Source organism: Psychroserpens burtonensis DSM 12212 (assembly GCF_000425305.1).
Taxonomy (GTDB): domain Bacteria; phylum Bacteroidota; class Bacteroidia; order Flavobacteriales; family Flavobacteriaceae; genus Psychroserpens; species Psychroserpens burtonensis.
On record NZ_AUDE01000013.1, the window covers coordinates 1 to 164084 of the forward strand.

Here is a 164084-nt window from a genome sequence, read left to right on the forward strand (position 1 = left end):
TTGGGTTTCAAACAATGTCTATTAATTGCCTTCTGTTGAGCGTGTTCTGGAATATAACTACCAGCTGTACTTCCTCTACTTGGCGTGTTTCTTTTTAACTCTCTTGATACTGTACTTTTATTGACACCAATAATTATTGCTATTTGTGTAATAGTAATTCCTGTCTCTAATAATGCAGAGATTTGATACCTTTGTGACAAGGTCAATTGTTTATAATGTTTCATTCAAAACGAATATAAATATTGAGCCTAAAATAGATGGGGCTAGCCCCATCTATTTTAAATATTCGTGTTGCACTTATAACTTGAACTTAGATATTTATTAAAACTTCATCAAGTATATTTGGAGATTCTTTTAATAAAATTTATAAATTGAATTGGTGTCATAATCCTTAATAGTTACTTTTTCATAACCAATAAATGAAATAACTAAGTTAGAGCTAATATTTTCGCTTTTTTCTATCTCAAATTTACCTTGATAATTAGTAGAAGTTCCAATAGTGGTATTATCAAAGTAGACAGATGCACTTTCTATGGGTAAGTTGGTTTTTGCATCAAGTATGATACCAGAAATAGATTGTGCATGTATATGGATAGCACTTAAAATAAGAAAGAATTGTAGTATTTTAATCCTCTGTATTTCCATTAGAAAACTTTCGCTCCAACTCTGCTTGAAACTCCTCCATTACTGGTTTTACAGTACTTTCAGGTAAATCTGCAATTTTGATATACATCAAGCCGTCTACCGAGTTATTAAACAAAGGGTCCACATTAAAAGCTACAAGCCTTGCATTTTGCTTGATATATTTTTTTAAAAGTACAGGTAAACGCAATGCTCCTGGTTCAATCTCGTCTATGATTTTATCAAACTTATTTAAATCTGCTTCGGTTTCATCAAAAACAAAATCCTTATCGGCATCTTTAAGTTTAACTTTAAATTCTTTTTTAGGATGAACGTATTGCGCAACATAAGGATCGTAATAATGCGATTTCATAAATTCAATCATGAGAGATTTTGAAAAATTAGAAAACTGGTCACTAATGCTCACACCTCCTATTAAATACTTGTGTTCCGGATAACGCAATGTTGTGTGTACGATACCTTTCCAAAGTAAAAATAAAGGCATTGGTTTTTGTTGGTATTCTTTAATTATAAATGCGCGACCCATTTCTATAGATTCACTCATCATTTTATAAAGCTCTGGCTCAAACCTAAACAAATCTTGAAGATAAAAACCGTCAATACCATAGCGTTCAAAAATTTTAGAACCTAATCCCATTCTATAAGCTCCAACAATTTTTTTGGTGCTAGTATCCCATAAAAACATATGGTGGTAGTAGGTGTCAAAACTATCTAAATCAATAGCTTCGTTTGTTCCTTCTCCAATTTCTCTAAATGTAATTTCACGCAAACGACCAATTTCATGCAGTATGTTTGGGATGAGTTTCGCTTCGGTCAAATAGACCTCGTAATTTTTACTTTCAAGCAATCTAAAATCACCTTCTTTTAACGCGTCTACTTCGCTTGCCATTTTTTCTGCACTTACAGATCCTACGATTCGCTTAGGCGGTTTTGCTGGAGGCTTTAATGTATTAGATATATTGTTTAAAATTTTAGGTTTATCTTCAAAAGAATTTGATAAAATATAGGTTTTTCGTCTTATAAAATGTGAGAAATCAGATAATGATTTATGTTCTTTTTGGTCACTCACTGAAATAGCACGACCAATTCTAACCTTAATAACTCTATTTTTTTGAGTCAGTACTTCCGAAGGTAACTTTGCAGTTCTAAGGGTATCACTAACCTTAGAGAGCTTATAAAATAACCGACTGTTTTTAGCATGGAAATAAATAGGCACAATAGGAACTTCTGCTTTTTGAATCAATTTTATTGCAGCTTCTTCCCATGGTCTATCAACTACGAGTTTTCCATCTTTATAAGTAGAGACTTCTCCTGCAGGAAATATACCCAATGGATGACCATCTCTCAAATGTAAAATCGCATTTTTAAAACCCGTAATACTAGATTTTACATCCTTTCTGTCTTCAAATGGGTTAACAGGCATGATGTAAGGCTTTAAAGGCTCTATTCTATGCAATAAAAAATTGGCTATAATCTTGAAATCTTGACGTTGCTCAATCATAAGTTTGAGCAGTAGAATCCCGTCTATTCCTCCAAGAGGATGATTAGATACCGTAATATAAGCACCATCTTTTGGGAGACGTTTTAAATCTTCTTCAGGAATTTCAAATTTAATTTGAAAATCATCTAGTATGGCATCTAAAAATTCACCATCTCTTAAATGCTTATTGCGTTTGTAAAACCTGTTGATTGTAGATATTTTTAAGACCTTCATCAATAACCACCCAAAAAAAGTGCCTACAAAGCCATACTTGTCGGCATTAATCACTTTTGCGACCTCTTTTGCGGTAACTAATCCTTTATCTTGTTCTTTGGTCATATCTGATTAATAGTAACGGTAAAAATAGTGAATTCTTTATTGAGTTACTATTTGAATTGTCTCGTGTGTTAACTGTTTTAAAAGTAGTTCTTTATCTTTCTCTATGGAAGTAATAGCCTGCTCGTTATAATGTCTCACAGTATAAAGACTAACATTGTCATTAATTGTTACTTTAAATTTTGCTTTAAGATGCTGAAGCAAACGTTCTAAATTATCATATGTATTTTCAAAACATACTGAAAAACTTATCGCAGAATTCTGAATCACATCAACTTTCATTTTATAAAGGTGTAGTAATTTAAATATTTCACTGATATTTTCTTCGACGATATAACTAAAATCTAACGATGATAAAGAAATCAATACTTGATTCTTTTTCACAATGAAGCAGGGCACATTTGGTTCTATGCCTACACCTTTACCCACGCGTGTTCCTGCGTTTATAGGGTTTAAAAACGATTTCACAAACAAAGGAATTTCCTTTTGCTGTAAAGGTTGTAAGGTCTTAGGGTGAATGACTGAAGCGCCATAAAATGCCAATTCTATAGCCTCTCTGTAAGAAATAGTATTAAGTAGTTGTGCGTTTTCAAAATAACGTGGATCGGCATTTAAAATACCTGGTACATCTTTCCAAATAGTGACACTTTCAGCATTTAAACAATAAGCAAAAATAGCGGCTGTATAATCACTTCCTTCTCGTCCTAATGTGGTTGTGAAATTATTGGCATCGCTACCTAAAAATCCTTGAGTTATATTTAGAACCTTAGTATCTAAGTTGGTTTTTATATTGTTTTGTGTTTGTTCCCAATCCACATTAGACCTGCGATAATAATCATCGGTTTTAATAAATTCACGCACATCTAACCACTTGTTTTTTAAACCAACCTCATTAAGATAAGCACTTATAATGGTTGTCGATGTTAATTCCCCAAAACCAATGACTTGGTCATAAACAAAATTATAATCTGGAGATTTATTCCGAAGAAAAAATCCGTCTAAATCTCCAAAAATTGAAGATACTTTTTTAAATGCAGGATGTTGTACATTATTAAAAAGGTCTAATAAAATCTTATTATGGAACTGCTTAACCTCTTGAATTGAGCTTTGTAATTCAGATTTATTTTCAAAATAATTTTTTATAACCAACTCAAGTGCATTAGTTATTTTGCCCATAGCAGAGACAACGACTAATGTGTTTTCATAACCAACTTGCTGTAATACACGAGCTAGGTTTTTTACACCTTCAGCATTTTTAACTGAAGCTCCTCCAAATTTGAATACTTGCATGTTATATATTTGATATATAATTTTTTATGGCGTCTTCATTAAGATGAACAACATCCCAATCACGTTTGACATCTGCGCCTTTCTTTTCGTAAAAAATAATAGCAGGCTCGTTCCAGTCTATAACCTCCCAGCTTATGCGTTTAACGCCTAAATTGTGACCGTATTTTACAACCTCATCTAAAAGTGCAGTGCCTAACCCTGAACCTCTTTTATTTTGGCTCACAATCAAATCTTCTAAATGTAAAATAGATCCTTTCCAAGTAGAAAAACGATTGTAAACCAAAGCAATGCCTTCTATAATACCTTCACTTTCTGCAACAAAACAAACAAACTGTTTTGGATTTTCAAAGGCGCCTTGTTCTAAATCCTCTACAGTAACTTCTACAGCGTCAGGTTCTTTTTCAAAAACTGCTAATTCAACGATGAGTTCTAGTACTCTAGGCAAGTCTTTTTTTGTGGCTTCGCGAATGTAGAAAGGCATAATTTTTCTTTAGCCCAAATATAGCTTAAACTATAGTATTACAGGATACAATAATTACACGAAAACGTTGTAGTTGAACAAAAAAATAAGATATTTGCAAAAAACAACCATATTATATGTCTCGACAAAACCAAACGCTAGGTGAATTCATTATTGAAAATCAATCCTCTTTTAAATATACGTCTGGTGAGTTATCCCGACTTATAAATTCTATTCGTTTAGCGGCAAAAGTTGTTAATCACGAAGTTAATAAAGCAGGACTTGTAGATATAATTGGTGCTGCAGGAGACACAAATATTCAAGGCGAAGACCAACAAAAGTTAGATGTATATGCTAATGAAAAATTCATTCAAACGATGACTAAGCGGAACATTGTCTGCGGGATAGCGAGTGAAGAGGAAGACGATTTTATTGCGATTAACAGCCAAGATGAAAACAATCAAAATAAGTATATTGTTTTAATAGACCCTTTAGATGGTTCGTCAAATATTGATGTGAATGTCTCTGTTGGAACTATTTTTTCAATTTATAGGCGCGTGACTCCTGTTGGTACACCTGTAACTATAGATGATTTCCTTCAAAAAGGGAATCAACAAGTAGCTGCAGGATATATTGTTTACGGGACGTCAACTATGATTGTATATACAACGGGTTATGGCGTTAATGGGTTTACTCTAAATCCAGCTATTGGTACATTTTATTTATCGCATCCAAACATGCGCTTTCCAGACGATGGTAAGATTTACTCAGTAAACGAAGGGAATTATATTCACTTTCCGCAAGGGATAAAAAATTATATCAAATATTGCCAACAAGAGGAAGGTGATCGTCCATATACAAGCCGTTATATTGGGTCTTTAGTATCAGATTTTCATAGAAATATGATTAAAGGCGGTATCTATTTATATCCAAAAAGTTCAACGAATTCTAACGGGAAACTTCGTTTACTCTATGAGTGTAATCCCATGGCATTTATAGCAGAGCAAGCCCAGGGTAAGGCTAGTGACGGCTTTACGAGAATTATGGATATTGAACCTACAGAGCTCCATCAACGTGTCCCATTTATTTGCGGAAGCAAAAACATGGTAGAAAAAGCTGAGGAGTTTATGCGTGATGCAGCGGTTTAAATATTTTTTTTCCCTGCCTTCAGCTAGGTTTGGAAATTAGAGGTCTTACAAGGTTTTGGAGCGTTAAAATGATTTTAGTTTTACACGATATCCTGCTGGCGATGGTCCATGGCCTGTGTTTTTTGAATACTGCATTTAAAGAGTATATTGACAAATCAAATTATATTTCATAAAAAAAACAGCGACTATTCAAGTGGCTGTTTTTTTTATTTAATTTTTAAAATGTTCAATATATAAACAAGTTATTATTGATTCATGGTTTTAATTTCCTCCATAAATGTATCTAAATCTACACCATTACTCACCAAAGTTAAAGCTTTATCAACCACATATTTTACATTTTTCGAAGAAAAACCTAATCCAATAGCAATTTTACATAATACAATCTCTTCGTGGTCCCCTTTAATGTGATCTACATAAACCATACGTGCTAAATCATATAAACGCTCTAAACGGTTATCATAGGATGTTGGTGGATTAACAGGATGTGATTTGTAGTTTTTTAAGATTTCAGCATAATTATTTTCACCAATTTCTAAACGTCTCGCTGTACGGTCTAAAAACGCTTTTTCTTCTTCTGTAATAATTCCATCGTCCATGGCAACTTTAACTATAGAAGCAAAGTGGTCTTCGTTTCTTGTTTTGAATCCGCTATCAAATAAATCTGAAAATGACATAATTTTTTTTTAAAGTGGCACAAATATAGTTTTATTAATACATTTTTACAATGAACTTATCTTGACTTTTTGGATTTAATCAAAAATACAGTAAAATTTTGTCTACATGAGGTGCTTTACGAACGTAAGAGCACATCTATGCTTTAAAAAAAGCAACAAAAAAAGTGCGAATTCTAGCTATTGCTTCCAGCAGGTATAGAAGTTTTAAGAAATAGAAAAAGTCAAGATGAGTTCACTAGGAAGTAAGACAAAAAATTTATCTTTGCACAAAATAAAATGTTTTGAGTAAATCCATTCTCTCGCAAACGTATGTAAAGGCTTTGCAAATGCAAAATCTACGATTTGCTATTGCCAATTCCCAAAACAAAGTACATCTTAAAGGTCTTGTTGGGTCATCATTATCACTGGTTCTAAGCGAAAGTTTTAAATCTGCAGAGCTTCCATTTCTACTTATCTTCAATGATAAAGAAGAGGCTGCTTTTTACCTTAATGATTTAGAAGCGTTATTAAGCGATAAAGATGTGCTTTTTTATCCAGGAAGTTATAGAAGACCATATCAAATAGAACAAACCGATAATGTCAACGTTTTACTAAGAGCAGAGGTGTTAAACCGTATCAATTCACGTAAAAAACCATCAATAATCGTAACCTATCCGGATGCGCTTTTTGAAAAAGTAGTCACGCGTCGTGAGCTAGAAAGGAACACGTTAAAAATTGCAGTTGGTGATGAACTTTCATTAGATTTTGTTAACGAAGTGTTATTTGAGTACAAATTTAAGCGTGTAGATTTTGTAACTGAACCTGGAGAGTTTTCAGTTCGCGGTGGCATTGTAGATGTCTTTTCATTTTCAAATGATGAGCCTTATCGTATTGAGTTTTTTGGTGATGACGTAGATAGTATTAGAACTTTTGACGTAGAGACTCAATTATCGACAGAGCAGATTAAAAAAATAAGTGTTATCCCTAATGTTGCCAATAAGTTTTTGGACGAAAATAGGCAGAGTTTTTTGAAATATATCGCTCAAAAAACGGTGATATTCTCTAAAAATACAGACTTTTTCTTCTCTAGAATTGATGATTTCTTTGGAAAAGCAGAAGACACATTTAAAAACCTCTCTTTAGACATTAAACATGCATCACCAAAAGAACTCTTCTGTAACTCTGAAGAACTAAAACGTCAATTACTGGAGTTTAGTTTGGTTGAATTTGGGACGTCGGCGAATTTCAGTAAAAATAAATCAAATAGTTCTGTCACATCGAGCGAAGTCGATATGCACAACAAAGAGTTTCTCGACTCCGCTCCAAATGACAGTTACGTGATAGCATTCAATACAACTCCTCAACCGTCCTTTAATAAACAGTTCGATTTATTAATTGAAGATCTTAATTTGCATCACGATAGAGGATACACTAATTACATTGCATGCGCAAGTGAGCAACAAGCCAAGCGTTTTCGTGATATTTTTGATGATGTAGAACAAGATGTGAATTACCAAACTATTGTTTTATCCTTATATCAAGGATTTGTAGACCATAATCAAAAAATTACCTGCTATACAGATCATCAAATTTTTGAACGTTACCATAAATTCCATCTTAAAAATGGTTATGCTAAAAAGCAGGCTATTACTCTAAAGGAACTCACTAATCTTGACATTGGAGATTATGTTACGCATATTGATCATGGGATTGGAAAGTTTGGCGGACTCCAAAAAATTGATGTTGAAGGCAAAAAACAGGAAGCCATAAAATTAGTCTATGGAGAGCGTGATGTGTTGTATTTGAGTATTCATTCACTACATAAAATCACTAAATTTAATGGTAAGGATGGGAAACCACCAAAAATTTATAAACTAGGGAGTAAAGCCTGGAAAACTCTTAAGCAAAAAACAAAATCTAGAGTTAAAGAAATTGCTTTTAATTTAATTCAAGTTTATGCTAAACGTAAATTAGAAAAGGGCTATCAATATAAACCAGATAGTTACTTGCAGCATGAATTAGAAGCCTCATTTATCTATGAAGATACTCCAGATCAAATCACGTCTACTGCAGACATAAAAGCAGATATGGAAAGCGAGCGTCCAATGGATCGTCTCGTATGTGGAGATGTAGGTTTTGGTAAGACAGAAGTTGCTATTCGAGCGGCTTTTAAAGCTGTAGATAATGGGAAGCAGGTGGCTGTTTTAGTGCCAACTACTATTTTGGCCTATCAACATCATAAAACGTTTACTGAACGTCTCAAGGATTTCCCAGTAACTGTAGATTACTTAAACCGCTTTAGAACGGCAAAAGAAAAACGAGAAACTCTCGAAAAATTAGAAAAAGGTCACGTAGATATTATCATTGGAACTCATCAATTGGTTAACAAAAATGTCAAATTTAATGACCTTGGGCTGCTTATCGTTGATGAAGAACAAAAGTTTGGCGTAGCAGTAAAAGAGAAACTAAAAACACTTAAAGATAATGTGGATGTGTTGACATTGACTGCAACACCAATTCCAAGAACCTTGCAGTTTAGTTTGATGGCAGCACGTGATCTATCTGTGATTACAACGCCACCTCCAAATCGATATCCTATTGATAGTCATGTGATTAGGTTTGGGGAAGAAATTATTAGAGATGCTGTGAGCTATGAAATTGAGCGAGGCGGACAAATATTCTTTATCCATAATCGCATTGAGAATATAAAAGAGGTTGCTGGTATGATTCAGCGATTAGTACCTGACTCTAAAATTGGGATTGGTCATGGACAATTAGATGGTAAAAAATTAGAAACGCTAATGCTCGCTTTTATGAATGGTGAGTTTGATGTACTTGTAAGTACTACCATTGTAGAAAGTGGATTGGACGTGCCAAATGCGAATACGATTTTTATTAACAATGCAAATAACTTTGGATTGAGTGATTTGCATCAAATGCGTGGACGTGTCGGTAGAAGTAATAAAAAAGCGTTCTGCTATTTTATTACACCTGATTATTCTGCTATGACTGATGATGCAAGAAAGCGTATTACAGCATTAGAACAATTTACTGAATTAGGTAGCGGATTTAATATCGCTATGAAAGATCTCGAAATTAGAGGTGCTGGTGATTTATTAGGAGGTGAACAAAGTGGATTTATCAACGAGATTGGATTTGATACGTATCAAAAAATTCTTAATGAAGCTATCGAAGAGCTCAAAGACAACGAATTTAAAGACCTCTATCAAGATGATGGGAAAGAAAAAGAGTACGTCAAGGACATCACTATTGATACTGATTTTGAATTGCTCTTTCCAGATGACTACGTCAATAATATTAAAGAACGCTTAAATCTGTACACCAAACTCAATACATTCAAAACCGAAGAAGAGCTTCAGAAATTTGAATCTGAAATTATAGATCGTTTTGGAGAATTACCAATCCAAGTGGTTGATTTGTTAAATAGTGTACGTGTTAAATGGATTGCTGCAAAAATAGGGTTAGAGAAAATCATTATGAAGAAAGGGCGTTTTGTAGGCTATTTCATAAATGATCAAAACAGTGCGTTTTATCAAAGTCCTAATTTTACAAAGGTGCTTAAATATGTGCAAACGCATCCTGGGCAATGTAAAATGAAGGAAAAGCAAACGAGGAACGGTTTGCGTTTACTCTTAACATTTGAACAAATTAGGTCTGTCAAACAAGTGCTGAGTAAATTAGAGGGCATATGAAAGATGCACATCTAAAGCATGTGTTATGGTTAACATTAGCCACAATATGTATTAGTACTTCTGGAGCTTTAGGTAAATATATAGACATGCCAACACCAGTTATTATTTGGTGGAGATCTGCTTTTGCAGCTTTGTTTTTGTTCATGTATTGCAAGTTTAAAGGGGTTTCATTGAAGATTAATACAGGTCAGGATAAATTTACGTTCTTTTTATCTGCACTTTTTTTAGGTGCACATTGGATTACTTATTTCTATGCGTTAAAGTTGTCTAGTGTTGCCATTGGCATGTTGTCTCTTTTTACGTTTCCAATAATCACAGCTATTTTGGAACCTTTGTTTTCTAAAGTGAAATTTGATCCTATTCATATTGTTCTCGGAGTTTTAGTATTGGTGGGAATTTATTTTTTAGCACCAGATTTCGATTTAGAAAGTTCTCAGCTTAAAGGCGTTTTGTTTGGATTGTTTTCGGCAATCTGTTATGCTATTAGAACATTGATGTTAAAACAGCATGTTTTAGTATATAATGGCAGTATGCTTATGTTTTATCAGGTTTTAATTTTAGCGGTAGTCCTTTTACCAGCGCTACCAATTCTTGGAACCTCTGAGATTAAAACTCAATTTCCATATGTGATCGTACTTGCATTATTAACGACTGCTATTGGTCATACGATGTTTATTCACAGTCTTAAATACTTTAAAGTAAGTACAGCTAGTATCATAAGTAGCACCCAACCAATTTTTGGAATTATTATAGCGTTTTTATTCTTAAATGAAATCCCAACATGGAATACATTTGTTGGTGGGTCACTTATCATTTCTACGGTAGTTATTGAAAGCATAAGATCAAAAAGTAAATTAAGTACCAAATGAACTTTAAAATAACCCGTATAATTCAAATTATTCATGACTCATTTTAATATTCATTTGGTATCATAGATAAAATTCAGATATTTGAAAACCTATCCTGGAATGTTTTCGACACCTTGTAGGTTTTAAATCTGATATAACCCTTCACCTTGATGAAGATGAAAATAAAATTTTGATGAAAAAAATATTGTTTTTACTTGCCTTAATTCCATCATTTATTGTTGCTCAACATAGCATAGGTGGTACGTTCACTCCTGTAGAAGAGTACTCTTACGCATTTTTATATCAAGCGACTCCAACAGGTTCAAATTATATAGATAGAGCACAATTGGACGAAGATGGAAGTTTTAGCATTCCTTTTGATTCTAAGTCCACACCTGGGATTTATAAGATTGTGTATGCGCTTCCATCAGAAGATAATAACTTCGATTTTATTTATAATGGTAAAGAATCGGTTGTATTCTCGTTTAGTGTAGACCATGGCTTAGAGTTTAAAGATAGTAATGAGAATAAATTGTGGGCCTCTTATATTAAAAGTATGGAAATGGTGAACAGAACCATAAGTAGCTTTTATACTCAAGAGAGTGTCGATAAGAAAGGGTATTTAGAAATTGTCAAAACATTGAGCGACACTCAAATTGCTTATGAGGAGTCTTCAAAAGGGACAGTGTCTTCGGTGTTTATTAAAGCTAATTCACCTTACGTGCCAAAGGGTTTTGAAGATTTGTCAACCTATTCAAAAAATTTAAAATACACGTATTTAGATCATGTTGATTTTGGTAGTCCATTATTACAGAGCTCAGATTTTTTGGTGGATCGTGTTATGGCTTATATCTTCGGAATGTCTGCAAATACTAGTAATGAGGTCTATAAAACCGATGTTGATGGATTAATGACAAGAATTGGTGACGGAAACCCAGAGATAAAAATCTTTTTATTCGAAATGATTTGGAGACGTTTTAAAGAGATGGAGAATCCAGAACTTGCTAATTACGTTACAGATAAATACCTATTAAAATTGACAGAACTCACCAAATATGATGCTCTAAAAGAACAAATACTTATTTATAAAAATAATACAGTTGGTAATACAGCGTCAAATTTTGACTTGTCATATACAAAAGATGGAGAAGTACTTACTTCTACCTTGTATGATCTTAACATTACAGATCAATACTTAGTGATTTTTTGGAGCAGCACCTGTGGACATTGCCTTGAAGAGTTACCTAAGGTGAAACAAATTGTAGAAGAGAAAAAAGAGCTTACAGTTATAGCTATAGGTTTAGAGGATGATGCTGAGAACTGGCAAAAAATGATAGCCAACTATCAAAATTTTATTCATGTTTTAGGATTAGGCAAATGGGAGAACCCAACCTCTGGTGCTTATGGTATAGAATCAACACCTTCCTTTTTCTTATTAGATAAAGACAAGACTATAATTGCAAAACCTTATGATGCTGAAGCTTTAAAAGTAATTTTAAAGTAAGGCATAGACGTTGTTTGAAGCCAGCACATTTCCGAAGTAAACAAATAAAAATCAGACCTTCTAAAATTAGAAAGCCTCGACATATGTCAAGGCTTTCACGCTATTAATCAAACCTCTTATGAAAAGGTCATCTTAAATTTAAGATTCTAGTGATGCTTCATTTTTAGCAACAAGTTCTTTATCACTAAACTTTGTTCGCACCCACATTTTTAGTTTCATGGATAAAAAGAATAAAATAGGAACCACAATCAAGGTTAAGAAGGTCGCTATAAATAATCCATAAATTACGGTCCAAGCTAGAGGCCCCCAAAATATTACATTATCTCCACCCATATAAACATTGGCATCAAAATCTGCAAATAGTGTAAAGAAATTAATGTTAAGTCCAATAGCTAAAGGAATTAATCCTAAAATAGTGGTAATCGCAGTTAATAAAACAGGACGTAAACGTGCTTTTCCAGCTTTGACGATGCTTTCAAAAAGATCTTCATCACTTAGATAATCCTCTTTTTCCAAATTTAAATCATTCTTTTTTCTATCAATTAGTAGTTGTGCATAATCTAAAAGAACCACTCCATTGTTAACGACAATACCTGCGAGGGAAATAATCCCAACCATGGTCATCATAATAACAAACGCACTTCCAGAAATAACGATACCTCCAAAGACACCAATAAAACTTAAAAAAATAGCAATCATGATAATGGTTGGTTTCGAAACCGAATTAAACTGAAATATTAAAATAAAGAAAATCAATCCTAAACCTGTAAAAAAGGCACCTATTAAAAAGGCCATTTGTTTGTTTTGCTCTTCAATTTGTCCCGTATAATCGATATGAATATCCTCAGGTAATCCTTCGTAACTTTTCATTTCATTTTGAACTTGAGTCACAATCGCGCCAGCATCGGTAAAACCAGGAGCTAAAGCAGAATATACGGTTACGACACGCTTGGTTTCTTTATGTTTAATAGCACTAAAACCAGAGTTGTTTTTTTGCTTAGCAACCGTAGACAGAGGGACTTCCTTAATTTGTCCTGTATTATCACGAAACGTAATGTTTTGATTAAATAAGGCGCTGGTATTGTATCTATTCGCTTCATTAAAACGCACATAAATATCATAATCATCACCATCTTCTTTGTAAATACCCGCTTTAGATCCAAAGATAGAATTACGTAATTGCTGTCCAACTTGAGAGGCTGTAATACCTAGCTCTCCAGCTTTTTCCCGATCAACTTCAACTTGCATTGTTGGCTTGCCTTTATTGACATCTATCTTAAGTTCGGCAATACCAGCAATATTTTTAGAATTGATAAATTCACGCATTTTCTCTGCAGTAGCTATCAACGCATTGTAATCTTTTCCTTCAATTTCAATATTAATTGGCGATCCCGCAGGTGGACCTTTAACATCTTTTTCTACGGAAATAAGCACACCCGGGTATATGCCTACCATGGCTTCTTGAACTTTTTGTCTCAAAGCTTCACTATCTTCGCCACGTCTGTACTTATATTCACGCATAGACGCTGTGATTTTTGATTTGTGAGGCATTTCGGCAGCAGAACCACCATCGGTTTGCGGGTTTCCAGCACCCTCACCAACTTGTGATACAGCACTTTCTACTAAGAAATTTCTATCACCATCCATATATTGATCTTGGTTGATGATGTCGTATACACGCTTTTCAATTTTTTTAGTAATAGCGTTTGTTTTTTCGATGGCAGTCCCTTCAGGATATTCTATGTAAACAATAATCTGGTTAGGATTATTATCTGGGAAGAACTCAACTTTTGTTCGTTTCGTATCTAGAGAAATTCCGAAGGCAACAAAAGAAGCAATCAGTAATAAAAACGTACCAATGCTAAATATATAGGGACGGTTTTTAGAAAGAGCTCTTCTCAATTGACGTTCGTACCAATTTTCTAATTTTACTAAGGTGCTGTTTTGAAAATTATTTGCCCATTTTCTAATAAAGAAGCGATAAGCCCAAAGCATAATCGCAGTGAAAATCATAACGGTTCCTAATCCGCGATATGCTCCTCCAAAAATTAGAACAAGTACACCTATGGAAGCCACAATAATAGTGGTTTTAATGATTTGCTTTAAAGGCATATCTTTATCCTCAATGGTCATAAATCGAGAAACTAAAACCGAATTGAAAAATATAGCAACTACCAACGAAGACCCTAATACAATGGATAAAGTGATTGGTAAAATCTTCATAAATTCTCCCATAATCCCTGGCCAAAGTCCCAAAGGCATAAAGGCAGCAACCGTTGTTGCTGTAGATATAATAATAGGGAATGCAATTTCTCCAATACCTTTTTTGGCAGCTTCAATCCTGCTCAAACCTTCATCTTCCATTAATCGGTAAACATTTTCAACAACTACAATACCGTTATCTACAAGCATTCCTAGCCCCATAATTAAACCAAAAAGGACCATAGTATTGAGACTGTAACCTAGGAGGTTTAAAATCATGAGAGACATAAACATTGACATTGGTATAGCAAAACCAACAAATAGGGCGTTTTTAAATCCTAAAAAGAACATCAAAACAGTGACAACCAAGATGACACCAAAGATGATGTTGTTGACCAAATCGTCAACTTGACCAATGGTTTTTTCAGATTGGTCATTAGTGATCGTCACCTCTAGGTCTGCGGGAAATTCATTGGCAATGGCCTTTTCAACAATGATTTGAATTTGCTCAGCAGCATCCACCATATTTTTACCTGCACGTTTTTTAACATCAAGCATCACCACGGGTTTACCAGACTTTCTTGCAAAAGTGGTATGATCTTCTTCTTTAAATGATACGCTTGCAATATCTTTTAGGTAGATGGCATTACCGTTTTCAGCTTTTACGACGAAATTTTCTAATTCTTGAGGATTTTCTATTTCTCCTAATATCCTAATGGTGCGTCGTTGTCCGCTAGTTTTTAAATTACCAGCAGACATCGTTACATTACCGCCATTTATTGCGCCAATAATATCATTGAATGTGACTTTTGAAGACATCATTTTATAGATATCTACAGCAACTTCAACTTCTTTTTCTTGGGCACCTCTAATGTCTGCTTTCTTTATTTCCTGTAGATCTTCAATTTCATCTTGGAGGTATTCTGCATATTCTTTTAATTTACCAACAGGATAATCTCCAGAGATATTAATATTTAATATCGGAATTTCTTCGGAAAGGCTCAGTTCAAAAACATTGGGTTCTACTTTGGCACCATTAAACGTCGGCCAATCTTCACTTGCCGTTTCACTGTCTACCTCGTCCTTTACTTTTTGTTTGGCTTGCTCAACTGTAATATTCTCATCAAACTCTACAATAATCATAGAGTAATCTTCTTGGGATGTTGAGCTGATCTCAACTTTATTACTCACGATATTGAGTTTGTCTTCAAGAGGGTCTGTGACTAGTTTTTCAATGTCTTCTGCAGTGTTTCCAGGATAAATTGTACTTACGTAAATTTTGGTTTCGTTCACCTCAGGGAAATCTTCTCTCGGCATTTCAAAAAAGGCAGAAATACCCAAATAGAAAAATACAGCAATCAAAACATACATAGTTGTTTTGTTGTCAATGGCCCACGATGATAAGCCAAACTCTTTGTCTATGTTTTTTTTCTTTTTACTTTTCATTAACTTTGGTGTCTTCATAATTAATTACCTCAACAGATTGGTCGTCTCTCACACTTCGAGCACCTTCCTTGATGATTTCTGCACCATCCTTCAATCCTTTGAGAACTTCAATAATATCGCCTTGTGTTCTGCCTGTTTCTATAATCATGCGTTTTGCTGTACCAATACCATTGGAGTTTTTATCTATTATAATATAAACATATTGTTCGCCTTCTGCATTTTCTGAAATAACATTCTGTGGAATTAGAAGCGCATTTTCATTGGTGTAATCGTTTATTTTTAGTCGTGCAGTTAAATTTGGTTTAATAGTTTTATCTTTGTTTGGCACCTCAATTTCCGCTTTAAATGTGCGATTGGCAGGATTTATAAAGTCACTGGTTTGACGTACTTTAGCATTGATCGTTTTTCCTAATACAGGAAGATCAACGGATACACTTTTACCTTTAACAACGTTAGAAACATAACGCTCTGGCACTTCGGTCTCAATGTACATGTCATCTAGATTTACAATACGCATTAGTTGAGTTTGACCAGCAGCAACGACACTTCCCTGTTCTGTAATTACATCGTCAATAGTGCCGGTAAAAGGCGCTCTAACAGTTGTTTTAGAAATTTGCTGGTTCATTTGATTGACCGCTTCCTTTTGTGATTCATAAGTTGATTGAGCTTGTAAAAATTGAATTTCACTACCAATCTTTTGATCCCATAGTCTTCTTTGACGTTCAAATGTGGTTTTGGCTAATTCTGCTTGAATTTTAAATTGTGCTAACTGTTGACTCAATCCGCCGTCATCAATTTTAGCTAAAATTTGCCCTTTAGTTACATTTTGGCCATCTTTGACGTATACATTGGTTAAAATTCCATTATACTCTGGAGTGATCGTTAATAAGTTTTTTGTAGTGACATTCCCTTGTAGTTCTAAAACATGTTTAAAGACTGTAGGATTGGCCTTAAATGTTGTGATTAACGGGACATTTTTTGTGGTATCTAGAGTTTTTATTTTTTTATCTAAAAGTTTGATTTGATCATTAAGTGCTTGTTGTGAGTTCACAAGTTCACCACGTTTTTTTCTAATGGTTTCAATATTTTCGCTTTTTAAAGCTCTTTCTACTGAGTTTTTTTTATTTCCAGAACAGGAAACAAGAATAACTGCTATTAATAGGATATGATAGATATATTTCATGTAATCTTATTTTTATTTGTCGATTGGTGTGTTTAGGACGGTTTCAAGTTCTGCTTTAGAATTCACCACATCAAGCATGGCCTGCAATAACTCCTGTTGTGCAGTATATAATTGAGTTTGTGCCTGTCTCAATTCAAAACTAGAACCTATTCCTTCAAAAAATTTAGTTTGATTTTTGTTTTCAATACGCTCTGCAAGTGCTAAGTTTTCTTTCTTATTTTCATAATCTTCAATGGCGAATTGATAATTGCTTTTTGCCGAAGCTATTTGAAGTTTAATTCTTTGTTCGGTCTCTATTAAATCTATTTTTGATTTCTCAAAGTTTATTTTAGCGCGTTGCGTAGCGGCACTTCTCATTCCAGAACTAAAAATCGGAATATTTAAATTGATCCCAATTAGTGAAGATCCAAACCAATCTTGACTACTGTTTGTAAACGTAAATTGGTCACTAAAGGCCGAATAACCTCCATTAATAAAGGCCTCTAAAGTTGGTAATGCCTTGCTTTTTTCAAGTTTCATCATTAAGCCTTTAGCCTCTGTGTCATTTTGTGCAATTTGATAATCGACATTGTTTTGAGGATTCCCTTCTATATCTAATAGACTGAGGGACATATTATTTTGTGCTAATGTTTCTAGAGTATCAGTTAGTAGCAATGGATTATAAACATCTAAGCCTAAAGTGATATTTAGCATCTGATAAGCTAACGTTTTTAACCTACTTGTATTATTAAGCATACTTTGTACACTAGATAAGGTGATTTGGAGTTGCTCAACACTTTCTTCCTCTCCCAAACCATTTTCATAAATTGTGGTAGTTTCGTAAAGGTTTTTTTCTAATACAGCTATGTTTTTTTCTAGTATGATGACACTTTCTTCTGCTAGAAGCACATTTCCGTAGGCGTCAATAACGGCTTTCCGGACTTCTAGATCGGTTTTAGTTTTTGCGTTTTTAGAAATCTCTAAAAACACTTTTGCAGATTGGAGACCAACTAAATAAGAACCATCAAATATTTTTTGATTTAATGTAGCAAAGGCATTAACACTTTGTTGAGTTCCAAAAATAACTTCTGCAAAATCTCCAGGATTACCTCCAAAAAATTCGGCAGGGATCACTTGAACTTGTTGCTTTAAAAAGTTTTGGTAATCAACTTTAGCGCTAATTTGTGGTAAGCCAGAAGCCGTGGTTTCCCACTTTTGTTGTTTTGCAGCCTCTATATCACGTGTTGCATTTTGTGCCTGTCTATTATTCTCTAGAGCATAATCTATAGCTTCTTGCAAACTAAAACTCGATGTTTGCTGTTCTTGAGTAAAGCTAAAACTAAAACTTAAGAGTAATAGTATTAATGAAATTTGTCGCATTTTTAAGATTGATTTTTAATAAAATTATTTAGTATGGTCATCCCTTGGTCAGATACGATAGCGCGCAAATGATATTCTAAGTAACTTTCCATCAAGTATTCCATTTTATAGTTTTCTGGAGGAAAAAACATATTATCTTTAATCCCAGTCATACCTGTAAAGTACATGCGCGAAATAAAATCAACATCAATGGTGTTTCTGAAAACACCAGTTGATACACCATGTTCTAAACTTTCTTGAACAGATTGGTGCATTTTTTCAAACTGTTTAAATTGTAATACACCATATATTTGAGGATAATATTTCTTTAATTGATAATGAGGTGAAGACGTTTCATTTTTTAGGTGATGCATCACAAACATTTTTATGGAATACAGCTCTTCAATAGGATTCGCTGCTTTTTCGCAAATATCATCAATACCAGAGCAGATCGTGTCAAAAAGGTTAAACGTTACCGCTTCTACTAATTTTGTCTTATTAGGAAAATGAACATATATTGTTTTTTTAGAGATAGCCATTTCACTAGCAATATCATCCATGGTGACGCTTTTAAACCCAAGGCTCAAAAATAATTCTGCCGATTTATCTATAATTTTTTTTCTCATAATGAAGTGCAAAAGTACAACAGGAAACTTTAAAAACAAAAATAGTTTCCAAAGTTTTAATGATTTTTTAACATTGCGTTAAAGTGTTGCGGTAGGTTTATTCATTTACATTATTTTTGTACAATGCAACACATTTCATCATATCGAAAGGCATTTGTAGATTATTTGAATGCCTATATAGAACTTAAAGAACCACTAAATCTTTACGAGCCTATTAATTATATTTTACAACTTGGCGGTAAGCGCTTAAGACCTGTCTTAACGCTTATGACTGCAGAGATTTTTGCTTGTGATTATAAAAAAGCGTTAGATGCAGCACTTAGTGTTGAGGTGTTTCATAATTTCTCATTGGTTCATGACGATATTATGGACGATGCACCTTTGCGACGAGGTCAAATAACAGTTCATGAAAAATGGGATATCAATACTGGAATTTTATCTGGTGATGCAATGCTCATTATGGCCTATCAATTATTTGAAAATTATGAGCCTAAGCAATTTTTGGACTTAGCTAAGTTATTTAGCAAAACAGCTTTAGAGGTTTGTGAAGGCCAACAATATGATGTTGATTTTGAGACTCGTGATGATGTGACGATTCCTGAGTATTTAAAAATGATAGAATATAAAACGGCAGTTTTAGTTGGAGCTGCTATGAAAATGGGAGCGATTGTAGCCAACGCGTCGCAAGATTGTCAAGATTCTATTTATAACTTCGGAAAGCATTTAGGAATTGCTTTTCAACTTCAAGATGATTATTTAGATGCTTTCGGGGACCCACAGACTTTTGGTAAACAAGTAGGAGGTGATATTATTGAGAACAAAAAGACCTATTTGTATTTAAAAGCTTTAGAGTTTTCTAACGATGAAGATACATTGCAGCTCGAACGTTTATATAGTGTCAACCCTAATGATCCTAGTGATAAAATTGATACCGTGAAGCAGCTATTTGTAGCTAGCGGTTCGGCAGAAGCCACAAAAAAAGAAATTGAAAATTACACTAAAAAAGCATTTTCGGTCTTGGACTCACTTAAAATTTCAGAAGAAAATAAAAACGAACTGAAAACTTTTGGGAATGATTTAATGAATAGAAATACGTAATGCAAGTACCTGCAAATTTTGAAGAGTTAATCTCGAAAACCGAAGAATTAAAGCTCTATTCAAAGCTGATAATTCAGGTTAATAAAGACTTCTTACTAGCCAATATTGATCTCGCTTTTGATGAGGCTATTTTGCCTTCAAGTTTAAAATACTTACTTCACGAAGTTGTTTTTAAATTGATACAAGAGAAATTTGCGGAGTACTTAAACCTACTTTATATCGTGGATGTTTCCGAAGAAAAAATTAAAAAATTAGATGGTAGTGATACGTTGAAGTTGTCTGAGCAGGTTGCTTTTTTGATTTTACAGCGCGAGTGGCAAAAGGTTTGGTACAGGAATAAATATTCATAAGAAGACACAAATATACACTCCTCTATAGGTGTGAAACTAGTTCCAAAATCTCAAGATAACGGGGTCTAAAAACAGTCTTATTTAGCTGGTCTAAATTAGAAAAACACGGTTATAAAAGGGGAAATAGGATTTGCATAAACACTTTTGTTTTCATTATACAAGACATCATAGCGTAAGCCAAAAACAATATTGTTTGTTCTATACCCTAATCCAATAAAAAGTGCTGGCACCCAATAGCTTAGATCTTGAAATGCACTATCACTAAATTTTTGATTTACGTTTGAATATTCAAATTCAACTGATGCTTGAAGTTCATATATCGGGTTAAAGATACTTATTACGCTTGCTCCTAAAACTGTGGAGTCATATGAATTTTTTAGTTTGTTATACGTCCCGTTGACTCTCATTCCTAACCCAAAATCTTCATTAAACTGATATATTGCACCAGGAGCGAGTGTGCCACTAAAGAAGCCATCACCAAAACTTAAGCCAATAGCGCCATTAAATCTCACATGTTTCCAAAATTCATTTTCAGGAGCATCGTCTTGTGAAAATGATTGAAAGGGGCTTGCGGCACAAAGACTTAATATTAGCAGGTATTTAAACTTTAAATGCTTGCAAATTTTCATAATTCTAAATTTGAGTTAAAAAAGGTCCATAAATATACCAAAAACACATCTATTTTTAGTAAATGTTGTATTTTTGAATAAACTTTGTTGAAGCGAAAACGACAGCACCCATTTTATGGATAAATATTCTTTTTTAAACGCAGCACATACGGCATATTTTGCTGATTTATACGACCAATACTTAAAAAATCCCGATTCTGTTGAACCAAGTTGGAGAGCCTTTTTTCAAGGTTACGACTTTGGAAGCGAAAGCTATGGCATGGATGGAGACACTGTAGAAAGTGTTTCTGAACACAAGACGGAGTATGTGCAAAAGGAATTTCAAGTTGTTAAACTAATTGACGGCTATAGAAATCGTGGTCATTTGTTTACCAAAACTAATCCAGTTAGAGATCGTAGAAAATATGAACCAACTCTTGATTTGGTCCATTTTGGTTTATCAGATTCAGATTTAGATGAGACTTTCAGTGCTGGTGAAATTCTAGGGATTGGTAAACAATCACTCAGAGAAATCATTAGGCATTTAAATAGTATTTATTGTGATTCTATTGGTGTTGAATACATGTATATTAGAAAACCTGAAGAAATTCAGTGGATTCAAAATAAGCTTAATGTCAATGATTTTCAGCCTAATTTCTCTTCAGAAGAAAAAAAACATATTCTAAAAAAATTAAACGAAGCAGTCTCTTTTGAGAGCTTTCTTCATACTAAATACGTAGGTCAAAAACGGTTCTCTTTAGAAGGTAACGAGTCGTTGATTCCTGCTTTAGATTCTTTAATTGAAAATGCGGCACAGCATGGTGTTAAAGAATTTGTCATGGGAATGGCGCATCGTGGACGTTTGAGTACGTTGACAAATATATTCGGAAAAAGCGCAAAAGACATATTTAGTGAGTTTGATGGAAAAGATTACGAGCAAGAAGTTTTTGATGGAGATGTAAAATATCACTTAGGTTGGACAAGTAATCGCAACACTGAAGGTGGACATAAAATTAATTTAAGTATTGCTCCAAATCCGTCACACTTAGAAACCGTAGGTGCTGTTGTTGAGGGGATTGTAAGAGCGAAACAGGATGATAAATATCCAGAAAATCCTTCACAAGTATTACCCATAATAGTTCATGGTGATGCCGCAATTGCAGGTCAGGGAATTGTTTATGAAGTTGTGCAAATGGCACAATTAGATGGATACAAAACAAATGGGACAATTCATATTGTAGTGAATAATCAAATTGGTTTTACCACAAATTATTTAGACGCTAGATCAAGTACGTACTGTACAGATGTTGGTAAAGTAACATTGTCACCAGTGCTTCATGTTAATGCAGATGATGCAGAAGCTGTGGTGCATGCGATGTTGTTTGCATTGCATTTTAGAATGAAATTTAAGCGCGATGTATTTATTGATTTGTTAGGGTATAGGAAATATGGCCATAATGAAGGCGATGAGCCTCGCTTTACACAACCAAAATTATATAAAGCTATTGCTAAGCATAATAACCCTAGAGATATTTATGCTGAAAAGTTAATATCAGAGGGCATTATTGACGGTGATTATGTCTCTCAATTAGAGAAACAATACAAAGATAAACTCGAAGAAAACCTTGAGGATTCTCGTAAAACAGATAAAACAATTATCACACCATTTATGGAAGATGAATGGGTAGAGTATCATAATGTGATTGAAGATAAAATGCTTCAAACTATTGATACAACCTATTCAAAGGAGGGATTAGCTAAGATCACAAAAGTGATTTCAAATTTACCAAAGGATAAAAAATTCATTCGTAAAATTGAACGTTTAGTGCAGTCGCGTCAAAAAATGTTTGATGAAGACAAATTGGATTGGGCAATGGCAGAGCACCTTGCTTACGGTACATTGTTAGAAGAAGGTTATGATGTTAGGTTTTCTGGTCAGGATGTGGAGCGTGGAACATTTTCACATAGACATGCCGTAGTAAAAGTTGAAGATAGTGAAGAAGAGATTTTGTTACTTAATGAATTAAGTGATCAACAAGGGAAGTTCTTTATTTATAATTCTTTGCTTTCAGAATATGGTGTAGTTGGTTTTGATTATGGTTATGCTATGGCAAGTCCAAAGACGTTAGTGATTTGGGAGGCACAATTTGGAGATTTTAGTAATGGAGCTCAGGTCATGTTAGACCAATATATTTCGGCAGCAGAAGATAAATGGAAACTTCAAAACGGATTGGTAATGTTATTACCTCATGGTTACGAAGGTCAAGGTGCAGAGCACTCATCTGGTAGAATGGAGCGTTATTTACAACTATGTGCAAAAGATAATATGTTTGTGATGGATTGTACAACGCCTGCCAATATGTATCATTTGCTACGTAAGCAGATGAAGGCACAATTTAGAAAGCCATTAATCGTCTTTACTCCTAAAAGTTTATTACGCCATCCACTAGTCGTGTCATCTGTAGATGAATTTGCTAACGGAAGCTTCCAAATGGTCATTGATGACATTACAGTAAAAGTAGATAAGGTCAAAACTTTAGTATTTGTTACTGGTAAATTTTATTATGACTTATTAGAACAACGCCAACAACTAGAAAGAGATGATGTTGCTTTGGTGCGAGTAGAACAATTATTCCCTGTACCAGAAAAGCAAATAAAAGAAGCTATTGCTAAATATAAAAACGCAGATGATCATGTTTGGGCTCAAGAAGAACCAAGAAATATGGGAGCGTATAGTCACATGCTAATGAATTTAGATGCAGCTAAAACGTTTAGAGCAGCAACACGAAGACCTTATGGGGCACCTGCAGCAGGAAGTAGTGTGCGCTTTAAAAAACGTCATCAAGAAGTTATTGATTTTGTATTTGATAAATCAAAAAATAACCAACGATAAATAAAAGAAGATTACCTTCCTTTAAAGGAAGATTTTATAAGAAATATAAACGGATACAAACGCTTAAAAATAAAATTTCAGAACGATGATTTTAGAAATGAAAGTTCCTTCACCAGGAGAATCAATCACAGAAGTAGAAATTGCAGAATGGTTAGTTGCCGATGGTGATTATGTTGAAAAAGATCAGGCCATTGCAGAAGTTGATAGTGATAAAGCTACATTAGAGTTGCCTGCAGAAGCAAGCGGAACAATCACACTCAAAGCTGAAGAAGGCGATGCTGTTGAGGTTGGAGCTGTAATATGTTTGATTGACACTAGTGCAGAAAAACCAGGAAGTGGAAATGCTAAGCCAGCTAAAGAAGAGAAAGTTTCGACAGACTCAGCTAAAAAAGAAGAAGCTCCAAAAAAGGACGTATCAAAACCTACTGTAACTGAAACTAAAACGTATGCTACAGGTACAGCTAGTCCTGCAGCTAAGAAAATTTTAGATGAAAAAGGAATGGATGCAGCATCTGTTTCTGGAACAGGAAAAGATGGTCGTATTACTAAAGATGATGCTGTAAATGCAAAACCTTCTATGGGAACTCCAACTGGCGCAAACCGCGGAAGTTCACACAGTAAAATGTCAATGTTACGTCGTAAGGTTGCAGAGCGTCTAGTAGAAGCTAAAAATACGACTGCAATGTTAACGACGTTTAACGAGGTTGACATGTCTCCAATTTTTGAACTGCGCAAACAGTATAAGGAAGACTTTAAAGCGAAGCATGGTGTGAGCCTTGGCTTTATGAGTTTCTTTACTTTGGCAGTTGTGAGAGCGCTAAAGATGTATCCAGCTGTGAACTCAATGATTGATGGCAAAGAAATGTTAACTTATGATTTTGTAGATATTTCTATAGCCGTTTCAGGTCCTAAAGGATTAATGGTACCAGTAATGAGAAACGTAGAAAACTTAAGCTTTAGAGGAGTAGAATCTGAAGTAAAACGTTTAGCTATCAGAGCTCGTGACGGACAAATAACCGTTGATGAAATGACAGGTGGAACATTTACGATTTCTAATGGTGGTGTGTTTGGAAGTATGTTATCAACACCAATTATCAATCCACCTCAAAGTGGGATTTTAGGAATGCACAATATTGTTGAGCGTCCCGTAGCCATTAATGGTCATGTAGAAATTAGACCAATTATGTACGTTGCTTTATCTTATGATCATAGAATCATTGATGGTAAAGAATCTGTAGGTTTCTTAGTTGCTGTTAAAGAAGCTTTAGAAAATCCAATAGAATTATTAATGGATAACGATGTGAAGAGAGCATTAGAAATGTAATTGTTTCTTCTTTTCTACGGAAATATTAAAACTCAAAAAGCGCAATCTATAATTTAGATTGCGCTTTTTGGTTGTTTGAGTTTTGATTATTTAACTAAAATTTGATGTGTCTCAATAACTTCATCTAGATAAATCTTGAGGACATAAACGCCAGGATTTAATCTTGAGACATCAAATTGAGCACCATTATGTTGCATCTCAATTTTAAATTTAGATCTACCAAGTACATCTAATAATTCTCCAGTTACTTTAATATCTGTTTTGATTTGTTCTTTTGTATCTTGAATGAAATCAATATTAACAATACCTTTTGATGGGTTTGGATAGACTTTATAACTGTTACTCATTCTAGAAATAACAGGTGGTCCAGACTCTTCTATAGTGAAGTTAATATCAAAAGGTAAGAAGCCACAACTATTAGTAACTCTTGCTTGTGCTATATAATTTCCAGGAGGTGTATCTTCGTCTGCACTTACTACAGCAGAAATACCATTTCCTTGATTTTGAATTGAAAAATACTGTGAGGCATTTGGAATACTATAACTAAAAACTGTCTAATTAATATGAGTCCAAGCATTAATATTTTGAGTACTTACAGAAAACACGATAGCATCTGTTGAGCCTGGATCAAGGCTGCCGCCGCCATTTCCTGTTAGTACAGAACCACTTGTACTAGGACGACCAAAATGTATTGTTTTATTTACAGGTATATTATTACCGCAACGGTCTGAGTCTATCATTGCGTTTAAAGTAACAAAACCACTATAGCCATTTGCAATAGTTGTCTCAATAATTGTAGCAGCAGTATTCAGTTCGTTAATTGTTCTAGCGTTGGCAGGAACAAGAATCCAGTCAACTGACGTTGCAGCATTACTAACTGAGTATATACCACTAGTACAAAGTGTGCTTGATCCAGAAATGGCGTCACCATCATCACAAACAAATGAGCAATCATCTGCCACAGCATTATTACCCTTTAATTCTGCTGCAAACCAATTACCATTCCTAACTTGAAATGAGATATGTTCATTATTTATAACTTGTCCTGGAGCAAAATCAACTCTAAAGTTATCAAATCCGCTAGTAAGTGCAGGCTCAGGAGTTATTCCTCCTGAATATTTTTCTAAATAATCAGGAGGGTTTACATCACCATCATTTCTTTTAATATCTAATGCACTTACTACTTAGCGTTCATTAATAAGAGAATTAGCCGGTAATCTATCGATTAAATCAATATCATTAGGATCATTTGTAGTTAATACGTCTAGAATATCAAAAAATCCTCCAGAATAAGTGTCATAAGGTAACTCACCCCTTGGAGCATCTTTAGCTCTATCTGTTATTGTATGAGAAATAGGTAATAACCATAATAGTTTTTTCTCATAACGTATCTTTCCCCAGTAGACTTCTCTATTAGATTCAAATCTAGATGGATTAGCTTTTAGTTATAAATCAAAAAAGTATTTACTAGATCCTGGTAATATGCCTAAGATTACAAGTTCATATTCTGATGCTATAGCACCAATAAGAGGTGTAACTACTAAATGTAATAAATCACCAAAAAAGTCAGGATTATGATCATCATGTACTTCTAAGAATGGAGCTCTAGGCCCAAAACCATGGTCTACAGCACACTCATTCCCATTACTTATAGCAATATTCCTTGATTGCGTTGGATAACCAATAGCGTCAAGTTCAGACTGCCATTGCTCATTAATAGCTGATATTGGATTACTTAAAATATCAACATAACTATAATTTAATTGTACAGCTGCAGGTGTATCTTGTATTGTTAGCGTTTCTAATGGAGATGCATAAGGAATACTTAAATTATTAAGAGTTAATAATTCTGTGAGACTTATTAGAGTTGGTACGATAACTTCTCCTATACCATAAAGTATTGGTGCATCAACATACTCATCTAAGGCATGACGAGAAAAATATTGAAAACTAAGTGGTGTGTTAGCGCCTTGCATTGGAGAGTCGTGTGCTATAAACAAGCGCACATCATGAGTTTCATTATCTGCCTCCATATCTGCTAAAGCATAACGACCAATAACGCCTCCCATACTTTGTTCTAATAATACATTTGGCTCAGTACTGCCATTGGTTAATTTTTCTTGATTAATAAAATTTAAAACATTTTTTAATACTTCACTATTATCTTTTATATCGGCTGTACCATTTAACTAATCTATATAAATAATATCGTATTCTTGTGATATATCATCCAATAATAAATCACGAAGATCACCAGAATTAAATAAGCTATTTAAAAAATTAGGATCTAATGTTCTATCACCACCTTCTATTTCAGTTGTGGTTAGACTACTAGCATCAAAGCCTTCTGCGATTATAAATGGTCTCATAATAAGTCCTTCACTGCCTGGTGCATAACCAATACGTAATTTTGCACCATTTAAATAAGTTGGAAATGGTGAGTTAGTTGGTCCTGGAATAAATATATTATTTGCAAAACTCATTCTGGCTTGATTGCCACTAGTCTCTACCTCATTAATTTTTACTTTAGTTTGTGAGTATAAAATGTTGCTATTTGTTAACGTTGTTTTAAAAATCCAGTCATAAGTACCATTTGTGCTATAATTAGGTTGTAATGCTTGATCGTATATAACCGTTGTAAGTCCGTTGCCATGGTTAAAGTTAATTTGTATACTTTGTATTTCATTAGCGTTATTAGAATACATTAGATTTAGAGGGAGTATTACATCAAAATTCTTTTTATTATATACACTTATTGGAGTTGTAAAGGCTATAGTTTGCTTAGTTTCATAAGGATTTTGCCATATCCCTTTCTTACTATATTTGTCATAATATTTACCTCTGCGAACAGCAATTTTATTGGTACTTAAAGCATCCTCTTTTAGTTTAGAATATGTATAATACAAACCACTTAGTATAATAGTAGTTTTATCTAGTTGATTATACGCATGTCTTTTTTGTAACCCAATCTTCTGCAATAGTTTCTATTAAAGGAAAATGTTGTGTATTAGGGGTTACTTTTTCCATAAAAAGGGTTTTATAAATATTCCCTAATACTCGAGTATTAACAAAGGTAGAGTCTGTAAGTGTGCCATTATAGGCTTCTACATTGGTAAACTCCATAGCAAAATCTAAAAGCACCTCGTATGGTACAAAGTTTTTATTAAGCCCATTGAAAATAGGATTGATTTGATTTTTCCGTAGCGAGTTGACTTCTTGTTGTGCAAAAGCGTTAAAACAAAGCAATAGTGGGGCTAGAAAAGTAAATTTTCTCATAAATATTAGTTTAATTGGTTAATAAATTATTGTGTAAAAAGTGTATCGAAACGACCTTCTCTTATTTCTACGATTTCTCCTGTGTATGGGTTTTTGAGATCTAACCAAAATATACCAGAAACAATATTATTTTCGAAATCTAGTTTTGTTATTGTTAGTTCTCCAGTGTATTCAATACTTTATAAATACAGCTTGGAATGGGTTATCTTGTCCTGAAAACCCAATACCACCCCAAATATTTCCATCTACATTGTCTAAAAGAATATATGTTGAGCCTTGATTAATAGTTTTATTCTCTGTTCCAAAGTTTATCGATGTCACATCACCCACAATATCTAAACCTTGAATCCCAAAATAATATTTACCATCCACCAATTGATAAAAACAATTAAAATAGCCACCACTAGTATCAATAAAATTTTGACCGTTAACGGTACAGGTAAAAGTGCCTGCTTCAGTTTGTGTTGCTGATGGTAAGGGTTGGTTGTTGTTATCGTCGTCGTTATTACAATTATTCAATAGCAATACTGCTATAAAAAGTAAAATTACTTTTTTCATTTGAGGTTTGATTTGAATAGAAAGTTATAAATTTTTTTTTTAGAAAGAGTGAAAGTGTCGTAAAGTCTATAGAGTTATATCGCACTTTATTAAATTGATAATACAAAAAAGCGCAATTCAAAGACTGAATTGCGCTTTTTCTCCCTAATAAAAATAACTAACTAATAACTAAAAGAAATTTACAAGAATGTTAATTGATATGATTAAAATGGCGCTAAAAATTAAGCCAACAATAAACAGCTTGTTTGTAAGGCTTTGTTTGTTTTTCATTGTTTCCATTATTATATGTTTTTAAACTGTTTACTTAGGTTTTAATAAAGCTCTGAGATTATGAGGAGTCTCAGAGCCTTATATTCCCTAATTAATAGAGTAGTATTAAAAATCCCTATAATCTTAATAACTCTGATGTAAAATTCGTTAATTAAGTCACACCAAACAATACGTAGTTCTACGTATATTTTGATTTTAAAGTGTTAAAGTTTGTGTTTTTAAACATAAAAATCCTGTACATCGAAAAGGCGTATAGCTTTACGATGTTTTATTACAAAATGCAGCTGCTTAACCTTAAGCAAAATTCAGTACGATTTATGTTTTCAGTTAAATAAAAAAAAACTCTAGTTCATGTTGAACTAGAGTTTTTTGATAAATTAAATTCGCCCTATAGAAATTAATAACATCGCAAATGTTTTCATTTAAGCACTAATAGGCTACAGGTGTATAGACCTGTTTTTAATAAAAAACTCTGAATTGATAAACAATCCAGAGTTTAATAACTTAATTCTTCCCTACAAGAATTAATAACTTCACAACTAACAGTGTTAAATTAAAGCGAATAAATACGGAGTTCTGCGTATTTTTTGATTTCAGATTCTTAAATTTTCACTGTTGTGAAACAAAAAAGCTCTAGACCAAAATAGCTCTAGAGCTTTACTCCTTTTTTGCAAAAGGCAATTGATTAATAGCAATGCAAATTTAGATTATTAGGTAATACCAAACAATACGTAGTTATACGTATATTTTGATTTTAAAGTGTTAAAATTTTAATTCTTTTGAATGAATATTAATTACAATAAATGAGGTTAACAGAGTTAATGTTCTGTAAATACAGTAATTGAATGATTATACGCGGTCTTTTAGAATAAAGAGACAGTAGTCTAAAGAAATTTATATTTATGTAAAAAGTCTTTATACTCTTTTGCGAATAGCAGAATGCTATTCGCTTTAGACTCTAATTTGAGCTTATTTCGTATATTACTTTTGTGTTTTTCTACCGTTCTATTAGATATGGACAAGTCTTTTGCAATCTCTTTCGCAGTTTTATTATCTGCGATACCTTTAATTACTTTGATTTCGGAGTCTGTTAAGGTTTTTAATGCCTCAGGCGTTTTCTTAATTTCGATATACTCTATGAGTTCTGGACTAAAATAATGGTATTCTCTTAAAACGCAGGTAATACAATATTCGAGTTCGGCAATAGCAAACTCCTTTAATATGTAGCCATAAATACCTAAAGATTTTGCTTTATTATAAATCTCTTCACTTTTCTCAAAAGTGATAATAATTATTTTGGTATCGAGATTAGCTTCTTTGCATTTTTCAGCAACTTGTAAACCTGTAAGAATAGGCATTTGTATATCTAATATGGCAATATCTGGTTGGTGTGCATTTATTAGTGTGAAGGCTTCTTTACCATTTTTTGCACTTGCCATGACATTAAATCCTTTTTCTAATAAGAAGTCTTTCAGGCCTTTTAAAATAAGCGGATGATCATCTGCTATTATGATTGAAGTTGACATTTTTGCTATTAATAAGGGGATTCAAGTATAAAGATAAGAGAATTTACAATTCTCCTACAATTTTAAATACAAGTATTTTTTTTCATAATCAATAACTGCTTTAGATTTTTTTAGAATGTCTGCTCCAATAATACCATCTACAGGTTTAGCATTATGGGCAGTAAGTGCTGTGTTAACATGAGTAAGATTAAATAAAATTAAGGCAACTTTATTGTTTTTCCATGTTCCAATTTTAACTGTATTTTTTTTAGATACTTTCGTAAGCATATCTATTGCACCAGCTCCAGCTGCTTTAATGGCAGAGTCTTGAGCGATAAGCTTAAATGTTTTAATAGCCTCAAAATCAACACAAGAATTAGATGCGCCAGTATCTAAAATAAACCGTCCTTTCACACCATTTATTGTCGCTTTAATTTCAAAATGATTGGTCTTTGTGAACTTCAATTTGATTTTAGTATAGCCTTTATCTAAAAGGTAGTCTTGTAAAGATTCCATAATGCGGTAATTTCTACAAATATAATCCTATAAATCAAATAATTTTTATGGAACTCATCTTGAGTTTTAGTTTTAAACCGAAAAGTTTGGCTTTTGTACTATAATGAATTTCTTCTTTATCGACATAGCAGCACTACGTTTGTAAAAAAGGATAAAGTTAGAGTGTAAAATGGTAATTTTGCAATGAAACAAAAACTCAAGTCGAGTTCACAATGATAATTACAGATACACATACACATTTATATAGCGAAGCTTTTGATGGCGATAGAAGTCAAATGATAGAACGAGCTCTTTCACAAAACGTTTCTAGGTTTTTTATTCCAGCCATAGATTCTAGTTATACTGAGGCGATGTTACAACTCGAAGTAGATTATCCCGAGCACGTTTATTTGATGATGGGTTTACATCCAACATCTGTAAAAGATAATTATAAAGATGAGTTACAACATGTTGAAGAGTTGTTAGCAAAAAGACATTTTTATGCTGTTGGTGAAATAGGTATTGATCTTTATTGGGACACCTCTTCACTAGCTATTCAACAAGAGTCATTTAGATATCAAATTAATTTGGCTAAACAGTATGGCTTACCAATTGTTATTCATTGTAGAGACGCGTTTGATGAGGTTTTTGAGGTTCTTGAGGAAGCTAAGGATGACAAGCTCTTCGGAATATTTCACTGTTTCACGGGAACTTTGGAGCAAGCACATAAAGCCATATCATATAATATGAAACTAGGTATTGGTGGTGTTGCGACCTTTAAAAACGGAAAAATAGATCAGTTTCTAAAGGCCATTGATTTGAAACATATTGTATTGGAGACAGACGCTCCATATTTAGCACCAAAACCTTATAGAGGAAAGCGTAATGAGAGTAGTTACATTATTAAGGTCGTTGAGAAATTAGCTGAAATTTATAATGTTTCCGAAGAAAAAATTGCCGAAATTACCACAGAAAATTCTAAAGAAATCTTCGGATTATAACTTATGCCAGCAACTCAACCTAATATATTATTGATTTATACAGGAGGTACCATTGGGATGATCAAAGATCCAGAAACTGGTGCTTTAAAATCTTTTGACTTTAATAATCTTCTAAATAATATACCAGAGCTTAAGTTGTTAGATTGCACAATAGAAACAATATCTTTTAAAGATCCTATTGATAGTAGTAATATGAATCCTAAGTATTGGGTTCAAATTGCAGAAATAATTCAACGTAATTATAATGATTTTGATGGTTTCGTAGTGTTACATGGAAGCGATACGATGAGCTACTCTGCTTCTGCATTAAGCTTTATGTTTGAGAACCTTGCAAAACCAATTATATTTACAGGGTCACAATTACCTATTGGAGATTTGAGAACAGATGCTAAAGAGAACTTAATTACCTCAATACAAATGGCATCTTTACAAAAAGGAGGTAGACCAGTTATTAAAGAAGTAGGCTTGTATTTTGAGTATAAGTTGTACCGCGGAAACAGGACCACAAAAATAAACGCTGAACATTTTGAAGCGTTTGAATCTCTAAATTACCCGCATTTAGCAGAATCTGGAGTTCATTTAAAAGTGAAATATGATGATTTGTTTAAACCCAACGCGCGCAAAAAATTAGTAGTACACAAGAATTTTGAAACCGATATATTATTAATTAAGCTATTCCCAGGAATTAGTGAGTCGGTTTTGACACCACTATTTGATAATCATTTTGTGAAGGGAGTTGTTTTAGAAACCTATGGTGCAGGCAATACAACTACAGAGTTGTGGTTTTTAGAGCTGTTAAAAGCGACTATTAAAAGAGACATACCAATTATTAATGTCACACAATGTTCTGGAGGGAGTGTATCAATGGGTCAATATGAAACCAGCACACAATTAAAAACCATAGGTGTTATCTCTGGTAAAGACATTACTACAGAGGCTGCATTAACTAAATTAATGTTTATGTTGGGAGAGAAAGTGTCAATTAAAACATTCAAGACCATTTTTGAAACCTCATTAAGAGGAGAAATGACATAGAAACTCTTAATTCCCTTTTTTTAGTTTGATATGAGTTGTATGTTTGCAAACTCAAAATAGAGAGGTGGCCGAGTGGCTTAAGGCGCACGCTTGGAAAGCGTGTATACTTCACGGTATCGAGGGTTCGAATCCCTTCCTCTCTGCGAAAAGCCTACCAAAAGGCAATAGAAACCCTGTAAGCATTACGTTTATAGGGTTTTTTAGATTTCTACCATGAACTAATTAACCTATAAATACCTTAAATTATAAAATGCGCTATATAAATTGTCAGTATAAAGTAATTGTCACCTTCACCAGTATTTCTGTCTAATAGATGATGTAGTGTTTTTCTGTTAGTAGTAATTTTTACGTCTATAAAAGGTAAGGTTATCGCTTTGTGTTATAGATATACTTAATTAGAAAGTAGCTGTGATTTGAAAAAAGGATATTGAGAAATATTGAATCTATGCATTTTAAATTTAAAGACACTTATTGATGGTAGGATAGGGTTCTGTTAGAAAGGCTTGATTCACCACTATTAACTTTCCATCGCACTTCAATGACTTCATCTGCAGATAAAGTAGTAATCATGGCTTGAAGAAGCACTACCGAACCTAACGAATTAATTGCTCTACTAGAATTGGCGACCTCAATACCATTTTGATAAAGACCGTAAGTGGTAACCGTATTTAAATTAGTCGATGCTGTACCTGCTGGGTATTGTGTCCCAGAATGTGTACCTGCAATGGTCAGGACCCCTAATGCAGTACCAACATCTCCTGTAATAAAAGAGGTTGCAACATCTGTAATCGCACCAGCAGAACTCCACATCGCAAATGTGGAGAGGAAACCTAAGTCAATATAAGAGGTGTCTGACGGTTTTGTAAGAATACAATCAGCAACGATGCTCACCGCTCCTGCTTTTGTAAACATCCTTCCTTCGAGATTTGTAGTTGCTCCCAATGAAATCGCTCCAGAAAGAGAAACTAAGGATCCTTTTAGTTCTGTGCTAGCACCTGTTGAAAGGGCTACGTTAGAAACCCAGAAGATATTATTGGAGCTCGCCCCATTAGTCAAATTTACAATTGTATTAGCTCCTGTAGTAAATGCGCCAGAACCTCTAATAATAAATACAGAATTTGTATCTCCAGCACCATCTAAAGTAAGACTTCCTGCAATCGATGGAGCTCCAGCTAAGTCATAGACTCCTGGAAACAAAATCTCTCCATTACCAAAAACAAGACTGTGCGTTGTGTTGGTGGCCGATATTGCCGTTAGGTCTTGATATATTTTGGCCATATCTATACTGGCTTGGGAAGAACTAAATGTTTGATTAGTTATTTTCTGAGCATTAAATGAAACTTCAAATTTGCCTAAGGGAGGCGAAATGGTCATACCTTGAACCAACGAATTGGTAGTGGATGTGGTACTGATATTATCACCAAAAACAACACAATCTATTTTAGGGTCTTCGTTTCCTTTAATACCTATCCAACTCGGCGTGGAGGGAGTTCCTATATTTAATTGACCATCATTTAATGTTGTGTTATAAATCATTAAGCCTGTTGCTGGAGATGCTATTCCATCTCTCTCTAATGTCGTTAACCTTGGCATTAAAAGTCCTTTACTATTGGACGAAACATCCAAGACAGAAGAAATATCAGGAGTGGTTGTTCCTATACCAACTTGGGCATAAAGACCGCTTGAAGACAATAAAACAAAGGGTATTAAAAAACACTTTAAAGTAGTTTTTATGAGTATTGTTTTTATTTCAATCAAATAATGCCAATTGGTGCGTAATACTATTTTCATGATATCAATTATTTATGACACAAAAATATACTACAATTATAAGTTATTTTCGAATTTTCGATTGATGCACTGCAACTAGCGATGATTAGCGATTTGCTGCCGATGAATAGTTTTTATCTGAAGCATTGGTTCAGGTCGTTTTATTAAAAAAATCAATATACTGGCTGAGAGGTTACTTGGTCATTAATTTATTAAACTAAAACTATTTTGCCGATGCAGCCGTTATTTATGGAAACATTAAACTATCAATATAGGGTCCAAAAATCTGTAAATGAGTTTTTTGCACTCTAAATTGATAGTGGTATATATTTACATTGTCACCAAAATCTTTAATTCAATTCAATTCAATTCAATTCAGTTTTGTTTTTTAAATTATTTGAGAGGTGTTCATGATTTTAAAATTGGCTTTAATAGTTGCCAAATGAAAGGCTAACGGATTGGGTTGATATAAAAACTCACTTGTTTTTAATCTCATACTAATTCTATCTATACTTTTGTATAAATTTAAAATATGCGCAACTGTGTACTGATAGACAAAACCGAATTTATTAGTCTAAAGTATGCGGTAATTAAAATTCAGAGCGAATCAATAATAAGTTTCTATGGTCGAGTGTCGCTTCACCAACATCAACTTTCCAGCGTACTTCAATGACTTCTCCGGCGACTAGTGTAGTAACTTTTGCTTGTAATGATACTACTGAGTTTAGTGAAATAATGGTTCTACTAGAATTAGCTACCTCTGTTCCGTTTTGATAAATACTGTAAGTCGTTGTAGTTTCTTTACTTGATGTTGTCCCAGCAGGATATTCTTCTCCAATATGTGTCGCTGCTATGGCTATAGCACCTAATCCAGTACCAACATCTCCAGTGACCGTAGCGCTTATATCAGCCGAAACTGCACCGCTAGAGGTAAACATTGCAAATGATGAGAGACTCCTTAAGTCAATAGGTGAAATACCCGTAGGGATTGTAAGAATACAGTGTGCTCCTACGCTTAATTCTCCTGCTTTTGTAAATATTCTTCCTTCAATGCTTGTACTCACACCCAATGATACCGCGCCTGCGCGTGAAACCAATGTTCCTTTGAATATTGAGTTCGCGCCTGTAGATATGGGTTTTTCAGATACCCAGAATATATTATTTGAGCTAGCACCATTAGTCAAAGTCACAGTTGTGCCAACTCCCGTGGTAAGTGGACCGGTACTTCTTATGATAAACTCAGAATTTGGGTCTCCACCGCCATCCAATACAAGTGTTCCTGCAATCGATGTTGTTCCAACGAGGTCATACACACCTGGAAGTAAATTCTCTCCATTACCAAAAACAAGAGAGTGAGCTGTATTAGTGGCTGTTATAGACATCAAATCTTGGTATATCAAGTCTGCATCAATGAGACTTTGAATAGTATTAAATGGTTGATCGAAGGCGCTAGTCATATGCTGCCCATTAAATGAAACAGCATAAGTGCCAATTTCAACCGATTTCGTCATGCCTGGCACTAACAAAGTATTAGTCGATATAGTGCTAATATCATCTCCAAAAACGACAGAATCAATCATAGGTTTCTGAGGCCCTTTGATGCCTATCCAATTCGATGTCGAGGGAGTTCCAATGTTTAATTGACCATCATTTAATGTCGTATTATAAATCATTAAGCCCGTAGCTGGCGACACTATTGCGTCCCTTTCTAATGTTGTTAAGCGTGGCATTAAGAGCCCTTTGCTATTAGAGGTGACATCTAGGATAGAAGAAATATCAGGTGTTGTTGTGCCTATACCAACCTGAGCGTAAAGAGTATTTGTAAACAGTATGATAAGTGGTATTGAGAAATATTTTGAAATAATTTTCATAAGTAAGTTTTAATATTTTAGATAGCGCAATGCACATAATAAATGCATTTCGTCTAACTTTTTATACGTTTAATCGATTAAATGTGTAATTATGAATAAAAATGCAACAAAAGGTAAACGTGTTAAAGTGGGATATAGCTACAAAAGAAAACGGACCAAGACCATTGTGTTTTTAAAATTAACAAACAAGTCACTAACTTGAAATGAGATGCTTATTCGTGTCTGTGTAAAAGAGTAAACGAATGGCATAGCTTAATACCTTTTTATTTGTACCTTTCTAATCTTAGTAATAGAGCATTGGTCCTAATGCATTCAAAGCATCTGAAATTATAAACAAAGGCAATAACCTTTTACGAAGCGAATCTACCTAGAGAATTTAGTCCTATCTCTAAACAGGAAAAGGAATAATCATCTAAGTCGATATTGAAGATGTTTTTTACAAGAATAGTAGTCTCTTTTATATCTGTTTCCAGTTTATTGATAACTTTTATATAATGTAATGCATAAATTAATTTTATTAAAGCGATCTTCTGAATCGCTCTTTTATTAGTTTACCAATCTAGATTAGAGATAATTTATTTTCTAGATTACACGAGATTTAGAGCTAATTTGTTTTCTAAAAGGTCTCTGAAGTTTTTCAAACGCTTTTATTTTATCATTAAACAAATATTAGATGTTGGTAATTTTGGACCTGTTTCTAAAGTATTAGTGTGTAATCTTAATTTGATATGTTGATTGTATATAAACAAAGTATTTATACTCTAATAAATACACCGAATTCGTGTTGTTCGTGTTAAAAAAAACACTGCAATAAGTTAAAAGAAGCTCCTGAGGTGTTGCTTTTTAATATTTAAAGCGCTTTTAAATTAGTTTAAATCAATAAGATTGGGTATACTCAAGCTAAAATAAAATATAAATAAAGACGAAATCCGTTTATGAATTTTATTTCAACGGTAATATAAGTAAGAACTATCAATTTACTTGACTAGTATTAAGGGCTAAATAAACTGAAGCTTAATTGTTTGCGAGTTTTAACGTTTCCGTAGAAAGAAACAGATTCATACTAATCAAAAATGGGAATGTACCAACAAACTATAAGTTTTTCATTTTATAGCTAAATAATCCAAAACATTTTATTTAATTTCGTCTTATATTATAAATGTTAATTGATTAAAACAACGTTAAAACGTTACAGTCAATTTGTATTTTTATTTTTTAATTCCATTTTTTTTTTATCTTTAACCCTTTAACTAATAAAATTAAGAACAATCACGATGAAAAGACTTTTTTCAATCTTAGCCATAGTAGGTATCATGGCTTTCGGTACTGTTAATGCAAGTACAAATGCAAACGCAGTTGAGACTGCATCAACAGCAGTTACCACTACATTTCAAGACGATATGGCAGCAGATGCTGACAAATCATTTACTCAAGAGGTAAAAGAACGTTTTATTGAGGGTGGTCCATTTTTTATGGGAATTGTATTATTATGTTTAATTCTAGGTTTAGCGATTGCTATTGAAAGAATTATTTATTTAAATCTTGCAACAACAAATTCTAAGAAATTAACTCAAAATGTAGAGGACGCCCTTAATTCTGGTGGAATTGAAGCAGCTAAGGAAGTTTGTAGAAATACAAAAGGACCTGTTGCATCAATTTTTTATCAAGGCTTGGATCGAGCAGACGAAGATATTGATGCTGCTGAGAAAGCTGTTGTAGCTTATGGTGGTGTTCAAATGGGACAATTAGAGAAAAATGTTTCTTGGATATCTTTATTCATAGCCTTAGCGCCAATGCTTGGTTTCATGGGTACTGTACTTGGTATGATTGATGCTTTTGATAAAATTGAAGCTGCAGGTGATATGAATCCTTCATTAGTGGCAGGTGGTATTAAAGTAGCCTTATTAACGACTGTATTTGGTCTTATTGTTGCTATTATATTACAAATCTTTTATAATTACATTATCTCTAAAATTGATAGTATCGTTAATGATATGGAAGATTCGTCTATTACATTAATAGATTTGTTAGTAAGACACAAGAAATAATAACCTAATTATTAAATCAAACATAACATGAATATTCAAAAAATAGTCAAAATTGTTGCTTTAGTAATAGGTCTAATTGCAGTATTCTTTTTAGTGAGGATAATGATGTTAGGAGATGAGGCTATTAAGACAATTCCTGAAAATCAAGGTATCTTATCTGGATTCGCTAATCTTGCTTATGTAGTCTTAGCAATAACAGCAATTACTGCTATTGTATTTAGTCTGGTTAATTTAGTTAGCCATCCTGATAAACTAAAGAAAGCATTAATGTCTTTAGGCGTTTTTGCTCTTGTATTAGTAGTTGCATGGTTTGCATCTTCTGGACAAGAACGATTACTAAGTGACGGTACAACTTTAACTGCAGGTCAATCTCAAATGATTGAGGCTGGAATCAAGGCATTTTACATCTTAATTTTATTAGCAGCAGGTTTAATGTTGTTTTTTGGAGCTAAGAAGATGCTAAGCAAATAATAATTTAATTATGGCAAAACGATCAGCACCAGAAGTTAATGCAGGTTCTATGGCGGACATAGCATTCCTTCTTCTTATATTTTTCTTAGTAACTACAACGATCCCTAAAGATTCTGGGATCAATCGTAAGCTTCCTCCTATGGAACCGCCTAACGACGATGAAGTTGTTATTAAGCAAAAGAATATTTTTACCGTTTTAATAAATGGTAACGATCAACTATTAGTAGAAGATGAGCTAATGGAGCTCAAGGATTTACGTAAAGCTGCTATTGAGTTTTTAGATAACGGTGGATCAACTGATGCTCAAGGTAATAGTTGTGATTACTGCAAAGGTGCAAGAGATCCTAAGTCATCAGATCATCCTGATAAGGCTATTATTTCTCTAAAGAATGAAAGGGAAACATCTTATGCTACTTATATTTCCGTACAAAATGAATTAGTTGCTGCATATAATGATTTACGTAACATTAGAGCTCTAGAAATAGGATCAAGAAAAGGATTCAGCAACATGGACTTTGTAATGATGGAAAAAAATTATAAGGACACTAATTTCAATGGTAATAAAGAAAAGCTAAAGGCGGTCATAGACCAAATTAGAAAGGAATATCCTGAAAAGCTCTCTGAAGTACAATAAATAAAAACACAAATAACTTATGTCTAAATTTAAAAGTAAAAAAGACAATGCTTTACCGGCGGTAAATACGGCATCATTACCAGATATTGTTTTTATGCTATTGTTTTTCTTTATGGTAGTGACTGTAATGAGAGAAGACACACTCTTAATTGAAAACAGATTGCCGCAAGCAGATCAAGTTGAAAAGCTAGAAAAGAAATATCCTATCAGTTATATTTATGCTGGGAAGCCTGCAAAGGGGTATGAAAAATTTGGTAAAGAAGCTAGGTTACAACTTAATGACAAGTTTGCCGATATTTCGGATATTAGAGCATTTATAAATGCTGAAAGAGCTGGTATTGCGAGAGAAGAATTAGTGGATTTTCTAACAATTTCTCTTAAAGTTGATAGGGATGCTAATATGGGTATCGTTGGAGATATCAAAAAAGAACTTAGAGAGGCAAATGCATTAAAAATTAATTATACGGTTGGTACAGGTAGTGCTTTAGATAATTAATATTTACCCACATTATGTATTATATTTAAAAGCATCCAATTTGGATGCTTTTTTTATGACTTGAAGAGAAATGTTTTAATACGTATTAAGTTATATTTGTATTATGAGGCAACTTATTTTTTTATTTTTCCTAATATTAATGCTTCCTGTTTGGGCACAGAAAGATGAAAAATTCTTTTCTAATAGTAAGGAAAATGATAGTATTAAGGTTTTAGATGACAAATATAGAGAAGATCAATTTTATGTCGCAGTGACTTATAACCTGTTAGGTAATAAGCCAGAAAATGTGTCTCAAAATGGATTCTCAAGCGGGTTTCATTTTGGCTTTATTAGAGATATGCCTCTAAACAAAAAGCGTAATGTAGCTCTTGGAATAGGAGTCGGAGTCTCTAGTAACTCCTACAACCAAACCTTGTTAATTTCTGAAACTAATAACACTTATAATTATACAGTTTTATCAGATGTTTCATTTAGTAAAAATAAGTTTACTACATATTTAGTTGAGTTTCCTTTAGAATTGAGATGGCGAACATCTACGGCTAAAGATTTTGATTTTTGGAGAATATACGCGGGAGTTAAATTCGGCTATGTTATCTATAATACCTCTAAATTTAGAGGTAGCCCTGAGGATATTCTGTTATCCAATATTAGTGACTTTAATAGTTTGCAATATGGTGTAACACTTAGTGCAGGTTATTCTAACGTTAATTTTCATTTCTATTATGCACTTAATACTATTTTTGATACTAATGCTACATTAACGAATAGTGGAGAAAATATAGACATGAATGTTATTAAAATTGGGTTGATTTTTTATATTCTTTAATATTTCAGCTTGATAATAATATCACATCCAGTAATTTAATACTATAACTTGTGGCATCAATCCCACAAGGAAACCAGCGGTGAGTTCAATGGGTGAATGAGCTTTCATGTGAAGCCTTGATGTGGCAATAGCTCCCAAAATGATACACATAAGCGCTATAGTACCGTTAATGTTTATTTTAAAGTGAATTGCTAGAGCCATTGCAAACATAAAAAAACCTGCAGATGCAATCATATGGATACTTGCTTTAAACTTAATGAGTGCTAGTGCAAAACAGGTGATTGTAGATATTAGAATACCTATAAAGAAGAAATATAGTTCTGGGATTTCATTTTTAGGTAATACTCGTATTAAAATAAGAATTATTATAATACTATTTATAAGTAGTGGTATCCTTCGCTCTTTGACTGTTTCGAGATGAAAAGTATCTACTTTATTAATGGTTCTTAATAAGTAAAATAGTAGAATAGGTAATACAATGGTTAAAATTGTAATGGAAAACACTTTGGCTTTCATCACAGATTCTGGAATGAAACGCGGTGTTTTAGAGAAATAGAAGACAACACCAAGTAATGGCATTAGTAAGGGATGGAAAATGTATGATATGCTTTTAAGAAGTTGGTTCATCATATTTTTTTCCTCAATCTAGCCACAGAAATATCCAATTGCTCACGATATTTTGCAACGGTACGTCTAGCAATAGGATAGCCTTTTTCTTTTAAGATTTGAGCTAACTTCTCATCGGTAAGTGGCTTCTTTTTATTTTCTTCTTCTATAACAGTCTCGAGTATTTTTTTGATTTCTCTTGTCGAGACTTCTTCTCCTTGATCGTTAGTCATGGATTCACTAAAGAATTCTTTAATGAGTTTTGTTCCATATGGTGTATCAACATATTTACTATTCGCAACACGAGACACGGTAGAAACATCCATGTCAATCTCATCTGCTATATCTTTTAAAATCATTGGTTTAAGTTTACGCTCATCACCAGATAGGAAATATTCTTTTTGATAGTGCATAATAGAACTCATGGTTACAAAAAGTGTTTGTTGACGCTGTCTGATAGCTTCTATAAACCACTTCGCGGCATCTAATTTTTGTTTGATGAACAAGACCGCATCTTTTTGAGATTTGCTCTTGTCTTTTGCCTCTTTATAGCCTTTCATCATGTTACTATATTCTCTAGACACGTGAAGTTCTGGAGCATTTCTTCCATTTAGAGTAAGATCTAACTCGCCATCCACAATTTTGATTGCAAAATCAGGAACCACATGTTCCACCATTCTATTATTTCCTGCGTAAGAGCCTCCAGGTTTTGGGTTTAAACGTTCAATCTCTTCAATAGCGTCTTTGAGCTGAATTTCAGTAATATCAAACTTTTGAAGTAATTTTTTATAATGCTTTTTCGTAAATTGATCAAATGCTTTGTCAATAATATGGCAAGCCAATTCTACATCTGGATATTTTTCTTTTCTATGCAATTGGATACTTAAACATTCTTGTAGATTTCTAGCGCCAACTCCAGCAGGATCTAATTGATGTACCTTATGAAGCACCGTTTCTATTTTATCTTCTGTAGTAAAAATATTTTGGGTGAATGCTAAATCGTCCATAATATCACTTAGTGTGCGACGTATATAACCACTTTCATCAACACTACCCACTAAAAACTCTGCAATGTCACGTTCTTCGTCATTTAGTCTAAATGTGTTTAATTGGCTGTTTAAGTGTTGTGTAAAGGATGTTCCAGCGGCATAAGGCATTACTTTTTCTTCATCATCGCTGCTATAATTACTTACTTGTGTTCTATAATCTGGAACGTCATCATCACTTAAATACTCGTCAATATTGATATCCTCAGTATTTATTTCTTCATTGTCATTATAGTCGTCTTCAGAATTATCGAACTCATCAAATTGATCCTCATCAGTATCATCCTTTCCAGTATCTAAGGCAGGATTTTCTTCTAATTCTTGCTTAATACGTTGCTCAAATGCTTGCGTAGGCAACTGTATCAACTTCATAAGTTGAATTTGTTGTGGTGACAACTTTTGTGATAATTTAAACTGGAGGTATTGTTTGAGCATGCGTTGTTTAGCTTTAAAGTAAAGTTAACTAAACTATTGATATATGTTTAAAAAAGGTGTCGCTTTTAAGAATAATTTAAAAGAGGCGTGTATCGTTTAGGTTGTTTAAGTAGGAGTACTGGGTATTATAAAAAGATAAGATGTTTTTTCTTCGGAAATAGAAAGACTAGACATTTTGAGAATTAACGATGAGTACTTCACTATTTTAAACAGAAAGACCTGTCAGGTTTTTAAAACTTGACAGGTCTAATAAATTAAATTGCAGTTTTAAAAATCAGCATTTTGAGGTGTTCTAGGGTAAGGTATTACGTCTCTAATATTGCCCATACCAGTAGCAAACATTACTAAACGCTCAAAACCTAATCCAAAACCAGAATGTACTGCCGTACCATATTTTCGTAAATCTAAGTACCACCATAACTCTTCTTCAGAAATATCTAAAGCTTTCATTTTCTCTTTTAAAACATCTAGACGTTCTTCACGCTGTGAACCTCCAACCATTTCTCCAATGCCTGGAAACAAAATATCCATGGCGCGAACGGTCTTTCCATCTTCATTTAAACGCATATAGAAGGCCTTTATATCTGCTGGGTAATCAAACAAAATTACGGGACATTTAAAGTGTTTTTCTACTAAGAAACGTTCATGTTCACTTTGTAAATCTGCTCCCCATTCTTCAATAATATATTTGAATTTCTTTTTCTTATTAGGTTTAGAATTCTTTAATATATCAATTGCTTCGGTATAACTAACACGTTTAAAGTTGTTATCTACAACGAACTTTATTTTATCAATAAGGCTCATTTCAGAGCGTTCTGCTTGAGGTTTTGTTTTGTCTTCATCAAGTAAGCGCTGTTCTAAAAACTCCAAATCTTCACGATTATGTTCTAAAATATAGCTTAAAACAGATTTCATGAAATCTTCTGCCAAATCCATATTACCTGCTAAATCCATAAAAGCAACTTCTGGTTCTATCATCCAGAATTCTGATAAGTGACGCGAGGTGTTAGAGTTTTCGGCTCTAAAAGTTGGTCCAAACGTGTAAACTTTTCCCAAAGACATAGCAAATGTTTCTGCTTCTAACTGACCAGAAACGGTTAGATTTGTCTCTTTTCCGAAAAAATCTTTTTTGTAGTCAATATTTCCGTGGTCATCTAAAGGCGGGTTTTTAGCATCTAATGAGCTCACTCTAAATGTTTCACCAGCACCTTCGGCATCACTTGCTGTGATAATTGGTGTATGCATATAGTAAAAGCCATTGTCGTTAAAATACTTATGAACCGCAAATGATAATGTCGAACGTAAACGCATTATAGCACTAAACGTATTAGTACGTGTGCGTAAATGGGCGTTTTCACGTAAGAATTCCAAAGTGTGTTTTTTAGGCTGAATAGGATACTCTTCAGGATCAGAATCACCAAGAATTTCAATAGATGTGACTTGTATTTCTACGGTTTGACCTTTTCCTTGGCTTTCTACCAATTCACCTTTTATATGAACTGCAGCACCAGTTGTAATGCGCTTTAAAGTTGCGTCGTCTGTGTTTTCAAAATCTACTACACATTGTATATTATTTATGGTAGAACCGTCATTTAATGCAATGAAGCGGTTAGATCTAAATCCTCTTACCCAACCCTTAATTTCTAAAGGTTGAAACGTAATGTCTTGGGTCAATAATTGTGAAACTGTGTAGCTCATTATTTTGAAATTTTATGCAAATATAAATGTTTATGAATTTCTAGTGTCTTTAGGGTCATCATCCTCAACAGGAATAATATTTATGGAGGGTTCACGCATGACTTCCTTATTTGCAATACTGCGCTCTAAGGATAATAATAACGAAGGAAGCAGTAATAAATTAGACAACATTGCAAACAATAACGTTGCAGAAACTAATGCACCTAAAGCTACTGTGCCTCCAAAACTTGATGTTGTAAATACAATAAAACCAAAAAACAATACAATGGATGTATAGAACATACTTACGCCTGTTTCCCGTAATGCAGCATATACCGATTTTCGTATTTTCCAGTGGTTAGCTTGAAGTTCTTGACGGTATTTTGCTAGGAAATGAATAGTATCATCCACAGAAATACCAAAGGCAATACTAAAGACTAAAATAGTAGATGGTTTTATAGGAACTCCTAAATATCCCATTAAACCAGCTGTGATTACTAATGGTAATAGGTTAGGGATTAACGAAACGATTATCATTCTAAACGACCTAAACATATAAGCCATGAATAGCGAGATTAAAAAGATGGCTAATGATAAAGAGATTGCAAGGTTTTTTACCAAGTATTTTGTGCCCTTCTGAAAGACTAAAGCTTTACCAGTCATTGTCACATTATAACGATTTTCTGGCTGGAATACTTTATTTATTTTATTCTGAAGGTCTTCTTCTATACGTTCCATTTTGTCTGTACCAATATCCTTCATGTACGTGGTTATACGAGCATATTGGCCAGTGCTGTCTACGAAATTTTCAAGTAAGTTAGCCTCTGACGACGAATTTTTTGCATACGATAAAATGAAACTATTCTCTTGGCTTGTAGGTAATTGATAAAATTTAGGATTACCATTATAGTAGGCTTGCTTGCTGTATTTCACTAAGCTTACCACAGAGATGGGACGAGACAGTTCAGGAATGTCATCAATAAGATTTTCGAGTTCCTCCATCTTTTTGAGTGTACTCAATTTCATGACACCTTTTTTGCGTTTGGTATCCACCATAATTTCTAATGGCATAATCCCATCAAACTCTTCTTCAAAAAACCGAATATCTTTAAAAAAGGCTTCTTCTTTTGGCATATCTTCAATAAGGCTGCCAGAAATTTTTATTTGATAAATTCCAATTATACTTCCTATAATAAGAATTAATGAGGTCGCGTAGATTGCAATTTGTTGTTCACGAACCATGCGTACGGTCCAATCGACAAAACCACCAATCCATTTTTTATTTAGATGTTCTAAATGCCTTTCCTGTGGATAAGGTAAAAACGTATATATGATTGGAATTACTAAGAGACATAATATAAAAATAGCAAGAATACTAAGCGATGCAACGATTCCGAACTCTTTTAGAAGGGTGCTTTCTGTTAAAATAAAAGTTGCAAAACCAGAAGCTGTTGTCACATTTGTCATCAATGTAGCATTCCCTACTTTAGTAATAACGCGTTGTAATGATTTCACCTTATTACCATGAAGCTTTACTTCGTGCTGGTATTTATTGATAAGGAAGATACAATTTGGAATACCAATAACAATGATCAGTGGTGGGATTAAAGCGGTAAGCACAGTAATTTCATAATTGAGTAACCCTATGATTCCAAAGGTCCACATGACACCTATACAAACAACAATAAGCGAAATAAAAGTGGCTCTAAATGATCTAAAGAACAAAAAGAAGATTAATGAGGTGACTCCAAGTGCTAAGCCTATAAAGAGCCCGATTTCATCAACAATATTCTGTGCGTTTAATGTTCTAATGTAAGGCATTCCTGAAACCCTAACATCTAAATTATTTGCAGTTTCAAAATCTTCAACCTTAGGTATAAAGGTTTCCATTATAAAGTCTTTTCTAGCAGACGTATTTACAATGTCTTTTTTGATGTAGATGGCAGTTCTAATAGTTCTCGTTTTAGTATTAAACAAGAAATTATCATAAAACGGATACTGCTTAAATAACTCGTCCTGCAGTTTGTTAATTTGTTCAATAGAGGTCACAGAATCCTTAATAAAAGGGACTAAATCAAATTTTTCGGCCTCCTTATTTTTAATGAGCTTTTTAAGGTCGTTAAGAGATACTACAGTTTCAACTTCGTCAAAAGCTTTTAAATCTTCAGATAGTTTGTTCCAGGCATTTAATTTTTCTACAGTAAACAATGTAGAATCTTTTACACCAAGAAGAATTAGATTTCCTTCTTCACCAAAAATATTTAGGAACTCATTATAAGTCACATTGACCTCATGGTCATCTGGTAGTAGATTGGCTTCAGTGTATGAAAAGCGCATGTTTTTCCATTGGGAACTGAAGAAAATGGTCGCCAAAATTATGGCAATTAGAATACCAATCTTGTTGCGTAGAATTAATCGCGCAATAATGGCCCAGAAATTTTTAGAAAATAGTTTAAACATGTGTGTATTAAAACAAAAACAAAGTTAGAAAAAACCAAGGGATAAGGCTATTGAACTTGTTTAAACTTTTTTGATAAAAGTCAAAAAGAGGTGTTTTATTTAAAGATGATGTGTTTTTTAGCTTTATAGCGACATCACTAGAGAAACAAATGATAAAAAAGTAGAATAAAAACGACTTTTTAGCTAATTGAAAAAAGGTTCTTTGAGACCATTAAATTAATGAGATGATGTCTTATTACAAATTGACATTAAACGTAAACTTGGCAGCAATATTATCTGCAAGAGAAGGTAGGTGGTAACCACCATAGCGATAAGCAAAGCTTAAACCAAAACCAAACAGTAATCTATTGATTTCAAAACCAGCTTCAGAGTAGCCTTTTGATAATGTTCCAAATTCGATATTTTGATGGCGATCTATATTTTGCATGTTACCTATAGCCATTCTAGAAATCAGTACCAATTGAGGTCTATAACGCTCAGTAATTTTAAAAGGTTTTACGAAATGTTTAAGCTGAAGTGTGGTAAACCTATCTGAGAAAAACTCATTAAAGTACATCGTCTCAAAACTATTGATACCAGCGACCGAAAATCGTTGGAGGATGGTTTCTTTAGTAATATTATTTGGATAGGCATGATACAAATGCGTTAGCGGTGTTTTACCTGTTGCAATTCCAGTTGTCAAAGTAGCTTCTGTAAACGATTGCTCATTATGGATGAATCTATGTACGGTTCTAAAATCTGTTTTAAAGAAATTAAAGTCACCGGTGATCTTATTTTTAAAACTCTGAGATACTTGTAATGTGAATTGTGGATAGCCTTCTTTGGCTTCGGAAACACCTTTTTCATTTACATCGTTGCTGTTAAAAGGATTCCATTGTAAAGATATTTTTGCACTGGTAATATCAAAACTTCTAAATGACCTGTCATCTACATTGAACGTATAGTCATAAGTAGGTTGTATTTTGCTAGTTGCAAATTCTAATTCAGACAATAAGTTTTCTGAAAATTTATGCTCTATCGATAACGCTTTACTAATATGTTTATGAAATAAATCGATATTCAATAATCGTGGTTCAAAAAACGAAAAGAATCTTTTGTCTGTTAGAAACGTGGAGCTTCCTGTTTCTTGTAAATCATCGGTATAAGATAAATTTATCCAAGTGTCTGTAGATTCACTGACTCTAAACCCACCTCCAATTTTATATTTAAAACGATGGTCTTTAAATCCATAAACGACGTAACTATTTATTCTGTATTGTTTTGAAAATTCATCATTAGTTATGCCGCCAAGTCCCGTTCTTACACCTTCATATTGGTTAAATTTTATAAGGTATCTCAAGTCGATATCTATAAATTTAGTAGGAAAAAAACCATTACCTAACTGTTTAATGAATTCCTTTTTACTCAGTGAATCATTATTAATATTAGCAGAATCATTTTCTGCTTTTGGGGCTTGAGAATATAGTGCACAAGTACAGAGCGTAAATATAATTAAGCAAATAGCCTTGTGCATTTAGTTGTAAATAAATTGTATTAATAAAAAAAACGACATGGAGTTAGTCGCTTTTTGAGTCTATACGGTCATGATCTCTTTTTCCTTAACGTCAAAAATATCGTCTACTTTCTTAACGTAGGTGTTGGTCATTTGTTGCACATCAATTTCTGCATTTTTCTGTTGATCTTCAGAAGCATCGTCAAGACTTTTTATTTCATGATTAGCGTCTTTACGAGCATTTCTGAGACCAATTTTAGCGTCTTCCGCTTCCGCTTTCGCTTGCTTTGATAGATCACGTCTGCGCTCTTCAGTTAAAGGTGGTACATTTATAATAATTGTTTCACCATTATTCATTGGGTTAAATCCTAAATTTGCATAAGCTATTCCACGTTCAATTTCTTGGATCATGTTCTTTTCCCATGGTTGCACTGTAATCGTTCTCCCGTCTGGTGTATTAACGTTAGCTACTTGAGCAAGTGGCGTTTGAGAACCATAATAGTCTACCATAACACTTCCTAACATCGCAGGACTTGCTTTACCTGCTCTAATGTTTGAAAACTGTTTTACTAAATGCTTAAGAGCATCATTCATGGCTTCTTTAGTTGAATCCAGTATAAATTTTATGTCTTCGTTCATTTTTTTAAACTTTAATTTGTAAAATACTTACTAAAAAATAAGCCAAATATTATATATTGACTTTAGTTCCTATATTTTCTCCAGAAACTACTTTCATCAAATTTCCTTTTTTATTCATGTCAAAAACAATAATAGGCAGCCTATTTTCTTGACTTAGAGTAAAAGCTGTGGTGTCCATAACTTTTAAACCTTTTTTCAAAACATCTTCAAATGTAATGTGATCAAATTTTACAGCGTTGGCATCTTTCTCTGGATCTGCATTATAAATACCGTCAACACGAGTCCCTTTTAATATAACGTCAGCTTCAATCTCGATGGCTCTTAATACTGCTGCAGAGTCTGTAGTAAAATACGGGTTTCCAGTACCACCACCAAAAATCACTACACGACCTTTTTTAAGATGACTCATTGCTTTTCGTCTAATAAAAGGCTCAGCAACCTCATTAATTTTAATAGCCGTTTGCAAGCGTGTTTTTACATCTGCATCTTCCAATGCATTTTGTAACGCTAACCCATTTATTACGGTTGCTAACATTCCCATATGATCCCCTTGAACACGATCCATACCTGCCATTGCGCCTGCGACACCTCTAAAAATATTTCCACCACCAATAACAATGGCTACTTCAATACCTAATTCAGTAATTTCTTTAATGTCTTGAGCATATTCTGCTAAACGTTCTGGATCAATTCCATATTGGCGAGAACCCATTAGAGCTTCACCAGATAATTTGAGTAGGATTCTTTTGTATTTCATAGTTAACCGGTTGCTTTTTTTGACATTCCTATTTGAGAAGGAATAATGTTTAGACAAATATATGAATTTAAGATATACTCTTAAAAAAGGTTTTTATTATTTTATCGATTTGATTAAGTCAATATTTTTTCTATTTTTACTATACCTAAATCTATCTAAATGACTGAAAATCCATTTAGTATCCTCCTAATTACTGGAGCTATTCATGGCTTTTTATTTGTTATTATCCCTATATTATTAAAAAAAAGAATAGGTAAGCCGATATGGTTTTTAAACGGACTTGTTTTCTTTATTTCTCTAAATAATCTTCAAGCTTGGTTAACTGATAATAACTATTTTGATTCTTTATTTTATATTAAAAACTTAGTTGTACCATGGTATATGTTAGTAACTCCGTTCTTTTATACGTTTGTTGTTCACTATTTGAATATTCAAGATAAAATCAACAGTTTTTTAAAAATAGCCTTAGTTTTTTTTATAGTGCAGTTTTTTATTAGGGTAACCTTAATTATATTTTGCCAATTACAGGTTTTAGATAATACTCTCATTAATAATTATACTGTTTTTGAAGAGTTTTTTAACATGTTTTTTGCAGTTTTCATTTTTTATAAATGTTTTTTGTTGATATACAGAAAGAAAGAATTACATAGTTACGCATTACCATATACTAGCTTTACGTGGTTAAGACAGTTTATGTTCTTTGGATTAGTGGTTGTTTTATTTTGGCTTTTTGCAATAGTAGCGAATTCTTTTACAGGTAGGATTAATAATGTTTACACATACTATCCATTAAGATTAGCAAGTTCTGTTCTTATTTATTGGGTTGGATATCAAGGTTTAATTAGATATAATTTAATGGTTGATAGAATTTCTCTAAGAAAAGAAATCAATAGAGCTAATATTTCAGAGACTATAAAAACAGAGAAAATCAATCTAAAGGATGATAAGCATTTTAAAACTTTTGAAATTATTGAACTTTATATTACTAAGCATAAAAGGTATTTAGATCCACTTTTCGGGTTACATAATTTGGCTATAGAAATGGATTTGAGCGATAGTCAAATTTCTAAAATCTTAAATACTTATGGTAACTATAATTTTTCAGATTATATTAATAAACTACGAGTTGAATATGCTAAGGGTCTTTTAATTGACAACAATTACAAAGATTATACAATTATAGCAATTGGTTTAGAGTGTGGTTTTAATTCAAAATCTACATTTTATTCTGCATTTAAAAAATTTACTTCGCAAACGCCTACAGCGTATAAGAAAAGGAATATAAAGCATAGATAGACAGATAGTTAAATTGTCCTAATTTATCCAATTTAGATAATTTCGGACTTCTATTTAAAAAAGTAGTTATAAGTTTATAGTGATACTAAAGACTTATGATTATGAAATTAACCGCTTATTTATTTTTTAGCCTTATTTTTTTGACAAGCTGTAATAGTTATAAAAAGATCGACCTATCTGTTGGTGATATTAATTGTCAAAAAACCTATAAAATAACGACAATTGATGGAAAGAAATTTAAGGATAAGAAATGTGAACAGACTCTAACTTCTTTAAATTGTTCTAAAAACATTATACCATTAAATAAAATTGTAGAAATAAAAGAACGGAGATTTTCGTACTTAGAAACATCTGGTATTTTGATACTTACAGGTATAACTGTTGCCGTTATAGTCGCAATTTCAAATATTGGTATTGATGTAAATACTTCATTTTAGTCACCTCAATAAAATTTATAATTAAATAAAACAATGACTATGAAGAGAATAATAACACATTTAATTTTGGGTATTGGATTTACTTTTACCGTTGGATGTTCAAGTGATGAAGATACCGTCCCTTACTACAGGTTTTCAGCGGAAGATGAAACACTTCTAATAAAGTACAATTATATTACAGATCAAGTAATTACCTATGAAAATCAATATAATGAAAAACTTCACTTTAAAGTGGTATCCAACACAAGACAAAAAAGCAGATATTCATTAAATTTTGCTAATGGCATCCTTAATGGAGGAGCATCGTTACAAAATTATTATGATAGTAAAATTATTCGTCTTGAAATATTAGAAAACTCAAGTGTAGGATTTTGTTATAATGTTAATTATGTGTTTTCTAAAAATAGAAATGAATTTAAAAGTGGTATTAATTTCCCACTATGGAATGTTGCATTATATGCATTCATTGATGAAAGTCAGAATGATGTTAATATGGATTTGGGAGACTACTATATGATACCAAGAACACAAATGATTATTAATGGAAAAGAATTTAGTAACATTATAATTATAGACTCCAATAGTATGGATAGTAATGAATTTTGTGGAGGAATAACTCAAAACGTAAATAGTCTTTATTATGACTATGATTTTGGTATAGTACAATTTAATACTACTGATGGAAATGAGTGGAAAGTTATCTATCCAGATTAGAACAACTAATAAACGTTTCAATACATCAAACTTTAATAATAAAAAATAACAACTATGAAAACAACACTAAAAATTTTAGGTCTTAGTATGTTATTAATACTAAGCTGCAATAAAGATGACGACGCTACGGGTTTTACACCAACATTACCTGCAATTACCCAAGTTGGTGCCAATACCTTTGGTTGTTATGCTGGTAATACACTCATTACACCTAGAAATGGTACGGGAACTTTTAATAGTACAGATCGAGGAATGAGATTATGGGGAGGAGGAATATCTCCTGAAATTACATACAATGAAATCGATGTACATGATTATAAAAGTGAGCGCACTTCCAGTGTTTTAATTCATGTTCAAGCTTTACATGCTAATGGGTCAGGAGAATATCCGATTTTGGAGTCAAACGGACAGGCGAATATAGACGGTCCAGATCATACTCACGTTTTTTGTCGCATTTGGAAAAATGAAACAGAAGGCTATCAGTATTATTTATCTATTGCTAATACTGGTAATGTAAATGTAAGTAAATATGATTTTGATGCTGGTATAGTCTCTGGAACATTTTCTTGCGAAGCCCGTAATTTTCAAACACCATACGATACCATTCAAATTACCCAAGGGCGATTTGATATCAATGGATTTACATTACCTGAAAAAATATTTCAATAAAAATAAAAAAAAGTGGCTACGCCAATAGCCACTTCAACAGTTCATAAATTAATACTAACCATTTAAATACATTTCAAAGATGAGAAAATTTTTATTTTGTTTTACCCTTTTTTTAATCAGCTTTTGCGCTCAAGCGCAAAATGAACTAGATATTTTTTTTCAAATTAATTGAACCATATTTTAACTTAAACATGAAATCTAATAGTATTAATCAAAAAATATGTCCCGATTTATGAAATTAGATAATCTCGGACACTTTTAATATTACAAAACATTAGTTTTAACAAACAAAAACAATACTTATGAAAACAATACAAATAATTTTTAGCCTTAGTATTTTTTTAATGCTAAGCTGCAATAAAGATGACGATGCTTCTGGTTTTGTACCAACATTACCTGCAATAACCCAAATTGGCGCCAATACTTTTGGTTGCTCCGCTGGCAACGTATTAATTACACCTAGAAATGGTACAGGGACTTTTAATAGTACAGATGAAGGCATGATTCTTTGGGGAGGTGGAATAACTCCTGAGATAACATATCATGAAATAGATGTACATGACTATAAAAGTGTGCGCACCTCTAGTGTTTTAATTCATATCCAAGCTTTACATGAAAATGGCGAAGGGATTTATCCTATTTTAGAATCTAATGGGCAAAATTCAATAGATGGTCCAGATCATACTCACATTTTTTGTCGCATTTGGAAAAATGAAACAGAAGGCTATCAGTATTATTTATCTATTGCTAATACTGGTAATGTTAATGTAAGTAGATATGATGTTGATGCTGGTATAGTCTCTGGAACATTTTCTTGTGAAGCCCGTAATTTTCAAACACCATACGATACCATTCAAATTACCCAAGGGAGGTTTGATATCAATGGATTTACACTACCCGAAAAAGTTTTTCAATAAATATAAAAAAAAGTGGCTACGCCAATAGCCACTTCAACAGTTCATAAATTAATACTAACCATTTAAATACATTACAAAGATGAGAAATTTTTTATTTTACTCTTTTTTAAGCAGCTTGTATGTTCAAGCGCAAAATGAACTAGATATTTTTTTTCAAATTAATTGAACCATATTTTAACTTAAACATGAAATCTAATAGTATTAATCAAAAAATATGTCCCGATTTATGAAATTAGATAATCTCGGACACTTTTAATATTACAAAACATTAGTTTTAACAAACAAAAACAATACTTATGAAAACAACACTAAAAATTTTAAGTCTTAGTGTTTTTTTAATGCTAAGCTGTAACAAAGATGACGATGCTACTGGTTTTGTACCCACATTACCTGCAATAACTCAAACAGGTGCCAATACTTTTGGTTGCTACGCTGGCAATATATTGATTACACCTAGAAATGGTACAGGGACTTTTAACAGTGAAGATGAAGGCATGATTTTATGGGGTGGCTATCCAAATAATACAGATTATTATGAAATTGATATACATGATTATAAAAGCGAGCGTACTTCAAGTATTTTAATACATGTACAGTCCGCTCATTTAAATGGTATAGGAGATTATATTATAAACGCATCTAATGGATTTAACAGTATAGACGGTCTAGATAATACTTATATAAATTGTAGGGTTTGGCGTGATGAACTAGGAGGTGGCTATTATAATTATGTATCATTTGAAAACTCTGGAACTATAAATATTACGAGATATGATTTTTCGGAACACATTATCTCTGGAACTTTTAGTGCCAACTTAAGGAACTTTAATCATCCTTATGATATTATTGAAATAACCGACGGAAGGTTTGATATAGATTGGGATACAAACACATCTGTGATTTTCCCATAAAAAAAGTGGCTACGCCAATAGCCACTTCAACAGTTCATAAATTAATACTAACCATTTAAATACATTACAAAGATGAGAAAATTTTTATTTTGTTTCCCCCTTTTTTTAAGCAGCTTTTGCGTTCAAGCGCAAAACGAACTAGATGAGCAACTATCGCAAATAGATACATCGTCTATAACCAGTGGCATTCTATATGAGCGTGTCTCTCCATTTGCTAACCTGTATAACTTTAACCAATCAAAAAAATTTAATACCGCTAGCTACTCTTATTTAAGTCAAGCCTTGAGTGAATTGTACAGAGCTAGTAATAAAAAGAGCTTGATCTCTTTAGAGCAGCTAGAGCAGCGCTTAAGTCATGATGAAAAAGATCTTGTAGATTTGGTAATTTTAAATACGCCTTTTCAAATTTTAAACTATAATGAAGCATCTCCCGAAAAAGGAGGATTACTTTTTAACGAGGCAACTAAGACCTATACAGCAATATCAAATAAGCCCTCATTTTATACATTACAAGCTACCTTAGTCGCTCCCACTAAAAAAGCCATTTGAAGGTCAGGTTGCGAGATTTAGATTTAAGCCAGAGCTTTATATTGAAAATGGAGACAATAGGATCAAAAACATGCAAATAGACTTTGGGCAAGGTCTTCTAACAACTGTTATAAATAATTACGTACTCAGAGCGACTACAATAAATGTGTATTATTCAGGTGCTAGTGAGCGTATTTACAATGCTTCTATTACTTATAAAGATGGGAGTCAAGTAATTACTCGAGGAAAAATTTATTTTAAACAGACCGCAAATGAAGGAATGAGTAGGCTGAGTCCAAGCTGTGTTATTGCCGACACAAAAACTAAAAATGTACCAATAATATTTGCCGAAGAAGAATATCAAGGCTATAACAGTGATAATCCTCGTATTATACCTCAAGCAGAATATCGCGTTTTCTATGGTGACAATCAAAATGCTTCAAACCTTAAGCTAGAGAAACCTTTGATTATTTTAGATGGTTTTGACCCTGGCGATAAACGTCAAATACAAGATTGCGACTGTGAAGACGATATAGATTGTGCTAGTGATAATATAACCAATGGTGTTTTTGATTCAGAAGAACATAAATCGATTGCAGAGTTTCAAGCTTATAAGGATGAAGACAATCTTGATGCAAACCTCTTAACCAAATTAAGAAATCAAAACTACGATGTCATCGTCGTCAATCACCCAACCTATACCACAACAAATTTAGATACGGGTCAAGATGTAGAGATAGATGGTGGTGCTTATTATATTGAGAGTAATGCCATGGTATTAGTAGCACTTATTAAGAAAGTTAATCAAGAATTAGTAGACAATGGTGTGACTGATCCAATAGAAGCCATTGTAGGGCCAAGTATGGGTGGACAAATAAGTAGATACGCCTTAAGCTATATGGAAAAAAAGTTTGAAGAAACAGGAGATCCAGAGTGGAAACACAATGTAAAATTATGGATCAGTGTAGATAGTCCACATTTAGGAGCCAATATACCTTTGGGTGTGCAAAGTCTGGTTTATAGATTAGGAGAAGAGCTAGATAATGAAGATGCGAAACGATTTTATGATGATGAATTGGGTTCTCCAGCAGCCAAACAACAATTGATAGAATTATTTAGGGATCCTATAAATTCTTCAACAACTAATCAAGATAATTTAAATGGTAGAGTTGCAGCGCAAGGGTATCCCTCAGATGATGGCTCCTTATTTTATCGCACCTATTACAACAATTTAGAAAGTAATGGACTGTCTGGTTCTCATGGTTATCCACAAAATTTGAGAAAAATAGCTGTTGTTAATGGGTCATTATCGGGAAATAAAATTGTGGCTACACCCGAAGGTAATGTGTTTGATAGCTACGCTAATAGTGGTCAAGATGTACTATCTCTAGATGCATTTAGTAGAATTTGCATTCCTTTAATTGTTGGTTCTTACTGTTTTGATGTAAGACTGGCAAGACTTGGCACCCAATTTATGCCAAACTATGCTAATGGTCATCAAGAAATATCATTTTATAAAAAAGGTGGTGATGATTGGAAAAGATTCTACTCAAACAATATAAATTCTAGAGGTAATATGGACAATGTCCCTGGTGGATTCTAAAATGCACAACAAGAGGTTTATGAAGCAATAACGGGAACTCAGCCTTTAGATGATACTTCGCCAGGAGGTTCATTTTGGGAATATCCTGGAGATAATTTTAATTTGTGGTTTGCTGGTTTAGGAAGCGATTATTGGGAGACACGAGCCTATGAGCCACTTAATTCTTTTATACCTACATTTTCAGCTTTAGCTCATAAAAGTCCAAATCAATCTTGGTCAACTAAATTAAATTATAATTTAATATGTGAAGGAGACACTCCATTTGACAGTTTTTATGGAGAAGAGAATAACACACAACATACGAGCTTCAACGCAAATAGTGTCAATTGGTTGTTTGAAGAATTGGCAGGTAACCCTCAAGAACCTCATTTTCCAATAGATTCAAATGCGCTAACGGTTAACAAAACAATTGTATGTAATGGAGAATCTGCTCAGGTGTCTATTAATTCAATTTGTAAAGTGCCAGGAAATGTGAGTTTTTGGAGCACCTCTTCAAATTTAAATATTTCTAATACAAATGTTAATTCGGTTACAGTCAATTCTTCAGCCGATGCTAGGAGCCAAGGTTGGGTAAGAGCTCATTTTAATAATGGTCAATCTGTTGACAAAGAAATTTGGGTAGGAAAACCAGCAAAACCATCATATTTAAATGGTACTGCTAATCCACCTTATGGCGATATTATAAGTTATATTAGTGCTCCCACAGGTGGTGCAACATCATATAAGTGGTATTTGCCTGGTAATTTTAGAGTATCTCCGTCAAATACTAATAACCCTACAAAGTGGTGGATTACTCAAAGTCAAACAGAAGAAATAGTTTATACCCTAGTTGGACCAGATGATGGATTAGTTGTCGTCAAAGGAGAAAATAGATGTGGAAGAGGAGATTATAAAAATTTAGCGGTTACTGTGAATAATGATGGCAGTGGTGGTGGAGTTTTAATTCTAACTAAAGGTATGAATCAAGAAGAAGTTAGAGTTTTCCCTAATCCTTCTAAAAATAATGTTACAGTTACTTTAAATGATGACTCAAATAAAATAAGTGAGATTGTAATATTTGATTTTAAAATGAATGAAGTAAAGCGCGAAGCTTATAATAATTTGAAAAATAAATCTAAAATTGAAATCTCTCGGTTTTCTTCTGGTATGTATACCATTATGATTTATACTGAGAAAGGTATTTTTACAGAAAAATTGATAAAGGAATAATAAGATGTCTTAGACCAAAAAAAAACCACTACATCTTATTTTTAAGAGTAGTGGTTTTTTATGCTTGTTCTTGTATTCGCTTAGCGACAAAAAAAGAATTTGTTATCCTACTGAAGCACGTTTAAATCCAGTAACAACAACGTCACCATAAGTTTCAACATACTGAGCAACAGTTTGCTTATCATCTTTGATAAATTTTTGATCTAATAAACATTGTTCTTGATCTAAAGTTGTGTTATCAGAAATGAAACGCTCCATTTTACCAGGTAAAATCCTGTCCCATATTTGTTCTGGCTTACCTTCTGCTTTTAATTCTGCTTTTGCAGCATCTTCAGCTTCAGCAATAACTTCTGGAGTTAATTGTGCCATAGAAATATAGCTAGGTACATTTTTCAATGTTTTACCTAAACGTCCTAACTCGATATTATCTTTTTCAATAACTGCAATTCTAGCTTCAGTTTCTGAAGCAACAAAAGCAGGATCGAAATCTTTATATGATAATGAAGATGCTCCCATAGAAGCAACCTGCATTGCCACGTCTTTTACTAAGGTTTCTACATTATCAACTTTGGCAGATAAACCTACTAAAGCAGCAATCTTATTAATATGAACATATTGTCCTACGTAAGGTGCATCTAATTTTTCAAAAGAAGTAATGTCTAATTTCTCACCAATAACTCCAGTTTGTTCAATTAGTTTATCAGCAACTGTCATTCCACCAAAATCAGCAGCTAAAAACGCTTCTTTTGTATCGTGGTGTAATGCGATATCTGCTAAATCGCTAGCTAATGCTACGAAGGTTTCATTTTTTCCAACGAAATCTGTTTCACATCCTAATACGATAGCAACACCAGAAGTGTTGTCATCATTTATTTTTGCTACTGCTGCACCTTCAGATGAATCTCTGTCGGCTCTTTTTTCTGCAACTTTTTGTCCTTTTTTACGAAGTACATCGATCGCTTTGTCGAAATCTCCTTCTGCTTCAACTAAGGCTTTTTTGCAGTCCATCATTCCTGCACCTGTAGCTTGTCTTAATTTATTTACTTCTGCTGCTGTTACTTTTACCATAACTTCAAAATGTTTTAAAATTTAAAAAAGTCGTTTAATTTAAAATTTCCGAAGAAAACAACTAAACGACTTATCTATATTGTATAATTATTGATTTATTCTTCTTCGTTAGATGCAGCTGGTGCTTCTTTTTTAGCTTTTGGTTCAGCTTTTTCCTCAACTTTAGGCTCTGCTTTCACTTCAACTTTAGGTTCTGCTTTAACTTTTGCTTCAGCCTTAGCCTCAACCTTTGGTTCCGCTTTCGCTTCAACCTCTGCGTCATCTTTAGATTCAGCTTTTACTTCTTTTTTAGCTGCTGTTGATTTCTCACTTTTAGCGTCTTTATCAGCTTTGTCAGATTTTCTTTCAGCTAAACCACTTGCAACCGCAGATTCTACTGCAGCCATAATGCATTCAATGGACTTAGAAGCATCATCATTAGCAGGAATTAAGTAATCTACTTCACGAGGATCAGAATTTGTATCGACCATTGCGAAGATTGGAATTTTTAATTTTTGTGCTTCTTTAATCGCGATATGCTCACGCTTAATATCAACAACAAATATAGCGCCAGGTAAACGTGTCATATCAGATATAGAACCTAAATTCTTCTCTAATTTTGCTCTTTGACGATCGACTTGTAAACGTTCTTTTTTAGATAGCGAGTTGAATGTACCATCTTTCTTCATACGATCAATCATAGCCATTTTCTTAACAGCTTTTCTAATGGTGATGAAGTTCGTTAACATTCCACCAGGCCATCTTTCTGTAATGTAAGGCATGTTTACGTTTTCTGCTTTTTCAGCAACGATATCTTTCGCTTGTTTTTTTGTAGCAACAAATAAGATTTTCTTTCCAGAAGCTGCAATCTTGCGAAGTGCTTCTCCAGTTTCTTGAATTTTTGCTTGTGTCTTGTAGAGGTTGATAATATGGATACCATTACGTTCCATATAAATGTAAGGCGCCATGTTTGGATCCCACTTTCTTGTTAGGTGACCAAAGTGCACACCTGCTTCTAATAAGTCTTTAACTTGTACTTGTTCCATGTTGTAATCGTTTACGTTCTGTTAAATTAGCAATGACTAAGTGGTCGCTTGCGCTCGCCTTAATCATTTAGATGCTAAACTTTATCCCGAACTCGTTTCGGGATCTCTTTAATATAATCCTAAATGTATTTCAGGATGTTTACTGTATGCTGAACATAATTGCAGCATTGTTGTAATTTAAAGCTGTTCTGATCGTCGACCAGAACAGCTTTTTAATTTTTTTATATTCCGAAGAAACTCCAGAATAATAAAAAGGAATAGGATTAACGTTTCGAGAATTGGAATTTCTTCCTTGCTTTCTTCTGACCGAACTTCTTACGTTCAACCATACGTGGGTCTCTAGTTAATAATCCTTCTGGCTTTAATATTAGTCTGTGTTCTGCATCAATCTCACACATAGCGCGAGATAATGCTAAACGGATCGCTTCAGCTTGGCCTGTAATGCCACCACCAAAAACGTTTACTGTAATATCAAAGTTGCCATCGTTGTTAGTCATGACTAAAGGTTGGTTTACTTTATACTGCAGTGTTGCAGTCGTAAAATAATCCGCCATGTCTTTTTTGTTTACCGTGATCTTGCCTTTTCCTTCAGCAAGGTACACACGAGCAACAGCCGTCTTTCTACGACCGATTTTGTGAATTACTTCCATTAGTTAACTTTGTTTAAGTCTATTGCTTTTGGCTTTTGAGCTTCATGGGTATGAGCCGCGCCAACAACAACATTTAAATTACGGAATAAAGCTGCACCTAATTTATTTTTAGGGAGCATTCCTTTTACTGATTTTTCCACGATTCTTGCTGGATCTTTTCCAAACAATTCAGTCGCAGTTAAACTTCTCTGACCACCCGGGTAACCTGTGTGACGAATGTACGTTTTGTCATTCCACTTGTTTCCTGATAAGTTGATTTTTTCTGCATTGATAACAATCACGTTATCGCCACAATCAACATGTGGTGTGAAGTTTGTTTTGTGTTTACCTCTTAAAAGTATTGCTACTTTAGAACATAAACGACCTAGCGTTTGATCTGCAGCGTCAACTAAAACCCACTCTTTATTAACAGTAGCCTTGTTTGCTGAAATCGTTTTGTAGCTTATTGTGTCCACACTTATTGATATTAGTTGCCTGTGCACGACAGGCGGTTAAACTTTCTCTCTCGAAAAGAGTTTGCAAATTTACGATTATATATTTGATTACCAAATAGTGTGAACACATATTTTATGGTAAAATATGAATGTGAGTTAAAGTATAACGTTCTATTTTTTTTTGCTCTCTAGTAGGTCTATCGCTTGCATATGATTTTTTATTTTGATTTATGGATGTTTTGGTATTGTAAGCATCTCTATAACTATGGAGTTCGCATAATCAAAGAGCGCTATTAATTTGTTTTGCTTTTACTTCGGAAATATCAACTCTTAAGTTATTTTTTAAAATTGATTTAGATATTTTACTATTTGCGCAATTCTGCTAAGCACTTTTATTAGTTTTACCGCTTTAAATAGTTTTAGATGATTTCAGTAGATAATTTAGCAGTTGAGTTTAGTGGTCAAACACTTTTTAGTGACGTATCATTTACGATTAATGCAGATGATAAAATTGCATTAATGGGAAAAAATGGTGCAGGAAAATCAACAATGATGAAAATTATTGCAGGTGTTCAAAAGGCAACACGCGGAAACGTGAGAACGCCAAAAGATGCCATCATAGCCTATTTGCCGCAGCATTTACTAACTGAAGATGATACAACTGTTTTTGAAGAAGCCTCTAAAGCGTTTCGCCATGTGTTTGAGATGCGTGATGAGATGGACCATCTCAACAAACAGCTCGAAACCCGAACCGATTATGAGTCTGATGAGTACATGAAGATTATTGAGCGTGTATCAGATTTGGGAGAGACCTATTACGCTTTAGAAGATGTAAATTACGATGCTGAAGTTGAAAAAGCACTCAAAGGGTTAGGGTTTAGGCAAACTGATTTTTCAAGACAAACTAATGAGTTTTCAGGAGGTTATCGCATGCGAATTGAACTCGCTAAAATTTTACTTCAAAAGCCAGACTTGATTTTATTAGATGAGCCTACCAATCATATAGATATTGAGTCTGTGATATGGTTAGAGGATTTCTTGGTAAATAAAGCCAATGCAGTCGTGGTGATTTCTCACGATCGCGCCTTTATCGATACCATTACCAATCGTACGATTGAAGTGACAATGGGACGTATTTATGACTATAAAGCGAAGTATACGCATTACTTGCAATTACGTGAAGATAGACGCGTACACCAAATCAAAGCCTACCAAGAGCAACAAAAATTTATTTCCGATAATCAAACGTTTATTGACCGCTTTAAAGGGACCTATTCAAAAACAAACCAAGTGACGTCTCGTGAGCGCATGCTTGAAAAATTACAGATTATTGAAATTGATGATGTGGATACGTCTGCACTCAAATTGCGTTTTCCGCCAACACAGCGTTCTGGTGATTATCCTGTAACCGTAAAAGACGTGTCTAAATCTTATGGCAACCATGCGGTTTTTAAAAATGCTAATATGTCTATTGCCAGAGGTGAGAAAGTTTGTTTTGTAGGACGAAATGGTGAAGGGAAGTCGACAATGATAAAAGCCATTTTAGGTCAAATTGATGTCGATGGCACCTGTGACTTAGGTCATAATGTTAAGGTGGGTTATTTTGCCCAAAACCAAGCTGCCTTGCTAGATGAGGATGTAACGATTTTTCAAACGGTTGATGACGTCGCTAAAGGCGATGTGCGCACACAAATTAAAAATATATTAGGTCGCTTTATGTTTAAAGGCGATGAGATTGATAAAAAAGTAGGGTTACTCTCTGGAGGTGAAAAAACCAGACTAGCGATGGTGAAGTTATTATTGGAGCCGGTAAACTTGCTGATTCTTGATGAGCCCACAAATCACTTAGATTTAAAATCTAAAGATGTCCTTAAAGAAGCGCTTCAAAATTTTGATGGGACGCTTGTTCTAGTCTCTCACGATCGTGATTTTCTACAAGGGCTTTCTAAAAAAGTATTTGAGTTTAAGGAGCAACGTGTGATTGAACATTTTGAAACGATTGATGATTTCTTAATAAGGAATCGTGTAGAAAGTCTAAAAGGTTTGGATTTGTAGTTGGTAGTTTACCAGTTTAAGCGATGTCTTGCGTTAGGGATTACTTACACAGACTATCTAGAAAGAAATCGTGATGACTTCCCAGTTGCAGTGGAAAGCTCACAGCGGAGCACGAGCGAGGACTTGCAACGGAAAGCGCAACCCTTGTGCTAACACCCAAAATAAATTTCCAATATTATATAGAAGCCTATTTTTGATTACTTTTGCAATCTTATGCAAAAAGAATTACAACTTTCAGATTGGTTACCTACCACAAACAAAGAGGTGAAGATACGCGGTTGGGATGCGCTTGACGTCATCCTATTTAGTGGCGATGCTTATGTAGATCATCCTTCGTTTGGTCCTGCTGTTATTGGGCGTATTTTAGAAAGTTATGGATTGCGTGTCGCAATTGTTCCGCAACCTTGTGTGACTGATAATCTTCAGGATTTTGAAAAGCTCGGTATTCCAAAATTATTTTTTGGAGTTACTGGAGGTTGTATGGATCCGATGCTTAGTAATTACAATGCGAACAAGAAGCGAAGAGATAAAGATGCCTATACGCCAAATGGAGAGATTGGGTTTAGACCAGATTACGCCACCACTGTATATTCTAATATTTTAAAAGATAAATTCCCGGATACACCCATTTTAATTGGAGGGATTGAAGCGTCTTTGCGTCGTGTGACGCATTATGATTTTTGGAGTGATACCCTTATGCCAACCATTTTAGAAAGTTCTAAAGCAGACATGTTGGTGTATGGCATGGGAGAACAACCGCTTCGTGAAATTGTGCGTTTGATGCAAAAAGGAGTTCCGTTTTCTAGTATTACAACGGTTAAACAAACCGCAGTTTTATTGAATGCTGATGCAAAAATCCCTAAAAACAGTAATTGGGAAGATGTTGAAATCGCTTCTCATGAAGTGTGTTTAAGTGATAAGAAAAAGTATGCGTCTAACTTTAAAGTTATTGAACAGGAGTCTAATAAGTTAGCTGCACGACGAATTTTTCAGAAGGTAGGTGATAAGACGTTGATGATCAATCCGCCTTGTCCTACAATGACAGAAGCTGAAATTGATGGGTCTTTCGAGTTGCCTTACACACGAATGCCTCACCCAAAATATAATAAGCGTGGACCAATTCCTGCTTATGAAATGATTAAGTTTTCCATCAACATACATCGTGGTTGTTTTGGTGGTTGTAGTTTCTGTACGATATCTGCACATCAAGGTAAATTTATAGCCTCTCGTAGTCAGGAATCTGTATTGCGTGAAGTCGATACGGTTGCAAATATGCCAGATTTTAAAGGGTATTTGTCTGATATTGGAGGTCCAAGTGCCAACATGTATAAGATGAAAGGTAAAGTCCAATCTATTTGCGATAAATGTGTAGCTCCTAGTTGTATTTCGCCAGTAATTTGTAGTAATTTAGATACGTCTCATAAGCCTTTAACCGATTTATATAAAGCGGTTGATAGTCATCCAAAAGTAAAGAAATCATTTATTGGTTCTGGTATTCGTCACGATATGTTAGTGCCAGAGTTTAATAAAAACGCTGACCCAAAAGAGTTAGATGACTATACTGAAGAGGTCATGACTAATCATGTCTCTGGTCGATTGAAAGTAGCTCCAGAACATACGAGTGATCCTGTGTTGAAATTGATGCGTAAACCGTCATTTAGCTATTTCCATAAGTTCAAGGAACGTTTTGATAAGATTAATATTAAGAAGGGTTTAAACTTACAGTTGATTCCGTATTTTATATCAAATCATCCTGCTTGTGAAGTTGAGGATATGGCAAATCTTGCTGCCGAAACTAAAGATATGGGTTTCCAATTAGAGCAAGTACAAGGATTTACACCAACACCTATGACAGTAGCAACTGTTATTTACTATAGTGGTTATCATCCTTACACGCTTAAAAAGGTAAGTACGCCAATATCGCAAAAAGAGAAAGATGAGCAACATCGTTTTTTCTTTTGGTATAAAGAAGAAAATAAAGCGTGGATTAGAAAGACCTTGAACAAATTAGGTCGCGAAGATTTACTCAAAGTTCTTCTTCCAGAAAAAGCGGAAAAATGGCGTAAAAACAAACCTACAGGTGAGGCGAAGAATACCTATAATGATGCGATTCCTTTTAATCAACGAAAGGATAAAGCTAAGTTTAAGAGTCATAAGAAGAGGCGGTAGGTTTTTACGTTTCTGAACGTAAATACATCGTCTTATTTTTTTCTCCTGTCTTTTTAAATAGATTCATTTCGACACCTTTTTTTAAGTCTCGACTTGCAGTTGCTGAAGAAATATCTTTAAAAATTGCCATATAATCTTTTCTTGAAAACTTGGTTTTGTTTAGAGTTACAAAATGTTGCAGTCTATCTTCGGCACTAAAGATTCTATTGGTAAATTCAAGTAAATCATTTATTGACGTATTTATGATGTCTAACATATACTCAATAAATCTGGTTGATTTACCCAACTTATCACATTCTCCTAGAACTTTGTAATAACTTTCTTGGTCTTTACTTATGGAGTTCTCAAAAGGTAAAAACTCGAAAACTGGATATTTATCCATTAATATCAACGTCTGCCACAAACGACTCATGCGACCATTGCCATCAAGAAAAGGATGAATAAACTCTAATTCATAATGAAACACACAACATTTTATCAATTCAATATCGGCATCGTTTTTTAGATAATCGAAAAGATTTTTCATCAGGAACCTTACATTCTCAAAAGGAGGTGCAATACGTTCTACTTTATTGTTTTTTGCTATACCAACACTTTCGGTTCTGTAAGTTCCGGGTTTTTGAACCAAACCTTTCATTAGCGTTTTGTGTGCTTTCAAAAAAGATGCTTCGCTGTTTGGCTTGTAATTCTTTAAATTCTCGTAAACAGAAATAGCGTTTAATACTTCTGCGACATCTTTTTTAGGACCAATCACTTTTTTGTTCTCAAGTAGGGCAGTTATTTGCGCTTCGGTTAAGGTGTTACCCTCTATTTGTAGCGAGGAATGAATGGTTTTTATCCTATTCTGTTTTCTTAGAGTAGGAGAAGGTTTGTTTATATAGTTTGCATTTATCTCACCAATTTTTTCTGAAATTGAAGTGATTAATTTTAGAATTTTAGAAGTAATCTCATATGGTGGCTTTTGCATGATAGTATCATTTGATAGTATCAAAGGTACTATTAATTGATTTAAATAGATAGCCTGTTTAATTTGCAAACGTTACCAAGATTTGGTACATTTGAGTAAAGGGTTTTTAAAATGGGAAAAAATACGTCAATATCATTAGGAGATTATTTTGAAGAATTTATTAGTCACGAAGTGAAATCTGGAAGATATAGTTCTGTAAGTGAGGTTATTCGTTCTGCATTACGATTATTAGAAAGCGAAGAAAAAAAAGAACGAGAACTTATTAAAGCGCTTGAAGTTGGTGAGGAAAGTGGATTTGTTGAAGATTTCAACCCAAAAGAAAATCTAGCCAAACTTCATACTCAAAACTCATGAGTAAAACTAAGTATCGCATAAGTCAACAAGCGATTACTGATTTAAACAACATTTGGATTTACACACTTCACAAATGGTCTAAAAAGCAAGCAGACAGATATTACGCCTTAATTATTGGTGAGATTGAATTTATATCTGAAAATTATTTAAGTGGAAAGTCTGTAGAACAAGCTCGAAAAAATTATCGCGTAACAAAAATAAAATCACACCTCATATTTTATAGAAAAACAGATAATAAATCCATTGAAATTGTTAGAAATCTGCATCAAAGAATGGACGTTAAAAATCGATTGAAGTAAGCTAAAAGCACTTGGAGTGATAATTTAAATTTTTTCATAGTATCATTTGATACTATCATATATGTTTTCCCATTTCCGAAGAAAACCTAAACCCTATTTTCATAATACCCTTCCAAAACAGACGCCATAGTATCCACAACCAACTTCGCATTCGCTTTCGTAAAGCACAAGGGCGGTTTTGTTTTAATTACACTATCATGCGGACCATCGGTACTAATAAGTATGTAGCGATTTCGCAATTCGTTTTTAATGTGATGTGCTAATTCTGTATTGGGTTCTATAGAATTGTCTTGGACGATTTCCACACCAATAAATAATCCAGAACCTCTCACATCACCAATACAATTGTATCTCTCTTTTAGTGTGTTGAAAAGCGATTGGTAATAGTCACCAACTACTTTCGTATTTTGTTGTAATTGACTAGATTCAATTTCTTTGAGAACCGTTAACGCGATTTTACAAGAGACAGGATTACCTCCAAAAGAACTGAAAAACTCAACACCTTTACTAAACGATTCGGCAATGGCTTTTGTGGTGACGACTGCTCCCATGGGATGACCATTAGCGATGGGTTTCCCTAAAATCACAACATCAGGAACCACCTCTTGCGCTTCAAATCCCCAAAAATGATCGCCTAAACGTCCGAAACCTGTTTGCACTTCATCGCTTATACAAATTCCGCCTTGTTGTCTAATTGCTGGATACACATGCTTTAAATAGTCTTTTGCTAAAGGCACTTGTCCGCCACAACCCACAACAGGTTCTGTGATAAAAGCAGCAATTGGTGTGTCGCTGTTTTCAACTTGCTGGATGGCATCTTGCGCATAAGCTTTTCCAGCAGAACCATCATTAGTCGTGTATTGACCTCTGTAGGTGTCAGGAATAGCAGTTTCTATAATATGATGTTTCTGGCCTTGACCTTTCTTATTATTGTATTTGTAATGACTAATATCAATAGACGTTTGCGTGTTGCCATGATACCCATGTTCCATGATCATAATGGTATCGTGTTTGGTGTGCGCATGAGCCAATCGCATTGCTAAATCACTCGCAGCACTTCCAGAATTTACGAAAAACACCGTGTCTAATGCCTCAGGAAATTTAGACAGTAAAGCTTCAGCATAGTCGTAATACGCATCAAAAATATATCTGGTATTCGTGTTTAAGGTTGCGATTTGTTGCGATGCTATTTTCGTAATTTCTGGATGCGCATGTCCAATATGCGGAATATTATTATAAGCATCCAAAAACGTATTCCCATAACCATCATACATATATTGAAACGCAGCACCAACCATATAAATCGGCTCATCGTAGCTTAACGACAAAATAGGACTGGACACTTTATGACGTTTTGCAATGTGGTCGTTTATGGGTTTTGGTGTTTCACTTCGGAAATGTGCTGCCTTCAAGAATTCGCTTTTTGCATGAATTGGGTTAATCGTTAACCAACGAAACAGCATATTCCAGGCATTCTTTTCGCTAACGGAAGCATACACATTATCAGGATCTGTTTTTTTTGCATGTGCCGAATTACAAACACTCGTACACAAGCGACCAGCAATCAAATAATACAGAATCTCTAATTCTTTTGCTTCTAACGGAAGCACCTCATGATAGCCTTTTATGACATGGATTGCCCATTCTAAAGGTTTCGTTTTATCAAAACAGGCATAGGTTATCGCAATAGCTAATTCGTTAATTAATGGTGAATAGGTGACGTCACCAAAATCGATAAGTCCGGAAACGGTGTTGTTTGTTACTAAAACATTCCACTCATTAACATCATTATGAATGACAGATTTCCGTAAATCTGGAAGGATTGGCGTGACGTGCAATTCGTATTGCTGAAAGAAATAAGACACCAAGTGTCTATCGCTTGCCACTTCAATGTCGTGGATGTATTTTTTATTAAGATGTAGGTATTGTAAATCCCACTCCCACGCTCTCGCTTTTAAAACATAATTGTTGATTTCTAATAATTGGAGATCCATCTGTGCAGTAAACCGACCAATAGATTCTAATAACTCAGGCGTATGTGTTGCATCCCCTAAAAAAGTACCCTCCAGAAACGTGAGTAACCTGCAAATCGTTTTTACACCATTAATAGTCGTGATTTTTAAAAAGTCACCAGTTTTAAAAGGGATGGGTTCAGGAAAGGATTGGTCTTTTTTTAGCGTTTGTAATACGCTATTTTCTGCTTCAACTAAAGCCAACATGTCCTCAGAAAATAAGTATGTTTTAAAGATGTAGTTGTCGGTCTCTGTTTTTAATAAATAGTTGACGTTGTCGTAACCGTTGAGTTTTTTAAGTTCTACGATTTCGAAATTGAACCAAGGTTTGATGGTGTTTAGCATTTGGTGGGTTTTGCTCGTGCTAAATTAGGGAAATAAATGAAGATGTATGAAAAATAATTAAGCTCAAAAGTTTACATTTAACGAAACTTTTTATATATTTGATTTTGGCCGGAACGATGATAAAACGATTTGAAACGAAATTACTAGAAGAAGCTTTTGAATTTATTGAGAAACAAAACCTAAAAACTAGAAAGAAATTATTACAAAATATAAGGAGAGCCGAACAACAGTCTGATCCAAAATTTTTCAAGAAATTAAATGACGACATCTGGGAGTTTAGAACTTTATATTCAGGAATTCAATACAGACTTTTAGCTTTTTGGGATAAAGAAAATAAAGCGAAAACATTAGTATTTGCAACTCACGGAATAGTAAAGAAAACCAGTAAAGTCGATAAAAAAGAAATCGATAAGGCAGATAAGATTAGAAAAAAGTATTTTAAGAATAAAGAGACATGAAAAGTTATAATTTAAACCAAGCAGAAGACCTTTTAATTGGAGAGAAGGGAACTAAAGAGAGAGATGAGTATGAATTTGAGTTAAAACTTGAATTAATTGGAGATATGATTAAAAATGCTCGAAAAAAAAGAAACCTAACTCAAGAAGAATTAGGAGCATTAGTTGGTGTTAAAAAATCTCAAATATCAAGATTAGAAAATAGTACTGGAAACGTTACTTTCGAAACGGTAATGCGCATTTTTAATGCTCTAGGAGCGAAATTGAATTTAAAACTTCAAATGTGAGTTTTGGTTAACTTTTTTATTCTGTCATTATCCAAAACTATATAAATAAGTTCGTTTTATTTTGGAGTGAAAAAGCAATGCATTGAAACCAAATCACATTAGGCTTAAAAACTTAACTGAAGCTTAAATTAAGTATTGTATAATCCAAGTTCTTCATCAGACTTCATCATATCTTTAAGCAACTGCTCTTGTTTTAGTTTCATAGCTTTCTTATAATTTATAACATCTTCAAATTTAACACGTCTATGTTTTCCAACCTTGGTAAAAGGAATGTCGCCTTGTTCTAATAATTTTACGAAATGAGGTCTTGAGCAACCAAGTAACTCTGCTGCAGCTTGCGTTGTCATTTCTGTTGCGATAGGCACTACAGAAATAGGCTTACCTTGACTAGTTGCTTTCAAGATTTGTGCTAATAATTTAAGTGCTTTTAAAGGTATTTTTATTTTTTCAGATGTTTCTTCAATCTCTATTTCTGGATTTTCAGAATGCAACCCCTCCAAAGTAGCTGCAAGTGCATTGTATGATGCCATAGCTGCGATTTGTTCTTTTTTGGTGGGTTTTTTTATGTCTTTGTAAAGTTCCATTTGTATTGGTTTCATGTCAGTTGTACAAATATAAACGAAATAAACGAAACGATATTGTGTTTTTAGTTTTTATATGGTTTTGATTTGTAGCTCAAAATTGTTGAAAATAGAGCTCAAATAATTGTAAAATGAGCTACAAATTGATGAAAAATGAGCCTTAATTAGGTTTTGAAGCAGTTGATGGCTTGATTGGTCTTTTTTTAGCGTTTGTAATACGCTGTTTTCTGCTGCAATTAAAGCCAACATATCTTGAGAAAACACATAGGTTTTAAAGATGTAGTTGTCGGTCTCCGTTTTTAAGAGATAGTTGACTTTGTCGTAACCGTTGAGTTTTTTAAGTTCTATGATTTCGAAATTGAACCAAGGTTTGATGGTGTTTAGCATGTTCTAGATTTTGCGGATGCTAAATTAGATTATTAAATTAAGAATTGTGTTGAAACGAAAGCCTAAGGTTGCTTCTGATAGTGTTGTTCCTTTTGGTCGTCAGCGTAAATGCTGCGATGTAATAAATGAGATTAATAAAACAAAATTTAAACGATATTACAGAAGCTTACTCCGAAATAAACTGTGTATAATGCGCATACCGCTCAAAAATTTGATTGACGTAGTTATAAGGTTCTACACCTCTAACATAGCCATATTTTATAATGGGGTCATTGTAGTTTTTAGGATGGCTTAAGGCTAGAATCATATCTTCCACATTATCATCCCAAACCAAAGCGTCTAGACCTCTATCTGTAGCTAATTTTTGAGCATCTTTAACATGGTAAAGTCCGCAATTATAAGATGCCATCGTAAATTTAGTGCGCTGAATGGAGTCTGTGATATTCTCAAAACGCTTCCAAATTTGGTTGAGGTATTTGGTGCCACCTTTTATACTTTGTGTGGGGTCACTGCGATCTACAACGCCTAATTCTTCAGCAGTTTTTGGCATCAGTTGCATTAAGCCTTTAGCATTTGCCCAAGAACTGTTGTTGGGATTAAACCGAGATTCTTGATAAATGAGAGACGCTACAAGACGCCAATCCCAATCTATGTTTTCAGAATGCGTTTGGATTAAGTCATCGTAAGGGCTAATTTCCTCTTTATTCAAACTATAGAAGTCACTTTTAACGCGTCGTCTAAAGTCCTTTTTATTCTTGAAATATTTGTTGTAAATGACATTATAATCAACTTCTGTCTTTATATCCTCTAACCATAGGTTGGTCGCTTTTAATAAGTCGGGTGAATTTTTACGTGTTGCCCATCCAATGCGTTGCGAAAAACTAACAGGTACTTCAATATCTAAAATAGGATAATAGGAGGCCATGATTTTTGCGATGTTATTATCTGCAATGGTATATTTTATATTCCCTTTCGCCACTTGTTTTATAATTTCATCGGTGGCCATTTGTCCTGATAGTGGACTGATCGTAATTGTACCACCCAGTTCTTCACTCAAATTTGTAATGCGCTCGCTGTAAGAGGATCCTTTGCGAATAGAGACCGTGTCTTCTAATAATTCTATAGCATCTTGGATTAGAGAATTCTCTAATGTATGCCAATGCATAGAACGCCAATTATCAGGTTTTTTTTGAACGAGTACTTGTTTGGTGAGGTATAAATAGTTGGTAAAGGTTACGGAGGCTTGACGGTTTTTTGTGATGGCGAGTCCATGAGCTAAAATATCGCCTTCACCATTATTTAATTTTGTGATGAGTTCATCTAAATTATTAACGACTACAATTTCAAGTTCAAGCTCTAAATGTTTGGCAAACCGTTTGAGCAATTCAAACTCATAACCCATAGGTTGTCCTTTGTATAGAAAATAACTTGTACCACTGTAAACGGTAAGTGCTGTGAGTTTGCCATCCTTTTTAATGGCCTCTAAATCACGGTGTAATGTAGGTTTTTCGCTAGTTGTGGTCTGCTCTTTAGAGGGCTCACAACTGGAAATAAAAATGAATAAAAATAAAACGAAGTACTGTATGTTGATAGAGGAGTTCTTTAATAGCATGTAGTAAGTTAGCTTTAAACTTCTGAAAAGACACTAAAAGTAACCCAGTATTTTTTTGTGTTATTACTTAAAAGACACCTAAAGTACTCTGTTTGTGGTGTCTTGGCAGGAAAAGGGTAGGGCGAACATTATCGTTTATAAAACCCTTTCATGTGAACACTTTTAAACAGCTCTATGGAAGTGTAAGCTTCGGGAAATAAATAGGTTTTAAAGATGTAGCTGTCGGTCTTTGTTGTTAATAGATAGTTGACGTTGTCGTAACCTTTGCGTTTTTTTAAGGCTACGATTTCGAATTTGAACCAAGATGTGATGGTGTTTAGCATTTACCAGAATTGTAATTTTTAGTCTTCTGTAATCAAATTTGTTTTCACTTCTATTAACTCAGGTAAGCTAGTAGTAAAAGGTATGGCAGAAGCTCTTCCTGATTTGTATTGTTTTAAGTCTTTAAAATCCCAGGAGATATTTTGAAATTCTTTATCAAAACATTTTTCTACACTAACAACTAAGTAGCTTTTTTGTCTAGGGTTTGGGTAATTTAATCGCTCTAAAGTTGCTTTGTTTGTAACTCTGTATTCAGACTTTTTAATTATATAAAGCTTTGAAGAAGAGGTGTCTCCTTCCATATGAAGTAATAAATATGTTGCATTGAAAGTTTCCATATTTAATTTTAAAGATCCCCTATTACTATCCATTCTAAAATTATAAAGAGATTTGTCATTAATCCATTTCAAATGACTTTCAGATTTACAATAACCAACCAAGACATAGGTTTCATCGGGAATCAGCTTTTTTCCATTGACATATTCAGGAATTGGCTTATTTAAAGGTTTCGATTTTCCGTCTTTTGTGATGCCGTAAGTTTTTGAAGCTATGTTTTCTCTTTGAGATGTTCTATTCAATAGATGGCTAATTATTTTATCTATAAAATCGCTTAGCTCTGCTGTTCCATTATTATTTAAACTAGGCCTCAAGGCAAATGCTCCTAAACCTGGTATTATTTCATGAAATCCACGTTTCATATCTCCTTTATTATTGCCAGGATAAAGGATGTAAGCTCCACCTGTTCTTCTTATAGCATCTTTATAAGCATGCATTTTAAATAAATCTACATTTTTATAATTACCTTTTCTTTCAGATTCTTCCTCTTGTTTTCTTGAATAATCTTTTTTACCTGAATAATTTACTTTGTATTTGGCATCAAAATGAATATGAACTATTAACTCTTCAGCTTCCGCAATATCCTCAGTAATTTCTTCTGGCCAAAAGGATAATGTATAATCAGGATACATAGTTTTTGTGTAACTACCTTGCACTTTTGTAATATGCTTTTTGTTTCCTGAAAATGTTTGGTTGTAAGAAAACTTAACGTTCAATTTCCTGTTTTCAAATTCACTTACTCCACTTAATGCTGTATGAGTTCCAGATTTTATTATAAAATTCAATCCGTTATCACTTTTTGCTATTAAGCTCTTGTATGGTTCTCCATCGTGTTCAATATCGCTTAGATTAAACTTGGTTTTAAACAAGTCGTATAGCATAAAAAACAACCAATATTCATAAAGTTTAGAAATGTCTCTTTTTCCTGCATCATAGACATCATCTCCACCTGTCCAAGTTAACTTTGCTGCTAAATCAAATTTCAACCAAGATTTTAATAACTCTCTATAACCACTTTTCCTTTGAAGCACAGGACTATTGAAATTTAAACTTGTTGGTCTTGAAATTTGTTTAAAAAAGGAATTGTTTAGTTGTTGTTCTAACGTATTAGATAAATGCTTTGCTTCTTTGTGTGCTCTTGTTCCATTTTCAAATCTATTTAAACAGTTTTCGCTAAAATGAAGATACTTTTGTAGCGCATGTTTTATAAATCGGTTTTCTGCATTATCAATAATTTCAATCTTTTTATTATTGATAATATGAGAAGGAATATTTTTAAGTGGATTTTTATATAAAGGATGAGTATCAGGTACAGGTATTCTATTTCCTCTGTTAACTAATTGTTTAATACTACTTCTAGTGAATTTTTTTACACTTCTTATATCTGCTAACTCTTCATTATCTGCCCAATCAGTTTTAGGACTGCTTATTATTTTTTGAATTGCCTCTTCAAAATCCTGACTTCCAATTATAGCATTTATAAAACTAAATTGTTGGTATAAACTTTCACGTTCTTTATTAAAATCAGTTTCAAAGTGTTGTTGAATTGGTGAGTTTACCTGTAGTAGTAATTCCGTACATTTTTCCGTTATGCTTTCGAGCATAAACCTGTAATTTTCTCTATAGCTTTTGTCTAAATCGTTCGAATTAAATTTAGTCGCTAATACTTCTAAATAGGTGTGTTCTCTACTTAAAGTCTTTTTTTTGTGTGTAAGATTTAATTTTAAAGTGCCAACGAAGTAACTCGGGTTTATTCTTCCTGTATATTTTTCTCTATTAGATTGCTTAACAATACTTTTATTGTCGCAACTTAAACGATATCCTTTTTTGTTAAAAGCATACTCATAACTCTGACTTTCTAAAATTTGAAAAGAAACTTCGCCAAATTCATTAGCTTCTGTTTCTTCAATTTTAAAAATTCTACTATAACCTTCAGGAAATATTTTTAATTCTAAATCTTTAGAAATATGCTTTAAAGGGATAGATATGTGTTTTACTTCTGCCATTTATTTTAAGCTTCAGCATAACTAGCAAATCCATTTTCTACAGCATTTTTATACATGCGCATTATTTTTTCGAATGATATTTTGTATTTAATATTGTTATCATTTTCAAAGTCTATTTTCTCGAAATTATTAAAGTAATCGTCGTCAAAAGTATCATCATCTACAGTATCCAAACAAAGTTTTGCTAAGGGTTTTAGGGTACGTGCAAGTTTTGTTCTAGAACCATGAAGTTTAGGCAGCATCTTTTGCATAATAGCAATGTCTGTTTTAACATCATTATTATCTAGACCGAACTCTTTTAACTTAAATATTAGTTTAGAAATTTCGAAAGCAGTCCTATAACCAAACTCAGCTCCAGATTTTTGAAGCTCTTTAAAAAACTTATGAACTTCTTCTTGTTGGTCTACTGATAACTGATAATCTTCTTTTTTGGTTGCAATAGTAACAAAATTTGTAGCCATGGAAGCTCCTGCACTTTCTAACTTATTTAAGTCAATAGCGTTTGGTTTTTCTAAGAAATCTTTAATTTCATCTTCTTTTACTCTAAACTCTATTGTGTTGGCTCTATCTAATACTTTTGGACTAAACATATAAGTAGTCTCATCGATATTTACAGTTCCTACAATAAATAAGTTTTTTGGTAATTTTAATATTGGAGGTACTTTGTTTACTTCATTTTTAATTTTATGTAATGGAATTACATTATCAGATTCCATAGTACTTAAGAAGTCTGCAAAATAGCGTTCTACATGACTTAAGTTCATTTCGTCTAAAATTAAAAAATAAGGTCTTGTTTCATCATCTTTAGCTCTCAATAATAAATCTAAAGCATCATTATCTGGTTTTACATATTCACTGTCTTTTAGTGCATTTGGATATCCTAAAAGTGGTTCTCTATTGGTCCAATCTGCACCAACAGGAATTAAAGCATATTGCTCTTCACTTTTGCATATCCATTTTGCAAAAGCTTCTGCTAATTTGGTTTTACCAGAACCAGATAAACCACTTAATAATACAAATGGTTTTGTAGCTAAGGATGAAATGTATCTTGTGATGAGTTCAGGAGTGTATCTTAGACCAGAAGCTTTACATACTTTCTGAAATTTTTCAGAGAGTTCTAATTGAGTAGTTTTTGGTTTACTATTTTCAATTGTATCAGATTTAGCCTTAAATTTATCTTTGATAAAAGCGAGCAAATTTTTATCGCCTAAGAATGATTTATAAAGGCCATTGCCATTGTCAGGGAATCCTACAATTTCATTTAATTCGTCATGACGCTCAATTAAGTTCTTGTTCGTTTTGTTTAAATGTGTTTTAGAGGCGCTCCATATATTAAAATCATTATATTCTCCCGATTTAATTTTATGAATACTCATTATAAAGGAAATGGTATTAACATAATTATTAGAGTCAATTTCTTGTAATTTACTATTAAAGAATATTCGATCAATGATTTTAAGGTTGTTTTCGAAATCATCGCTAGTAATCAACGATTTAATTGAATTTGCAGCCTTTATTTTACTAGCCTTTAATTTAGATATGAATTCATTTACAATTTTATAGTTGTCCATATTATTTTCTATAGCTATTCCCAGATTTTCATCTAATATTGATTTGTATTGTTTAATATTAATTACATCCTTTATTAAGTATTTGTAATCTCTTGAATCTTTAGTTAATGGTGTGCCAATATTTTTAATGTTCTTTGCTATTTGAATTCCAATTACGCCAAGATATGTGCCAAAATTTAGGTGACGGTTAGTTGATGAAAATGTTCTATAAAATAAACACATAGAATCATATTCGTCATTTTTTGAAAGAACTTCTCGCATGATGTTTTTCCAGTATTTATAATAAATTGGAAATTTATCCGGTCTTTGGCAATGTTTAATAACTGAGTAGATATGAGGGAGAAAGTTGTTTAAGTTGTCATTAAGATTATAGTTAATCTCTTTAAGATTATTAGAAGTTCGAACTGCATTGAAAAAGTGATAGAGACTCAGGGTTTCGTTATTATTTAATGATGTTCCTTCCTTATAGTTGTTTATTCTGTTAGCAATTCTAACTATAGTATTAATTTTACTTACAAAAGTTGACAAGTTACTTGTGTCAGTTTCATTAAAGCTTACGTCATTCTTTAATTTTTTGATTACGTCTTTTATTGCAGTTTCATGTTTTTCATTCTTTAAAAGGTGAAGTTTATCTTCTAGATGGCCCAACCACTCTTTTTCATATTCAAATAAAGAATTGAAATCTGATTTAAAATCAGACTTCAGTTTTTCAAATGGAATATTATATTTTTTTACGTAATCTTTTATATTCATTCAGTTTTTCCTTATTGGTCCTAAACAAAGATAACGTTCCATTTCAGTACTGTAACAAGTTCAGTACAAGCGAACTTTATCGATTGTTAAACGAAGTTATCGTTTTTTTCTGACAAGTTAAAGGCTAAGAAGTAATTATAATTATAAGAAAAAAACTAAATAATGTGGTCATTCCTTTAATAACCAGCGCAACAGTTTGTAGCAATTCATGCGCAATTATAGGGTTGGTCTTTAAATAGCAGTTTTATTCTAGCAATAAAACAAAAGGATGAAGTATATTCTAAAATAATTCGAAAAACTGCCCCTTGCGGTTCGGACATAACGTAGATTTTAGAATGATGACTGGGTTTGTTTTTTAACGTTGATTTATTTTAGATATATTTCATCTCTTACGTAGCTAGCATTTAGCCAAAAACTATGTTTAGTGTAGTGTATTCCTCCAGTAAGTTTGTCGATAACAGGTAATTGATAAGTGTCATCTGTATTTTGAGCATGAGGTCTAACATGACTTATTCTATTTTCTGATTTCTTTGGAAAAAAAGTCTTTCTTATGCCTTTATGTGTAACTTCTTTTACGATTTCCCCAGCCTCAACAGTTTTAACCATTTTATCCCAAACATCCTTAGCTTCAAGAATATCTTTTTGTGACATATTCCAAAACTTAACTTTTCTTAAAAATAGTCTTTCACCTATGAATTGATAAAACACAAAAAAGAATTTGCTTTCTAAAATATTTTTAAAATCTGAATCCTCCCAATTTGTATCAATCAATTCTTGATATTCAAATGTAGGAAACGAAATGTCTTCTTTTGGAAGATTATTCTCTTTTAAACGTATTGTTTTCACTTGAATATCAGCTTTTTCAAACTCTTCTATTTTTTGATCTAGTTTTAAACCTAATATTGAATTGGTTAGATTGGCGAAATAACTTTTTGCTTTTTGGTTCAAATCTAAACCTAACTCTTGTTCAATTTGATTTGCAGACTTATTATAAAATGATTGAAACTTTGTAACAACAAATTCTTCAATAGTTAGAGCTTTATCTAAAACTTCAGGATGTGTAATTATTTTACCATAAGTGGCTGTTTCTTCTCGAGCGATATTTGCGATAATATGATTCACATAGCCACCCTTTAAAGAATATGCTCTTTGTTTTGCTTGTTCCTTATTAAATGGTTGATTGCGAAATGACTTTAAAGCTGTTGACCCTTTTGTGCATGCACCAAGATAGAAGGTGTCGCCTTCTGAAAGCTCATGAGCTTTTCCTTCTTTAATTTTTTGATTGATAAATTCCCAATCACGTTTTATGATTTCCAAATCTTCTTTGGGATACTTCCAACCATCAACTAATTTAATAATGTAATCTAGTAAATCAGTTTCTTTTTCATGTAAGTAAAATACTAAAAGTAAGTGAGCATTTTTTTTCCAAAATGAACTGTTTTCAAAATCCTCTTTATGAACTTCTAAATAATTTATGATATTTAAAACAAGTCTTTCTTTGGAACGAAATTCTCCGTTTTTTAAAGTTTTTAGTGGACTAGATTTTAATTCTAATCCTGCTTCTAGAAAATCAGGTTCTGAATCTGAATTTGGTTCATAGCCGAAGTAATATTTTTCTAATATTTGTCCAAAATTACCCTTTCCTTTATAACCATGTTTTTCAATTTCAATTCCACAAGCTTTTCTTAGGCTTTGGTCTTTTAATTGTTTTGCAAAATCAATAATCGAATCAGCCGAGTTGATATCAAACATTTTATATTTAGTTTATCTGATTATAGAGCTCTTCACCAATTTTCTCAATGACACCAACAACCAAAGCATTTCCCATAAAAAAAGCTCGTTTTGTATCAGTAATACCATCAAGTTTAGTATGATTATCGGGAAACATATTTAGTCTTTCTAATTCGATTGGTGTCAGCCTTCTTAAACCTCTATCTGAAACAATCACGTGTTTAAATCTTGAAGCAGATTTCCCGCCTTCACCTGTTATTATTGTTCTTGATGCATTATCTAACGCATCAGGATAAATCATTCCGCCTTCACTATAGTTGTATTCAAAACCTTCTTTTGTTGTTCTCTTCTCTTTTTTAGCTCCTTTTAAATATTCCCATTTAGGCATATCATTTTTATCAATAAAAAATTCAGGTGTAACTTCCCCGTTTTGTAAGACATTACCAAGTACAGTTTTTGGTCCATCATAGTTTGGTAAAGTTTTAGTAGTATAAACTTTGCCTTTAATTAGCATTCCTGTGTTTAAAAAAGGTGATAATTTTCCGTCTTTATTAAAATCATTAGTTATTTCAACTAAGTCACCTTTTAACTCAATTTCTTTTAAAGAGATTGTCTTTGCTACAGGGAAAGCTTTTGCTATTGTTCCCTCTTCTGTTAGCCAATCTATTTTATTAGCTTTTTGTAGTCTTTTATATGCATCTGTTGACTTATGATAACCAATAAAGAAAACCCTACGTCTTCTTTGCGGCATTCCATATTCAGCAGCATTAATTACTCTCCATTCTACTGCGTAACCTAAATCGTTTAAACTTTGTAACATTACAGCAAAATCACGTCCTCTTTGTTTAGCAGGAGATTTCAAAAGTCGATCTACATTTTCTAAAAACAAATATTTTGGTTTCTTCTTTTTATTTTCTAAAATGCTATGAATTGACCACCAAAGCACTCCTTTTTTTCCTTTTAATCCTTTTGAATTGTGTAAAGTGGTTGCAACAGAATAATCTTGGCAAGGGAATCCGCCAACAAGTAAATCGTGATCAGGAATTTCTTCGACATCTCTAGTTACAACTTCATTAATATCTTCGTTTGAATGATTCTCTTTTCCAAAATTTGCTTCATATACCTTAGATGCATGTTGCAGTTTTGTTGAAGGTTCCCATTGATTACTCCATACAATTTCATATTCGTTTTTTTCTAAACCAAGACGAAATCCACCAACTCCAGCAAATAGTTCTGCTACTTTTATTTTCTTATTTACCATTGTTATGAGTTTTATAGTAATTAATTTTTTCTTCTGCCACTTTTAATATTTCTGATGTCGATTCGGAGTATTTCAAATCTTCTGCAATTTTTTCTGAATACCAACTTATTATTAAGTCTTTATGAGAAAGATTATAAAAATCAGCGAGTCTTATTAATTGCTCTTTTGTGGGTTTTCTTTCGTTTTTTTCAAACTTACTTATGAGAGATTGATCAATATCAACTTCTGCTGACACCTTCCTTAGAATTAAATTAATTCCATCCCGAGCTTCTTTAAGAGTATCTCCTAATGTTTTCATTGGACAAATAAGTTTTAGACAATATTTGTCCAAATATAATTATATTTATTTGATTGACAATTTTTTTCTACAATTTAATGCGCTTCCAACCAATTATCACCAATATCCATTTCAACATCTAAAGGCACCTCCATTTTAAAAGCGCCTTCCATTTCGGTTTTAATCATGGTTTTCATAGCTTCGAGTTCTGGTTTATAGACATCAAAGACCAATTCATCATGAACTTGCAAGAGCATCTTGGTTTTAAAATTTCCGAGGGATAATTTATGATGAATATTAATCATGGCAATTTTAATAATATCTGCTGCACTCCCTTGAATGGGCGCATTCACAGCATTACGCTCTGCAGCGCCACGCACAATAGCGTTGGCACTATTAATATCTTTGAGATAACGACGTCTATCTAAAACGGTTTTTACATAACCATGATCGCGCGCAAAATCAACTTGTGCGCTCATGTATTTTTTAAGCTTTGGATAGGTCTCATAATAGGTGTCAATCAACTCTTTGGCTTCACCACGCGATAAATCGGTTTGGTTGCTCAGACCAAAAGCAGAGACGCCATAGATGATCCCAAAATTAACAGTTTTCGCATTGCTACGTTGCTCTCTTGTCACTTCAGCAATTGGAACACCAAACACTTTTGAAGCGGTTGAGGCATGAATGTCTTCTCCATTTTTAAAGGCTTCAATCATGGTTTCCTCGTTACTCAAAGCGGCGATGATACGCAGTTCTATTTGCGAATAATCTGCTGCAAGTAGGGTGTAATTCTCATCCCTTGGCACGAAGGCTTTACGCACTTGACGACCACGTTCTGTACGAATTGGAATGTTCTGTAAATTAGGATTATTAGAACTCAAACGTCCTGTAGCTGCAACGGTTTGCATATAATCGGTGTGCACACGATTGGTTGACGGTTCTACTTGTAAGGGTAGCGCATCCACATAGGTGCTTTTTAGTTTTGCGAGACCTCTATAGTCTAAAACCTGTTTTATAATCTTATGATCTTTGGCTAAGTATGATAAAATATCCTCGCCTGTTTTATACTGTCCGGTTTTTGTTTTTTTAGGCTTGTCAACCAAGTTTAGTTTTTCAAATAAAATGATTCCTAATTGTTTTGGCGAGGCGATATTAAATTCTTCTCCTGCAGCCTCGTAAATAGCTTTTTCTAGGGTGTCGATATCGCTATTTAATTGCTCTGATAAGGAGTTTAAAAAGCTGGTGTCTAGATTAATCCCTTCCAATTCCATGGCTGCTAACACACGTAGCAAAGGCACTTCTATATCGGTGAATAATTTTTGCGTGTTGGCATCTCCTAATTCTTTTTCGAAATGTTCTTTTAGTTGTAAGGTGATATCGGCATCTTCAACAGCATATTCGGTTTGTTTCTCTAAGGGAACATCACGCATTGACAATTGATTCTTGCCTTTTTTACCAATCAACTCTGTGATAGACACTGGTGTGTAATTGAGATAGGTTTCTGCCAAAATATCCATATTGTGACGCATATCTGGATTGATGAGGTAGTGCGCCAACATGGTATCAAAGAGTTTGCCTTTAACCTCCACATTATATTTTGCGAGGACTTTAATGTCGTATTTTAAATTTTGACCAATTTTTTCAATGGCTTCGTTTTCAAAAAACGGTCTTAGTAGTTCGATGAGGTGTTGTGCGTCTTCTTTGTCCTCCGGAAATGGGATATAAAACCCTTTTCCGGCGTCCCATGAAAATGCGATGCCGACGAGCTTTGCGATCAACGGATTTAAGCCCGTGGTTTCTGTATCAAAACAGACGGAGGTTTGATTTAGAAGATTTTTTACGAATAATGTCGTTGCCATTCCTGGAGCGATACTTTGGTAAAAGTGGGATGTGTTGTCTATGGTGTTGCGCTCAAATTCTGATGTTGTTTCAGTTTTGGTACTTTCTGATGGTGAACCACCAAATAGAGAGAATTGGCCTTCACCAGCGCTTGAAGATGAAGACGACGTTGAAACTGAATTTGAACTTGAAGTGGCATCTGAATTTGAAGTCGAGGTTGAATTGGAAGGTGCCTTGCTTTGGTCGGTCGCTTCGTTTACAGAAGCAAATGTTTTTAAGAAATTATCTGTTAATCGCCTAAACTCTAGGCCTTGGAAGATTTCTGTGACCTTAGGAATATCGGGTTGAGACATTTCAAAATCTTTGGCATCAAAGTCCACTGGAACATCCAGCATAATGGTGGCTAGTTTCTTTGAGAGTAAACCCAATGCTCCATTGGCTTCAATCTTCTCTTTCATTTTCCCTTTAAGCTCATGAGTATTGGCTAATAGATTTTCCATAGACCCGTAAGTTGCTAGAAACTTCTTAGCGGTTTTTTCTCCAACACCTGGTAATCCAGGAATATTATCACTGGCATCTCCCATCATGCCTAAAAAGTCAATGACTTGCAAGGGATCTGTAATTTCAAATTTCTTTTGTACTTCTGGAATTCCCCATGTTTCATAACCACCTCCAAACATAGGTCTGTACATGAATATGTTTTCAGATACGAGCTGCGCAAAATCCTTATCTGGTGTGACCATAAAGGTTTTATAGCCTTCTTTTTCGGCTTTTTTGGCTAAGGTTCCAATAACATCATCGGCTTCATAGCCTTCTTTAACCATAATTGGAATGTGCATGGCTTTTAAAATCTCATAGATGTATGGGATTGCGGTTTTAATGCCGTCTGGAGTAGCATCACGATTGGCTTTGTACTCTGTATATAGTTCTACTCTGTCTGCGCTACCACCTTTGTCAAAACACACGGCCAAGTGATCTGGTCGCTCGCGTTTGATGACATCTAATAAAGAGTTCATAAAACCCATTATTGCTGAGGTGTCTTCGCCTTTAGAGTTGATTCTTGGGTTTTTTATAAAAGCGTAATACCCACGGAAAATTAAAGCGTAAGCATCAACGAGAAAAAGGCGTTTTTGATCTGACATTTGAAAGGTTTAAAATGTGAAGCGGTATGTCACCTGGAGCGCAGTCGAAATACATGGTCTCTTGATATTTGAAACGTCTCGACTATGCTCAAAATGTGAGTATAACACTGTTTATGATTTACTACAATGAACAGCATGCAAATTACGAAAACTTATGCGTTTATATAGAACAAATTAATCTACAATTTGTAATTTTCCGAAGTAAAAAAAATAGCAATGAATACATTTTCAATAGCCATACATGGAGGCGCAGGAACACTGGTAAAAGGGATGATGACTTCAGAATTAGAAGCCACATATCGAGCCCATTTAAAAAACGCTTTAGATCAAGGTTACGCACTCCTTGAAAATGGAGGGACAGCGGTTGATGCTGTTGAAAAAGCGGTTCAGGTCTTAGAAGATTCTCCGTTATTTAATGCAGGAAAAGGCGCTGTATTTACGGCGACAGGATCTCATGAAATGGATGCCAGCATCATGGACGGGAAAACGTTAAATGCTGGTGGTGTGAGTTTGATCACAGGGATTAAAAACCCGGTTAGTCTTGCAAAAGCTATTATGGAAAAAAGTGAGCACGTGTTTCTCGCAGGAGAAGGTGCAATGCAATTTGCTAAAGAATTGGAGTATAAACTCGAAGATGCTAGTTATTTTTATGATGAATTGCGTCACCAACAATGGGTAGACATTAAGGATACCGATAGTTTTCAATTAGATCACGCCACAAAGAAAGATTCTAAATTTGGGACGGTTGGCGCAGTAGCTTGTGACCAAAACGGAAATATTGCAGCAGCCACCTCTACTGGTGGTATGACCAATAAAAAATGGGGACGTGTTGGTGATTCTCCGATGATTGGTGCAGGAAATTATGCCAATAATAAAACCTGTGCTATTTCCTGTACAGGAAGTGGTGAGTTTTTTATTCGTGGTGTTGTCGCTTATGATGTGGCTTGTTTGATGGAACACAAAAACATGAGCGTAAAAGAGGCTTCCGAAGAAGTCATTCATAAACGTATTCTAGAAATTGGTGGTGATGGTGGTTTGATCGCTGTAGATGCTAAGGGGAATATTGCCATGCCTTTTAATACGGAAGGAATGTATCGTGCAAGTAAGTCATCACAGGGGGACGCAGAAATTTCTATTTATAAATAGTTTTTAGACGTTACCAAGTCATGCCAGAAAGTATGCTTTTGTCAAGCTGTCCATTATTTTTTTAAAAAATAAAAAGGCAAAAACTATATACAAATATATGGTCTTCATGTTCTTAACGCATAGATATCGAGGTTTTGAACATTAGCCTAAGTTGGTAAAGAAAAGCCTTCTAAGTATTTCTAATAGTAGCTGTTGAGGGCAATAAAATTCAAAAAAAAACAGACATTATAAGTATTAAAAGCAACATTTGGCTCCTCCCTTGGAAGTGAAGGGAGGACAATTCAGCGACGCTGAATAGGAGGGTTTTTAAATATAACAGTGCGCTATAAAGCATTTCTGAAGAAAAGAATAAATTGCTTCATTCTCCATATAAAGCGTCCAATACTTAAAAATTTCTCTGAATTCTCAAGCATAGTATTCGTCAGTTGTGACTGGCGACATAACAAATTTTTAAAAAATGATCATGCTGTGCGTTAGGGATGGAAACGACATACTTTTTTATTTTCAAAAAAGATATAGTGGACAGCGCGACCTTTTTAGGTAACGCCCAAAAAAAAATAAAATGAAGCCACTCCCAAGCCCTATTTTTTATAGGAATTTTCTAAATAAAAGGCGCTTCTATAGGTAATACCTTTACCTTTTTCTTATCAATATGAAAACGGTCGCCATTAGATAAAATATGAGTGCGCATACCAGTTAAAGACATTGGTGTGCCTTCTTCTAGAATTTTGTGGTTATTGTGTCTTAGGCGTCTGCCATCAAAAATAATAACCATACCCGAGCCAATAACACGACACTTATTATTTTTAATAATCATACCCGTATCTTCAGCTAATCCAATACCAATCAATTCTGGAAATTGAGCAACAGCCTCAGAAATTCTACCAAAACGACCACGTTTAATAAAGTGCGTATCGATAATTAATCCTGGAACTAAACCGAGACCTTTATACATGGTTACTGCGCCTTTAATAAAGGCTTCTGTAGCACTCCCACCAGCAATCATTTCTTGAGACATCATCATTGCACCAGCACTTGTACCAGCAACAACAAAGCCTTTTTCATTTTTATAACGGTGCTTTATAATCTCGTGAATTTCTGTTCCACCAATCTTGTTAGTAATTTTAGATTGGTCTCCACCAGAAAACATAATGCAATTAGCCGCTTTTATTAAATTTATAGAGGCTTGCTTTTCAGAGTCCTCTTTGCTTCTAATATCTAAAACTGTAACATTTTTGCAACCTAGAGTAGAAAATGCTTCTAGATAATTTTCTCCAACTTCTACAGGGATACTTGACGCTGTTGGGATGACAACAATGTTTGCGTCTGTTCCTCCAGCTTCTCTTACAACATGAAATAAAATACCGTCATCAATAAACTCTAAAGTGTATTGTTCATTATCTTCTATTCCTTTGTCTTCATTTCCACCAATAGGAATTAGTGTTCCTTTATTCGTCAGCATAAAATCTTTCTGTAGTTTAGATATTGAGCAAAAATAAACTAAATTTTCTATTGAAAAATGTTATATTTATAATCTTTCTCATTAACTAACCGAAAAATATATTCATATGAAAATACGCGAAATAAATGCCATGAGAGGTCCAAACTATTGGTCAATAAGAAGACATAAACTTATTGTGATGGTTTTGGATTTAGAAGATATGGAAGAAAAACCAACGAATAAAGTCGAGGGTTTTTCTGAACGTTTAAAGGCCATGTTTCCGACCATGTTTTCTCACCGTTGTTCTGAAGGTTGTGAAGGTGGTTTTTTTATGCGTGTCGATGATGGGACTTGGATGGGACATGTTATAGAACATATTGCACTCGAGACTCAAACGTTGGCTGGAATGGATACAGGTTTTGGGAGAACACGTGGTTATGGAGAAGAAGGCGTTTACAATGTGGTCTTCTCTTACATGGAAGAAAGTGTTGGACGCTATGCAGCAAAATCAGCAGTTAGAATTTGCGAAGCGCTCATAAGTGGAGAAAAATATGATTTGACTGATGACATTCAAGAAATGCGTGAGTTGCGTGAAGCCGATAGATTAGGTCCAAGTACGGGATCAATAGTTGAAGAGGCTGAGGCTAGAGGGATTCCTTGGATTAGATTAAACAAATATTCTTTATGTCAATTAGGGTATGGCGCTAATCAAAAACGTATTCAAGCCACTGTTACCAGTGAAACGAGTAGTATTGGTGTAGAACTAGCATGCGATAAAGAAGATACAAAATACCTTTTAGAGCAAGCTGAAATTCAAGTTCCCAAAGGCGATATTATTAAACGTGAACGCAGTCTTGCAGAAGCCTGTAGTTATGTTGGTTACCCTTTGGTTATTAAGCCTGTAGATGGAAATCACGGAAGAGGTATTACTGTAGATATCCAAAATTATGACGAAGCATTAGTAGCGTTTAACCATGCTAAAGATAGCTCACGATGTGGTTCTATAATCGTAGAAAAGTTTATCACTGGAGAAGATTATAGATTATTAGTAATCAATAATGTGCTAGTCGCTGGAGCTGTTAGAACGCCTGCTCATGTTATTGGTGACGGAAAATCTACCGTTCAAGAACTTATAGAGATAGTAAATAGTGATCCACGACGTGGTTTTGGACATGAAAACGTGTTGACAAAAATTACAACAAATGAACTAACTCAAACCATTATTAAAGATGCTGGTTATACTTTAGAGTCCGTTATTCCAGTAGGTGAAAGACTCATTTTAAAGGATACAGCCAATTTAAGTACTGGCGGCACAGCTGCAGATATTACAGATATTATACATCCTGCAAACGTGAGTATGGCAGAGCGTATTTCAAAAATTATCGATTTAGATATTTGCGGCATTGATATTATGACCACAGATATTTCCAAACCATTGTCTGAAACTGGAGGCGCAGTTCTTGAAGTGAACGCTGGACCAGGATTTAGAATGCACTTAGCACCAACAAGCGGATTACCGCGTAATGTCGCTGCTCCAGTAATTGATAAGTTATTTCCAACAAAAGGAGAAACAGGACGTATTCCTATTATTGCAATTTCAGGTACTAACGGGAAAACAACAACAACTAGATTGATTGCTCATATTGCAAAAATGAAAGGGCATCGTGTTGGTTACACGACTAGTGATGGAGTTTACATACAAAACAGATTACTCATGACAGGTGATTGTACAGGTCCTGCCAGTACAGAATTTGTTCTTAAAGATCCAACCGTGAATTTTGCGGTATTAGAATGTGCAAGAGGTGGATTATTACGTGCTGGACTAGGATTTAAAAAATGTGATGTTGCTGTCGTTACTAATGTAGAAGCAGATCATCTAGGTTTAAAAGGAATTCATACAATAGAACAGCTCGCTAAAGTTAAGGCAGTGGTACCAGAAACGGTCTTGCCAGATGGTTATGCAATTTTAAATGCAGATGATGATTTGGTTTATGAAATGCGACGCAACGTAGACTGTCATATCGCCTTATTCTCTATGGATGAAAACAATCCAAGAATAAAGGCATTACAGAGACTTAACGGTGTTACCGCAGTTTATGAAAATGGATATGTTACTATTTGTAGAGGGGAATGGAAAATGCGCGTAATGAAAGCAGAACACATTCCATTAACGTATGGAGGGAAAGCTAAATTTATGATTCAAAATGTATTGGGTGCTGTCCTTGCTGGACACGTACAAGGCATTAGTATTGAAGATATGAAAGCGGCTTTAGAAACTTTTATTCCTTCAGCGTCACAAACGCCAGGACGGTTAAATATGTTTGAGTTTAAAGATTTTACGATTCTTTTAGACTATGCTCATAACCCAGCAGGAATGAGAGCACTTCAAAAATTTACAGATGAATTAGAAGCGACAGTTAAAGTTGGAATTATTGCAGGAATAGGTGATAGGCGTGAAGAAGATAATAAAGAAATGGGAGCTATTGCTGCTGAGATGTTTGATGAGATTATCATTCGTCAGGATAAACGTTTAAGAGGTAAAACAGAAGAGCAACTTATTAATATGCTTAATGATGGTATTAAGAAGAAAGATCCAAATAAGAAAACAACGATCATTCCTTCTGAGAAAGAAGCAATTACTTACGCCGTGAAAAATGCAGTTAAAGGATCTCTAATAATATTATGTAGTGATGTGATTCCTGATGCTTTAGAATTAGTTCAAGAGTTTAAAGAATTAGAAGCTAGAGGAGAGTTGACGTTTGATTAGTGAGGTTAATGTTTAAATAATGATATAAAAAAAAGCCGAAACATCTGTTTCGGCTTTTTTTTATATTTTATGATTTGACTAGCAAAGTTTAATAGTCTTTACTTTTATTTGTAAACTTTTTCTATAAGCTTTAATACTAATGATTTCAGAACTTTTCTTTCTGTTTAGTTTTAAAACTTTAGCTTTCATTGTAGAACTAGAAACCGTCTCTTGTTTGATCCCGTTAGTTTCTAATGTTTTTTCGATGACAGTTTCTATAGTATCGTTATTTTTGATATCTTCATTAACTTCCTGTCCTATTGAAAGGAAAGGTAATAATGTAAAAGCTAAAATTGTTAATACTTTTTTCATAATCGCTGAGTAATTTTACTATTAAACTCATGTCAAAGAAACACAACCTTACAGTAGATGATTAATATATTAGTTGAAAACGGCTGATTACTAGTTGAGATGAAAGTGTTCGTAAAAAGCATCGATGAAATACACGAAAATGGCTGGAAGGCCAATAAAAACGTTCAGGATTAAATGACAGATTATTCAGATAACAGGTATTCAAAACTTTTTGATAAGCAAAAGTCGCAACAATTAGCCATTGGTAGAACGACCTATAAGGAACGCATCAAAAAATTGAAAGCTTTACAAACGGCTTTAGAGAATACTTATCAGCAAGCTTTACGGGATGCCTTATTTAAAGACTTTAAAAAACCACAATTAGAAGTTGATCTTTCTGAGATTTATCCTGTGGTAGATGAAATTAAGTTTGTGAGTAAACATTTGAAATCTTGGCTCGGTAAACAAAAAGTAGATACTCCAATAACTTTGCTGGGAAGTACGTCATGGATTAAAAATGAATCTAAAGGTGTTTGTTTGATCATTTCGCCATGGAATTATCCAATCAATCTCACATTCGGTCCTTTAGTGTCTGCAATTGCAGCAGGTAACACCGTTATTTTGAAACCTAGTGAGATGACACCGCACACGTCTAAAGTAATGTGCGATATCGTTAATGATCTGTTTGAAGAACATGAAGTGGCACTTATAGAAGGTGAAGTTGAGGTATCAACTGAGTTACTCAAGCTTCCATTTAATCATATATTTTTTACAGGTTCGCCACAAGTTGGCAAGATTGTTATGAAGGCAGCGTCAGAGCATTTGACTTCCGTAACCTTAGAATTGGGAGGTAAGTCTCCAGTTATTATCGATGATTCCTCAAATCTTGATAAAGCGGTTAAGAAAATTGTCTTTGGAAAGTTCTTAAACGTAGGACAAACATGTATTGCTCCAGATTATGTATTCATTAACGAATCGCTAAAATCAGCGTTTATTGAAAGCTTTAAAAAGCACCTTAAAATTTTTTTTACTGAAAATCCTTCGCATTCAGATTCCTACGGAAGGATTGTGAATCAAAAACATTTTGAGCGATTAAAAGGGTATTTGGAAGACGCTATCTCTAGAAACGCAACCATTGCTATTGGCGGAGCTTCCGAAGAAAAAGAAAATTATATAGAACCTACAGTAGTATTTGATCTTCCCGAAGACAGTGAACTGATGCAATATGAAATATTTGGACCAATTCTTCCAGTGAAAACATACACCTCTATGTCTGAAGTGCTAGAGTATATCAACTCAAAAGAAAAACCTTTGGCGCTTTATATTTTTAGTAAAAACAAAAAACGTATCAATGACATTATTAATAATACGAGGGCAGGAGGTACTTGTATTAATCATAATCTACTTCAATTTCAAAACCATAACTTACCTTTTGGAGGTTCTAATAATAGCGGTATTGGAAAGTCTCACGGCTATTTTGGATTCTTGGAATTTACCAATCAACGCTCGGTTCTAAAACAGCATACTCTTGGAGCTATTGATTTATTAACACCTCCTTATACTGACTTTAAGCAGAAGTTGGTAGATGTAACTATGAAGTGGTTTTAAGCTTTATTAAAATAATCAGAATGTATGTTTTCATTAACCTTATTTTGATACTTCATGTATGTAAACCCTTCATGGATACAATATGATCCAGTTTCCCCAGCTTTGTTTATGGCTATGTAAGCGATTTGAAAATCTTTATAGCGATCGTTTTTACTCGTAATACGACTCACAGCCTCTTCACAGGCTTTCTGAGGAGACATGCCATTTCGCATTAATTCTACAATTAGAAAACTCCCTACAGTTTTTAGAACTTCTTCACCCATACCTGTAGCTACAGCACCTCCAACGGTATTGTCTATAAATAAACCAGAACCAATAATTGGAGAATCTCCAACACGACCTTTCATTTTGTACGAGAGTCCAGAAGTGGTGCAAGCACCAGCAATATCACCATCTTTGTCCATGCAAAGCATGCCAATGGTATCGTGGTTTTCAATATTAATTAAGGGTTTGTACTCAGGAGATTTTAACCATTCTTCCCATGCTTTTTTAGAGTCTTCGGTTAAAAGATTCTCTTTTTTAAATCCTTGTATATATGCAAATTCTTCAGCGCCTTTTGCAGCTAAAATAACATGAGGTGTCTCTGTCATAACACGTTTTGCCAGTTCAGCAACATTGGTGATATTCTCCACGCATAACACAGAGCCACAATCTCCATTGCTATCCATAACGCAAGCATCAAGAGTCACGTTTCCTTGTCTATCAGGAGCGCCTCCTTTGCCTACTGTCGTATTTTTTAAGTTTTCCTCTTCAACTTCTACTCCTGAAATGGCAGCGTCTAGTGCTTTAACTCCTTTATTCAGTTCTTCACCAGATTTAGCAGTAGCGCCAGCAAAAGCCCATGTGCAAATGGCAATAGGTAGTTTATTTTCAATAGTCATCATAGATTCTTTTTTTGTTTTTTCTGAAGTCTCTTCCATACAACTCAAAACCGAACCTCCAACAGCTAGTCCAACACTAGTAATCGATGCGTTTTTAATAAATTGTCTTCTTTTCATATGTATTGTCCACCAAAGTGGATACCTGTTAGTTTTTGCCTCCAGAAAAATGGAAGTCTGTGTTAATACGTAACACCTTGTTTATCTAAAACAGTCTTTGTTCTAAAAGCATAAAATAATAAATACCCAAAACAAGCAACTGCCATCCAGTACGAGGATTGAATACTAAATACATCTGCCAATTTTCCTTGTAATGGCGGAATAATCGCGCCACCTAGAATCATCATGACTAAAAATGCTGACCCTTGAGATGTGTATTTGCCTAAACCGGCAATACTTAAAGTGAAAATACAAGGCCACATTATAGAGCAGAATAATCCGCCAGATAGGAAGGCAAATAAGGCTACATTTCCAGTTGTAAATAGACCTACTAACATAGCTAAAACACCTAAGAAAGCAAATATTTTTAATGTCTTTACCGGGTTATCCTTAGCTAAAAAGAAACCGCCAATTTGAACAGCCACACAAATACCGAAAAACAATATTTCATTTGTAGAAAATGTTTTTCCAGCTATGCCATTAAGTAATAGAACAACTCCAAAAGCAACATAAGGCACAAGGATAAGTAACCATTTTTTTAAACCTTTACTTGGATTAAAAACGGTAATGGCACCAACCCAACGACCAATCATCAATCCGCCCCAATATAAGGAGATAAACGGTGCAATTCCGGCATCGTTAAGCACAGGCAATCCCAACGGATTTAAATTTGCGGCTTTATCTGCAACTTGCTTTAATAGTTCACCTAAATTACTCCCTATGGTGACCTCTACACCAACGTAGGTGAATATAGCCAACATCCCTAAAACCAATTGTGGATATTTCATGGCTCCCCAACCTTCTGCTTTTTTAGACGCACTAGTATTAGCTATAACTATTGTCGATACTACTGCAAGTAATGCGATAAACAATAATATTAATCGGGTTTTTTCTAGACTATCGGTGGCAACTGCATCTCCAGAATAGGTGCTAAAAATGTAACCAAAGCATCCTAAAATAACAACAGTTAAAATAATCAATAAATTCCGTGCTTTATTAGCGGGTTCAAAAACCGTTTCAGATTTTAATGCTGGTAATTTTTTAGAGAAATGGAATAAAGCTGCAGCTAATAAAAATAACACACCAACACCCAAATACAAGAATTGTACAGTGCTTAGCGTGATTTCATTGTTTTTAATCATTCTCACTAATTCCTCCGGACTAACAGAAGATGTTCCAAAAATGACTAATGCGACTACAATGGGTCCAATGGTAGTTCCTAAAGAATTAACACCTCCAGCTAAGTTTAAACGGTGTGAACCAGTTTCTGGGTCACCAAGTGCAATAGCAAAAGGGTTTGCTGTAGTTTGCTGTAATGAAAAACCTAAACCAACAATAAATAAGGCGACTAATACAAAGTAGAACACATTAGTGTCTCCTTGTACTGCTCCAGCTGTTGCAGGATACATTATAAAAGCACCAACAGCCGACAAGAGTAAGCCATATATGATACCTTTTTTGTAGCCCCAAGAATTAATTATATCCTTTTTAATAGAACTTGATATGATAAAAAGTGACAGTGCGCCAATAAAATAAGCACCATAAAATGCAAATTCTACGAGCTGAGATTGAAATTGATCTATTTCAAAGTAGGTTTTACAAAATGGGATAAATACACTATTGGAGGCTGCTATAAATCCCCAGAAAAAGAAGACCGTCACTAAAGTTGTTAATGCCGATTTGTTGTTTTGATTTGCCATGTGTTAGTTAGTTATCCAATTATTAAGTTCCTTCTAAGGGATATTTGGTATTAGTGTCTAAATATAGTATAATCCTCTATTTGATTGATATTTCATCTGCAAAAATCCAGCTTCTGCCATCGTGAGGGTATCCTAAATGCCATTTAGGTAATTCGCCCATTTTTTTAGCTACAATTTTGACGTAGCGATAACTCCCTGGAGGAATACTAAAAGAGGTCGTATTAAGAAGTACATTTGCGTTTTTAAATGCTGCGTCTATGCTGATGGTTTTAATAGACGTAAATGTTTTGCCATCCTTTGAAACGAGACATTCTACTTGGGTTGGATAAAAAATCCAAGCCCCTTGATCTTGTAAAAAATTAATCCCAACAGTACTAATGGGCTTCATACTTCCTAAATCAACCGTTGCAACAACATCTTCATCCCAATACCCTTGCCAAGTTCCAGTTCTATAATCTTGTGTACCCATAATACCATCTATCAACGCATCGTCGCCTCCAGCATTGTATTGGTTGGCGTATTTTGTATCTAATGTTATGGAGAGGTTTGGATCTATTTTATAGAATTTAGTGTCTACGGTTGGGCTTGTATTCCCATCATTATCTGCAGCATATACTTTTAAGGTTATGGCTTCGGAAATTTTAAAAGGCACAGTATATAGCTTGAATTTTGAATCATTTAGACTGTAAAAAATTGCTGTTTCAGAGTTTACAATCCCAAGACTAACTTCAGTCTCTACTTTAAAAGCAACGTCTCCTTTTGCAATAAAAGGCACTGGAATAATGACATGGTCATTGATTTCTGTTAGGGGCTCTTGTCCGTCACGACTTCCCCAAATGGCAGGATTATCAGTCATTTTAAATTCTAATGTTCCACCAGCCATGAGATCTTCATGTGCTATAAATGATTGGTCTAAGGCTTTCCCGTTGAGGTACACATATTCTACATAAATGTTAGTATCGCTTAAGTTATTGGTAGCGATTGTAAATTGTTTTCCGCTTTCTAAATTAATTGTCGCTTTATCAAATAAAGGCGTTCCTATAATGTATTGATTACTTCCTGGAGTTACAGGATAGAAACCCATAGATGAGAATACGAACCATGCGCTCATTTGTCCGCAGTCTTCATTTCCGGAAATACCGTCAGGCTCGTTGGTATATAACTCCGTTAAAATTTGATGTACACGCTCCTGTGTTTTATGAGGTTTGTTAACGAAATTGTAGAGGTATGCCATGTGATGACTTGGTTCATTTCCGTGAGCATATTGTCCAATCAAACCCGTAATATCTACTTGTTGGCGACCAGAAGTTTGGTCTTCCGCAGTAAATAATTTATCTAATTGGGCTTCTAGTTGATCTTTTCCGCCGAGAAGAGTCATAAATCCAGAAACATCTTGAGGCACATAAAAACTGTATTGCCAGGAGTTGGCTTCTGTATAATTGAAATTCACTTCATAAGGATCAAAAGGTGCAAACCATGTATTTCTAAAACGTCCTCTCATAAATTTTGTTTCAGGATCGTAAATATTCTTATAGTACTGCGCTCTTTGGGTATATAATCTATAGTCGTCATCCTTTCCCATCGCTTTTGCCATTTGTGCAATCGTCCAATCGTCATAGGCATATTCTAAAGTTTTGGAAACGGATTCACTTTCTTCTTCCACAGGAATAAATCCAAACTCTTTATAAGACTCTAAACCCAATTTATCTCTCGTCGCTGAATGTTTCATGGCGCTGAGTGCTTTTTCTACGTCATAATCTCTTATGCCTTTCATGTAAGCATCTGAAATTACAGGAACCGCATGGTAGCCAATCATGCAGCCCGTATAATTAGCACTTAAATCCCAAATTGGCATGATGCCACCTTCATCATATTTTGCTAGAAATGTTTTGATAAAATCATTTGTTCTGTCTTGTTCAATAATAGTATACAACGGATGAGCAGCACGATACGTGTCCCACAGTGAGAACACCGTATAATATTCAAAATCTTTAGTTTCGGTTATTTCTAAGTCCATCCCACGATAACGGCCATCAACATCTTGATACAAATTAGGGGCTAACATGGTGTGATATAATGCCGTGTAGAAATTTGTTTTGTAATCGTCATTTGGCGATTCCACAACGATTTTGTTGAGTTGAGTTTCCCAAACGTTTTGTGCTTCTTTCTTGATTTGATCAAATGATTTGTTACCTATTTCTTCTTGTAAGTTTTTTGCTGCACCAGCGTCATCAACGGCAGAAATACCAATTTTAATATAAACTGGATTGTTGTTAGGGTTGTCAAATTCAATAGCTGCTTTTTTACTTTGGTATTTATAATTTTTAGAAATAGGAGTTCCATTTTCTTCGTAGGTGATATTTTTTATGGGTAGAGAAAATTGAATGGTATAAAATAAACGTTGGTCTGTTGCCCAAGCTTTAGAATGTCTAAAACCAGAAATAGTCGAGTCGTTGACTTTTTGAATCTTATACTCTAAAACCTGATCGCGATGTTCTAAATCTAAGATGAGGAACTGATTTTGTTCCGAAGGGAATTGATATTTATGAATTCCGCTACGCTTTGATACGGTCAATTCTACATCTATTTCTGTTGAATCTAAATATACTTTGTAATATCCAGGTTGCGCTATTTCATTGTCATGAGAAAAATGAGCACGATAGCCTGATTTACCAGCACTGCCATTATTGAAATGTATACTATTAGTTGGCATTAAAAGGATATCGCCATAGTCACTTACACCCGTTCCGCTCAAGTGTGTGTGTGAAAAGCCGTAGATATACGAATCACTATAATGATAACCAGAACAACCATCCCAACCATCGAGTCTTGTATCTGGGCTTAGTTGCATCATACCAAAAGGCATTGTTGCACCAGGATAGGTGTGACCATGTCCACCAGTTCCAATGAACGGATTCACATATTCAATAAGTGGTTTATCTTTTTTTGCAATTTCTATTGGTGGTTCTGTTGTGCAATTTGTTAGAATTAGAGCTGTTAAAACAATAGAAAAAATAGATCTCATAGAAGGGTATTTAAATCGAATGAAAAGATACTAATTCTTAACGTATCGTTAAAAATATTTTGAAAGGTTAATTTAGTTTTGGAATCGGTTACCTTTGAAAAAACTTCTTCATATGTTGCGTTGGATTATATTCATTTTAATCTATTGTATTTTTTCAGTTTACGGATATCAGGCTATTAAAACAGTGACTAAAGCGAGTTGGTTTCATTATTTGTTTATCATAGTGGCACTGGTTATTGCAGGAAATTTTATATATCAATTTTCTTTAGGATCAGAGGGTAGAGTTTTAAACCCAGCAAAGAGTTATGCTTTTGGATGTCTATTGGCTTTTATGTCTTTAAATCTTGTGATTGTTCCTATCTTACTTGGAGAAGATGTTATTAGAGCTTTTGTAGGGGTATACGATAAGTTCATAAGCAAAGAAGCGTTTAATATGTCTTCTAGGCGTAAATTCATTAGCCAAATAGCTTTAGGTTTGGCAGCTATTCCATTTACCTCATTGCTCTACGGGATGTATAAAGGAAAATACAAATTTAGAGTTTTAGAATATGTGCTTTATTTTGAAGACTTGCCAGAGGCGTTTGATGGCTACCGCATTACTCAGATAAGCGATATTCACTCTGGTAGTTTTGATAATTTTCAAAAGATTAAATATGGTGTGGACCTAGTAAATGAGCAAAAATCTGATGTGATTTTGTTTACAGGAGATTTGGTCAATAACAAAGCCTCTGAGATGATACCTTGGAAAGATCTCTTTGGCACTTTGAAGGCGAAAGATGGTGTGTTTTCTGTTTTAGGAAATCATGATTATGGTGACTATGTGGATTGGGATTCACCCGCTGCTAAAGAAAAAAACCTTGATGATCTCAAGCAGATTCAAAAGGAGATGGGCTATGATTTATTGCTCAATGAAAGTCGATTTATTGAAAGAGAAGGTCAACGTATTGCATTAGTTGGTGTTGAGAATTGGGGAAAAGGTGGATTCAAAAAATCTGGTGATCTAAGAAAGGCTAGTGAACATATAGATTTAAATGATTTTAAGATTTTAATGAGTCACGATCCTAGTCATTGGGAAGAGCAAGTTATTAATGATGACTATCATTACCATTTGACATTAAGTGGTCATACACATGGGATGCAATTTGGGATTGAAATTCCTGGTTGGATTAAGTGGAGTCCAGTAAAATGGCGTTATAAACATTGGGCAGGAATATATAAAGAACTAGGTCAATATATAAATGTCAATAGAGGTTTTGGGTTTTTGGCATATCCTGGACGTGTTGGGATTTGGCCTGAAGTCTCAGTCATTACACTTAAAAAAGGTACTAATGACGCATAATATTGTAGAAATGTTATATTTACTCTTTAATTGTTTATTTTTATGAATATTTAAGAGTGAACCTATTGATTTTTAGAACCTGAAGTATTATCTAAATTGTAAGTAGGTTTATATATACATGTCTGATTTAAAAGTTTAAATGTATGTCAAAATTTGGGGAACTTATAGATGTAGATATTCCTGTCTTGTTAGATTTCTTTACAGAATGGAATGAACAATCTACCGCAATGCATCCGGTAATGAGAGATGTAGCGGCAGCTCTTGGTGATAAAGCAAAAGTCATTAAAATTGACGTCGATAAAAACAAAGAATTAGCTGAGGCACTTCGTGTTAAGGGTCTGCCAACACTTATCATTTATAAGAATGGTGAGATGAAATGGCGTCATAGTGGAGAGCAAGATGCTAATACACTGATTGGTATCGTGCAAGAATATATCTAATATTTTTGAGAGAGAGATTTAAATACATATCCCTTTTTGCTAAAGGTGTCTAATACCTTTGGAAGCGCGTACATCATATTCTTTGATGCCTTTACACTATCGTGAAAAACGATAATACTTCCCGCTTTGCTTTTTGATATTACATTTTCTAAACATTTTTCTTCGGAAACATCGTGCTCCCAATCAAAAGACAATACATCCCACATAACGATTTGATAGCCTATCTTCATTAGTTTTTTACCTTGTTTAGGTGTGATTTGTCCATAAGGAGGACGGAAAAAAGTAACGTTTGAAGCCTTAAAGTTTTCTAAATTAGAATTAATGGTGGTTTGAGCCTCTATAGCGTCCTTCAAATAATCTTTAGTTTTTGTTTTCCAACCTTTGATGTGATTTTGGGTATGGTTGCCAATAGTATGACCTTCTTTAATGATGCTCTTAAAAATATTTGGATGCTTCTCAACATTATTTCCAATACAAAAGAAAGTGGCTTTTGCGTTGTAGTGCTTTAAGATGTCTAATGTCCATTTGGTGATTTCCGGAGTTGGACCATCATCAAAAGTTAAATACAACTCTTTATTAGTAGTTGCTATGTCCCAAACGTAATTTGAGAACATTTTTTTTGCAACTACTGGTGTTTTTACTGGAGCTATTTTCACAGTCTTCTTAGTCTTGAATACCTAGTATTTTGTCTATAGTATCTTTTGGGAAATCTCGTTCTTCTCTTACTGGAGGTTTTGAGTCCTCCTCATCTTCTCCAGTGAAGTGCTTGAAAAGTTTAAGATAATTATTAAACTTCTCTGTTTCTTGCATAGCAAAATCTGTGTCCTTATAAATAACGAGGATATCTACAAGGCTTCTATAGCGTTCAATATCTGTTACAATTTCATCTAAGTAACGCGTTTGGTTTTCTATTGTCAATCCACTCCAATAGGTTAAGTTTTCCTGATATTTTCTAGTCACATCAGTGTATACTTTTCTAGCTTTATCCTTTTTATCAATTTCATAGTAACCACTAATATAAGGTTCTAAAAGCGTGTAAAAACCAAACTTATCTACAGGCATTTTTTCCATAGCTAAATCAGCAATATTCTCTGCTTTATCTAGCTTGTCTTCGTTAATTAATTGTTCTAAAAGCCTAGCAAGATTACCTCTGTAAGTGATGCCGTTTTTACGAGTTTCAACATCGTGATAAATTTTATTGCTACCGCTATTTCCCCAATCCCAAGACATGACTTTATCATACATAAGCTCGGAGTCAACACGACCCATATCAAAAGGATTAGCTCTATCAATTTCTGTTTTTATCGGGACTAGTTTATAACACAATCCATCCAGTTGTAAATAATCTTTCATCCAGATATAATCGTCATCACTAAACGCTCCACCTGTAAAATAAATAGGACGTTTCCAATCATTATTAGCGATGATATCTAGCATTAGCAATCTGTTTTTATACAAGGCGCTTCCAGAAATAGTAATATCAATGTAAGGTTCTATTTTATCGGCATCTTTTTCTTTTACAATACCATATTTTAAGACATTGGCCTTATCGACAGGAACTCTGACATGAGAGGTTGGTAAATAGTTTGAGTTTTGTAATTGAATAGGATAGCCATTAGGATCTTCTCCTCTGCGTTGCATAGCATATTTAAGGCTGTATTTTGGATCATCATTAGATATGAAATCCATAAACTCTTTAATATCCATAGTATCTTTCGTAATCTCATATTTCATGATATAATCACGGGTTCCATACTTATATTGATCATGAGTTAATTGTGACGGGATAGGATCGCTTTCATAGGCTTTTCGCTTCATTTGATCGATATACCAATCGGTTTGAAATAAACTAGTATTAACGACACGAACGTCTGTTCTCACGCCTTCAATTTCTTGCAAATACCATAACGGGAATGTATCATTATCTCCAATAGTAAATAGTATGGCGTTTGGTGCACAAGATTCGAGATATTTTCGAGCCATAGCCTGTGCAGTATATTTTTCTGATCGGTCATGATCGTCCCAATTTTCGGCAGCTAAGATTCCAGGAACTAGGATTAAGCAGACTACAGTTATTGCAGGTGCTAAGAATTTGGAGTTGTAGAATTTCCGAAGTCTATCAAAAATAGCATAGACACCAAAACCAATCCATATCGCAAATACATAAAAGGAACCTACCACAGAGTAATCTCGTTCTCGAGGTTCAAAAGGTCTCACATTGGTATAGAATTGAATAGCTAGTCCTGTAAATAGAAAGAAAACAAGTAATACCCAAAAGCGTTTGGGGTCTCGTCCTAATAAGAATATAAACCCAATGATACCTAAAACTAATGGTAGCATATAATAGGTGTTTCTTGATTTATTATCTGCTACATCACTAGGGAGATTGTCCTGAGACATGCCTAATCGTGTTTCATCAATAAAGTCAATTCCGCTAATCCAATTACCGTGTAAATCATCATATTTACCTTGAATATCATCTTGTCGTCCAGAGAAATTCCACATAAAATAACGCCAATACATGTATCCTAATTGGTAATCTATCATATAGTAGAGATTGTCACCAATTGAGGGCTTTTCTATAATTAAAAAGTCTCTGCCAAATTGTTTTAAGAAATTATGATAGTCTTCATAATCGACTTTGCCTTGAGCGACTTCATTTTTAAATTCATTGACCAGTTGTCGAACTTGATTTTCCATTTGATAATCTGGGTGGATTCTAAAATCTAACAACCCCGTGAACATCATATAGTTTTCAGCATGCTCTGTGCTCCACATTCTAGGCAGAACAGCAGCATGTTTTGAGTTGTAGCGTTGTTCGGCGTTTTTCCAATCATTAACAATGACATACTCTCCTTTGTCATAATCTTTTTCATATTTAGGTTTAGCATCTTTATACGGATTGTTTTTATCTAAACCAGAATACTGATCTGTGAACAATGGGCCATAGAACAAGTGTGTTTCTGGATATTGCTCAAGATTATAGTAGGCTAATAATTCTCGTGCGCTTGACGGATTATTCTCATTTATAACCACATTAGCATTCGCACGAATTGGTAACATGACCCACGAGGAGAAACCAATAAAAATAAAAATTAAGCAAAGCGTTAAGGTGTTTGCATATTTGTATCCTTTATCACGTGTGTATTTTAATCCGAAATAGAACGCGGTAACTAATAGTATTCCAGTAATTATAGATCCAGAATTAAAAGGTAAGCCAATGGTGTTGACGAAGAAAATTTCCGAAGCACTAAAAAGTAAAAGGGCATTTGGAAGCAATAATTTAAATATGAATAGTAGTATGGCTGCTGCTGCGACATTAGCAATAATGAAATTAACTACAGTAATTTTTTTGTAATTTTTGAAATAATAGATAAGACCTAATGCTGGAATAGTTAATAATCCCATAAAGTGAACTCCAAATGATAATCCAATCACGAATGCTATTAGAATTAACCATCTGTGGCCTCTAGACTTGTGCATATCTTCTTCCCATCGCAATCCTAAATAGAATAAGATGGCCATAATTAAAGTGGCCATGGCATAAACTTCAGTTTCTACTGCATTAAACCAAAACGAATCTGTGAATGTGAATGCTAAACTTCCAACTAAGGCACTCCCTAGGATTGCAATATATTGGTTTTTTGATAAGCTTGCATAAGATGTATTTTTTGGGTCTTCTTGTTTTGGGTTTGCTACTCTGGCTAATTTTGTCAATAAAATAGTCATAGTCCAAAACATAAATAATATGGTAAATGCACTTGATACAGCACTCATCATATTTAACATGGCACCAATTTGAGCAGGTTCTAAGGCAAACATAGAAAAGAATGCTCCTAGCATTTGAAATAGAGGCGCTCCCGGTGGGTGACCTACCTGTAATTTTGATGAGGTGAGGATATATTCTCCTGCATCCCAAAAGCTAACTGTAGGCTCTATAGTTAGTCCGAAGGTTATTAACGCTACGGTAAAAGCAAACCATCCTAAAATGGTATTCCATTTCTTGAAGTTGAAATGTGTCATAAAACAAGTCTTTTTGATGCGAGCGAAATTAACAATAAATATCAAAAGCACTACTCATTTTAAGTAAACGTTACCATTTTTTGATTTTTTATAAAAAATTGTTTGTACAAATGAAACTTTGTATTAAATTTGCACCCTCGTTAAGATATTGGCCTATGGTGTAACTGGAAACACATTGGTTTTTGGTACCAAAGAGTCTAGGTTCGATCCCTAGTGGGCCAACTGAAAACGGAAAAGTCCTTACTATTTAAGTAAGGGCTTTTTTTTATTCGAAATCTCAACAATTATATTTTAAAAGTAATCACGGGTCTATTGGCGTGATTTACAAGATCTTCACTAATGCTACCATTGAGGAAATGCGCAATACCTTGTCTGCCATGAGTACTAATCCCAATAAGATCTGCATCAATATGTTTGGAGAAGTTAAGAACGCCTTTTTCTACAGATTCGTCATTATAGATATTTAAAGTGAAGTTTTGAAAGCTGCAATCACTTATAAATTCATTAATTCTATCATTAGCTTTTTTGGTTGTTGTAAAATTACTAGCAGTATTTACCATTAGTAAATGCAATTTAGCATCAAAAGTAGTGGCAAACTCTGTGGCCTGACGATAGGTTTCTTTATTGTCATTTTTAAAATCTGAGGCAAAAACAATGTCATCGATACTGAAATTATCATGCTCATTTTTAATTACAAGAACAGGAACATCAGAATGTCTAACTGCTTTTTCTGCATTAGAACCTATAAACATTTCTTTAATACCATTTGATCCGTGAGAACCCATTATAATCATGGTGATGCCATGTTCTTTGCAGATTTCTGAAATGCCATTAAATGAGCCATCAGGTTTAACAATTTCATGAACGGTAAGACCGTCTAAATAGCTGCTATTCATAATGTCTTCAAATTTTTGATGAGCCATCTTCATAAAAAACATAACTTCAGGCACATCTGTATAGGTGCTTACAGCATCAATTTCTTGCATTGGGATTTCTAACATATGCAATAAATAAATCTCGCTATTGTGTTTTTTTGCTATTTGTGCAGCAACTTTTAAAGCATTTTCTGCTTCTGTAGAAAAATCGGTAGGAACTAATATTTTTTTCATCTTGGTGAGCTGATTATAATTATATAAATTTAAGAATAAAAAACGAGACTTGATCACTTGTGAAAATCAATAAAAATATTGTATATTTGCAGCGTTGTTTGAAGAAAAAAGAATAATGAGCGGACGGAAAGTCCGCTCTTTTTATACTAAAAATGTTCAGAGATACTGTAAAAAATTTATTAGACGAAGGATTAAACCAACGAGAAGACCTGTTTTTAATCAGTTTTGATGTATTGCCAGACGATACAATAAAAATTATTATTGATGGAGACAACGGAGTTCTAGTTGAAGATTGTATCTTTATCAGTCGCGCCATTGAAAACAATTTGGATAGAGAAGAGCAAGATTTTTCTCTAGAAGTGCTGTCTTCTGGGGCTACAGAGCCTTTAGTAAATATAAGACAGTATAAAAAAAATATTGGTAGAACACTAAGTGTGAAAACCAAAGAAAATGAAACGATAGAAGGAGTATTAACTCAGGCAAACGAGGATACTATTCTTTTAGAGTGGAAATCAAGAGAGCCTAAGCCCGTTGGTAAAGGTAAAGTAACAGTAAAAAAGCAAGTTGAAATGGCGTACGATGCTATTTTAAAAGCTCAAGTGGTAATAAAATTTTAATTCATAATTATGGAAAATATTGCGTTAATTGACTCGTTTTCAGAATTTAAGGACGATAAATTAATTGATCGTGTAACGCTAATGGCCATCTTGGAAGATGTATTGAGAAATGCGTTGAAGAAAAAATATGGTGATGACGATAATTTTGATATTATTATAAATCCAGATAAAGGAGATTTAGAGATTTGGAGAAATAGGATTGTAGTTGCAGATGACGAAGTTGAGGAACCAAATCAAGAAATTGCACTTTCTGAAGCTCAAAAAATTGAACCAGATTTTGAAGTTGGTGAAGATGTAGCAGAAGAGGTGAAGCTTATAGATTTAGGGCGTCGTTCAATTTTAGCATTACGTCAAAACTTGATTTCTAAAATTCACGAACACGATAATACAAATATATATAAGCAGTTTAAGGAACTTGAAGGAGAGATTTATTCTGCTGAAGTTCATCATATTCGACATAGAGCCATTATTCTATTAGATGATGAGGGTAATGAAATCATCCTTCCAAAGGATAAGCAAATACCATCAGACTTTTTTAGAAAGGGAGAGAATGTAAGAGGTATTATTGAAAGCGTTGAATTAAAAGGAAATAAGCCTGCTATTATAATGTCTAGAACCTCACCAGCGTTTTTAGAGAAATTGTTTGAACAAGAAATTCCTGAAGTATTTGATGGTTTGATTACCATTAAACACGTGGTAAGAATACCTGGTGAAAAAGCAAAAGTAGCGGTAGATTCTTACGATGATAGAATTGACCCTGTTGGTGCTTGTGTAGGTATGAAAGGATCAAGAATTCACGGGATTGTTCGTGAGTTAGGTAACGAGAATATTGACGTTATAAATTATACCACTAACCTACAACTATTTATTACAAGAGCACTAAGTCCTGCTAGAGTTACCTCTGTTAAAATAGATGAGGAAAATAAACGTGCTGAGGTGCTTTTAAAACCTGAAGAGGTTTCTAAGGCCATTGGTAGAGGAGGTCACAATATTAGATTAGCTGGTAAATTAACTGGTTATGAAATAGATGTATTTAGAGAAGGCGCAGAGGAAGATGTAGAATTATCAGAATTCTCAGATGAAATCGAAGGATGGGTGATTGCAGAATTTAGTAAAGCAGGTTTAGATACTGCGAAAAGTATCTTAGAACAAGACGTTGTTGATCTTGTAAAAAGGACTGATTTAGAAGAAGAAACGATTATTGATGTTATAAGAATTCTGAAAGAAGAATTCGAAGATTAATGCCAGGTAGCCGGAGTTAGGTGGTTTTGGTAGAATAGATTTTTAAGTTATATTACAAACAATTTATGGCTCAAGTTAGATTAAATAAAGTACTAAGGGAATTGAATATATCTATAGATCGCGCTGTTGATTTTTTAGAATCAAAAGGTGTTGAAATAGAGAAAAGCCCTAATACAAAAATATCAGAAGAGGTTTATGGAATCCTTTCAGGTGAATTCCAAACTGATGCTAATAAAAAAGTAGCTTCTTTAGAGGTTAGCGAAGCAAAGCTAAAGGAAAAGGAGGAGTTACGTGAGCAGCGTGAGCGTGAGTTGGAAGAAAAAGCTGTTAGAGAAGCTAAGAGTCGCGAGGTTGTTAAAGCTAGAGCAGAGCTTAGTGGTCCTAAACAAGTTGGTAAAATAGACTTAAATAAGGATAAAACATCTCAAATGGAAGTCCCTAAAGTTGACGCTCCTAAACAAGAAGCACCTAAAACTGATGCTCCTAAGGCGGATGTTTCAAAAGAGGAAACTCCTAAAGAAACTTCTAAGAAAGAGTCTCTAAAAGCAGACTCTCCTGTAGTAGAGGCTTCAAAAGTAGAAACTTCAAAAGAAGAAACTTCAAAAGAAATTATAAAAGATGCGTCTCCAGTTGTAGAGAAAACAACTGAAAAAGAAGAAATACCTGTAAAAAAGGATTTCAAAAAAGCGACTCCACCAAAAGCTATTGAGAAAATTGATAATAAGGTAGTTGCAGAGCCAGCAGCACCAGAGAGTCCCGCTGAAGAAACTTTAAAAACACAATACAAGAAACTTTCGGGGCCTAAGATTGCAGGTGAAAAAATTGATTTATCTCAGTTTAAAAAGCCTAAAAAGAAAGAAGATAAAAAAGCGTCTGATACAGATAAAAAGAAGAGACGAAGAATAAGTAAAGGACCGTCAACTACTTCTACTACTGGTGATAGATCTAATAACAGAGGTCCTAATCAGAGAGGTGGTTACAAGGGTAAAATTCAACCTGGTAAAAGAACGATTTCTGTTAAAGCCGAGCCCAGTGCAGAAGATGTACAAAAACAAGTACGTGAAACTTTAGAGAAACTTCAAGGAAAATCTAGTAAAGGAAAAGGTGCTAAATACAGAAGAGAAAAAAGAGAACAACACAGGGAGCAGTCAGAAATTGATCAACAAATTGAGGCCGCTGAAAGCAAAATTCTTAAAGTTACAGAGTTTGTAACGTCTACAGAGGTTGCTACGATGATGAATGTTCCGGTAACTGAAATTATATCAGCATGTATGTCTCTGGGTATGATGGTGACAATGAATCAACGTTTAGATGCTGAAACTTTATCTGTTGTTGCAGAAGAGTTTGGTTATAAGGTAGATTTTGTTACCGCAGATACAGAAGAAGCAAAAGAAATAGTTCAAGATAATCCAGAAGATTTGGAGCCTCGTGCCCCAATTATTACAGTAATGGGTCATGTAGATCATGGTAAAACTTCATTATTAGATTACATACGTAAAGAAAACGTAATCGCAGGAGAATCTGGTGGAATTACTCAGCACATTGGTGCTTACGGAGTGACATTAGATAACGGTCAAAAAATAGCGTTCCTTGATACACCAGGTCACGAAGCTTTTACAGCGATGCGTGCTCGTGGTGCTCAAGTAACAGATTTAGCTATTATCGTAGTTGCTGCAGATGATTCTATAATGCCACAAACTAAAGAAGCTATTGCTCATGCTCAAGCAGCAGGAGTTCCAATTATTTTTGCAATAAATAAGATTGATAAAGTTGGTGCCAACCCCGAAAAAGTAAAAGAAGGATTAGCACAAATGAATTTATTAGTTGAAGATTGGGGTGGGAAAATTCAGTCTCATGATATCTCGGCTAAAAATGGTACAGGGGTCAAAGAGCTTTTAGAAAAAGTGTTATTAGAAGCTGAATTATTAGACCTCAAAGCAAACCCAAATAAGCGAGCTAGCGGAACTGTCGTAGAGGCATTCTTGGATAAAGGTCGTGGTTATGTATCAACTATTTTGGTGCAAGGCGGAACTTTAAAAGTTGGAGATTATGTTCTAGCTGGCAAAAACAGTGGAAAAGTTAAAGCCATGCATGATGAACGTGGACATGAGGTGAAAGCTGCTGGACCATCAATTCCTGTGTCTATATTAGGATTGGATGGAGCGCCTCAAGCTGGAGATAAATTTAATGTATATGAGGATGAGCGTGAAGCAAAACAAATTGCAACCAAACGTATGCAGTTGCAACGTGAGCAGGATGTTCGTACAACAAAAACATTAACTCTTGCAGAAATTGGTCGTCGTATTGCTTTAGGTACATTTAAAGAATTAAACATTATTATTAAAGGAGATGTAGATGGTTCTGTTGAAGCATTAACAGATTCTTTCCAGAAATTATCTACTGAAGAAATACAAGTTAATATTATACATAAAGGTGTTGGTGCCATCACAGAAAGTGATGTGTTATTGGCTACAGCGTCAGATGCTATTATTATTGGGTTTAACGTAAGGCCAATGGGTAATGCACGTCAAATCGCTGATAAGGAAGAAATCGATATTCGTATGTACTCCATCATCTATGATGCTATTAATGATCTTAAAGATGCAATGGAAGGTATGTTGTCTCCAGAAATTAAAGAGGAGATTACGGGTACTGCCGAGATTAGAGAATCATTCAAAATTTCTAAAATTGGTACGATTGCAGGTTGTATGGTTGTCAGTGGAAAAATATATAGAAGCTCTGGTATTCGTTTAATTAGAGATGGAGTTGTTATTCATACAGGAGAACTAACATCGTTAAAACGATTTAAGGATGATGTCAAGGAAGTAGCGAAAGGTTATGATTGTGGTATCCAATTAAAGAGTTATAACGATATTCAAATTGATGATGTTATAGAAGCCTTTCAAGAAGTAGAAGTTAAGAAGAAACTTAAAAGTAAATAGTGTTTCAATTGGTTCTGATTTTTTTCTTCGGAATTTTATCGAGATGTACACAAAAAAAATGCGACTCCATGGAGTCGCATTTTTTTGTTATGAAAAGTTAATCTAAAACAACTAATCCTCTTTTTTAGGCTCAAAAACCATGGCCTTAGAAAACTTCTTTTTGATTTCTAATAAAGCGATGTCGGCTTCTAAACGCGTGCTAAAATTCCCTACCCAGACTTTATAATTAGGAGTTTCATAGACCATTTCTGAAGGCCATTCGGCAAATGTGTTTTGAAATTTTATCTTCAGTGATTCTGCTTCAGATCGTGATCCAAAATCTAATTGAATTTTATATAAATCTACTGTTTTTACATCTTTTTTGTATTCTAATAGTTTGTTGATATCACTATGTTGTTCTATTGTAACAATGCCTTCTTGTGCACTGAGTTGAGTTGAAAACACTCCTAAAAGTAGGAACGACATAGATGTTTTTCTAATAATTAGTTTCATATAGTTTAAAAATTTAGTACAAAGAAAACGTTTTTTTTTATGAGTTGTTTTACTGAATCAAAATTTTAATATAATTGTACTCCGAAATGTTATTTAGAATCCTTATAAATTGGGAACTATCACTTCTGTAACATATAAAAAATGGAGTATAAGTATTAAATTTGCAAGAGATTTTACAATCGGATTTTCAAGAGTATTAATGAAAAAACCGTACCAAAGTTTAGAAGAAAATTCAACTAATAATATGAAACAAGTGATTTACCGACATTTAGCCTCAAAGATTCCTTACTTAGGATTGGTTATTTTACTTACGTTTTCTACGTCACTTAATGCTCAAGAGGGTAATCCTGACAAGGGGAAAACTATATTCAACGTTAACTGTGCTTCATGTCATGCTTTAGATAGAAAGATGACTGGGCCAATGCTGCGTAATGTTGAGACACGTTTAGCGGAAGAAGAAGGTTTGGACCGTGAGTGGTTAAACACATGGATTCGTAACAGTGCAGGAATGATTAAATCTGGAGATGCTTACGCAAACAAGATTTATAACGAATACAACGGGACAGCAATGACTGCATTCCCTCAATTGTCAGATCAAGATATTACCGATATTTTAGCTTATACTGCTCAGCCTGCAAAGGTAGTGGTTGTAGATCAGCCTGTTGGTGGTTCTGGTGGTGGAGAGGCTGCGGGAAGTGTTCCAAATAAATTGATTCTTGGTGCTTTAGCAATTTTATTCGCACTATTAGCTGGTGCTCTTGTTCTCGTAAGAAAAACATTAAATCGTTTTGCTGAAGAAAAAGGTATTGAAGCTGTTAAGAAGGATAAGAGATTACCAATTTGGAAGGCATTTGTTCAGAACCAATTTTTAGTGTTGGTCACCGTCATATTCTTTTTATTAGCAAGTGCATACTTTGTTTACGGTTATTTGTCACAAGTTGGAGTTGATCAGGGTTACATGCCAGTTCAGCCAATTCACTACTCGCATAGAATTCACGCAGGTGAAAGTGGTATTGATTGTAAGTACTGTCACTCTTCTGCAAGGGTTAGCAAGCACTCAGGTATTCCTTCGTTGAACATCTGTATGAATTGTCATAAGTCAATTTATCAGGTCGCAGAGAAAACACAGCAAGAAGGGATTAAGGAATATGGTGTTGATTACAATGCTGAAATTCAAAAGTTATACAAGGCTGTTGGATGGGATGAAGCTGAGCAATCGTATACGGGAGTAACCGAGCCAGTAAAATGGATTAGAATACATAATCTTCCTGATTTTGCTTATTTTAATCATTCGCAACACGTTACAGTAGCAGGTATAGATTGTCAAACATGTCATGGTCCTGTTGAGGAAATGGAAGTGATGTATCAGCATTCACCGTTAACTATGGGATGGTGTATTAACTGTCACCGAGAAACTAATGTTAATGTTGAGGGTAATGAGTACTATACAAAAATACACGACGAGTTATCTAAAAAATATGGTGTAGATAAATTGACGGCTGCTCAAATGGGCGGATTAGAATGTGGTAAGTGTCACTACTAAAAACAGTGCTTAGTAGTTTCCATGAAAATGGAAATCTCAAAAAGGGATTTAAAACGATAATAATAAATAAGAAGTAATTCAATTATATAATATGTCATCAAACAAGAAATACTGGAAAAGTGTTGAAGAGCTAAAAGTTAATAGCCCTATTGTTGAGACGCTTAAACAAAACGAATTTGTAAGTGATATCCCTACGAGTGAGTTTTTAGGAGATAAAGAGACTTTAGAGTCTTCATCTACTACGCGTCGTGACTTTTTAAAGTATGTTGGTTTTAGTACTGCAGCAGCGTCACTCGCCGCCTGTGAAGGACCAGTAATTAAATCAATTCCTTACGTTATTCAGCCAGAATCTATAATTCCTGGTGTTGCTAATTATTATGCAACTACAATCGCCAATGGTTTTGATTTTGCAAGTGTTTTAGTTAAAACACGTGAAGGGCGTCCTATCCAAATTAAAAACAATGACTTAGCAAAAACACACAACAGTGCCAATGCAAGAGTTAACGCTTCTGTTTTAGGTTTATATGATAGTATGAGAGTTAAAAGTGCCATGAAAGGTGGTCAAGAGATCTTATGGTCTGCTTTTGATTCTGAAACTAATCAGAAACTAACAGAATTAAAGACTGCTGGAAAAGAGATTGTGTTATTCACACAAACTTATGCTAGTCCGTCAACGTCAAGGTTGATTTCAGAATTTAAGTCTAAATATGAAAACGTACGTCACGTTGTTTATGATGCGGTTTCAGAATCTGCAGCTTTAGACGCTTTTGAAGGAAGTTACGGAACTCGTGGATTAGCGAGTTATGATTTCTCTAAAGCAATGACTATTGTTTCAGTTGGAGCAGATTTCTTAGGGGATTGGCAAGGTGGTGGATTTGATTCAGGATATGCTAAAGGACGTGTTCCTAGGAATGGAAAAATGTCAAGACATATTCAATTTGAATCAAATATGTCCTTATCTGGAGCTAATGCAGACAAACGTGTGCCATTAACGCCAAGTCAACAAAAGCAAGTATTATCCAAATTATATAGTTTAGTAGTGGGTGGTTCTGTTTCTACAGATTTACCAGAAAACATAAATAGAGCAGTTCAAAGTGCTGCTTCAGAATTAAAGAGAGCGGGAAGTAATGCGGTTTTGGTTACTGGAATTCAAGATGTCAATGCTCAAATTTTGGCATTTGCAATCAACGAAAAACTAAACAGTAAAGCTTTTGATACTTCCACGCCTATTTTAACAAGACAAGGTAATAATGCAGCCGTTACTAAATTGGTAGCAGATATGAAAGCTGGCAGCGTTGGTGGGATTATCATGAGTGGTGTCAATCCAATGTACACATTGCCAAATGCATCAGAATTTGCTGAAGGTCTTGCAAAAACAGAATTATCTATCGCTTTCTCTATGAAAGCTGATGAAACGGCTATAAATGCGCAGTACATTGCTGCTACACCTCATTACTTAGAGTCTTGGGGAGACGTAGAAATAAAGAAAGGACATTTCAGCTTAATGCAACCAACTATTCGTCCGTTGTTTGATACACGTCAATTCCAACAAGCACTATTAATTTGGACAGGAAGTGATCAAACGTATAGAGAATATATAAAGTCAGGGTGGTCTGGTGGTTCTTTCAATGAGGCATTGCAAGACGGTGTTTATGTGTCAGGAGTGCTTTCTAGTGCGCCAGATGGATCATCTACGATTACGACAGATTCAATTTCGGGTTCTGATTCAGCTATTGCTGGTTTATCAGAAAATGTTGAATCAACAATAGGTTCAGCAGGAAGTGCGGCAAGAAGTTTGGCGTCTTCTGCTAAGTCGGAAGGAATGGAGCTGTCATTATATACCAAAGTTGGTATGGGTGATGGTCAAGATGCTAATAACCCGTGGTTGCAAGAATTTCCAGATCCTATTACAAGAACATCTTGGGATAATTACTTAACGATTTCGGCTACTGATGCAAAAGGATTAGGATTAGAAAATAATCATGTCGCAACTGGAGCTTTAGATGGTAGTTATGCAGATGTGACTGTAAATGGAGTAACTGTTAAAAATGTACCTGTAATTATTCAACCAGGACAGGCTAAAGGAGCTATAGGTTTATCTTTAGGATACGGTAGAACTGCTGGCTTAAAAGAAGAAATGATGACTGGTGTTAACGCTTACCCGTTATACCAAAATTTTAATACATCTCAAAACGTTACTGTTAAGAAAGCAGCGGGAATACATGAATTTGCATGTGTACAGTTGCAGAATACGTTAATGGGTCGTGGAGATATTATAAAGGAAACAACTTTAGAAATTTTTAATACTAAAGATAGAACGGTCTGGAATAAAGTCCCAACAGTATCTTTAAATCATGAGGAAGTTGAAGTAACTTCTCCAGAAGTTGATTTATGGGATGAGTTTGATCGTTCAATTGGACATCACTTTAATTTGTCTATTGATTTAAATTCTTGTACAGGATGTGGAGCGTGTGTAATTGCATGTCACGCGGAAAATAATGTACCAGTCGTTGGTAAAGAAGAAATTAGACGTAGTCGTGATATGCACTGGTTACGTATTGATAGGTATTATTCTTCGGAAGATACGTTTGCTGAAGATGATACTAAAAAAGATGAGTTTTCTGGACTTTGGGGAGATAAAGGATCATTAAGTGGATTCGGAGAATTAGAAGATCCTGCTGATAATCCACAAGTCGCTTTCCAACCAGTAATGTGTCAGCATTGTAATCATGCGCCTTGTGAAACAGTTTGTCCTGTTGCCGCATCGTCACATGGTCGTCAAGGTCAAAATCACATGGCGTACAACCGTTGTGTAGGTACACGATACTGTGCAAACAACTGTCCTTATAAAGTACGTCGTTTCAACTGGTTCCTATATAATAAGAATGATGAGTTTGACTATCATATGAATGATGATTTAGGTCGTATGGTATTAAATCCAGATGTGACAGTACGTTCTCGTGGTGTGATGGAAAAATGTTCTATGTGTATTCAAATGACACAGAAAACAATTCTTGATGCAAAACGTGATGGTCGTGTTATCAAAGATGGTGAATTCCAAACAGCTTGTTCTTCTGCATGTAGTGGAGGTTCAATTAAATTTGGGGATATTAACGATACGGAAAGCGAAGTTGCAAAACTTATGGAAGATGACCGTATGTATCACTTGTTAGAAAGTGTTGGTACTAAGCCTAATGTGCAGTATCATACTAAAGTGAGAAATATTACAGAAGCATAGAAATTAATTAAGAAACAATTATAATAGATTATGGCGTCTCATTACGAAGCACCTATTAGAAGGCCCTTAGTTACAGGAGGAAAATCATATCACGATGTATCGGTTGATGTGGCTAGACCTGTTGAAGGAAAAGCAAACAAAGCTTGGTGGATTGTCTTTTCAATCGCACTTGTCGCATTCCTTTGGGGAATTGGGTGTATTATCTATACAGTATCAACAGGTATAGGTACCTGGGGATTAAACAAGACCGTAGGATGGGCTTGGGATATTACTAACTTTGTTTGGTGGGTTGGTATTGGCCACGCAGGGACATTAATCTCTGCTGTACTATTATTATTCCGTCAAAAATGGAGAATGGCAATTAACCGTTCTGCAGAAGCAATGACAATATTCTCAGTAATCCAAGCGGGTTTGTTTCCAATTATTCACATGGGTCGTCCTTGGTTGGCATATTGGGTATTGCCTATTCCGAATCAATTTGGTTCACTATGGGTAAATTTTAATTCACCATTACTTTGGGATGTATTTGCAATCTCTACCTATTTATCAGTATCATTAGTTTTCTGGTGGACTGGATTATTGCCTGATTTTGCAATGTTACGTGACCGTGCGGTTAAACCTTTTCAGAAGAAAATATATGCATTATTAAGTTTTGGATGGTCAGGGCGCGCTAAAGATTGGCAACGTTTTGAAGAAGTGTCTTTAGTCCTTGCAGGATTAGCTACACCATTAGTACTATCTGTACATACTATTGTATCATTTGATTTTGCAACCTCTGTAATTCCTGGTTGGCATACAACCATTTTCCCTCCTTATTTTGTTGCTGGTGCGGTATTCTCAGGTTTTGCTATGGTAAACACACTGCTTATTATCATGAGAAAAGTATGTAGCCTTGAAGATTATATTACTGTGCAACATATTGAATTAATGAATATTGTAATCATGATTACGGGTTCAATAGTTGGAGTGGCTTACATAACTGAATTATTTATTGCTTGGTATTCTGGTGTAGAGTACGAACAATACGCATTCTTAAACAGAGCAACAGGACCATATTGGTGGGCGTATTGGTCAATGATGACCTGTAATGTGTTTTCACCACAATTTATGTGGTTTAAGAAACTGAGAACGAGTATCATGTTTTCATTTGCAATTTCAATTGTTGTAAATATCGGAATGTGGTTTGAGCGTTTTGTAATAATCGTAACGTCATTACATAGAGATTATTTACCATCATCATGGACTATGTTTTCACCAACCTTTGTGGATATTGGAATTTTTATAGGGACCATTGGATTCTTTTTCGTGTTATTTTTGCTGTATGCCAGAACATTCCCTGTTATTGCGCAAGCGGAAGTTAAGACGATTTTAAAATCTTCAGGTGATCGATATAAAACAATAAGAGAACGAGGAGATAGTTTAGTAGGAACTGGTGCTGATAAAAGAACTTCAATGTTAAAAGTTGAAGAAGAGACTATTGTTATCAAGTCTAAACAAGATAAGACTGAAAAGTTAGATAACTTACTAAAAGGTGTTGGAACATTTGATGCTACGAGTGAAACCGCAGATGATTTAAAAGTGATCAATGGTATTGGTCCAAAAATGGAGGAGTTACTTAATAGTATTGGAATATTCACTTACGCTCAAGTAAGTAAAATGACAAAAGTAGAATATGACTTACTAGATCAAATCACAGAATCCTTCCCTGGAAGAGCAGAGCGTGACGATTGGTCTGGACAAGCTAAAAAATTAATAAACTAAAATAGTACATGGAAGCTTCGAAAGTAATTCACGCTATTTATACGGATGATGACGTCTTAATGAATGCTGTCAAAAAAGTGAAGGCAGCAAGACATCATATTGAAGAAATATACACGCCTTTTCCAGTTCACGGACTAGACAAAGCGATGGGACTTGCGCCGACAAGATTAGCTATTACATCATTTTTGTATGGTTGTGTTGGTTTAACTGTTTCTATTGTCATGATGAATTTCATTATGATAGAAGATTGGCCTCAAGATATTGGTGGCAAACCAAGCTTTAGCTATATCGAGAATATGCCTGCATTCGTGCCTATCATGTTTGAGCTAACTGTGTTTTTTGCAGCCCATTTAATGGTTATTACGTTTTATTTAAGAAGTAGAATGTGGCCATTTAAAAAAGCTGAGAATCCTGATCCAAGGACTACAGATGACCATTTTTTAATGGAAATTGCTGTTCATGGAGACGAAAATGAATTGACAAATTTATTGAAAGAAACTGGGGCAGTAGAAATTAATTTAATTGATAAAACGCATTAATTGATACAGATGAAAAGTGTTTTTAAAATAGTAGTAGTATTAATGGTATTTGCAAGTGTTGTTTCTTGTAAAAAGAATTCAAGACGTAATTATCAATATATGCCAAATATGTATGAGTCTATCGGTTACGAAGCTTATCAGGAATCTGATGCTTTTCCGGGGGGAGTAGAGGCTCAGTTGCCTGCGGAAGGTTCAATTCCTAGAGGAGATCACATGCCTTTTGAAATTGAAAATTCTAATGATGGGTATTTATTTGCGAAAGCAAACTTGCTAAGTCCATTAGATTCCACGCAAGTTGATGGTAATAGAGGTGGTGAGTTATACGATATTTATTGTGGTATTTGCCATGGTAGTAAAGGAGCAGGTCAGGGTAAACTGGTCAAAATGGAAAAGATTTTAGGGGTACCGAGTTATGGCGATGTAGCTAGAGCAATTACAGAAGGTAGCATTTATCATACTATATACTACGGAAAAAATGCAATGGGTGGTTATTTAAATCAGCTAGATGAGGAAGAACGTTGGCAAGTTGTTAATTACGTACTGACCTTAAAGGCAGAGCTCGATAAAAAATAAGATAGATAAAGATTATATATAATTATGTATACATTTTCAAGTAAATTAAAATCAGTTGCTTTAGGCCTAATGATCGTTGGATTAATTGGTGTTGCGTATGGTTTTTTCTCATCTAACAAAGATTTTACGGAAGTAGAAACAATGTTGGCGAGCGAAACTCATTATGGTGAAGGTCATGAGTCTGCATCAGCCGATGAACACGCAGTAAAAGTTGACGATTCTCACGCTACTGGCACTCACGCGGAAACTGCTGGTAATGATTCTGAAGAAGTACATGGACACGCGGAAGTTGATGAGCACACTAAACATGTTAATCATGTAATGCATGCTATGCATAAAAGACCCTGGGCAGCATTGTATGTTGCAGCGTTTTTCTTTTTTATGATTGCACTAGGTGTTCTAGCATTTTATGCTGTTCAATTCGCATCACAAGCTGGCTGGTCTCCTTTATTGTTAAGAGTAATGGAAGGTATAACGGCTTATATGATGCCTGGAGCTGTAATCGTTTTATGTATCGCTCTGGCATCCGGGTTAATTGGTCATTACGGATTATTTATTTGGATGGATCCAGAGGTGGTGGCTCACGATAAGTTAATTCAAGGTAAGACAGATTGGTTGAACATCACTTGGTTTGGAATAAGAGGATTTATATTTATAGCGGGATGGTATTTATATAGATTTTTCTCACGCAAATATTCTATAGCTCAAGACGAAGCAGATGATAATAAGAATTTTATAAAGACATTTCGTATTTCAGCGGCATTTCTGGTATTCTTTTTGTATACAGAATCTATGATGTCTTGGGATTGGATTATGAGTGTAGATCCTCACTGGTTTTCAACATTATTTGGATGGTATGTGTTAGCTGGGATGATGGTTTGTGGAATCACAGTTATTTCTATGGTTACGATATACTTAAAGTCTAGGGGCTTTTTACCAAAAGTAAATGATAGTCACATCCATGATTTAGCTAAATTCATGTTTGGGTTTAGTATATTTTGGACGTATTTATGGTTCTCACAATTTATGTTAATCTGGTATTCAAATATTCCTGAAGAAGTAACATATTTCGTAACACGCTTTCAAGACTATTTAGTTCCGTTTTTAGGGATGGTTGCAATGAATTTTGTATTTCCATTATTGGTCTTAATGAATAGTGACTATAAACGTATTCCTTGGTTTGTTGTTATGGCAGGTGTTGTAATTTTATGTGGTCACTACATTGATGTTTATGTAATGATTATGCCAGCAACAGTAGGTGATCAGTGGTATATAGGGATTCCAGAAATATCGTCTATGTTATTCTTTACGGGATTGTTTATTTATATCGTCTTTAATGCATTAACAAAACATCCTTTAGAGCCAAAACGTAACCCTTTCATCAAAGAAAGTGAACATTTTCATTATTAATAAATTACATAAAGAACAGAAACGACAATGACTGCTTTTTTAACACTTATAATAGTACTTTTTATACTAGTTGCAATTTGGCAAATGGTCAAAATTTTTGATCTTGCTCAGGTGGGTTCCTCGGATAGCCAAGTAGCTACAGATAAAGACAATAAAATTAATGGTTACATGATGATGGGATTTTTGGTCTTCATTTATGCTATTACCATACTGAGTTTTTGGTATTTAGGAGACTTGCCTTTAACATCTAATGCAGCCTCCGAACACGGAACTGAAATAGATAAGTTGATGATTATATCAATGATTGTTATCTTTATTGTTCAGACTATTACACAATTTTTATTACATTATTTTGCCTTTAAGTATAAAGGGGAAAAAGGACGTAAGGCGTTATTCTATGCGGATAATAATACATTGGAAGCTATTTGGACGTTCATACCTGTGATTGTTTTGGCAGGTTTAATTATCTATGGTTTATTTACTTGGACAAGTATCATGAACGTGGACGAAACCGATGATCCTTTAATTGTTGAGTTATATGCGCAGCAATTTAATTGGAAAGCTCGCTATGGTGGTGAAGATAATACTCTAGGACTAGCAAATGTAAGATTGATCGATATTGATCGTGCTAATATTTTAGGTGTAGATGAATCTGATCCATACGCACAAGATGATGTTATCACTCAAGAGCTTCATTTACCTGTTGGTAGACCTGTACTATTTAAAATGCGTTCACAAGACGTGTTGCACTCGGCATATATGCCACATTTTAGAGCGCAAATGAATTGCGTCCCTGGTATGATTACTCAGTTTGGATTTACACCTTCTGTGACTACGGCAGATATGCGCCAAAACCCAGACATTCAGGAAAAAGTTGAGAATATCAACAATATAAGGCTGGCAAATAGTGTTGAAATAGAGGCCAAAGGGCAAGAATTACTTTACGAGTTTGACTATTTATTATTATGTAATAAGATTTGTGGAAAATCACATTACAACATGCAAATGAAGATTATAGTGGAAACTCAAGAGGAATATGATGCTTGGATGAAAGAGCAAAAAGTATTCAAGAATTCTTTAATAAACAACTAAAAAAAAAAGAAATTATATTATGTCAGCAAACGCAGATACTCATTCACACGACGATCACGGGCATCATCACAAGGAGACATTTGTAACTAAATATATATTTAGTCAAGACCATAAGATGATTGCCAAGCAATACCTTATAACCGGTATTCTTATGGGAGTTGTCGGGGTTTTAATGTCTATATTGATGCGTATGCAAATTGCATGGCCAGAGCAACCTAATGCACTTTTTGAAGCATTACTAGGTAAGTGGGCGCCAGATGGTGTTATGGATGCGGATATTTATTTGGCATTGGTAACAATACATGGTACCATTATGGTATTCTTTGTGTTAACCGCTGGTTTAAGTGGTACGTTTAGTAATCTTTTAATTCCGTTGCAAATTGGAGCGCGTGATATGGCATCAGGTTTCTTAAACATGGTTTCATATTGGTTGTTTTTTACGTCAAGTGTGATTATGATCTCATCATTCTTTGTTGAGTTTGGACCAGCGGCAGCAGGTTGGACAATTTATCCTCCTCTAAGTGCTTTACCAATGGCCCAAGGTGGCTCTGGTATGGGTATGACTTTATGGTTGGTGTCTATGGCAATATTTATTGCGTCTTCATTGTTAGGATCTCTAAATTATGTAGTAACCGTATTGAACTTGCGTACAAAAGGGATGTCTATGACAAGATTGCCTTTAACAATTTGGGCGTTTTTTGTAACAGCTATTATTGGTGTGGTATCTTTTCCAGTACTATTAGCTGCGGTATTATTATTAATAATGGATAGAAGTTTTGGAACTTCATTTTTCCTTTCAGATATATTTATACAAGGTGAGGTGTTACACTATCAAGGTGGTTCTCCTGTGTTATTTGAGCATTTATTTTGGTTTCTTGGACATCCAGAGGTCTATATTGTGCTTTTGCCAGCATTGGGTATATCTTCAGAAGTTATTGCAACAAATTCACGTAAACCTATTTTCGGTTATCGAGCAATGGTTATGTCAATTTTGGCAATCGCTTTTCTATCAACCATTGTTTGGGGTCACCATATGTTTGTTTCAGGAATGAACCCATTCTTAGGGTCGGTATTTACGTTTACGACTTTATTAATTGCCATTCCTTCAGCGGTAAAAGCATTCAATTATATAACCACACTATGGAAAGGTAACCTCCAAATGAACCCGGCAATGCTGTTCTCAATTGGATTAGTGTCTACTTTTATTACTGGTGGTTTAACTGGAATAATTTTGGGTGATAGTGCACTAGATATTAACGTGCATGACACCTATTTTGTTGTAGCTCATTTCCATTTAGTAATGGGTATTTCAGCATTGTATGGCTTTTTTGCAGGAGTCTACCATTGGTTCCCAAAAATGTTTGGTCGCATGATGAACAAAAACTTAGGTTATTTACATTTCTGGGTGACTGCAATTTGTGCTTATGGGGTGTTTTTTCCAATGCACTTTATAGGAATGGCCGGTCTTCCTAGACGATATTATACAAATACTAATTTTCCTTTGTTTGATGACTTAGCAAATACAAATGTTATTATTACGATGTTTGCAATCGTAGGAGCTATTTTCCAATTCGTCTTCTTATACAATTTCTTTGCTTCTATTTTCTTCGGAAAGAAGGCAGAGCAGAATCCATGGAGATCAAACACACTGGAATGGACTACCCCAGTTGAGCATATTCATGGTAATTGGCCAGGAGAATTACCTCACGTACACCGTTGGTCTTATGACTATAGTAAACCCGGTCATGAGGAGGATTTTGTACCTCAAAATGTTCCATTATATGATGGTGAAGAAGAATTACAACATTAGGTAAATTCCTTTTAAAAGGAATCCTATAATAAATTATCAAGGACCTTTAGATTGAGCAATCATTCTAAAGGTCTTTTTATTTAGACTGAAATCTAAAATCTTATTAGTTATTCTATTCTTTTGTAATACTATAAAATCTATATGACGTAGAGAGCTTAATTAGGTCTGCGTTGACAAATACGCATTCAAAAATTATAATTTTAAATTTGGAGGTAGATTGGAAATACCTAAACAGATTGATGTATTATTTGAGTAATCAATTTGCCTTCGTTATTCATTTTATTATTTGTTAAGAGTAGTATTCTAGTTGCCTATAAATGAATTTATGAATAGATTTTCTTATTGCTAATTGAGACCAGTAGTGATTTCTGAATATTTTGGGTATTCATTAAAAAATAAAGAAGCGGAGCTTAAGGTATTAAATGCCTAAGGTGGGTTTAAAAGGAGTCTCTTTTGGAGTTTACGAAGATGTTTCCATTTAAAAAATATCAATAATGTAATTTCTAATCGTTAACTTTGAATTATATAATTACTAAAGATTCCCGCTTTCGTGGGAAACGCTATGAACGAAAACCTAGACCCAACAGACGAGAATTTTACACCCGAAGAATTAGATGTTGAAAAAAAGTTAAGACCTTTATCTTTTGATGATTTTACGGGCCAGGATCAGGTCTTAGAAAATCTTAAAATTTTTGTCCAGGCTGCTAATGGAAGAGAGGAAGCTTTAGATCATACCTTATTTCATGGACCTCCAGGATTAGGTAAAACAACCTTGGCACATATCTTAGCTAGTGAACTTAATGTGAGTATTAAAGTGACTTCTGGTCCTGTATTGGATAAGCCAGGTGATTTAGCAGGACTACTTACAAATCTTGATGAACGTGATGTGTTGTTTATTGACGAAATTCATCGATTGAGCCCTATTGTAGAAGAGTACTTATATTCGGCAATGGAAGACTATAAAATTGATATCATGATTGAGTCAGGGCCTAATGCAAGAACGGTCCAAATCAATTTAAATCCGTTCACGTTAATTGGAGCAACTACGCGCTCAGGATTATTAACGTCTCCAATGCGAGCACGTTTTGGGATTCAAAGTAGACTTCAGTATTACAATACAGAATTATTAACCACAATCGTTCAGCGTAGTTCCTCTATTTTGGGGGTGCCAACTTCAATGGAAGCGGCTGTAGAAATTGCAGGGAGAAGTCGCGGTACTCCAAGAATTGCAAATGCGTTGTTAAGGCGTGTTCGAGATTTTGCTCAAATTAAAGGTACTGGTAGTATTGATATTAAAATTGCAAAGTTTGCGCTAGAGGCGCTTAATGTTGATGCACACGGTTTGGATGAAATGGATAATAAAATTTTGTCAACTATAATTGATAAATTTAAAGGCGGACCTGTTGGAATTACAACAATTGCGACTGCTGTAAGTGAAAGTGCCGAAACTATCGAAGAAGTTTATGAGCCATTTTTAATTCAGCAAGGCTTTTTAATGCGCACTCCTCGTGGTCGTGAAGTGACTGAGCAAGCCTATAAACATTTAGGTAAAATCAAAGGTCCAGCCCAAGGCGGACTATTTTAGTAACTAATCAAAAGATCACGCTGAGCTTGTTATTTGAGCATAGTCGTAGTTTATTAAAAGACAAATCTTAATTGTGAGTATAAATAAACGAATCCCAGAAGTTCCCCTTTTAAAATTTATTAGGCATTCTTTAGAAATTCTTAAAAACCCATTACCATTTCACAATACTAATTTCAAAGAACAAGGCGATGTTTTTAGATTGAAAATTGGGTTCAATAATAGTGTCGTTTTTTGTAGAGATGCTGCTTTTGCCGTATATGTGCTTCAGAAGAATCAAAAGAACTATAAGAAATCTAAAATTCAAACCGTAGACTTAGTCAAATATGTAGGTGAAGGTTTATTGACTTCCGAAGGAGAAAAATGGAAGAAGCAACGTAAAATGATGCAACCTGCTTTTCATAAAAAGCAACTCGAGAATTTGTTAAGTGGAATGCAAGATACTATAGTTTCAGAATTTAAAAATATTGAAACAAATAAGGTTATCGATGTGTTTCCTATCCTTAACGACTTGGCATTTCAAACGGTCGTGAAGTCCTTATTTACTAAAGCAGCAAAAGCAAAAGATATGGAAAGGCTTCAGTTTGTAACCGAGGCGAATCAAAGAATGTTAGTCAAAGAACTGCGCCAGCCTTATTTAGCGTGGTGGTTCAAAATAAGTGGAACGCTAGACAAATATGTTGAGCTATCAAAAGAAGCAAGAACTATTCTAAAAGGCATCGTTGAACAAAGAAAAGCCCCAGGTAAACGTTACGATGATTTATTGGATATGCTTTTAGAGACGAAGTATGACGATGGTAAGGGAATGAGCGAAGAACAGCTTATCGATGAAATCTTAATTATTTTTACTGCTGGACATGAAACAACATCTAATGCATTAACTTTTACGTTTCAATTATTGGCTAAACATCCTGAATGGCAAGATAAAATTCATGAAGAATGGTTAAAATTAGGTGGAGACGATACAGATTTAATGTCTCGAGTTTCAACATCTAAAGTTTGTCAACAGGTATTGGAAGAGTCTATGCGACTGTATCCACCAGCTTACTTTATTGACCGTGTCAATATAGAGGCAGATCAATTTAATGATATGGATTTTGAGCCGGGTTGTAATTTGTTGTTTTCGGTTTATGAGATCCATAGGCATCCAAAATTATGGAAGCAACCAAGTGTTTTTATGCCTGAGCGCTTCGCTGAAGGCTCTCGACCATTTTCGTCTCAATATTTTCCTTTTGGTGCAGGACCAAGGAAGTGTATTGGTAATAATTTTGCGATGTTTGAAATGATTATTGCTGTGACTGAGTTAATTTCAAAATTTAAGATACATGCAGAGTTTGACGACATTGATATTACTCCTTTAATTACATTGAAACCAAAAAATGCTTTTTTAAGATTTGAAGAGAGAGTATAGTTTTTAAGGTTTATTTCGTCTAATAAAGGCAGTACTTTAGCTTAGATTAAATGACATGACCTAATAAATATAACTTTTATCTATTTTATTCGTCCACGGTTTTAATTTGATTTACTTTTCCGTCGCTATTAAATCAATTAAAATGAAAAGATTACGAAACCGAGTTTTCGTCATTACGGGAGTTATGACAGTATTAATGTCATGTGCATCAGATAATGATAACTATGAACCAATTCCTTCTCAAGGAATCTTAGAGAGCAGAATAATTGAACTTTATGGCTCTAAGGAGGCTTTAATTCAACCATTATCTACAGATTTTAACTTAATCCCTAACGACCCTAATAATCCAATTACTGAGGCAAAAGTAGCCTTAGGTCAAATGCTTTTTCACGAAACAGGAATCGCAATGAATCCAAATATGGATGAAAGTATGCAAATGTACTCTTGTGCAAGTTGTCATCATGCTAAAGCAGGTTTTCAAAGTGGAATTTTACAAGGTATTGGAGAAGGTGGAAATGGTTTTGGTATCAAGGGTGAAGGTCGATTTAAAAATGCTTTATATGCAGAGTCAGACTTAGATGTTCAACCCATTAGAACACCTTCGGTATTAAACGTTGCTTATCAAGATGTAATGCTATGGAATGGTCAATTTGGTGCTACAGGAACAAATCAAGGCACAGAAGCTAATTGGACTATTGGAACACCAAAAGAAGTTAATACTCTTGGTTTTGAAGGTGTAGAAACTCAAGCTATTGCGGGTTTAGATGTTCACAGGTTATTAATAGATGAAGACTTTATTATAAACTCCGCTTACAAAAATATGTTTGACGAAGCATTTCCAAATGTTGACGAGTCACAACGCTATTCAAAATTAAATGGTGGTTTAGCTATTGCAGCTTATGAGCGCACATTATTGCCTAATCAAGCGCCTTTTCAACAATGGCTAAACGGAAACGAGAATGCTATGAATGAACAAGAAACAGAAGGAGCGCTCTTGTTTTTTGATGATGCTAAGTGTTTTTCATGTCATTCGGGCCCAGCTTTAAACGGTATGGATTTTTACGCCTTAGGTATGAAAGATCTATCAGGAGACGATGTGTTGACTGTAATAGATGATGGTACAAAACGAGGTAGAGGCGGTTTTACTAATAATCCAGAAGACGATTATAAGTTTAAAACACCTCAGTTATACAATTTAAAAGATGTCACGTTCTTTGGTCATGGAGGCAGTTTTCAATCTATAGAAGCTATTGTTCGCTATAAAAATAATGCTGAAGTCGAGAATCAAGAAGTGCCATCAGGTCAGATTTCATCGTTGTTTACATCGCTTAATCTTACAGATGATGACATCGATGCGATTACTGCCTTTCTAGAAAACGCACTTTACGATAGTAATTTACAACGTTATGTGCCAGAAGAACTACCAACGGGTTATTGTTTCCCTAATGCAGATCCAATGTCATCTCAAGATATGGGTTGTGACTAATTTATTACATTTTAGAGCGTCATAAAACACTTAAGTCTACTTTAGATGTTTAAATTTGGAGGTGAATAAAACGCAACACTCTCAATTTATTAAAACAGAAGCCAAACGTCTTGGCTTTTTGTCTTGTGGAATCAGTAAAGCTGGATTTTTAGAAGAAGAAGCGCCTAGACTAGAAAAATGGTTAAAAAATAATGCGCATGGAGAAATGCGTTACATGGAAAATCATTTTGATAAACGCCTCGATCCTACAAAATTGGTTGAAGGTTCAAAAAGTGTTATCTCTCTACTCTTAAATTATTATCCTTCGGAAATGCAAAACCCCGAAAGCTATCAACTTTCTAAATATGCTTATGGCACCGATTATCATTTTGTCATCAAGGATAAACTGAAAGAATTATTACAATCCATCCAAGATGAAATTGGTGATGTTCATGGACGAGCGTTTGTCGATTCTGCACCTGTTTTGGATAAAGCTTGGGCAGCAAAATCGGGTTTGGGATGGATTGGTAAACACAGTAACTTATTAACCCAACAAATTGGCTCCTTCTATTTTATTGCAGAGCTTATTATCGATTTAGACTTAGAATATGATTATGCAACCACAGATCATTGCGGAACCTGTACTGCGTGTATTGATGCCTGTCCAACAGAAGCCATTACAGAGCCTTATGTAGTAGATGGGAGTAAGTGTATTTCCTATTTCACCATAGAACTTAAGGAAAATATTCCATTAGATTTTAAAGGTCAGTTTGATGATTGGATGTTTGGTTGTGATATTTGCCAAGATGTATGCCCTTGGAATAAATTTTCAAAAGCACACAGTGAACCATTATTTAATCCACATCCAGAATTGTTGGATATGACCAAAAAAGATTGGGAAGAGATTACAAAAGACACCTTCAATAAAGTCTTTAAAAAGAGTGCGGTTAAGCGCACTAAGTTTGACGGGTTAGAACGAAATATTAAGTTTTTGAAAGAGTAAATTTCCGAAGAAAACCAAACACTTCCTCTTTTAAGTTCCTCGTAAAACACGTACATTTGTAATTCGGTTTGTCATCAACTATAATTACAAATTGATTAATCCACACATTTATGAGCAAGGAAAGTAAACGCAGAGAAGCTTTAGTGTATCACGCAAAACCAAGACCAGGAAAAATACAAGTAGTTCCTACAAAAAAATATGCAACACAAAGAGATTTGTCTCTTGCGTATTCACCAGGAGTTGCAGAGCCTTGTTTAGAAAATGAAAAAGACAAAAAAAACGTATATAAATATACTGCTAAAGGTAATTTAGTGGCCGTTATCTCTAATGGTACAGCTGTTTTAGGTTTAGGGAATATTGGTCCGGAAGCGTCTAAACCTGTAATGGAAGGGAAGGGCTTACTATTTAAAATATTCGCAGATATCGACGTGTTTGATATTGAAGTTGATACAGAAAATGTTGAAGAATTCATTCAAACAGTAAAGATGATTGCTCCAACTTTTGGAGGTATTAATCTAGAGGATATTAAAGCTCCTGAAGCTTTTGAAATTGAGCGTCGTTTAAAAGAGGAGTTAGATATTCCTGTGATGCATGATGACCAACACGGTACTGCTATTATTTCTGCGGCTGCATTATTAAATGCTTTAGAAATTGCAGAAAAGAAAATTGAAGACGTGCAAATTGTCATTAGTGGAGCAGGTGCAGCAGCTATTTCTTGTTCTCGATTATATCAAGCATGTGGAGCCAAGCGTAAAAATATGGTGATGTGTGATAGTAAAGGTGTGATTAGAGATGATCGCGATACCTTATCTAAAGAAAAGGCAGAATTTGCAACCCATCGTAAAATCGACACACTAAGGGAAGCCATGCAAGATGCAGATGTTTTTATTGGGTTATCAATGGCAGATATTGTAGATCAAGCAATGTTAAAAACAATGGCGAGCAATCCAATTGTGTTTGCTATGGCAAATCCAAATCCAGAAATAAAATACCAATTGGCGATAGATGCTCGTGATGATATTATCATGGCGACAGGACGAAGTGATAATCCAAATCAAGTAAATAACGTCCTGGGTTTTCCTTTTATATTTAGAGGCGCTTTAGACGTGCGAGCGACAAAAATTAATGAAGCTATGAAAATGGCTGCAGTTTTTGCGTTGGCAAAATTAGCGAAAGAGCCAGTGCCAGAGCAAGTAAATATAGCCTATGGTGAAACGCGTTTAACATTTGGTAGAGATTATATAATTCCTAAACCCTTTGATCCTAGATTGATTGCAGAAGTACCTCCAGCGGTTGCTAAGGCTGCCATGGAAAGTGGTGTTGCTACAGAGCCAATTGAAGATTGGGAAAAGTATAAAGATGAGTTGTTAGAGCGATTAGGCTCTGATAATAAAGTGGTTAGATTATTAATAAATAGAGCTAAACTCAATCCAAAACGCGTGGTTTTTGCAGAGGCAGATCATTTAGATGTTTTAAAAGCGGCACAAATTGTTTATGATGAAGGGATTGCAACACCAATACTTTTAGGAAGAAAAGAGACCATTTTAAAACTCATGGAGGAGATTGAGTTTGACGCTGATATAGAAATTATTGATCCAAAATCTGACGAAGAAGAAGAACGAAAAAATAAGTATGCTAAAGTCTATTGGGAACAGCGCAAACGTAAAGGTGTGACCTTGTTTTCCGCAGAAAAATTAATGCGAGAGCGTAATTATTTTGCTGCTATGATGGTGAATGAAGGCGATACAGATGCTTTAATTTCTGGGTATTCTAGAAGTTACCCAGTGGTTGTTAAACCTATGTTAGAATTAATTGGTTTAGCTCCAGGTTCTACAAGGATAGCGACCACCAATGTCATGATGACACAACGCGGACCGATGTTTTTGAGCGATACCTCAATAAATATTAATCCGTCAGCAAATGATTTAACAAGAATTGCTCAAATGACAGCCGGAGTTGTCAAAATGTTTGGGATGGAACCTGTTATGGCGATGATATCTTATTCTAATTTTGGGTCTTCAAAAAATCAAACGGCTGTAAAAGTTAGAGAAGCTGTTGAGTATTTGCATAAAAGACACCCAGATTTAGTTGTAGATGGTGAGTTACAAACCGATTTTGCATTAAACAAAGAGATGCTTCAGGATACATTTCCATTTTCTAAGTTAGCGGGTAAAAAAGTAAATACGCTGATTTTTCCAAATTTAGAATCTGCAAATATCACGTATAAATTACTTAAAGAATTGAATAAAGCAGATTCGATTGGTCCAATAATGATGGGAATGAAAAAGCCTGTTCATATTCTACAGTTAGATGCAAGTGTTGACGAAATAGTAAACATGACTGCCATTGCTGTGATCGATGCGCAACAAAAGGAAAAACAAGCAGCACGACTACAGAGTGCTTTACCCAACTAATCGACTTTGAAATGTAAATAATTTTATTACATTTGATTTTTAAATCCGAATTAAGAAATAGAACTTCATTATGAAGGTTAAAGCGGCAAAAAATTATAACTTATTTTAAGTTTAAGCACATAATTTTATGTTTAAATATTTAGGTGTAGTATAGGTGTTGCAAGTAGTTTTTAAATGTAATAGATTTTCTGTTTTTTAATTTGGAGGTAACCCAAGTGAAAAATGATTACACACATACAAGGTAAATTGGTAGAAAAAAACCCAACAGATGTCGTTATCGATTGTAATGGTGTTGGTTATCTTTTGAATATTTCATTACATACATTTTCTCAAATTCCAGACCAAGAGGCTCTTAAGTTATATACACATTTAATTGTACGTGAGGATTCTCATACACTGTTTGGTTTTTCATCTGTTTCTGAACGTGAAATTTTTAAGCTTCTATTATCGGTAAGTGGTATTGGAGCTAGTACTGCTCGTATGATGCTGTCGTCATTAACACCACAACAGGTTAAAGAGGGTATTGCACTTGGTGATGTTGCGTTAATTCAGTCTATTAAAGGTATTGGAGCAAAGACTGCAGCACGTGTGATATTAGATTTAAAGGATAAAGTGCTTAAAGTTTATGATATTGACGAAGTTTCTGTTAGTATGAGCAATACCAATAAAGATGAAGCGTTATCTGCTTTAGAAGTTTTAGGATTTACTAAAAAGCAATCTGAGCGCGTTGTAGACAAAATTGTATCTCAACACCCAGACGCAACTGTAGAAAATATAATTAAAGACGCTTTAAAAAATTTATAGAAATTTGAGTACAACTAACTTTACTTTTTCGAAATTATATCGACTACTATTTATTATTGCTTTAGTATTGTTTAGTGGGTCAGCTTATGCTCAAACTAATCCTATAGATCAAGATTCTACAAGAACAGGTTTTTCCTTAGGACGATTAAGTATCCCAAACCCTCAAAGTATAGTTTCAAAATATACTTACGATCCTATTACAGACAGATATATTTACACAGAAACCGTAGGGAAGTTTAACATTAATTATCCCATAATTTTAACACCAGCAGAATTTCAAAGACTCGTATTACTCGAGCAACAACAAAAATATTATAAGCAAAAAATTGATGCTGCTGCTGGACAAAAAGAAGGTTCGGAGGAAGAGCAAAAAAACTTATTGCCAGAATTTTATATCAACTCAGGATTTTTTGAAACTATTTTCGGAGGAAATACGATTGAAGTGATTCCTCAAGGTTCTGCAGAAGTAGATTTAGGAATCTTATTTACTAAACAAGATAATCCAACATTCTCGCCTAGAAACCGAAGTAATTTCACCTTTGATTTTGATCAGCGTATCAGTTTAAGTTTATTGGGTAAGGTAGGGACACGTTTGCAAGTCACTGTTAATTACGATACGGAGTCTACATTTGATTTTCAGCAATTAACTAAATTAGAATACACACCAACAGAAGATGATATCATTAGAAAGATTGAAGTAGGTAATGTGAACATGCCGCTTAACAGTTCTTTAATAACTGGTGCACAGAGTTTATTTGGTGTTAAAACCGAGTTACAATTTGGAAAGACGAGAGTCACAGCTATTTTCTCAGAACAACAATCACAGTCGCAGTCTGTAGTTGCACAAGGTGGAGGAACTGTAGAAGAATTTGAGTTTTTTGCAAGAGACTATGATGAAAACAGACACTATTTTTTAGCACACTATTTTAGAGATACTTATGACGAATCGATGTTGCGATATCCCTTTATTGCTAATAATGTTCAGATTACTAGACTTGAGGTGTGGGTTACCAATAGGAGTAATCAGACCGACAACGTAAGAAACGTCGTCGCACTGCAAGATTTGGGGGAATCAGATTATAACCCTGCTGACACCGCAAATGATAATATTGGTTTAGATAATCCACCAGCTGGATTTATCAACGCTCCAACAGGGTCGTTTCCAGATAATGGGAATAATGATTTCGACCCAACAAATATTGGAGGAGCCGGTTCATTATTATCAACAGCAGTGAGAGATATTACGACTGCAGAGCAAGGCATATTGGTTCCTGCGAATGAAGGTTTTGACTTTGGTAAACTAGAGAATGCAAGAAAATTAGAACAAGGTAGAGATTACGCGTTAAGTCAGCAATTAGGTTATATTTCCTTAAATCAAAGATTACTCAATGACGAGATTCTAGCCGTTGCATTTCAATATACTATTGGTGGTGAAGTGTTTCAAGTTGGTGAATTTGCTAATGACGGTGTGAATTCTACAGCCTCAGGAAATGATACGGATAGTGATAATATTCCAGATTCTATTGATGCCGATGTGAATGGCGATGGTACAGTAGATAATGGACCTGATACTGATAATGATGGAATAAACGATACTGGTGATGCTGATATTAACGGCGACGGAACAATAGACAATGGTCCTGATATTAATTTTGATGGTGTTAATGATAATTTTATAACTGTTCAAGAAGGTTCCACACAAAGTTTAATAGTTAAAATGCTTAAAAGTCCAATCACAGATGTGAATCAACCTATTTGGGATTTAATGATGAAAAACATTTATGACACAGGCGCTTTTCAGCTAGATAGAGAAGATTTTAGGCTTAATATTTTTTATACGGAAGCGTCGCCTTTAAACTATATTTCACCTGTTGATGGCACTCCATTTCCTGTGTTTGGAAATAATACTCCTTTTGATACATCAGATGATGGAGAAATTATAGATACACCATTAATTAGACTATTTCATTTAGATAGATTAAATTTTAACAATGATCCGCAGGCTGGTGGTGACGGGTTCTTTGATTTTGTTCAAGGTATGACTGTTTTGACTCAAAACGGAAAAATTATATTCACAAAAACAGAACCTTTTGGTCGTTACCTCTTTGATATTCTTGATGATGATGGTAATGGGATTGATAATGAAGCAGATTATAATTATGATGGTCCAATAATGGGTAGTCCATATAATCCTAATCAAGAAAAGTATGTTTATGATATTCTCTATAAGCAAACAAAAACGGCTGCTTTAGATGAAGCAGAGAAAAATAAATTTCAAATAAAAGGACGTTACAAGTCTTCTGGAGGCGATGGGATTCCGTTAGGGGCATTTAATGTTCCTAGAGGATCAGTGATTGTTACTGCTGGAGGACGAACCTTAGTTGAGGGCCAAGACTATACCGTGAATTATCAAATTGGGCGTGTTTATATTATTGATGAAGCTTTAAAGTCCTCCAATATTCCTATCAATGTTGCTGTAGAAAATAATGCCGTATTTGGACAACAGACAAGACGTTTTACAGGTGTTAATGTAGAACATCAGTTTAATGAAAACTTTGTATTGGGTGCGACGCTTTTAAATTTAAATGAACGTCCAATTACACAAAAAGCTAACTTTAATACAGAGCCAATTAATAATACAATATTTGGTTTTAATGGTAATTTCTCAACAGAGGTGCCTTTCTTTACAAGATTGGTTAATAAATTGCCAAATATAGATACAGATGCACCCTCAAATTTATCCGTTAGAGGTGAGTTTGCTTATCTCGCACCAGGGGCTCCAAAGGGAACAGACTTTAATAATGAAGCGACTGCTTACATAGACGATTTTGAAGGCACTCAAGGATCCATAGATTTGTTATCACCACAATCTTGGTTCTTAGCAAGTAGACCAAGAGGTTTGGGTAAAGTATATGTAGGTTTTGGCGGTGAGGATGAAAATGGTATTCAAAATGGTTTCGATAGAGCACTATTAAATTGGTACACTATTGATCCTATTTTTTACAGTAACCAACGTCCAGATGAAATTAGTGATGATGATGTTTCAGATGTATACACAAGACGTGTATTTATTGATGAAGTCTTTCCTCAGTTAGATATCGCTCAAGGACAAAGTACAGTAATCAATACTTTAGATTTAGTGTATTATCCTTCGGAAAGAGGACCTTACAACTTTGACCAAGACGCCGTTGGAGATAATTTAAATACAGATGATAGTTGGGCAGGAATCACGAGACAAATTACCTCTACAGATTTTGAACAAGCCAATGTAGAATATATTGAATTTTGGGTTCAAGATCCATTCTTAAATAATCCAAATGCTGGTCAATCTGGAAAGTTGTTTATCAATTTAGGTAATATTTCTGAAGATGTATTAAAAGATGGTAAGAAACAATATGAAAATGGATTGCCAGAAGATGGTGATATCACTCCAATATTACCGGTAACCTCTTTTCAAACGGTTGTGCCTCGAAATCAATCATTAATTTATACGTTTTCTACAGGCGGAGAGGAGCGTAACAATCAAGATGTAGGTTATGATGGTTATGATGATGCCGAAGAATTAGCACAATTTGGTGGTGCATTTGGTGACGACCCTTCAAAAGATAATTATTCCTATTATTTAAATACTGAAGGAAATATTTTTGATCGTTATAAAAATTATAATGGTCAACAAGGGAATTCTCCAGATGTGTTCACAGATACCAATAGAGGGTCTACGCCACAACCAGATGTGGAAGATATCAATAGAGATAATACCATGAATACGATTGATAGCTATTTTCAATATGAGATAGAGATTAGTCCTGGTTTATTAAACGATAATAACCCGTTAATTAATGATATTAAGCCTCGTACAGTAACCTTACCAAATGGTTCAACTGAAAATGTTACATGGTATCAATTTAGAGTTCCAATAGGAGACGGTCCCAGTAGAACGGCTGTTGGAGGTATTTCAGATATTAGATCGGTACGTTTTGCACGTTTATTTTTAACAGATTTTGATGAAACAACAGTATTACGTTTTGCGACTCTTGATTTAGTACGTAGTGATTGGAGACGATACAATTTGACATTAGATGAAGATCCTAATAATGACAATGACGATACAGATTTTACCGTAGGTGTTGTTGGTCTTCAGCAAAATGAAGGTAATTATGATTTGCCACCAGGAGTCGTATTAGAACAATTAAATAATAACAACAATATTATTAGACAAAATGAGCAGTCCTTGCAATTGGAGGTTTGTGATTTAGAGCCACAAGATTCCCGTGGTGTGTTTAAAAATATTAATGTAGACATGCGACAGTATAACAAATTACGTATGTTTATTCATGCCGATGCAGGAGAATCTGCGACCACGGTTAGCGATGGTGATTTAGTTGGTTTTATTCGTATGGGTAATGACTTCACTCAAAATTACTATCAAATTGAAGTGCCTTTACAAATTTCGTCAGGCATGTCCTCACAAGAATCTATTTGGCCCGAGGTAAATGAGATTAATATTGATTTAGATATATTAGAACAAATAAAATCTATAGGTATTGCAAATGGTTCTCTAGCAGATTTAGAACCAAACTTTTATAATGTTATTGGAGGTGAAGTCACAGAAGCATTAGAGTTTGATCCTCCTATTATTGGCCAGCAAAGAGTCGCTATCATAGGAAATCCTAATTTTGGAGATGTAAGAGTCTTAATGGTAGGTGTTAAAAACTCTGGTCAAAGTGGGATGGACACCTGCGGTGAGATTTGGTTCAATGAACTGCGCTTGTCCGATTTAGATAATGAAGGCGGATGGGCTGCAGTAGCAGGATTGGATGCTAACTTTGCAGACTTCGCAAATGTTAGTGCTACAGGACGTATAAGTACAATTGGTTTTGGCTCAGTAGAGCAAAGACCAAATGAACGAAGTAGGGAGGATGTTGAGCAATATGACGTTGTTACTAATTTAAATTTAGGACAATTATTACCTAAAAAATGGGGAATCCAATTACCATTTAATTATGCTGTAGGTGAGCAAGTTATCACACCAGAGTATGACGAGTTTTATAGGGACATAAAATTACAGACACAATTAGATAATACGACGAATCGTGATTCGATTTTAAAGGTTAATGAGAACTACACAAAACGTAAAAGTATTAACTTTATAGGGGTTAGAAAAAATAGAACTGGAGACGCTAAACCACGTTTCTATGATGTAGAAAACTTAACGCTTAATTACTCCTATAATAAAGAAGAGCGTCGTGATTTTGAAATTGAAAGTTCTTTAAGTCAACAAATAAGGGCTGGAGTTAACTATACTTATAGTTTTGATTCCAAGCCTATTGAACCCTTTAAGAAAAACGATTCTTTGTTTAGGAATAAATACTGGAAAATCTTAAAAGACTTTAATTTTAACCCAATACCAACAAATTTTTCAGTAAATACTGATATTATTCGTCAGTTTAATAAGCAAAAATTTAGGGAAGTTGATTTAGCCGGAGATAATATTGGTTTAGAAGAATTATTCCGAAGAAATTACAATTTTAATACGCAATATGCGATCAACTATAACTTGACAAAAGCATTGAGTCTAAACTTTACAGCTGCAAATACAAATATTGTTAGAAATTATTTTGTTGATGACGTTATAAACGGGAGACAAAATCCAAACTTAGATGTGTGGGATGGCTTTTTCGATTTAGGTGATCCAAATATTCAAAATCAGCAATTACAGATTAATTACGAGATTCCTTTATATAAGATTCCTACGTTGAGTTTTATGCGTGCAACATATTCTTATACGGGAGATTTTCAATGGCAAAAAGGATCAGATTTAAACAATAATCTACCTATTCAAAATGAAGATGACTCATTTACTACTTACAATTTAGGTAACTCTATTCAAAATGCGAATACACATAATATCAACTCGACGTTTAACATGGAGACTTTATATAAGCATATAGGCCTTACCAAAAAGAAAAAGAGAGGACCTAGAAGAAGCCAACGAGCTACTCCTGGTGCTTTAGATAAAGACGGTAATAAGATTGAAACACCAGTTGCACAAAATGGTGCAAGTAAAAAAGGTGTAGGCTCAAAAATATTAGATGGATTTATAGATGCAGTAACGGCTGTAAAACGGATTCAAATCAATTATACTGAGAATAATGGTTCATTTTTACCAGGTTATTTACGAACTCCCGGTATCATTGGGACACTTAAACCTACTTTGGGTTACACATTTGGTAGTCAAAGTGATATAAGGGATTTAGCTGCTAGAAATGGTTGGTTAACTGTATTCCCAGATTTTAATCAACAATATAGCGAGACTACAAATCGTATTTTAGATATCTCTGCAGATATAGAATTGATTAAAGATTTAAATATAGATTTAACAGGTGGCCGTACATACTCAGAAAGTATGACGCAAAACTTTAGAGTTGAAGATTTTATAGATGCCAATGGTAATCCAGGTTCAGATGGTGTATTAGATTATAATCCGCTAATCACTAATTCCTTCGGAAACTTTAATATATCAACCGCTTTAATTAAAACATCCTTCGATAAGAGCGACGAAAATCAATCTGCAGCATTTGACGATTTTAGAACAAATAGGTTGGTAGTCGCTAGACGTTTGGCAAGAGAGTTTTACGGTAATGATAACTTTGCTTTGGATAGTGAAGGCTATCCTTTAGGTTTTGGTAAAAATAGTCAAGCGGTTTTGTTGCCTTCATTTTTAGCAGCATACAAAGGGACAAATCCAGATAAAATTAGCTTATCTGCTTTTAGAGATATTCCAATTCCAAATTGGCAATTGAAATATACGGGTTTCATGAAAATGAAATGGTTTAAAAAGAACTTTAAACGTTTTTCTATTACCCATGGTTATCGTTCTAGTTATACGATTAATCAATTTAGAACAAACTTAGATTTAAAACTAGGCGATTTACAACCAGGAGTTGCCTATGAAGATCAGGCTAATTTAAGTGACGTTGTAGATCAATCTGGTAATTTTAAAAATCAAACTATTTTTAGTAATGTCAATTTAGAAGAACAATTTAGTCCGCTATTTAGACTTGATTTTGAGATGAAAAACTCAGTTAAGATTTTGGCAGAGATGAGAAAAGATAGAATTTTATCGATGTCATTTGATAATAACTTATTGACTGAAATACAAGGTAAAGAGTACATCTTAGGTTTAGGTTATCGTATTAAAGATCTTCGTATTCGTTCTAAACTAGCTGGACCCAAACAGATTATTAAGAGTGATTTGAATATGAGAGCTGATGTTTCGGTAAGAAATAATAAAACGATTATTAGATACTTGGATATCGTGAATAACCAAATTACACAAGGACAAACAGTATATGGTGTAAAATATACCGCAGATTATGCGTTCTCTAAAAACTTGACTGCGATATTCTACTTTGATTACACATTCTCTGAATACGAAATATCTACTGCATTTCCGCAAACGACGATTAGATCAGGATTTACTTTACGTTACAATTTTGGAAATTAAGTAGTAAATAATATTAAAAAAAATTACATTTGTAATAATATAAAATAGTACAATATAACATGAATATACCATCAGATTTAAAATACACCAAAGACCATGAATGGATCAAAATTGAAGGTGATACAGCTACAGTAGGTATAACAGATTTTGCGCAAGGAGAACTTGGTGATATCGTATATGTAGAAGTAGAAACTCTGGATGAAACTTTAAATGTCGAAGAGGTTTTCGGTACTGTTGAGGCAGTTAAAACGGTATCAGATTTATTCTTACCATTGTCTGGGGAGATATCTGAGTTTAATGAGAGTTTAGAAGACGAGCCAGAAAAAGTAAATACAGATCCTTATGGTGACGGTTGGATGATTAAAATTAAATTTTCTGATGCTTCAGAAATTGATAATCTCTTATCTGCCGATGATTACAAGGCTCTTACTGGCGCTTAAAAAATGGGCTCTGCCTATTTTAGTTTTGTATGCGCTTGCATTAACCATTGGTAGTTTAGCCCACATAGGTGATATTCCAAGTTTAGGATCTTCTTTTGATGATAAAATTTACCACGTTATAGCTTATTTTTTTTTTACTGTTTTAGTGTATAATTCTTATAAAAAAAGAAAAGTAGCTTACGCAATACTTATTTCAGCAATATGTGTTATCATTTATGGCATTGTTATTGAAGTTTTACAACAAGTATTGACATCGTATCGAACTTTAGATATATATGATGCTTTTGCAAATGCTTTAGGAGTTGTCTTTGCTGCCCTAATCATAAGATTTAAAAATAAACTAAAGTTAAAATGAATTAATAGCTTGCTTTTTTAACAAATATTTGGTTAATTTAGCATTCAGAAAACCTTTTAAACACATGGAACCCAAAAAGAATATTAAATCAGATGTAAGTAGAAACAGTTCGCTGTATTTTGCAGTGGGTATGGCCCTTATGTTGGCGCTAACGTATATAACTATCAATTATAAGACTTTTGAGAAAGAAGCTATTGATATTGGACAGTTAGATTTAGATGCTCTTGAAGAAGAGGATATTCCAATTACAGATCAAAAAATAGTTCCACCACCACCACCACCACCACCACCAGTTGTACCTGAGGAAATCGAAATTGTGGAAGATGAAAAGGAAATTGAAGAAACAGTAATCGAATCTACTGAAACAGATCAACAAGAAGAAATCGTTGAGGTTGAGGAAATTGAGGTTGAAGAGGTAGAGGAAGATATAGATGTCCCTTTTAACGTTATTGAAAACGTACCCGTTTTTCCAGGTTGTGAAAACGAAAAAGGAAACAACGCTAAAAAGCAATGTATGTCTGATAAGATTGCAAAATTTGTAAACAGAAAATTTAATACAGACTTAGCTGCTGATTTAGGATTATCTGGAAGACAACGTATCAACGTCATCTTTAAAATTGATAAAACTGGTAATATTGTAGGTGTTCAGGCAAGAGCTCCACATCCAGGTCTTGAGAAAGAGGCTAAGAGAGTTATCAGGTTATTACCAAAAATGAAGCCAGGTAAGCAAAGAGGAAAGCCAGTAAATGTTCCTTACTCCTTACCAATTTTATTCCAAGTACAAGACTAAATATAATAAAACATATCATAAAATTTCAAAATCCCATCTAATTAATTAGATGGGATTTTTACTTTGGTATGCTTATTGCGATTTCATCATAATATTAACATTATAAATCAAATATTATGAAAGATTTTAAAAAATTGCACGATATTGCTGGTCAGAGCAATAAAAAAGTGAAAAAATCACAAAAACACGATGCGAATTTACGAAAAAATTCATCGTTGTATTTTCAAATTGGACTCATTCTTTGTCTTTTAGGGACTTATGGGATGTTTGAGATGCAGTTTGAGACTAGAAATAGTGACCAAGCTATTCTAGAGCCCCTTAGCCTTGACAACTCCGCGTTTATTATGCCTGCTTATGTTGTAGAGCCAGATGCTCCAGTACAAAAACCTATTAAAAGAAAGAAGCAACAAATTATCACTAACAAAATTAAAATTGTTAAGAATAATGTGAATGTTCCGTTGGTAGATATTGTGACCACACCTGTTGTTATCTCACAGCCTATAGATTCTAATTCTTTAGTAAAGAATGAAAAACCAGAGGATATTATCCCGGATATTTTTAATATGAATGGCGTTGAAATCGTGCCAGTATATCCAGGATGTGAACAAATGATAACAAACAATGAGCGAGTCAAATGCATGAATGAAAAGATTACGAAATTGGTACAACGTAAATTTGATACTGATTTGGCTGGTGAACTTGGATTGTCTGGAACGCAACGTATTAATGTGCAATTTAAAATTGATCAAAATGGTAATATTACAGATATTTTAACCAGAGCACCGCATCCAGGCTTAGAAAAAGAAGCAGAACGTGTGACTAATAAAATCCCTCAAATGAAACCTGGTCTTCAAAGAGAAAAGCCAGTTTCGGTTCTGTATAATTTACCAATTGTATTTAGAGTGAATTAAAACGTTACATTTCCGAAGTAAAAACAGAAAGCGGTCAAGGACTATTCATAGTTTAAGACCGCTTTTATTTAATCTCTATTTTGAAAAAAATAGTATCTTTCGGCAACTAATGTTGTATTTACTTTATGAAGAATCGTTTCTTACTTGTGTTTTTATTTGTTTTTGGTTTTATAACTGCGCAAGAAGCTTCAAGTTTTGAGAAATCACCAATATTTCCTGAGTGCGAAGCACAACCTATTGACGAATTGAAAACATGTTTTAATAATAAAATCAATGCCTATATTTTTAAAGCGTTTAAGGTTCCTCAAATAGTTAATGATGATAGCTATAAAGGTGAAATCAAAGTGCTTTTTGAAGTTGATAAAGAAGGTGAGATTTCAGTACTTTATATAGATGCAGTTTATGACGAGCTCAAAGAAGAAACAAAGCGTATTTTTGATTCATTGCCAAAAGTAACTCCGGGGACATACAACGGGAAGCCTACATTTTATCAGTACTCAATAGGTATAAAAATACCTTTAGTAGGTTTATTGGAAATTCAAACCCAACAAGCAAAAGTGAATACTATAAAACTTATTGAAGCTACAGATATTAATACAGATATAAGCGATGAATATAAAAGTGTCACTGATAGTATCGTTACATACGAAAAGCTAGAATACAGCAGTCAGTTAAATATTCCATTTACACATAACTATTATGCTAGGTTTGACCAAGAAATGAATGGTCTAGGAACCAATAGCCATACAGCAGCGAAACCATTTACTTATGATGAAGTTTCAGTTTATTATGATTTTAAAGCCGAAAAAGAAGGGTTGGTAAAAGGCAGTGAGGGATGGTGGAGTAAAAAATTATGGAATGAGCATTTAGTTGAAGTTCAAGGGAAAGACTATTGGTTTACAGTAGATCCTATTTTTGATTTACAAGTAGGTAAAGATACCGAAGCAGATTTTAGTTCTACCTACAATAATACAAGAGGAATTTTTATTCAAGGAGGCTTGGGTAAGAAGTTTAATTTCACAACCTCTATTTATGAAAGTCAAGGTCGTTTTGCACAGTACTTTAATGAGTATGCTTTAAGCTTACAAGCTGAAGGAGGTGAGGCAATCGTGCCAGGAAGAGGTTTATCTAAACTTTTTAAAGATGGCGGCTTTGATTACCCAGTTGCAGAAGCTTACATATCGTACTCACCAGCAAAATTTATCAATGTTCAATTTGGGCACGGTAAAAACTTTATAGGTGATGGTTATAGATCATTATTTCAAGGAGATGCTACGAGTCCGTATCCGTTTTTTAAACTCAATACCAAATTTTGGAAAATCAAATATACTAATACTTGGATGTGGCTTAGAGATGTAAGAGGAGAAGTCACAGAGGATGGTGCCTTTTTAACTAAATATATGGCAAACCACTATTTGAGTTGGAATGTCACCAAGCGATTAAATATTGGTTTATTTGAATCTGTACTTTGGGCAAATGATAATAATAGGGGATTTGATATTAATTATTTAAATCCGGTTATTTTTTACAGAGCTATTGAGTTTTCTACAGGACAGGATGCTGGTAATGCTATTCTAGGAGCATCTGCAAAATATAAGTGGAACAACAAAATAAATCTCTATGGACAGTTTATACTAGATGAATTTGCTATCAACGATGTCACAGCAGGTGATAAGAGTTGGAGAAATAAGTTTGGCTACCAATTAGGGATTAAATATTTTGATGCTTTTAAGGTAGATAATTTATTGCTTCAATTTGAATACAATAGAGTGCGACCATATACCTACTCGCATAATTCTATCGTGTTAAACTATGCGCATAACAATCAGCCAATGGCGCATCTTTGGGGAGCGAATTTTAGTGAAGCTATTCTAATAAGTCGTTACAATTACAAACGTTGGTTTGGTGATGCTAAATTTATCTTCGGAAAGCGAGGTTTTGATTTCAATGAAGGTGATGATTTTTCAAATTACGGAAGCAATATTTACAGAAGTGAAGTAGATCGTAATGCCAATACAGGAATATCTGTTGGACAAGGAAACACAACAGATGTCTTTCAAGCAGATTTAGGTGGTGGTTATATCATCAATCCGGCCACTAACTTGAGATTATTTACCAATATCACCTTTAGAAATTACAATCCAGAAGCAGATACTGCAGCGGCCTTAAATACAAGTACAACTTGGTTTACGGTTGGAGTAAGAACCGATTTGTTTAATTGGTATAATGATTTTTAGGAGTTAGTCCTTCAAACTCAAATAAAAAGTCCTCCTAATCTTTTTAGAATTAATAAACCCAGTTCCATAATCTAAAGCGTCATATGTTTTGGTAAACACTTCGGTTTTACCCGCTTTTATTTCTTCGGAAATTTTAGATCTTAGGTCCTCTAGCATTTTTAGAAAGCTTTGATCCTCTTCTTTATGAGACAACTTTCTATGACCAGGAATCACTTTAGTATCATGATCAATGGGTTGAAGACCTAGTTTTACAGCATTGATATAACCGTTAATACTGCCTCCAGAGTCTAAATCTATATAGGGATAGCGTTCTTTAGAGTAGGTGCCCCCTGTGTGCAGCACATTGCTTTTAGTGAAATATAGAAGTGCGTCACCATCTGTATGCGCATGTCCTATATGAAACATACCAATTTTCTCTCCGTTTATAAATAGGTTGAGTTCATCGTTAAAGGTGATAATTGGCAAAGCTGCTTTAGCTTCCGAAGAACCGTCACGCTTTGGTGTCGATTGCATATGTTGTCTCACATTATCATGAGCAATAATTATTGCACTTAGCTTTCGCCTATTTTCGTTTCCACCTGTATGGTCACCATGATGATGCGTGTTGACTAAAAATTTGATGTCTTTATCGCTTAACGCTTTGATAGCAGTGTGGATTTTTTCTGAAAGCGGTGCAAATTGGTTTCAATTATAAAAACACTATCTTCTCCTATGGAAACCCCAATGTTTCCCCAGCACCTAAGAGCATATACACGTGGTCTGAAAATTTTATAGTCTCCATTTCAACGTTATCAAAACGTTGTACGTTCCCGAAATTTACGAATAGAAAAAAATAATAATTATAAGCACAGATAAATATTTCATGAATATTTTTAAAAAAAAGAGTCTTATAAAGATAGATCAACTTAAAGAGATTAATGCGACGTGGAATTATAAGTGTGTTTTGAAAATCAGGTTGCTTTTAACTCAATAGAGTCTTATATATTAATCAATTTAAGGCGATTTCTGAAAAAGTATATAGTACAAGTTTTGATTCTAATATTTAAAATTAAATGAAGTTCGGTTGGTCAAAGTAAGCAGTTATTTTTCTTAACAGTATTTAATTATGTTTTGAATTGTCCAAAAGCTTTTTTCAGAGTATCTTTGCAAACGCAATAAAACCTCTTGTATTGAGTACTGGTAAATCATCTGTGAATCAAGTGTCATTAATTTCTGATTTTAAGGAAATCACGAAAATGAGACTGTCTATAAGTGTCGTGTTTTCTGCACTTGCAGGTTACCTTCTTGGTGTTGTTGGTCAGGTTGATTTTTACACGCTAACGCTATTAGCTTTTGGTGGTTATTTTATGGTTGGTGCCTCCAATGCCTTTAATCAAATTATTGAAAAGGACTTAGATGTGTTAATGGATCGCACTAAAAACCGCCCAGTTCCTGCAGGTAGAATGAGTGTTAGATCTGCATTTATTATAGCAACAGTTTTCACTCTTTTAGGGATCACTGTACTTTATATTATTAATGAGCGTACAGCGATGTATGGGGCAATTTCTATTTTTCTTTATACTTGCGTATATACACCTTTAAAAACCAAAACACCGTTGGCTGTTTTTGTGGGAGCTATTCCTGGAGCCATCCCGTTTATGTTAGGTTGGGTAGCTGCAAGAAATGATTTTGGCATTGAATCTGGAACCTTATTCGCATTACAGTTTTTTTGGCAATTCCCTCATTTTTGGGCTATTGGGTGGTTTTTATTTGACGATTACGAAAAAGGTGGCTTCTATATGTTACCCACAAGAAAACGAGATAAAGGAACAGCAGTGCAAATTATTATGTATACTATTTGGACGATACTTATATCTATCGTGCCTGTTTTTAATGTGACTGGTGATTTAAAACTGTCTGTGGTGGCAGCAGTTATCGTCTTTTTAATAGGCTTAGTAATGCTCTATTATGCATTTGAATTATTTAAAAAAAGAACAACAAAAGCAGCAAAACAATTGATGCTTTCTAGCGTGATTTATATTACACTATTACAAATTGTTTACGTTGCAGATAAATTTATAAGATAAAATGGATTTAACACAAGGAACATTAAAAGAAAAGAATGATAGAGCCAAACGTATGATGCTTTGGTTTGGAATAGGATCTTTAATCATGTCGTTTGCAGGTTTAACAAGTGCTGTTTTAGTAAGCAGAAAACGTGAAGACTGGATGACCGATTTTACTATGCCAAAAGCATTTTTTATAAGTTGCGTGCTCATCTTGATAAGTAGTCTAAGCTTTGTTGTGGCAAAAAGAGCTTTGAAAAATAATAATAGGAGCCTTACAACAGCAATGTTGGTGTTGACTTTTGTTTTAGGTATAGGCTTCATAATGAGTCAGTATGCAGGTTTTAATCAAATTGTAGCCTCTGGCTATTACTTTACAGGACAAGCGTCTAATGTGACGATGAGTTTTATATACGTGATTGCTTTTTTGCATATTTTGCATGTTGCAGCGGGATTAATCTCATTATTAGTTGTTATTTATAATCATTTTAAACAAAAATATACTGCTACCGAAATGCTAGGTGTGGAGCTTTCGGCAACCTTTTGGCATTTTGTAGATATACTGTGGTTATTCTTGTTTTTATTTTTAACATTTATAGTTTAATTTTTCAATCATTTTTATAAGCAAGAACTTGTGATTTAGTCTAGTATAGACCTCTGGTTTTAAAATTTAGAATCGGATGTTTTTTTAGATAGATAAAATGATTATTTTTGTGCAACTTTTAATAATTAAATGCTTTATATGGATACTACAGTAGCGAATACTGGAACAGAAGGCAAAAGCTGGGGTGGAGGAAAAGAGCCACTCAAGTCTAGTTATGGTAAAATGATGATGTGGTTTTTTATCGTATCTGATGCCTTAACGTTTTCGGGTTTTTTAGCAGCTTATGGATTTTCACGTTTTAAGTTTATGGGCTCGTGGCCTATAGCTGACGAGGTGTTTACGCACGTTCCGTTTTTTCATGGGAATTATCCAATGATTTATGTTGCTTTTATGACATTTGTTTTAATTATGTCGTCTGTAACAATGGTATTAGCTGTTGATGCTGGTCATCACATGAAGAAATCAAAAGTAACATGGTATATGTTCTTAACCATTATTGGTGGTCTAATTTTCGTTGGCTCACAAGCTTGGGAATGGGGAACATTTATTAAAGGTGAGTATGGTGCAGTACAAACAAAAGGAGGCAATATTCTTCAATTTGTTGATTCAGACGGGAAAAGAGTGGCTGTAAGTGAAATGGCAATCTCTGTGGAAGATGAGAGAGTTAGGCATTTGAGAAAAAACGGACTTTGGTTCGTAGAAGAAGGTCCTTTGCCAGTATATACAGTTCAAGAGGTTTATAATGGGTTAGTTGCGCATCCAAATGTGCATATACGAACGCAAGATCTTAATGAGGAAGGTGAAAAAACAATCCTATCTAGAGAGGAGTCACTCACTAAATTAAAGAGAGAAGGGACGCTTGTTGTTCATGGAGCCAACTTAGAGGTTAATGAATATGGAGCTTCACTATTCGCAGATTTCTTTTTCTTCATTACAGGATTTCACGGTTTCCATGTATTCTCTGGAGTTGTAATTAATATTATTATTTTCTTCAATGTTATCCTTGGAACTTATGAGAGGAGAGGTAGCTATGAAATGGTAGAAAAAGTTGGATTGTATTGGCACTTTGTCGATTTAGTATGGGTATTCGTATTTACATTCTTCTACCTAGTATAATAAAGAATAAAAGTTAAAAAATGGCACAAGAACATAAATTAGAAATATTTAGAGGCACTCTTAAGTTTAAATCTAACACTCAAAAAATTTGGGGTGTTTTAATTTTCTTAACTTTAGTGACCATAGTGGAAGTTGTTTTGGGGATTTACAAACCAGAATCCTTAATGCATGCATGGATAGCACCTTTTGAAGGTGGGCTTTTAGCAACGTTAGGAAACTTATTTTTGTCTCCAATTATTTATATGAAGCCATTAAATTTAATATTCATTGTATTAACAATTGTTAAGGCATATTATATTACTTGGGACTTCATGCATATGAGAGACGAGACAGGAGCATTAAGACGTATGGTCGTTTGGACTGGTGTTTTCTTAGTATGCTACTTAATTTTCATCTTATTACAAGAGGGTGGTTACATTCAAGGTGTCTATGAAAATGGTTTTATTAAAACAGATTTTTAACATAGTATTATCATTATAAAGTATAGTAAAAGACGGTTTTTTAAACCGTCTTTTTTTATTTTTGCAGTATGGAAAAAAGCAATATCAAACGGAATCTTGTATTAAGCATATTATTCTTTTTACCTGTAGCATTCTTATTGATGCTGTATCCTTCTACACATAACTATGACCCCTTAGAAATAGTAGGTGATAATGTCTCAGATTTAGAATTATTCACTTCAGATTCTGAAGCCGAAATCCTCCTTAAAGACCACATTACTATTGTTGGCTTCCTCGGAAATGATCCACAAAGTCACCTCATAGCTGCTTCAAATCTTAAAGAGTTAGTCTATGATAAGTTTTTAGGATTTAAGAAATTTCAAGTGGTTATTGTTTTACCGAAAGGAACTGAATCTGAGGCGGAAAAATTTCATAGAGAAATCGACAACTATGCAGATATGCGCTTTTGGCATTATGTCTTTGGACAGCCAAATGATATTAAAAAAATATTTGATAGCCTCAAAACAGAAGAACCTTTAGATGGTAATTTGTTTACAGATCACGTATTTGTCATCGATAAGGATTTAAGCCAACGTGGACGTTTAGATGATAGAAAGGATAAGGAGAAAGAAAAGAAAGAAATAATTTATCCTTTGTATTCTTATGACTGTATTGAGATTGACGAAATTAAGAACAAAATGAGTGATGATCTGAGGATTTTATTTACCGAGTATCGCCAAAAACGTAAGGGTAAATTTGATTCATCATCGCGACGAGCAGAAGATTTAAATGCTAACGATAAATAAATTATTATGAGCACAAAAAAAACAAATTATTCTTATATAGGTATCGCTTTTATTCTTTTAGTCTTCGGAATTATTTTTGTTCCAAAGATTATAAATAGAGTAAAAGGTGGAGATATCGTAAGATCTGAAAGTAGATCAAAAGAGGTGTCATCAGATGCTGAAGGTTTTGTGTCTGATTTAATGTTCTTAGAGATTAACGGTATACCTAAAAAAGTTCCACCATTCTCTTTTGTTAATCAGGATGGAAAAAACATCACAAATAAAGATTATGAAGGTAAGGTGTACTTAGTAGAGTTTTTCTTTACAACGTGTGGTTCAATTTGTCCTAGAATGAATAGAAACTTAGTAGAGATTCAAAACACATTTTCTGATTTTGAGAATTTTGGAGTGGCTTCATTTACTATAAATCCAGAATATGACACGCAGGAGGTTTTAAAAGCATATGCTGAAAATTACGGGATTACTAACCCAAACTGGCATTTTATGACTGGAAATCAAGATACTATTTATGATTTAGCAAATATTGGTTTCAATATTTATGCGGGAGAAAATCCAAATGTTGATGATGGCTTTGAGCATTCAGGAAACTTTGCGCTCATAGATAAAGACGGTTTTATGCGCTCTAGAAAAGACAACTTCGAAAACCCTAAAATTTTCTATAAAGGCATTATTAGTGAAGAAGAGAAAGTTGATGATGATGGAGAAACCGAAGAAATAAGTATGCTTAAAGAAGATATCGCTAAACTATTAAAAGAAGATTAATTGAAATGAATACTGTAGAAAACCCTTCCGAAGAAAAAAAATACAACAAATGGATCGTTCTTTTGGCTGTTGTGATTCCTGTTGTAGTTGCAGTTCTTTCAAGGTTGAAATTACAAGATTTTGGCATTGAAGTAGAACCACTATCATTTTTGCCTCCAATTTATGCTACAATTAATGGGTTAACTGCATTTGTTTTAATTTTTGCATTGGTCGCAATTAAAAACAAAAACAGAAAACTTCACGAGCGTTTAATGAAGTTTGCAATCACATTATCGGTTGCGTTTTTAGTGATGTACGTCGCGTATCACATGACTAGTGATTCAACAAAATTTGGCGGAGAAGGTGCTATAAAATATGTATACTACTTTATCCTGATTACACATATATTATTGTCAATTATAATCATTCCTTTCGTATTGATTACTTATGTAAGAGCCATTACTCATAATTTTGAGCGTCACAAGAAAATAGCAAAAATCACATTTCCATTATGGCTATATGTTGCTGTAACTGGAGTTGTAGTGTATGCTATGATTTCACCATATTATATTTAAATTATGAAGCAAAAGATTCTCTTTTTTCTTTTTTCATGTTTCTTTTTTCTAGAGGGCAATGCGCAATGCGCAATGTGCAGGGCTGTATTAGAAAGTGAAGAAGGCCAAACGACGGCTGAAGGTGTTAATGATGGCATCATGTATTTAATGGTAGTTCCATATCTATTAGTTGCAGGTATTGCATTTATAATCTATTGGGAGTTCTTTCGAGAACGAAAAGAAATACAATAACATTTGAAACCATTGTAACATTCTTGATATTTATAAGTCTTATAAATATTAATGAATAATTTAATTCTTAACAAATACTTAGCACAATTGGTTTTCGATTTTGTGTAATATTGTAAGAATTAATATATCATATTTATGATTCAAATCAAGGATTTACACAAGTCTTACCAAATGGGGAGCAACTCGCTTCATGTTTTAAAGGGTATTAATTTTGATGTAAAAGAGGGTGAACTAGTCTCTATTATGGGGTCTTCGGGATCTGGTAAGTCTACTTTACTAAATGTTTTAGGGATGTTAGACGAGGCAGATGAAGGAAGCTATATATTAGATGGTGTGCCTATCAGGAATCTTAATGAAAAGGTAGCGGCACGTTATAGAAATAAATTTCTAGGCTTTATTTTCCAATCCTTCAATCTTATTAATTATAAATCTGCTTTAGACAATGTTGCATTGCCATTATATTATCAAGGAATGAAACGTCATGAGCGTATTGAAAAAGCGGAGTATTACTTAGAAAAAGTAGGATTAGCTGAATGGTCTCATCATTTACCAAATGAGCTATCTGGTGGTCAAAAACAACGAGTAGCGATTGCAAGAGCGCTAGCAAGTGAGCCTAAAGTGCTTTTGGCAGATGAACCAACTGGAGCCTTGGATTCTGTAACCTCATATGAGGTAATGGATTTAATACAAGGTATCAATGACGAGGGTAAAACAATTCTTATTGTCACACACGAACCAGATATTGCACAGATGACAAAACGCATTGTGAATTTAAAGGATGGTATAATTATCGATGATAGTCCAGTAAAACAAATTAGAGCAAAAGTTCATGTTTAATATAGAGCGTTGGCAAGAAATATTTCAGACTTTAAGCAAAAACAAGTTGAGAACTGTCTTAACAGGTATCTCAGTGGCTTCAGGTATTTTTATTTTTATAGTCCTTTTGGGCTTTAGTTCTGGAGTTCAAAATGGTGTTAAAGCACAGTTTGCTGGAGATGCTACTAATAAAATTAGTGTAAGAACTCGTGTTACAACTAAACAGTATAAAGGTTTAAATCCCAATAGAAGAATTCAATTAAAGAATGAAGACTTTGAGAATATCTCCAATATTTATGGTGACTATTTGGAGTATAAGTCTGGCGGATACTCTAATTGGGGCGCACAATTAGTTTATAAAAAACAATCTGGAAATTTCAGTGTAAGAGGTGTTCATCCAGATTTTCAATTCATTGAAAATGCTATAATTTCAGAAGGTCGTTTTGTTAACCAAGGGGATATTGAAGACTCAAGAAAAGTTATTGTTGTTAGCAATAAAGCTAAAACAGAACTATTTAAAGGTAAAAATCCTATTGGGGAAATGGTCTCTATTTATGGTATCAATTTTAAGGTGGTGGGGGTTTATGCAGATCCCGGTGGCGAACGAGAGGAGAGTCAAGTCTATATTCCAATTAGTTCAGCTCAAATTGCGTTTAATGGTGCAGATAATTTGAGAGATATGTCTTTTACGGTGGCTATGTCTGATGATTTTGATGAAGCTGTTGAACTGTCGAAAAATTTAATTGCGAGTATCGATAATGATATAAAAACGAAGTATACCATAGCGCCAAATGATAGAGCTGCAGTACGTATAGACAATACGCTAGAAAAAGCGCAAAAAATATATTCTTTAAGTAATATAATCGAGGCGGTATTTTGGTTTGTAGGTATAGGCACTATTATAGCTGGTATTGTAAGTGTGGGTAATATTATGATAATTATAGTTAAGGAACGTACAAAGGAAATTGGGATAAGAAAAGCCTTAGGCGCAGAGCCACTATCCATTATCTTTATGATTCTTCAAGAATCTATTTTTGTGACTATGTTCTCTGGATTATTTGGTTTAATAATGGGATTGGGGTTATTAGAATTTATCGGGCCAACTATTGAAAATGAATTTATTAAATATCCGCAAGTAGATTTTAACACAGCTCTGATAACGGTATTTATACTAGTTGCTGCGGGAACCTTAGCAGGTTTTATTCCTGCATATCGCGCAGCAAAAATCAAACCTATTGTAGCTCTAAGAGACGAATAAGATGTTTAATAAAGATCGTTGGAACGAAATATTAGAAGCACTAACCGCTAACAAGTTTAGAACTCTGTTAACGGCCTTTGGTGTGTTTTGGGGAATTACCATTTTGGTTTTACTACTCGCTTTAACCAATGGTCTTAAGAATGGCGCAACGGTTGAGTTTAATGATTTTGCCACGAATTCTATTCTCACATGGTCGCAAGGCACTTCAATGGCGTATAAAGGTTTGCCAAGGCGCAGACGTTTTAGCTACAAGTTAAATGATATTGAAGCTCTAAAAACCGAATTTCCTGAAATAAAATATGCCTCTCCAAGAAATAAGCTTGGTGGCTATCGTGGAGAGAATAATGTAATACGGGGAACCAAAATTGGTGCTTTTGGAATTTATGGTGATTATCCAGATTATATTAATCAAGAACCAATGGATATTCTTGAAGGCAGATTTGTGAGTTATTCTGATATAGAAGCTAAGCGAAAAGTCTGCGTTATTGGTATCGACGTGATTACAGGTTTATACGATAAGGATGAACCAGTCATAGGCTCTTATATTGAAATAAATGGTGTTAATTTCATGGTAGTTGGAACATTTAAGAAGCCTAATAGTCAGGGAGATGCCGAGGAAGACGCCAATACTATAATTATTCCTTTTACGACTTTCAATCAAGCGTTTAATCAAGGAGATCGCATCTATTATATGGTTATAACTGCGTATGATGCCTATGATATTACAGAGCTTAAAGAATCCATATTTGGTTTTCTTAAAGTGAGACATACCGTCCACCCTAATGATATGAGTGCTTTAGGACATCGCGATCAGTCTTTAGATTTTAAAAAGATGTCAGGTCTTTTTCAGATCCTGTCAGTCGTTGGATATTTTGTGGGAGCACTTATTTTATTATCGGGTATCATCGGAATTAGTAATATTATGCTAATTTCTGTAAAAGAACGCACAAAAGAAATAGGAGTAAGACGAGCATTAGGCGCCACGCCTTGGGAAATCAAATCTCAAATATTACAAGAGAGTTTAATTCTCACTATTATTTCTGGAATGACTGGAGTTGCATTTTCGGCAGGTATTATTTGGTTAATGAATTATGTTTTAAATGAGAACGGGCCAGTACAGAACTTTGCAAATCCTAGTGTAGGTTTACAAGTCGTGTTTATTGCGTTTTCCATATTAGTAGTATCGGGCTTATTAGCAGGTCTTATTCCAGCAAATAGCGCTACAAAGATGAAGCCTGTTGACGCCTTAAGAATAGAATAAAAACAGAATAAAAATAATAAATAAATAACACCCAATGAAACGCACAACTACAGTTATTATACTTTTGGTTATAGTCGCAGCCTTTGCAAGTGCTTTGATTTATCTTTGGCAGAAAAACCAAGAAGATCCTATTACTTATGCCACACAGATGGCCTCAAATCAAACAATAGTTGTAAAAACTATGGCTACTGGTAGTATCGTCCCGAAAGAGGAAGTACTCATAAAGTCAAATATCTCTGGAGTTATTGAGGAGATCTTTATTGAGGCTGGAGAATATGTAAAGCAAGGTGATTTGATAGCTCAAATTAGAGTAATACCTAACGTATCAAATTTAACGAGTGCAAAAAATAATATTGCATCCAATAGGAACGCTTTACAAACTGCCGAAATCAATTTTAAAACCCAGAAATCTATCTATGATAGACAAAAAGAATTATTTGATAACGGTGTTATTTCTACAAATGATTTTGATCAAGTAAACAATACATATTTACAAGCAAAACAGCGTGTAGAACAATCTAGAATTGATGTTACACAGTCGCGTCAAAATTATGATATCATTAAGACTGGAACAACATCTGGTTTAGGTAGTGTAGCACAAACACAGGTGAGAGCAACAGTTTCTGGGATGGTTTTAGACGTCCCCGTAAGAGCAGGTAATCAAGTTATTGAGGCAAATAATTTTAATGAAGGCACCTCTATAGCATCTCTTGCTGATGTTAGGCAAATGATTTTTGAAGGTAAGGTTGATGAGAGTGAAGTTGGAAAGATTAAAGAAGGCTTACCGTTGGAAATTACTGTTGGAGCTATTGAGAATCTAAAGTTTGATGCTGTATTAGATTATATAGCGCCAAAGGGTGTAGCAGAGAATGGCGCAATTCAATTTGAAATCAAAGGATCTCTTAAAAAGATAGATTCTACTTTTATCAGAGCTGGGTTGAGCGCTAATGCATCTATTATATTAGAAAAAGCAGAGAATGTTTTAGCAATTGAGGAAGCGCTCGTTCAATATGATAGAGAGACAAAGAAGCCTTACGTAGAAATTGAAATTGGTGATCAAGAATATGAAAGAAAGGATGTAGAATTAGGAATTAGTGATGGCATTTTTGTAGAGATAAAAAACGGTATTACTAAAGACGATAAAATTAAAGTTTGGAATCAAATTCAAGGGATTTCTAAATACGCTCAATAAAAATTCATCATTTAGTGTAACACTTTAAGAATTATAGATACTTATAGAATACTTATGAAAAAAATAATCAGTATATTAATTGTTTTAATAACAATAAGCTCGCAAGCTCAAAATAAAAAATGGACACTTATTGAGTGCGTTCAGTATGCTTTAGAAAATAACATTTCAGTAAAGCAAAGTGAATTAGATATAGCAACTGCAGATATAGATAGGCTTACAGCAATAGGTAATTTTCTTCCAAGTTTAAATGCTGGTAGTAGTGTTTCTGAAAACACAGGGCTTAGTTTTAACCCCTTGACTAACAATGCACAAACGACTACATTTCTTTCTGTTAATGGAAATATAAATGTCGGCTATACTTTGTTTGATGGTCTTAGAAATATTAGAACGCTCCAACGTGCTAAAATCTCTAAATTGGCAAGTCAATACCGTTTAGATAAGATGAAAGATGATATTTCACTTTTTGTAGCCAATGGATATCTTCAAGTTATTTTGAATAAAGCCAATTTGAACGTCTTGCAATCTCAGAATGAAGTGACACAAGAACAAATAGAAAGAACAGAGCAATTAGTAGAAGTTGGTCAGTTACCAAGAGGTGATTTACTTGAAATTAAAGCGGTTAACGCAAGTGAACAGCAATCTATTATAAATGCAGAAAATAGTATTCAAATATCTTTAATAGGACTAGCTCAATTGTTATTAATTAAAGATTACGAGACGTTTGACATTGAGGATGAAGGTTATGATATTGTTGATAGCGGTATAGTAAATAAAGATATCACAGAAATTTTAGCGAAATCAAAAGAAACCAGATCTGAAATCAAAATAGCAGAGCAAAATGTTGAATTAGCTAAAAAAGATGTGCAAATAGCAAAAGGTGCTAATTTACCAACGCTTTCTGCATTTTTTGGCTACAATACTAGGTTTGTAAATACAACATCTTTTAATCAACAAGTAGATCCTGATAATCCATTTTTAACACAACAAATTGGAGTTGTTGAAGGTACTGGTCAATCTGTGGTAGGTCAATTTCCTAATACGATAGTACAGGAGGTCGCTGCAGATCCATTTATTAACCAATTGTATCAAAATGATGGTATAGGCTATGGTCTTAGTTTAAATATTCCTATTTTCAATGGATTCGCAACAAAAGGGAATATTAAACGAAGTAAAATAAATTTAGAGCGTAGTAAATTTCAACTAGAGCAAACAGAGCTAGATTTAGAGTCTACTGTGTATCAAGCTTATGTTGATGCTAAGGGTTCTTTTAAATCTTATGAAGCAGCAAAATCAGCTTTAGAATCTCAAGAACTAGCCTATGAATATGCTAAAGAACGGTATGATGTAGGATTAACAAATGCTTTTGATTTTAGCCAGTCTAAATTAAGGTTTGATAATGCTAAAATCGAAGTCAATCGTGCTAAATACGATTATATATTTAAGTTGAAGGTTCTCGAATTATATTTTGGCATACCTGCAACAGAATTAAAGTTTTAAACCATGACTAAACAAACTAAAATTATTATTACAGTTATCGCAGTAATCCTGTTAGCATTAATTGCAGGAAAATCTATGGGACTGTTTGGTAAAAAAGGAGATTTCAAAGAAGTAGAAGTTAAAAAAGTTGCTCTTCTAGATATTACTGAGACAGTTTCTGCAACTGGAAAAATACAGCCTGAAGTGGAGGTTAAAATATCGAGTGAAGTTTCTGGTGAGATTTTGGATCTTCCATATAAAGAAGGCCAGCAGGTTAAAAAAGGAGATCTTTTAGTTCGTGTTAATCCAGATCTAATTCAGTCTGCTGTGAATAGATCTCAAGCATCATATCAAAATGTGAGAGCTGGATTAGAGCAGGCAGATGCATCATTAAAAGAGGCAAAGGCAAATTATGATAGAAGTAAATCACTTTTTGAAAGAGGTGTTATTTCAAAAGCAGATTGGGATAGAGCAATTGCAGCTTTTGAAACTGCAACAGCGTCGAGGAGCTCAGCTTACTATAGTGTACAGAGTGCAGCTGCAACGGTTAATGAAGCTAAAGATAATTTGGGGAGAACAACAATTTATGCTCCTATGAGCGGAACAATCTCATTACTCAATGTAGAATTAGGAGAACGCGTCGTTGGTACACAGCAAATGGCAGGAACCGAAATTTTAAGAGTAGCTAATCTTAACAATATGGAAGTTGAGGTTGATGTTAACGAGAATGATATTGTGAAAGTTCAAATCGGCGACTCTACCTTAGTAGAAGTTGACGCCTATTTAAAAAAGGAATTTAAGGGTGTTGTGACAGAAATAGCAAACTCTGCTGCCGGTGCTTTAGCAGCAGATCAAGTTACAAACTTTAGAGTTAAAGTAAGAATTCTAGAAGAGTCTTATGCTGATTTAGTTGAAGGTAAGCCCGACACCTATTCACCCTTTAGGCCAGGAATGACTGCTACAGTAGATATTATTACTAACAAAAGCAATAATTCAATTGCTGTGCCTATTAGTTCTATTGTGATCAAAACAGAGTCTGAAATGACTAAAAGTGAAAAAGATAGGAGAGTCTCAGGTTACGAAGTAATGCAAACTGAAGATGAAGAGAAATATGAATGTGTTTTCGTTAATGATAATGGTGTAGCTAAGTTAGAAAAAGTCAAAACAGGTATTCAAGACGATACAAATATTGAAATTGTATCTGGTTTAAGTGAAGGTGCCGAAATTATTACAGGACCATATAATATAGTTTCTAAAACCCTCAAACCTGGTGATAAAATTGAGAAAAAAGGAAGTCAAATAAAAAAAGAAGAATCGCCAAAAGAGTAAGATTAGTAATATTAATTAAATTATCTTAATGTCTATAATATTAAGTATAGAAACATCTACTAAAAACTGTTCAGTCTCTCTTTCAAAACAAGGAGAGACTTTAGTTTTAAAGGAAGACTATAATATCAATTATTCACATGCAGAATTATTGCATGTGTTTATTGATGATGTTTTAAAAACCGCCAATATAAAGAAAATAGAGATTGATGCTATAGCGGTGAGCAAAGGACCTGGTTCATATACTGGTTTGCGAATTGGTGTGTCTGCAGCAAAGGGTCTGTGTTACGCGTTAGATAAGCCATTAATTTCTGTATCCACGCTGCATGCTTTGGTAAGACAGCTTGATACACAAGAAGGCGTTATTGTACCTATGTTAGATGCACGACGTATGGAGGTGTATTCAGCGATTTACGATTATGAGTTTAATTTAATTAGAAAAATTGAGGCGCAAATACTTGACGAATTATCTTTTAAAGAAGAATTAAATAACGGTAAAGTGTTTTTTATCGGAAATGGAACAGAAAAAACAAAAGCTCTACTATCTCACGATAATGCTGTCTATATAGATAACAAATTACCATCGTCTAATGAGATGAGTGCTTTGGCTTATAACAAATATATAATAGGCGACACCGAAGATGTCGCCTATTTTGAGCCTTTTTATTTAAAAGATTTTATAGCATTAAAACCTAAAAAAGCTTAACCTTTTTTCTGTATTTCAACAGTATGTGGATAAGGTATTTCTATGCCTGCAGCATCAAAGGCTTCTTTGGTTCTCTCAATCAAATCAAATTTGACTGCCCAATAATTTTCTTTTTTAACCCAAACTCTAGTGAAAAAATTGATTGAGCTATCTGCTAATTCAGATACATTTATGGCTGGTGCAGGATCTTTCAAAGCAAATTCGTTGGTGTTAATAACATCTAAAATGACATCTTTGGTCTGTTTAATATTAGAGTCATAACCAACGCCAAAGGTAATATCTACACGACGCAAATCTTCCGTAGTATAATTAACAATATTACCATTTGAGAGGCTTCCGTTTGGTATAATGACCTCTTTGTTATCTGGAGTGGTCAACTTTGTTGTAAATATTTCAATTTCTTTTACAGTTCCAGACTGTCCTTGTGCTTCAATGAAATCGCCAATTTTAATAGGTTTGAAAATCATAAGTAATACTCCTCCCGCAAAATTAGCAAGTGAACCTTGTAATGCTAGTCCTATTGCTAAACCTGCAGCAGCTAAGATGGCAGCAAATGAAGTTGTTTCAATACCAACAGTGCCTAAAACAACTACGATTAAAATGATTTTTAATAACCAACCAATTAGATTTAAAAGGAATTTTTGAAGACTTGGATCAAATTCTCTTATATCCATTGTTTTTCTAATGCCTTTGATTAAAGTTTTAATAATCCATGAGCCAATAATCCAAATAGCAATAGCCGCTAATACTTTTGGGCCAAAATCAACTATGAGTTCATAAGCCTTATCCATCCAATTTTGTAAATCCATAATACAGTTTTTAATGAGGATATAATATTAATAAAAAAACCCGAACGATAAATTAAATCGTTCGGGTTTTGAGTTTAGTTTTTTCTACTAAAGCGAATTAATGTAGTTGATTAAGTTTATTAAGTCTGCTTCACGAGATGTCTTTATTTTATTCTTTTTGATAAAATTTAAGATCTCATCTGAGCTTTCCGGAAACAGTTTAGCTAAGTCTTTTTTCTTAGTTGGCAATTCACGAGCATAAGCACCACCTATAGAAACATAATAGGTGTCATCAATGTTTTTGAACTCTGCAGGCTTGTCTTTGTCATAACTGCTTACCGCTGGTTTAGCTTCGTAATATTTTACTTCTTTTTTAGAAAATAGCTTAACGTTTTGATTGGTCTCAGTAAATGAAACAAAGTAGCCTCTTTGTAAACCATCATCTGAGTTGATATAGTTTAATGTTGTAAAGTTTAAGTCATCAATTAGAAATGTTATTATAACATTACTGATGCTTTTATTAAAGTTTTGAATCTTACCGTCACTTACTTTGATTTCAATCTCATCGGTAAATACATTATATCTAATATCATATATTTCAGTTGGGCGAGCAGATATTTTTCCTTTCGTAAAATTTTCATAAAGATAAGGTGAGCCAATTGCTTTTTTATCTTTGTCATCCATAGTAACAATAAAAGCTCCTCCACCTTCCATTAAAGCTTGGTTAGATCCATTATCTTGTGCTTGGGCATGGTTGAAACTTGAAGTTATTAAAAGTCCTAGAGTTGCAAATAGTAATGTTGGTTTTTTCATAATATTTTTTTAGTTAGATGTCAAAAACTATGCCTTTTTTTGTTGGGTAACTATTTTGTAAATAAAACGTTAGCTAATTATTTTTTTAAATTAACCCTGAATCTGGTTATGTAATCGTCCTTAACCATTGCAATTTGCTCTTACATACATATTTAAGTTGGATACTTTTTATGCCTGCTCAACTACTTTTCTAGTAGCATCTTCGTAATTTTAACTCGAGTTTGATACTACTTTAATAGACTGTAATACGGAAATAGGCTTTAACTATAACTTCTTTAAAGGTATGAAATTATCCGTTTATCGCTTCAACCGTTTCGACTTTATCTTTCATCATTTCTTTAAGCATATTTTCAATCCCACTCTTAAGCGTATACGTAGAAGATGGGCAACCACTGCAAGCTCCTTGTAGAATTACTTTTACCTTTTTTTCTACGGGATCGTAAGATTGAAATTCAATATTTCCGCCATCACTAGCAACTGCTGGCTTAACGTACTCTTCTAAAATATTTATTATTTCTTTTGAAATATCATCTCTAGATTCATAGTCATTATCTAATTGATCAATTTGCTTTGATTTGGTTTCAGGAGCATTAGGGTCTATAATGGTTTTTCCGTTTTCAACATAACTTCTTATAAACTCTCTGAGTTCCATTGTAATCTCACTCCACTCCGCAATATCAAATTTTGTAATTGAAATAAAGTTTTCATCAATAAAGACACTTTTTACAAATGGGAAATGAAAAAGCTCAGCAGCCATTGGCGCAAATTTGGTGTCATCGATAGACGTGAACTCATGCGTGGTTGTAGCCAGTTTTTTATTAGCAACAAATTTTAATACTGATGGATTTGGCGTGCTCTCAGCATAAATAGTTACTGGTGTTTTCTTTTTTTCTTCGGAAGCTTCAACAATTACATCACCCGAGTTTAAATAGGTCACAATTTGCTCAGCAACTTCGTTCTGTACATCTGCCCATTCAACGATGCTAAATTTTTCAATAGCAATAAAGTTACTTGAGATATATACTTTTTTAACAAATGGTAAATAAAATAATTGTTGAGCGATTGGAGAAGATTTTGCCTCATCTATATTGTTGAATTCAAAACTCTCATGCTGTGTAATAAATTGATTAGTTTCAAATTTGATAATTGAAGGATTGGTAGTCTCTTTTATGGAGATAGAATACGTGTTCATAGCTTTTGTTTGTGCAAAAATAGGTAACTTGAATTTCAAATAATACTATTTTAAGAATAACATAACTTTTTTAAATTGGCTATTGTGTTAAAATAAAAATCGAGATCATGAGTTGTTTTACAGCGAGTGCTGGGGAATTAAAGTGTTAAACTGTTACTATTATAACGATTTAACAATCGCGATTCCTTAATTTTTTATTAAATTTCGCTCTTATTATGAAGCCTTCTTACCATAACTGGAAATCTTATTGCTTGTTATAGTGATTTTATTCAAAGTCGTGTATTAAACCTATTTGAATAAAAAGAGGTGATTGAATGTTAAATAATAAGTTTAAAACCATTTTAAAAGCTATGAAAAAGCTCTGCTTACTATTTTTCTTACTTTCTTATGTCTCTTTCGCTCAGGATTTAAACATGCAAAGTGGCAGTTTTGATAGATGTGCACCAGATAAGTTTTATGATTCTGGAGGATCTGGAGGCGCTTACGGTAGTGATGAGAACTTGACTACTACAATCTGTTCTTTAAATGCAGGAGAGTTTATTATCCTTGATTTTTTAGCTTTTAGTACACAGCTCAATGTCGACATATTAACTATTTATGATGGTGATGATAATACCGCACCAATTATTGGAACTTATAATGGTGCTAATACTCCAGGGACAGTAACTGCATCAGGTACTAATGCAAGTGGTTGTATAACTATAGAATTTGTTTCAAATGGATCAGGAACGACTACAGGTTGGGAAGCAGATATTATTTGTGCAGTACCTTGTCAAACGATAACACCTTCAATAGATAGTACAGTTCCAGCAATTAACTCCTCGGGCTCAGTACAAGCAAATATTGGTGAGTCTATTACCTTTAATGGGAGTGCTATGTTTTCTGCTGATGGGACAGGTGCAACTTATCAGTGGAATTTTGGAGATACAAATACAGATACAGGAAATACAGTCACAAATACATATACTGCTCCAGGAAATTATACAGTTACTTTAATAGTCACAGATGCTAATCCTGTGGGATGCGTTGAGACTACAACTATTTCTGTATTTATTGTAGGCGAGAATGTCGTTGTAGATCAAACGACATATACTGTAGAAGAACTCGTAGAGGATATACTCATAAATAGTGAGTGTGCTCAAATTAGTAATATCACATTCTCAACAGGAACAAATTTTGGTGAAGATAATGGTATAGGATACTTTATAAATGATGGTTCATTATTCCCTTTTACAGACGGAATATTATTAACCTCTGGAGATGCAAGTAAAGTTAGAGGGCCCAATGATAATGCTATGAGTGACGGTAGTCTTAATTGGCCTGGTGATGCAGAGTTAGATACAGCTGTAGGGATCAATTCAAACAATGCATCAATAATAGAATTTGATTTTGTGCCTTTGGCAGACAATATCAGTTTTGATTTTTTAATGGCTTCGGAAGAATATAATGGTTCAACAGGGGGAACTTTTGAATGTACATTTTCAGATGCCTTTGCATTTTTGTTAACGGATGCTGCAGGGAATATTACAAATTTAGCAGTATTGCCTGGAACAACAACTCCAATTTTGGTAACGAATATACATCCTCTAAATCCTGGTTGCGCTGCCATTAATGAACAGTTTTTTGGTGGCTATACTAATCAAGATGCGCCTCCAATGAGTTTTGACGGAAGAACTACGGTATTTACTGCTCAGTCTTCAGTAATTCCAGGAGACACTTACCGTATTAAATTAGTGATTGCAGATGCTGGTGATGCGTCTTTAGATTCCGGTGTGTTTTTAAAAGCAGGAAGTTTTGACTTAGGTGGTGACTTAGGTGATGATATTACTATTGCTGCAGGTACTGCAGAATGTAATGGAGCCTTAACAGTCTTAGATACTCAAACACCAACTGCAGCCCACGTGTGGTATAAAGATGGTGTTGAAATAACAGGAGAAACGGGATCTATACTTAACGTTAGCGAATCTGGAGTGTATTCAGTAGATGTCGTATTTTCAGGGATTTGCCAAGCAAGTGATTCGGTAGTTGTAGAATTTAAACCAAATCCTGTTGCAAATACACCTCCAAATCTAGCCATATGTAGTACTTCTGGTACTGGTGAATTTGCGCTTACTGATAATGATGCTGAAATTTTAGGGACTCAAGATCCAGCAGATTTTGTAATTAGTTATCACCTTATAGAACAAGATGCGATTGATAATGTCAACCCTCAAACAAGTCCATATACCAACACTGCTAACCCTCAAACAATTTTTGCTCGTCTGGCAGAATTAACTCAAGAGTGTTTTGATACAACATCTTTTGATTTAGAATTCACAAATTTGAATATTAATACAATGCTAACGCCTCTGCAAGAGTGCGATGATAATAATGATGGTTTTGCAGTGTTTATGCTAACAGATACTAATCTAGAAGTTATAGATGTAATAGATCCTGCAACAGTTTCTGTATCTTATCATTTTTCTTTAGCAGAAGCTGAAAGTGGCATCAATCCATTACCAGTGCCTTACACAAATGTTGTGATAGATAATCAAACTGTTTTTGTAAGAGTCCAAGCTAACAGCAGTGTTGATTGCTATAATATAACGACCTTAGATTTAGTAGTGAATGCTTTACCTGTTCCGTTGGCTCCAACACCTTTTGAAGTTTGTGATGATGATAACGATGGATTCTCCATGTTTGATTTGACTTCAAAAGATATCGAAATATTGGGTGCTCAAATAGGGATGACAGTCACGTATCACGAAACGCTTATCGAAGCTATTGACGGTGTTAATGCCCAATCTAGCCCATATAGTAATATCTCCGGAGGTTCTCAAACGTTGGTGGTTAGAATCACTGATGATTTAACGGGTTGTTCCGATACAGTGGAGCTTCAATTATTTGTGAATCCAATTCCATCTGTCGGTGTAATTTCAGATTATCAACTTTGTGATGATAATCTGCCAGGAGATGAAATCGAAATGTTTGATCTTTCAACTAAAGACACAGAAGCAATTGATAGCCAAACAGGAGTTGCAGTCTCATACCATGAAACACTTTCTGATGCTGTTGACGGAATAAGCCCACTTGCTAATCTTTATAGTAATACTAGTAATCCTCAAACTATTTTTGTTAATATAACCAATTCAACCAGTGGTTGTGTGAATGTTGGAAGTTTTGATTTAATTGTAAACCCTTTGCCAGCATTAGTCGCTCCAACTGCTTTAGAAGTTTGTGACGATGGCACACCAGATGGAATAACGAGTATCGATTTAACATTAAAAAACATAGAAGTCACTGGTAACGATCCAAATTACTCAGTAAGTTACCATATTAGTCTAATAGATGCAGATAACAATGTAGATCCATTACCAATCCCATATACAAATACAGCCAATGGGCAAATTGTATTCGTAAGAGCACAAGATATCAATACAGGTTGTTATGATACGACCACATTAGAATTAGTTGTACAGCAAGCACCAATCGCCAACCCACCGTCACCATTAGAAGATTGTGATCCAGACAGTGATGGTTTTGGGGTATTTGATTTAGGGAGTATGGATAATGAAATTACAGGAGGCGATCCCAGTTTAACGGTAAGTTACCATGAGACTATGGCAGATGCAAATAACAATGTGAACCCATTAGCGAGTCCATACAATAATATTGTAGAAGACCAACAAACGATTTATGTGCGTGTAGAAAGCTCAACGATAGCGACTAACTGCGCAACGATTGTAGAATTAATACTAGAGGTTAATCCAACACCACAATTAGGGGCATCACCAACGCCATTGGAGGTCTGTGATGATTTATTGGCAGATGGTTTTGCGCAA

The 164084-nt window shown here is 34.2% G+C and carries 133 protein-coding genes and 2 tRNA genes; 76 read left to right on the plus strand and 59 right to left on the minus strand.

Translation table 11 applies throughout. The features are described from left to right. From H593_RS18585 to H593_RS0106085, 5 genes are all read right to left on the minus strand, one after another. The coding region (locus tag H593_RS18585; RefSeq protein WP_037051635.1) for a helix-turn-helix domain-containing protein at window positions 1-224 on the minus strand (224 nt) is incomplete at its 3' end. A 130-nt stretch (window positions 225-354) separates the two neighbouring features. Beyond that, window positions 355-645: a carboxypeptidase-like regulatory domain-containing protein gene (locus tag H593_RS0106070; protein WP_028871625.1), complete on the minus strand. Its 291-nt coding sequence runs from the start codon at window positions 643-645 to the stop codon at window positions 355-357. Next, window positions 626-2461: a GNAT family N-acyltransferase gene (locus H593_RS0106075; protein WP_028871626.1), complete on the minus strand. Its 1836-nt coding sequence runs from the start codon at window positions 2459-2461 to the stop codon at window positions 626-628. The genes H593_RS0106070 and H593_RS0106075 overlap by 20 nt, the downstream gene beginning before the upstream one ends. Window positions 2462-2497: 36 nt before the next feature. Continuing rightward, window positions 2498-3748: an aspartate kinase gene (locus H593_RS0106080; protein ID WP_028871627.1), complete on the minus strand. Its 1251-nt coding sequence runs from the start codon at window positions 3746-3748 to the stop codon at window positions 2498-2500. A gap of 1 nt (window position 3749) precedes the next feature. After that, a complete protein-coding gene (locus H593_RS0106085; RefSeq protein WP_028871628.1) occupies window positions 3750-4229 on the minus strand; it encodes a GNAT family N-acetyltransferase in 480 nt (159 codons plus the stop codon). A 116-nt stretch (window positions 4230-4345) separates the two neighbouring features. On the opposite strand from H593_RS0106085, the gene fbp reads away from it, so the two are divergent. Beyond that, entirely contained in the window at window positions 4346-5356 is a 1011-nt protein-coding gene (gene fbp / locus H593_RS0106090; protein ID WP_028871629.1) for a class 1 fructose-bisphosphatase, read from the plus strand. A gap of 245 nt (window positions 5357-5601) precedes the next feature. Here the strand turns inward: fbp and H593_RS0106095 are convergent, their stop codons facing one another. Further along, entirely contained in the window at window positions 5602-6033 is a 432-nt protein-coding gene (locus H593_RS0106095) for a tellurite resistance TerB family protein (protein WP_028871630.1), read from the minus strand. 281 nt (window positions 6034-6314) lie between these two features. On the opposite strand from H593_RS0106095, the gene mfd reads away from it, so the two are divergent. From mfd to H593_RS0106110, 3 genes are all read left to right on the plus strand, one after another. Then, window positions 6315-9725, plus strand: a complete 3411-nt coding sequence (gene mfd / locus H593_RS0106100) for a transcription-repair coupling factor (protein ID WP_028871631.1) — start codon at window positions 6315-6317, stop codon at window positions 9723-9725. Beyond that, window positions 9722-10594, plus strand: a complete 873-nt coding sequence (locus H593_RS0106105) for a DMT family transporter (protein WP_028871632.1) — start codon at window positions 9722-9724, stop codon at window positions 10592-10594. The genes mfd and H593_RS0106105 overlap by 4 nt, the downstream gene beginning before the upstream one ends. Before the next feature lie 172 nt (window positions 10595-10766). After that, on the plus strand, window positions 10767-12077 hold the full coding sequence (locus H593_RS0106110; protein WP_028871633.1) for a TlpA family protein disulfide reductase: 1311 nt from the start codon (window positions 10767-10769) through the stop codon (window positions 12075-12077). A 138-nt stretch (window positions 12078-12215) separates the two neighbouring features. On the opposite strand, the gene H593_RS0106115 is transcribed toward H593_RS0106110, so the two are convergent. Genes H593_RS0106115 through H593_RS0106130 form a run of 4 tightly spaced genes read right to left on the minus strand, consistent with a single transcriptional unit; the run spans window position 12216 to window position 18872 of the window. Then, window positions 12216-15743 (minus strand): efflux RND transporter permease subunit, encoded by a 3528-nt coding sequence (locus H593_RS0106115; protein WP_245585018.1) that lies wholly within the window; start codon window positions 15741-15743, stop codon window positions 12216-12218. Then, the gene (locus H593_RS0106120) at window positions 15715-16908 is read right to left on the minus strand and encodes an efflux RND transporter periplasmic adaptor subunit (RefSeq protein ID WP_028871635.1); all 1194 of its coding nucleotides are present in this window, start codon (window positions 16906-16908) and stop codon (window positions 15715-15717) included. Before H593_RS0106120 ends, H593_RS0106115 begins: the two co-directional genes overlap by 29 nt. A 12-nt stretch (window positions 16909-16920) precedes the next feature. Further along, on the minus strand, window positions 16921-18267 hold the full coding sequence (locus H593_RS0106125) for a TolC family protein (RefSeq protein ID WP_028871636.1): 1347 nt from the start codon (window positions 18265-18267) through the stop codon (window positions 16921-16923). A gap of 2 nt (window positions 18268-18269) precedes the next feature. Then, window positions 18270-18872, minus strand: a complete 603-nt coding sequence (locus tag H593_RS0106130; protein ID WP_028871637.1) for a TetR/AcrR family transcriptional regulator — start codon at window positions 18870-18872, stop codon at window positions 18270-18272. A gap of 123 nt (window positions 18873-18995) precedes the next feature. Between H593_RS0106130 and H593_RS0106135 the strand changes: the two genes are divergently transcribed. Together H593_RS0106135 and H593_RS0106140 are read left to right on the plus strand one after the other, a co-directional pair. Then, window positions 18996-19970: a polyprenyl synthetase family protein gene (locus tag H593_RS0106135; protein WP_028871638.1), complete on the plus strand. Its 975-nt coding sequence runs from the start codon at window positions 18996-18998 to the stop codon at window positions 19968-19970. Next, on the plus strand, window positions 19970-20320 hold the full coding sequence (locus H593_RS0106140) for a hypothetical protein (RefSeq protein ID WP_028871639.1): 351 nt from the start codon (window positions 19970-19972) through the stop codon (window positions 20318-20320). Before H593_RS0106135 ends, H593_RS0106140 begins: the two co-directional genes overlap by 1 nt. A 95-nt stretch (window positions 20321-20415) precedes the next feature. On the opposite strand, the gene H593_RS0106145 is transcribed toward H593_RS0106140, so the two are convergent. Next, window positions 20416-20949, minus strand: coding sequence for a hypothetical protein (locus H593_RS0106145; RefSeq protein WP_028871640.1), 534 nt, complete (start codon window positions 20947-20949; stop codon window positions 20416-20418). Between the two features lie 115 nt (window positions 20950-21064). Between H593_RS0106145 and H593_RS0106150 the strand changes: the two genes are divergently transcribed. Beyond that, entirely contained in the window at window positions 21065-23821 is a 2757-nt protein-coding gene (locus tag H593_RS0106150; RefSeq protein ID WP_028871641.1) for a 2-oxoglutarate dehydrogenase E1 component, read from the plus strand. 85 nt (window positions 23822-23906) lie between these two features. Continuing rightward, complete coding sequence (odhB, locus tag H593_RS0106155; RefSeq protein WP_028871642.1) at window positions 23907-25145, plus strand: 2-oxoglutarate dehydrogenase complex dihydrolipoyllysine-residue succinyltransferase; 1239 nt, start codon at window positions 23907-23909, stop codon at window positions 25143-25145. An 86-nt stretch (window positions 25146-25231) separates the two neighbouring features. Here the strand turns inward: odhB and H593_RS0106160 are convergent, their stop codons facing one another. The 9 genes from H593_RS0106160 to H593_RS0106195 all read right to left on the minus strand — a co-directional run bounded on the left by H593_RS0106160 (window position 25232) and on the right by H593_RS0106195 (window position 31270). Next, complete coding sequence (locus tag H593_RS0106160) at window positions 25232-25492, minus strand: T9SS type A sorting domain-containing protein (protein ID WP_028871643.1); 261 nt, start codon at window positions 25490-25492, stop codon at window positions 25232-25234. A gap of 207 nt (window positions 25493-25699) precedes the next feature. Continuing rightward, window positions 25700-26107, minus strand: coding sequence for a hypothetical protein (locus H593_RS0106165; RefSeq protein WP_028871644.1), 408 nt, complete (start codon window positions 26105-26107; stop codon window positions 25700-25702). Window positions 26108-26590: 483 nt separating this feature from the next. Continuing rightward, window positions 26591-27214: a hypothetical protein gene (locus H593_RS0106170; RefSeq protein ID WP_028871645.1), complete on the minus strand. Its 624-nt coding sequence runs from the start codon at window positions 27212-27214 to the stop codon at window positions 26591-26593. A gap of 120 nt (window positions 27215-27334) precedes the next feature. Continuing rightward, the gene (locus H593_RS0106175; protein ID WP_028871646.1) at window positions 27335-28123 is read right to left on the minus strand and encodes a hypothetical protein; all 789 of its coding nucleotides are present in this window, start codon (window positions 28121-28123) and stop codon (window positions 27335-27337) included. Continuing rightward, window positions 28086-28421 carry a hypothetical protein gene (locus H593_RS0106180; protein ID WP_028871647.1) on the minus strand — a complete coding sequence of 112 codons (336 nt, stop codon included), beginning with the start codon at window positions 28419-28421 and terminating at the stop codon, window positions 28086-28088. The genes H593_RS0106175 and H593_RS0106180 overlap by 38 nt, the downstream gene beginning before the upstream one ends. Before the next feature lie 26 nt (window positions 28422-28447). Then, entirely contained in the window at window positions 28448-28597 is a 150-nt protein-coding gene (locus H593_RS21645) for a Riean_0653 family protein (RefSeq protein ID WP_483826399.1), read from the minus strand. Then, the gene (locus H593_RS0106185; protein WP_028871648.1) at window positions 28593-28979 is read right to left on the minus strand and encodes a Riean_0653 family protein; all 387 of its coding nucleotides are present in this window, start codon (window positions 28977-28979) and stop codon (window positions 28593-28595) included. The genes H593_RS21645 and H593_RS0106185 overlap by 5 nt, the downstream gene beginning before the upstream one ends. A 1154-nt stretch (window positions 28980-30133) precedes the next feature. Beyond that, the gene (locus tag H593_RS0106190; protein WP_028871649.1) at window positions 30134-30775 is read right to left on the minus strand and encodes a response regulator; all 642 of its coding nucleotides are present in this window, start codon (window positions 30773-30775) and stop codon (window positions 30134-30136) included. A 54-nt stretch (window positions 30776-30829) separates the two neighbouring features. Beyond that, complete coding sequence (locus tag H593_RS0106195; protein ID WP_028871650.1) at window positions 30830-31270, minus strand: retropepsin-like aspartic protease; 441 nt, start codon at window positions 31268-31270, stop codon at window positions 30830-30832. A 212-nt stretch (window positions 31271-31482) separates the two neighbouring features. On the opposite strand from H593_RS0106195, the gene H593_RS0106200 reads away from it, so the two are divergent. From H593_RS0106200 to H593_RS0106210, 3 genes are all read left to right on the plus strand, one after another. Further along, window positions 31483-32250: a TatD family hydrolase gene (locus H593_RS0106200; protein WP_028871651.1), complete on the plus strand. Its 768-nt coding sequence runs from the start codon at window positions 31483-31485 to the stop codon at window positions 32248-32250. Window positions 32251-32253: 3 nt separating this feature from the next. Then, complete coding sequence (locus tag H593_RS0106205) at window positions 32254-33285, plus strand: asparaginase (RefSeq protein WP_028871652.1); 1032 nt, start codon at window positions 32254-32256, stop codon at window positions 33283-33285. A gap of 58 nt (window positions 33286-33343) precedes the next feature. Further along, window positions 33344-33428 (plus strand) — tRNA-Ser (locus H593_RS0106210). Between the two features lie 325 nt (window positions 33429-33753). Here H593_RS0106210 and H593_RS18590 read toward each other — a convergent pair. From H593_RS18590 to H593_RS21580, 3 genes are all read right to left on the minus strand, one after another. Then, complete coding sequence (locus H593_RS18590; RefSeq protein WP_051229636.1) at window positions 33754-35076, minus strand: ice-binding family protein; 1323 nt, start codon at window positions 35074-35076, stop codon at window positions 33754-33756. Between the two features lie 569 nt (window positions 35077-35645). Next, window positions 35646-36926 carry an ice-binding family protein gene (locus tag H593_RS0106220; RefSeq protein WP_028871653.1) on the minus strand — a complete coding sequence of 427 codons (1281 nt, stop codon included), beginning with the start codon at window positions 36924-36926 and terminating at the stop codon, window positions 35646-35648. A gap of 350 nt (window positions 36927-37276) precedes the next feature. Further along, window positions 37277-37462: an RteC domain-containing protein gene (locus H593_RS21580; RefSeq protein ID WP_084142283.1), complete on the minus strand. Its 186-nt coding sequence runs from the start codon at window positions 37460-37462 to the stop codon at window positions 37277-37279. Between the two features lie 738 nt (window positions 37463-38200). Between H593_RS21580 and H593_RS0106230 the strand changes: the two genes are divergently transcribed. From H593_RS0106230 to H593_RS0106250, 5 genes are all read left to right on the plus strand, one after another. Next, window positions 38201-38974, plus strand: a complete 774-nt coding sequence (locus H593_RS0106230) for a MotA/TolQ/ExbB proton channel family protein (protein WP_028871654.1) — start codon at window positions 38201-38203, stop codon at window positions 38972-38974. A 27-nt stretch (window positions 38975-39001) separates the two neighbouring features. Then, on the plus strand, window positions 39002-39445 hold the full coding sequence (locus tag H593_RS0106235; protein WP_028871655.1) for a hypothetical protein: 444 nt from the start codon (window positions 39002-39004) through the stop codon (window positions 39443-39445). A 10-nt stretch (window positions 39446-39455) separates the two neighbouring features. Then, entirely contained in the window at window positions 39456-40079 is a 624-nt protein-coding gene (locus H593_RS0106240) for an ExbD/TolR family protein (RefSeq protein WP_028871656.1), read from the plus strand. A gap of 19 nt (window positions 40080-40098) precedes the next feature. Further along, window positions 40099-40575 carry an ExbD/TolR family protein gene (locus H593_RS0106245; RefSeq protein WP_028871657.1) on the plus strand — a complete coding sequence of 159 codons (477 nt, stop codon included), beginning with the start codon at window positions 40099-40101 and terminating at the stop codon, window positions 40573-40575. Between the two features lie 103 nt (window positions 40576-40678). Next, entirely contained in the window at window positions 40679-41401 is a 723-nt protein-coding gene (locus H593_RS0106250) for a porin family protein (RefSeq protein ID WP_028871658.1), read from the plus strand. Window positions 41402-41422: 21 nt separating this feature from the next. On the opposite strand, the gene H593_RS0106255 is transcribed toward H593_RS0106250, so the two are convergent. From H593_RS0106255 to pyrH, 7 genes are all read right to left on the minus strand, one after another. Next, window positions 41423-42031, minus strand: a complete 609-nt coding sequence (locus H593_RS0106255) for a hypothetical protein (RefSeq protein WP_084142281.1) — start codon at window positions 42029-42031, stop codon at window positions 41423-41425. Next, a complete protein-coding gene (gene rpoN, locus H593_RS0106260) occupies window positions 42028-43488 on the minus strand; it encodes an RNA polymerase factor sigma-54 (protein WP_028871660.1) in 1461 nt (486 codons plus the stop codon). The genes H593_RS0106255 and rpoN overlap by 4 nt, the downstream gene beginning before the upstream one ends. A gap of 267 nt (window positions 43489-43755) precedes the next feature. Then, the gene (asnS, locus tag H593_RS0106265; RefSeq protein ID WP_147231515.1) at window positions 43756-45186 is read right to left on the minus strand and encodes an asparagine--tRNA ligase; all 1431 of its coding nucleotides are present in this window, start codon (window positions 45184-45186) and stop codon (window positions 43756-43758) included. Between the two features lie 30 nt (window positions 45187-45216). Next, the gene (locus tag H593_RS0106270; protein ID WP_028871662.1) at window positions 45217-47625 is read right to left on the minus strand and encodes an efflux RND transporter permease subunit; all 2409 of its coding nucleotides are present in this window, start codon (window positions 47623-47625) and stop codon (window positions 45217-45219) included. A 235-nt stretch (window positions 47626-47860) separates the two neighbouring features. Continuing rightward, window positions 47861-49138, minus strand: coding sequence for a hypothetical protein (locus H593_RS0106275; RefSeq protein WP_037051642.1), 1278 nt, complete (start codon window positions 49136-49138; stop codon window positions 47861-47863). 60 nt (window positions 49139-49198) lie between these two features. Beyond that, window positions 49199-49756, minus strand: coding sequence for a ribosome recycling factor (gene frr / locus H593_RS0106280; RefSeq protein WP_028871664.1), 558 nt, complete (start codon window positions 49754-49756; stop codon window positions 49199-49201). Between the two features lie 49 nt (window positions 49757-49805). Then, a complete protein-coding gene (pyrH, locus tag H593_RS0106285) occupies window positions 49806-50513 on the minus strand; it encodes a UMP kinase (RefSeq protein ID WP_028871665.1) in 708 nt (235 codons plus the stop codon). 159 nt (window positions 50514-50672) lie between these two features. On the opposite strand from pyrH, the gene H593_RS19905 reads away from it, so the two are divergent. The 9 genes from H593_RS19905 to H593_RS0106330 all read left to right on the plus strand — a co-directional run bounded on the left by H593_RS19905 (window position 50673) and on the right by H593_RS0106330 (window position 58797). Then, window positions 50673-51809 (plus strand): helix-turn-helix domain-containing protein, encoded by a 1137-nt coding sequence (locus H593_RS19905; RefSeq protein ID WP_028871666.1) that lies wholly within the window; start codon window positions 50673-50675, stop codon window positions 51807-51809. 101 nt (window positions 51810-51910) lie between these two features. Further along, window positions 51911-52246: a hypothetical protein gene (locus H593_RS0106295; protein ID WP_028871667.1), complete on the plus strand. Its 336-nt coding sequence runs from the start codon at window positions 51911-51913 to the stop codon at window positions 52244-52246. Window positions 52247-52285: 39 nt separating this feature from the next. Continuing rightward, window positions 52286-52960: a hypothetical protein gene (locus H593_RS0106300; RefSeq protein ID WP_028871668.1), complete on the plus strand. Its 675-nt coding sequence runs from the start codon at window positions 52286-52288 to the stop codon at window positions 52958-52960. 54 nt (window positions 52961-53014) lie between these two features. Beyond that, on the plus strand, window positions 53015-53629 hold the full coding sequence (locus H593_RS0106305; RefSeq protein WP_028871669.1) for a Riean_0653 family protein: 615 nt from the start codon (window positions 53015-53017) through the stop codon (window positions 53627-53629). A 302-nt stretch (window positions 53630-53931) separates the two neighbouring features. Then, a complete protein-coding gene (locus tag H593_RS19910) occupies window positions 53932-54546 on the plus strand; it encodes a Riean_0653 family protein (RefSeq protein ID WP_157588783.1) in 615 nt (204 codons plus the stop codon). Window positions 54547-54842: 296 nt separating this feature from the next. Beyond that, window positions 54843-55457, plus strand: coding sequence for a Riean_0653 family protein (locus H593_RS0106315; protein WP_028871670.1), 615 nt, complete (start codon window positions 54843-54845; stop codon window positions 55455-55457). A gap of 72 nt (window positions 55458-55529) precedes the next feature. After that, window positions 55530-56006 carry a hypothetical protein gene (locus H593_RS0106320; RefSeq protein ID WP_028871671.1) on the plus strand — a complete coding sequence of 159 codons (477 nt, stop codon included), beginning with the start codon at window positions 55530-55532 and terminating at the stop codon, window positions 56004-56006. 70 nt (window positions 56007-56076) lie between these two features. Next, complete coding sequence (locus tag H593_RS0106325; RefSeq protein WP_028871672.1) at window positions 56077-57588, plus strand: lipase family protein; 1512 nt, start codon at window positions 56077-56079, stop codon at window positions 57586-57588. Window positions 57589-57690: 102 nt separating this feature from the next. After that, window positions 57691-58797 carry a T9SS type A sorting domain-containing protein gene (locus H593_RS0106330; RefSeq protein ID WP_028871673.1) on the plus strand — a complete coding sequence of 369 codons (1107 nt, stop codon included), beginning with the start codon at window positions 57691-57693 and terminating at the stop codon, window positions 58795-58797. 102 nt (window positions 58798-58899) lie between these two features. Here the strand turns inward: H593_RS0106330 and tsf are convergent, their stop codons facing one another. The 4 genes from tsf to rplM form a co-directional block, all read right to left on the minus strand. Beyond that, window positions 58900-59865, minus strand: coding sequence for a translation elongation factor Ts (gene tsf, locus H593_RS0106335; RefSeq protein WP_028871674.1), 966 nt, complete (start codon window positions 59863-59865; stop codon window positions 58900-58902). 95 nt (window positions 59866-59960) lie between these two features. After that, entirely contained in the window at window positions 59961-60890 is a 930-nt protein-coding gene (rpsB, locus tag H593_RS0106340) for a 30S ribosomal protein S2 (RefSeq protein WP_028871675.1), read from the minus strand. A 263-nt stretch (window positions 60891-61153) separates the two neighbouring features. Continuing rightward, window positions 61154-61540, minus strand: a complete 387-nt coding sequence (gene rpsI, locus H593_RS0106345) for a 30S ribosomal protein S9 (protein WP_028871676.1) — start codon at window positions 61538-61540, stop codon at window positions 61154-61156. Further along, a complete protein-coding gene (gene rplM / locus H593_RS0106350) occupies window positions 61540-61995 on the minus strand; it encodes a 50S ribosomal protein L13 (RefSeq protein ID WP_028871677.1) in 456 nt (151 codons plus the stop codon). The genes rpsI and rplM overlap by 1 nt, the downstream gene beginning before the upstream one ends. Before the next feature lie 402 nt (window positions 61996-62397). On the opposite strand from rplM, the gene H593_RS0106355 reads away from it, so the two are divergent. Together H593_RS0106355 and H593_RS0106360 are read left to right on the plus strand one after the other, a co-directional pair. After that, window positions 62398-64029 carry an ABC-F family ATP-binding cassette domain-containing protein gene (locus tag H593_RS0106355; protein ID WP_028871678.1) on the plus strand — a complete coding sequence of 544 codons (1632 nt, stop codon included), beginning with the start codon at window positions 62398-62400 and terminating at the stop codon, window positions 64027-64029. Between the two features lie 213 nt (window positions 64030-64242). After that, window positions 64243-66198, plus strand: a complete 1956-nt coding sequence (locus H593_RS0106360; protein WP_028871679.1) for a YgiQ family radical SAM protein — start codon at window positions 64243-64245, stop codon at window positions 66196-66198. Between the two features lie 4 nt (window positions 66199-66202). Here the strand turns inward: H593_RS0106360 and H593_RS0106365 are convergent, their stop codons facing one another. Continuing rightward, entirely contained in the window at window positions 66203-67165 is a 963-nt protein-coding gene (locus H593_RS0106365; RefSeq protein ID WP_037051646.1) for a Fic family protein, read from the minus strand. Window positions 67166-67276: 111 nt separating this feature from the next. Here H593_RS0106365 and H593_RS0106370 point away from each other — a divergent pair, with 111 nt between their 5' ends. After that, window positions 67277-67519 (plus strand): type II toxin-antitoxin system ParD family antitoxin, encoded by a 243-nt coding sequence (locus H593_RS0106370; protein ID WP_028871681.1) that lies wholly within the window; start codon window positions 67277-67279, stop codon window positions 67517-67519. Beyond that, window positions 67516-67818 carry a type II toxin-antitoxin system RelE/ParE family toxin gene (locus tag H593_RS0106375; protein WP_028871682.1) on the plus strand — a complete coding sequence of 101 codons (303 nt, stop codon included), beginning with the start codon at window positions 67516-67518 and terminating at the stop codon, window positions 67816-67818. Before H593_RS0106370 ends, H593_RS0106375 begins: the two co-directional genes overlap by 4 nt. 86 nt (window positions 67819-67904) lie before the next feature. On the opposite strand, the gene H593_RS0106380 is transcribed toward H593_RS0106375, so the two are convergent. Then, window positions 67905-70175 (minus strand): aminotransferase class III-fold pyridoxal phosphate-dependent enzyme, encoded by a 2271-nt coding sequence (locus tag H593_RS0106380; protein WP_028871683.1) that lies wholly within the window; start codon window positions 70173-70175, stop codon window positions 67905-67907. A 116-nt stretch (window positions 70176-70291) separates the two neighbouring features. Here H593_RS0106380 and H593_RS0106385 point away from each other — a divergent pair, with 116 nt between their 5' ends. Together H593_RS0106385 and H593_RS0106390 are read left to right on the plus strand one after the other, a co-directional pair. Then, complete coding sequence (locus tag H593_RS0106385; protein ID WP_028871684.1) at window positions 70292-70633, plus strand: type II toxin-antitoxin system RelE/ParE family toxin; 342 nt, start codon at window positions 70292-70294, stop codon at window positions 70631-70633. Continuing rightward, window positions 70630-70917, plus strand: a complete 288-nt coding sequence (locus H593_RS0106390) for a helix-turn-helix domain-containing protein (RefSeq protein ID WP_028871685.1) — start codon at window positions 70630-70632, stop codon at window positions 70915-70917. The genes H593_RS0106385 and H593_RS0106390 overlap by 4 nt, the downstream gene beginning before the upstream one ends. 128 nt (window positions 70918-71045) lie before the next feature. Here the strand turns inward: H593_RS0106390 and H593_RS0106395 are convergent, their stop codons facing one another. The 10 genes from H593_RS0106395 to polA form a co-directional block, all read right to left on the minus strand. After that, on the minus strand, window positions 71046-71501 hold the full coding sequence (locus H593_RS0106395) for a helix-turn-helix domain-containing protein (RefSeq protein WP_028871686.1): 456 nt from the start codon (window positions 71499-71501) through the stop codon (window positions 71046-71048). A gap of 69 nt (window positions 71502-71570) precedes the next feature. Further along, complete coding sequence (locus H593_RS0106400) at window positions 71571-71885, minus strand: hypothetical protein (protein WP_028871687.1); 315 nt, start codon at window positions 71883-71885, stop codon at window positions 71571-71573. Between the two features lie 166 nt (window positions 71886-72051). After that, window positions 72052-73497 carry an MltF family protein gene (locus tag H593_RS0106405; protein WP_028871688.1) on the minus strand — a complete coding sequence of 482 codons (1446 nt, stop codon included), beginning with the start codon at window positions 73495-73497 and terminating at the stop codon, window positions 72052-72054. A gap of 128 nt (window positions 73498-73625) precedes the next feature. Next, window positions 73626-73820 (minus strand): hypothetical protein, encoded by a 195-nt coding sequence (locus tag H593_RS20755; protein ID WP_157588785.1) that lies wholly within the window; start codon window positions 73818-73820, stop codon window positions 73626-73628. 18 nt (window positions 73821-73838) lie between these two features. Further along, window positions 73839-76160 carry a DUF2357 domain-containing protein gene (locus tag H593_RS0106410; RefSeq protein ID WP_028871689.1) on the minus strand — a complete coding sequence of 774 codons (2322 nt, stop codon included), beginning with the start codon at window positions 76158-76160 and terminating at the stop codon, window positions 73839-73841. 5 nt (window positions 76161-76165) lie between these two features. Beyond that, window positions 76166-78484, minus strand: coding sequence for an McrB family protein (locus H593_RS19915; protein WP_051229639.1), 2319 nt, complete (start codon window positions 78482-78484; stop codon window positions 76166-76168). Between the two features lie 366 nt (window positions 78485-78850). Then, the gene (locus H593_RS0106420; RefSeq protein WP_028871690.1) at window positions 78851-80236 is read right to left on the minus strand and encodes a Sau3AI family type II restriction endonuclease; all 1386 of its coding nucleotides are present in this window, start codon (window positions 80234-80236) and stop codon (window positions 78851-78853) included. A gap of 7 nt (window positions 80237-80243) precedes the next feature. After that, entirely contained in the window at window positions 80244-81476 is a 1233-nt protein-coding gene (gene dcm / locus H593_RS0106425) for a DNA (cytosine-5-)-methyltransferase (protein ID WP_028871691.1), read from the minus strand. Beyond that, window positions 81466-81774 carry a helix-turn-helix domain-containing protein gene (locus H593_RS0106430; RefSeq protein ID WP_028871692.1) on the minus strand — a complete coding sequence of 103 codons (309 nt, stop codon included), beginning with the start codon at window positions 81772-81774 and terminating at the stop codon, window positions 81466-81468. The genes dcm and H593_RS0106430 overlap by 11 nt, the downstream gene beginning before the upstream one ends. Window positions 81775-81848: 74 nt before the next feature. Further along, the gene (gene polA / locus H593_RS0106435; RefSeq protein ID WP_028871693.1) at window positions 81849-84734 is read right to left on the minus strand and encodes a DNA polymerase I; all 2886 of its coding nucleotides are present in this window, start codon (window positions 84732-84734) and stop codon (window positions 81849-81851) included. A gap of 216 nt (window positions 84735-84950) precedes the next feature. On the opposite strand from polA, the gene H593_RS0106440 reads away from it, so the two are divergent. After that, window positions 84951-85880 carry an isoaspartyl peptidase/L-asparaginase family protein gene (locus tag H593_RS0106440; RefSeq protein ID WP_028871694.1) on the plus strand — a complete coding sequence of 310 codons (930 nt, stop codon included), beginning with the start codon at window positions 84951-84953 and terminating at the stop codon, window positions 85878-85880. Between the two features lie 601 nt (window positions 85881-86481). Here the strand turns inward: H593_RS0106440 and H593_RS0106445 are convergent. Continuing rightward, window positions 86482-87342 carry a cyanophycinase gene (locus H593_RS0106445; RefSeq protein WP_028871695.1) on the minus strand — a complete coding sequence of 287 codons (861 nt, stop codon included), beginning with the start codon at window positions 87340-87342 and terminating at the stop codon, window positions 86482-86484. Between the two features lie 106 nt (window positions 87343-87448). Between H593_RS0106445 and cphA the strand changes: the two genes are divergently transcribed. After that, window positions 87449-90088, plus strand: coding sequence for a cyanophycin synthetase (cphA, locus tag H593_RS0106450; protein ID WP_028871696.1), 2640 nt, complete (start codon window positions 87449-87451; stop codon window positions 90086-90088). Window positions 90089-90166: 78 nt separating this feature from the next. Here the strand turns inward: cphA and H593_RS0106455 are convergent, their stop codons facing one another. Then, window positions 90167-90439 (minus strand): hypothetical protein, encoded by a 273-nt coding sequence (locus H593_RS0106455; protein WP_028871697.1) that lies wholly within the window; start codon window positions 90437-90439, stop codon window positions 90167-90169. Between the two features lie 174 nt (window positions 90440-90613). Here H593_RS0106455 and H593_RS0106460 point away from each other — a divergent pair, with 174 nt between their 5' ends. Beyond that, the gene (locus tag H593_RS0106460) at window positions 90614-92026 is read left to right on the plus strand and encodes an aldehyde dehydrogenase family protein (RefSeq protein ID WP_028871698.1); all 1413 of its coding nucleotides are present in this window, start codon (window positions 90614-90616) and stop codon (window positions 92024-92026) included. Here H593_RS0106460 and H593_RS0106465 read toward each other — a convergent pair. The 3 genes from H593_RS0106465 to H593_RS0106475 all read right to left on the minus strand — a co-directional run bounded on the left by H593_RS0106465 (window position 92023) and on the right by H593_RS0106475 (window position 97788). Continuing rightward, on the minus strand, window positions 92023-93024 hold the full coding sequence (locus tag H593_RS0106465) for an isoaspartyl peptidase/L-asparaginase family protein (protein ID WP_028871699.1): 1002 nt from the start codon (window positions 93022-93024) through the stop codon (window positions 92023-92025). The genes H593_RS0106460 and H593_RS0106465 overlap by 4 nt on opposite strands. Window positions 93025-93086: 62 nt before the next feature. Then, window positions 93087-94763, minus strand: a complete 1677-nt coding sequence (locus H593_RS0106470) for an MFS transporter (protein ID WP_028871700.1) — start codon at window positions 94761-94763, stop codon at window positions 93087-93089. Window positions 94764-94839: 76 nt separating this feature from the next. After that, a complete protein-coding gene (locus H593_RS0106475; protein ID WP_028871701.1) occupies window positions 94840-97788 on the minus strand; it encodes a GH92 family glycosyl hydrolase in 2949 nt (982 codons plus the stop codon). A 112-nt stretch (window positions 97789-97900) separates the two neighbouring features. Here H593_RS0106475 and H593_RS0106480 point away from each other — a divergent pair, with 112 nt between their 5' ends. Continuing rightward, complete coding sequence (locus H593_RS0106480) at window positions 97901-99127, plus strand: metallophosphoesterase (protein ID WP_028871702.1); 1227 nt, start codon at window positions 97901-97903, stop codon at window positions 99125-99127. A 143-nt stretch (window positions 99128-99270) separates the two neighbouring features. Next, complete coding sequence (locus H593_RS0106485; protein ID WP_028871703.1) at window positions 99271-99567, plus strand: thioredoxin family protein; 297 nt, start codon at window positions 99271-99273, stop codon at window positions 99565-99567. Here the strand turns inward: H593_RS0106485 and H593_RS0106490 are convergent. Both H593_RS0106490 and H593_RS18610 read right to left on the minus strand, forming a co-directional pair. Continuing rightward, window positions 99564-100223, minus strand: a complete 660-nt coding sequence (locus H593_RS0106490; protein ID WP_028871704.1) for a polysaccharide deacetylase family protein — start codon at window positions 100221-100223, stop codon at window positions 99564-99566. The two genes, H593_RS0106485 and H593_RS0106490, sit on opposite strands and share 4 nt — an antisense overlap. A gap of 7 nt (window positions 100224-100230) precedes the next feature. Next, entirely contained in the window at window positions 100231-103590 is a 3360-nt protein-coding gene (locus tag H593_RS18610; RefSeq protein ID WP_037051651.1) for a glycosyltransferase family 117 protein, read from the minus strand. 149 nt (window positions 103591-103739) lie between these two features. Between H593_RS18610 and H593_RS0106500 the strand changes: the two genes are divergently transcribed. After that, window positions 103740-103812 (plus strand) — tRNA-Gln (locus tag H593_RS0106500). A gap of 62 nt (window positions 103813-103874) precedes the next feature. Here H593_RS0106500 and H593_RS0106505 read toward each other — a convergent pair. Then, window positions 103875-104699 carry a universal stress protein gene (locus H593_RS0106505; protein ID WP_028871705.1) on the minus strand — a complete coding sequence of 275 codons (825 nt, stop codon included), beginning with the start codon at window positions 104697-104699 and terminating at the stop codon, window positions 103875-103877. Window positions 104700-104851: 152 nt separating this feature from the next. On the opposite strand from H593_RS0106505, the gene rimP reads away from it, so the two are divergent. The 3 genes from rimP to infB all read left to right on the plus strand — a co-directional run bounded on the left by rimP (window position 104852) and on the right by infB (window position 109500). Next, window positions 104852-105316 (plus strand): ribosome assembly cofactor RimP, encoded by a 465-nt coding sequence (gene rimP / locus H593_RS0106510; RefSeq protein WP_028871706.1) that lies wholly within the window; start codon window positions 104852-104854, stop codon window positions 105314-105316. A gap of 9 nt (window positions 105317-105325) precedes the next feature. Continuing rightward, window positions 105326-106558, plus strand: coding sequence for a transcription termination factor NusA (gene nusA, locus H593_RS0106515; protein ID WP_028871707.1), 1233 nt, complete (start codon window positions 105326-105328; stop codon window positions 106556-106558). A gap of 65 nt (window positions 106559-106623) precedes the next feature. Then, window positions 106624-109500 carry a translation initiation factor IF-2 gene (infB, locus tag H593_RS0106520; RefSeq protein WP_028871708.1) on the plus strand — a complete coding sequence of 959 codons (2877 nt, stop codon included), beginning with the start codon at window positions 106624-106626 and terminating at the stop codon, window positions 109498-109500. A gap of 111 nt (window positions 109501-109611) precedes the next feature. On the opposite strand, the gene H593_RS0106525 is transcribed toward infB, so the two are convergent. Next, complete coding sequence (locus H593_RS0106525; RefSeq protein ID WP_028871709.1) at window positions 109612-109992, minus strand: SPOR domain-containing protein; 381 nt, start codon at window positions 109990-109992, stop codon at window positions 109612-109614. Between the two features lie 244 nt (window positions 109993-110236). On the opposite strand from H593_RS0106525, the gene H593_RS0106530 reads away from it, so the two are divergent. From H593_RS0106530 to H593_RS0106625, 20 genes are all read left to right on the plus strand, one after another. Continuing rightward, window positions 110237-111535 (plus strand): c-type cytochrome, encoded by a 1299-nt coding sequence (locus tag H593_RS0106530; protein WP_028871710.1) that lies wholly within the window; start codon window positions 110237-110239, stop codon window positions 111533-111535. A 91-nt stretch (window positions 111536-111626) separates the two neighbouring features. Next, window positions 111627-114773 carry a TAT-variant-translocated molybdopterin oxidoreductase gene (locus H593_RS0106535; RefSeq protein ID WP_028871711.1) on the plus strand — a complete coding sequence of 1049 codons (3147 nt, stop codon included), beginning with the start codon at window positions 111627-111629 and terminating at the stop codon, window positions 114771-114773. 30 nt (window positions 114774-114803) lie between these two features. Beyond that, complete coding sequence (gene nrfD, locus H593_RS18615; RefSeq protein ID WP_084142282.1) at window positions 114804-116534, plus strand: NrfD/PsrC family molybdoenzyme membrane anchor subunit; 1731 nt, start codon at window positions 114804-114806, stop codon at window positions 116532-116534. Window positions 116535-116542: 8 nt separating this feature from the next. Then, window positions 116543-117073: a DUF3341 domain-containing protein gene (locus tag H593_RS0106545; RefSeq protein ID WP_028871712.1), complete on the plus strand. Its 531-nt coding sequence runs from the start codon at window positions 116543-116545 to the stop codon at window positions 117071-117073. 9 nt (window positions 117074-117082) lie between these two features. Next, window positions 117083-117646 carry a c-type cytochrome gene (locus H593_RS0106550; protein ID WP_028871713.1) on the plus strand — a complete coding sequence of 188 codons (564 nt, stop codon included), beginning with the start codon at window positions 117083-117085 and terminating at the stop codon, window positions 117644-117646. Between the two features lie 24 nt (window positions 117647-117670). After that, window positions 117671-119056, plus strand: a complete 1386-nt coding sequence (locus tag H593_RS0106555) for a hypothetical protein (RefSeq protein ID WP_028871714.1) — start codon at window positions 117671-117673, stop codon at window positions 119054-119056. 27 nt (window positions 119057-119083) lie between these two features. Beyond that, the gene (locus H593_RS0106560; protein ID WP_028871715.1) at window positions 119084-120148 is read left to right on the plus strand and encodes a cytochrome c oxidase subunit II; all 1065 of its coding nucleotides are present in this window, start codon (window positions 119084-119086) and stop codon (window positions 120146-120148) included. A 19-nt stretch (window positions 120149-120167) separates the two neighbouring features. Further along, window positions 120168-121958 (plus strand): cytochrome c oxidase subunit I, encoded by a 1791-nt coding sequence (locus tag H593_RS0106565; protein WP_028871716.1) that lies wholly within the window; start codon window positions 120168-120170, stop codon window positions 121956-121958. A gap of 562 nt (window positions 121959-122520) precedes the next feature. Then, window positions 122521-123543, plus strand: coding sequence for a Holliday junction branch migration DNA helicase RuvB (gene ruvB, locus H593_RS0106570; RefSeq protein ID WP_028871717.1), 1023 nt, complete (start codon window positions 122521-122523; stop codon window positions 123541-123543). A gap of 73 nt (window positions 123544-123616) precedes the next feature. Then, entirely contained in the window at window positions 123617-124951 is a 1335-nt protein-coding gene (locus tag H593_RS0106575; RefSeq protein ID WP_028871718.1) for a cytochrome P450, read from the plus strand. Between the two features lie 142 nt (window positions 124952-125093). Continuing rightward, on the plus strand, window positions 125094-126437 hold the full coding sequence (locus H593_RS0106580) for a cytochrome-c peroxidase (RefSeq protein WP_028871719.1): 1344 nt from the start codon (window positions 125094-125096) through the stop codon (window positions 126435-126437). 61 nt (window positions 126438-126498) lie between these two features. Further along, entirely contained in the window at window positions 126499-127419 is a 921-nt protein-coding gene (queG, locus tag H593_RS0106585) for a tRNA epoxyqueuosine(34) reductase QueG (RefSeq protein ID WP_425414346.1), read from the plus strand. A gap of 110 nt (window positions 127420-127529) precedes the next feature. Next, window positions 127530-129833: an NADP-dependent malic enzyme gene (locus tag H593_RS0106590; RefSeq protein ID WP_028871721.1), complete on the plus strand. Its 2304-nt coding sequence runs from the start codon at window positions 127530-127532 to the stop codon at window positions 129831-129833. Window positions 129834-130055: 222 nt separating this feature from the next. Continuing rightward, the gene (ruvA, locus tag H593_RS0106595; protein ID WP_028871722.1) at window positions 130056-130637 is read left to right on the plus strand and encodes a Holliday junction branch migration protein RuvA; all 582 of its coding nucleotides are present in this window, start codon (window positions 130056-130058) and stop codon (window positions 130635-130637) included. A gap of 4 nt (window positions 130638-130641) precedes the next feature. Beyond that, window positions 130642-138144, plus strand: coding sequence for a T9SS outer membrane translocon Sov/SprA (gene sov, locus H593_RS0106600; protein ID WP_028871723.1), 7503 nt, complete (start codon window positions 130642-130644; stop codon window positions 138142-138144). A 59-nt stretch (window positions 138145-138203) separates the two neighbouring features. After that, complete coding sequence (gcvH, locus tag H593_RS0106605; RefSeq protein WP_028871724.1) at window positions 138204-138584, plus strand: glycine cleavage system protein GcvH; 381 nt, start codon at window positions 138204-138206, stop codon at window positions 138582-138584. Next, complete coding sequence (locus tag H593_RS18620) at window positions 138556-138939, plus strand: VanZ family protein (RefSeq protein WP_147231476.1); 384 nt, start codon at window positions 138556-138558, stop codon at window positions 138937-138939. Before gcvH ends, H593_RS18620 begins: the two co-directional genes overlap by 29 nt. A gap of 64 nt (window positions 138940-139003) precedes the next feature. Then, entirely contained in the window at window positions 139004-139729 is a 726-nt protein-coding gene (locus H593_RS0106615) for an energy transducer TonB (RefSeq protein WP_028871725.1), read from the plus strand. Between the two features lie 116 nt (window positions 139730-139845). Next, window positions 139846-140640 (plus strand): energy transducer TonB, encoded by a 795-nt coding sequence (locus H593_RS0106620; RefSeq protein WP_051229640.1) that lies wholly within the window; start codon window positions 139846-139848, stop codon window positions 140638-140640. Between the two features lie 125 nt (window positions 140641-140765). After that, window positions 140766-142877, plus strand: coding sequence for a hypothetical protein (locus H593_RS0106625; RefSeq protein WP_028871727.1), 2112 nt, complete (start codon window positions 140766-140768; stop codon window positions 142875-142877). A 3-nt stretch (window positions 142878-142880) separates the two neighbouring features. Here H593_RS0106625 and H593_RS18625 read toward each other — a convergent pair whose 3' ends face one another. Continuing rightward, window positions 142881-143534 carry an MBL fold metallo-hydrolase gene (locus H593_RS18625; protein ID WP_147231475.1) on the minus strand — a complete coding sequence of 218 codons (654 nt, stop codon included), beginning with the start codon at window positions 143532-143534 and terminating at the stop codon, window positions 142881-142883. A gap of 512 nt (window positions 143535-144046) precedes the next feature. On the opposite strand from H593_RS18625, the gene cyoE reads away from it, so the two are divergent. The 15 genes from cyoE (at window position 144047) to tsaB (ending at window position 157470) form a co-directional block, all read left to right on the plus strand. After that, window positions 144047-144943: a heme o synthase gene (cyoE, locus tag H593_RS0106635; protein ID WP_028871728.1), complete on the plus strand. Its 897-nt coding sequence runs from the start codon at window positions 144047-144049 to the stop codon at window positions 144941-144943. A 1-nt stretch (window position 144944) separates the two neighbouring features. Further along, a complete protein-coding gene (locus H593_RS0106640; RefSeq protein WP_028871729.1) occupies window positions 144945-145526 on the plus strand; it encodes a cytochrome c oxidase subunit 3 in 582 nt (193 codons plus the stop codon). A 138-nt stretch (window positions 145527-145664) separates the two neighbouring features. After that, the gene (locus H593_RS0106645) at window positions 145665-146642 is read left to right on the plus strand and encodes a cytochrome c oxidase subunit 3 (RefSeq protein ID WP_028871730.1); all 978 of its coding nucleotides are present in this window, start codon (window positions 145665-145667) and stop codon (window positions 146640-146642) included. A 20-nt stretch (window positions 146643-146662) separates the two neighbouring features. Next, window positions 146663-147103, plus strand: a complete 441-nt coding sequence (locus H593_RS0106650; protein ID WP_028871731.1) for a cytochrome C oxidase subunit IV family protein — start codon at window positions 146663-146665, stop codon at window positions 147101-147103. A 68-nt stretch (window positions 147104-147171) separates the two neighbouring features. Beyond that, window positions 147172-147888: a hypothetical protein gene (locus H593_RS0106655; RefSeq protein ID WP_028871732.1), complete on the plus strand. Its 717-nt coding sequence runs from the start codon at window positions 147172-147174 to the stop codon at window positions 147886-147888. 6 nt (window positions 147889-147894) lie between these two features. Continuing rightward, on the plus strand, window positions 147895-148650 hold the full coding sequence (locus tag H593_RS0106660) for an SCO family protein (RefSeq protein WP_037051659.1): 756 nt from the start codon (window positions 147895-147897) through the stop codon (window positions 148648-148650). 5 nt (window positions 148651-148655) lie between these two features. Beyond that, window positions 148656-149204, plus strand: coding sequence for a DUF420 domain-containing protein (locus H593_RS0106665; RefSeq protein WP_028871734.1), 549 nt, complete (start codon window positions 148656-148658; stop codon window positions 149202-149204). Window positions 149205-149207: 3 nt separating this feature from the next. Further along, complete coding sequence (locus tag H593_RS0106670) at window positions 149208-149435, plus strand: hypothetical protein (RefSeq protein ID WP_028871735.1); 228 nt, start codon at window positions 149208-149210, stop codon at window positions 149433-149435. 135 nt (window positions 149436-149570) lie between these two features. Next, the gene (locus H593_RS0106675) at window positions 149571-150272 is read left to right on the plus strand and encodes an ABC transporter ATP-binding protein (RefSeq protein WP_028871736.1); all 702 of its coding nucleotides are present in this window, start codon (window positions 149571-149573) and stop codon (window positions 150270-150272) included. A 46-nt stretch (window positions 150273-150318) separates the two neighbouring features. Beyond that, window positions 150319-151509, plus strand: a complete 1191-nt coding sequence (locus H593_RS0106680; protein WP_342663078.1) for an ABC transporter permease — start codon at window positions 150319-150321, stop codon at window positions 151507-151509. Window position 151510: 1 nt separating this feature from the next. Next, window positions 151511-152770 carry an ABC transporter permease gene (locus H593_RS0106685; protein ID WP_028871738.1) on the plus strand — a complete coding sequence of 420 codons (1260 nt, stop codon included), beginning with the start codon at window positions 151511-151513 and terminating at the stop codon, window positions 152768-152770. 34 nt (window positions 152771-152804) lie between these two features. Continuing rightward, window positions 152805-153962 (plus strand): efflux RND transporter periplasmic adaptor subunit, encoded by a 1158-nt coding sequence (locus H593_RS0106690; RefSeq protein WP_028871739.1) that lies wholly within the window; start codon window positions 152805-152807, stop codon window positions 153960-153962. A gap of 54 nt (window positions 153963-154016) precedes the next feature. Continuing rightward, entirely contained in the window at window positions 154017-155459 is a 1443-nt protein-coding gene (locus H593_RS0106695; protein ID WP_028871740.1) for a TolC family protein, read from the plus strand. A gap of 3 nt (window positions 155460-155462) precedes the next feature. Next, window positions 155463-156767: an efflux RND transporter periplasmic adaptor subunit gene (locus H593_RS0106700; protein ID WP_028871741.1), complete on the plus strand. Its 1305-nt coding sequence runs from the start codon at window positions 155463-155465 to the stop codon at window positions 156765-156767. 28 nt (window positions 156768-156795) lie between these two features. Beyond that, window positions 156796-157470, plus strand: a complete 675-nt coding sequence (gene tsaB, locus H593_RS0106705) for a tRNA (adenosine(37)-N6)-threonylcarbamoyltransferase complex dimerization subunit type 1 TsaB (RefSeq protein WP_028871742.1) — start codon at window positions 156796-156798, stop codon at window positions 157468-157470. Here the strand turns inward: tsaB and H593_RS0106710 are convergent. The 3 genes from H593_RS0106710 to H593_RS0106720 form a co-directional block, all read right to left on the minus strand. Continuing rightward, window positions 157467-158279, minus strand: coding sequence for a mechanosensitive ion channel family protein (locus H593_RS0106710; protein ID WP_028871743.1), 813 nt, complete (start codon window positions 158277-158279; stop codon window positions 157467-157469). The two genes, tsaB and H593_RS0106710, sit on opposite strands and share 4 nt — an antisense overlap. A gap of 87 nt (window positions 158280-158366) precedes the next feature. Continuing rightward, window positions 158367-159071 (minus strand): hypothetical protein, encoded by a 705-nt coding sequence (locus H593_RS0106715; protein ID WP_028871744.1) that lies wholly within the window; start codon window positions 159069-159071, stop codon window positions 158367-158369. Between the two features lie 289 nt (window positions 159072-159360). After that, window positions 159361-160263 (minus strand): NifU family protein, encoded by a 903-nt coding sequence (locus H593_RS0106720; RefSeq protein ID WP_028871745.1) that lies wholly within the window; start codon window positions 160261-160263, stop codon window positions 159361-159363. 350 nt (window positions 160264-160613) lie between these two features. Between H593_RS0106720 and H593_RS0106725 the strand changes: the two genes are divergently transcribed. Then, the coding region (locus tag H593_RS0106725) for a choice-of-anchor L domain-containing protein (protein WP_169338351.1) at window positions 160614-164084 on the plus strand (3471 nt) is incomplete at its 3' end.

Coding starts and splice junctions, on each gene's coding strand:
- polA (WP_028871693.1), bottom strand. CDS start 84,734: ATGTCAGATCAAAAACGCCTTTTTCTCGTTGATGCTTACGCTTTAATT.
- H593_RS0106685 (WP_028871738.1), top strand. CDS start 151,511: ATGTTTAATAAAGATCGTTGGAACGAAATATTAGAAGCACTAACCGCT.
- H593_RS0106295 (WP_028871667.1), top strand. CDS start 51,911: ATGAAATTAACCGCTTATTTATTTTTTAGCCTTATTTTTTTGACAAGC.
- H593_RS0106475 (WP_028871701.1), bottom strand. CDS start 97,788: ATGAGATCTATTTTTTCTATTGTTTTAACAGCTCTAATTCTAACAAAT.
- H593_RS0106535 (WP_028871711.1), top strand. CDS start 111,627: ATGTCATCAAACAAGAAATACTGGAAAAGTGTTGAAGAGCTAAAAGTT.
- nrfD (WP_084142282.1), top strand. CDS start 114,804: ATGGCGTCTCATTACGAAGCACCTATTAGAAGGCCCTTAGTTACAGGA.
- asnS (WP_147231515.1), bottom strand. CDS start 45,186: ATGAGCTACACAGTTTCACAATTATTGACCCAAGACATTACGTTTCAA.
- H593_RS19905 (WP_028871666.1), top strand. CDS start 50,673: ATGACTGAAAATCCATTTAGTATCCTCCTAATTACTGGAGCTATTCAT.
- H593_RS0106560 (WP_028871715.1), top strand. CDS start 119,084: ATGACTGCTTTTTTAACACTTATAATAGTACTTTTTATACTAGTTGCA.
- tsf (WP_028871674.1), bottom strand. CDS start 59,865: ATGGTAAAAGTAACAGCAGCAGAAGTAAATAAATTAAGACAAGCTACA.
- H593_RS0106460 (WP_028871698.1), top strand. CDS start 90,614: ATGACAGATTATTCAGATAACAGGTATTCAAAACTTTTTGATAAGCAA.
- H593_RS0106550 (WP_028871713.1), top strand. CDS start 117,083: ATGAAAAGTGTTTTTAAAATAGTAGTAGTATTAATGGTATTTGCAAGT.
- H593_RS0106505 (WP_028871705.1), bottom strand. CDS start 104,699: ATGAAAAAAATATTAGTTCCTACCGATTTTTCTACAGAAGCAGAAAAT.
- rimP (WP_028871706.1), top strand. CDS start 104,852: ATGTTCAGAGATACTGTAAAAAATTTATTAGACGAAGGATTAAACCAA.
- H593_RS0106145 (WP_028871640.1), bottom strand. CDS start 20,949: ATGAAAATTTGCAAGCATTTAAAGTTTAAATACCTGCTAATATTAAGT.
- H593_RS0106355 (WP_028871678.1), top strand. CDS start 62,398: ATGATTTCAGTAGATAATTTAGCAGTTGAGTTTAGTGGTCAAACACTT.
- H593_RS0106205 (WP_028871652.1), top strand. CDS start 32,254: ATGCCAGCAACTCAACCTAATATATTATTGATTTATACAGGAGGTACC.
- H593_RS0106565 (WP_028871716.1), top strand. CDS start 120,168: ATGTCAGCAAACGCAGATACTCATTCACACGACGATCACGGGCATCAT.
- H593_RS0106655 (WP_028871732.1), top strand. CDS start 147,172: ATGGAAAAAAGCAATATCAAACGGAATCTTGTATTAAGCATATTATTC.
- H593_RS0106675 (WP_028871736.1), top strand. CDS start 149,571: ATGATTCAAATCAAGGATTTACACAAGTCTTACCAAATGGGGAGCAAC.
- H593_RS0106220 (WP_028871653.1), bottom strand. CDS start 36,926: ATGAAAATTATTTCAAAATATTTCTCAATACCACTTATCATACTGTTT.
- H593_RS0106720 (WP_028871745.1), bottom strand. CDS start 160,263: ATGAACACGTATTCTATCTCCATAAAAGAGACTACCAATCCTTCAATT.
- H593_RS0106365 (WP_037051646.1), bottom strand. CDS start 67,165: ATGCAAAAGCCACCATATGAGATTACTTCTAAAATTCTAAAATTAATC.
- H593_RS0106465 (WP_028871699.1), bottom strand. CDS start 93,024: ATGAAAAGAAGACAATTTATTAAAAACGCATCGATTACTAGTGTTGGA.
- H593_RS0106590 (WP_028871721.1), top strand. CDS start 127,530: ATGAGCAAGGAAAGTAAACGCAGAGAAGCTTTAGTGTATCACGCAAAA.
- rpoN (WP_028871660.1), bottom strand. CDS start 43,488: ATGCTCAAACAATACCTCCAGTTTAAATTATCACAAAAGTTGTCACCA.
- H593_RS0106275 (WP_037051642.1), bottom strand. CDS start 49,138: ATGCACAAGGCTATTTGCTTAATTATATTTACGCTCTGTACTTGTGCA.
- H593_RS0106665 (WP_028871734.1), top strand. CDS start 148,656: ATGAATACTGTAGAAAACCCTTCCGAAGAAAAAAAATACAACAAATGG.
- H593_RS18620 (WP_147231476.1), top strand. CDS start 138,556: ATGATTACAAGGCTCTTACTGGCGCTTAAAAAATGGGCTCTGCCTATT.
- dcm (WP_028871691.1), bottom strand. CDS start 81,476: ATGGTAAATAAGAAAATAAAAGTAGCAGAACTATTTGCTGGAGTTGGT.
- H593_RS0106410 (WP_028871689.1), bottom strand. CDS start 76,160: ATGGCAGAAGTAAAACACATATCTATCCCTTTAAAGCATATTTCTAAA.
- pyrH (WP_028871665.1), bottom strand. CDS start 50,513: ATGAAATACAAAAGAATCCTACTCAAATTATCTGGTGAAGCTCTAATG.
- H593_RS0106700 (WP_028871741.1), top strand. CDS start 155,463: ATGACTAAACAAACTAAAATTATTATTACAGTTATCGCAGTAATCCTG.
- H593_RS0106420 (WP_028871690.1), bottom strand. CDS start 80,236: ATGTTTGATATCAACTCGGCTGATTCGATTATTGATTTTGCAAAACAA.
- H593_RS0106545 (WP_028871712.1), top strand. CDS start 116,543: ATGGAAGCTTCGAAAGTAATTCACGCTATTTATACGGATGATGACGTC.
- H593_RS0106370 (WP_028871681.1), top strand. CDS start 67,277: ATGGGAAAAAATACGTCAATATCATTAGGAGATTATTTTGAAGAATTT.
- H593_RS0106200 (WP_028871651.1), top strand. CDS start 31,483: ATGATAATTACAGATACACATACACATTTATATAGCGAAGCTTTTGAT.
- H593_RS0106385 (WP_028871684.1), top strand. CDS start 70,292: ATGATAAAACGATTTGAAACGAAATTACTAGAAGAAGCTTTTGAATTT.
- H593_RS0106400 (WP_028871687.1), bottom strand. CDS start 71,885: ATGCTAAACACCATCAAACCTTGGTTCAATTTCGAAATCATAGAACTT.
- H593_RS0106080 (WP_028871627.1), bottom strand. CDS start 3,748: ATGCAAGTATTCAAATTTGGAGGAGCTTCAGTTAAAAATGCTGAAGGT.
- H593_RS0106670 (WP_028871735.1), top strand. CDS start 149,208: ATGAAGCAAAAGATTCTCTTTTTTCTTTTTTCATGTTTCTTTTTTCTA.
- H593_RS0106625 (WP_028871727.1), top strand. CDS start 140,766: ATGAAGAATCGTTTCTTACTTGTGTTTTTATTTGTTTTTGGTTTTATA.
- rpsB (WP_028871675.1), bottom strand. CDS start 60,890: ATGGAACAAGTACAAGTTAAAGACTTATTAGAAGCAGGTGTGCACTTT.
- H593_RS0106125 (WP_028871636.1), bottom strand. CDS start 18,267: ATGCGACAAATTTCATTAATACTATTACTCTTAAGTTTTAGTTTTAGC.
- H593_RS0106430 (WP_028871692.1), bottom strand. CDS start 81,774: ATGAAAACATTAGGAGATACTCTTAAAGAAGCTCGGGATGGAATTAAT.
- H593_RS0106270 (WP_028871662.1), bottom strand. CDS start 47,625: ATGTTTAAACTATTTTCTAAAAATTTCTGGGCCATTATTGCGCGATTA.
- H593_RS0106095 (WP_028871630.1), bottom strand. CDS start 6,033: ATGTCATTTTCAGATTTATTTGATAGCGGATTCAAAACAAGAAACGAA.
- H593_RS0106070 (WP_028871625.1), bottom strand. CDS start 645: ATGGAAATACAGAGGATTAAAATACTACAATTCTTTCTTATTTTAAGT.
- H593_RS0106320 (WP_028871671.1), top strand. CDS start 55,530: ATGAGAAAATTTTTATTTTGTTTCCCCCTTTTTTTAAGCAGCTTTTGC.
- H593_RS0106360 (WP_028871679.1), top strand. CDS start 64,243: ATGCAAAAAGAATTACAACTTTCAGATTGGTTACCTACCACAAACAAA.
- cphA (WP_028871696.1), top strand. CDS start 87,449: ATGAAAATACGCGAAATAAATGCCATGAGAGGTCCAAACTATTGGTCA.
- H593_RS0106710 (WP_028871743.1), bottom strand. CDS start 158,279: ATGGATTTACAAAATTGGATGGATAAGGCTTATGAACTCATAGTTGAT.
- frr (WP_028871664.1), bottom strand. CDS start 49,756: ATGAACGAAGACATAAAATTTATACTGGATTCAACTAAAGAAGCCATG.
- H593_RS18610 (WP_037051651.1), bottom strand. CDS start 103,590: ATGACACATTTCAACTTCAAGAAATGGAATACCATTTTAGGATGGTTT.
- H593_RS0106390 (WP_028871685.1), top strand. CDS start 70,630: ATGAAAAGTTATAATTTAAACCAAGCAGAAGACCTTTTAATTGGAGAG.
- H593_RS20755 (WP_157588785.1), bottom strand. CDS start 73,820: ATGCTAAACACCATCACATCTTGGTTCAAATTCGAAATCGTAGCCTTA.
- H593_RS0106650 (WP_028871731.1), top strand. CDS start 146,663: ATGGCACAAGAACATAAATTAGAAATATTTAGAGGCACTCTTAAGTTT.
- H593_RS0106130 (WP_028871637.1), bottom strand. CDS start 18,872: ATGAGAAAAAAAATTATAGATAAATCGGCAGAATTATTTTTGAGCCTT.
- H593_RS0106525 (WP_028871709.1), bottom strand. CDS start 109,992: ATGAAACTAATTATTAGAAAAACATCTATGTCGTTCCTACTTTTAGGA.
- H593_RS0106105 (WP_028871632.1), top strand. CDS start 9,722: ATGAAAGATGCACATCTAAAGCATGTGTTATGGTTAACATTAGCCACA.
- H593_RS0106405 (WP_028871688.1), bottom strand. CDS start 73,497: ATGCTATTAAAGAACTCCTCTATCAACATACAGTACTTCGTTTTATTT.
- H593_RS0106170 (WP_028871645.1), bottom strand. CDS start 27,214: ATGGGAGGCGTTATTGGTCGTTATGCTTTAGCAGATATGGAGGCAGAT.
- H593_RS0106140 (WP_028871639.1), top strand. CDS start 19,970: ATGCAAGTACCTGCAAATTTTGAAGAGTTAATCTCGAAAACCGAAGAA.
- H593_RS0106645 (WP_028871730.1), top strand. CDS start 145,665: ATGGATACTACAGTAGCGAATACTGGAACAGAAGGCAAAAGCTGGGGT.
- rpsI (WP_028871676.1), bottom strand. CDS start 61,540: ATGGAAGTAATTCACAAAATCGGTCGTAGAAAGACGGCTGTTGCTCGT.
- H593_RS0106480 (WP_028871702.1), top strand. CDS start 97,901: ATGTTGCGTTGGATTATATTCATTTTAATCTATTGTATTTTTTCAGTT.
- H593_RS0106245 (WP_028871657.1), top strand. CDS start 40,099: ATGTCTAAATTTAAAAGTAAAAAAGACAATGCTTTACCGGCGGTAAAT.
- H593_RS0106085 (WP_028871628.1), bottom strand. CDS start 4,229: ATGCCTTTCTACATTCGCGAAGCCACAAAAAAAGACTTGCCTAGAGTA.
- H593_RS0106580 (WP_028871719.1), top strand. CDS start 125,094: ATGAAAAGATTACGAAACCGAGTTTTCGTCATTACGGGAGTTATGACA.
- H593_RS0106695 (WP_028871740.1), top strand. CDS start 154,017: ATGAAAAAAATAATCAGTATATTAATTGTTTTAATAACAATAAGCTCG.
- H593_RS0106615 (WP_028871725.1), top strand. CDS start 139,004: ATGGAACCCAAAAAGAATATTAAATCAGATGTAAGTAGAAACAGTTCG.
- ruvB (WP_028871717.1), top strand. CDS start 122,521: ATGAACGAAAACCTAGACCCAACAGACGAGAATTTTACACCCGAAGAA.
- tsaB (WP_028871742.1), top strand. CDS start 156,796: ATGTCTATAATATTAAGTATAGAAACATCTACTAAAAACTGTTCAGTC.
- gcvH (WP_028871724.1), top strand. CDS start 138,204: ATGAATATACCATCAGATTTAAAATACACCAAAGACCATGAATGGATC.
- H593_RS0106150 (WP_028871641.1), top strand. CDS start 21,065: ATGGATAAATATTCTTTTTTAAACGCAGCACATACGGCATATTTTGCT.
- H593_RS0106110 (WP_028871633.1), top strand. CDS start 10,767: ATGAAAAAAATATTGTTTTTACTTGCCTTAATTCCATCATTTATTGTT.
- H593_RS0106660 (WP_037051659.1), top strand. CDS start 147,895: ATGAGCACAAAAAAAACAAATTATTCTTATATAGGTATCGCTTTTATT.
- H593_RS0106440 (WP_028871694.1), top strand. CDS start 84,951: ATGAATACATTTTCAATAGCCATACATGGAGGCGCAGGAACACTGGTA.
- H593_RS0106195 (WP_028871650.1), bottom strand. CDS start 31,270: ATGGAATCTTTACAAGACTACCTTTTAGATAAAGGCTATACTAAAATC.
- H593_RS0106445 (WP_028871695.1), bottom strand. CDS start 87,342: ATGCTGACGAATAAAGGAACACTAATTCCTATTGGTGGAAATGAAGAC.
- H593_RS0106300 (WP_028871668.1), top strand. CDS start 52,286: ATGAAGAGAATAATAACACATTTAATTTTGGGTATTGGATTTACTTTT.
- H593_RS19910 (WP_157588783.1), top strand. CDS start 53,932: ATGAAAACAATACAAATAATTTTTAGCCTTAGTATTTTTTTAATGCTA.
- fbp (WP_028871629.1), top strand. CDS start 4,346: ATGTCTCGACAAAACCAAACGCTAGGTGAATTCATTATTGAAAATCAA.
- H593_RS0106470 (WP_028871700.1), bottom strand. CDS start 94,763: ATGGCAAATCAAAACAACAAATCGGCATTAACAACTTTAGTGACGGTC.
- H593_RS0106455 (WP_028871697.1), bottom strand. CDS start 90,439: ATGAAAAAAGTATTAACAATTTTAGCTTTTACATTATTACCTTTCCTT.
- H593_RS0106115 (WP_245585018.1), bottom strand. CDS start 15,743: ATGAAGACACCAAAGTTAATGAAAAGTAAAAAGAAAAAAAACATAGAC.
- H593_RS0106240 (WP_028871656.1), top strand. CDS start 39,456: ATGGCAAAACGATCAGCACCAGAAGTTAATGCAGGTTCTATGGCGGAC.
- H593_RS0106555 (WP_028871714.1), top strand. CDS start 117,671: ATGTATACATTTTCAAGTAAATTAAAATCAGTTGCTTTAGGCCTAATG.
- H593_RS0106380 (WP_028871683.1), bottom strand. CDS start 70,175: ATGCTAAACACCATCAAACCTTGGTTCAATTTCGAAATCGTAGAACTT.
- H593_RS0106180 (WP_028871647.1), bottom strand. CDS start 28,421: ATGAGAAAATTTACTTTTCTAGCCCCACTATTGCTTTGTTTTAACGCT.
- H593_RS0106530 (WP_028871710.1), top strand. CDS start 110,237: ATGAAACAAGTGATTTACCGACATTTAGCCTCAAAGATTCCTTACTTA.
- H593_RS0106075 (WP_028871626.1), bottom strand. CDS start 2,461: ATGACCAAAGAACAAGATAAAGGATTAGTTACCGCAAAAGAGGTCGCA.
- nusA (WP_028871707.1), top strand. CDS start 105,326: ATGGAAAATATTGCGTTAATTGACTCGTTTTCAGAATTTAAGGACGAT.
- H593_RS0106120 (WP_028871635.1), bottom strand. CDS start 16,908: ATGAAATATATCTATCATATCCTATTAATAGCAGTTATTCTTGTTTCC.
- H593_RS0106255 (WP_084142281.1), bottom strand. CDS start 42,031: ATGATGAACCAACTTCTTAAAAGCATATCATACATTTTCCATCCCTTA.
- H593_RS0106315 (WP_028871670.1), top strand. CDS start 54,843: ATGAAAACAACACTAAAAATTTTAAGTCTTAGTGTTTTTTTAATGCTA.
- H593_RS0106690 (WP_028871739.1), top strand. CDS start 152,805: ATGAAACGCACAACTACAGTTATTATACTTTTGGTTATAGTCGCAGCC.
- H593_RS0106160 (WP_028871643.1), bottom strand. CDS start 25,492: ATGAGTAACAGTTATAAAGTCTATCCAAACCCATCAAAAGGTATTGTT.
- H593_RS0106620 (WP_051229640.1), top strand. CDS start 139,846: ATGAAAGATTTTAAAAAATTGCACGATATTGCTGGTCAGAGCAATAAA.
- H593_RS0106235 (WP_028871655.1), top strand. CDS start 39,002: ATGAATATTCAAAAAATAGTCAAAATTGTTGCTTTAGTAATAGGTCTA.
- ruvA (WP_028871722.1), top strand. CDS start 130,056: ATGATTACACACATACAAGGTAAATTGGTAGAAAAAAACCCAACAGAT.
- H593_RS0106250 (WP_028871658.1), top strand. CDS start 40,679: ATGAGGCAACTTATTTTTTTATTTTTCCTAATATTAATGCTTCCTGTT.
- H593_RS0106185 (WP_028871648.1), bottom strand. CDS start 28,979: ATGAAAAAAGTAATTTTACTTTTTATAGCAGTATTGCTATTGAATAAT.
- H593_RS18590 (WP_051229636.1), bottom strand. CDS start 35,076: ATGAAAATAGTATTACGCACCAATTGGCATTATTTGATTGAAATAAAA.
- H593_RS0106715 (WP_028871744.1), bottom strand. CDS start 159,071: ATGAAAAAACCAACATTACTATTTGCAACTCTAGGACTTTTAATAACT.
- H593_RS0106375 (WP_028871682.1), top strand. CDS start 67,516: ATGAGTAAAACTAAGTATCGCATAAGTCAACAAGCGATTACTGATTTA.
- H593_RS0106305 (WP_028871669.1), top strand. CDS start 53,015: ATGAAAACAACACTAAAAATTTTAGGTCTTAGTATGTTATTAATACTA.
- H593_RS19915 (WP_051229639.1), bottom strand. CDS start 78,484: ATGAATATAAAAGATTACGTAAAAAAATATAATATTCCATTTGAAAAA.
- H593_RS0106190 (WP_028871649.1), bottom strand. CDS start 30,775: ATGTCAACTTCAATCATAATAGCAGATGATCATCCGCTTATTTTAAAA.
- H593_RS0106135 (WP_028871638.1), top strand. CDS start 18,996: ATGCAACACATTTCATCATATCGAAAGGCATTTGTAGATTATTTGAAT.
- infB (WP_028871708.1), top strand. CDS start 106,624: ATGGCTCAAGTTAGATTAAATAAAGTACTAAGGGAATTGAATATATCT.
- H593_RS0106230 (WP_028871654.1), top strand. CDS start 38,201: ATGAAAAGACTTTTTTCAATCTTAGCCATAGTAGGTATCATGGCTTTC.
- H593_RS0106395 (WP_028871686.1), bottom strand. CDS start 71,501: ATGGAACTTTACAAAGACATAAAAAAACCCACCAAAAAAGAACAAATC.
- H593_RS0106325 (WP_028871672.1), top strand. CDS start 56,077: ATGCAAATAGACTTTGGGCAAGGTCTTCTAACAACTGTTATAAATAAT.
- H593_RS0106485 (WP_028871703.1), top strand. CDS start 99,271: ATGTCAAAATTTGGGGAACTTATAGATGTAGATATTCCTGTCTTGTTA.
- H593_RS0106640 (WP_028871729.1), top strand. CDS start 144,945: ATGGATTTAACACAAGGAACATTAAAAGAAAAGAATGATAGAGCCAAA.
- odhB (WP_028871642.1), top strand. CDS start 23,907: ATGATTTTAGAAATGAAAGTTCCTTCACCAGGAGAATCAATCACAGAA.